General features: G+C 71.1%; 174 protein-coding genes and 1 tRNA gene (1 of these 175 running past the window's edge). 83 read left to right on the plus strand and 92 right to left on the minus strand.

Annotation, left to right across the window (positions count from 1 at the left end; genetic code table 11):
* The 3 genes from H6726_19205 to H6726_19215 form a co-directional block, all read right to left on the minus strand.
* Positions 1–1735: the 5' portion of a hypothetical protein gene (locus tag H6726_19205; protein ID MCB9659785.1), read on the minus strand. Its footprint begins 23 nt before the window's first position; only the first 1735 of its 1758 coding nucleotides appear in the window; it begins with the start codon at positions 1733–1735; its stop codon lies beyond the left edge, outside the window.
* A gap of 98 nt (positions 1736–1833) precedes the next feature.
* Entirely contained in the window at positions 1834–2922 is a 1089-nt protein-coding gene (locus H6726_19210) for a hypothetical protein (GenBank protein ID MCB9659786.1), read from the minus strand.
* A 569-nt stretch (positions 2923–3491) separates the two neighbouring features.
* Complete coding sequence (locus H6726_19215) at positions 3492–5345, minus strand: VCBS repeat-containing protein (GenBank protein ID MCB9659787.1); 1854 nt, start codon at positions 5343–5345, stop codon at positions 3492–3494.
* Positions 5346–6872: 1527 nt separating this feature from the next.
* Here H6726_19215 and H6726_19220 point away from each other — a divergent pair.
* The 4 genes from H6726_19220 (at position 6873) to H6726_19235 (ending at position 13817) form a co-directional block, all read left to right on the plus strand.
* Entirely contained in the window at positions 6873–9506 is a 2634-nt protein-coding gene (locus H6726_19220) for a hypothetical protein (GenBank protein ID MCB9659788.1), read from the plus strand.
* A gap of 356 nt (positions 9507–9862) precedes the next feature.
* Positions 9863–11470: a serine/threonine protein kinase gene (locus H6726_19225; protein ID MCB9659789.1), complete on the plus strand. Its 1608-nt coding sequence runs from the start codon at positions 9863–9865 to the stop codon at positions 11468–11470.
* Positions 11467–12837 carry a PEGA domain-containing protein gene (locus tag H6726_19230; protein ID MCB9659790.1) on the plus strand — a complete coding sequence of 457 codons (1371 nt, stop codon included), beginning with the start codon at positions 11467–11469 and terminating at the stop codon, positions 12835–12837. The genes H6726_19225 and H6726_19230 overlap by 4 nt, the downstream gene beginning before the upstream one ends.
* Positions 12834–13817 carry a PEGA domain-containing protein gene (locus tag H6726_19235; protein MCB9659791.1) on the plus strand — a complete coding sequence of 328 codons (984 nt, stop codon included), beginning with the start codon at positions 12834–12836 and terminating at the stop codon, positions 13815–13817. Before H6726_19230 ends, H6726_19235 begins: the two co-directional genes overlap by 4 nt.
* A 17-nt stretch (positions 13818–13834) precedes the next feature.
* On the opposite strand, the gene H6726_19240 is transcribed toward H6726_19235, so the two are convergent.
* Positions 13835–15364: a sigma 54-interacting transcriptional regulator gene (locus tag H6726_19240; GenBank protein ID MCB9659792.1), complete on the minus strand. Its 1530-nt coding sequence runs from the start codon at positions 15362–15364 to the stop codon at positions 13835–13837.
* Between the two features lie 94 nt (positions 15365–15458).
* Between H6726_19240 and H6726_19245 the strand changes: the two genes are divergently transcribed.
* Together H6726_19245 and H6726_19250 are read left to right on the plus strand one after the other, a co-directional pair.
* Positions 15459–17162 carry a hypothetical protein gene (locus H6726_19245; GenBank protein MCB9659793.1) on the plus strand — a complete coding sequence of 568 codons (1704 nt, stop codon included), beginning with the start codon at positions 15459–15461 and terminating at the stop codon, positions 17160–17162.
* Positions 17159–18502, plus strand: a complete 1344-nt coding sequence (locus H6726_19250; protein MCB9659794.1) for a DUF4215 domain-containing protein — start codon at positions 17159–17161, stop codon at positions 18500–18502. The genes H6726_19245 and H6726_19250 overlap by 4 nt, the downstream gene beginning before the upstream one ends.
* 10 nt (positions 18503–18512) lie before the next feature.
* On the opposite strand, the gene H6726_19255 is transcribed toward H6726_19250, so the two are convergent.
* The 6 genes from H6726_19255 to H6726_19280 all read right to left on the minus strand — a co-directional run bounded on the left by H6726_19255 (position 18513) and on the right by H6726_19280 (position 26396).
* Positions 18513–19055: a hypothetical protein gene (locus H6726_19255; protein MCB9659795.1), complete on the minus strand. Its 543-nt coding sequence runs from the start codon at positions 19053–19055 to the stop codon at positions 18513–18515.
* 115 nt (positions 19056–19170) lie between these two features.
* Positions 19171–20946, minus strand: coding sequence for a HEAT repeat domain-containing protein (locus H6726_19260; protein MCB9659796.1), 1776 nt, complete (start codon positions 20944–20946; stop codon positions 19171–19173).
* A gap of 11 nt (positions 20947–20957) precedes the next feature.
* Positions 20958–22499 carry a hypothetical protein gene (locus H6726_19265; GenBank protein MCB9659797.1) on the minus strand — a complete coding sequence of 514 codons (1542 nt, stop codon included), beginning with the start codon at positions 22497–22499 and terminating at the stop codon, positions 20958–20960.
* Positions 22500–22508: 9 nt separating this feature from the next.
* Complete coding sequence (locus H6726_19270; GenBank protein MCB9659798.1) at positions 22509–23588, minus strand: AAA family ATPase; 1080 nt, start codon at positions 23586–23588, stop codon at positions 22509–22511.
* A gap of 89 nt (positions 23589–23677) precedes the next feature.
* A complete protein-coding gene (locus H6726_19275) occupies positions 23678–24838 on the minus strand; it encodes a hypothetical protein (GenBank protein MCB9659799.1) in 1161 nt (386 codons plus the stop codon).
* A gap of 1 nt (position 24839) precedes the next feature.
* A complete protein-coding gene (locus tag H6726_19280) occupies positions 24840–26396 on the minus strand; it encodes a hypothetical protein (protein MCB9659800.1) in 1557 nt (518 codons plus the stop codon).
* A 305-nt stretch (positions 26397–26701) separates the two neighbouring features.
* On the opposite strand from H6726_19280, the gene H6726_19285 reads away from it, so the two are divergent.
* A complete protein-coding gene (locus H6726_19285; protein ID MCB9659801.1) occupies positions 26702–27364 on the plus strand; it encodes a hypothetical protein in 663 nt (220 codons plus the stop codon).
* Positions 27365–27440: 76 nt separating this feature from the next.
* On the opposite strand, the gene H6726_19290 is transcribed toward H6726_19285, so the two are convergent.
* Positions 27441–30305 carry a hypothetical protein gene (locus H6726_19290; protein ID MCB9659802.1) on the minus strand — a complete coding sequence of 955 codons (2865 nt, stop codon included), beginning with the start codon at positions 30303–30305 and terminating at the stop codon, positions 27441–27443.
* A gap of 170 nt (positions 30306–30475) precedes the next feature.
* On the opposite strand from H6726_19290, the gene H6726_19295 reads away from it, so the two are divergent.
* Positions 30476–31168, plus strand: coding sequence for a DUF4328 domain-containing protein (locus H6726_19295; GenBank protein MCB9659803.1), 693 nt, complete (start codon positions 30476–30478; stop codon positions 31166–31168).
* Positions 31169–31260: 92 nt separating this feature from the next.
* Positions 31261–33072, plus strand: a complete 1812-nt coding sequence (locus H6726_19300) for a hypothetical protein (GenBank protein ID MCB9659804.1) — start codon at positions 31261–31263, stop codon at positions 33070–33072.
* Between the two features lie 14 nt (positions 33073–33086).
* Here H6726_19300 and H6726_19305 read toward each other — a convergent pair whose 3' ends face one another.
* Both H6726_19305 and H6726_19310 read right to left on the minus strand, forming a co-directional pair.
* On the minus strand, positions 33087–34391 hold the full coding sequence (locus tag H6726_19305) for a hypothetical protein (protein MCB9659805.1): 1305 nt from the start codon (positions 34389–34391) through the stop codon (positions 33087–33089).
* Between the two features lie 106 nt (positions 34392–34497).
* Positions 34498–35874 (minus strand): hypothetical protein, encoded by a 1377-nt coding sequence (locus H6726_19310; protein ID MCB9659806.1) that lies wholly within the window; start codon positions 35872–35874, stop codon positions 34498–34500.
* 235 nt (positions 35875–36109) lie between these two features.
* Between H6726_19310 and H6726_19315 the strand changes: the two genes are divergently transcribed.
* Positions 36110–36592 carry a hypothetical protein gene (locus H6726_19315; protein MCB9659807.1) on the plus strand — a complete coding sequence of 161 codons (483 nt, stop codon included), beginning with the start codon at positions 36110–36112 and terminating at the stop codon, positions 36590–36592.
* Positions 36593–36777: 185 nt separating this feature from the next.
* Here H6726_19315 and H6726_19320 read toward each other — a convergent pair whose 3' ends face one another.
* A complete protein-coding gene (locus tag H6726_19320; protein MCB9659808.1) occupies positions 36778–38850 on the minus strand; it encodes a hypothetical protein in 2073 nt (690 codons plus the stop codon).
* A gap of 86 nt (positions 38851–38936) precedes the next feature.
* On the opposite strand from H6726_19320, the gene H6726_19325 reads away from it, so the two are divergent.
* The 3 genes from H6726_19325 to H6726_19335 all read left to right on the plus strand — a co-directional run bounded on the left by H6726_19325 (position 38937) and on the right by H6726_19335 (position 41303).
* Positions 38937–39665 carry a hypothetical protein gene (locus H6726_19325; GenBank protein ID MCB9659809.1) on the plus strand — a complete coding sequence of 243 codons (729 nt, stop codon included), beginning with the start codon at positions 38937–38939 and terminating at the stop codon, positions 39663–39665.
* A complete protein-coding gene (locus H6726_19330; protein ID MCB9659810.1) occupies positions 39662–40840 on the plus strand; it encodes a hypothetical protein in 1179 nt (392 codons plus the stop codon). The genes H6726_19325 and H6726_19330 overlap by 4 nt, the downstream gene beginning before the upstream one ends.
* A gap of 109 nt (positions 40841–40949) precedes the next feature.
* A complete protein-coding gene (locus H6726_19335) occupies positions 40950–41303 on the plus strand; it encodes a 4Fe-4S dicluster domain-containing protein (GenBank protein MCB9659811.1) in 354 nt (117 codons plus the stop codon).
* 74 nt (positions 41304–41377) lie between these two features.
* Here H6726_19335 and H6726_19340 read toward each other — a convergent pair whose 3' ends face one another.
* The 4 genes from H6726_19340 to H6726_19355 form a co-directional block, all read right to left on the minus strand.
* Positions 41378–42070, minus strand: a complete 693-nt coding sequence (locus H6726_19340) for a hypothetical protein (GenBank protein ID MCB9659812.1) — start codon at positions 42068–42070, stop codon at positions 41378–41380.
* Positions 42071–42135: 65 nt separating this feature from the next.
* The gene (locus tag H6726_19345) at positions 42136–42624 is read right to left on the minus strand and encodes a GNAT family N-acetyltransferase (protein ID MCB9659813.1); all 489 of its coding nucleotides are present in this window, start codon (positions 42622–42624) and stop codon (positions 42136–42138) included.
* A 57-nt stretch (positions 42625–42681) separates the two neighbouring features.
* Entirely contained in the window at positions 42682–43077 is a 396-nt protein-coding gene (locus H6726_19350) for a helix-hairpin-helix domain-containing protein (protein MCB9659814.1), read from the minus strand.
* A complete protein-coding gene (locus H6726_19355; protein MCB9659815.1) occupies positions 43074–43394 on the minus strand; it encodes a hypothetical protein in 321 nt (106 codons plus the stop codon). The genes H6726_19350 and H6726_19355 overlap by 4 nt, the downstream gene beginning before the upstream one ends.
* A 289-nt stretch (positions 43395–43683) precedes the next feature.
* Here H6726_19355 and H6726_19360 point away from each other — a divergent pair, with 289 nt between their 5' ends.
* Positions 43684–44001 carry a hypothetical protein gene (locus H6726_19360; GenBank protein ID MCB9659816.1) on the plus strand — a complete coding sequence of 106 codons (318 nt, stop codon included), beginning with the start codon at positions 43684–43686 and terminating at the stop codon, positions 43999–44001.
* A 4-nt stretch (positions 44002–44005) separates the two neighbouring features.
* On the opposite strand, the gene H6726_19365 is transcribed toward H6726_19360, so the two are convergent.
* Genes H6726_19365 through ruvB form a run of 3 tightly spaced genes read right to left on the minus strand, consistent with a single transcriptional unit; the run spans position 44006 to position 48543 of the window.
* Complete coding sequence (locus tag H6726_19365; GenBank protein ID MCB9659817.1) at positions 44006–46768, minus strand: sulfatase-like hydrolase/transferase; 2763 nt, start codon at positions 46766–46768, stop codon at positions 44006–44008.
* Positions 46769–46777: 9 nt separating this feature from the next.
* Positions 46778–47455, minus strand: a complete 678-nt coding sequence (locus H6726_19370; GenBank protein MCB9659818.1) for a hypothetical protein — start codon at positions 47453–47455, stop codon at positions 46778–46780.
* Positions 47455–48543 (minus strand): Holliday junction branch migration DNA helicase RuvB, encoded by a 1089-nt coding sequence (gene ruvB, locus H6726_19375; protein MCB9659819.1) that lies wholly within the window; start codon positions 48541–48543, stop codon positions 47455–47457. Before ruvB ends, H6726_19370 begins: the two co-directional genes overlap by 1 nt.
* Positions 48544–48802: 259 nt before the next feature.
* Between ruvB and H6726_19380 the strand changes: the two genes are divergently transcribed.
* The 3 genes from H6726_19380 (at position 48803) to argS (ending at position 52508) form a co-directional block, all read left to right on the plus strand.
* Positions 48803–49726, plus strand: coding sequence for a DUF481 domain-containing protein (locus H6726_19380; protein MCB9659820.1), 924 nt, complete (start codon positions 48803–48805; stop codon positions 49724–49726).
* A gap of 85 nt (positions 49727–49811) precedes the next feature.
* On the plus strand, positions 49812–50648 hold the full coding sequence (locus tag H6726_19385; GenBank protein MCB9659821.1) for a mechanosensitive ion channel: 837 nt from the start codon (positions 49812–49814) through the stop codon (positions 50646–50648).
* Between the two features lie 108 nt (positions 50649–50756).
* Positions 50757–52508: an arginine--tRNA ligase gene (gene argS / locus H6726_19390; GenBank protein ID MCB9659822.1), complete on the plus strand. Its 1752-nt coding sequence runs from the start codon at positions 50757–50759 to the stop codon at positions 52506–52508.
* A gap of 20 nt (positions 52509–52528) precedes the next feature.
* Here the strand turns inward: argS and H6726_19395 are convergent, their stop codons facing one another.
* Positions 52529–53050: a hypothetical protein gene (locus H6726_19395; GenBank protein ID MCB9659823.1), complete on the minus strand. Its 522-nt coding sequence runs from the start codon at positions 53048–53050 to the stop codon at positions 52529–52531.
* A 317-nt stretch (positions 53051–53367) separates the two neighbouring features.
* Here H6726_19395 and H6726_19400 point away from each other — a divergent pair, with 317 nt between their 5' ends.
* The 3 genes from H6726_19400 (at position 53368) to H6726_19410 (ending at position 57102) form a co-directional block, all read left to right on the plus strand.
* Positions 53368–54639, plus strand: a complete 1272-nt coding sequence (locus H6726_19400) for a hypothetical protein (protein ID MCB9659824.1) — start codon at positions 53368–53370, stop codon at positions 54637–54639.
* 202 nt (positions 54640–54841) lie between these two features.
* Positions 54842–55855 carry an esterase gene (locus tag H6726_19405; GenBank protein ID MCB9659825.1) on the plus strand — a complete coding sequence of 338 codons (1014 nt, stop codon included), beginning with the start codon at positions 54842–54844 and terminating at the stop codon, positions 55853–55855.
* Between the two features lie 101 nt (positions 55856–55956).
* The gene (locus H6726_19410; GenBank protein MCB9659826.1) at positions 55957–57102 is read left to right on the plus strand and encodes a hypothetical protein; all 1146 of its coding nucleotides are present in this window, start codon (positions 55957–55959) and stop codon (positions 57100–57102) included.
* A gap of 290 nt (positions 57103–57392) precedes the next feature.
* Here H6726_19410 and H6726_19415 read toward each other — a convergent pair whose 3' ends face one another.
* Complete coding sequence (locus H6726_19415; protein ID MCB9659827.1) at positions 57393–58034, minus strand: SCP2 sterol-binding domain-containing protein; 642 nt, start codon at positions 58032–58034, stop codon at positions 57393–57395.
* Between the two features lie 192 nt (positions 58035–58226).
* Here H6726_19415 and H6726_19420 point away from each other — a divergent pair, with 192 nt between their 5' ends.
* From H6726_19420 to H6726_19430, 3 genes are read left to right on the plus strand one after another with little or no spacing between them, the layout of a single operon-like run.
* Positions 58227–59072: a hypothetical protein gene (locus H6726_19420; protein MCB9659828.1), complete on the plus strand. Its 846-nt coding sequence runs from the start codon at positions 58227–58229 to the stop codon at positions 59070–59072.
* Between the two features lie 50 nt (positions 59073–59122).
* Positions 59123–59632, plus strand: a complete 510-nt coding sequence (locus H6726_19425; protein ID MCB9659829.1) for a cyclic nucleotide-binding domain-containing protein — start codon at positions 59123–59125, stop codon at positions 59630–59632.
* Positions 59633–59635: 3 nt separating this feature from the next.
* Complete coding sequence (locus tag H6726_19430; GenBank protein MCB9659830.1) at positions 59636–60544, plus strand: hypothetical protein; 909 nt, start codon at positions 59636–59638, stop codon at positions 60542–60544.
* A gap of 51 nt (positions 60545–60595) precedes the next feature.
* Here H6726_19430 and H6726_19435 read toward each other — a convergent pair whose 3' ends face one another.
* From H6726_19435 to H6726_19445, 3 genes are all read right to left on the minus strand, one after another.
* Positions 60596–62074, minus strand: coding sequence for a sigma-54-dependent Fis family transcriptional regulator (locus H6726_19435; GenBank protein ID MCB9659831.1), 1479 nt, complete (start codon positions 62072–62074; stop codon positions 60596–60598).
* Positions 62075–62638: 564 nt separating this feature from the next.
* The gene (locus H6726_19440) at positions 62639–64561 is read right to left on the minus strand and encodes a gamma-glutamyltransferase (GenBank protein MCB9659832.1); all 1923 of its coding nucleotides are present in this window, start codon (positions 64559–64561) and stop codon (positions 62639–62641) included.
* Between the two features lie 78 nt (positions 64562–64639).
* A complete protein-coding gene (locus tag H6726_19445; protein MCB9659833.1) occupies positions 64640–65296 on the minus strand; it encodes a hypothetical protein in 657 nt (218 codons plus the stop codon).
* Positions 65297–65494: 198 nt separating this feature from the next.
* Between H6726_19445 and H6726_19450 the strand changes: the two genes are divergently transcribed.
* Positions 65495–65749: a hypothetical protein gene (locus H6726_19450; GenBank protein MCB9659834.1), complete on the plus strand. Its 255-nt coding sequence runs from the start codon at positions 65495–65497 to the stop codon at positions 65747–65749.
* A gap of 33 nt (positions 65750–65782) precedes the next feature.
* Here the strand turns inward: H6726_19450 and H6726_19455 are convergent, their stop codons facing one another.
* Positions 65783–66268 carry a hypothetical protein gene (locus H6726_19455; GenBank protein ID MCB9659835.1) on the minus strand — a complete coding sequence of 162 codons (486 nt, stop codon included), beginning with the start codon at positions 66266–66268 and terminating at the stop codon, positions 65783–65785.
* Between the two features lie 44 nt (positions 66269–66312).
* Between H6726_19455 and mutY the strand changes: the two genes are divergently transcribed.
* Positions 66313–67455, plus strand: coding sequence for an A/G-specific adenine glycosylase (mutY, locus tag H6726_19460; GenBank protein ID MCB9659836.1), 1143 nt, complete (start codon positions 66313–66315; stop codon positions 67453–67455).
* On the opposite strand, the gene H6726_19465 is transcribed toward mutY, so the two are convergent.
* Positions 67367–67810, minus strand: a complete 444-nt coding sequence (locus H6726_19465; GenBank protein MCB9659837.1) for a hypothetical protein — start codon at positions 67808–67810, stop codon at positions 67367–67369. The two genes, mutY and H6726_19465, sit on opposite strands and share 89 nt — an antisense overlap.
* A 203-nt stretch (positions 67811–68013) precedes the next feature.
* On the opposite strand from H6726_19465, the gene sixA reads away from it, so the two are divergent.
* Positions 68014–68490, plus strand: a complete 477-nt coding sequence (sixA, locus tag H6726_19470; protein ID MCB9659838.1) for a phosphohistidine phosphatase SixA — start codon at positions 68014–68016, stop codon at positions 68488–68490.
* Here sixA and H6726_19475 read toward each other — a convergent pair.
* Complete coding sequence (locus tag H6726_19475) at positions 68462–69514, minus strand: hypothetical protein (protein MCB9659839.1); 1053 nt, start codon at positions 69512–69514, stop codon at positions 68462–68464. The two genes, sixA and H6726_19475, sit on opposite strands and share 29 nt — an antisense overlap.
* A gap of 254 nt (positions 69515–69768) precedes the next feature.
* Here H6726_19475 and H6726_19480 point away from each other — a divergent pair, with 254 nt between their 5' ends.
* From H6726_19480 to H6726_19490, 3 genes are read left to right on the plus strand one after another with little or no spacing between them, the layout of a single operon-like run.
* Positions 69769–70461 (plus strand): sigma-70 family RNA polymerase sigma factor, encoded by a 693-nt coding sequence (locus H6726_19480; GenBank protein ID MCB9659840.1) that lies wholly within the window; start codon positions 69769–69771, stop codon positions 70459–70461.
* A 4-nt stretch (positions 70462–70465) separates the two neighbouring features.
* Positions 70466–71236: a hypothetical protein gene (locus H6726_19485; protein MCB9659841.1), complete on the plus strand. Its 771-nt coding sequence runs from the start codon at positions 70466–70468 to the stop codon at positions 71234–71236.
* Positions 71233–71703 (plus strand): hypothetical protein, encoded by a 471-nt coding sequence (locus H6726_19490; GenBank protein MCB9659842.1) that lies wholly within the window; start codon positions 71233–71235, stop codon positions 71701–71703. The genes H6726_19485 and H6726_19490 overlap by 4 nt, the downstream gene beginning before the upstream one ends.
* A gap of 172 nt (positions 71704–71875) precedes the next feature.
* On the opposite strand, the gene H6726_19495 is transcribed toward H6726_19490, so the two are convergent.
* The 11 genes from H6726_19495 to H6726_19545 all read right to left on the minus strand — a co-directional run bounded on the left by H6726_19495 (position 71876) and on the right by H6726_19545 (position 82472).
* Positions 71876–72748, minus strand: coding sequence for an alpha/beta hydrolase (locus tag H6726_19495; GenBank protein ID MCB9659843.1), 873 nt, complete (start codon positions 72746–72748; stop codon positions 71876–71878).
* A 71-nt stretch (positions 72749–72819) separates the two neighbouring features.
* Positions 72820–74832 carry a protein kinase gene (locus H6726_19500; GenBank protein MCB9659844.1) on the minus strand — a complete coding sequence of 671 codons (2013 nt, stop codon included), beginning with the start codon at positions 74830–74832 and terminating at the stop codon, positions 72820–72822.
* A 130-nt stretch (positions 74833–74962) separates the two neighbouring features.
* Entirely contained in the window at positions 74963–75877 is a 915-nt protein-coding gene (locus H6726_19505; protein MCB9659845.1) for an NAD(+)/NADH kinase, read from the minus strand.
* Positions 75874–76578, minus strand: a complete 705-nt coding sequence (locus tag H6726_19510) for an NUDIX hydrolase (GenBank protein ID MCB9659846.1) — start codon at positions 76576–76578, stop codon at positions 75874–75876. The genes H6726_19505 and H6726_19510 overlap by 4 nt, the downstream gene beginning before the upstream one ends.
* A complete protein-coding gene (locus H6726_19515; protein ID MCB9659847.1) occupies positions 76575–77198 on the minus strand; it encodes a hypothetical protein in 624 nt (207 codons plus the stop codon). Before H6726_19515 ends, H6726_19510 begins: the two co-directional genes overlap by 4 nt.
* Positions 77199–77340: 142 nt before the next feature.
* Positions 77341–77988, minus strand: coding sequence for a fructose-6-phosphate aldolase (fsa, locus tag H6726_19520; protein ID MCB9659848.1), 648 nt, complete (start codon positions 77986–77988; stop codon positions 77341–77343).
* A 568-nt stretch (positions 77989–78556) separates the two neighbouring features.
* Positions 78557–79075 carry a transcription elongation factor GreB gene (gene greB, locus H6726_19525; GenBank protein MCB9659849.1) on the minus strand — a complete coding sequence of 173 codons (519 nt, stop codon included), beginning with the start codon at positions 79073–79075 and terminating at the stop codon, positions 78557–78559.
* A 13-nt stretch (positions 79076–79088) separates the two neighbouring features.
* Positions 79089–80540 carry a cardiolipin synthase gene (gene cls / locus H6726_19530; GenBank protein MCB9659850.1) on the minus strand — a complete coding sequence of 484 codons (1452 nt, stop codon included), beginning with the start codon at positions 80538–80540 and terminating at the stop codon, positions 79089–79091.
* Positions 80541–80542: 2 nt separating this feature from the next.
* Positions 80543–81301, minus strand: a complete 759-nt coding sequence (locus H6726_19535) for a putative DNA-binding domain-containing protein (protein MCB9659851.1) — start codon at positions 81299–81301, stop codon at positions 80543–80545.
* Entirely contained in the window at positions 81298–82149 is an 852-nt protein-coding gene (locus H6726_19540) for a DUF692 domain-containing protein (GenBank protein ID MCB9659852.1), read from the minus strand. Before H6726_19540 ends, H6726_19535 begins: the two co-directional genes overlap by 4 nt.
* 86 nt (positions 82150–82235) lie before the next feature.
* A complete protein-coding gene (locus H6726_19545; protein MCB9659853.1) occupies positions 82236–82472 on the minus strand; it encodes a hypothetical protein in 237 nt (78 codons plus the stop codon).
* A gap of 393 nt (positions 82473–82865) precedes the next feature.
* Between H6726_19545 and H6726_19550 the strand changes: the two genes are divergently transcribed.
* Entirely contained in the window at positions 82866–84218 is a 1353-nt protein-coding gene (locus H6726_19550) for a hypothetical protein (protein ID MCB9659854.1), read from the plus strand.
* A gap of 58 nt (positions 84219–84276) precedes the next feature.
* Here the strand turns inward: H6726_19550 and H6726_19555 are convergent, their stop codons facing one another.
* From H6726_19555 to H6726_19590, 8 genes are all read right to left on the minus strand, one after another.
* Positions 84277–84804 (minus strand): hypothetical protein, encoded by a 528-nt coding sequence (locus H6726_19555; GenBank protein ID MCB9659855.1) that lies wholly within the window; start codon positions 84802–84804, stop codon positions 84277–84279.
* A 158-nt stretch (positions 84805–84962) separates the two neighbouring features.
* A complete protein-coding gene (locus tag H6726_19560; GenBank protein MCB9659856.1) occupies positions 84963–89732 on the minus strand; it encodes a hypothetical protein in 4770 nt (1589 codons plus the stop codon).
* Entirely contained in the window at positions 89729–94873 is a 5145-nt protein-coding gene (locus H6726_19565; GenBank protein ID MCB9659857.1) for a hypothetical protein, read from the minus strand. The genes H6726_19560 and H6726_19565 overlap by 4 nt, the downstream gene beginning before the upstream one ends.
* A 362-nt stretch (positions 94874–95235) precedes the next feature.
* Positions 95236–96105 (minus strand): amidohydrolase, encoded by an 870-nt coding sequence (locus H6726_19570; protein MCB9659858.1) that lies wholly within the window; start codon positions 96103–96105, stop codon positions 95236–95238.
* Between the two features lie 166 nt (positions 96106–96271).
* A complete protein-coding gene (locus tag H6726_19575; GenBank protein ID MCB9659859.1) occupies positions 96272–98971 on the minus strand; it encodes a phosphatidylserine/phosphatidylglycerophosphate/cardiolipin synthase family protein in 2700 nt (899 codons plus the stop codon).
* A gap of 3 nt (positions 98972–98974) precedes the next feature.
* Positions 98975–99892: a metallophosphoesterase gene (locus H6726_19580; protein MCB9659860.1), complete on the minus strand. Its 918-nt coding sequence runs from the start codon at positions 99890–99892 to the stop codon at positions 98975–98977.
* A gap of 49 nt (positions 99893–99941) precedes the next feature.
* Positions 99942–101624 carry a hypothetical protein gene (locus tag H6726_19585; protein ID MCB9659861.1) on the minus strand — a complete coding sequence of 561 codons (1683 nt, stop codon included), beginning with the start codon at positions 101622–101624 and terminating at the stop codon, positions 99942–99944.
* Positions 101625–101766: 142 nt separating this feature from the next.
* Positions 101767–102735 (minus strand): hypothetical protein, encoded by a 969-nt coding sequence (locus H6726_19590; GenBank protein MCB9659862.1) that lies wholly within the window; start codon positions 102733–102735, stop codon positions 101767–101769.
* 175 nt (positions 102736–102910) lie between these two features.
* Between H6726_19590 and H6726_19595 the strand changes: the two genes are divergently transcribed.
* Positions 102911–103396 (plus strand): DUF2505 domain-containing protein, encoded by a 486-nt coding sequence (locus H6726_19595; GenBank protein ID MCB9659863.1) that lies wholly within the window; start codon positions 102911–102913, stop codon positions 103394–103396.
* Between the two features lie 122 nt (positions 103397–103518).
* Here H6726_19595 and H6726_19600 read toward each other — a convergent pair whose 3' ends face one another.
* The 8 genes from H6726_19600 to H6726_19635 all read right to left on the minus strand — a co-directional run bounded on the left by H6726_19600 (position 103519) and on the right by H6726_19635 (position 111251).
* On the minus strand, positions 103519–104289 hold the full coding sequence (locus tag H6726_19600) for a 3',5'-cyclic-nucleotide phosphodiesterase (protein ID MCB9659864.1): 771 nt from the start codon (positions 104287–104289) through the stop codon (positions 103519–103521).
* Positions 104290–104296: 7 nt separating this feature from the next.
* The gene (locus tag H6726_19605; GenBank protein ID MCB9659865.1) at positions 104297–104935 is read right to left on the minus strand and encodes a Crp/Fnr family transcriptional regulator; all 639 of its coding nucleotides are present in this window, start codon (positions 104933–104935) and stop codon (positions 104297–104299) included.
* A gap of 42 nt (positions 104936–104977) precedes the next feature.
* The gene (locus H6726_19610) at positions 104978–105793 is read right to left on the minus strand and encodes a DUF2064 domain-containing protein (protein MCB9659866.1); all 816 of its coding nucleotides are present in this window, start codon (positions 105791–105793) and stop codon (positions 104978–104980) included.
* Positions 105790–106485, minus strand: coding sequence for a glycosyltransferase family 2 protein (locus tag H6726_19615; protein MCB9659867.1), 696 nt, complete (start codon positions 106483–106485; stop codon positions 105790–105792). Before H6726_19615 ends, H6726_19610 begins: the two co-directional genes overlap by 4 nt.
* Positions 106486–106489: 4 nt before the next feature.
* On the minus strand, positions 106490–107512 hold the full coding sequence (locus H6726_19620; protein MCB9659868.1) for a LysM peptidoglycan-binding domain-containing protein: 1023 nt from the start codon (positions 107510–107512) through the stop codon (positions 106490–106492).
* Positions 107509–108927 carry a serine/threonine protein kinase gene (locus H6726_19625; protein ID MCB9659869.1) on the minus strand — a complete coding sequence of 473 codons (1419 nt, stop codon included), beginning with the start codon at positions 108925–108927 and terminating at the stop codon, positions 107509–107511. Before H6726_19625 ends, H6726_19620 begins: the two co-directional genes overlap by 4 nt.
* 75 nt (positions 108928–109002) lie before the next feature.
* Complete coding sequence (locus H6726_19630) at positions 109003–110460, minus strand: Ig-like domain-containing protein (GenBank protein ID MCB9659870.1); 1458 nt, start codon at positions 110458–110460, stop codon at positions 109003–109005.
* A 161-nt stretch (positions 110461–110621) separates the two neighbouring features.
* Positions 110622–111251: a hypothetical protein gene (locus tag H6726_19635; GenBank protein MCB9659871.1), complete on the minus strand. Its 630-nt coding sequence runs from the start codon at positions 111249–111251 to the stop codon at positions 110622–110624.
* A 321-nt stretch (positions 111252–111572) separates the two neighbouring features.
* Between H6726_19635 and H6726_19640 the strand changes: the two genes are divergently transcribed.
* Positions 111573–112136 carry an NTP transferase domain-containing protein gene (locus tag H6726_19640; protein MCB9659872.1) on the plus strand — a complete coding sequence of 188 codons (564 nt, stop codon included), beginning with the start codon at positions 111573–111575 and terminating at the stop codon, positions 112134–112136.
* 23 nt (positions 112137–112159) lie between these two features.
* Here H6726_19640 and H6726_19645 read toward each other — a convergent pair whose 3' ends face one another.
* From H6726_19645 to H6726_19670, 6 genes are read right to left on the minus strand one after another with little or no spacing between them, the layout of a single operon-like run.
* Complete coding sequence (locus H6726_19645) at positions 112160–112594, minus strand: rhodanese-like domain-containing protein (GenBank protein ID MCB9659873.1); 435 nt, start codon at positions 112592–112594, stop codon at positions 112160–112162.
* A gap of 34 nt (positions 112595–112628) precedes the next feature.
* Positions 112629–113624 (minus strand): ABC transporter ATP-binding protein, encoded by a 996-nt coding sequence (locus tag H6726_19650; GenBank protein ID MCB9659874.1) that lies wholly within the window; start codon positions 113622–113624, stop codon positions 112629–112631.
* Positions 113621–114742, minus strand: coding sequence for a DegT/DnrJ/EryC1/StrS family aminotransferase (locus H6726_19655; GenBank protein MCB9659875.1), 1122 nt, complete (start codon positions 114740–114742; stop codon positions 113621–113623). Before H6726_19655 ends, H6726_19650 begins: the two co-directional genes overlap by 4 nt.
* A 22-nt stretch (positions 114743–114764) precedes the next feature.
* Positions 114765–118145: an error-prone DNA polymerase gene (locus H6726_19660; GenBank protein ID MCB9659876.1), complete on the minus strand. Its 3381-nt coding sequence runs from the start codon at positions 118143–118145 to the stop codon at positions 114765–114767.
* 7 nt (positions 118146–118152) lie between these two features.
* Positions 118153–120093 (minus strand): hypothetical protein, encoded by a 1941-nt coding sequence (locus H6726_19665; protein MCB9659877.1) that lies wholly within the window; start codon positions 120091–120093, stop codon positions 118153–118155.
* Positions 120090–121058 carry a hypothetical protein gene (locus tag H6726_19670; protein MCB9659878.1) on the minus strand — a complete coding sequence of 323 codons (969 nt, stop codon included), beginning with the start codon at positions 121056–121058 and terminating at the stop codon, positions 120090–120092. The genes H6726_19665 and H6726_19670 overlap by 4 nt, the downstream gene beginning before the upstream one ends.
* A 199-nt stretch (positions 121059–121257) precedes the next feature.
* Between H6726_19670 and H6726_19675 the strand changes: the two genes are divergently transcribed.
* Positions 121258–121836, plus strand: coding sequence for an FABP family protein (locus H6726_19675; GenBank protein ID MCB9659879.1), 579 nt, complete (start codon positions 121258–121260; stop codon positions 121834–121836).
* A 108-nt stretch (positions 121837–121944) separates the two neighbouring features.
* On the opposite strand, the gene H6726_19680 is transcribed toward H6726_19675, so the two are convergent.
* The 3 genes from H6726_19680 to H6726_19690 all read right to left on the minus strand — a co-directional run bounded on the left by H6726_19680 (position 121945) and on the right by H6726_19690 (position 125388).
* Positions 121945–122850, minus strand: a complete 906-nt coding sequence (locus H6726_19680; GenBank protein ID MCB9659880.1) for a phosphatidate cytidylyltransferase — start codon at positions 122848–122850, stop codon at positions 121945–121947.
* Positions 122847–123737 carry a di-trans,poly-cis-decaprenylcistransferase gene (uppS, locus tag H6726_19685; GenBank protein ID MCB9659881.1) on the minus strand — a complete coding sequence of 297 codons (891 nt, stop codon included), beginning with the start codon at positions 123735–123737 and terminating at the stop codon, positions 122847–122849. The genes H6726_19680 and uppS overlap by 4 nt, the downstream gene beginning before the upstream one ends.
* A 742-nt stretch (positions 123738–124479) precedes the next feature.
* The gene (locus H6726_19690; protein ID MCB9659882.1) at positions 124480–125388 is read right to left on the minus strand and encodes a J domain-containing protein; all 909 of its coding nucleotides are present in this window, start codon (positions 125386–125388) and stop codon (positions 124480–124482) included.
* A gap of 149 nt (positions 125389–125537) precedes the next feature.
* Between H6726_19690 and bioF the strand changes: the two genes are divergently transcribed.
* The 4 genes from bioF to H6726_19710 all read left to right on the plus strand — a co-directional run bounded on the left by bioF (position 125538) and on the right by H6726_19710 (position 129305).
* The gene (gene bioF / locus H6726_19695; GenBank protein MCB9659883.1) at positions 125538–126695 is read left to right on the plus strand and encodes an 8-amino-7-oxononanoate synthase; all 1158 of its coding nucleotides are present in this window, start codon (positions 125538–125540) and stop codon (positions 126693–126695) included.
* On the plus strand, positions 126692–127366 hold the full coding sequence (bioD, locus tag H6726_19700) for a dethiobiotin synthase (GenBank protein ID MCB9659884.1): 675 nt from the start codon (positions 126692–126694) through the stop codon (positions 127364–127366). Before bioF ends, bioD begins: the two co-directional genes overlap by 4 nt.
* A 403-nt stretch (positions 127367–127769) precedes the next feature.
* Positions 127770–127845: transfer RNA gene (locus H6726_19705), tRNA-Ala, on the plus strand.
* An 83-nt stretch (positions 127846–127928) separates the two neighbouring features.
* Complete coding sequence (locus H6726_19710) at positions 127929–129305, plus strand: SRPBCC family protein (protein MCB9659885.1); 1377 nt, start codon at positions 127929–127931, stop codon at positions 129303–129305.
* 137 nt (positions 129306–129442) lie between these two features.
* Here the strand turns inward: H6726_19710 and serC are convergent, their stop codons facing one another.
* The gene (gene serC / locus H6726_19715) at positions 129443–130525 is read right to left on the minus strand and encodes a 3-phosphoserine/phosphohydroxythreonine transaminase (protein ID MCB9659886.1); all 1083 of its coding nucleotides are present in this window, start codon (positions 130523–130525) and stop codon (positions 129443–129445) included.
* A gap of 187 nt (positions 130526–130712) precedes the next feature.
* Between serC and H6726_19720 the strand changes: the two genes are divergently transcribed.
* Positions 130713–131300, plus strand: coding sequence for a hypothetical protein (locus H6726_19720; protein ID MCB9659887.1), 588 nt, complete (start codon positions 130713–130715; stop codon positions 131298–131300).
* A 56-nt stretch (positions 131301–131356) separates the two neighbouring features.
* Here the strand turns inward: H6726_19720 and H6726_19725 are convergent, their stop codons facing one another.
* Together H6726_19725 and H6726_19730 are read right to left on the minus strand one after the other, a co-directional pair.
* Entirely contained in the window at positions 131357–132481 is a 1125-nt protein-coding gene (locus tag H6726_19725; GenBank protein MCB9659888.1) for a hypothetical protein, read from the minus strand.
* 3 nt (positions 132482–132484) lie between these two features.
* Positions 132485–134239 (minus strand): aldehyde dehydrogenase, encoded by a 1755-nt coding sequence (locus tag H6726_19730; GenBank protein MCB9659889.1) that lies wholly within the window; start codon positions 134237–134239, stop codon positions 132485–132487.
* A 626-nt stretch (positions 134240–134865) separates the two neighbouring features.
* Here H6726_19730 and rpsU point away from each other — a divergent pair.
* The 7 genes from rpsU (at position 134866) to H6726_19765 (ending at position 141370) form a co-directional block, all read left to right on the plus strand.
* Entirely contained in the window at positions 134866–135087 is a 222-nt protein-coding gene (rpsU, locus tag H6726_19735; protein ID MCB9659890.1) for a 30S ribosomal protein S21, read from the plus strand.
* A gap of 62 nt (positions 135088–135149) precedes the next feature.
* Positions 135150–135518: a cytochrome c gene (locus H6726_19740; GenBank protein ID MCB9659891.1), complete on the plus strand. Its 369-nt coding sequence runs from the start codon at positions 135150–135152 to the stop codon at positions 135516–135518.
* 58 nt (positions 135519–135576) lie between these two features.
* Entirely contained in the window at positions 135577–136932 is a 1356-nt protein-coding gene (locus H6726_19745) for a 6-phosphofructokinase (GenBank protein MCB9659892.1), read from the plus strand.
* 141 nt (positions 136933–137073) lie between these two features.
* Positions 137074–137724: a TetR/AcrR family transcriptional regulator gene (locus H6726_19750; protein ID MCB9659893.1), complete on the plus strand. Its 651-nt coding sequence runs from the start codon at positions 137074–137076 to the stop codon at positions 137722–137724.
* A 97-nt stretch (positions 137725–137821) separates the two neighbouring features.
* Positions 137822–139384, plus strand: a complete 1563-nt coding sequence (locus tag H6726_19755; protein MCB9659894.1) for a hypothetical protein — start codon at positions 137822–137824, stop codon at positions 139382–139384.
* Entirely contained in the window at positions 139381–140916 is a 1536-nt protein-coding gene (gene eat / locus H6726_19760) for an ethanolamine permease (protein MCB9659895.1), read from the plus strand. The genes H6726_19755 and eat overlap by 4 nt, the downstream gene beginning before the upstream one ends.
* Positions 140917–140986: 70 nt before the next feature.
* Positions 140987–141370 carry a hypothetical protein gene (locus H6726_19765; GenBank protein ID MCB9659896.1) on the plus strand — a complete coding sequence of 128 codons (384 nt, stop codon included), beginning with the start codon at positions 140987–140989 and terminating at the stop codon, positions 141368–141370.
* Positions 141371–141439: 69 nt separating this feature from the next.
* Here H6726_19765 and H6726_19770 read toward each other — a convergent pair whose 3' ends face one another.
* Together H6726_19770 and H6726_19775 are read right to left on the minus strand one after the other, a co-directional pair.
* A complete protein-coding gene (locus H6726_19770; protein MCB9659897.1) occupies positions 141440–142321 on the minus strand; it encodes an MBL fold metallo-hydrolase in 882 nt (293 codons plus the stop codon).
* 10 nt (positions 142322–142331) lie between these two features.
* On the minus strand, positions 142332–143300 hold the full coding sequence (locus H6726_19775) for a hypothetical protein (protein ID MCB9659898.1): 969 nt from the start codon (positions 143298–143300) through the stop codon (positions 142332–142334).
* A 338-nt stretch (positions 143301–143638) separates the two neighbouring features.
* Here H6726_19775 and H6726_19780 point away from each other — a divergent pair, with 338 nt between their 5' ends.
* Both H6726_19780 and H6726_19785 read left to right on the plus strand, forming a co-directional pair.
* Positions 143639–144391, plus strand: coding sequence for a patatin-like phospholipase family protein (locus H6726_19780; GenBank protein ID MCB9659899.1), 753 nt, complete (start codon positions 143639–143641; stop codon positions 144389–144391).
* Between the two features lie 156 nt (positions 144392–144547).
* Positions 144548–146053 carry a protein kinase gene (locus tag H6726_19785; GenBank protein ID MCB9659900.1) on the plus strand — a complete coding sequence of 502 codons (1506 nt, stop codon included), beginning with the start codon at positions 144548–144550 and terminating at the stop codon, positions 146051–146053.
* 73 nt (positions 146054–146126) lie between these two features.
* Here H6726_19785 and H6726_19790 read toward each other — a convergent pair whose 3' ends face one another.
* Complete coding sequence (locus H6726_19790; GenBank protein MCB9659901.1) at positions 146127–147080, minus strand: hypothetical protein; 954 nt, start codon at positions 147078–147080, stop codon at positions 146127–146129.
* 76 nt (positions 147081–147156) lie between these two features.
* On the opposite strand from H6726_19790, the gene H6726_19795 reads away from it, so the two are divergent.
* Positions 147157–147663, plus strand: a complete 507-nt coding sequence (locus H6726_19795) for a GNAT family N-acetyltransferase (GenBank protein MCB9659902.1) — start codon at positions 147157–147159, stop codon at positions 147661–147663.
* A gap of 26 nt (positions 147664–147689) precedes the next feature.
* Here H6726_19795 and H6726_19800 read toward each other — a convergent pair whose 3' ends face one another.
* From H6726_19800 to H6726_19825, 6 genes are all read right to left on the minus strand, one after another.
* Positions 147690–148571, minus strand: a complete 882-nt coding sequence (locus H6726_19800; protein ID MCB9659903.1) for a hypothetical protein — start codon at positions 148569–148571, stop codon at positions 147690–147692.
* Entirely contained in the window at positions 148571–149623 is a 1053-nt protein-coding gene (locus tag H6726_19805; protein MCB9659904.1) for a tetratricopeptide repeat protein, read from the minus strand. The genes H6726_19800 and H6726_19805 overlap by 1 nt, the downstream gene beginning before the upstream one ends.
* A 122-nt stretch (positions 149624–149745) precedes the next feature.
* Positions 149746–150192 carry a thiol-disulfide oxidoreductase DCC family protein gene (locus H6726_19810; GenBank protein ID MCB9659905.1) on the minus strand — a complete coding sequence of 149 codons (447 nt, stop codon included), beginning with the start codon at positions 150190–150192 and terminating at the stop codon, positions 149746–149748.
* A 53-nt stretch (positions 150193–150245) separates the two neighbouring features.
* Complete coding sequence (locus tag H6726_19815) at positions 150246–151358, minus strand: hypothetical protein (GenBank protein MCB9659906.1); 1113 nt, start codon at positions 151356–151358, stop codon at positions 150246–150248.
* Positions 151359–151360: 2 nt separating this feature from the next.
* A complete protein-coding gene (locus H6726_19820; GenBank protein MCB9659907.1) occupies positions 151361–152458 on the minus strand; it encodes a hypothetical protein in 1098 nt (365 codons plus the stop codon).
* Between the two features lie 107 nt (positions 152459–152565).
* Positions 152566–154026, minus strand: a complete 1461-nt coding sequence (locus H6726_19825) for a serine/threonine protein kinase (GenBank protein ID MCB9659908.1) — start codon at positions 154024–154026, stop codon at positions 152566–152568.
* 137 nt (positions 154027–154163) lie between these two features.
* On the opposite strand from H6726_19825, the gene H6726_19830 reads away from it, so the two are divergent.
* Genes H6726_19830 through H6726_19845 form a run of 4 tightly spaced genes read left to right on the plus strand, consistent with a single transcriptional unit; the run spans position 154164 to position 157589 of the window.
* Positions 154164–154940 carry a FadR family transcriptional regulator gene (locus H6726_19830; protein MCB9659909.1) on the plus strand — a complete coding sequence of 259 codons (777 nt, stop codon included), beginning with the start codon at positions 154164–154166 and terminating at the stop codon, positions 154938–154940.
* On the plus strand, positions 154937–155476 hold the full coding sequence (locus tag H6726_19835; protein MCB9659910.1) for a hypothetical protein: 540 nt from the start codon (positions 154937–154939) through the stop codon (positions 155474–155476). The genes H6726_19830 and H6726_19835 overlap by 4 nt, the downstream gene beginning before the upstream one ends.
* The gene (locus H6726_19840) at positions 155473–156987 is read left to right on the plus strand and encodes a GMC family oxidoreductase (protein ID MCB9659911.1); all 1515 of its coding nucleotides are present in this window, start codon (positions 155473–155475) and stop codon (positions 156985–156987) included. Before H6726_19835 ends, H6726_19840 begins: the two co-directional genes overlap by 4 nt.
* Positions 156988–157010: 23 nt before the next feature.
* On the plus strand, positions 157011–157589 hold the full coding sequence (locus H6726_19845) for a hypothetical protein (GenBank protein MCB9659912.1): 579 nt from the start codon (positions 157011–157013) through the stop codon (positions 157587–157589).
* Positions 157590–157641: 52 nt separating this feature from the next.
* Here H6726_19845 and H6726_19850 read toward each other — a convergent pair whose 3' ends face one another.
* From H6726_19850 to H6726_19860, 3 genes are all read right to left on the minus strand, one after another.
* Complete coding sequence (locus H6726_19850; GenBank protein MCB9659913.1) at positions 157642–158163, minus strand: hypothetical protein; 522 nt, start codon at positions 158161–158163, stop codon at positions 157642–157644.
* A 213-nt stretch (positions 158164–158376) separates the two neighbouring features.
* Positions 158377–159537 (minus strand): hypothetical protein, encoded by a 1161-nt coding sequence (locus tag H6726_19855; GenBank protein MCB9659914.1) that lies wholly within the window; start codon positions 159535–159537, stop codon positions 158377–158379.
* A 148-nt stretch (positions 159538–159685) separates the two neighbouring features.
* Entirely contained in the window at positions 159686–160735 is a 1050-nt protein-coding gene (locus H6726_19860) for a putative sulfate exporter family transporter (protein ID MCB9659915.1), read from the minus strand.
* Positions 160736–160804: 69 nt separating this feature from the next.
* Between H6726_19860 and H6726_19865 the strand changes: the two genes are divergently transcribed.
* Together H6726_19865 and H6726_19870 are read left to right on the plus strand one after the other, a co-directional pair.
* Positions 160805–161704, plus strand: coding sequence for a LysR family transcriptional regulator (locus H6726_19865; protein ID MCB9659916.1), 900 nt, complete (start codon positions 160805–160807; stop codon positions 161702–161704).
* A 53-nt stretch (positions 161705–161757) separates the two neighbouring features.
* Positions 161758–162519: a hypothetical protein gene (locus H6726_19870; GenBank protein MCB9659917.1), complete on the plus strand. Its 762-nt coding sequence runs from the start codon at positions 161758–161760 to the stop codon at positions 162517–162519.
* A gap of 51 nt (positions 162520–162570) precedes the next feature.
* Here H6726_19870 and H6726_19875 read toward each other — a convergent pair whose 3' ends face one another.
* Positions 162571–163107, minus strand: a complete 537-nt coding sequence (locus tag H6726_19875; GenBank protein ID MCB9659918.1) for a hypothetical protein — start codon at positions 163105–163107, stop codon at positions 162571–162573.
* Between the two features lie 105 nt (positions 163108–163212).
* On the opposite strand from H6726_19875, the gene H6726_19880 reads away from it, so the two are divergent.
* Positions 163213–164247, plus strand: a complete 1035-nt coding sequence (locus H6726_19880; protein ID MCB9659919.1) for a hypothetical protein — start codon at positions 163213–163215, stop codon at positions 164245–164247.
* A 337-nt stretch (positions 164248–164584) separates the two neighbouring features.
* On the opposite strand, the gene H6726_19885 is transcribed toward H6726_19880, so the two are convergent.
* Positions 164585–164869, minus strand: a complete 285-nt coding sequence (locus H6726_19885) for a hypothetical protein (protein MCB9659920.1) — start codon at positions 164867–164869, stop codon at positions 164585–164587.
* Between the two features lie 119 nt (positions 164870–164988).
* On the opposite strand from H6726_19885, the gene H6726_19890 reads away from it, so the two are divergent.
* On the plus strand, positions 164989–166530 hold the full coding sequence (locus H6726_19890) for a biotin carboxylase (GenBank protein ID MCB9659921.1): 1542 nt from the start codon (positions 164989–164991) through the stop codon (positions 166528–166530).
* Positions 166531–166532: 2 nt separating this feature from the next.
* The gene (locus tag H6726_19895; GenBank protein ID MCB9659922.1) at positions 166533–167468 is read left to right on the plus strand and encodes a hypothetical protein; all 936 of its coding nucleotides are present in this window, start codon (positions 166533–166535) and stop codon (positions 167466–167468) included.
* A 96-nt stretch (positions 167469–167564) separates the two neighbouring features.
* On the opposite strand, the gene H6726_19900 is transcribed toward H6726_19895, so the two are convergent.
* Positions 167565–170717: an efflux RND transporter permease subunit gene (locus H6726_19900; GenBank protein ID MCB9659923.1), complete on the minus strand. Its 3153-nt coding sequence runs from the start codon at positions 170715–170717 to the stop codon at positions 167565–167567.
* The gene (locus H6726_19905; protein MCB9659924.1) at positions 170714–171922 is read right to left on the minus strand and encodes an efflux RND transporter periplasmic adaptor subunit; all 1209 of its coding nucleotides are present in this window, start codon (positions 171920–171922) and stop codon (positions 170714–170716) included. Before H6726_19905 ends, H6726_19900 begins: the two co-directional genes overlap by 4 nt.
* Positions 171923–172037: 115 nt before the next feature.
* On the opposite strand from H6726_19905, the gene H6726_19910 reads away from it, so the two are divergent.
* The 8 genes from H6726_19910 (at position 172038) to H6726_19945 (ending at position 180235) form a co-directional block, all read left to right on the plus strand.
* A complete protein-coding gene (locus H6726_19910; GenBank protein MCB9659925.1) occupies positions 172038–173360 on the plus strand; it encodes a DUF4388 domain-containing protein in 1323 nt (440 codons plus the stop codon).
* Positions 173361–173367: 7 nt separating this feature from the next.
* Positions 173368–175137, plus strand: coding sequence for a BamA/TamA family outer membrane protein (locus H6726_19915; GenBank protein ID MCB9659926.1), 1770 nt, complete (start codon positions 173368–173370; stop codon positions 175135–175137).
* Positions 175134–175754, plus strand: a complete 621-nt coding sequence (locus tag H6726_19920; GenBank protein MCB9659927.1) for a hypothetical protein — start codon at positions 175134–175136, stop codon at positions 175752–175754. Before H6726_19915 ends, H6726_19920 begins: the two co-directional genes overlap by 4 nt.
* A complete protein-coding gene (locus tag H6726_19925; GenBank protein MCB9659928.1) occupies positions 175751–177529 on the plus strand; it encodes a HAMP domain-containing protein in 1779 nt (592 codons plus the stop codon). The genes H6726_19920 and H6726_19925 overlap by 4 nt, the downstream gene beginning before the upstream one ends.
* A gap of 64 nt (positions 177530–177593) precedes the next feature.
* Positions 177594–178136: a TlpA family protein disulfide reductase gene (locus H6726_19930; GenBank protein ID MCB9659929.1), complete on the plus strand. Its 543-nt coding sequence runs from the start codon at positions 177594–177596 to the stop codon at positions 178134–178136.
* Between the two features lie 112 nt (positions 178137–178248).
* The gene (locus tag H6726_19935) at positions 178249–179010 is read left to right on the plus strand and encodes a Fic family protein (protein ID MCB9659930.1); all 762 of its coding nucleotides are present in this window, start codon (positions 178249–178251) and stop codon (positions 179008–179010) included.
* Complete coding sequence (gene thiE, locus H6726_19940) at positions 179010–179651, plus strand: thiamine phosphate synthase (protein MCB9659931.1); 642 nt, start codon at positions 179010–179012, stop codon at positions 179649–179651. Before H6726_19935 ends, thiE begins: the two co-directional genes overlap by 1 nt.
* Positions 179648–180235 carry a hypothetical protein gene (locus H6726_19945; protein MCB9659932.1) on the plus strand — a complete coding sequence of 196 codons (588 nt, stop codon included), beginning with the start codon at positions 179648–179650 and terminating at the stop codon, positions 180233–180235. Before thiE ends, H6726_19945 begins: the two co-directional genes overlap by 4 nt.
* 123 nt (positions 180236–180358) lie before the next feature.
* Here the strand turns inward: H6726_19945 and H6726_19950 are convergent, their stop codons facing one another.
* Together H6726_19950 and H6726_19955 are read right to left on the minus strand one after the other, a co-directional pair.
* A complete protein-coding gene (locus tag H6726_19950; GenBank protein ID MCB9659933.1) occupies positions 180359–180940 on the minus strand; it encodes a zeta toxin family protein in 582 nt (193 codons plus the stop codon).
* Positions 180937–181356: a hypothetical protein gene (locus H6726_19955; GenBank protein MCB9659934.1), complete on the minus strand. Its 420-nt coding sequence runs from the start codon at positions 181354–181356 to the stop codon at positions 180937–180939. The genes H6726_19950 and H6726_19955 overlap by 4 nt, the downstream gene beginning before the upstream one ends.
* Positions 181357–181699: 343 nt before the next feature.
* Between H6726_19955 and H6726_19960 the strand changes: the two genes are divergently transcribed.
* From H6726_19960 to H6726_19980, 5 genes are all read left to right on the plus strand, one after another.
* Positions 181700–182509: a tetratricopeptide repeat protein gene (locus H6726_19960; GenBank protein MCB9659935.1), complete on the plus strand. Its 810-nt coding sequence runs from the start codon at positions 181700–181702 to the stop codon at positions 182507–182509.
* A 150-nt stretch (positions 182510–182659) separates the two neighbouring features.
* A complete protein-coding gene (locus H6726_19965) occupies positions 182660–184465 on the plus strand; it encodes a chemotaxis protein (GenBank protein MCB9659936.1) in 1806 nt (601 codons plus the stop codon).
* 71 nt (positions 184466–184536) lie between these two features.
* Positions 184537–185007: a twin-arginine translocase TatA/TatE family subunit gene (locus H6726_19970; GenBank protein MCB9659937.1), complete on the plus strand. Its 471-nt coding sequence runs from the start codon at positions 184537–184539 to the stop codon at positions 185005–185007.
* Positions 185004–185921: a twin-arginine translocase subunit TatC gene (gene tatC, locus H6726_19975; GenBank protein ID MCB9659938.1), complete on the plus strand. Its 918-nt coding sequence runs from the start codon at positions 185004–185006 to the stop codon at positions 185919–185921. The genes H6726_19970 and tatC overlap by 4 nt, the downstream gene beginning before the upstream one ends.
* A 177-nt stretch (positions 185922–186098) precedes the next feature.
* Positions 186099–187070, plus strand: a complete 972-nt coding sequence (locus tag H6726_19980) for an alpha/beta hydrolase (protein MCB9659939.1) — start codon at positions 186099–186101, stop codon at positions 187068–187070.
* Here the strand turns inward: H6726_19980 and H6726_19985 are convergent.
* Positions 187045–187572 (minus strand): hypothetical protein, encoded by a 528-nt coding sequence (locus tag H6726_19985; GenBank protein ID MCB9659940.1) that lies wholly within the window; start codon positions 187570–187572, stop codon positions 187045–187047. The genes H6726_19980 and H6726_19985 overlap by 26 nt on opposite strands.
* A gap of 59 nt (positions 187573–187631) precedes the next feature.
* On the opposite strand from H6726_19985, the gene H6726_19990 reads away from it, so the two are divergent.
* From H6726_19990 to H6726_20040, 11 genes are all read left to right on the plus strand, one after another.
* The gene (locus tag H6726_19990; GenBank protein ID MCB9659941.1) at positions 187632–188192 is read left to right on the plus strand and encodes a cupin domain-containing protein; all 561 of its coding nucleotides are present in this window, start codon (positions 187632–187634) and stop codon (positions 188190–188192) included.
* A 144-nt stretch (positions 188193–188336) separates the two neighbouring features.
* Positions 188337–189305: a hypothetical protein gene (locus H6726_19995; protein MCB9659942.1), complete on the plus strand. Its 969-nt coding sequence runs from the start codon at positions 188337–188339 to the stop codon at positions 189303–189305.
* A gap of 15 nt (positions 189306–189320) precedes the next feature.
* The gene (locus H6726_20000) at positions 189321–189881 is read left to right on the plus strand and encodes a sigma-70 family RNA polymerase sigma factor (protein ID MCB9659943.1); all 561 of its coding nucleotides are present in this window, start codon (positions 189321–189323) and stop codon (positions 189879–189881) included.
* Positions 189878–190765 (plus strand): hypothetical protein, encoded by an 888-nt coding sequence (locus tag H6726_20005; GenBank protein MCB9659944.1) that lies wholly within the window; start codon positions 189878–189880, stop codon positions 190763–190765. The genes H6726_20000 and H6726_20005 overlap by 4 nt, the downstream gene beginning before the upstream one ends.
* The gene (locus H6726_20010) at positions 190762–192027 is read left to right on the plus strand and encodes a hypothetical protein (GenBank protein MCB9659945.1); all 1266 of its coding nucleotides are present in this window, start codon (positions 190762–190764) and stop codon (positions 192025–192027) included. The genes H6726_20005 and H6726_20010 overlap by 4 nt, the downstream gene beginning before the upstream one ends.
* A gap of 267 nt (positions 192028–192294) precedes the next feature.
* Positions 192295–194649, plus strand: a complete 2355-nt coding sequence (locus H6726_20015; protein ID MCB9659946.1) for a hypothetical protein — start codon at positions 192295–192297, stop codon at positions 194647–194649.
* Between the two features lie 90 nt (positions 194650–194739).
* Positions 194740–195987: a hypothetical protein gene (locus H6726_20020; GenBank protein MCB9659947.1), complete on the plus strand. Its 1248-nt coding sequence runs from the start codon at positions 194740–194742 to the stop codon at positions 195985–195987.
* 26 nt (positions 195988–196013) lie between these two features.
* Entirely contained in the window at positions 196014–196937 is a 924-nt protein-coding gene (locus tag H6726_20025; protein MCB9659948.1) for a hypothetical protein, read from the plus strand.
* Complete coding sequence (locus H6726_20030; GenBank protein ID MCB9659949.1) at positions 196934–197809, plus strand: hypothetical protein; 876 nt, start codon at positions 196934–196936, stop codon at positions 197807–197809. The genes H6726_20025 and H6726_20030 overlap by 4 nt, the downstream gene beginning before the upstream one ends.
* A complete protein-coding gene (locus H6726_20035) occupies positions 197809–198963 on the plus strand; it encodes a hypothetical protein (GenBank protein ID MCB9659950.1) in 1155 nt (384 codons plus the stop codon). Before H6726_20030 ends, H6726_20035 begins: the two co-directional genes overlap by 1 nt.
* Before the next feature lie 155 nt (positions 198964–199118).
* Positions 199119–200174 carry an Rpn family recombination-promoting nuclease/putative transposase gene (locus H6726_20040; GenBank protein MCB9659951.1) on the plus strand — a complete coding sequence of 352 codons (1056 nt, stop codon included), beginning with the start codon at positions 199119–199121 and terminating at the stop codon, positions 200172–200174.
* 11 nt (positions 200175–200185) lie between these two features.
* On the opposite strand, the gene H6726_20045 is transcribed toward H6726_20040, so the two are convergent.
* The 5 genes from H6726_20045 to H6726_20065 all read right to left on the minus strand — a co-directional run bounded on the left by H6726_20045 (position 200186) and on the right by H6726_20065 (position 204887).
* Positions 200186–200914, minus strand: coding sequence for a hypothetical protein (locus H6726_20045; GenBank protein ID MCB9659952.1), 729 nt, complete (start codon positions 200912–200914; stop codon positions 200186–200188).
* 139 nt (positions 200915–201053) lie between these two features.
* Positions 201054–201548, minus strand: coding sequence for a hypothetical protein (locus tag H6726_20050; protein MCB9659953.1), 495 nt, complete (start codon positions 201546–201548; stop codon positions 201054–201056).
* A gap of 18 nt (positions 201549–201566) precedes the next feature.
* Positions 201567–202007, minus strand: a complete 441-nt coding sequence (locus tag H6726_20055) for a hypothetical protein (protein MCB9659954.1) — start codon at positions 202005–202007, stop codon at positions 201567–201569.
* Between the two features lie 121 nt (positions 202008–202128).
* On the minus strand, positions 202129–204693 hold the full coding sequence (locus tag H6726_20060; GenBank protein MCB9659955.1) for a DEAD/DEAH box helicase: 2565 nt from the start codon (positions 204691–204693) through the stop codon (positions 202129–202131).
* A gap of 59 nt (positions 204694–204752) precedes the next feature.
* Positions 204753–204887, minus strand: a complete 135-nt coding sequence (locus H6726_20065) for an AbrB/MazE/SpoVT family DNA-binding domain-containing protein (GenBank protein ID MCB9659956.1) — start codon at positions 204885–204887, stop codon at positions 204753–204755.
* A 285-nt stretch (positions 204888–205172) separates the two neighbouring features.
* Between H6726_20065 and cas1e the strand changes: the two genes are divergently transcribed.
* Together cas1e and cas2e are read left to right on the plus strand one after the other, a co-directional pair.
* Positions 205173–206066 carry a type I-E CRISPR-associated endonuclease Cas1 gene (gene cas1e, locus H6726_20070; GenBank protein ID MCB9659957.1) on the plus strand — a complete coding sequence of 298 codons (894 nt, stop codon included), beginning with the start codon at positions 205173–205175 and terminating at the stop codon, positions 206064–206066.
* Positions 206029–206349, plus strand: a complete 321-nt coding sequence (gene cas2e / locus H6726_20075; GenBank protein MCB9659958.1) for a type I-E CRISPR-associated endoribonuclease Cas2 — start codon at positions 206029–206031, stop codon at positions 206347–206349. Before cas1e ends, cas2e begins: the two co-directional genes overlap by 38 nt.
* Positions 206350–206496: the final 147 nt, after the last annotated feature.

Here is a 206496-nt window from a genome sequence, read left to right on the forward strand (position 1 = left end):
GGATGTCTCGCCACTCGACGCCCGAGCGCACCGCTGTGGAGTCGTAGCCAGGGTCCTGCGGCTGCAGCGAGCCAAAGTAATAGACCCTCGCCGGCAGGGCTGCGCCTGGCGCGTCAGGGGGCAGCGGCACCAGGCGCGCGTGCTGAATGCGGAAGCGGTCAAACGCGCCCGACTCGCCGCTGGGGGCGAGCAACGCAGCGACGAAGTGGGGTGCCGCGCCCGTAGCGAGAAAGAGCCCGACGTTGCCGGTGTCGCCGTCTGGGCCGACCACCCACAGGCTGTCCCCCAAGCGACCCACGGTGAGCGCCGGGTCGTCGGTCCACGTGGGGGCGTCCCAGGGGTGCGTGCTGGTCTGCGCGTAGCTGTCGGGGTCACCCGTCTCAGAGGCGAGCTCGACGAGGCGGCGCGCGCCCGCGCTGTCCGTGCCCAGGAGGTGCACGCGGCGAGCCCCACCCTGCAGCTCGGCGTGGTGGTCGAACCCCACCAGGCGTGGCGCCTGGAGCTCGACCAGCGTGGCCACAGAGACCGGCTCAGACTCGCGGAACACGTCGCAGTCGGCGGACGCAAAGAACCGCATGGTCCCATCCTGCGGGTCGAGCCGCGCGCCCTCAAAGCGCTGAAACGCGTCTACCCACGCGAGCGCCATGTCCCCGGCCGCGAAGGTCGAGCGAGAGGCCGCCCACGAGGACCCGTCGGCCGACACATGCGCGCGGTCGCCGATGACCACGCAGCGCAGCTCGGGGCTCTCCGCCGCCGCGCGGAAGCCCGGGGCGTTGATGAGCGGGGACAGGTGTGAGCGGTCGCAGGTGTCGTACGAGCTGCGGGCCGTGCTCACGACCTCCACCAGCCCGCTCGCGCCGATGGCCTCTCCTCGCGCCTCAATCCGCACGGTCAGCGGCTCGTCGAGAGGCACCGCTGGGTCGACGGTCACGGGGGCCGTTCGGAGGCCCTCGTCCGTGGCGTGCAGCCACCAGCGGCCGCCGCTGACGTAGAACTCGAACTGCGAGTAGTTGCCCTCGCGCAGCTCGATACCGGCCGAGGTCTCGTTGGAGCGCTCGCCAGCGGCCGTCTCGATCCACATGCGCGACACGTCGGCGGCCTCGGGCCACACCATGTGCGCCTCTGCGACCGTGCCGAAGCGCCCGGACACAAACGACAAGACCAGCTCTGTCCCGGGCGCTAGGAAGACATGCGCGACGAGGCCCATATCCGTCAGCGCCCCCGTGATGGGCGCGCGCGTCTCGATGAACTGCCGCGGCAGCAGCCGAATGACGTCCTTGTCGAGGATGGTCTGGGCCAGCTCGACGGTGCCCGAGGTCACCCAGTCCAGGTTGGGAAACGCCTCGTGCTCGTTCCAGCGCCGCAGCTCCAGCACCGTCCCTGGGCGAAACGCGCAGCGGCGGGTCACCTGGTAGCCCTGGCTCCAACAGCTGGGGTCCGCGCCGTCCACCAAGGGCACACCCGCGAAGCTGTCGCCGTCGTTGTTGCGCCCGTCCGAACATGCCGCGCCTGTCTCTGCGCAGTGCCCGTCGCAGCGGGGGTCGTCGCAGTCGGCCAGGCCGTCAAAGTCGTCGTCCAAGCCGTTGCTGCACAGCGCATGGGACGACTCCCCCTGGGGCTCCGGATAGCCGAAGAGCGCGGTGCAGCCGCCTAGAAGGCACAGCGCGGTGGCTGCGATGGTCCTCTCGTACCTCACGGGGTGGAGCTTACGCGATGTGGCGAGGGGGCGCTGCATGAAGCGAGCGTGGGGCGGCCCGTCTAGCGGGCCACCCCGTTTCATCTCACGCGGGATGTCTGCTGCACGCTTGCCTCTTGGAGTGCCTTAGTTGGCCCTCACGGAGTCGCCGCCCCCGCCGCGAGGAAGCCCGCCGACATCGCGCTGCAACTGGGCCCCACAACCACATCGTAGAGGTTCGCAAGAATCGGCGCGATGTCGTCGAAGGTGACCTCGCCCCCCGTGACCTGCACAACATCCATCAAGAAGGTCTCGAAGTCCGGCTGCGCGAGCAGGCCACCGATGACAACGTTCGAGAGAGTGCCGCCGGCCGTGGTGCCGGTGACCGTCACCTGGGTCAGGTTGACACGCAGATCGACGAAGCCGGAAGTCGTGTCGTAGGGGATCGTGAACCCAAACTCGCTCGTGACGCCACGCAGATTTCCAGCTCCATCTACGCTCGCTACGAACGGGCCACCGAGCGGGACCTGTTGCTCGTCTTCGATGACGACCGAGGCGCACCCAACGCCCGGAGTGACGCGCACGTTCAGCTCCAGGCGGGTGCAAGTAGGTCCGGAAGCCGGGCATGCGATGGCTGCGTCGATAGCGCTCTGAAGGTCGATCGGGTCGTCGGGCGCAAGCGCCGGAAGCGCGGCCGCGAGGTCGATGAGCGAGTTGTCGACCCCACCCGCATAGTCGGGAACGCCGCAGACGTCGCCTGCGAAATCGACGTTGTGCCCGATCGTTTCACCATTGTTGGCTTGTGTCTGGGTAGGAATGCTCAGCGTGGTGAGGTGGTAGACGACTGCGGGTGCGTTGGCGACACACACCGGAGTGTCACAGCTCGTGTCGCTGCCGCTTGGGTCATCTCCCGACTGGTTGGTGGTCCCGAACGGGCAAGCCGTGCAGACCCCGCCAAGCACGTGTTCGTCCTGGTTGCAGGTGGCGTCGCAAACTGTGTCATCCCCTGCGGGGTCGTCGCCCGCTTCGTTGGTCCCCGTGAAGCAGGCCTCACAGCGGTTGTCCTCGACGTATTGGTCCTGCTCGCAGAGGGTTCCCGCGAGCGCTCCACAGAAGAAGTCGTCGTGGACGTAGGTAGAGCCAACGCAGCCCGCTACAGGCGGAACGACGCGCTCAAGAACGACGAAGGACGAGCCGGTGTCACCAGACAACACCATGTAGGCATCGGATTGCCCGTAGAAGGTCACCGTGACTGCGGCGTTCGTAACCTCTGTGACAGATCCAGGCCGTCGTTGCACGTCTCGACGTTGCCCGGGAAGCGGTCCGGGTCGGTGTCGTCGCAGTCGTCGCCGCCGCACGCGACGCTGTTGTGACCGTCGCCGTCCATGTCCGGCGCGGAGCACGCGGAGCCACAGCTGGCGGACGCTTCGTCGCACGTCACGCTCGCTGGACACGCGGACGCACCGGCCACGCATCCCCGCGCGTCAGCATCGGGGCTGGTGGAAGAGCACTGCTCCGCGCCGTTGCAGAAGACACCGTCGTCGCAGTCAGTGTGTTGCACGCACGCCGGGCCCGCGTCTGGAGAGAGCATGGGCGTGTCATCGCCGCACCCCACGCAGAAGGCTGCGAGCATGAGCCCGAATGGGAGGGAGACTCGACTGAGTCGTTGGGAACGCGTCGTCATGGAGACTTCTCCTGGCAAGGGTGAGCGAGGTGGTGGCCCTTCGGCCCACGTCGCCCCGCGCCCGAACCTCCCTCAGACCAGGCGCGCCGAACATCCCCCGATCAGGGGAAGCCGCAGCCCTGCAAACGCATGTCACTCGTCACGCACCACGACGGTCGCGCCCGGAGCCACATCGCTCACCGTCACCACGCTGCCGTCCTCGAAGCGCACCCGAACATCCACGCTAGTGGCAGCGCCGACACCAGCCACCACGGGGCCGTGCTGGTTGGTGGTGTACCCGGCGCTCGCGTGACCCACCACGTAGATCACCACGCGGTCTCCAGGGCTGGTGCTGCCCGCAAAGTCCCCGTCACCGTCAAGGTCAATGAGCACCTGCGCGTTGAGGGCCAGGCGGTCATCGCTGGTGATGGCGTCGGTGGCGTCCCCGTCGTTGTCGGTCACGGGCTCGATGCGCACGACGCCAGGCGAGCGACAGCCCTCACTAGCGATCTCGACACCATGGTAGAGCGCTGGCGCGGGGCCTGGGTTGGCGTTGGGCTGCGCGTAGAGGTCCAAGATGCCGTCGCCGTCGTAGTCACCCCACGTCGCGATGCTACCTGCCGGAGCTAGACCCGCGGCCGCGGTGACCTCCGAGAACGTCCCACCGTCGTTGCGGTAGAGCCCACGCTGGGAAAAGTAGACGTCCATGTCCCCGTCGCGGTCGTAGTCGGCCCATAGCGGCGGGATGTTGAACGCAGCATCCGGAAGGCCGAAGCCGGCCGCCTCGGTGGAGGTGTAGGTACCGTCGCCGTTGCTCAGGTACACGACGTCCGCAACTGTCTGCCGGATGGCGTAGATGTCCAGGTTCCCGTCGCCGTCGAGGTCAACCACGGTATAGGTCTTGACCGTGTTGGCCGACGCGACGATGCCGCGCGCTGCCGCCTCATTGGCGTAGGCCGTCCCGCTGTGGACCAAGAAGCGGGGGTACAGGTGGCTATCAAGCACGACGTCGGGACGCGCCGCGCTGGTGAGATCGAACACCAGGACCCCGGACCCTTGCAGGTGAGTTGGGAACTCCGCGTTGGCGCTGACGAACGGGGGCGCGCCGTCGTTGCGAAAGAGGACTGCGGTGTTCCACTCAGTGGACATGAGCATGTCCAAGTCCCCATCTAGGTCATAGTCGGTGAGGATGGCCGCGCTGGCCTGCCGGTCGGGGGTGATGATGCCCCAGGTGCTGGCCGCGTCCGTGAAGTGTCCCGTGCCGTCGTTGACCAGCAGGAGGTTGTCGGTCGTCCACACCCGCGTGTCGCGCATGAGGATGATGTCGACGTCACCGTCCCCGTCGAAGTCCCCCACCGTGTTGGGTCGCCAGCCGATGGAGTCTGGCTCCTGGACACCGCGCGCGGCGGCCTCTTCGCTCCAACCGCCGGACCCGTCTCCCATGTAGAGCCGGTTTTGCCCGTCCGCGGAGCGGATGAAGAGGTCCACGTGCCCATCGCCGTTCGCGTCAAAGAACTGCGCGCCGAGGTCGGTGCTCCACGCCCCCATGGGGCCACCGGCCACCGGCTCAAGGGCAGTGCCACAGAGACCGCTGGTGGGGTCGATCTCGTCACACTGTGGCGGGCCGCCCAGCTGGTTCTCGCACCGCCACTGCGCCGCATCGCCACAGTCACCGTTGTTGGTGGCGCATTCATCGACATCGCTGCAGCCCAACTCCCCCGTGCCTATGTATCCAGTCGGGCAGTCACCGCACGAACGACTGCCCACCTCGTTGAAGCAGGTTGTGAGGCCGTCGCAGCCGCCGTTGTCGGTGGCGCACTCATTGAGGTCTTCGCATCCGCCTGCGCCGTCGTCGACGAACCCCATGGGGCAGCTGCCGCACTGAAAGCCCGGGGCAAGGTTGGTGCACACCACCAGCGCGCTGCAGCCGCCGTTGCTGGTCGCGCACTCGTCGATGTCCGAGCACGTGGGTGCGCCTCCGACGGTGTTGGTGCAGCGGGTGTACATCGCGTCGCCGCACCCTCCGTTCACCGCGGCGCACTCGTCGACGTCAACGCAGCGGACGCCATCCTCAAGACGGTACCCTGCGTCGCAGACGCACACAGCCGCGACGCAGGTGGCCCCGCTCAAGCTGTCGCAGGTCGGTGCACAGCCCGCGCCACCGTCCACAGGGCCACCACCGTCGCCAGCGGTGCCGCTGTCCACAACACCCCCGCTGTCGCCAGCATCCGTTGCGTCCCCCGCATCGCGGCTCGCGTCTGTGCGAGAGCTCCCATCCCAAACGGTGCCTAGGTCGCCTGGTTCTCCAGCGTCTGTTCCCCCATCGACGAGCTGGTTGGGCTTGGGGTCAATGCAGCCAGGTCCCAGGATGCTGGACAGGAGAGCGACAAGAAGCGCGAGGTTCTGCCTACGGGGAATACAAGTCATGATGCGTGGCCAACGTTCAGAAGCGTCCGTCGCAGACGACTCCTGGAGAGAACAAAGAAGGGGCGCATGCAACGGACATGGCAGAGGCACCGCGCGGGTCCCTGTGGTCGTCATCGCCCGCTCGCGTGAGCAGCAAGATCAAGCCCGTCGCCGACCCCAGACCGGCGAGTGACCAGCCCGCACGCAGCAGGCGCCGGCCTCGCTGCCATTGCTGGGCGGCGCCAGGGCAAGCCTCACTACGAAGCTCGGCGCCAGGGCGAGCGCACTGGGTGTCGTCGTTGTAACGCCGTACGCCATCCCGATACACGAGGTGTCCGGCGAGCGCTGTGACAAGGCCCCCGCCAGCGACGGTCGCTGCTAAGACCAAGGGGGCCGCCGATGAAGCGTGCGGTTCGGGGGCAGCGATGGGTTCGGCTCTTTCTTCCTCTGCGGCGTTCACCGGCTCTTCCGCGGCGGACTCTGAGGAGGGCTGGGTCGGAGGACCCGCGCGTGAGTCCCGGGGCGGCCGCTCGGGTCGCGAGGCCTGATGAGCCTCAGGCTCCGGCGACGCCAGCGCCTGCTCCAATAGCGCGATCCTGGCTCGCACGGCTGCCGCATGCCGAGGTGAATCTGTCCCAGCAAGGTACGCGCGATAGGCCTCGAGGGCCTCAGCGTCGCGACGCAGTCGGTCTGCGGAGAGGGCGATGTTGTACAGTAGCTCCGGATGAGGACTGGCCTCGTACGCGAGCCGGAAGTAGGTCAGCGCCTGCTCGTAGCGCATGGCTGAGAACGCGCGTTGCCCTGCGTCAAAGCTGGCCCTGGCCTCGCCTTCGAGGGACGCTCGCTCTTCGTCGTCTGGCTGCTCCCCTTGCGCGAAAGCGGGGGCGCTGACGGTCAGCACGATGAGAACGGCGCCGAGCGCAAAGGATGCCGAGCGCAAAGGACGCGTGAGGCTCTGTCGGACGGCGTGGCTACGGCGCATGCTGAGCAGCATGGGGGAGGACTTCGTATGCGGACCATCCCCCGCTTGGGGGATAGGCAAGGTGAGAGCGCCGCTGCTACACGAGACCCCTCATCTTTGGGATTCCGAGGGCGCTGCGCTCCGTGAATTCATTGGGTGCTCGACGCGTGCTGCTGGCCGCTCCCGGAGAAACACAGATGCAACGAGTGCTAGGCGGTCTCCTACTGGGCGCCGCGATGCTGGTGGGGGGCTGCACCGCTCCCCCAACTGAGACCGACGCGGACCAAGGCATTCAGTGCGCGGCGGACCGCGACTGCTCGGACGGTCAGTTCTGCAACGGCATCGAGCTGTGTCTCCCGCGCTCGACGAACGCCGACGAACGCGGCTGTGTCGCGCCCAACGCCAGCCCTTGCCAGGATTCTCAGACATGCGACGCGACCAACGGCACATGTGTCACCCGCTGCGAGCTGGCCCCCGACGCCGACGCCGATGGTCACCTAGCGGTTGCCTGTGGTGGGGACGACTGCGACGACAGTGACCCCGATCGGTTTCCAGGCAATCTAGAGGTCTGCGACGACCTGATGCATGACGAGGACTGTTCGCCGACAACGTTCGGCGACTTAGATGCTGACTCTGATGGTTGGTACAGCGCAGCGTGCTGCAACGTCGATGGCGCGGGGACCTTGTTCTGTGGAGACGACTGCAACGACAGCGAGTCCACGGCCCACCCCAGCGAGGCGGAAGCCTGTGACGGCATCGACAACGACTGTGATGACGCCGTGGACGAGGGTGGGCGAGTCTTCTACGAGGACCGCGACGGCGACGGATTCGGAAGTACCGCTGGGGTCTCGGTGGAAGCCTGTCGCAAACCTGACGGTTTTGCGGAAGACAACACGGACTGCGATGACCTCGTGGGGGGTCGCAACCCAGGCGCTCCAGAGGTCTGCGACTTGATCCCCGACAACGACTGCGATGACACCACCCATCCTTTCGACGACGATGGCGATGGCTATGATCGCGTGAGCTGCGGCGGCTCTGACTGCAACGACGCCAACGTCGAGGTCTACCCGGGGGCGCCTGAAGTCTGCGATGGCTCCGACAACGATTGCTCGTCGGGCGGTGGCGCGGCCACCGATGAAGACTCCGATGGCGACGGCCACGCGGCGACGACGGCTAGCTGCCTGGGCGGGTATCCCACGGACGACTGCGACGACCTGGACAGCCGGGCTCATCCCGGAGCGCCAGAGGTCTGCGATGGCGTGGACAACAACTGCGACGGCTTCGCCGATGAGAACCCGTCAGCCGACATGTCGTGCATGCTTCCTGGGACAGTGGCGACTTGTGGCGTGGACGAGTGTGTGATTGCCATGTGCGTCGCCCCCAGACTGAACTGCAACGGGCGGACCGATGATGGCTGCGAGGCTGACATCACCTCCGACGTTCTTCACTGTGGCGAGTGTGGTTTGCCGTGCGCCGACGGGGCCGAGTGTGTCGACCGGACGTGTCGCTGCCCGGTCGGGACGCTCGACTGCATCTCGGCGTGCGTTGATGACATGAACGACCCACTCAACTGCGGCGACTGCGGCCGAGCTTGCCCAGCTGGGGCTCTGTGCGAGATGGGTGTATGCGCATGCCCAGCGGGTCAGACCCTCTGTGGCGGGGCATGCTTCGACACTCAAGTCTCACCGGGGCACTGCGGAGAGTGTGACTTGCGTTGCGGCGAGGGCAACGAATGCAGCGTCGGTGGCTGTGTGACCTCACCAATCACCGCGCTGACGGCCGGTGGTGAGACCGCTTGTGTGCGCCGTGAAAACGGAAACGTGGCGTGCTGGGGACGTGACCCCGCAACGCTGAATGGTCGGAATCTCGTGCCAAAGATCGTGGACGCTGTCGGCGAGATCCAAGAGATACACACGACTTACGCGGTCGCGTGCGCGCGTCGAAGCACAGGTCAGATTTGGTGCTGGGGGACGCCATACGACAACCTGCTCGGACGCCCCACATCCGGGTCGGACCCGTTGCCACCGGGACCCGTTGCGGGTCTCGAAGACGCCATCGCGATGGACCTTGAGCGCACCGCAGGAATGATCCCGAACGCCAACGCCATGGGTTGCGCGGTCCGAAGCGGTGGAACCGTCCTGTGCTGGGGGAGAGGGAACCTCGGTCGAACGGGAGTGACCACCGCGGAGACCCCCATCGCTGTAGTGGGCCTCTCTGACGTGGCGAGTGTCGCGGTGGGCGGGAACTTCTCGTGCGCGCTCCGCAACGACGGCCGAGTGGCATGTTGGGGTTCAAATCGCGTCGGACAGCTCGGCAACGCAACAGCTGGAGGCCTGTCCGAAACACCCGTGCTGGTCACCGGCCTCAGCGACGCTGTGGAGATCGCCGCGGGGGCGGAGGCCATCTGTGCGCGGCGCGCCAGCGGGCAGGTGAGCTGCTGGGGAGACCAGTTTGGAACCGCACCAAGCAACGTGGTCGCCCTCACGAACATCGCCCAGATCACCATGGGTCCGGGTCACCTCTGCGCTCTAGGGACTGACAGCAGCCTGAAGTGCATGGGCACGAACAACGACGGTCAGCTCGGTGACGGCTCGACGATGAGTTCGACGTCGCCGGTAACCGTCGTTGGCGATTTCGCCGAGGTCCGAGCGATGGGCAGCAACGACCTCTGGACCAGCGGAACGACGTGTGCGCGTCGAGTCACGGGCGGCGTCGCGTGCTGGGGTCTCGGCACACAGGGACAGCTGGGGGACGGGAACCAGACATCATCGAGCGTTGTGGTGGACGTTGTAGGCCTCTAGGGTGACGTCCTCACACGGGCTCTATCGGGTGCCAGCCGCGTGACTCACCCCGAGCACGCCGCTCAGTTCCCGGGCGATGGTCCCTGTGGTGTCGCGCGCGTCGATGGTCCCTGTCACACCGCGCGAACCGTGATTGGCCGATTGATCTGCATACGGATCGGCTACCACTCGGTCTGGCACCCAACCATCCCCCGCGCGGGGGATAGCCATCGACGCTACCGGCCCCGCCTTCCCGGCCACCGCTCAGTTCTCCGCTGCCCCTGCGGCACCCTCGTGGTAACGTCGCGAAGCAACGTGTGCCCGCCCTCCCCGAGGGCTCATGATGGGATCCCGGCAGGCGCACCAACACCCCCAAGATGGCGCAATCGCTACACTCCGACTCGGAACGCGACAACGTGGACGGCCAGCCCGCGCGCCACGAGACGTTGCCTCGTGGGACGGTGCTGGACGACACCTACCGCATTGAAGAGCCCCTTGGCGCGGGCGCGGGCGGGGCCGTCTATCGCGCGCTGCACCTGCAGCTCCAGCGGTCGTTCGCCGTCAAAGTGCTGGAAGACGAGCTGGACTCGGACGCGGCCGCGCGCCTGGAGCAGGAGGCGCGCACCACTTCGGCCATTGATCACGATCACATCGTGAGAGTCACCCACCTCGGGCGCGACGCGACGGATCGGCTCTACGTCGTGATGGAGCTGCTCGAAGGCGAGGACCTGCGCGCCCGCTTGGAGCGACAGCGAGCGGAGGGCGCCGCGTTGCCGTTAGAGGAGGCGCGCATGATTGTGGCGCAGACGCTGGCCGGCCTGGCGGCGGCGCACCAAGCGGGCGTCATTCACCGCGACATCAAGCCAGCCAACATCTTCTTGGCGCAGAAGCGCGGCGAGGTGGTGGTCAAGCTCGTGGACTTTGGCATGTCCCGCCAGCTCGCTGGCCAAGTGCGCGTCACCCAGACGGGCGCGCTCATCGGGACGCCCCTCTACATGGCGCCCGAGCAGAGCAACAACGTGGGCGTAGACGCGCGCGCCGATGTGTACTCGCTGGGGGTCGTCGCCTACGAGGCGCTGGCGGGGCGCGTGCCCTTCGAGACCGACACCCTCTACGCCTGCGTGCTGGCGCACGCGCTCACGCCTCCTCCGCCGCTTCAAGAGCTGCGCGCCGACGTCCCCGAGGCGGTGGCTGCGGTGGTGCATCGCTGTCTCGAGAAGGCGCCCGCGGACCGCTATGAAGACGCCTCCGCGGTGGCGCGGGCGTGGGCGCTCGCGTGGAGCGACGCGGGCGTCACCGACGTCCCAGCCGTCACAGACGTCGCGGCCAGCCACACCCGACCGTCGGTGCCCCCGCCAGGCAGCACCGAAGCGCTGCAGAGCGGGGTCTCCAGGTCCAGTCGCCCCCGCGTGGTCAGCGCGGGTAGCGCGCCATCGCAAGCGCCCAAATCCGCGTCGCGCGTTGTGCTCGCGCTCGCCGCGCTGCTTGTGCTGAGCGTGCTGCTCGCGTTGGTCTGGTGGGCCTCGCGCGCTTCGGCGCCGGACGCCGCAACACCACGGGCGGGCGAGGGTCAGGTTGACCGCACCCCCAGCCCACACGCGGCCGCCACCTCCCCAGCGGCGCACGCTCCCGGTGACGACGCGCAGCCCCTACGGGCACCCGAGCAGGCGACCGACGCGGGCAACTCGGCAAACTCGGCCGCAGCGCACGCCTCCCCCGCGCCCGCGCTGCGCGTGGTCGCCAGCGAGCCAAGGGGAGCCACGCTCAGCACGCTCGATGGCAGCGCCTTGGGCGCAGCCCCCCTCGAGGTGGACGTTAGCGCTGGGCCCGTCGAGCTGCGCCTCTCGTTGCCCGGCCACTCCCCGCGTAGCGTCACCGTGTCGGTCGACTCCCCCCCTACGCTCACGGTGCTCTTGCCGCGCACGGCAATCACGCGCCGCACACCAAGGTCGACGCCGCCGCTGCCGATGCTCGCCCCCCGATGAGTCACGTCCACCCCCACCCGCTACGCGTAGGCGCCCCCAGGCCCACCAAGTCGCTGTTGTCCGCGCGCGGCGCGTTGGCGCTCGCCCTGCTCGCGCTCGCTTCAGTCACCGCGGTCCCTTCCGTCGCGCGCGCCGATGAAGCCTCCGAAGCGCGCTTCCACGACGCTCGTGCGCGCGCACACTTCGAGGCGCGCGACTTCCCGCGGGCCATCGAGGAGTTCCTGTGGGCGCACCGCATCGCCCCCAACCCGCGTCTGCTCTACAACGTGGCCCTCTGCTTTCAGCAGCTGCGCGACGCCGAGAACGCGTTCTCGTACTTTGCCGAGTACCTCGCCCAAGAAGACACGCTGGACGGACACGAGGGGCGCCGCGGCGAGGCCGAGCACGCCATGCAGGCGCTGCTCGCCGAGGTGGCGCGCGCGCGCGTCGTGAGCGACCCTCCCGGCGCCTCCATCTACGTGGACACCCCCGACCACGGCAGCTACGGCCTGACGCCGCGCCTCGTGGCGCTGGCTCCGGGGACGCACCGCGTCATGCTCTCTCGCCCAGGGTTTGAAGACGTCAGCGTGGAGGTCGAGCTGGTGCGCGGGCAGGAGGTCGCGGTCGACGCATCCCTCGTGCGCGTGGTGGGCACCATGCAGCTGGAGTCTCGCACGGCCATCCCGGTGCAGGTGCACGCCCCCGACGGAACCCTGGTGGCCGAGGGCACCGCGCCCGGCGAGTTCTCCCTTGCCCCTGGCGCCTACACCGTGTCCGGCCGCAACGACACCTTCGAGGTGGTGGCCGCCGTCGCCACCGTCACGGCCAACGAGACCGCTCGGGTGCGCCTGTCGCTGGTGGACGTGCCGGTGCCCGTGGGCGACGCCACTGTCACCGCCAACACCACGGGGGCGCTGCTGTTGCTGGACGGAGTCGAGGTGGGCTTCACGCCGTCGCTCGTTCGCGACCTGCCCGCCGGGCTCCACCGGCTCCGCATCGAAGAGCCGGGTCGCGACCCATGGGAGGGCGAGCTGGAGGTGCGCCCCGGTGAGCAGACCTGGGTGACAGCCACGCTGCGCGCCTCCGGGAGGCCGCGCCGCTCGCCCATCGGCATCAGCGTCGGCGCGGTCGGCCTGGCCGGCCTGCTGGCGTTCGCGGTGACCGCGCCCATGGCCCGGCGCAGTCACCAAGACTTTCAGCGCCTGCAGCTGAGCGACCCCACGCGGGCCGTCAGCGCGCGCGAGCGCGGTCGCCTCCTCAACCGCACAAGCGACGTGCTGCTGGGCGTCGGCTCCATCCTCGCGGGCGTCGGCGTCACGCTCTTCTTCGTGTTGGACGACCCCAACGACGCCCCCTCCTCGGCCACCGTGTCGTTTCAGCGGCCATGAAGCGGTTCGCGCCGTACCTGCTCTTGCTCGCCTTGACGGCCAGCGCCGCGCACGCTGACAGCGCCTTGGACGCGCGCTACTTCGACGCCCGCGGCCGCGCCCACTACACGGCCGGAGACTTCGCCGAGGCGCTGCGCGCGTTCCTCCACGCGCACCGCATCGCGCCTTCCCCCACCACGCTCTTCAACGTCGCGCTCACGGCTCAGCTCAGCGGAGAAGACCAGCTCGCCTGGAGCTCGTTCGAGTCCTACCGCGCCACGGCGCCCGAAGACGCGCCACAGCGCGCGGACGCAGCCAGTCGACAACGCGCCGTGGAGGCGCGTGTCGCCGTGCTGACCATCACCACAGAGCCACCGGGAGCGCAGGTGTTCGTGGATCGTCGCGAGTACGGCGTGCGCGGCGTAACCCCAGTCCGGGTCGCGGTCCTGCCTGGCGCCCACCGCATCCTCCTCGAAGCCACGCGCTACGCGCCACGCTCCGTCCACGTCACCGGCGAGGCGGGCACGGCACAAGACATCACGTTCGCGCTTGAGGCGCGACGAGGCACAGCGCAGTTCACGGGTGTCCCAGACAACACCCCCCTGCACCTCCGCCGCGATGACGGCCTGCGCTCTCACGTTGAAGCCAGCGGCCCTCTCCCGCTGCCCGTGGGTCGCTACGAGGCGCGCGTCGTGTCGGACGCCATCGTCGCCTCGCCCGTCTTCTTCGACGTGACCGAGGGCGCCGAGGTGAGCGTCGCGTTCGTTGTCCGCCCGGCCCACGTCGCGGTCGGTCGCTTGGTGGTGCGCAGCACACCCACCGGCACCATCAGCGTAGACGGGACACCGCGCGCCACCACACCCGAGGTGCTCGCCGACGTGCCGGCTGGGACCCACCGCGTAGCCGTCAGCGCCCCAGGCTACGCGCCGTGGGAGCAGGACGTCGTCGTGCAGGCCAACCAGTCCACCTCCCTGAACATACGCCTACAGCGCGCACCCTAGGGACCGCACGGCTAGTGCTAGTCGCGCGGGACGTCCAGCGTGGTGATGAGGTGGTACAGGTGGGAGCGCGACAACCCCAGCGCCTGCGCCGCCGCCGCCGCCCGACCGTCGGCAGCGCGCAGCGCCTCTTCGATGACTCCGCGTTGAAACGCCTGCGTCCGCGCTTGGAGCGACGCCGCCTCGCTGGACGCCACGTTGGACGCTGACTGAGCCAGACCAAGGTGCGCGGGCTCAAGCACCGTGCAGGCCTCCGCGCGAGCCCGCAGCGTGCCCAGCTCGATCACGTTGCGAAGCTCGCGCACGTTGCCGGGCCACGCGCGCCGCTCGAGCGCGGCGAGCGCCTGAGACGAGAGACGCAGCGCTGGGACGCCGAGGTCACGCGCTACGTCGTGCACCAGACGCTCGGCCAACAACGGCACGTCCTCACGCCGCTCGTCCAACGCAGGCATGGCCACCTCAAGGACGGCCAGGCGGTAGTACAGGTCACGCCGCAGCCGGCGCTCGCCCAGCTCGGCTTGGACGTCCGCGTTGGTGGCCGCGATGATGCGCACGTTGGCCTGACGCGGGCTGCTCTCGCCCAGGCGGTGGTAGGTGCCCGTCTGAGTCAGGTGCAGCAGCTTGGCTTGGGCGGGCAGCGGCAGCTCCGCCAGCTCGTCCAGAAACAGCGTCCCGCCCTCGGCCGCAGCCACCAACCCCGCGCGCGTCTCCGACGCGGTGCTGTGGGCGCCACGCGCGGCCCCAAAGAGCTCACTCTCGATCAGCTCGCCCGGCAGGGCCGCGCAGTTGATCTCCACAAACGGCGCGCCTGCGCGCTGCCCACCCCACGCGATAGCCCGCGCCAGGAGGGACTTGCCTGTGCCCGACGGCCCCGTGAGCAGCACCGGCGAGTCGCTGCCGGCTGCGAGCGCCGCGAGCTCCAGCGCGCGGGCCAAGGCGACGGAGCGCCCCACCACGTCGTCGCAGGCCAGCCGCTCCCGGGCCGCTTGGGTCGCGTCCGCTTGGGCGGCTCGCTCTGCGCGGCGCACCTCGCGGTCCACGCTGGCGGCGATGGCCATCGCCGTGGTCGCCACCACGCGCGCGGCGTCCCGGTGCAGGCCTCCGCCCCGCGCGCCTTGAACGTAGAGCACGCCGCGGTCGGGGTCGCCCCCCAAGGAGGCGCAGATGACCGCCCCCACCCGGTTGGCGCGCACGCTCCCAGCCCCGTCAAACCGCTCGTCCTCAAGCGCGCAGGCGGTCTCCACCACGTCACGCTCGGCCAACGCGACCCGCAAGATGCTGCGCGACACGTGCGCCCGCGCGACGTTCACGTCTTCCGACGACGCACCGATGGCCGCCCAGTACGGGGGCTTGCCCTCAAGGTCCGCGCCCGCCTGCACGTACAGCTGCGCCGCGCCGGTCAGGTCCCGGACGATGGCCAGCACCCCGTGCAGCAGCGTGCTCAGGTCGTGCTCGGCCGTGCCTAGCTCCAAGAGGGCACGATACAGGTCGCGCTCCCTGGCGATGTGGTCTGCTTGGTCGTTGGGGGCGACCTCCGTGTGTCCCGTCATCGCGACCAACGATAGCGCTTTTTTCCTATCTCGCGGCGCGCCATCGACACGCGTGCGCTACGCTCGGCGCGTGAGGAAACAATGGGCTGTTGCGATGAGCGCGTTCTGTGTGCTCGGGGGGTGTTCGGCCCTCTTTGGATACCCCGACTCGGCGCACGAGTCGTCCGTGGAGCGCTGCGGAAACGGACTCGACGACGACTTCAACGGCCTGGTGGACTGCGCCGACCCAAGCTGCGACGGCCACTGCCGCGAAGACGGCAACGCCTGCACCGACGGGCGCAACAACAACGGCGACAGCTTTCGCGGTGCCCCGCTGGTGGACCGGGCAGACCCCGGCTGCTGGGGCCTCGGTCACGAGCTGCTCGAGCACTGCGCCTTCCGGCCGGGGACCGCGCTTGAGCTGCGACGCTGGACCGAGTTCGAGGCCTTCCCCAGCCCGGAGTGGGTCACGTCGGGGACGGTCGACGAGGACGGAGCCACGTTGGGCATCAACGGAGAGGACTCGATCCTGCTGCTGCCTGGGCAGTTCATCGAGTCGCGCGGCGCGGTGACCGGAGGCATCTCGGACTTGGGCGCCGACGTGCACTTCTTCGGGGCGGCCGGCACCGAGCTGCTCATCTCGTTCGTGTCCCCTCGCTTCGGGACCATCGTCACGGCTCACGTCGTTCCCTCGGGGGGCGTGGACGGGTGGCGCATGTGGATGGAGACCGCCGACGGCGCCCGGTCCACGGAGACCACTATCGACTTCGGGGCCTTCGTCCTCTACTACTACGAGTTCAACCTCGTCGTGAACGCCGGGTCGTGGTGGCTCACGGCGCCCATCGTCGGCGCGCGCAGCAGCCCGTTGCCCCTCGACCCCGCCATCCCACGGGACGAGCCGCTGGTCCTCCGGGTCGAAGCGCGGGGGAGCGCCGCGGGAGCGGTCGCGTTGGTTGAGCTGGTCAGCGTCGCGCGCACCTCCTACGACACCTGCGACCGCTCTCACGTGTCTCCGCTCATCAACGCGCCAAGCCTTCGCGCGGCGGCCGACGCACCCGAGCTGCGCTGCGTCGTGCTGGAGCGCGGCGCGCACCGCTCCCTCAGCGGCGACACGTGGCAGGCGGCTCGCAGCGTCATGGGGCCGGGAGAGGTCGCGATGACGTGGGTGGACACCTTCGAGCGCTTCGAGGGCGTCCGCTACGACCAAGACAACGCGGGGCTGCGCTTCTTCGCGTCCGCCGACTGTGACGCGTTCCGCGAGTCCGAGCCCGTGTCGGTCGAGGCGCTCACGGACGCCACCACCGTCCAGCTTGTCGGGTTCGACCACGACGAAGACCTCCCTGGCGGCGCTCGACGGGTGCACCTGCTGGGCGTCACCCAGGCGGGGGTCCAACAGCTCATCGAGCTCGCGTCCGACACGGGGCTCCCCGAGAGCTACGCCGTCACGAGCACTGTCGACTGGCCCCACGCCGTCTGGCCCAGCGGGCGCCCCCTGTCGGTCGGCCGCCTAGGAGCCAGCTTGTGGGTGCTCGGGCCTGGCGAGGTCAGCGGCGACGTGGCCCTGTACGCGGTCACCGACGGCACCGTCACCACGCTGGACACCCAGCTCCTCACGCCCAGCGGGGAGCCGGGCGCGTTCGATCAGTTCCGGGTCCAACAGGCGCAGCTCGTGCCGCGCGCCAGCGTGTCGCCCGGCTCGGTGGAGGCCCGGCTCTACTACTTTGGGTCCTTGCTCCCACACGACCCTGGGTACGAGTCCGCGGCCGTCCGGTCGGGGGTCGACTGGAGAACGCTTCGCTTCGGTCCGGAGGCCCCATGAGTCGCGCTGCATCCCCACCCGACCAAGTGACCCGCAGCCTGCTGCTCGTCGCGCTCCTGAGCATTGCTGGCTGCGCCGGGGGCCAGCGCGAGCCCGACACCCATGACGCCGGGCCCCGATTCGACTGGACGACCGTGGCGCTGCCCCCGCTGGTCACTGGGTGCGGCGACGGCTTGGTGGACCCCGGCGAGAGCTGCGACGACGCCAACGAGGACGAACACGACGGTTGCGTGCGCTGCCGCTGGCCAACCCTGTGCGGCAACGGCGTGGTGGAAGGCGCCGAAGCCTGCGACGACGGAAACCGCATTAACGGCGACGGTTGCCGCGCCTCTTGCGAGCTTGAGACCTGCGGCGACGGGCACGTCGACGGCCCCGCCGAGACGTGCGACGACGAGAGCGGGAGCTGTCTGGCCTGTCAGTCCGCTGCCAGCTGCGGCGATGGCGCGCTGACCGAGCCCGAGCTGTGCGACGACGGCGGCAGCGCGGACTGGGACGGCTGCTCCGCGAGCTGCGGGGGTGAGCAGGTGTTCATGGTGACTGAGCTCGGCTTCGCCACGGACGTGTCTCAGGGGTGCGACATCAGCGGCACGGGCGTTCGGCAGAACTCGGCCGGGCAGGCGCTGGCCGTCCCGGCGGTCGCGTGGAACGCACAGATCGCGCGGCAGCTGAGGGACGTCGCGGCGCGGCCGGTGGTCATCTTCTCCGGCTGGGCACGGGGCGTCGCCCCACCCCCGCGCTTCCGAGTGGCCATGCGGGACGCGGTCGTTGTGGATCCCATCGCGCGCGTGGTTGAAACCACGACGCTCCCCTTCGACTTCGCCCACATCGACGCCGTCGGGGACGGCATGGAGTCGGAGGTGGCCGACCTGCGCCTCAACACCGGAGGCGCGGTCGTCGTCCAAGAACCCCTCCGCCGGGCGCAGTTTCGCTTGCGCGCGCTCCCCGACTCCTCATCCCCGCAGCGCGTGGAAGGCGTGCTGTGTGGTGCCTTGGAGGTGCGCTCCCTCGCAAACGCGATGGACCTCTTTGGGTCGGGGAGCGCCAACGGCTATCCGCTATGCGAGCCCGTCACGCGCGACCTGAGCCTCGCCGATCTCGTCGGCGCGGGGCGCCGCTTGGGGTTCACGCCCACCCAGCCCGACGTCGACCTGGACGGCGATGGGCTCGAGCAGCTGATCGTCGCGGGACACCCGTCGGACACCTGCACGCCGGTCATCGTCGGCTGCGTGGAGGGCGACGGAACGACGGTCAACGATCCCAACTGCATCTTCGACTTCGACGACGGGTGGTCGACCTCGTTCTTCGTAGTCGCCGAGCGCGCGACGTTCGCGCAGCCGTAGCCGCGACCGCTCAGTTGTCGGTGGGCTCCACGCGCCGCTGCGACGCGTCCTCGACCAGCTCGGCGCCGTCCCAGGTCCACGTCTCGTGCTGTTCGCTGCTGGGGCAGCACATGGCGTCGTCGGGGCCCAAGATGGCGCGCGCCAGGTGCAGGCCCTGGGCGTCCAGGCCGGTCACGCGGAGGGACCCGTCCGCGCGGTCCCCGCCCACGAGCGCGCCCAGCAGGGTGGGCTCGGACGCGCCGTCGGGGAGCGCGAACACATAGACGTAGGTCACGTACGAGTTGCCGTCGGGGATGATAGCCATGCCCTCGATTACCGCCTCCTCGCGGCCGTCTCCATCGATGTCCCCGTAGCGGGGCGCGCTCAGCTCGTCATCCACCGAGAGGTCCAGGCCGGGGTAGCTGCGCGCTGGCCAGTCCACGTCGCGGAGGCTGGCCAGGGGTATCCCAGAGGCGGTGGCCGCGGAGCCGGTCCCGGTCGTGGTGCGCGGCGACCCGCTCGAGGCGCAGGCGGCACACAAGAGGAGCGCGAGGGAGAACAGACGGCGTGGCATCAGGAGCGAGAAGCTAGCACGGCATGCCGCTCGCGCGCCGCGGTGCCGGTGGCGAGGTGCGACGCGCCGATGGGTGAGCAGGTGCCCCGCGCCAGCGCCCCGCGCGGTCGCCCGCTCAGCGCCCCCGCGCCTGAATCACTGCGCCTAGGCGCTTCTTCATGTCGCCCGTCTCGTCACCGTGCGCGCGCCGCAGCAGCGCGTCCACGTCGGGGTGGTCCACGCGCTTCAACAGGTCGGCGGCCTGCGCCCGCTCGGCCACGGTGCCGTGCGCCAGCGCCTCGAGCAGCAGCTCGGCGGCTTCCAGGTTGGGGATCTTGCCGATGGCCCCCAGCGCGGCCGCGCGCACCTCGGGCTCTTGAGAGTCCCGGTAGATGCGCTGCAGCGGGTCAAACGCGTGCCCAAAGTGCAGCGTGCTCACGGCGGCCAGCGCCTCGCGCCGCACCCCCTGCTCGTCGTCGGCCAGGCCGCGCATGACCAGGATGAACGTGCGCTTGAAGTAGAGCTGCCGCGCGGCCCGCAGCACGGCGGCGCGCACGCTCGCGTCTTCGTGTTCCACCATGGCCTCAAGCGGACCCAGGCACGCGTAGATGCCCACCCGGCCCAGCAGCTCGGCCAGCGCGATCAGCGCCTCGGGGCGGGCGGGGTTGGGGTCGCCCAGCTGACGCAGCCGGCACAGCAGCGCGTGGCGCCGGATGTAGTCGGGCGTCTTGGGGTCCTCCAGCACCTGCCCCATGGTCTCGGCCGCGTCGCCCCCCTGCTCCCACTCGATGACGTCCAGACGCCAGATCTCGGGGTAGGCCGTGTCCATGCGCAGGTAGTCGGGGAAGCCCACCGCGTTGAGCGGCTCGTCGGGCACCTGCCCCAGGCGCTCGGCCAGGCGGGTGTAGCGGGCGCGCCGCTTGTCGGGCAGCTGCAGCGTGGCCAGCCGCAGGTAGACTCCGCGCACGCGCGAGTACTGCCCCAGGTCGTTGTAGCCGTCGATGGCCGCGGAGAAGGCGTTCTCGGCCATCTCGGGCATGCCCCCGTCTTCCAGCAGCTTGGTGGCCGCTTGCTCCATGGTCACCGCGCTGCGCTGACGGTAGTGCGCTTCGTAGGGCAGGCGGTTGCGCCGGCAGAACTGCGCGGCCTCGCGCAGCAGGGTGGCCGACGCGTGCAGCTCGCCGCGCGCGATGGCCATGCTGGTGAAGTCTTCGTAGTACTGCAGCACGTAGTACTTGAGGTGGTCCGCCTGCAGGATGCGGATGCAGCCCAGGTAGCCCTCCGCCAGGTTCTCGAAGGCGCCCTCTTTGCCGAGCGTCAGCAGGACCTGGTAGCAGTCGAACGCGCGCTCGCGCTGCCCCATGGTCTCGAAGCCGTCGGCCGCGGCCTCGATGGCCTGCATGCTGAGCACGCGCTCACGGCGGGCGGCGGCGTGGTCGTCCAGCTGCGCGCAGGCGCGGCTGAGGTTGAAGCGCACCAGGCCCAAGATGTAGAGGTTGCTGCGCAGGCGCGGGTCTTGGGTGAGCCGCTCCCACAAGAGGCGCGCGGTGCGCACGTCCCCGGCGTTCTCAAGCTGGATGGCGGCGTGCCCCAGCCAGCCCGCCTCTTCGAAGGCGCGCGCCGCCTGCTGCGGATCGCCCCCCACCGCGTGCAGGCGCGCGCGGTCCAGCGGCACGTCGCGCACGAGCGACTGCGCGCCCGCCAGGTCTCCGCCGAACATGCGCAGCGTGGCCACCGCGCGCCGCGCACCCAGCGCGGTGTAGACCTTGTCGGCCAGCGCCAGCGCGGCGCGCAGCTCGTCCTCGCCCATGTGGCTGCGCCCCAAGAGCGCCCACAGCGGGGTCAGGGCGCCCGCGGCGTTGCCCGCGGCGAGCTCATCGGTGGCGCGCCGCTGCGCCTCGCGTGCGTCCATGGCGGCCGCCATCAGCGCGCGCCTCCCACCGGCGTGGTGCCGTGCCCGCCCTGTCCGCTGTGTCCGCCGTGTCCGCCGTGTCCAGGCGGAGCGGCTGGCACCAGGCTCTCGCGCGCGGCGTCTTCCACGATGTCCAGCGCCCGCTTGGCGCGCGCGTCCTTCAGCCGCAGCGCCTGCTCGTCCACCACCTGCACGGTCTGCAGCCGGTGCAGGTAGTCCAGCTCCAGCTTGCCCGTGGAGGGCAGCATGAAGATGCCGTACAGCTTGGCCACGCGGCGCAGGTTCTCGATGGTGTCCAGCGGCACGTGGCACTCGGCGTGCGTCAGCAGGTACACCATGGGCGTGCGCCCCTCGCGCCGCTCCAGACGCGACAGCTCGTTGGTCAGCAGCCCAAACACCTTGGCGTAGTTGCGCCCGTGCTCGCCTTTGAACCGCAGCAGGTAGGGCACGCTGATGCCACCGTGGTCGTCGGTGCGGCCGGGGCGCGTGCGCTGCACGTCATACAGGCGCGAGTCGAAGAAGCGGAAGTAGACGTCCTCGCCGCGCAGCGTGAACTTCTTGATGAGCGTCAGCGCCAGCCCGCGCGCGAACGTGGCCCGCTGCCCGCGCATGGACGCGCTCGCGTCCACCAAGATGTAGTGCAGCCGCCGCTCCTGGTCGTGCTCCTTCTCGCGCGCGTAGTAGAACACCTCGTTCTCGACGAAGCGCCGCACAAAGAGGTCCGGGTCGAACGCCAGCTCGGACAGCACCAGCGAGTCGATGGTGCCGCGGCGCTGCACCCCCGAGTAGCCGTCCACGCTGAAGCTCTGTGTGCCCGAGGCGCGCTTGGTCTCCAGCACGCTGGGCAGGAGGTCCAGCGAGAAGTTCACCACGTCGTTGGCCTCGGGGCTCTCGAACACCCCCAGCAGGTCCAGCATCTGGTCGCCGCCGCCGGCCCCCGCGCCAAACATCCCCACAAGGCGCAGCGTGTCCAGGTCGATCTGCTCGAACGACGTGACCAGCCGCAGGTTGGCGTGCGCCAGGTACTCCAAGAACGCGAGGTCGCTGCTGCGGTCGGCCGTGCGAAACAGCGCGGCGAGCTCTGGCTCGAGAGACGCGTAGACCTCGGGGTCCAGCGGCAGCGCGACGTGCTCGCGGCGCGTTCCCACGGGGACGAAGCGCTCGTACAGCGGCGCCAGCACCTTCAGCAGCAGCACGGCGATGAGCGGGTCTTCCAGGCGCCACTGCCGGGCCTTCTCCATGACCTCGCTGTCGCCGATCTCGCGCAGGGTGCGAGCCACGGTGGTGAGCGCCGCCAGCTGCTTCTGGTTTAGGCCCTGCGACCCCAGCGCGGGCCGCGGCTCGATCAGCACGTCGGCCGGGGCCAGCAGCGCCAGCATGCCGATGTCGTGCACGGCCCAGAAGGGCACCTCGACGCCCACGCGCGTGAGGGTGCGGTGCCACTGCGCGGCGCGCATGGAGAACATGGCGTTGTCGTGCCGCACCAAGCTCAGCAGCATGCCACCCAGCTGGCGGCCCACCGGCCCTTCACGGTGCTGTGCGGGGAGGCTCACGCGTCGCCCTTACTGCGCAAACTTGCCGCTCTGGAACACGTGCCCCAGCAGCTGCTCCACGCGGGTGAGGGCGTCGCGCGCGGGGGCGGTGCCCAGGCTCTCGAGCGCGGCCTTGATCTCGTTCAGCGCCTTGAGGTGGCTGAACAGCTGGATGTCGCTCATGGGCCGGTCGGACGTGAGCAGGTCGCGGATGCGGTTGAGCTCGGCGATGAGCGCGTCGATGCCCACGTCGGTCGCGCCAAAGCGGCGCGCGGACGGATGCTCGCGGTACCAGGCCTCCAGCACCGGCCCCACCACGCCGTCCAAGATCTCGGCCTGGTCCATGTTGTTCCAGGTGTGGCGCAGCACGAAGAAGTCGCTGGGGTCCGCCGTGGGCCGCCCGTCCAGCGCGGCGCTGGCGGCGAAGAGCTTCAGCATCTTGATGGCGCGGCGGTCGCTCAGCGACACCCCCTCGCTGCGGATCTGAAACACCAGCCCCTTGTAGGCGGCCAGGAAGTCTTCGGTGAAGTTCATGCGCGGACCAAAGCCCTTGTGCAGGGCGTGCAGGTCGGCGCTGCTCAGCAGCGGGTCCATGCGGTCGTAGCTGCCGTCGATCTTGGAGACCTCGTGCGCGACGCCCTTCAACAGCAGGTCGTGGAAGTGGTAGCTGTCCAGGTTGTCGCTGTGCACGCGCAACAAGAAGCGGTCGAACACAGCCATGAGGTTCTCGTCGTTGGGCACCTCGTTGGACGCCGCGAACGCGCTGATGAGCGGCACCTTCACGATGTCCGCACCCACGGTGTAGACGCGCTCGTTGAGCACGCTCAAGAGCGAGTTGAGGATGGCGCTGTTGGCCTTGAAGACCTCGTCCAGGAACACGATCTCGGCCTCGGGCATCATCCCGGACGTGCGGCGCTTGTACGACCCGTCGCGGAAGGCCTGGATGTCGATGGGCCCGAAGATCTCGTTCGGCTCGGTGAAGCGCGTCAGCAGGTACTCGAAGTAGCGGGCCTGCACCAGCTTGGCGAACAGGCGGATGAGCGCGCTCTTGGCGGTGCCGGGCGGGCCCACCATGACCATGTGCTCGCCAGCCACGATGGCGATGAGCATCAAGCGGATGGTCTCGCTCTTGCCGAGGAAGGTCGCCTCGAGGCGCTGGGCGACTTGAGCGAGGCGACGGATGGTCTGGGCGTCTTGCGTCACGAGGGGCTCCGTACAGAAGGAAAGGCCACGCGGCGGAAGAGCGTGGCCGCCAGATGGCGGGTGTCGTCGTCGAGCTGAGCGGAGATGGCCACGGCCCACTCGCCGAGGCGCCGGCGGTCGCTGGGGGGCACGACCTCGAGCGGGTCGAGCGCGTCTTCGCCGCCCAGGGCCTCGGGCAGCACCGCCCAGAACAGGCGCGCGTCCACGTCGGCGCAGGGCGGCGCGGCCTCGCCCGTCTGCCGGTCGAGGGCGGCCATCATGGCGGTCTCCATCACGAACGCAGTGGCCGCGCCCAGCGCCTCGGGCGGCGCCCCGAGCGCCACTAGCTCGCGCAGCGCGGCGCCGATGCGCGCGGCCGCCGTGCCGAGACCACGCTGCACGAGATGATGCGCGACGCCGTGGCGCAGGACCGGGTCGGCGAGCACCGCGAGGGTCGCTGGCGTGAACACGAAGCCGGGCGTGTCGGCCAGCTGCACCAGGCACGTCAGCGGCGAGCGCGCGCGCAGCGCCTCCATGCTGTCGTGGAGCGGGAAGCGCGCGTCGTCGTCCTCGCCGATCTCGGGCTCCTCGAAGAACCCGGCGAGGGACGTCTGGGTCACGGCCTCGCGCACGAAGCGCAGCTTGGGGAGCGCCACCACGTTGGCGGGCGCTGGCCTGCCCCAGAAGCGGTAGGTGTACGCCCAGTTCTTGATGACGCGATCCTCCCGGTGCAGCGCGTGTATGCGCTCCACCAACGCGAAGCGCATCAGCGCCTGCCCGCGCGTCTCGGGGTCGCCCGCGGCGTGGATGAGCGCGTCGGCCCACGCGCGCACGGTCACGCGCGACCCGCGCCGGAAGACCGCGTCCAGCAGCGGGTCGGTCAGCGTGGCGAGGTTGTGGGCGGCCATGGCGAGCGCCCACGTGCCGCGGTCCGGGTAGGGCAGCGTGCCCACCGGCGCGAGCTGGGCCGCGTGCCGGTGGAACGCCTCGTAGAGCGCGCGGTCGGCCTCCGCGTCGGTGGGGCGGCTCTGCGCGAACGTGTCGAGGGCGTGCGGCGGCAGGGCGCGCGTGGCCTTGGCCGGCCCGCCGCTCATCACCGGCGAGAACCAGCCCACGGAGAAGTCGTGGAACAGCTCGCCGAAGGTGCGCAGCGTCTTGTCGTCGAGGGCGGAGCTCACGTCAGCCTGCTCCGTCTGCCCCTTCGGGCGGCTGCGGCACGCCGCGCAGCGGGAAGCGGCGCAGCTCGTCGTAGGCCATCACGGGCAGCGGCGGGTCGAAGCGCTCGGGGGCGTCGGCGTGGACGGCGCGCGCGGCCACGTCGTCGATCATGGAGCGCGTCACCAGGCCAAAGGCGGCGTTGCGCACGCGCCGGGGTGTGGCGTCCTCGGGGTGGAAGAAGACGTGGTCCTCCCCCTGCCCCTGGACCAGGTCCTTCAGCACCTGCGGGGACACGGCGGGCACCAGCGTCAGGCCCGCCGGCACGTAGATGCGTTCGGCCACCTCGCTGTAGAAGCGCCCCAGCGGCAGGCCCTCGATGCCCGTCGGGTCCAGCACGTAGATGTGCGTCTGTCCGATGGCCACGCGCAGCGCCGAGAGGGTCTTGGGGGGCAGCACGTAGAGCATGCGCGCCAGGTACTCGCGCTCCTCGATGGGAACCGCCGTGGCGTGCACGTTGCGGAAGGGCTCACTGGTCTGCGCGAGGCGCAGCGTGAGCGGCCGCGAGCCGGCGTTGCCCACCGGGATGGGCGGGCGCTCGCCGCGGGCCTCGACGTTGGGCTCGAGGGACGCGCGCACGAGCGAGCGCACCGGAGCGAACGCCGGGAGCGGGTCGAAGTGCAGCACCTCGTGGGCCGAGCCGAGCCCTGCGCTGGCCTTGCCGTCGGCCTGCTTGGCGTGGTGCGCGCCCGAGAGCAGGGTGAGGCCCGACTGGAACAGAGACGCGCACGAGTCGAGCGCGACGGGGTGGCGGAAGCCCACCTGCACGGCGACGCCGTTGGTGCTGGGCTCGTAGACGCGCACACCCGGCAGATCGCGCAGCAGGTGCAGGATGCGCTCGGGGGCCTCGACCAGGTCGAACAGGAACAGCCGCCGGGGCGCGTCGTCGAAGGCCGACTCGCTGGGCCACTCGGCGAAGCCCGCGCGAGCGTCCACCTGCCAGCGAAAGAGGTAGCCGATGAGCGCGTGGCCGATGCCCACCTCGGCGGTCACCCAGGCGCGCTCCACGGCCCGGCCGAGGCCCAGCGAGGCCACGCGGAAGGGCGCGAGGGTCAGCAGCAGGTCGCGGAACGGCAGCTCGCGCTCGATGGTGTAGGCCTGCTCGAAGGTGTCGTGGTAGAGCACCGCGTCTCCCTGCCGGTCCTGCAGGTCGAGCACGTCGTAGCCAAGGGGCGAGGCCGCGTCGCGGTACTGCACGAAGTGCCGCTGCGTGCCGGTGAAGAGCATGCCCCCCGCGAGCTTGGCCACGCTGGCCACGCGGTCCATGCGGTAGGACGACTCGGCGTCCAGGTAGAGCAGCAGCTCGCGCGTGCGGAGCGCCGTGGTCACCCGCCGGATGGCGAGCCCGCCCAGCAGCTCGTCGAGCGAGCCCTCGTCCGAGTAGGCCCGAAAGAAGGCCACCAGGCGGTCGAGGGAAGAGAACAGCACCACCCCCTTCTGCCCGAGCAAGACGCCGCGCGCGTCGGGCCCGACCCCCGGGGTGCGAAAGCGGTTCTGATGGAGCGCGACCTTTTCCAGCACAGCGCGGGAGGCTACCAGGGCGCGCCGGGGAATGCATCGCCGACCGCGGTCGCGAGGGCTACGGCTTCGCCGAGGCACCACGGAGGGGAAGCGGTCGACCCTGCGCACGGCAGGTCCGGTGTGACCGAGGGTCGCTCGACGCACGCACCGCTCCAACGCTTCGGTGGCGGCATCGACTACGCCTCGACAGCGGTACGATGGCGCATGTGCGGTACGCTCGCGCCATGCGTCGTGTCGCGCCCCTCGCCCTGTGCGTCTCCCTTCTGGCTTGCGGTCCCAAAGCGGAGGAGCCCTCCCAGAGACCCGTGACCGAGACCACGACGGGCGAGACGGCGGCCGCGAGCGAGAACGAAGCCAGCGCGCCGGAGGGCTCGGCCGCGGCTGAAGCGCCGGACGAGCCCGCGCTCACCCGCGAGGAGGCCGCGGAGAGGGTCCAGCGCTTCCGCGCGGCTTCGGACGCGGCGGCTGCGGCCGGCGCCCACGCGACGGACGCGGAGGCGCGCATCGGCATCGCGTCGACCTACGTGCGCTACGCGTCCGCTCATCCGAGCCAGAACGAATGCCTCCCGGACGAGCCGGAGGAGGCGCCGGCGCCCGGACAGGCGCGTCGCGTGCGGACCTTCCACGACGTTCGTCGGTCCGCGCGAGACGAAGCGCACACGGAGCTCGACTGCGCTGCGCAGCGCGGCGGCGACCCAGACGTCATCGCCGCACTCCGAGCGCGCCTCGACGCGCTGCGTGACGCCGCCGCGGCCTCCTGTCGCGAGCGCGGGCTTCTTCCGATGGAGGGGCACACCGCGCCGCTGATGGGCGTCCTCGGGGCCCCCCCGGACCCGTGTCAGCGCAATCTCGGGGCCGCGCTCGGCGGGGCGTCGTCGATGGAGCGTGTGCTCGGCATCGCGTCCACGGGCGACAGCGGCTTCGGGAGCGCGCTCGGCGGGCTCGGGACGACCGACCCGCACCCGTGAGCGGGCGGTGTGCGGGTCGGACGAGGGGTCTTCGAGCGCAACGCGCTGCGCCCCTGCTACGCCCTCGTGGCGGAGTTCATTCGCAGGAGAGGATGCGCAGGTAGAGGTCCGCCGAGGTCGCTCGGTAGTCGCTGAAGACGACGGCCGCGGATTGGTCTCCGACCGCGATGGTGGGGGTCACCGCCGCGCTCGTACCATCGGTGAGCTGCACGGACGACGCGGGCACCGAGTCATCGGCGGCGACGCGCTGGAAGCGCACCGAGTAGGCTTCCCCGGCCGCAGCCTGCTGCCATGTCGCGAAGGCGGTCGTGGCGCGCATGTCGAGCTGCGCGTTGCCTGCAGCTCCCCACGCGTCGGTGATGCGCACCGGGGTGGTCGACGTCGCGCCCGCGTCCACACGCGTGATGTAGATCTGCGTCGTCACGTCCAGCGGGTCGCGGTGCGTGTAGCCCAGGAAGAACCCCGTCGCGCCATCGTTCGTGACCGCCGGCGACCAGTTCCCGTCGTCGCGGGCCTGGACCAGCTGCGCGGTGGCCGGCACCCCCATGTCGTCGACGGGGGTGGCATAGAGACCTGGGGTGACGGGCACGCTCGCGGTGCGGTCCACGTTGTAGACGCCGAGCCCGCTCGTGCCATCGAGCAACACAGCGACCGCGTTGTGCTGCGAGTTGTTGTTCGCAGGCGACATGGCGGTGCCCATCCCGGTGAACGTGGCGGACGCGCTGAGCTGCGTCACGAACTTCTCGGTGCCGGAGAAGTACGACATCAGGGTCGTTCCGTTGTTGGAGTCGACGTTGATCCGCCGCACGGTGCGCGGCCCGGACATGGTCGCCGGCTGGGCCGTGGCCGTGCCGGCCGCCACCGTGACGTCCACCGTGTAGGTGTCCCAGAAGGTCATGTAGCCGGACTTGGTGAACGCGGAGAACACGACGTAGTAGCCGTCTGGCTTGTTGACGATGCGTGGCTCGATAGCGTTCCCGTGCCGCACCTGGTCGTCGTACAGCAGGTGCGCGCTGAGCAGCGTGCCCGTCGTGTCATAGCGCGCCAACCTCACCTGGCTGAAGTCGCTCATCGACGAGATGGACTCCGACTGGCGGTGATACCAGACGACCGCGTACTCCCCGAGGGTCGGGTTCCACGTGACCCTCGGATACAGCGCGCTCTCGCTGGACATGGCGACGTCGGTCACCTGGATCTCGCTGCCGATCAGCAGACTGCAGCAGTCGAGCTCCCCCGAGGCGCAGGACCCGTCCACCGCAAGGTCCGCTGGGTCCGCCGGGGTGAACATCGCCGTGGTGGTGTCCCAAGCGCTCGCGTCCCCGCACGTCACGGCCGGCGTCACCACGCGCGCCTCGACGCCACCCGTCGAGACGTACAGGGCGAGCAAGGCGTCGCCGTTGCCCGTCACGGTGAGGCCACGGGTCAGCACACCCACCCCGCTCGTCAGGAAGCGGGGCGCAGCCGTGGCCGGGTCGACGACCGCGAACTGCAGCGCTCCAGCGCCATCGTCGAAGCCTGCGACCGTCGTGCCGTCAGCGTAGCCAACGGATGGGACTTGCCCCGCCCCGTAGCTGACGGCCGCCGTGGTGGAGCCGTTCGCGGCGAAGCGGAGCACTTGCCCATCGCTGGTCCCGGCGGACGCGGCCAACGTGTATCCCGTCGCGGTCTCTACCAGCCCCGTCCCAACCGTCCTCCCGTCGAAGCGCGTCGGGAACGTGGTCGCGGCGCCGGTCGCGTCCAGCTTCAGGAAGCGCACCCCATCGCGCGTCTCCTCGTCGTCGTTGGTGGCGGTGTAGGCCAAGCTCAGCCCGCGCTGACCGGACTCCAGACGTACCCGCTGGACGAAGTCCTGTGGGTCGAAGCTGACGGTCTCCTCGCTCACGACCGCGCCGGCGCCGTCCAGGATGGCGACGACCGCCCTCGAGGTCTGCAGCGTCTCGTCACGAGCCGCGACCACGAGCGCATAGCCGGTCCCGAAGGGTGCGACGTCCAGCATCTCGTCGGTGATGGTCGACGCGATCGCCGCGCCGCCATCGTCGATGCCGCCGCTCGCGAGCGCCAACGGGGCCTCTGCCGCAAGCGCCGCGCCCGACGCGTCGACGCGTCGCATCATGATGCTCCCGATGCGAAGACTCCCCGCGCCGGGCACGCTCCACACCACCAGGCCCTCGTCGAGCGTCGCGTTGAACGCGATGTTGGGGCTCTGGCTCTTGTTGTTGAGGGCGACCCCACTCAGCACGGTCGATGCGCCGCTGAGCCCGCCCGTGAGGTCGAGCTTCTGGAGCGTGACGCCGGCGGTCGCCCCAGTGCGGTACACCACCAGCCAGCCATCTCCCACAGGGGCCGCTTCCATGCGGCCGAAGGGCGCCGCGGCGAGCACGCTGGTCGGTTCGCCGACGCTGAGGGAACAACAGGCCGCGCAGGTCGTGCCACCGCAGTCCACATCGGTCTCGTCGCCGTTCTGCATCCTGTCCGAGCACGTCGGACACGCGCTGCACATGGTCCCGCCGCAGTCCACGCCGTCCTCGTCCCCGTTCTGCGTCCCGTCCGTGCACGTCGGGCACACGCCACACACGGTGCCGCCGCAGTCGACCCCTGTCTCGTCCCCGTTCTGTGTCCCGTCCGTGCACGTCGGGCACGCGCCGCACACCGTCCCGCCGCAGTCCACCCCCGTCTCGTCCCCGTTCTGCGTCCCGTCCATGCACGTCGAGCACGCGCCGCAGACCGCGCCTCCGCAGTCCACCCCCGTCTCGTCCCCGTTCTGCATCCCGTCCGTGCAGGTCGGGCACGCGCCGCAGACCGCGCCTCCGCAGTCCACCCCCGTCTCGTCCCCGTTCTGCGTCCCGTCCGTGCACGTCGGGTCATCACCTGAGCCGCCACACGCTGGGATGAAGGTGGTGAAGAACGCGAGGAAGACGAGGAAGGCGAGGTTCCGGTGCATGCAACCTGACTACGCCCTTGTGCGGAAAGATACAACACCAGCAGCAGGTGGCTGTCGGCTCGTGTTGCTTCCCGACTCCCGCTGAGCGTCCATCGCGGCCGACCCCGACGCGCACTGGTTGCACCAGTGCGCCCTATCGGACAGCCTCGGGGCGCACATGGAGGTAGGACATGGACATCGCTGAACCAGACGCCCACGGCACACGCCGGCCCGGCAAGCCGCTTCAGCTGCGGGCCAGGCTCGCGAGCATCGGCATCCTCGCCCTCGGTGGCCTCCAGGTGCTCTTCGGCATGTTCTTGGCCAGCATACCGACGCAGGACGAGGTCGCCGAGATGTCGGACAGCGAGTACGACGCCCTGCAAGCGCGGATGGAGTGGCTCGGCAACGAGGCGCTGCTGACGCTCGTCGAGCTCGGGCTGAAGATGACCGCGGGCGTGCTGTTCTGGATGTGGATGTACCGCGCATACCAGAACCTGACGGCCCTCGAGCGCGCGCCCGAGCACGACGCGGCGCGCGCGGTGTGGTGCTGGTTCGTCCCCCTCGCGAACCTGGTGCTGCCCTATCAGATGATGGCCGAGATCTGGCGCAAGTCCGGCGCGCACATCGACGACCTCGAGGCCGACAGCACCGAGTGGAACAGCGGCCCGCCGACGCTCGTCGCGCTCTGGTGGGGCACGTGGTTGCTGGAGCGGGTGACGGGGACCATCGCCGGGCGCTCCGAATCGACGCTCACGTTCTACGCGATCGACGTCATGTTGGTCTGTGTGTCCGGCGCGCTCGCCATCGCGATGGTCCACGAGGTCACCCGACGCCAGGAGGCCGCCTTGCAGCGAGGACGGGTCGGCGCGCCGATGACGTTCTGATCCATCTGGGACGAACGCACGGTGTGACGTGTTGGCGGCGTTCGGCCGTGCGAGCGGGTTGCGCGCCTGCCTGGCATCGGCCAGCGTCGAAGATGGGACGACGAGAGCTACTGGAGGTGTTGGCGGCCGCAGTCGACGGGGGCGACTTGAACGCAGGCCTGCGGCTGGTCCGGCAGGTGGACCCGCTGACGCGCTTCGGCGTCGGCCGGCGGCTTGCGCACGCGTACGGCGCGGCCTCCGCGCGCACGACCTCCAACGACGAACGGCACGTGCTGCGCCTGGCTTACCTCGACACGGTAGGCGACGCCCCCGACGATCCCGACGACCTGGCGGCCGTTGCGGAGCGGTACCACACGCGGCGCGGCGCGGTGCCGGTGCGCGTGCCCCCGTGGCGCACCACGCAGCTGGCTGCGGCGCTGACCACTCTGCTGGCGGGCGGCGTAGTGGCGGCTTGGTTCCTGGTGCCACGCGCCTACGACGACCTGAGCCTGCTCGGGCCCGTGGTGGCGGACGCCTACGTGTCCGGTGGTCGTCCGGGCGAAGGGAGCGACGCGCAGCGGGAGGTGTTCGAACGGGCACTGCCAGAGCTGATGATCGCGCTCGACCGCGACCCCAACGGCGCGCGCCAGACCCTCGCAACACTGGTGGACGAGGCACAGGCGGCCGAGCTGCCCGACGCCGTGCTGAGCGCACTCGAAGCGTATGGTGCGGCCTGTGTGCGTGCACGCGCCCAGGGTGGAGAGGAGGCGGGCATGGCCCTGCTCGAGGCCGGCGCGGCCCTCAACGCCGTGCTCGCCACAGCGGAGCTCGGCTACTACGTGGACACCCAGGTGCGCATGGACCGCAGCGGGAACGTGCGCGTGTTCTTCGAGACGTTCGTGGTGCTCCACGTGGCGCCGTACCAGCTGGACGAGCACGCGGAGCGCGCGCTGCACATCCGGCGCCTCGACCACACCAACATCGCGCTGCTGACGCTCGGCTTCACCCGCGCCGAGGCCAACGAGGCGCTGGTGCAGGTGGACACCATCGAGGAGCACCTGGTGGCGCACGTGCTGCCCGCGCTCGCGCCCGACTCCCCCTTCCGCCTAGCGGAGCCACAGGTGCAGCGCAGCGCGGCGCTCACGCGCCTGGAGGCCACGGCCGGGGAGGCCGTGCGCGCCGAGCTGATGGCCGTGCTGGAGCCCGAGCCCGCCGTCACGCTTGGAAGCACGCTCGCCGCACGGCGCGCGCTGTTCGAGCGTTGGGAAGCGCTGGCGGCCAGCCGTGACGCGATCTTCCGCGCACCCACGACCTACCGGGTGGCCATGGAGACGCTCGAGCCACACCGCCTGTACCTCGACGGCTTCGGGGAGCTGCGCGAGCACGACGCTACATTGGGCGATCGTGCGGTCGTGCGTGCCTACCTCGCGGCGCGCGACGCGTTGGCCGGCGTGGTCGAGCGGCACGAGCTGCAGCACCGCTACGACTATCGCGCGGGCCTGCTGGACACGGTGCCTGCAGGGCTGACGGGGACGCTGCTGCGCATGGAGGCCGGCGCACCGCTGGAGGAGCGCGCCCGGGCGGTGGTGGCCGAGCTCTCGGCGTACACGGCGTCCATCGCGGAGAGCGAGACGCTGGCGCACACCGAGCTGCTGCTCTTGGGGCGGCACGTGCTCGGGCTGGGGGGCGCGCGACGCAACGAAGCCGACGCGGCCGGTTTCATGCTCGACGAGCTGTACGCCGCGCTGTTCCCCGGCGAGCCCGTCTCCGGGCGCACGCCCCTGCACCACGCGACCCGGCTCGAACGCCTGCTGCGCACCCCGTCCGACCAACTGCGAGCCACGCTGCGCGGGCTGTGGGAGCGCTGGTTCGGCCGGGCGTTGCCCAGCGCGCGACCCGTCGCGCGCCGCACCTCGGTCGAGTAGCGGCGCGACGAGCGTCACTGTTGGAGGCAGATGATCGCGAGCGGCGAGTCGCAGGTCGTACCGAAGGGTGAGGAGAAGAGGTTGCGTGAGGAGCGCCACGACCACCCACGGGCGATGGACACGCCGCTGTCGAAGTCGAACCCGCAGTCCTCGCCCGGGGCGCTGGTGGCGGTCCAGTCGACGGCTCCACCGAAGATGGCGCGCGTCGTGTACGTGGGGTCCATGACGGACTGCCCCAGGGGGGCATCTGGCAGGCCCCCGGCGAGGAACGCGGCGGGGTCGGAGATCGCCCGGACGCCGTCGCTTCTGAACCAAGGGCCGCCATCACTCACGAAGAAGTCGGCCGCGGCCCCCGACGTGCTGGAGACGAGCGCCAAGAACGTACCGCTGAGGCCGGCCCCGTCCGCTGCAGTCTGGCAAGCGGCGTCGAGGTGACCACGGCTCGTCGCGGTCGCGGCGACCGCGGTCGAGAACACGCGGCGCGCGGTGCTGGGTGGCTCAGGGAGCGCAGTGAGAGCTTCGTCGTAGTCGACCCCGAGGCACACGAGGCGCCCGCGTCTGCTGCAGAACGTTCCGAACCCAGACCCCCATTGTCGATCGGTAGCGTCGGCGAAGCCTCCCATCACCTGCCCCGTCGTCCCCGACCAGTCCGCACAGCTGTTGCCAGCCGAGTGGAAGCCGGTCGAGCCGGTGCCTGAGAACACGAGCAGATCGACATCGGTCGATGCTGTCGTCGCGACGTCGTCGCCATGCTCGTCGAGACGCGGAGGATAGAGCACCCTCCCCGCCACGAGCGCCGGACGGTCCACGGCGAAGGGCTCGCCATCGAGGCGCACCCAGCCGCTCGCTGCCGCGACCCGACCGAGCGCGTGGGAGGTGGAGTCGGAGACCCACGCCACATACGTCCTGCCTGCCAGCCGCGGGTCGCCCGCCTCCGCAGCCGCCTGACACAGCGCGTCCGCTCCGAGGGCGCTGCCGAGGTCGGACGCTGCGAAGTCGGCTGACGTCACGAACACGTAGTTGATGGGTGATGCCGAGCCAGCATCGACCCCCGAGTCAGCCCCACCCGCGTCGACCCCCGAGTCAGCCCCACCCGCGTCGACCCCTGCGTCTCCCACGCCGAGCTCCCCCCCGGCTCCCCCGTCGACGAGAGGGGACCCGGAATCGGCTTCTACGGACGCGTCCACGTCGCCCGAGCCGTGGTCCGGCGTGCCGCCAGCGTCCCGGACGCCTCCAGGCGCGTTGGAGCACCCTGCCGTCGAGGCGACCGCGAGCGCCGTCGTGAACGCCGCGATGAGTTGTGAGGGAACCTTGGCCATGGGACCTCCAATCGATCCGCGCCGCCGACCGTCGCGGGCATCGTGGAGGTGAGTGGCCGGCCGCGCGGAGATTCGTGAGCCCGGCCGACCCAGCCTCGAGTGAGGGTCAGCTCGCGCTCGCACCAAGCTCCACGGTCGCCGTACACGTGGCTTCCCCTCGTCCCGGAGCGTGGACGTCGATGGGATCCTCGATGAGCACGTCCTGACGCAATGCTGCGTAGTCGAGGGCGCTGTGGGCCACGTAGCGTACGTCCGTGAGCCCCATGGAGAACGCCTCGACCGGCCACCACACCTCTGCGAGGGGGCCGAGTTCGGGATAGCTCAACCCGAGCACGTCGCCGGGCACGGCGATGTTCCAGTGGTACCAACCATCGTCACCGAGAGCGCGTGTGCCGAAGGTGGCCATGTCGGCGGCGCCAGCGATCTCGCAGGCCGGGGTACCCGAGGCGTCGACACTGACGGTCGAGAGCGGCCACGGGACCGCCACGTCGAACGCGTCCATGAGCAGCACGGTGGCGTCGCGCTCGATGATCGTGAGCGAGCCCGACACCGGCACCTCGTCGCTGCGCACGCTCGTCTCGCGCAGCATCCACGTGGTGCTCAGCGCGAGCGTGAGCTCCCACTGGTCGGCCTCGAGCGCGGCCATACCCAGGGTGGCGTCGAGGCCCGCTCCGGCCGCGACGGACGTACGCACCGTGTCTACCGCCAAGCGCGACGCGCCACGAAAGCTGGTGACGGTGGCACGCGCCTGCCCTGGGTCCAGATTTCCAACGTGCAGCCGCACGCGCCCGAGCTCGTAGCGCCAGGCCTCGCCAGAGAGGTCCACCGGACTCGACCCCACGTCTGGGAGGTCGAGCGCCGTGACGTAGGCCAGGAGACGCGCGTCGTCGTCCTGCGCCGCCACGGTCGCGCTGATGCCGTCGCCGTCCAGACAGCGCGCGCTGACGCTGCTCGTGATCCGAGTGTTCCCGAGTTGTCCGAACGCCGTTCCGCACCCGACGTGCAGACGATACGCGCTGGTCGCCGCGGGCGGCATCGGGGGGAGCACGGCGCTCACCTCCACGCGCCCGAAGTCGGGCTCGCCGAACCGCAGCGTCTCGTCTGGTCGCACATCGGCGACCGTCGCGAGGAAGCGCGTAGAGCCATCGAACGCGAGCACCGTGACCATGGCACCAGGGGAGGGTGCGTCGATCCGCCCCTCGCCGTCGGGCGAAAGCGGCACCGTGGCGAGGAAGCGCCCGTCGGCGTCGTGATGCACCACGACGACGTCTTGGTAGGGCGTCGTGTCGACGGACACGGTGATGTGCGGAGGCGCGACGCCTCCATCGGGATGAAGGTCCGTCCCCGCGTCGCTGGTGGTCAGTGGGCCTGCATCCGGCCCGGCGGAGCCCGCGTCAGCGCACGCAGGAAGCGCCAGCGCAGCGGCGAGCAGGAGCGTCCTGCCAAGGGGAAGTGCGCGAAGAAGGGGGGAGATGGTTCGCATGATTGTGCCTCGTCAGTGGGCTGCGAGCAGCCGAGTGGGATTGCACCCGAGGTCTCGCCCCGAGCCCTCCTGATGTGGCGCCCTACCGTGAGAGACCGCGTGTGAGCCCGCGTGGAATCGGGTCTCGCGCGTACCGCGTGCGCACTGACGCGCGCTGGCCCCAACCCTCGCGACGGCGCGACCCCTCTCACGTCCGCCATGGAAACACCCAAGGCGTGCTGATACCGTGCGGCACATGACTCACAGCAGCGTGCTCTCAGCGTGGATGGTGGTGCTGACGATGGCGGTGGTGGGGTGCTCGGGTGGCGCGGCAGAGACCACGGCGAGCACGGGCGGAGAGGAGGCAACCCCCGAAGGCGAGGAGGCCGCCCCCGAAGGCGAGGAGGCCGCCCCCGAAGGCGAGGAGGCCGCAGCGGGAGGTTCCGACGAAGCCCGTGGGCCTGTGGCCGGCGGCTGGGGCGACGCCGACCTCGCCGACGTACGCGTGCGTCAGGCCGCCGACTTCGCCGTCGCCGAGCAGGCACGGCGCAGCGGCGCCACCATCGCGCTCGTCCGCATCGAGTGGGCCGCCCAGCAGGTCGTGTCCGGGATGAACTACCGCCTCGGGCTCCACGTGACGCGCAACGGCGCTGCAGAACAGGTGACCGCGCAGGTCTACTCGCAGCCGTGGAGCAACACCACGCAGCTCACCAGCTGGACGGTCGGCTTCACACGCTGACCGGTCTCGACCCAGCCAGAGATGTGCAGTGGACCCGCCTCGGACGTGCGCCATGAGCGAGACCAGGCCCCACGACCGTGGGCGTGGTAGCCCGCGCGCGCGTCGGGGGACGGAACGGAAGAGGGGCGCGTGCTGAGGGTCGACCAACTGCGCGAGCGCGCGCGCCGGAACCCGTCCGTAGCCCGCTATGGCGCGTAGGCGCCGGCGGCCGTCTCGTCGTAGTCCTCGTAGTCCTCGTCTGGCGCGGCGCCGCACTCGAGCATCGCGCGCTCCTCGGGAGCTCGCTCGACGTCCAGCAGCGGCGTGAGCGCGAGCTGCATGGACGGGAGCGGCACGCCGAATTGAGAGAAGTCGTTGTTGCCCCAGCAGAAGACGGCGCCAGCCGCCGTGCGGGCGCACGCATACTGGTTGGTCGCCTGGAGCTCGACGACGTCGGTCAGCCCCGCGATCGGCGCGTCCAGTCGGACGGTCCCCGATGCGATGGTCAGCGGGTACACCGCGCCGGCGCGTACCACCAAGAAGCCGCGCGTGTTGGCCGCCAGCTGGGTCACCCCGTCGATCTCCCCGGTCTGCGGGCTCGCGCCGTCCCAGCAGACGAGCTGTCCTGCGCGCCGAAGCACGCAGGTGCGCTCACCCGCGAGAGCCACCGCGCGGAGGTCGCTGAGGTCGGTGGTGGGCCCCGCGGGGCGGTTCGGATCGGGCGCTCCGAAGTCCCAGCAGCGCAGGCTGCCAGCACCCGTCACGGCACAGCCACGGCGGGACTCGAGGTGGGCCGTGGCGACATCCGTCAACCCCGCGACGGGCGTGAAGGGGTCGTCGGTGCGGGTGGGCGCCCAACACTGGAGCCCCCGGCCCGCGTCGATGAAGCACGCATGCGCGGGATGCGCGACGAGGTCGCGCGTGCCAGCCGCCGTGCGTGTGATGGTGCCGTCGCGCTCACAGCGCACGTTGCCGTCCGCGAAGCGCAGGCAGCGCTCGCTGTGCAGGGAGGCAATCGCCGTGATGTGCACGTCAGCGGGGCCGGGAAAGGTCCACCCAGCGGCGGCGGCGAGGTGGCCGCGGCCGTACGTCGCGTCCCCGAAGCAGCGCGTGCCCTGCGCGCCGTACACGCACAGAGCGCGCGCATGGAGCGCGAGGCTGGTCGCGGTGACGCCCGGCACCTGCGTGGCACCCATGCGATTGATGGTCAGCCCACGACCCGTGGGCCGGTGGTCGCCGGCGCACCGCACGGAGCCGTCGGAGAAGCGGGCGCACAGCAGCTGCGATGAGAGCGAAAGGTCGACCACGCCGTCGAGCGCCGGCACGTGGGTGGGCGTGTCCACGCGCTCGGTGTGACCGAGGGCCAGCTGTCCGACCTCGTTCTCTCCCCAGCAGAAGCTCCGCCCGTCCACCGTGCGCGCGCAGACGGTGGTCTCCGAGCCCACGAGGTCCACCGCGGCGAGGCCGGGGATGACGGTCGGCGGCTGGGGGTCCTCGTCGATGCGTCCGCGGCCCAGGTTGCCGTAGAGGTCCATGCCCCAGCAGCGCACCGACCGGTCGGCGCTGCGCGCGCAGGCAAAGCCATCACCGACCACGACCTGCACGGGGTCGGGGACGGGCACGTCCACCGTCCGCCCGTTCTCCGGGAGGTCGCCCTCTTCACCCACGCCGAGCACTTCACCCCAGCAGCGCAGGCGACCCTCCGTAAGCACACAGCCCATGTAGGGCCCCAGAGCGAGCCCGTGCGCGCCGTGGGCTACGTCGCGCAAACCGATGTCGTCGCTGTCGTCCAAGTTCAGCGGGAGCCCCCAGCAGGTCGCGACGCGCTCGGCCGTGATGGCGCAGCCGCCGTCGTCCACCATCGCGAGCTCGCGGATGCCACGCAGCTCACTGAATGTCTGAGGCCGACAGGTGCGCTCGTTCAAGCCCTCGATCTGCTCGTCCACGGACACACCCCAGCACAGCGCGCGTCCGCCACGCAGGCCGCACACCCCGAGCCCGGCGGGCACGGCCGCGCTGAAGCCGTCTCCGTAGGACACCCACCCGTCGGCCTCGTCGTCGTCGAGCGGGCTGATGGGGTGCTCGCCCCAGCAACGCAGGCGCCCCTCGTGCACGTCACACTGCACGTCGAAGCCCAGCTGAAGCCGGTGCTGGTAGCGTGGCGCGCCCGCCTGCACCGGGACCGCCACTGGCTGCCCGGCGCTGTGACACCCGACGAGGAGCAGACCGAGCGCGAGGAGCGAGAGCGCGAGAGCGCGATGGCGCGGCGTGCGAGACATGGTGCGGCGCAGGATAGCGCTTCCCCGCACGCTGCGGACCCACGCTGGGCGCTTGCCCGGGCAGAGCGCGCGTGATTTGCTGGGCGATGATGCACTCGAACGGTGGTACGCGGCGCGATCTGCGACGGTGGGGCTTCGGCCTCGCGTTGGGGGGTGTGCTGACGGCGCTGGGGGGGTGGGGCCAGGCGCAGCCAGGTGTCGACCCTCCGACGCACGATGGTGCGTCGGGAGAGGTCACGACGTCCGCGCTGGTCGCGCGACGCGCCGCTCCACGTGTCCTGCCCGTGACCCCCGACCGCACCGAGGTGCCGCCGCTCGCCGCGCTGGAGAGCGCGCTGGCGACCATGCGGCGCGAACCCATCGAAGCGGGACGCCCCGCGCTGGAGCACGCCGCCCTGTCCTTGGCGGCAGCGCGCACGGCAGAGACCAACGTGGAGCGCAGCGACGTACGGGGAGAGGCCGCGCAGGCCGCGAGCCTACAGGCGCGGCGCATTGCGTATGCCGCGCTGCGACTGGCCGAGGCGCAGCGCGGTCGCGAACGAGCCCGGCTGGCGCGTAACGAGGCTGCGCGGGTGCGCGCGAGCGCCGAGGCAGGTCGACGACTGGCCGCCGAGGCCCTGACGCGGGCGCGCGAGAACGCAGACTCTCGGCTTGGAGCGGCCACCCATGCCCCGGCGGCAGGGAGCGCGATCGAGGGCGCCGACGACCGCCCTGCGGAGGACGCAGGCGAAGGGGACGACGCCAGCGCCATACACGGCGCTGGGGCCTCGAACGGCGCACCCCGGGACCCCCGCGCGGAGACCCCGTCTCCATGAGGCGCGCAGCGAGCGGCAGCGTGACCATCGGGCGACGCGTTCACATCGTGCGGCCGCCTGCAGGCGCGGTTCCAGTCGGACCTGGGAACGAGCGCCACGTGCGCGGAAACGAGCGCCCCGCGCGCGGCGGCTGGCGTGCGGCCTGCGGGGCCTTGCTGGTGGCCCTCGGCGGCGCGGGCTGCGGCGGCGGTCCCCCGCCTCCGACGCAGTCGCTCGTCCCGTTGTTCGAAGGCAGCCGCGTCGAGTTGGCGCGCCAAGCGGCCCCCGAGCTCATGGCCCAGGCCGAGGCCGCCCGGGACGAGGCCGCGCGCAGCGAGCGCGAGGGGCAGACGGAGGACGCCGGCGAGCTCGCCACAGAGGCCCGGCTGTGGCTGGCGGCGGCGCTCGCGGAGGCCGACGCGCAGGCCTTGGATCGCGAACGCGCCAGCGACACGGAGGCTGCCGAGCGTGCGGCTGGCGCGACCCTGCAGCTCGAGCGCGAGCGAGAGGCGGTGGTCTCCGCGGACGCCGACGCGCAGGCCGCTCAGCTGGCCAGCGCCACGGCCCAGCGCGCGTTCGAGCACGCCGCAGGCTACGAAGCGCGACGGCTGCGACGCGACGATCCGGACACGCGCGCGCTGTACCGCGAGACCAGCCTGGCGCTCCAGCAACGCACCGCAGCGCTGCTCGCGGCCGCGCGGGCCATGGGGGCACCCACCGCCGACGTGGACCGACTGGAGCAGCAGCTGGCTACTTTGCGGACCGCCCCACGCGCGGAGCTGGTCGTGGCGGAGGCGGACGCGCTGCTGAGCGACGCCTCCGCGCTGCTCGGAGCCGCCCGCAGGGGTCACGGCGCCGACCCCAACGAGACAGCGGCCCTCATCGAAGCTGCTGGCGAGCGCGGTCTCCAAGCCACCCGCAGCGAGCGCGGCCTGCAGCTCCACGGGCGGCTCGTCGACCGCCCCGAGCGGGCCGCCCTCCAGCAACTGGCCGCGCTGCTCGCGGCACATCCGCGTGGGGTAGTCCAGATTCTCGTGCTCGGCCCCCGCGCCCGCACGGCTGCGCTGCGGAGGAAGGCCTCCGCCCTCCAAGCGGGGCTCGCGCGCGCCGGTGTCCCGGCTGAGCGGGTGACGGTGGTCGAGGTCTCGGCGGACATGGAGGAGCCTGGCCTCCGGCTGGCGCTGCCCGCCTACTGACGCCCCGCGTGATTTCGGGGTGGCGCGCGTTTTTTTCTGCTACGGTCCACTCCCATTCCGGGCCGCCCTGCGGTCCTGTCCCGCCCCCGAACACGAACCTGGAGTATCCATGGCCTGGGTCATTACGCGCCTTTGCCGCGACTGTGTCGATCAAGCTTGTGTAGACGTCTGCCCGGTGGAGTGCATCTACGCCTACACCGGTGACGACAGCAGCAAGTTCCCGAACCAGCTGTACATCCACCCCGAGGAGTGCATCGACTGCGGTGCGTGTGAGCCGGAGTGTCCGTGGGAGGCCATCTTCGAGGACGCGAGCGTGCCCGAAGTGTTCACCGCCGACACCGCCCACAACGCCAAGATCGTGGACGACATGGACAACTTCGAGGTGCCGAGCCGCGAAGACCATGACCAGCCCTCCCCCGACCAGGTGGCCGAGAACAAGGCCAAGTGGGGCTACGCCGGCTGAGCCTCTCAGCCTGTCGCGACCGAGCGCCCCGTAGCAGGCCAGCCTGAGCGGCGGGGCGCCCGCGACGCGCCGACTCAGCGCCGGTTCGTGGGGAACTCGAGGTGGAAGTGGGGCGGACGCCCTTCTTCCAGCAGGCGGACCCCACGCTGCCGCGCCACCACCTGTCGGAACGTGCGGCGCTCACGCGCGCTCATGTCACGGCTGCGGATGTCCACCGCCCCTGCGTGCAGATGCCGCGAAATGTAGAGCCCCCGTGCGACCTGGTCGCTGACCACGCGCGCCATGGCGGCGACGCACGGGGTGCGCCCGGCACGGCGCGCGCGCTGGTAGGCCTGCTCGATCTGTCGCGCCGCGTCGTAGTCCCGGTAGAGCCCCGTCAGGCGGCCGCCGTTGGCGAGCTTGTCGAACATCGCTCGCGCCTGCTCGAGCGGGGTGCGCGCGCCGCTCGTCACGTGGAAGGAGCGCCCCGCCGCTGTCCGGAACGCCTCGGCCAGCTGTGTGACCGACGCGCGCAGCGTGGCGCTGAGGACCACCTCGGGCTCCATGGTGAACGGCGAGGCCTGCGCCCGCGCGCGTGTCGCCTCGAAGGGTGCGGTGAGGGCCGCCCGCGACCACGCGACGTCCTCGGACTTCGCAAACCACGGCCGGGTCGCGGCGGAGCGTCCCTGGGGCGCGGAGGGACCAACGGCGCCGAGCACGAGCAAGGCGGCGCACCCCACGAGGGCGCGCGTCACTCGGGCGCGGAGCTGGGCTCGCGAGGCGGACACGCTGACGACCATATCAGCGTCATGAGGTGACTCGAAGTTCTCGGCAACCCGCGGACCCGCAGACCTCAGCGCAGCGGCTTGCGGAAGCGCACCTGGTAGGGCTCGAAGCCGAGGGCCGTGTGCGCCCGCACGCCGCTCTCGTTGAACGTCCAGGTGGCCGACTCGATCAGGTCGCAGCGCGTCTCACGGAACACGTCTTCGAGCGCCCCCAGCAGCGCCGCGCCCACGCCCTGACCCCGGACGGCGGGCTCGACGAACCAGTCCTCCACCACGCCACGGCGAGGGAGCAGCCGCTCCGGCTCCTCCTCGATGTGGCCCGTGATGTACCCCACCACGCGCCCTTCACGCTCCGCAACGAGCACCGCCGCGTTGGGGTGGTCGATCAGACCGTCGATGTCGTCACGCAGCACGCGCTCGAAGTCGCGGTACTCGAGCAGGGGCGCCACCTTCGGTGGCACGACGCTGCCATGGTGGTCGATGTACAGCGCGCGGTGCAGCGCACGCAGCGCGGCGCGGTCGGCGCGTGAGGCACGACGTAGGGTGGCCTGAGACACGGCTACGACATACTACGCGCGCAGCGACCGCGCCCGCAGGCGCACGTCGCGCTCCCGTCAGGGACCCTCGGGGCTGGCGAGGGTGAGCATGGGACGCAGCCTGCGGAAGGTCTTGCGACCGATGCCGCGGATGCGCATCAGCTCCTCGATCCGCCGGAAGGGCCGACGCTCGCGGTACGCCACGATGGCCTCCGCGCGCGCCGGGCCCACACCGGGGAGCCGCTGCAGCTCGGCCACCGTCGCCGTGTTGAGGTTCACGAGGATGGCGGGCGATCCGCTCTCCCCGCTCGCGCTCCCGCCGTCCGCCGCCTGCGCGCTCAGCGTCCCGGGGGAAGCACCGAGACAGCACGCGGCCACCAACGCACCCAGCACGCACGCGCGCCGCAGCACGCCGGCGTCCAGCCTGCGCCGCGTAGAAGGCCTCGGCGCGCTGAGCCGCACGGGGTCGCTCACTGCTCCACCGCCCGCTCGGCGTCCTGCTGCCGCTCCTCGAAGCTCTTGCTCTCGCGGATGTGCAGCTGCCCGTTGGTCGGCATGGCGTCGAGCTTGACGTGCAGGCTGCCGTCGCGGTTGACGAAGGCCGCGCCGATCTTGAGCCAGAACTTCTGGCCGTCGCGCTCGCGCTCGACGATGGTGTAGACCGTCTGGAAAGGCTTGCTGGTGCCCTCCTGGCGCGCGTCCTGCGCGCCCAGGTCGCCGCCAGCGGGCAGCGGCGCGGGACGCGACGAGTCGCGGCGGGAGGAGGAGCGGGTGGTGGTGGTCTGCGTCATGTTCTTCTCTCTGGTGTGGGGCCCATCGGGCCGTGGATGAACGCAGTCCTACGCAAGGTCGGGACCGCGCCCCGCGGCGCTGGATCACGGGTCGAACGATGCCCCCCCCCTGGCGTGACGCCACGCGGGGGGTGGCGACCGCCGGCCGCCGTCACGGCGCGCGACACCTCACGCGAAGTCCCGCAGTTCGTTCACGCGTTTGCGATCGCGGCGTGAGACCCCTATAGGACCTTCACCCCCTCGGACGAAGGCTTCGTACCGGAGGAGGGCAAGGAGTAACCACAGTTAGATGTATCGTTGCGAGCTGTCTCAGACCGTCCCCGAGTTGAAAGGGCGCAAGCCCCATGTCGTGCCTGCGGGCACACTGGCCGTGAAGGTCACCATCCGTACGCGGCCCACCGAGTACCCCAGCCGACCCAAGGCGAACAGCCTGCGCATCGGTCGGCGCGTGAAGCAGTTCGACGATCCCGGTGGGGCGGGCTACGAGATCGCCCAAGAGGTCCTCGCGTGCCGTGCGTGCGCGGCGGAGTTCGCGGCGCTGCGCCCCGAGGGCCCCGAGCGCGTGGCGCCTGCGCCCTCGCCCGAGGCCGGGCCAGTCGAGGCCTGACGGGCTACGGCGCTGACGGGCGCGGCGAGCCCGTCAGCAGGAAGGCCCGCGTCGCCAGGTAGGCGTCGGGAGTCGCCGTCGCGCTCATCAGACGCGTGACGGCGGCGGCCCCCGTCACCCCCAGCAGCCCGACCTTCACGCCCATCCCGTGCGCGCGCTCCATCAGCGCTTCGTCCACGACGTTGTGTGGCAGGAACAGCCAGCCCACACCAATGGCGCGTGCGGTCTGGAGCCAGAGCTGCGCCGCCTCGTTGGAGTCAGGCGCGCGCGTCAGGCCAATGGACACCCCACTGCCCTGCAGCTCGCCGACGAGCACCCCCGCCAGCACCGGGTCGTCGAGGGTCAGGGCCACGCGGTCTGGCGGCAGCTCGCGGAACGTCTGCACCACCGTCGTTAGCCACGGCCCACGCCGCTCGGGTCGCGTGGGCGCGTGCAGGGCAAAGTGAAACCGCATGGACGGGTGTCGGCGCAGCAGCTCCTGCACGGTGGGCGCCGGCCGCTGCATGGTCTCGAGCTGCTGCCGCGTCACGTCTTCGGTCGTCACCGGGAGCCCTTCACGCAGCTCGAACAGCTGGCTCGAGCCGATAGTGATCAGGTCGCGCTCGCTCGTCATGAACACATCGAGGGCGATGGCCTCGAAGCCCGCGTCGGCCGCGGCCTGCACCTCGGCGTGGGACTGGCGCAGCGGTCGCTCCCCGTCCACCACCGGCCCGTCGAGCAGCCCGCGGTCGGAGATGCGCTCGGGCTGGGTGACGGGGGGGCGCGCGTCATCACCGGCATCGGGGAGCGGGATGTAGCGCCGCCGCCGTCGCAGGTAGTTCTGGGTGGCCAGGTGCGAGAGCAGGTACTCGCGCACGCGCGGCCACTCGGGGTCGTCCTCGCTGAAGAGATCACGCTCGAGGCGTGGGTCGCGGGCGCGGTCGTGGATGCGCACCGTACGCGTGAGCGTGTTGTAGAGCCAGCGCGTGTCGCCGTCGTGGGCCACGAGGAACTGGCGCGAGTCCCCACCGAACGAGAGCGGCGCGCGGCGCGTGGGCCAGTCTCCATCGGCGAACAAGTCCCGGCCGAAGTAGCACCCGTGGCGGTGGTCACCGGTCAGCCCGAGGAGCGTGCGGGGCAGGTCGGTGTGCGCCCCCAGACGCGAGCTGCGCTCACGGAGCGCCGCCTCGCGCGGAGGCGTCAGCCCGGTGACGAACAGTGGGACGCGGAAGAACAGCTCGTGCCCCGTGCCGGTCGTAGGGGTCTCGGGGTCCTCCGGGAAGACCACCGGGCTCGGGTGGTCGCCCAGCACCAGCAGCACCGTGCCACGCGGTCGGGCCTCGCGTTGATACCAGGTGTAGAAGGCCTCGAACTGCTGGTCCGTGTCGGCCAAGCGCGCGCGCAACGACTCGAAGTCGGTCGCCGCCGGGCCCGCGAGCGCGGACTCCGCCGTGCGGCCGAGGTTGTGCATCACGGCGAAGCGCGGCGCCCGGTGCTCCCGCTCGGCGTCGAAGAACGCCGCGAGCTGCTCGTAGGTCGCCTGGTCCTCGCGCACCGGGGCAGCCCCCAGCGCGGGCGCGTCCACACGCTCGAACCCGACCATGCGCAGGTAGCTGCCGCGGAAGGTCCGGTCGTCCCGGACACCGTCGAAGAAGGCCGTCTCGTACCCCCGGGCCGCGAAGTCTCGGGCGACGCCGGGGAGGTACGGGAGGGCCGGGTCGCGCAGCAGCGGTGCCTCGGAGCTCGGGGGCTGCCCGCTGAGCACGGCGGGCAGCACGTCCTCGTCCACCTCGCCGGCCGCCATCACGTCGTCGAACAGCACCGCCTCGGTGCCGAGCCGCCGCAGCATGGGCATCACCGGCACGTTCGGGGCGGCGTCCAGCTGGAGCTCGCGCATGCCCACGTCGCGCAGCAGCACCACAATGACATCCGGCAGCGCCTCTCCCGCTGGGATGGGGGGCGGAGGCAGGGCGTCGAGGCAGTAGGGGTAGGCCGTGTCGGGCACGGGCTCCAGCGTGTCCCCCTGGTGCAGCACCGAGACCATCACGCGGATGTCGCCCGGCGGGCGCCCGTCGGTCGAGGGTTCGTCGTCTGCCAGGACCATCACGTCGTTAGGGCCGATGCGGCGCTGGTGGGCCTCGCCGTGGTCGTGCTCGTGGTGCTCGTGATCGTGGTCGTGCCGTGCAGGCGCCGGGTCCGCCGCAGGGGTCTCGCGCCCACCGGACTCGAGCGCCAGGTGCCAGAGTGGGTGGACGGCCCCCGCGTACAGCGCGTCGTAGGCACCCACGCTGGCCCCCACGTCCAGACACGCCAAGAGCCCGAGCGCCACGGCGTCGGCCACGCGCCCGGCGCGCTTCTCGTATCGGGCGGTGAGGCGCTGCGCGAGCGGCTGGAGGCCGGCCAGGAGCGCCGCCCCCAGCATCAAGCCCGCGCCGAGCGCGCGAGGCCCAGCGAGCTCGAGGTGTTCGCGGGTGACGGCCCCGGGCAGGCGCGGCGTGACCGCCACATGCAAGGCCAACACCACCATCGCGCAGACCCCGCTGACGGCGCGCGCGCCGAGCGAGCCTGGACGGCGCGCGGCAGGCAGGCCGATCACGCAGCCCAGCAACACGTCGAACGGGAGCGCGACGGTGGCGCCCGCGTAGTACGACGGGTCCGCGTTCGCGAGGCCCCCCGCAGGGCCCGCCAGCACCGTGCGCGCGAGGAGCGCCGCCAGGCCGTAGAGCAACCCGAAGGCGGCGAGGTGAGCGGCCCGCTGAGCGGGCGAGGAGTCGGTGGGTTCAGTCATCGAGCGAGCTCAAGCCAGGTCGGGAGGCGCGAAGGCCTCGGGGCGGAGGCGCAGCAAGCGCACCCCGCCGAAGATGGACACCAGCGCGAGGACCAGCAGCAAGGCCACCATGGGCCAGCGCATGGACTCGCGGCGCGCGTGCAGCTGCTCGTGCGTTCCGCGGTCCCCCACGTAGGTCCGCCGTGAGACCCCGTCCTGGGCGTCCAGGATGACGACGTCCCCGGGGCGCAAGGCGCGCACGCGAACGTGGAAGGGCGGGTTCAGCCGGCGCTCGGTGTCGAGCTCGCCCACCAGCGGCAGGTGACCGAGGGACATGACCTCGCGCGCTTCGTCGCGCTCCGGCGAGTCGAGGCGCCAGGCCGACGGCTCGTCGAGCCGCACGGAGACCACCTCGCCGGCGGCCGTGCGCACCGAGACCGTGGCCTCGCCGTAGTTGCCGCGGTGGTGCGGCGCGTTCGGCCCGGGTTGGTCCGCGACGCGCACCTCGGCGTAGAGGAATGGATCGCCCACGGGGGAGCGCGTCAGCGGCCCCGGCTCGAGCGTACCCTCTACGGCCCGCTCCGGTGGTGGCAGGGGGGGCTCGGCACCGTGCAGCGCCACGTCGCCGCCCAGCAGGGCGCAGCCGACGCCGACGGCGATCATCATCACGGCGCCTACGCGCGCGAAGGTCTGAGCGCGGGCGGCCATCAGAACAGCTCGCCCTGTGGCTCGGGGTCCGACGGCCCGCGGCGACGCTTTGGCATGGTCTTGTTGAGGTGTTCGTAGGCGTGCCGCGTGGCCACCCGCCCGCGCGCCGTGCGCGCGAGGTAGCCCTGCTGCAACAGGAAGGGCTCGTACACGTCCTCGAGGGTGTCACGCGGCTCGCTGAGCGCCGCGGCCAGCGTCTCGATGCCCACCGGACCTCCGTCGTAGTGGTCGATGATCACGCGCAGGAACTTGCGGTCCATCTCGTCCAGCCCCGCGTGGTCCACGTCGAGCCGGTCGAGGGACTCGCGCGCCGTGGCCAGATCGAGCACACCGTCCGTGAGCACCTCGGCGAAGTCGCGCGCGCGCCGCAGCAGGCGGTTGGCGATGCGCGGGGTCCCGCGGGCGCGGCGGGCCACCTCTTCGGACGCCTCGTGCGAGACCTCGACGCCCAACAGCCCGGCACTGCGACGAACGATGCGCGCCAGCTCCTCGGCGGCGTAGTAGTCGAGGCGCGCCGGGTAGCCGAAGCGCGTGCGCATGGGGTTGGTGAGCAGGCCGGTGCGCGTGGTGGCCGCCACGAGCGTGAACGGGTTCAGGTTGAGCGAGAGGGTCTGCGCGTAGGCCCCGTCGCCGTTCACGATGTCGATCCGGAAGTCCTCGACGGCGGTGTAGAGGTTCTCCTCGACCACCGCGCTCAGCCGATGGATCTCGTCGATGAACAGCACGTCGTTGGGCTCGAGCTTGGTCAGCAACGCGGCCAGCTGCCCCTTGTGCTCGATGGCAGGTCCAGACGCCATGTGCAGGCTCACCCCACGCTCCTCGGCGAGGATCATCGCGAGCGTGGTCTTGCCGAGGCCTGGGGGACCGCAGAACAACACGTGGTCCACCGGGTCCCCGCGCCGACGCGCCGCCTCGACCATGATGCGCAGGTTGTCCTTGATCTTCTCTTGACCCACGAAGTCGTCGAAGCGCGCAGGGCGCAGCGTGATCTCGTAGGGGCGCTCCTCGGCGCGCGGGCTCGCGTCGATCTCCCGCTCGGGGTCGTCGTGGGGGGCCTCGCGGCCTGGGTTTCCGGGGCGTGGGGACATCGGGAGGGGTGGAGTGTGCCGCCTCTGGCCGGTCGCGCCAACTCTGCGCCCGAGAACGTGGGCTCGCCCCTACAGGTGGTGGGCCGGCCCTACACGCAGCGACACCCGCCGCGATGCGCGCCTGACGCGGCTGCGCACGAGTTTGACCGAGGCGTGGGGGTCGGGTACGTCCAAGGCAGTGCGCGGAGTCGCTGGCACGTTGCTTGCGAAGCGGGGCGCGCACCCAGGGGTCATTCCTTCGAGGACAACGAGGTTCTTCATGTCGCACCTTCCACAGCTCACCGCCGCCCGGCGCCTCTCTCTCTTCTCGGCCATCGCGGCCCTGCTGGGCTCCTCCGCCGCTCAGGTGGCCGCCCAGGCCGTGCCCGAGGTCGCCCACCACACCGAGACCGTGGCCGCCGCGCCCGAAGAAGAGCGCGAGACCACCTGGAACATCTCGGCCGGCGCCAACGTGTCGACCGGCAACACGCGCGCCCGCAACTTCAACGCCGGCACCCAGGCCTACGTGCTGCGGGGCAGCCACGCGCTGACCATCCAGTCGGCGTTCAACTACGGCCAAGCCGACACCGACGGGAGCGGGGGCGAGGGCTACCAGCTGACCGTCCGCAACCTGAACAGCCGCGTGCGCTACGACCTGTTCTTGACCGCCAACGACGCGCTCTTCCTGGCCGTGGCCCACCGCTGGGACACGTTCGCAGGTCTGCAGACGCGCCTGCAGGTGCAGGCCGGCTACCTGCGCAACCTGATCAAGAATGACAACACGCGAGTCTGGATCGAGGGCGGCTACGACTACACCTTCGACAACCGCCAGAACAGCGCGGGGCGCCACGTCATCTGCAGCGAAGACGACGTCACGAACATGATCTCCGGCTGCACGCGCGTCGTGCGCAACTTCCAGAACATCCACGCGCTGCGCCTCTTCTATGGCGCCACGCACAAGTTCAGCGACGACGTGTCGATGGCCACGGGCCTCGAGTTCCTCGTGAACCTGAACGAGCTGGAGGGCGGCGAGGCCGACCGCTTCGAGGACATCCGCGTCAACTGGGAGACCACCCTCAACGCGCGCCTGATCGAGCGCCTGGCCCTCGAGGTCAAGTTCCGCCTGCAGTACGACCGCGTCCCGGCCGCCTCCGAAGAGGTCGACACGAACACGATCATCAGCGTGATCTACACGCTCCTTTGAACCCCAACGGTCGGTCGGAGAGCTCTCTCCGGCCGGCTGAGAACCGGGGGACCGCTGCGCGCCGTGCCCCAAGGAGAGAGAACTCATGAACCTCCAGCAGCTGGTCAATCAGCTCCAGGACATCGCCACCACGTGGGGCATCAAGGTGGTCGGCGTGCTCGTCGCCGCGATTGTCGGCTGGATCGTCGCCAACAGGCTCTCGGGGCGGCTGCGCAAGACCCTCGAGGCCCGCAACTTCGACCTGACGCTGACGCGCTTCTTCGCGAACCTCGTGCGCTACGCCATCCTGGCGGGCGTGGCCCTCGGCTGCCTGGGGGTGTTCGGCATCGAGACCACCAGCTTCGCGGGGCTCATCGCGGCGGCTGGTCTGGCCATCGGTCTCGCGTTCCAGGGCACGCTCAGCAACTTCGCGGCGGGCGTCATGCTGCTCATCTTCCGCCCGTTCAAGGTGGGCGACTTCGTGAAGGTGGCCGGCATCGAGGGCACCGTGGAGGAGGTCGAGCTCTTCACCTGTGAGTTCAAGTCGCTCGACAACCGGCGCCTGATCGTCCCCAACAGCGCCATCTTCGGGGCCACCATCAACAACGTCACGCACTACCCCATCCGGCGCGTGGACGTGAACGTGGGCTGCGCCTACGACGCGGACATCGACGCCTGCCGCGCCGTGTTCGACAAGGTCGTGGCGCAGGTGCAGGGGGGGCTCAGCGAGCCCGCACCGCAGGTGTTCCTGGCCGGCCTCGGGGCGTCGTCCGTGGACTGGCAGCTGCGCATCTGGTGCAACACGGGCGACTACTGGGACGTCTTCCAGGCGACCATCCGGGACGCCAAGAAGGCGCTCGAGGACGCCGACATCGGCATCCCCTTCCCGCAGATGGACGTGCACCTGGACCAGGCCTCCCGCGAAGCGCTCGCCAAGCGCTGAGCGCAGGCTGCCCGCCGAGGAGCCCGCTCCCTCGCGTTGGCAGCAGCGACTGGGCTCGGGGATACACCGGGTGCGCGCGCGGCGCATCCGGTGTATCCCTCCCGACCCATGCTGCTCGACCGCACGCTCAACCACATCGCCAGCGCGGCGATGCAGTCCGCCCTCGACCTGCCCGAAGCGCCCGCGGCCCTCTTGCGCCCCACGCAGGACCCGAAGTTCGGCGACTACCAGGTCAACGGCGCCATGGGCCTCGCCAAGCAGCTGGGCAAGAAGCCGCGCGAGCTGGCCGAGCCCATCGCGCAGAAGCTGCTCGAGCACCCGGCCATCGAGACGGCCGAGGTGGCTGGCCCGGGCTTCATCAACCTGCGCATCGCGGCCGGCTGGCTGGCCGAGCAGCTGGATGGCATGTACGCCGACCTCGAGCGGGACGGCGTCGACACGGTGGAGCGCTGCGAGCGCATCGTGGTCGACTACTCGAGCCCCAACATCGCGAAGCAGATGCACGTGGGGCACCTGCGCAGCACCATCATCGGGCACGCGCTGGTGAAGCTGCTGCGCTTCGTGGGGCACGACGTGGTGGCGGTGAACCACCTGGGCGACTGGGGCACGCAGTTCGGGCTGCTCATCGTCGGGATGCGCGAGTGGGGCGACCAGGCCGCGCTCGACGCCGACGCCATCGTGGAGCTGGGGCGCGTCTACGCCCTGGCCAGCGCTCGCGCCAAGGAGGACGAGGCCTTCGCCGAGAGCGCCCGCGCCGAGCTGGCCAAGCTGCAGAGCGGCGACGAGGAGAACACCGCGCTGTGGACGCGCTTCGTGGCGGCCACGCGCAAGACCCTCGACGTGGTCTACGACCAGCTGGGGGTCACCTTCGACGAGTGGAAGGGGGAGAGCTTCTACCACTCGCGCCTGGAGGGCGTGATCGACCTGCTGGTGGAGAAGGGCTTCGCGCGCGAGGACGAGGGCGCCATGTGCGTCTTCTGGAACGAACTGGACGCGACGCCCGCCGCGCTCAAGAAGCAGAAGGAGCCCCTCATCGTGCGCAAGCGCGACGGAGCGTTCCTCTACAGCACCACCGACATCGCCGCGGTGCTGTACCGGCGCGACGTGATGAAGGCCGACCGTGTGCTGTACGTGGTGGGCACCCCGCAGGCCTTCCACTTCAAGCAGCTCTTCGCGCTGGCCGAGATGCTGGGCGTGACCATGCGCCTCGAGCACGTGGCGTTCGGGTCGGTGCTGGGCGAGGGCGGCAAGCCCATCCGGTCGCGCGACGGCGTGGACGTGACGCTGCAGGGGCTGCTCAGCGAGGCCGTCGAGCGCTCACGCGCGCGCATCCAGGAGGGCATCGACGAGGGCCGCCTGCACGTGGACCCGAGCGAGCTGGACGAGACCGCCCAGAAGGTGGGCGTCGGCGCCGTGAAGTACGCCGACCTGCGCCAGAACCGCGTCAGCGACTACACCTTCGAGTGGGACAAGCTGATCTCGTTCCAGGGCAACGCCGGCCCCTACATGCAGAACGCCTACGTGCGCTGCCGCAGCATCTTCCGCAAGGGCGAGGTCGAGCCCGACCAGCTGGCGGGAGCCATCGCGCTGGTGGCCGACGAGGAGCAGGCGCTCGGGCGCATGGTCGCGCGCTTCGGCGACGTGGTGCACCAGGCGGCCGAGACCAGCCAGCCCAACTACCTGTGCGAGCACCTGTTCGAGCTGGCGCGCGCCTTCAGCCGCTTCTACGAGGTGTGCTCGGTGCTCAACGCCGAGGACGAGGCCACCCGCCTGAGCCGCCTGCGCCTGACCGCGCTCGTCTCGCGCCAGCTGGGCCGGGGCCTGACGCTGCTGGGCATCGACGTCGTCGAGCGCATGTGAGCGCCACGTGATGGCCCCGCTCAGTCGAGCAGGTACCAACAGAACCACTCGAGCGGCCCGAGCTCGGCCTCGAGGTCGCAGACGGTGTTCCACTCGGCGATGCTGAGCCCGTCGTTGGCGTATCGGTCGGGAACGAACCCGCACGAGGCCGCGTCCCGCAGCAAGAACGACCCACAGTCCAGCATGGGGTAGCGGGCCTCGAGCACCGTCTGCTCCTCCGAGAGGATGACGAAGCCGATGGCGTTGCACTGCGCCCCCGGTCCCAGCAGGCGAGTGTCCTGTCCCCGCCGGAATTCGACCGCGACCCGGACCTCGAACGGGTCACACCGAGGGGGGCCGCTGTCGAGGGCGGCCAGGTCCGGTCCTGCGTCCACCGAGCCCATCGCGTCCCGCGGCCTGGCGTCCCGGGTGCCCGCGTCCCGTGGCCCCGCGTCATGCAGCGTGGCGTCCACACGGGCATCCACGGGCCCCATGTCACGTGAGGCGCCCGCGTCATCCGACGAGCGCGCTCCTCCGCAGCCCACCCCGACGAGCGCGTGCACGCACGCCAGCATCACCCACGGCGCGTGGGGTCCGTACGCACGCTGGCCTGCCCACCTCACGCGTCGCGCACGTTCCGTCTCCTGCATGGCCTCACGGTCACGCCCCGCGCGTTGGGTGTCAAGCCGCGCCCTGTGGCGCACGGTCCAGGATCGCCGGCGCGTCCGGGCGCGAAGCCCCGCGCCGCATGACGGAGCACACACACACGCCAGCGCCCCGCGCACGTCCGTGTGTCGCGCCATGGACCGGCCGCCGAGCAGCGCGTTGGTGTGCGCCATCGACCGTCCGCCGAGCAGCGCGTTGGTGTACCCTCGGCGCCGTGACCCGTGAGAGCACCGAGCGGTCGGCCGGACCCGGACGTCCCATTCCGTCGACCCCTTCCGCCGAGCTGCTCGCGTCGCCCGCTGAGCGCGTTGCACGAACGCTCGATGCAGCGGGCCGCTGGCGAAGGCCCGCCCTCCACCCGGCCGCGCTGCGAGCGGCGCGTGGTGGCCTCGACGCTGCTGTGCTGGGGCTCGCGCTGCTGGTGACGCTGCTCCTGCCGTGCCTCGACGCGCGCGCAGACGGTGAGGTGCTCGACCCGTGGGCGGACCGCGACGCGCCCGCGGAGGAGCCCGCTCCGGACAGTGAAGCCGCCGACGCCGGCGTAGCCGCAGCCGAGGCCCCCGAGACGGAAGCGGGCGAGGCCGAGGCCGAGACGCCCGCACCGCCGTCCGAGGTCAAGATCGGCATGTACATCAACCGCCTGCGCGACGTGAACCTGCGCGACGGAACCTTCGTCGTGGACTTCTGGATGTGGTTCCGCTGGCAGAACGACGACCTGCACCCCGCGCAGACCTTCGAGCTGGTGAACGGCGAGATCCAGAACCGCATCGACAGCGAAGTGGTCGACGACCTCGGCTACCACTACACGTCCGTGCGCCTGGTCGCGACCATCTACCACGTGTTCGACGTGGACCACTTCCCGTACGACAACCACACGCTGCACATCGACATCGAGGACGTGGAGAGCGAGTCGGTCACGCAGTTCTACACGCCCGACACAGCGAACTCGCGCGTCGATCCGCTGGTGCAGGTGGCGGGCTGGGACGTGAGCCTGGGGGAGACCAGCGCCGCCGACCACATCTACGACACCAACTACGGCTTCCTGTCGCTGGGCGAGAACGCCCACGCCCCCTACTCACGCTTCACCCAGAAGATCGAGCTGCGGCGCGGCACGGGCATGCCGCTCCTCAAGCTCTTCTGGGTCACCTTCCTGTCGGTCATGCTGGGGCTGCTGGCCCTGCGCGTGCACGTCACGGACCTCGACGCGCGCTTCGGGCTGAGCGTGGGCTCCATCTTCGCGGCCATGGCCAACACCTACGTCCTCGGGGAGATCCTGCCCGAGACCGAGGCCATCACCATGGCGGAGCAGATGAACTTCCTCGGGGTGGGCACCATCTTCGGGGCGGTCTTCATCAGCATCGCGTCCATCCGGCTGGTGTACGCGGGGCGTGAGCAGGCCTCGCGCAAGCTGGACTGGTGGGCCTTCGTGGGGTTGGCCACGCTCTACGTGATCGCCAACATCGTCGTCGTGCGCCTCCACGGCTGACCCCGCTACGACGATCCGAGGTCGTCCCGTGTGGCCAACGACCGCGGCACGACGCACACGCGCGTGACGGGCTCGGCGGGCATCGGCAGAGCGTTCGGGACGTGTGCTGGTCGAACCCGTCTCCGACCCTCGCGCTCGGTCTCGGTGAGCCGGCTCGGGGAGACTGGCCCGTCCCCCGTGATGGCTGCGCTATGCTCGCCCGATGCACGGCCGCATCGAACGCCTACGCCTCGCCGGGCGCTGCCTCGAGGGCAACCCCCTGGGCGACCCCCATGAGCGGGACGTCTACGTCTACGTCCCGCCCACCTCGGACTCGGCACGCTTGCCGGTCATTCTCCTGCTGCCCGGCTATGGCAGCAACCACCTCAGCATTCTCTCCTACAGCCCGTGGGCGAAGAACACGGTCGAGCGGTTCGACGAGCAGGTGGTCTCGGGCCAGAGCCCGCCCGCCATCCTCGCCCTCCCCGACTGCATGACGCGCTGGGGCGGCAGCCAGTTCATCGACTCCGCTGGGCTCGGGCGCTACCAGTCGTACCTGGTGGAGGACGTCCTCCCCGCCATCGACGCGCACTTCCCGACCATCCCGAGCGCGGAGGGGCGCGCCGTAGCCGGGCGCAGCAGCGGAGGGTTCGGTGCGCTGCGGCTCGCCATGGACCGCCCGGGGGTGGTGTCCGCCGTCGCCAGCCACGCGGCCGACCTGGCGTTCGAGGTCAGCATGCGCCCGATGTTCACGTCGGCCGCCATCGGCCTCGAGCAGGCTGGGGGGCTCGCGGCGTTCGCGGAGCGGCTGCCGAACGGCGGACCGAGGAGCGCCGTGGAGTTCGACGCGGCGTTCGTGCTGGCGGCGTCAGCCGCGTACTCGCCAGACCGTGGGGCGCCCTTTCCCCACGTCGCGCTCCCGTTCCACATGGAGAGCGCAGCGATCCGCACCGACGTCTTCGCACAGTGGACCGCGCACGACCCCCTCACCCGCGCCCACACCGTCATGGGCGGGCAGGCCCTGGCCGCGTTGTCCCTGCTGTTCGTCGACGCGGGGAACCGCGACGAGCATGGTCTGCACTTCGGCGCACGGGCGCTGGCAGCGCGCTGCCGGGAGCTCGGGGCGCAGCTGCGGTTCGAGGAGTTCGACGGCGGCCACCGCGGCACCTCGCACCGCTACGAGCTCAGCCTGCCGCTCCTGGCCGAGGTCCTGACCACGCAGCGCCGCGGTCACTGAGGGTGCGGCTGTGGACGGAGCGCCCGTAATTGTAGTGCGCTCCCGGATCCGATTGGCCTATGATGGCCGCGGCAACCCGTGGAGGGCGCCGGAGGAAATGAATGGCGACCAAGAAGAAGGCGACCGCGAGCAAGGCCTCCCCCAAGAAGACGCAAAGCGGTAAGACCTCGAAAGCTCCCAGCCCCAAGGCGAAAACGGCCAAGCCGGCCGCGAAGAAGTCGCCGACCAAGGCGCCCGCCAAGGCTCCCAAGACGGCGAGCTCCGCCGGGGACAAGAAGGCTACCAAGAAGGCCGCCGCGAGCAGTGCGAAGAAGGCACCCGCGAAGACGGGGTCCTCCGCGTCCTCCAAGTCGACCAGCACCAGCAAGTCTCCCGCGAAGAGCGCGCCAAAGAGCAAGTCGCCGGTCAAGCCGGGCCCGGCCGCCGAGAAGGTCGGTCAGGCAGCCCCGTCGGCCGCCAAGGCTGCCGGTGTCGGCACCAAACCCAAGCCCACGAAGAAGCCCGCCCAGGCGCCCCCTGCGTCCATCAGGCGTGCACTCGAGGAGCTGGACGACGACCTCGACGACGACCTGACACACGTGGAGCCGCCCGAGGACTCGTCGCGTGACAAGTCCGACGGTCCGCTCCGCGCATACGAGCCGCCCAAGGCGCCGCCCAAGCCGCTGTCTCCCCAAGCCGCCGCCATCATCGCCGCGGACGCGCCTCTGCCGCTGGTGCAAGAGCAGGGCGCGCTCATGCTCGGCACCAGCGCGACGAGCGCCGTCCAGGCCGCTCGCCTGCTCCACGAGCTGGTGGAGCACAAGCCGGAGCTGGTGGTGTCGCTGGCCGAGAAGTTCGCGCGTGGTCTCACCTCCAAGCACAAGCGAGTCGTGCAGACGTCGGCCGATGCACTCCCGGCCATCGCCCGCATCGCACCCGCCAAGGTGGCTCGCCACCTCGAGCTGCTCAAGAACTCGTACGAGCCGGCGATCCTCGACGGACGTGACGGGCTGGTGCGCACGTTCGCGGCTCTGTGCACGGCCTCCGTGGCGTATCAGAAGCGGCTGGAGCCCTCGCTGACCACGGCGCTCGAGCGGGCGGATGGAAAGACGCTCCTGCGCTGGAGCCGCATCGTGCTGCCCGCGCTCAAGGGTGAACCGCACGCACGCGCCCGTGGCGTCGTCGAGGCGCGCCTCTACCGCATCCCGCGCGCCATCGCTCAGCAGATCGCGGACTTCCTCAAGATCAAGCTCCGCGTTCGTTACTGACGGGGCAGGACTGACGGGGCAGGACTGACGGGGCAGGACTGACGGGGCAGGACTGACGGGGCAGGACTGACGGGGCAGGACTGACGGGGCAGGACTGACGGGGCAGGACTGACGGGGCAGGACTGACGGGGCAGGAGCACAGTCAAGCTGCCGCGCTCCCCGGGTCGGGTCCTAGGACCTCGTCCCGGAGCCGTGGGGGTCTTCGTGGCCATCCCCCTGACGGGCACCCGTCTCGAGGGTTGTCGTGTGGGCCGCCATGACGCGCGTTGCGTCCGGCGGCCCAGAGACGCTCAGCGCTGCTGCGCCTTGGCCATCATGCCCATGGCCACCTGCAGCGCCACGGAGTAGTCGCCCGCCATGCGCAGCTTGCCGCCCATGAAGAGCTGCTGGGCGTTGATGTCGCCTTCTCGCAGGTCTTCGAGGTCCGTGTACTTCAGCGTAGCCGTGAAGCCGGGAGTGGCGGGCGGCTCGTTCACGTTGAGGCCGATACGAACCGTGACGTTGCCCAGGTCCGGCACGTCCTCGATGATGAGGTGGCAGGTGAGCGTCTTGCCCGCCAGCATGGCGTCCAGGTCCGGGTTGGGGATCTGGGCGACGCCCATCGCGACACGGGGGTCGTCGATGGCCCCCTCGCTGGCAGCCTCGCCCAGAACCATCTCGGCGGCTTCGGCCGGGAAGCCGACCGCAAACTTGATGGGGATTCCGTCTGGCGCGCTGTCGCTCACGCTGACCTCACCCGCCTTGGAGGCCAAGTAGACCTCGCCCGCGCCGTCCGCCACGAAGAAGGCCGCGCCCGTCACGGACCGTACGGCCTCGAGCGTCTTGGTGGCGCGCGCGTCGCCGGCGCTGGCCTTGGCTTCGAGCGCCTCGATGCCCTTCTTGAACAGGGCGGGCGCGGTGGTGCGGAGGAACTGAAGCGGTTCTGTGCTCATAGGGGCGGGAGCGTAAACCAAAAGCGCAAGGCCCGCGCACCGAAAATGCACGCCCCACGGTCAGCATGCGGTGGTCGCAGAAGGGTCCGCAGCGCTGCTATGTTCGCGTCGATGTCACCGCACGGCCACGCTTCCACCCGCCCGTCACATTTCACGCCCCGTGGTCGTCCAACCACAGCACGCTACCTCACCGTGCGCGTGCTGCTCGCCGTTTGGTGCAGCGCGCTGCTCTCCTGCTCCGAATCGGCGGAGCCACCAGAGCTCAGCTGCAACGGGCACGTCGAGCTGTGTGAGCGCCCCTACGACGAAGTCGCCTACGCCACCACCCACAACGCCCACGCGTCGGCGGCGTACCGCTTCGCCCCACCGAACCAGCGCAGCTCACTCACGCAGCAACTCGAGGACGGCGTCCGGGGCTTCATGCTGGACACGTACATCGACCCGCGCACCAACGCCCCAGCGCTGTGCCATGGCGCGTGCGTGTTCGGTCGCCTGCCCCTGGTGGACGGCCTGGGCGAGCTGAACGCGTTCCTCGATGCGAACCCGGGTGAGGTCATCACCATCATCTTCGAGACGTACATCGAGCCCGAGGACGTGCTCGCGTCCTTCGAGGAGAGCGGCCTCTTGCCGCGCACGTACGCCCACACAGTTTCCGAGCCCTGGCCGACGCTCGGAGAGCTGGTGGCGGCCGACACGCGCGTCGTGGTCTTCACCGACCGCGACGGAGGCACCTACGACTGGTACATGGACGTGTGGGCCCACGCGTGGGAGACCCACTTCTCGGCGGAGACTCCGGAAGACTTCAGCTGCGCACAGAACCGCGGAGACCGGGACAACGCCCTGTTCATCTTCAACCACTTCCTCACGGCGCCCTTCGCCAGCGAGGCGCTCGCGGAGATGGTCAACCACAACCCGTTCCTGCTCGACCGGGTGGAGCAGTGCCAGGACGAGAGCGGCGACTTCGCCAACTTCATCACGGTCGACTTCTACGAGATCGGCGACGTCCTCTCTGTGACCGACACGCTCAACGGGTTCTGACTCGCGTCAAACTCGATCCTCCGCCGCGAAATTTGATAGCGTCGTCGGTCATGACACCCGAGGCCCACACGACCGCCGAGGCGGCTGCCCCCGAGGCCGACTCCGTGCTCCGCGCGCTCGCCAAGATCCATCTTTTCGACGGCATCGCCGAGCGAGGGCTCGCGCGCATCGCGGCCATCGCCCAGGAGGAGTCGTACAAGATGGGACAGGTCATCTTCAAGGAGGGTGAGACTGGCGGGTCGCTGTACCTGATCCTGGAGGGCAAGGTGCGCATCTCCCGCGAAGTCAGCGGCATGGGCGAAGAAGCGCTGGCCGTGCTCAAGGAAGGGGACGCGTTCGGCGAGATGGCGCTGATCGATGCGGTGCCGCGCAGCGCCGACGCGCGCGTCCACGAGAGCTGCCGCCTGCTGGTGATCTCCAAGGACGCGCTCGAAGACCTCCTGTTTCTGCACAAGGAGCTCGCCTACGAGATCCTCTGGAACTTCGTGAAGACGCTCTCCGCGCGCTTGCGCGAGACGAACGACAAAATGACCTTCCTCTCGGTGACCGGAAAGTTCTGAGCCATGGAGCCGAGCGACACCGACGTGCGCGAGGGAGGCGCCACGCCGGCCCCGAGCGAGCCAGCGACCGAGTCAGCGACCGACGTGGGCGACGCCCACTGGAACGCATGTGGGGTGCACCGGGACCAACCGGCGACGTTCACCTGTAGCCGGTGTGGCACGTTCGGTTGTCCCCGCTGCCTCGACTCCATGCAGCCCATGCCGCTGTGCGTGGAGTGCGCCGCGCGCGGAGTCAACGCGGTGCCCTGGGAGCGGCGAGAGAGCCTCGGGCTCTGGACCAGCTTCTGGGAGACGACGCGGCTCGCGTGTCTCACGCCGAAGGACTTCTTCGCCCGGCCCGCCATCGACTCGCTGGGCGGCGGAGCGTTCTATGGTGTGGTCTCGTACACCGTTGGGAACGTCCTGTTCGCCGCACAAATCGCCGTGTTCTACGCCATCGTGGGACTGGTGGCAGGCGCCAGCGCGGGCGACGGCGCGGCCGGAGCCGCGATGGGCGTCGGCTTCGGAGCGATCGGCTGCGTGATGGTGCCGGCGATGGGCATCCAGGCGCCGGTGATGGCGGTGTTCGGGCTGGCGTTCGCCATGGCCGGGGCGCACCTGTCGCTGATGCTCATGCAACAGGCCCGCGGCAGCTGGGAGGCTTCGCTGCGGGGCGTGGGCTACGCCAACGCGGCCTACATGTGGTACGCGATCCCGTGCGTGGGGCCCTTCGTCACCCCGTTTGCCGTCGTGTGGCTCGAGACGCGCGCCATGGCCGCCGCCCACGGGACCACGACGTTCGCGGCGTTCGCGGCGACGACGCTGTGGCGACTGTTCCTCGTGGTGGGCTTCATCGCGCTGTATGCTGCGCTGATCGCCATGCTCATGGGCTCCGCCACCGGGCTCGCCGATCCGACGTTCCAATCCCAGTGATCGCGCCCAAGGGGCAACGCCGTCGACGATCCCCAGCGGGACGTCTGTGGCTCACTCCCGTGTGGCCGCGTCGACGTACTTCTTCACCGTCCGACGGTCGAGCCCCGTGACTCGCGCCACCTCCTCGAACGACCCCAGGCGGGCGCGGAGCATGCCGCAATAGGCCGCGAGCAACCCCCGCGCGTCGAGGCTCCCAGCAGCCGCCGCCGTGAGCCACTCGGGGACGTTCGGCACGTCGGCACGCGTGGGCGACAGCGGGCCTGCGGCACCAGTCAGGAGGACGCGCCGGACGCACTGCTCGAGCTCGCGCACGTTCCCAGGCCACCGGTAGTCCGAGGGCAGGTCGCGCGCGATCGCAGTCGACACCTCGCTCGTCAGCGCGGGCGTCGCAGCGCCCACGATCTTGGTGATCACGGTGTCGACCAGCCGGCTGAGCTCGTCGGGGTCCTCCGCGAGACGCGCTCGGAGGCTCGGCACGCGCACGCGGTCGCTGCACAGACGGTAGAAGAGGTCGTCCCGGAAGCGTCCTTCCGCCCGGAGCGCGTCGATCTCGGCGTTGGTTGCAGCGACGACGCGCCCCACGAAGCGCTGGGGCGTGCGGTCGCCGACGGGCGTGAAGCTGCGCTCCTGCAGGACCCGCAGCAGCTTGACCTGCAGCGCAGGGCTGACCTCGGCCAGCTCGTCGAGGAAGACCACGCCATGTGGTGGGCAGCGCGCGAACAGCCCCTCGTGGCTGTCCACGGCGCCCGTGAAGGCCCCCTTGCGGTGTCCGAAGAGCTCGGACTCGACCAACGCGGGGCTCAGCTCGCTCAAGTTGACGGCGATGAACAACGCTTCGTACGAAGCCTCGAAGCGCCCTCGCGCGTCGTCCCATGCGATGAAGCCCGAGCGCCCGAGGGCCGCGGCGGCCGCCCCCTTTCCGCTCCCAGTCTCACCCTCGAGGAGCGTCGAGAAGTCCTCCATGCGGTTCCACAGGAAGCGCTCGTAGCGCCGGACGTCGTGCGTGAACACGTGCGCCCACAGGGATTCACGCAGCTGCCGCAAGGACGGCGCCGCGCCCACCAGCCCCGAGCTGATGAATACGAAGGCACGTCGCATCTGATAGAACAGGGCGAGGGCCCTGCGAGCGCGCTCGGGGCTGACGCCCCGCGAGGTGAGCGCGCCCAGGATCTCGGCGCCCGCTGGGAAGCCAATGGGTTTCGGGTTCCCGGTCTGCCGGGTGATCAGGGCGTCCAGTTCGGGCACGGAGGCGTGGAACACGTGGAACAGCAGCGCATGCTCGAGGCGCTCCTGGTCCGCTTGCGCGAACTCGGAGAGCACGCGCCCAGCGGGCAGGACGCGCGCGAGGCACGCCGACACGCGCTCCTCCACGTCGCGGATCGGCGTCATCGCGGCCCCGTCCTGCTGGACCTCGTGACCCGCAGCGATGACGCGGTCGGCCCGCTCACGCTCCTCGGAGAACGGGTTGCTGAACGTTGCGCGGTTGACCCAGTCGAGCAGGGAGCGGTCGTCCACGCGGAGGGTGGCCATGAAGCGAGGGTCGCGCGCCGAAGGGCTGCTGACAACGTCCAAAAGGCAACGGCCGCTCAGCGGCGGCCGTTGGGGAATTATGGAAGTGGCGAGGCGTCGCGTGGTCCGGGGGGGAGAACGACACTCACCGTTCCGCCACTTCGGGCACCCGCGTCTGCGAAGTCTGTGCCAACCCGTCGGTGTGCCGGTTCTTCGACATTTTCGTAACGGGTCCCCACGTCGGACGACGAAGCGGCCTCGCAATTCTGCACGCCTGCATTTCACTTTCGCAGCATTGTGCAAGAAGGCCGCACTCGCCCATTGACATGCCGGGTCGCGTTCGCATCATGAGGAGGCTTTGCCTGAACGAACGAAGCCCGACTCCTCCGCCCCTCCCCCGCGTGCCAAGCCCAGCTTGGGGTCCCGCATCAAGGAGGGCGTCGAACAGGGAGTCGAAGCCATCGTCGAGGCGCTGGGTAGCCTCTTCCCACCCGAACCAGCGCCCATCCCGGTCGCTAGCGGTTCGCGCGGCCTGCGTCGGCCCCCTCGCACCGACCACCGCTTCCGCTGAGCCATACCGGCCGCTCAATAGCCAGCGGGTCGTCCTCCCTTGCGCCCGTCGGAAGCTGCGTGCAAGGCCGGGGGCCCGCCGTCGGCGCCATGGACCAGCTGGATGGCTTGCACGATGGCGATGTTGCGGATGGGTTGATGGGCATGCCCCCGCGCCAGCAAGGCGGCGAGCTCGGCCTCGGTCAGAGGGGCCACCATCTCGGTGTTGAACACGTTCGGATCGGCCTGATGATGCACGCGCGGAGCGGCGACCGCGTCCTCCACGCTCATGCCGAGGAGCACCACGTCCAGCGCGACCTGCTCCGTCGCCGTGACGATGCGACTACCGCCCGAGGCGCCGACGCACAGCACAGGCCGGCTGGCCGAGTCGAACAAGATGGTGGGCGACATCGAGGAGACCGGGCGCCGCCCGGGCCCAGGGAGGTTGTTGACCCCCCCCACCAAGCCATACGCATTGCGCTCCCCGACCTCCCGCGCGAAGTCGTCCATCTGGTCGTTGAGCACGAAGCCACCAGCGCTGTAGCGTGCGCCGAACGGCAGATTGACCGTGCTCGTGACGGCCGCGACGCTGCCCTCTTCGTCCACCACGCAGAAGTGGCTGGTGCCGGCGTTGTCGGGCTGCTGCGTGTCTCCGGTCGGTTGCGCGAGGGGCAGGTCGTAGACACGTGGGTCGAGCGCCAAGAATGGGTGGAAGCGCAGCGCGCGCTGCGCATCGCGGGTGGGGTCGAGCAGCTGCGCGAGCGGGACGGGCACGTGATCCGGGTCGCCGAAGTAGCGCTCGCGGTCCAGGAAGGGGCCCTTCCAGCTCTCGAGCAACGCGTGCCGCAGCGCGCTCTGGCTCGTGCGGAACACGGGTCGGAGCGCCGCCAGCTGCCGGACACTGCCCAGCATGGTCGTGCCTCCCGCGCTGGGAGGAGGTGCGCTGACCCACAGGTGACCGAACGCGACGGCGCTCACCGGGACACGGCGCACCACCTGGTAGTCTTGGAGGTCGGCGAGGGTCATGCGTCCACCCCGCGCGTTGTTGGCGCGCACGATCGCCCGCCCGATGGGACCCCCATAGACACTGCCACGTCCACCGCGCGCAAAGGCACGCAGGGTGCGCGCGAGCTCGGGCTGGACGAGACGGTCGCCAGCATGCAGCTCCCCGCTCGGTCCGAACCACCGCCGGAGCGTCGCATCGACCCACAGCTGGTCACGGAAGCGCATGGCGGTGTCCGCGAACGCCGCGTCCACCTCGAAGCCACTCTCGGCCAACGCGATGGCTGGCGCGGCCACCGAAGCCAGGCTGGTGCGACCGAACCGCTCCACGAGCTCCACGACCCCTGCGGGCTCACCGGGCACGCCGCTGGCGAGGCCACCGAGCTGCGACGCGGCCGAGATCGGCCCCGTGCCGCCCGGTGGCGCGTCGACGAACATGTCCGGCGTCGCGGCGCGGGGGGCCCGTTCCCGAAAATCGATGAACGTCAGACGGGACGAGACGTCGGCAGCATCGGGGGACGCAGCGCGAGCGCGCGGTGAGTTGTCGTAGTAGAGCGCGAAGCCACCACCGCCGAACCCGGAGCTGGACGGGTTCACCACCCCCAGCGCGAGCAGGGCGGCGGCCGCGGCGTCGGCGGCGTTTCCACCCTCCCGCAGCACCTGCACGGCCGCCTCGGAGGCCAGCGCACGATCACTCGCGACGGCGGCGTGAGCGTAGTGACCTGCGGCCGCTGGGACGCCCACGGGCGGCGTGCCTGCGGCGCGGCGAGCCGGCGCACCAGTGGCTCGAGGGCTGGCGCTCGATGGGTGAGGCGCGGCAGTGCCTCGAGCGGAGGCGCCGCCCGCCTGGGGGACACCAGCATCGGACGATCCGCCTTGCCCGAGCGCCTGCGGCCCCCCCACCAGCCAGAAGCCGAACAGGAGGCCGAGGCCACCCAGCAACCATCTATGGAGCATTGGTCGGGCGAGCATGCCCGACCCTAGCAGTGTCTGAGACGACCCGTCAGCCCGCACGCAGGCCGAGGAGCCTGTCACTCAGCTCAGGCGGGCTTCGGCGGCGCGGACGACGGTGGCGCGACCCTTGTTGGCCCGCTCGTACTCGAGGATGCTCTCGACCTTGGCCAGCGTGGCGGACTGGATGACGCCCGTCGCTTCACGAGCAGTCAGCGCATCGTAGCCACGCACGGGCACGCTCAGCGCCTTGGCGGCCTTGGCAGCCTTCTTGACCTTGGCCGTCTTCGCCGCGGGTAGGGCCACCACGTTGCTCTGCTCGAGGAACTCGATGCGTGCCTCGACCTTCTCATCCAGGTCGCCGAGCGCCTTGTGGACGACACGCAGCACCTGGCCCTCCACCTGACGCGGTGCGGCGCGCAGCTGCGTCACCAGCTCCGCCGCGTCGGGCAGCTGGAGCTCGGGAGCGCTCAGGCTGAGCGTCGGCGCGGGGAGCTCGAGGGCGTCCCGCAGCGCGGCGGCTTCGGACTTCAGCACGCTGGTAGCCTCGAGTCCGGCGGCTTTGGCCTCGCTCCCCGCCTCACCGAGGGCGGCACGGATCTGCTCGAACGCCGTGACGGTGGCGTCGACGGTGGCGTCCACGAAGGCGTTGGTCGCCTGGTAGGTCGTGGTGGCGAAGGCGGCGCCGCTGTCGCGCAGCCGCGTGCCGCTGGTCTTGATCTGGGTCGTGATGTTCTGCACGGGATGCTCCTTTGGTGCGTCGCGGATATGACGCAGTGCGTTAGATTCGAGGTAGACCCTCCTAGCAAGCGCGTCAAGTGGTTCCCGTGCGAAAATGCAAGCATGTTTCGATTGTGCAGGGTTCGTCGCGAGCTGTCACGAGCACCTCTCTTGACGCATCGCGTTACAAGGACTAGCCATCAAGGACGAGGTCCCCCCATGAACCTGATACATTCTGATTCGCTCTTGCAGCTGGTGGCCGGGCTGGCCGTGCTCACCGCGTGGGTCGGTCTGGCAGGCGTCGCCCTCCACGCGTTCCTCCGCCTCGCGCGGCGCGGTCGCATCGGGGCGCGCCCAGGTCGGCGCCGGGTCCAGTCCGGCGTCGGTCGTGAGCCCGCTGGCGAGAACGCACGCTGCCCCGCGCGGAGACGCGAAGGACAGCACACGCTGCCAGGGCCACACACGCTGCCCTGATCCCCCCGACGTTCTCACGCCGCACCCGTCCCGTCAGCGCGACGACATGGGCAGCGCCAGCGGCTGCGACGGCTCACACCCCTGGAGCACCAAGCTGGCGGAGAGGGCAGCGTCTGGACCCGGAGCGGGCAAGGTCAAACAGGGCGCGCAGGCGCACCGCCCCAGCGCATCGGGCCAGCGACCGAGGATCACCGCGGCGCCCGGCACCAGCGTCAGGCAAGGGCTGTCGGCGGGAGGCGTGCAGCCAACGCCCAGCGCCAGCTCGGTGTCCTCCGTCAGGCCCCGCACTTCGACTTGCCGACGGATGGACACCGGGGAAGCGCTCAGGTTGGCGACCGAGGGTACGCCACCAGGCTGAAGGACGAGCTGCACCTCGGGCGGCGGTCCCAGGGGCGCGGGCACGTCCTCCGCGACCTGGGCGGTCGTGGGTTCGATGTGTTCGTGCGCAGGCTCGGAGCCGCCGCACGCCCAGAGCAGCCCGGCGCAGATCCCGATCGTCCATTGCGGCCCCGAAAACATGGTCGGAGCTTGACCCACCGCGGCCCAACCTGCACGTTCGGCCGGTGAGCGCGCACGACATCGCCGCCCTGCGCAGCGCCCTGCTGAGCTGGTACGACTCCGCCAAGCGCGACCTGCCATGGCGACATCGCGCCCACGATCCGTACGCCGTATGGGTATCGGAAGTGATGCTTCAGCAGACGCGCGTGGATACGGTGCTGCCCTACTACGAGCGGTTCATGGCGCGCTTCCCGACGACCCACGATCTGGCGGCCGCCACCGAGGACGAGGTGCTCGCTGCGTTCAGCGGGCTAGGCTACTACCGCCGCGCCAGGCTACTGCACCGAGGGGTGCAGGAGGTCGTGAGCCGCTATGGTGGTGCGGTGCCGGCCGACCCCCGAGCGCGCCTGGATCTACCAGGGGTCGGACGGTACACCGCAGGGGCGCTGGGAAGCGTCTGTTTCGGGCTCGAGGAGCCCATCGTGGACGGCAACGTCACGCGCATCCTGACGCGCATCTTTGGTATCACCTCCGACACAACGGAACCCGCGACGCAGCGCAGCCTCTGGGAGCGGGCGCAGGCCCTCGTGGTGGGCGAGCGCCCTGGCGACTTCAACCAAGCGATGATGGAGCTGGGTGCCCTCGTCTGCAGCGTGAAGCAGCCGCAGTGTGAGGTCTGTCCCGCCAGGACGATGTGTGTGGCACGCGAGCAAGGCATGACCCAGCAGCTGCCTTGCATCCCTCGCAAAGCGCCGCCTCGCCGCGTGTCCCTCGTGGCCGTCGTGGCGCGGCGGGGAGAGCGCGTGGCGATGCTGCGCAGCGACGAAGAGCTCTTCGGGGGCCTCTACGGGCTACCGACGGCGGAGCGTGACGACGACGCGGCTGCGGCTGCGGCCGGGGCGCTCCAGCGGGCGGGGGTCCAGGCGCGACTGAACCCGGCCCCCATCGGCGAGGTGCAACACGTGCTCAGCCACCGCCGGCTGCACGTGCAGGTCTTCGTGGCGACGCACGCGCACGTGGCAGAAGGCAGCCGCGCCCGCCTCATGGGAGTCGACGGCAACGGCGTGGTGAACGAAGCCGACATCGGGGTCGCCAGGCTGACGCACAAGCTGCTTGCGCTCAGCGCTGCAGACCACGCCACAAGCGCCGCCCCCACGCCAGGTAGGCGCTCACCACGACCACGTGGCCGAACACGCGCAGCGCAGTGAGAACGATCGCGATGGGTCGCGGGTCCCAGATCTGCACCGCCATGCGGCCTGTGATCGCGGCATAGACCAGCACGGTGAACAACAAGGCGTGACCCGCACACAAGGCGGGGACGAACCAGCGCGGCGCCTGGTCGGACCAAGCCTGAGGCAGCCAGACGGGCACGACCAGCGCGATCAGGCCATGGAGCAGCGCCGCCTCGCGGAGCTGTTGCACGGGACCTGGCAACATGGCGAGTGCGAGCGGCGTGTAGGGCGCCTGGCGGGCGAACAGCTCACACGCGGCGGCCAAGGCTCCCAACGCGAGCAATGCGAGGGCCAGGCGGAGGACGGAGTGCTGGTCGCGACGAAGAGGCATGGACGAGGCGGGCCATGCTAGCAGCATGTGGGCGACCTGGCCTGCAGTCGACGGAGGCCCGGGCGCCGTCCGGCCGAGGCCGCCGTGGCGCGCCCCCTTCGACGAGGGGTCGAGGCCCACATGGACCCTGGGTACGGCGGCGCGGCTTGCGACGCTGAGGTGATGAACGAGGCGCATGGTTGGTCTGTGCGCTATCGTGGGCCATGCGCATCTTGCTGGTTCGTCATGGTGAGGCCGTGCCCTACGACACCACGCCCGTCGACGAGCGACGGTGGCTGACCGAGAGGGGTCGCGCGGGCGTCCGCGCCGTGGCCTACGCCCTGGCAGAGAAGGGCCTTCGGTTCACACGGGTGTACACCAGCCCCCTGGTGCGGGCCGTCCAGACCGCCGAGATCCTGGTGCAGCACGTCCATCCCGCTTGCGACGTTCCGGTCCTCGTGCACGTCCCGCTCTCCGCCGAGGAAGGCAGCCCCGCGCAAGCATTGGCGGTGCTCGACTCGGCACGCCCGGACGACACGGTGGTGCTGGTGACCCACATGCCCAAGGTCAGCGCGCTGGCGGCACAGCTGAGCGGGGGTCAGCGCTTCTCCGGCTTCGAGACTGGGGCGGCCTGTCTGATCACGCGGCAGCAGGGGTCTGCCCAGGTGGAGTTCATGATCGACCCATCGCGCCTGGACTGATCCCCGGGTGTGGCGCGGCGAGGAGCCGACCCCTTCCGTGCGACGCTCCCTGCGTGAGCGTGTTCGTCCCCGGGTCGCCAGCAGGCACCCTCGGAAGAGCGGGCGCGGTTGGCGGGCCCAACGTGTCATCGGTGCTGGGTGGTGGGGCTGGTGCTTGCCCAGGTTCTGGGGGCGCTGTGGGGTCCGGCTGCAGCCCTGGTGTCGCGGGTGTCGCGGGCGTCGCGGGCGTCGTGGGCGTCGTGGGTGTCCCGGTCGTGTCCTCTGGAGGCGCGCGGCGCGGCTCCTCGAACGCGTCCTGCACCGTCGGCTCGGGGACCGGCGGCATCAGGGGCTGCAGGGCCGTCTCGGTCAACAGCCGCGCCAGGACACCCACCGCGAGCACCAGAAAGGGGACCAAGAACGACATGCTCGGACCCATGCCCATGGCCAACCGCGCTGACGTGCGGAGCGTGGTCAGCAGCCACACGCCTCCCGCCACCGCGACGAGCACGTACAAGGTCGGCTCGAACAAGCCACTCACCAACATCAGGTTCGCGACGAGGTCCGAGGGGAGGAGCCCTCCAGCCATGAGCGACGGCAGCAACAGCACGACGAACGCCCGGTAGAGCACCGTACGCCAGGCCACCGCGCGCGCCGGCACGTCCGGCTGACCGAAGGCGTTGCCGAGGCTCGCGAACGCCAGACCCATGCCCCCGAGCTGGATGGCGCCGAGCAGCACCCCGAGCGACATCGCGCGAGCCAGGTCGAGGGCGATCACGGTAGACGCCGCGGCGTCCGCGATGGCCACGTGGTGCTCGCCGAACACCAGCGTCCGAGTGTACGGAATGATACCCTGGAGGGCCGCGAGAGGCAGCCACGTCACAAGCGCGAACCCGAGCGCGGCGCGCACGTCGCCATGGCCCAGCGCAGGCGCGACGGTGGTAGGAGAGAAGGCCTGTCGCAGTGTGCCGAGCAGTCCGGCACCAAGGCTCACCCCCTCGATCTCCCAGGGGATGGGAGGCGCGATCTCCGTGGGATAGGCCATGACGCAAGCATGGCAGCGCCGCTGCGTCGGCTGCCAACACGTGAAGCAGGCGGGTCGAGCACAGCGCGGGCAGAGCAGGACCGCCCGACGCTCCACATGCACCGCGCAGGTGTCGCCCGCCCGGGGTGGGGTCAGCTCGTCGTCGGGAGCGTCGTGCACGCATGCCACTCTATCAGCGGCGCCCCGTCGTGGGGCGTCGAAGTCGCTGCGAGCCGGAGTAGATCGTGGTACAACGGCAGCGTTCCATGCGCGCGATGCGCGCCGCCGGTTCCCAGGGGGCCACGGTGAATGAATCGCAACAGGCAGCGTCCACAGCCAATATCAAACGGGAAGCTGCCCTGAAAGAACGGGAGCTCGACGCCGAGCTCGTCACCCGCGTGCAGGCGGGGGACCGCGACGCGTTCCGCGAGCTCTTCGAGAAGTACCACCGACGCGCTTTTGCGGTGTCGTTGGGCGTCGTGAAGAACAAACAGGACGCCATGGACGTCGTTCAGGACGCGTTCATCAAGGTCCACCACCACATCCACACGTTCCAGGGCTCGTCGAGCTTCTACACGTGGCTCTACCGCATCGTCATGAACCTCTCCATCGACCACATCCGCCGCGTCAGCCGCAAGAAGGGCGTCGACTACGACGACTCCATCTCGCGCGAGGGGCAGGTCGCGGGCGATGGCGCGCTGCTCCCGACCATCCAGGGCAGCAACCCGGCCAAGACCCTCATGCGCCAGGAGCTGACGGAGGCCATCCGAGCCGCGCTCGACACCCTGCCGGAGTACCACCGCGAGGTGATCATCCTGCGCGAAGTGGAGGGGCTGAGCTACGAGGAGATGGCCGAGGTGCTGGACGTCCCCAAGGGCACCATCATGAGCCGGCTGTTCCACGCGCGCCGCAAGATGCAGGAGCAGCTCGCGGACTATCTGCAGGGCGACCTCGAGGTCAGGGAGTGACACCATGAGCACACCACGCATCGACGACACGCTGCTGCAACGCCTGCTGGACCAGGACGCGGACCTGAGCGATCAGGAGCGGGACGACGCGCTGGCCATCTTGGCCGAATCGGAGGTCGACCAGGGTCGCGTGCGCGTGCTGGAGCGCCTGAGTCAGTTCGTCGCCGACGTCAGCGTCGAGGACGGCGCGCTGCTGAGCGAAGCCGAGTCGAGCCAGATGTTCGATCACGTGTGGGCCACGGTGACCAGCGCAGATGGTAGCGGCTCGGCGACCGGCCTGGACGCGAGCGGGGAGCCGGCTCCTGGGGACTCCGGCGTGTCCGACGGGCGCAAGCGCCCAAAGCTGCGCCTGATCGAGGGCGAGGGTCTGGGGACGCTCCCGCCGAACTCCAAGAAGATCGCGTTCGAGCCCAAGTTGGGCCCGGATGCCGCACCGCCGACGCCCGCGTCGCAGCCAGCCCCGGCGGCAGACTCGGGCGCCAAGTGGCCTGGTCTCGTGGCGGTCGCCCTCCTCGCGGCGGCTGCGGTGGCGGCTCTCGCGCTACGACCAGAACCCACGGGGCGGCCCGCGCCGGTCGCCGAGGTGATCGCCCCGGAGGCGCCAGCGCCAATGGTCGTCGAGGACGAGCCGGAGGTCATCGTGGCCAGCCACCACGGCACGGAGGTCGAGGAAATCGACTTCGGTGCGAATATGGGTACGGTCTTCCAAGTCCCAGGTGAGCGCAACGTGCCGGTGGCCGTTGTGTGGATCAGCGACGAGGAGTTCGTACGGTGAAGCAGCTCAGGACGACCAAGACTTTGCTCTCGATGCTCGCAGGGTTGCTGCTGCTGGCCCCCGTGGTGGGCGCCGCGCAGACCCCGGCCGTGCACGCCGACGTCGTGGTCATCCTGGCAAAGGAAGAGCCCGGCGCGGTGGACGCCAGCCTGGCGGGTCTGAGCGCGCTGCAGCGCCCACCGTTCAACACGTTCCGCTCCATGCAGGTCCTGTCTCGCCCACGCGTCACGCTGCGCACGGATCAGGATGCGGACATCTCGCTGCCGAACGGGCGCCAGCTGCGCATTCGCGTGCAGCAGGTCATGCCAGACGGGCGGCTGCGGGTGCGCGTCAGCATCAACCGGCCGAACCAGTCGGACTACCTCCCGCTACTGCAGGTGCTGGCGTCGCCCGGCGACCCTTTCTTCGTGGCCGGACAGGCGCACGACGGTGGCACGCTGGTGATCGGGATCACGCTGGGCACCTGAGATTGCGGTCGCGCGGCTGGAGCTGATCACGCGCGACGGGGTCCTGGCCACGGCCGAGGGGCGGGGACGCCACGCTACGATCGAGGCGGAGGTGGACGCGGAGGTGAGGCAGGGGGCATCGCCCGACGAGGCGCCCTCTGGCGCGAGCTCGACGCGTCGAGCGCCGCGGCGGTCAGCGACCCAGGCTGCGCGTGGCAACGAGCAGGAGCTCATGCAGCGCGTCGGGGGCGTCGACGTGCACCCAGTGACCTGCCTCGGGAACGACGTGCAGGTGGACCCCGTCGTGCTCCCGTGTTGCGAGCTCGATGCGCGCTACGTCGGCTGCGCTGAGCACGGAGGAGCGCCCGCCCACGATCATGTGGACCTGGCCGCGCCCACGCGGTCGCTCGACCGCAGCCCACGTGTCCGTGTCGTAGTAGCTCGCCAGCAGCGCCTCGACCTCGTCGAGGTCCAACGGGAAGTCACGCTCCCCAGCTGGGGTGCGGCGCAGGTTCATGGCGAGCCAGAGCGCGATGGGTCGACTCAGGCCCGCGGCCTCGATGGCCGAGACGAACGCCTCACGGCTCGCCACTGGGAAGGAGAGGTCCCGCAGGGTACGGAGGATCTGCGCCGTCTCTTGCACCCGCGCTGGCTCAGTTGCGCCGCTCCGGGTTGCAGGTGCGTCTGGGGCGCGCTCCCGGCCGGGCGACGAGTCGACGACGATCAGCGCGTCCAGCGGGTCACTGCGGTCGCTGGCGTACTGCATCGCGACCTTCCCGCCAAAGCTGTGCCCCAGCACCCCGCGCACCGGTGCGGCGAGGACGGCCTCGAGCGCCACCAGGTCACGGGCTGCTTCGGCGATGGTGGGCGCCCCCGGCAGGCCGAGCGAGTCGCCATGGCCCCGCAGGTCCACCAACACCGCAGCCAGCTCTGGACGCTCGTCCACGAGCTTGCGCGCGACGCCGCGCCAGTTCGCGCGGGTGCCCAGGATGCCGTGCAGGAAGAGCAGGCTGCGGGTGGGTGTGCTCCCGTCGGCCTGGACGATGGTGTGCGCAGGGATGGCCACGGGCCGCCATGTAGCAGCCCAGCCCGAGAATGCACCCAACAACCGGGTGGCGGCCCCGCGTGCGGTCGACGTCAGTCGTCCGGGTCGCTGCGGAGGCTCCGACGGGTCATGTCGACCGTCATGGCCTCGGGGGGCTGACTCACCTCGGTGTGCGCTTCGCTCAGGACCACCTCGCTGACGATGGCCCCGTGCGTGCGCCACCACGTGCGTGAGTCCTGGGTGCGCCAGACGTGGGCGTCCGCGCAGGTGTCGAGCATGAGCGCGAATTCCCGTGCGTTTTCGGGGCGGTCCTCCGGGTTCTTCGCGAGCGCCGCCAAGAGCACCCGCTCGAGGTCCGCCGCGACGGGTCGACCCAGGCGGGAGGAGGGCGACTCGGGGGCCGCCTTGAGGTGCTGGGTGATGGTGTCGACCGCCGTCTTGCCCTGGAACACGGGCGTCGCCGTCAACAAGAAGTAGCCCACGGCGGCGACCGAGTACAGGTCGCTGCGGGCGTCGAGCTGTTTGGGGTTGGTGACTGATTCGGGCGCCAGGTACAGCGGCGTGCCGGCGAAGTTGTCCGTGCCCGAGAGGTCCTTCTCCGAGTCGCGGGGCGAGAGGCGCTTGACCAACCCGAAGTCGAGCACCTTGACCACGTCCGCCACGCCGCCGCGCTCGCACAGCATGATGTTGGCTGGCTTGATGTCCCGATGGATCAAGCCGACGTCGTGCGCTTCGGCGAGGGAACCGAGCACCTGCTGGAGGATGTGGATGACGCGGGCTGCAGGGAGTGGCCCCACCGCGCTGATGAGCGCCTGCAGCGTGACCCCTTCGACGTGCTCCATGGCGTAGTAGAAGGCGCCCTCGGGGGTGAGCCCGTAGTCGTAGATGGCGATGGTGTTGGGGTGCGTCAGCTGTGCCGTGAGCTGCACCTCGCGCTCGAAGCGGGCGAGGTCCTTCGCGCGGCGGCGGTCTTCACGGAGCAGCTTCACCGCCGTGGGGCGCCGCAGCATGGCGTGACTGGCGCGGTAGACCGTGCCCATGCCTCCCTCGCCGAGGCGGGCCTCGAGTTTGTACTGCCCTACCTGCGAGCCCTCGAGGCTCGCGGGCTTGCGGAGGTTGGAGACCGACCGCGACAGGCGCAGCGACACGAGCAAGGCCACCACCAGCGCCAGCCCCACGACGGCCAAGAGGCCATTGCGCTGCTGATGCACGCTGGCCAGCACATCCTCCCGCGCGAGCGCCGAGAGGACGTTCAAGGTGCGCGATCCGCCGAGCGGGAACTGGCGGGTCACGCCCACGAACGTATCGTCGTCCAAGGACACGGGACCTTCGTCGACGGGCGCCCCCGCCAGCTCCGCCAGCGCCGTGATGTGCAAGGCCTCGGGGGTCGGTAGGCCCGCTGCGAAGCGCTGCGCGATGGCGTCCGCGTCGAGGGGTCCCGGGAGGCCGATGACGTGGTGGTCGAGCGTGACGGCCACCCAGCCGCGTTCCTTGATGCGGATGGCGGACGTGAACCGGCTGAGGTCGAGGAGGGTGATGTCGAACGCGACCACCGTGGGCTCCCGGGGCGAGTTGGCAGCGCGGCTGACGGTGATGCCGGGTTCGCGGGTGGTCTGGAACGTGTAGGGCTCGGTCCAGTGGACGACGTCGGGGCGCGAGAGCGCGCCTCGGAACCACGGTCGCTCACGAGGGTCGTAGGGCGTCTCCTCGATACGGCGGCTCACCTCGTTGCCGCTGGCGTCGTAGTAGATGCGTTGGTTGCGACGTACCCCCAACTCCGGGTCGGCGATGCGCACCAGACGGTTCTCGAAGCGACCGTCGAGGTGCACCAGCAACATGTACTCGTCGCCGCTCTCGGTCGCGACGAGCATGGACGAAACGGAGGGCGAGTGCCGTAGGAGCGGCAGGAATCGCGCGTTCAGCGCGCTCACGTCGTGCACGTCGAGGGCGCCCTCGGAGGCCCACTCGTGGGCGGTGGCGAGCAGCGCCTCGGTGGGCTCGAAGAAGCGCTGCAGCTCCGCGACGGTGCGCGCGCCCGCCTGGGCCAAGAGACCCGTGGTGAGCTCGTCCGCGTCGCGCCGTGCGCTCGAGAGCGCGAGCGCCATGGCCGCGCCGCCCGTGACGAGGGTCAGGCTGAGCAGCGTGATGATCAGGCGGGAGCGCACTGCGCGAGGATAACCCCGATGGCTCGTTCGTTGGCGCGCGTCGTGCGCGGGGGCGCGGGTCCGACGGACGTCAGCCGGGAGGCTGCTCGTCGTCCGCCGGTGGACGGCGCGTGCCCCGCAAGCCGAGGATGTGGAGGGCCTCGGGAGAGCGCGAGAAGACGACCTCGGAGCCGATGTCGACGTTCTGGACGCGGTTCTCGCCGTCGAAGTAGAGCCGTCCCTCGCGAATGAGACTCACGAACGCGAGCTCCTCGTCCGCAGCGAGGACGCCCTTCTGGAGCTGGAGGCGCGTCTCGCCCCGGTGGTACGGCTCGCGCACCACGTACTGGATGCGCTGCGAGCCAATGGGCAGCACGCGACCGCCTGCGCTGCGCACGGCCGCGGTGGAGCCCGCGGCGGGGCCCGCCCAGATGCCGCTCGACATCTGCGACTCCTCGACGTCACCACGGCGCAGCAGGTAGCGCGTGGTGGCGGCGGGGCAGGCGTGGCAGAAGAGCACGTCGTTGAGCACCCGGGTGTGCACGACCTCGCCGTCGACGCCGACCTGCATGCGGTTCAGCTTGGTGGAGCGCATATCGCCCGCGAGGGCCGCCTCGAGCAGCTCGCCCACCTGCCCCGAGTCGCCCGCGCAGAAGTAGCCGACGCTGGTCTTCGGAGCCGAGTTGATGGCGATCATGGGCGTGTCGGCGCCCACCATGTGCGACGCCCAGAGCAGCGTCCCATCGCCGCCGAGCGTGACGACCAGGTCCCACTCGTGCTCGGGCTCTGGGGAGTACGCGTGCCGAAAGCGGGCGTCGGCGCCGAGCTGCTTGAGCACGTCCTTGGCCCGCTCGAGCGTGGCCAGGTGCGCCTCGTGTGCCTCGAGCAGGGACGCTACGCTACGGTGCCCCTGGTCCAGCAGCGCCTGGATGCGCTGGCTCTTCCCACCACGGAAGCGCTGATAGGTGGTGCGCTTGTAGATGACCAGGACGCGCGGAGCGCTCATGTCGGTTGCCCTCGGGACGCCCGGGACGCCACGAAGCGACGCAGGGCGACCTCGGTCTTGGCGTCCTGGATGTCGCCTCGGTCCACGGCGGCGATGGCGTCCGCCAGGCTGACGAAGAGCAGCCTGCTGCCCTCCTCGACCGGCGAGCCGTCGAGCGTGGGGTCGCCCACGGTGCAGCCATCGAGCGAGGCCACCACGTAGTGGAGGCGCTCGGCGAGGACACCCGGGCTCAGATAGGTCATGCGCCCGAGAGGCTCGAAGCGCTCTTCGGGGACGACGTAGCCGGTCTCTTCGAGGGTCTCGCGCGCTGCGCACGAGCGGACCCCGGGGAGCACGCCGTCCACGCTCACACCCGCTGCCTCCTCGGGCTCGATCAGACCAGCGGGCACCTCCCACAGGACGCTGACGGTCTGGGTCTCGGCGCGGGTGCGCACGCCCAGCGGTGGGCGCAGCGACGAGCGGATGCACACCTCGACGCCATCGGGGCCCGTGCGGTGGAGCAACATCACCACGGCGTCGAGGGCGGCGCGGTCGACCACGTCATACGGGTACGGGGCGCTCTCGGTGCCGTCCTGATAGCGGTTCTTCAGCCGCAGCCGGCGCAGCTTGAGGAACCCCTGGTCACACCGCGCGGTAGCGCTCTGGTCGTCGACGACCTCGATGGAGATGGACGGCGTCTGCCAGTCGGCGTGTCTGGTCATGGGGAGGTCCCGGGAGAGCTGGGGGCGGGGCGCCACGCGAGGGCGATGCCGGGAGCGTACAACGTGACCGCGCGAGAACCGAAGAGGCGGGTGACGTCGAGCCCGATGGTCACGCGCAGGCGTGCACGGGACGCGGCGTCTCCGAGGCCGATGGCGGCGTGCAACCCGCCGCCGAGGAAACCGCCCCCTCCGAGCTCGGCGCGCGCCAGGGTGCCCCACGCGCCTGCCCCGAACCACGCGCCACCGCGTAGACGCGCTTCGAAGCCGACACGGCGACCCGCGTCGGGGAAGAGCCCCGCGATGAGGCTGGCACCAAACGGGACGAACACGCGCGTGCTGTCTGCCTCGCCGCCGACGACACCCACTCCCACCGTGCCGCCGAGCGACAGCCACGGTGCCGCGCGCAACACGTGCAGGAGGTCGAGCTGGATGGCCCCTCCAACGCCCGCGCCCTCGCAGCCGTTGGCGAGACAGTCGTGCTGCAGGAGGACGGGCGCGGCGAGCACCCCCGCAGGCTCGCGGTCCGCTTGGGCGTTGGCCGCGCGGACGCCCGTCAGGAGCATCGTCGCAACCACGGCGAGGGCACACAGCGCGGGGGCGAGCGCGTGCCCGGGGTCCATCCCGAAGGCGCGCGCCCTGCTGCAGAGGCGAGCGCACAGACTCGCCCGCGATCGCGACGAGGGCGAGCGCCGCACGCCGCGCGTCGACGCGCGCGGGACGTCCCTCAAGGCGCTGCCCCGAGCTGCGCGCGGCGCCTGCGCGTCACGACTGCGGGATCTTCTTGGCGTCTTCGAGGAAGCGCGCGAGCCCGAGGTCGGTGAGGGGATGCTGCACGAGGCGCAGGATGACATCGCGGGGGAGCGTGCCCACGTGCGCGCCGAGCATCAAGCATTCGACGACGTGGCGCGGGTGACGGATGCTGGCGGCGAGCACCTTGGTCTTCAGGCCGTAGTTCGCGTAGCAGGTGACGAGCTGCTCGATGAGCTCCATGCCGTCGCCGCTCACGTCGTCCACGCGGCCGATGAACGGGCTGATGTACGTGGCGCCGGCCTTGGCCGCGAGCAGGCCCTGGGTGACGCTGAAGCAGAGGGTGACGTTGGTCTTGATGCCCTCGGAGGTGAAGGTCTTCACGGCCTTGAGCCCGTCGGCGATGAGCGGGACCTTGACCACCACGTTCGGATGGAGCTGCGCCAGCTCGCGGCCCTCGCGGACGATGCCCTCGTAGTCCGTGGCCAGCACCTCGGCGCTGATGGGACCGTCGACGATCTTGCAGATGTCGACGATGACGTCCTTGAGCGGGCGCCCGACCTTGGCGATGAGGGAGGGGTTGGTGGTGACGCCGTCGACGACGCCCATGGCCGCCACATCGCGAATCTCGTCGAGGTCGGCCGAATCGATGAAGATCTCCATGGGCGAGGTCATAGCCCGAAAGTGGGGCCGCGCCTAGCCTCCTTCCTACTGCGTGGGTGGGGGTGGGTGGGGCCTGTCTGGAGTACGCTGGGCCGGGTGGTCGTGCGGAGGGCGCCGGGCAGCCCCGCGGCGGGGTCGGTCGCGCTGGCGCTCCCTTTGGTGCCTCCCCCATTTCTACGCGCTGCAGCGCAGCGCGTGAAATGGGGCCCCCCCAATCCCCTTGCTGGGGCTGCCCGGCGCCCTCCGTGCGGCTTGGCGGGTGCGTGGGTGGACGGCCGGGGCCTCGCCGGGAGGGCGGAGCTGGGCGCTCTTTCGGTGGGGGCTGGTGGGGCCCGGTTGAAGATGGGCGGGGCCGGTTGGGGCGCTTGGATGGTGTGGGCTCGGCGGTGGGACGCGGGGCTCGGGCGGGGCCTCTTGGATGGGTGTGCGGCTCGGCGCGCGCGGCGGTGGGACGCGGGGCTCGGGCGGGGCCGGTCGGCGCGCTCGGATGGGTGTGGGGCTCGGCTGGCTCGGCGGTGGGACGCGGGGCTCGGCGGGGGCCTCTTGGATGGGTGTGGGGCTGGCCCGCTCAGCCGTCGGGGAAGGGCTTGTAGCGGACCTCGACGATCTCGAAGCGCGTCACTCCGCGGGGGCGGGTGACTTGGACTTCGTCGCCTTCCTCGCGCCGGAGGATGGCCTTGGCCATGGGGGAGTCCATGCTGATGAAGCCGCGCTTCGCGTCGAACTCGTCGGGGCCGACGATGCGGATGCGGAGCTCTTCGCCGTGCTCGCTCTCGAGGTGCACGTAGGCGCCGAAGTAGACCTTGCCGTCGTCGCGGGCCTCGTCGGGCTGTACGACCGTGACGGCGTTCAGGCGCTGGCCGAGGTGGCGCAGGCGGCGGTCGATCTCGCGCAGCTTCTTCTTGCCGTAGATGTACTCGGCGTTCTCGGAGCGGTCGCCCTCGGCGGCGGCTTCGGCCACGCCCTTGACCACCTTGGGGCGCTCGACGCGGTAGAGCTGCTCGAACTCGGCGCTGAGCCGGGCGTAGCCCTCTTGCGTGATGTAGCCGGAGCGCGGCTCGACGGGTTTCGGCGTGCGTTGTCCCATGACCGGACGATCCTCAGAGCATGGGGGAGAACAGGCGCGCCGTGGAGGCCAGCAGGCGACGTGGCAGCGGGTCGGCGTTGAGCGTGGCCATGTCGAGGGGCCGGGCGCGCGCGACGTCTTCGGCGAACACCGCCGCCAGCTGCTCGGCGACGCGACGGTCGTACATGACGACCACCACCTCGAAGTTCAGCCGGAAGCTGCGGTTGTCCATGTTGGCCGTGCCCACGATGGCGAGGTCGTCCACGACGAGGGTCTTGGCGTGCAGCACGGGCGCCTCGAGCTCGTGGATGATGACCCCGGCGGCGAGCAGCTCGGGGTAGTAGCTGCGGGCTGCGGCGGCGACGATGGGTTGGTCCCCGGCCGTCGGCAGCAGCAGCTCCACGCGTACGCCGCGCATGCCCGCGACCGAGAGCGCGTTCATCATGGCCTCGTCGGGGACGAAGTACGGCGTGGTGAGCTGGATGCGGCGCTTCGCGGCGGTGATGGTCGAGAAGAAGAGCTTGTGGATGGCGTCGATGTTCTCGTCGGGTCCCGACGACACGACCTGCACGGGGACGTCTTGCAGCTGACCGCGTGCGCCGGTGTCCCGTGCGGGCGCCAGCATGAGCTTGGGCGCGTCGCCGCCCGCGTACTGCCAGTCTTCGTAGAACACGCGCGCGAGCCCCTCGACCGCGCTGCCCTGCAAGCGCAGGTGCGTGTCCCGCCAGGCTGCCTCGCCCGCGAACTCGGCGCTGTGGTTGTCGGTCAGGTTCATGCCGCCGGTGAAGCCGATGCGCCCGTCGATGACCGCGATCTTCCGGTGGGTCCGGAAGTTGGTCATGGTGGGGCGCCAGGTGGTCCAGTTCACGCCGTTGAACGGGCGCACCTCGCCGCCGGCCGCGCGCAGCGGCGCCCAGAACTTGGCCTTGGCGTTCCCGGAGCCGAGTCCGTCCACGATGACGCTCACGCGGACGCCCGCCGACGCGCGCTCCGTGAGCAGGTCGCGGATGCGGGTCCCGATGTGGTCGGGCTCCCAGATGTAGTACTCCATCAGGATCTTCGAGCGCGCACCCGCTATCGCGGCACACAGGGCCTCGTACTTGGCGACGCCCCCGAAGAGCAGGTCGACGTCGGCCCAACGTAGCGTCGCGGCCTCGCCCACCGCGTTCTCGAGCAGGCTCACGGTGGGCGTGTTGTCCGCGATGTCGCTGGGCAGGGTGCAGCGCTCGAGGTCCGCCTGCTGCTTGCCCACTACGCTGCGCGCCCGGTGGCGTCGTCGCTTGCGGCGGTCGAAGCGACGCGGGCCCAGGAACACGTAGATCAGGAAGGCCACCACCGGCAGCGCAGCGAACGTGACGATCCACGCGATGGTCGCCTGGGACGAGCGCCGCTCGAGGATGATGTAGCCGCTCGACAGGACCACCCACACGACCTGCAGCGCGGTCAAGATGGCGAGGCCCGTGGGTGGCAGGTCGAAGGTCGGCATGCTCAGGAGGCGGGGGCGGCCGCGTAGGAGCCGAGCAGCACGCCGCGCTCGACGAAGTCGGCCAGCAACGCGGACAGCCGCTCGAGGAAGGTCTCGTCGATGGCGACGTCACGGGCCTTGGTGACGGCCTGGACGCGCTCGGCGAGCGTGCCCTCGCCGTCGACGAACGCGTCGAGCAGGGCGGCGGCGATGTCGTTCAGCACCCACGTGGAGGGTCGGTCGTCCAGCCGCCGGTACACGGCGAGGTTGGCGGGCTCGGGGGTGGGGGTGTCTCCGCGTCGATCGACCCGATGCTGCACCCGCAGACGACGCAGCGCTGGCGTGGTGGCCGGCGGCAGCTCGAAGCTGAGCGGCACCACGGGCGCCGCGGGCTCGGACTCGAGGTGCTGGACCGTCCAGCGCGCCAGCTCGAAGCGGCACAGCTCGGGGACGTGCGCGGGCAGGTCGTCCGAGAAGCGCGCGAGCGCGAACGCCCCGAAGTGCTCCGGGACCTCACGAAACCAGCGCGTGCGCGGCGGGGCCTCGGCGAAGAACTCGGTCAGCAGGGCCGCCGTCGCGTCGTCGCCCAGCGCGCGCAGGGTGCGTGGGAGCGCGGCGCGTACGACCTTGTCGAGGCGATGGCGCACCATGTTGCGGTAGATGCGGAAGCGCTCGGGCGAGCCGAGGGCCGTGAGGTCGTCCTCGCTCGGGCTCGGGTCGAAGAACACGCGCAGGGCCGCCTCCTGGTAGGCCCGCAGGCTCATGTCTGCGGGGCCGCTCACGCGCAGGCCTCCGCGGTGCACACGCGATCGACGATGGCCTGCAGGCGGCGCAGCTCGTCGAGCTGCTCGGCGAGGGGTGGGATGTTGTTGTCGCGCTCCAGCAGGATGGGCTTGCTCCCGCTGCGGCGCAGGGTGTGCTCCAGCAACGAGTAGACCCCCTCGGGTACGGGCTCGCCGTGTGTGTCGATACGCAGGCCGTCCTCGCGCACCAGGTGCCCCGCCACGTGCATCTGCACCACGCGGTCGACCGGCACGCGATCGATCCAGGCGCGCGGGTCGAAGCCGAAGTTCTGGCTGTTCACGTAGACGTTGTTCACGTCCAGCAGCAGCTGCGCGCCGGTGCGCTTCAGGATCTCGCAGAGGAAGTCGACCTCGGCCAAAGGGTCGCTGCCCATGGCCGCGTAGTAGCTGACGTTCTCGAGCGCCACCGGCAGCCCGAGCGCGTCCTGCGCCTCCATGATGCGCTGGCTCACGACGCTGACGGCCTCGTCGGTGAACGGCAGCGGCAAGAGGTCATGCGCGAAGACTCCGTCCACCGACCCAAAGCAGGCGTGGTCCGAGTGCCAGGCGACCTCGAGGTCGGTCAGGAAGCTGCGCAGCTCGCGCTGATAGCGCGGGTCACACGGCTCGAGGGCGCCGAAGCACATCGTCAGGCCGTGCGTGACGACCGGCCACGACTCGCGGGCGCGCTCGAGGATGCGCGCGAAGCGGCCGCCACGCTCGATGTAGTTCTCCGGGTGCACCTCCACCCAGCGCACCTCGGCGGGGAGCTCTGCGAGCAGTGCCTCCGAGTTGCCCATACGGAGGCCGATGCCGACCCCGCTGACTGCGTCATGTGCTCGTGTCATCGCGTCCGCCGAACCCTACCGCAAAGGAAACAGAAACGCCGCGATGACCAGAGCCACCGCGGCGCGTCCAGTGGGCTACGGCGTGATCAGCCGCAGGAACCCTCGCCACAGGACGCCTCGCCCTCGCCGGAGCAGGACGCCTCGGGCTCCTCGGTGGCGCCGGAGCAGGACGCCTCGGTCGCGCCGGAGCAGGACGCCTCCGTGGCGGTCTCGCCACCCGTGCTGGACTCCTCGCCCTCGGGGCTCTCGGAGCTGCAGCCCGCGGTGAAGCCGAGCGCGGCGGTGGCCATGGCGATGATGGTGTGCTTGAGAGCGGTGTTCATACGTATCCTCCGACTTGCGTCGCTGTCTCGTCTCGTGGACCAGGGTTGATGGCACTCGTGGTGCCGAAGCGGCGAGGGTGGTAGCCCGCGCCGCAATCTGAGTGGAGCGAACGCTAGCCGTCCGCGCCGTTCGTGTAAAGTCCTCGTCGAGCGAGGACCTCTGCCTCGGGTATGCCGCAGCGAGGGCCCCTGTTTCACGAATTTCTCGGGTTGGCGCGCGACGCGCCGCGAGAGACACGCCCGGAGCGCGCGTAAGTGACCAAGATCAAGAATGAAAACGGCCGAGCTCGGCGCTCGGCGGCGCTCGTGGTTTGGGTGTGCATGTGTGCACTGGGGTGCGCGTCTGGCGTTCCTGGACACGGGAGCGCCCCGACCGCAGACGTCGACTATGTCGTGACGCCCAGCTCGGACCTGGCGAGCTTCGGGGTGTCTGCCTGCGCCAACCAATCCGTGACATACCGGCCGTGGGCCGCGCCTTGGTCGCGCATCGAGGTCACGGAGGGCGCGCGCGTGGACGACACACTCCAGCCGAGCGCACGCGGCTGCGTCGCGTACCGAGTGGATCTGGTGGCGGGCCGCAACACGCTGATCGGCACGGAAGCCGTGTCCAGCGCGCACTCGGAGTGGATGCTGCGGCCGTCAGGCGCGATCGGCACGGTGCGCGTAGGCTTCGTCCTGCCGCCGGGGTTCGCGGTCGCGAGCGCCTGGCCGAGCGCGGTCGGCGCGTGGGGGACCACGCTCGGTGGACCCGACACGCATCGCAGCCGCGACGCCCCACGGGTGGGCGCGCTCGGCGCCGAGGCGGTCGCGTCTGGAGCGTCGCGGCTGGACGCGTCCTTCGTGCTGCCCCCGCTCGCGCTCGAGCTCCCGAGCGATGTGCTGGTCGGACACTTCGAGCACAGCACGCGCGACGTGGGGGGCACGCAGCTGCAGGTCGCGCGCGTCGCGGGCACGCTGCCTCACACGCAGGCGCAGCTGGTGGAGCACATCGCGCAGGCCGTCGGCATGGTGGGGTCCGTGGGGGGCCGCTTCCCGAGCGAGCGGATCCTGGCGGTGGTGTGGCCCGCCCCCAGCGATCAGCCCGTGCAGTTCGGTCTCACGAAGCGCGGCGGGGGCGCCTCGATCCTGCTGTTCTTCGGAGAGAGCGCGCCCGCCGGGTCTCTGGCAGCGGACTGGGTGACGGTGCACGAGCTGTCGCACCTCCTGCACCCGCTGGTGCCCGGGGCGGATCGCTGGTTGAGCGAGGGCATCGCTACGTACTACCAAGAGGTCCTGCGCGCGCGGGCTGGCTGGCAGACTCCCGAGCAGGCGTGGACGCGGATCGCCCAAGGCTTCCGAACGGGTCGCCTGGGAGGCACGGGGCGCACGCTGCGCGAGGAGGCGCTGGCCATGCACGAGACCGCCGCGTACACGCGCGTGTACTGGGGCGGCACGGCGTTCGCGCTGGCGGCCGACATGGAGCTGCGCGCACGCGGCAGCTCGCTCGACGCGGGCATCGCGCGGTGCGTGCGCGAGGTGCAGCGCACGTCACGCCCGGTCCCCGCGGGACGCATCCTCGCGGTGTTCGACGAGGCCCTGGTGCCCCTCGGCGCCGAGTACGGAGACCGCAGCGAGTGGCCGCCCACGGACGACCTCTTGGAGCGCCTCGGGGTGCGCTGGTCCAGCGCGGACGACGACGCGACCGTGGAGCTGGTGGACGCCCCCGAGAGCGCGCTGCGCGATGCCATCATGCGCCCGCGCCGTTGACCGGCGAGCGATCAGCGTCGGCGAAAGACCGAAGCCTCCGCCGACGTTCGCCCACGCGTCAGCGGCGTCGGCTGCTGCGGCGCCGACGTGAGCTGCTGCTGCTGCTCGCCGCCGGGGCACCGAGGCTCGCCGCCGTGGTACCCGCGTTGGTGCTGATGCCCAGGCGATAGTTGCCGGTGGCGTTGCTGGTGTACGCGCCCACCCAGACCTTGATCAGGCCGGCAGGGAGCGGGCCCTCGACCATCGGGTTCACACCCTCGAAGTCGTCGTTGCAGCGGTAGGTGCCGTCGGGGAGCTGCACGGCGAGCGTGGTGTCTGCCTGTCCGCCGTTCACGATGAAGCGCACGTACGGGAGCGCGGCCGCGTTCTGGATCTGGTGGTCCGGAGACGTCGAGACGAAGCCGCGGCAGCCAGGACCCCACGCGGTTGCGTCCGTCGGTCCGCCGAAGCGTCCGGGAATGTTCTTGGTTCCGGTGAAGCCCGCGGGGAGCTCCGTCGGCCCCCCGAGTCCACAGCCGCTGCCCAGCGCGCCCAGCATGAGCCCACCGATCACCGCGAGCGCGGCGTGCTTGTTCGTTCGGTTCATCGTTTGTCTCCCACCCGCCACCCGACGAGCTTCTCGAAAGGCGTCCCGCCCCAAGTTGCCCGCGAGCATACGCCAGAGCGAGCCCCATCTCCCCGGCTTTTTGCTCGACGCAGGAGTCCGCGCGCGCCCACGTGTCGTGACGTGAGCGCGCGCCGTGATCAGCGCGTGCCTGGCTCGGGGGCAGCCGGCGTCAGCGCGCGGGGCGGCAGCACGGTCATGCGCGTCGGGTGGCTCAGCTCGTAGCCGACGGCGCCGAGGCCCTGCACGGTGCTCGGCGAGGCCCACCGGAACGTGAGCGGCACGTTGTGGACCTGCTCCGCGTTGAGGGGGGCGAGGGTGAGGCGCACGAAGCCCGGGCGCCTTACCTCGGCCGAGAGGACGATGGCCGGCCCCGCGAGCGCGGCCTCGAGCGCCTCGTCCGCGCTGACGCCTGCCGGCAGCTGCAGCTCCACGATGGGCTGTGCGACGGCCTCGGAGCCCGCCGCCACCTGCAGCACGAGCCCGCTCACGCCGCCCACGCGCCCGACGTCACCCTCGAGCGCGAGGCGGAGGGGCGCGTCGTCACGGGCCTCGAAGCGCGCACCGAAGACCGTCTCGACCCGTGCATAGACCGCGGCGCCGCCACGGGTGCGCACGCGAGCCCGCAGGCGGTCTCCGGGCCGCAGCGAGACGTCGATGGTGGCGCGCCCCTGCTCGAGGGTGACCGGCTGCCAGCCGTGTCCCACGTGGACCTCGAGGCCCTCGGGCTCGCCGACACCGAGCGCCCCGTAGGCCGACAACGCGAACCAGTAGAGCAACGCGTCGTCTGGATCGCGCGCCACGCTGGCGAAGGTCTGGAGGGCGCCGTGGAGCAGCTCGTCACGGAGCCCCTCGCGACCCGCGTGGTGCGCGGCGAGCGCGAGCGCCAGCGTCGCCCCCGTCTCCTCCGAACCGCTCGCCAACGCGTCGTCCACCTGCACGCGTCGCGCCCCACCGCGGACGGTGGATGACGCGACGGCCTGGTCGAGCAGCGTGAGGCCGTAGCCGTCCTCCGGGTCCGCGATCAGGAGCGCCGCGGCGACGCGCGCCATGACGCCTGCGTCACCGCGGTGCACGAACAACGCACGACGCAGGGAGGTCCGCGCGGAGCTCATGAAGGCCGCGAGGGGGTCGCCCGAGTCCGCGTCGGGTACGCCGCCCGCGGCGAGCACCGTGAAGGCGGTCGCGATCTGCGCGGCCTGCTCGCGCGCGTCGAGGCGACCCACGCCGCGCGAAAACTGCGACTGCGCGCGGCGGAGCGCGGCGAGCGCCTCCTGGTCGTCCGGGTCGACAGACACCACGGTGGTGAGCGCGACGAGGCGCGCCGCGTGCTCCGCGAGCGCGACCGGACCGCTGTCTTGCCGGATCAGCGCCGCGCGCACGTCGGCGGGCACGCCACGCCCCGCGCTCACCGCAGACCACGCCATCGCACCCGGCTGCCGCTCGCGCACTTCGCTGAACAGCGGGTCCGCCGACAGCGCGCCCGGGGTCAGGAGCACCACGCGCGTGCTGGGGTCGACGGCGTCGCCGGGGACGCGCAGCGTGACGCTGTACTCGCCACCCCGCGCGAGGCCCGTTCCCCAACGCCGGATGGGGTGGCGGCCGCGGTCGACGGCGACCGACGCGGACAGCGTGCGCTGCGGCTGTCCGTCACGCGTGACTTGCACCTCGAGCCGCGCCGCGCCGGGCGCGCGCCCCGTCAGCTCGAGCGCGAGCTCGCGTGACTCGCCGGCCGGCACGCTGACGCTGCTGGGCAGCTGGGCGCCGACGGCGTCACCGGCGGTCACCCGCAGACCGAACGTGGCGTCCGCGTCGCTGGTGTTGGTCACGTGGAAGGGCACGCTGAGCGGCTCGCCGACGCGCACCCGCGCCGGCAGCTCGGCCTCGGCGACGATGGGTGTCCCCGCGAGCCCGCCGTCCATCGCCACGGCGGAGGTGCCGTGGGCGTCACGCGCGAACACCACCACCCCCCACGTGGTCGGCACGTCGCCCAAGGTCAGGGGCACGCTGGTGGTGCCCGCTGTGGTGAGGCCGTGCGCTGCGCTGGCGTGGGCGCCCGCGCCACGCCACTTCAGCTCGAGGGCGTGGGCGTCGCGCTCGATGAGCAGCGGCACGCTCCACGACTCGCTGGGCGTGCGTGCGTGGGCGCCCCCGCCCGCCACCTCGGAGGGCGGCGGGATGTCGACGCTCCCGGCGCCCACGGTGCCCACGGCGAGCTCGACGGTCGCGCGCCCCAGCTCGACGCTCTGCAGCCGCGCGACGAGGGCGTCCTCGCCCACGGCGCGGGCGTAGAGTCCTCCCGAGGGGAGCACGCGGGCGGTGGGGTCGACGACGTCGTCCCCGTTGCCGGCGCGGCCGTCCGGGCCCGTGCTGCTGAGCTCGAACCCGGCCACCGGCTGCAGGGCCGTGTAGCGGGGCCGCGTCGACGCCCGCAGCTGGAAGGGGCGACCCCAACCGTCCACGAGGTCGGCTGGCTGGATGTGACCCACCGCGCCCCCGCGGTTGGGCAGGTGCGCCAGCCACTCGGTGGGGTCGCCGGGGCGGGCCCACGGCAGGTCGAGGCCATGGTCGCGCACGAGGTCACGCAGGACCACCAGCAGGCGGAAGAGGCGGCGACGGGTGATGCGCTGCGCCACGTGGTCGAAGTCGAAGGTACGGTCGAGGGCCTGGACGTCCGTCAGCGACAGCGGCTCGCCGCCGAGGCCGGTGGTCGCCTCGCCCTCGAGGGTCGCGAAGACCTGGCGCGTGAACTCGCGCCGGCCGCGCTCGACGACCGTGATGTCGTCGAGGTCGTTGGGCAGGGCGCGCTCGACGCGCTCCTCCACCTGACGGAAGAGGAGCGCGAGGCGCCCCTCGACGAAGCGTGAGCTCGCCCGCCAAGGGTCGCGCAGCAAGCCGAGGCGCACCGAGTCCTCGGGCATGGGCTGAGGGACGAGGGTGTCGCCCTGCTGCCGGACCGCAGCCGTGCTGTCGACGGGGATGCCTCGCGCCAAGCGCGCCTCGGCTTCGAGCGAAGAGACCTGACTCATGAAGTCGCTATCCGACGCCCCGCGGTAGAGCGTGCGCGCCTCCTCCAGCGGAACCGCGAGCGCGACGAAGGGCGTCCCCGTGGGTAGGCCGCTGAGCAGCGCGCGCCCAGACGGGTCGAAGCGCACGATCGGCGTGAGGGCGTCGGAGCGACGTACCCACGAGCTCGCGTAGGCGCCGCGCACCTCGCGTCCATCGACGACCGGGCGCGCGCGGAAGTAGACCTGCGCGGGGAGGTCGGCGGGGAGCGTCAGCTGAATCTCGTCGCCCTGTGTCACGGCGCTGACCAGCGCCTCGACGGGCCCTTGGGCGTCACGGTCACGCGCGAACGCGCTGACGACGATGGGCACGCGCGCCGTCAGTGGCGTGCGCGCGAGGGTGAGGGTGACCGCACCAGGGGCCACGAACGCGGGGGCGCGCACACGGACCTGCGCGTCGGTGTCCACGGGCATGCAGGTCTCGTGACGCCCTGCGCGTGGGCCGCTCCCGGCGGTCACGGTCAACGCCGTGCTGGCGATGCCGCCGCAGCGGTCGCGCGCCTCGTCGGCTGCGGCGAGGGTGGCCTCGACGACCGCGAGGCCGCTGGCGTCGGTGGTGGCTTGCGCCGTGCCCACGCGGGGGCCCTCGAACGAGACGGGCACGTTGGCCGCGGGGCGTCCGTCCGCGCGTACGACATACGCGTAGATGCGGCCGCCGAGCGCGCCCGGGAAGGCGCCGCCCTCGAAGCTGGCGTCGAGGAAGAAGTCCTGGGCGTGCGTGCGGATGGGCGTGCGCGCCGTGCCAGAGCCGAGGCCCGCGCGCGTCACGGAGACGGTGACCGCGCCATCACGCACGCCGCTCGAGAGCCGTGGCGCGCGCCACACGAAGCTGGCGCGCCCGCGCGAGTCCGTCGTGAGGGGCGGGGCGTCGCGGTCCGCGGACACGCCGTTGTGGGTCACCACCGCGCCGCTCACGGGGCGCCCATTGGGACGGCGCACGACCACCTCGACGGGGATGCGCTCTTCCGAGTTGGCGAGCACGCGCGCCGGGGACACGCCCACGTGGAGCGCCGTGCCGGTCGTCGTCGCCAAGGTGACCGAGCTGCTCGCGTTGACGCGGCGCAGGCCGGTGGACGTGGGCTCCCGATGGACGGCGTTCACGGTCAGCCGGCCAGGCTGGGCGTTGGGGGGCACGGGCAGCTCGACCAGCGCCAAGCCCGCAGCGTCGGTGCGCACGCGCACGGGCTCGCCGAGCGGGCCGCGTTGGTCGCGCAGCTCCACCTGCAGCTCTGCGTCGGCCACGCCGATCCGCGAGTGGGGGGCGACCAGCGAGAGCGCCGCGTAGACGGTCTCGCCCGGGCCGACCTGCGCGGGCACGAGACCGACGTCGAGCGCGCGCGTCTCCTGCACGCTGACGGCGACCTCGAAGCGACGCTGCACATTGTTGCTCGTGCGCACCTCGACCACCACGCCGACCGCGCCGGGGGCGTCGTCCGGGATGGGCAGCTCGAGCAGCGCGCGACCGCGCTCGTCGCTGACGGCCTCGACGTCGTCTGCGCCCTGCAGAGACGAGGAGAGGCGGATGGTGGCCCCGGGCGCGAGCCGCAGCGTGTGCGTGCCCGTCACCTCGTAGGTGGTGACGAGCCAACGCAAGCGACCACCGCGGCGTGCGTGGAGCCCGCCCTCGAGGGTGACCTCGATGCCCGTGACCTCGCCGCGAGGCCGGGCGCGCGCGGCCTGGGCGGCGGCGCCCGGAAGCGCGAACGACGTGGAGGCGGAGGCGAACACCAGCGCCAGGAGCGGCAGGAGCGAACGACGGCGCGCGAGCGACGTGCCTCGCGGGGCGCGCGGCGTGGAAGACCGCGGCGCGGCGTTCACGACAGGGGACGAGACAGACCGGTTCATGGACGCACCTCGGCGGAGTTCAGGACGGCGACGGGCGAGAGGACCTCGATGGGCCGCGGCAAGGGGATGGGGGGTGGGATGGGCGGGGGGCCAGGCGGCTCGTGCCCGCCGGGCTCGGCCTGCTCGGGCTCGGGCCCGCTGTCGGGCACCGAGAGCGCACGCGACGGGAGCACCGCGGCAGGCCGCAGGGTGCCGCCGCGCACGTTCTCGTCGTAGACGCTGACGCCCAGGCCACGCAGCTGACCCGAGACGCTGTAGCGAATGGGCAGCGGCAAGGTGAGGCTGCCGCCGGCCGCGAGGGGACGCAGCTGCAGCACCAGGGTGCGACCCAGCTGCGTGACGCTGCGCACCCGAGAGGCCAGCGCCTCGCGCGTCGGCTGGTCGAGCTCCACGCCCGCAGGCAGGTCGATCTCGGCGACGCCCTGAGCCAGCGAACGCGGCATGCGGTTGCGCAGCGTGAGCGAGAGCCCCGCGCGAGTGTCACGCGCGCCCAGCTCGCCCTGCACCTCGATGTCGACCGGCATGGGCCGCTCGGGCTCCGCGGTCCACGGGCGCCCGTAGCGCACGTCCAGGTACACGAGCGCGAGCACGGGCGCGTCCACGGTGAGCGTGTGGTGCCCCGGGCGCCCGATGCCCTCGAGCACGGCCACGTGCGCGCCGTCTTCGGAGCGCACCTCGAGCGCGCGCCCGTCGAGCGTCGCGCCGAGCCGGTCGGGCACGCCGTCCGTCAGCATCGCCAGCGCGGCGACGCTGGGGGCTTGGGCGGCGCTGTTGCGCACGGCGTCGGCCACCTCGGCCTGGGCGCGCAGGAAGCGCAGCGCCGCCGGGCCGCGGTCCTGGCCGATCATGGCGAGCGCCGTGTAGGCCGTGGGCAGGGTGCGCGCGATGGTGCCGTCACGGTTCGGGTCCTCGACCAGGATGCCGTCGCCCATGACCACCATGAACGCCCCGGTCCGTCGCAGCAGCTCCGCCGCACGGGCGTCCGCTTGGTCACCGCGGGTGAGCGCCAGGGCCGCCGCCGCGCAGCTGAGCTCGGTGGGCCCCTGTCGCTCGTCGAGGCGTGCCGCGCCGTCTCCGACGGCGGCGCGCAAGAGCCCCACCAGGCCGCGCAGGTCCTCCTGCAGCGCCGTGCGACCGCCGGCCCGTGCCGCGGGCACCAGGCCCAGGAGTACGTTGCAGCGGGTGGCCACGCGGCTCGGATCCGCGCTCTCGCCCTCCGTCACCCGCGTGATGGCGCGCAGACCGCGGGCCAGCACCATGTCGCTGGTGCTCCCGTCCTGCCACAGCGTAGAGACGGCGCGGGCGAGGCGGCTCGGGTCGCCGCCGATCACGCGCTCGGCACCATCGCGCTCGGCCTGCAGCACGTCACGCGCCACCTGCCGGTCGTCGTTGGGGAGGTCGAGCCCGGCCATGCGGCGGGCCCAGCCGCGGTCGAAGCGGTCCGGCGTGGTGAAGCCGCCGAACATGGCGACGCCCGAGGCCACGCGCAGCTCGCCGGGGCCACGCTCGCTCGCATCCGCGGGGACATCCACCTGCAGCGACTCGCCCGGTCCCATCAACACCTGCTGGGTGAGGTGCACGAGGCGCGCGTCGGCGCGCACCGCGAGCGGGCGGCGCACCGCGTCCAAGGGAGCGCGCGTGTCGGCGCGCACGGCGCGCACCACGAGGTGGCCCTCGCCCGCGACGGGCAAGCGCATCTCGAGCGTCGTCTCGGCGGCGTCGCGCGGCGGCACGGTCAGCGGCGTCGCAGCCGGGGCGACGACCTCGACCCCCTCGGACGTGACGTCCACCAGGACACTCATGGGCTCACTGGTGCGGTTGGCGACGCGCACGGGGAAGCGCACCACGTCGCCCACGACGGCCGCGTTGGGCACCGGCGTGTCGACGGTGGCGCTCTGGTCCACGCGCAGCGTGGTGCGCGCGTTGTCGAGGAAGCCGGAGGCGGTCCACGCGATGGCCTCGACGCGGTAGGTGGTGAGCGCGTCGGCCAGCGGCACGGTCACGGGGGTGCGCGCGCCGTCCAGGGCCACCCGACCGACGAAGAAGAGGGTCGCGGGGAAGTCTTCCCGGATGCGCTCGCCCATCGACGCGAGCGTCGAGCCCCCGACCACCGGGGGCGGCGCGGCGGGCTGGGCAGCGGGTTCGTCCATGGCGAGGCCGGCGAGGGCCGCGGAGCGGGACGCCATGCTGGCGCGCCCGTAGCCCATGCCGCCACCGCCCGAGCCGCTGCCCCGCAGCCCGAGGCCTCCGACCCCATAGGCCTCGGCCATGGCCTCCTCGGCGGGCGCCATCTCATCGTCGAAGTCGTACTCGGTCGAGGAGGCGGTCATGGTCTCCCCTTGCTCCTCGTCACGCGCCTCCTGCGACATCGTCGTGTAGGCCGTGTACATGCGCGTGAGCGTCTCGGGGCCCGGCGCCAGCAACGCCAGGCGGCGCATGAGCGTGTCTTCGCCCGAGGCGACCGCGTAGATCGTGCCCTGAGGCACCACGCGCGAGAACGGGTTCACCACGTCGTCGCCGTTGCCCGCGCGTCCGTCGGGGCCGGCCGAGACCAGCTCCCAGCCGGGCGCGCGGTCGCTCAGCATCACAGGCGGACGCCGCGTGCCCGCGCGGCGGAACACGAACGGCCGTCCCCAGGGATCGAGCAGCGCGCCCGGGTCGATGGCGCCCAGCTGCACCAAGCGCGACAGCCACTGCTCCGGGGGGACACCCGCCGAGGCGCGCGCGGCGGTCTCGTCGTCCGGGTTGCTGAAGGCCGTGATGGCCACCATCAGGCCCAGCAGCTTGGTGCGCGCCACGCGCCGCGCGACCGCGTCGAAGCCGAAGCTGGGGTCCACCTCGCTCAGCATCGCGACTGTCATCGTCTCGCCGCCGAGGGTGCGGTAGTCCGGGCCGCTGCGCTGCTGGTGCAGGTGCTCGAGCACGTCGGGGCGGAAGCGCTGACGCGCGCCGTCGCCGCTGACGATGTCCTCGCGCCCCTGGCCCGAGGCGGGCATGCCGCTCACCAGCTGCTCCAGCGAGACCATGATGCGGCCCAGCTGCCGACGGCGGAGCTCTTCGCGCGCGGCGAGTGGATCGCGCTGGACGCCGCGGCCCACGTTGCCCGAGAACCCGGTGCCACGCGGGTCCCACGGTGGCCGCTCCAGCGGCGCGGGCTCGTGCGGGATGGAGTCACGCGTGAGGGCAGCGGCGAGCGTCGCGCGCACCAACAGGGTGCCGCGCTCCTGGCGGTCCACGATGGCCGCGCGCAGGGCGTCTTGCATGACGGGCAGCGCGTAGTCCCGCTCGCCCCCGTGGGCGGCCAGGTCGCGGGCCACGAGCGTGGCCCACGCCTGGTTCGGGGCGGGAGGCGTGGCCTCGAGCGCCACCTCGGCGCGTGTGCCCACGTCGTAGACCTCTCGGTCACGCGACAGGCCGAGCGCGAACGCGTCGGCGTGCCGCACCAGCAGCGCGTCGTAGGCACCGACCCCAACGGCGACCACGCCATCGTCCTCGAGCGGGCCGCGTGCGTTGGCGGCCGCCACCGGGCGCGCCCGCACCCACAGCACCCCGAGCGCGTGCTCCGGCAGGCGCAGGGTGACGCGCGAGCTGCTGCGGTCGGCCCAGGCCGAGGCGAGCACCGTAGCGCCCGTGCGGCTGATGACCTCGACGAGCACGGCCGCGTCGCGCGCCGCGTCACGGCGGGCGAGGTTGACCTGCAGCTCGCCGCCCTGGTCCAGCACCACGGTCGCGACGCGGGGCACCACCAACGCCTCCCGGGCGACGGCCACGCAGGTCCGCGTCTGAACGACTCCGGCGCGCCGGCCCGTGGCGGCGGGAGGGGTGATGGCGACGTCCAGCAGCGTGGCCGGGCCGCTCGGACAGTTGTACCCGCCCGTCTGGATGGGCGCGACGTCCTGCAGCGCCAGCTCGATGGGCACCTCGATCAGGCCGTGAGCATCGGTGGTGGCGGTGTGGTGCCCCCCGCGTACGGCAGGCCCGCTGACCTCCACCGACGTGCCCGCCGGCGCGGGCTCCGACAGGGGGTCGCTCACGCGCAGGTAGGCGAACGTGGGCACGCCGGGGACCACCCCACCCGAGGCCGCGCGCACCTCCACCTGGAACTGGGTGCGGGCCAGGATGTAGGTGTTGCCGACGTGCAGGGCGCCGTGGCCGGGGTGCGTGATGCGCGCCGTCAGCTCCTGATGCGCGACGTCGCCCGACAGATAGCTCGGCGCCGCGAGCTCGAACGTGGCGACGCCGTCGTCATTGGTGACGACCTGCGCGGACTCCCCGCGCGGCTGGCTGATGGCCACCGCAGCTCCCACCACGGGCGCGCCGCTGGGCGTGTGGACGCTCACGCGGCCCGTGACGCGCTGCCGCGGACGCACCACGCGCTGGTCGATGGTCAGCTCGGCCAGGAGCCGCTCCACCGTGCGGCGTCCGACGACGAAGCCGCGTGTGCCGTTGAGCGTCTCGCCCTGCGGCAGCGTGACCTGCGCCACGACGTGATAGCTGCCGTTGCCCGCCGAGCTGGGAAGAGGCAGGTCCACGGTCACGGATCCGCTCGCGTCCGCGACGACACGGCGCTCGAGCAACGCGCGCCCGCCCGGATCGTTGATGGTCAACGCAAAGCTGGCGTTGGCGGCGGGCGCGCCGGTGCTCGCATGCCTCGCGAGGGCCAGCACGTGCACGGTCTCGCCCGCTTGGTAGAGGTCGCGGTCGGCGAGCACGTCGACCCGGTGCGCTTCGCGCAGCCGCACCCCGTGCTCGAACCAGCGCCCAACCTGGCCTCCCACGCGGATCCGCAGCTGCAAGTTCGTCGCGGAGTGAGAGGGAGTGTTCACGGTGAGCGCGAAGCGTCCGTCGCGGTCGGCCACCGCGGTGCCGCGCGAGAGCACCGACCAGGTGCGCGACTCTTGGTCGTAGTGCCGCAGCTCGGCCTCGACCTCGCCCGGCGCGGGGCGCAGATCGTCCAGCCCGGAAACCCCATAGGCAACGCCCGAGAGCTGCAAGGGCTCACCGAACGCGACGTCCAGACGGCCCGAGAGCATCAGCTCCCACCCCCCTTGTTGGTCGGCCCGCGCGTGGTGGGGCGGCGTGGCGAGGCAGGTCAGCGCGAGGGCCAGGGCACCCAACAGCGGGCGCAACGAAGAACGCATTCGAGCCATGGAACGCATCGAGGTCTCCTAGGAGCGGGTCTTGTCGTCCCCCCAGAGGCCCCGGGGCGGGGCAGGGACGCGGGCGAGGGTATCAGGATGAAGGCAGAGGCGGGTGGGACACGCACAGCCGACGCTGCATTGGGTCTCGACACGCGCGGCACGCAGAAGTTCCCGCGTGGTTGGACGCTCACGAGCGTGCGTCGACGTTTGTCGTCGACGATCACCAACGAAGAGCGCGCGAGTCCCGCGCGTTGGGACCTTCTTCCCCCAGCGCGAACGCGTCACGCGCCGAACCCCACGCCCCTCGAGCGCGAGGCCGCGGGGGGCCACGCCGGATGTGACGTGGCAGGCAGCGCGGCACGTCAGCCCGTTGTGGTGAGCAGCGGCGAGCCGCCATCGAAGCCCGGCAGCTTGAAGACGCGCGCAGCGTTCCGCCAGAGGAACCCGGCGCGTTGTTCGTCGGACAGCCCGAGCGTGTCCAGCTTCTCGAGACACCTCGCGGGCGCGATCATCGGCCAGTTCGAGCCGAACAGCACGCGCCCAGCGCCAGGGCCACGCATGAACGACACGAAGGCGGGGGGAAGTCGGTGCACGGCGTACGCCGACGTGTCCACGTAGAAGTTGGGGTACTTGAGGGCGAGCGAGACCACCTCGTCGATCCATGGGAAGCCCACGTGCCCGCCCACCACCACGAGCTCGGGGAAGTCGAGGAGCACGTCGTCGAGATACGGGATGAGGCGTCCTGGCTCCGACCGACAGAGGGGGCCGGTGTGACCGATCTGGGTGCAGAAGGGTACCCCCGCTTCGATGCACGCCGCATAGACGGGGTAGAAGCGGCGATCGTTGGGCGGGAGGTCCCACAGCCAGGGCAAGACACGCACCCCCACGAACGGACCCCGCTCGGCACGACGCCGCACCTCGCGCACAGCGTCCATCGGCCGCGACAAGTCGACCGACGCCACGCCTCGGAGGCGTTCGGGTGCCTGGGCTACCTGCTCGGCCACCTCGTCGTTGCTGATGAGGCTCCCACCTGGCCCGTGCCACGCCGACAGCAGCGCCACCGTCACGTTGGCGGCATCCATGGCAGCCAGCGTCGTCGCCACCGTGGGCAGCACCGACTCGTGATCCTGCTTGGTCCAACGCAGCAGGGTCTCGAGCCACGGCGCGTTTGCCATGCGGGGTGTCAGCACCTGAGCCCATGCATCGATGGCTCTCGTCGCGAGTCGGTCCATGAGACGGAGCGTGCGGGAAGCGGGCCACGGCGCCAAGCTCGACGACGCCAAACGGGGCATCATGCCGAGGACTCGGACGATCGGCGATGCGCGTAGGATCGCGACGGCGCCGAGAACGGTCGTGCGGACCGACTCGGCGGACGTCGCGTGTGTCTCGCGCCCGCGCTCACAACGAGAGCAGACCCGGCCAACGACGCATCCACTCGCGGCGCCGCGCGAGCTCTTGCCACACCGGGTCCTCTGCGACCACGCGCTCGGAGCCGTCGAGGATGCGCTGGAGGTCGGTCTCGACGCTCGCCGTCACCGCAACGTCCTCGACCACCAGCAGCAGCTCGCTCTCCCAGTAGCCGGCGGTGATGTCCAGGTTCGCGCTGCCGAGCGCACAGACGCGCCCGTCCACGCACAGCAGCTTGGCGTGCACGTGCGAGCGCACGGGCCCGATGGCCGGGTCCCACGTCGGCTGGGGCGGGACGGCGAACTGATAGGCCTCCGCGCCGGCCGCGATGAGCGCGTCCATGCGCGAGTGCACCAGCTCCGTGGCGGCGGCGCGGGCGGAGACCCACGGCCCCTCGAAGGGCGCGCCGCCATGACTCGGCGTGAGGTGGCCGAAGAGCGCGCGCACCGCGACGCCACGCCCGAGGGCCTCGAGCAGGGCGTGCTGGATCTCGAGCAGCAGGGGAAAGCCGTTCACCACGGTCAGCCGCTCGCGCGCCCCGGCGATCAGCGCGAGGTAGGCCTCGAGCGTGTGCGCGTCCCGGAGCCCTCGATGAACGACGACGCGCGCGGCCGTGGGCCCCGCAGGCGCGACCTCGCGCAGCTCGAAGGGCTCGCCGCCCGCGGAGGTCCACGCGTCCGAGAACGAACGCTCGAGCTCGACGACGGCGGGGCCACGCACGCGCGCGCCCGCGTCCAGCCAAGGGACGTCACGCCAGGTCGACGCCGCCGTGAGCGGGACCTCGGCGAAGTCGGTGTAGTACTCGCGCGAGAGGTTGCGGCCACCGAGCAGCGCGAGCTCACCGTCCACGACGACCAGCTTGCGGTGATCCCGTTGCTTGATGTCGGCGAGGGAGGGGACGCCTCGGATGGGGCGCCACGCGCGGAGCTCGACTCCGGGGCACGCGCCCAAGCGTGCGAGCAGGGGGTTCTCGACGCCCAACGACTCGTGCAGCGCGTGGAGAGAGTCGACGAGGACCCGCACGGTGACCCCCCGGGCCGCGGCCTCCGTCAACGCGGACTCCACGGCGCGCCCCACCTCGTCGTCGTCCGCCATGTAGACCTGCAGGTGCACGCGCTCCGCGCTCGCCCGAATGGCGTCCACGAGCCACTCGCGCGCCTTCCGGTTGTCGAGCTCCACCTCGATGGCGTTGCTCACCAGGCGCGCGGCCCCCGTCGTCGCCTCGAGGCGCGAAGGGCGCGCGTCCGGGTCGGCGTCGGCCCAGGTGGCACCCCGGAGGTGCGGCGCGAGCTCGTTGGCACGATACGCACCGAAGCCCAGCGTGGAAGGGCGCGCGCCCTCGCGAATCACCACCGCGGCGACGGGAAACCCCGCCCCGCGCAGGCGTGCGCCGACCCGCGCGAGCCGCACGTTGTCGAGCGACTCGGACACGTCGTGGGCGGCCCCCTCGTTCAGCACGAGGCTCGCGTCGACCACCCGCTGTGGGAGCGCGGCCGCGCGCGCTCGCTCACGGATGGACTCGGCGCTGCGCGTCGGCCGGAGTCGCACGGCCACGAAGTCGTACCCCTCCGCGAGCGGCGTGAGCGCGGCGAGGGACCCGTCACCCAGCTCGGCGTCGTACAGCACCAGGGGCCGCGTGCCGGGACGCAGCACGGCGACGCGCAGCTCGACCGCCAAGAGGGGGTCCACGTGCTCCACGCCCTCCCGCCGCAGCACCCCGAGAGACGTGACCGTCGCCGCGGGGTCGAGCGGAGGGAGCTCGGCGCGACCGTCGCGTGTGCGCACCACCGCGAGCACCTCGCCGTGCGAGATGAAGGCCACCTCTTGGTCCAGGATCGGGGAGCGACGCCCGAGCCCGAGCGCGTACTCGAAGAGCGTCCGGAGGGGCCCGCCGTCGTCGAGCAGATCGGGGCCGTCGATGCGCCCCGAGAGCGCGCTCCGCGCCACGTCCGCCGGGGGCAGGAGCAGCGTCGGCAGGGGCAGCGCGGCGCTGAGCAGGAGGTCCATCGGGAAGCGCGCGAAGACCACGAGATCGATGGGCGTCTTCGGCAGCTCCTCTTGCAGCCAGCGCCGCGCGGAGCGCTGGTCTGGCGTCACGAAGGTCACGCGCGCCTCGACCCCCGCGATCTCCCGCACCTCCTCTTCGCTCGGGGCCGCGACGCCCGGCGGCAGGAGCACCGAGGCGTGCTGGGTCGCGTCGCTGTGGTCCCGCAGGAACGTGGCCATCGCGGGTCGGCCCCCATCCCCCAGCGCCACGCACACCAGCTCCCGAGGCGGACGGCAGCGCGCGGGCTCGAGCGCGTCGGGGACGCACAGGATCGCGGTCTGTGCACGCCGGCGGAACTCGGCCGTGACGCCGACGGCGTCCGGGTGCGGGCCGACGACGAAGAGATCGGCTGCGTGTGCTTCGGCGAGCTCGGCGAGCAGGCCGTCGCTGAGGTGCGAGACGAGCTCGAGGCTCACCTCCGGGGCCACCGAACGCGCCGCGACCCGAAGCGCGTCGACGGCGCCGTCGACCGACTCGCGCGGGTCGCGAAGGGCCGCCCCGAAGAGCCAGGCGAAGCGCGGGCTGGGGGTCGTCGCGATGATCCGGAGCACGTCGACGTCGGCGAGCGCCGCGCGCATGAACGCCAAGGTGGGCGCCGCGTCACGGTCGAGCTCGACGAGCAGGAGCGGCCTCCGGAAGCGCATCAATCAGTCTCCGAGGCGCGCGATCGGCACGCGCACGAGGTCCAGGGTGGCGGGGTCGAGCACGCGCGCCTCGATCGTGCGGACGCCGCCGGCGTCGTCGATCTCGTAGAGGTTGAACCCGGCGCGCACGGTATCGCTCGGGTGATCGAGCGCCGCCCCGCTGGCGCTCACGACGTCGAGCGCCCCCGTGCGGGTCCCGAGCCGGCCTTGCTGGCGGAGGTGCGTGTGTCCGAACAGCACGAGCCCACGCGCCTGTTCCGCCAGCACATCCCGGAGCGCCGCGGCGTCCACCAGGCCGTCCAGCAGCTGGAGCGGCCGCGGCCTCTCGTCCAACGGCGGGTGGTGCACCAGGATGACCGGCGTGCGCGACCTGACCTCCGGGTGCGAGAGCACGCGTCGTAGCGCGACGAGCTGTTCGTGCCCCAGGTAGCCCGCGCTGACGAACGGAGGGCGCGGCACCGCGCTCGACAGGGCGATGAACGCGACGGGCCCGCGGAGCTTCACGCACGGAAAGTCGCCTGGCTGCAGCTCGACACCGATCTCGGGCAGGTCCGTCTTCAGAAACGGAGCGAAGTGTCGGTGGAAGCGCCCATGATGGTGCAGCGTGGGCAGGTAGACGTCGTGGTTGCCGGGCGCGACCGTGACCTCCGCCGAGCGACTCAGCTCGGTCAGCAGCCGCGTGGCCTCGCGGTACTCGCTCTCGTGCGCGAGGTTGGTGATGTCACCGGTGACCACGACGTGGTCGGCGGCAGCGCCCGCGGCCTCGAGCACCCGCAGGAGGTAGTCCCGCCGGTGGACGCGCCCTCGGCTCAGCATCAGGTTCACCTGCCCGGTGATGCGCTTGTTGAGCACCACGCGCCGCCACTCGACCCCAGTCGGTGACAGGACGTGCAGGTCCGAGACGTGCGCGATGCGGAACATGCGGGCGTACTGTAGGCCCGATGGACGATGGATTCACGTCGGACCGGGGTCAACGCATGTCGCGGGGCACGAACGCGGGCGAGGCCATCATCTCCGCCACCGCCTCGTCCAGCGAGTCCCAGTGACACGACCAAGACGCACCGGTGCGCAGGTTGGTGAAGCGCACGTGGCTGAAGCGATCGGGGTTCCGGTAGTAGCCGAGCGTGTGGCCATCGTCGCCGAAGAAACCCTCGACCAAGAGCGGCAGCACGGCGGCGTCCTGCCGACCGTGCAGCGCGTCGTCGAACCAGAAGTCGGCGATCACGCGGGTGTCGATCGAGCCCGTCCAGACGCGTGCCAGCACGGTGTGATCGTCCTCCGTGGCCAGCACCGCGAAGTCCCACGGCTCCCCCGAGGGGTTCGCCGCGCCCTCCGGGTGCGGGTCCCCCGCGCCGACGTCGTAGCCCCCCCACACGAGTCGACCGACAGGCAGGGCGACCTGCGGCGGGGCGACCGACGGCACACCTGCAGGTGGCAGCGGCTGCACGGTGAAGTCGCGGAAGCGCATGCGCGCCTGCTGCCCCGGTGGCCCCTTGAAAAACACGCCGACGGGGCCCTCCGCGGACGGACGCTGCAGCGTGAGGCTCCCGGCCAGCATGCCGTTCACGAAGCCCTCGACCTCTGCTCCGCGCTGAGTCACGCGCAGCTCGACCGGCCCGGGTTCGACCGCGACAGGCGTGGCCTTCCAGCCGGTCCAGTTGGCGTCGGTCTCGTACAAGTAGAACAACGAGGTCCCGGTCACGCCGAAGAAGCCGCCGCGAAAGGCGACCTCGATCGGCATGGCGTGGTCGTCCGTGAGGCGCGCGGCCGTCACCGCGATCTCGATGTCCCCGGCGGTCGACGCGCTCGCGCGATAGTGCCCACGCGAGAAGCCGTTCTCGGTGCCCGCGTCGGTCGTCCCGACGAACCAGCCGTTCTCGGTGGCGAGCGTCCCCGCGACGCAGGCGAACGCTGCGGTGGTCGCGTTCGGCTCGGACCGCCCCGGCTCGGACGGCGGCTCGGCCAGCGGTTCGGAGGGCGCCGGCTCGGACGGCGGCTCGGCCACCGATTCGACCGGCACCGGTTCGGACGGCAGCTCGGCCACCCGCGCGTCCGTGCAGGGCTGGGCAGTACGCACCGCGTTCCCGGCGAGGTCCGTGAGCGTGATCGCGTCGAGTGGCTGCACGGGACCGGGCGGCAGCGGCAGGTAGCCGGCCAGGCCCTCGAGCGCGCTACCCGTCAGCACCGATCCACCCACCTCGAGCGTGACGACGACCAGCGGGCTCTCGGCATCGGCGAACCCACGATGCGCGCAGACGACCGCCTCCCAACTCGGTTGGCGCGGCCCGCTGAAGGTCTGCGTCTGAGGGAGTGACACGGACGAGAGCGCTGGCGCCGTGAGGTCGCGCGCCATCGCGATGGGCACCTCGAGCACGGCGGGCTCTTGGGGCTCGCGCACGGCCGTCAGCACGACCGTGCCTCCCGCTGGCCAGTCGCCTGTGGCCGGTCGCACCAACCACATCCGAAACGTCCCTGGCGCGCGCGGCCCGAACTCGGGTGCTGGCTCGAGCGCGACGCCCACGTCGGCCCCCGCAGCGCGCGCGGTGACGACGAGTGGACCCACCACGTGTCCCTGTAGGACGATGGCAGAGTTCGGCGGGACGGCGCCCGAGCGCGGAAGGACGACCTGGAGCACGTACGGCAGCGAGCCCATGGCGCCCAGCATATCGCGCCGGGCGCCGTGGAGCGTCGACCGATCAGCGTTCGGTCCAACCCGTCGCGGTCCCCGCGAACACGTCGAGCGAGACGACCGCCCGCTCCCTGAGCGGGCCTCCGCCCCACTGGGCTACGCCGCCCTAGGGCGCGTCCGTCGCGCGCAGCGCCGCGACCTGAGCCCTGCGTGCCGCGATCCCTTCGTCACGCGCCTGGGCCTCGGGCGTTGCGACACCGGCAGCGCGCAACGTGTTCGACGGTCGAATCCAACCGTCGATGGTGCGGTACGAGGAGAACGCGCACGGCGTACGGGTGGTGTCGAAGTCGATCGTGCTCCCGGCGCTCAGCGTGCCCAGCTCTCCGGGGTACGCGAGCAGCTCGTCCACGAACACGCCGCGGGAGTCGCGCGGGTAGACGCTGACGCCGTAGTTGTAGATGGTGGTGTTGATCGACAGTCGCCCGGCGACGCCGTAGCCGTCTGCGTCCGACACCACGTCCTCCTGCGTGAAGGTGGGGCCATCGGTCTCCCGCGTGTACGTCCCCAGGGCGAAGGGGTTCATGGTGATCGTGAGGGACGACGCCGCCTCGAGGTCGCTGCGGTCGAGACCACGCTCGAGCGCGGTCAGGATCCCGCTCTGACCCGGCGCGATGCAGGAGTACAGCGAGCCGAAGTCGTTGTAGTAGCCGTCGCCGTCGACCGTACCCAGCAGCTCTTCGAAGTCGAGCGAGACGTCGGGTAGGTAGCTGCAGCCGATGGTCGCTCCCGTGTTGGTCACCTCGATGAACATCTCGAACAATGGCCCGCGAGAGTCACCGTCCTCCGTGACCTTCACGCCGACCGAGTCGATTCGGTACCCCGTCCCAGCGCTGTACTGGATGTTCGGGTAGGCGCTGCGCACGCCGCCCGCGTTGACGCTCGTGGCGGGGAGGTCCGCGCAGCCTGTGGTCCCCATACCGAGATCGGTCGGCGTCGTGCCGACGTCGCCACCGCCGCCGTCTGGCGCGCCTGGCCCGAGGTCGGCGGCTGGATCGTCGCTACCCCCGCCGCATCCGAGCGACACGAGAGACAATGAGAGGGCATAGGTGACCCACCTGTGAGTGCAGTTCTTCATCAACAAATCCTCCTGTGCTGCCGCGTAGATAGACGAGTTGTCACGGGGTGTCAATGACCGCCGAGTGGGACGACGGATGGTCGCGCAGCTCCCAGCGGCCTAGGCAGCGTGGCTCGGGATTTTCAGGTCGACGAGACCCCCGATCTGATATGAGCACAGCACCATGCACCTCTCGATGACCCAACGCTTCGCCTGCACCCCGGACGCGCTGATGAGCGTGCTCGACGACCCCAGCTTCGACGCACGCATGGCGGCCGCGACCGGGGTCGCGCGCGAGATCCTGGAGCGCCGCGAAGACGCGAGCGGGCTCTACGTGCGCTCGCGCGTGATCGCCAACAAGGAGATCCCCGCCGTCATGGCCAAGGCCATCGGCGCCGACCGCATCTCCTACGACCAGGAGTCCCGCCGCGCACCTGGGTCGTTCGACATCGCGTGGACGATCATCCCCATGGTGCTGGCCAACAAGTTCGAGGGCAGCGGCACCACGACCCTGCGCGCCACGAAGGACGGTTGCGAGCGCATCATCGAAGGGGAGCTGTCGGTCAAGGTGCCGCTGGTCGGCAAGCAGATGGAGTCCAAGCTCGTCGACAACGTGAAGGAGTCCTACGAGCGCGCGGCGACGTTGGCGAACGAGATGCTCCGTGAGCGTGGGCTGATCTAGCAGCGCGCGACCCCGGCGTGACGTACCGCGTCTCGACCAGCCGGACCGGCTCGCCGCTCAGATGGGCTGCCCGCGTGACGGACCGCGTCTCGACCGCCCGACCAGCCGGATCGGCCCGCCCCTCAGAATTCGTACTCTTGCTCGAGCGCGCACACGGCCAAGCTCCACTTGCGCACGCGTGAGAGCTCACGCTCCACCTCGCGCTGGAAGTACGGCTTGATGTGATAGAGCAGCGTGGGGATGTCCTCCGCACGGTCCAGCTTGCGCATCTCTTCGTCGAGGCTCTGCGGCGTGTGGTGCCCGCTCACACGCGCGAGCGCGTGGCTGTCGTTCGGGAACGACACCTCCATCAGCAGCGCGTCCAGGCGCTTGCGCTCGGCCAGCACCTCCCACAGCCGCTCGGTGGGCCCCGTGTCGCCGCTGTACGCGATGCTGCGCTTGCCGTCGGACACGATGAACGCCGCCGTGTCGATGGTGTGGCTGACGTGCACGGGCAGCACGGACTTGCCCGCCACCTCGATGGTCTGCTCGGCCTCGACCTCGCGGTAGGTGATGGTCATGCCCTTGTCGCCGGCCGGGATCTTGGAGAAGTCGGGCCACAGCAGGTCGTTGAAGAAGTGGGTGCGCAGCACGTCGAGCGTGCTCTTGAGCCCCACGATCTCGAGCGGCGGCCCCCCCTGCTGGCAGCGGTTGTCCGCGATGGTGGCCAGGTCGCGCACGTGGTCCATGTGCGCGTGGCTGACGAGCACGGCCTGCACCTTGTGCTGGTCGGGCAGCTCCAGCGCGCTGGTCAGCGCCCCCGCGTCGATCGCGAGGGTGTCGTCCAGCAGGAAGCTAGAGGTCCGATGCCGGGGCGTCTCACCCCCGTGGCAGCCGAGCACTCGTATTTTCACGCGTGGATCATCCTTTGTTCCGACTCTGCAAGAACTCCAGGAACTCGTGCAGCCGCATCACGTTCGGGATACGGAAGCCGCTCTCACTGACCTCGATGATGCCAAGCCGCGCCATGCGCTGGAGCACACCGCGCACATCTTCGGAGCTCACGCCCACTTGTTGCGCGAGGGACTCTTCGTCGGCGCTGACGCTGACCGAGCCGTCCGGAAGGGGCGTCCCGCTCTCGGCCGCGCGCTCCAGCCCGAGGATGACGCGCGCCTTGGGGTCCTTCTGCATCAACACGCCCACCAGGCCGTTGGCCTGGTCGAGGCGCTTCGCGAGGCGCTGGATCATGCGCACCGCGATCTCGGCGTTGCCGCGCAGCATGGCCTCGAACGTCTTCCCGTCGATGACCAGCACGCGCGTCTCCTCGACGCACTCGGCGCTGGCCGTACGGGGCTTGTTGTTGAGCAGCGCCATCTCGCCGAAGAAGTCGCCGGCCTCGATGTACGCGAGCGTCTTCTCGCGCCCGTTGGCTTCCTTGAACACACGCACCCGCCCGGAGCGCAGCACGTACATCGTGTCGCCGGGGTCGCCGTCACGGAAGAGGATCTCGCCGCTCGCACACACACGGCCGACCCGATCGAAGAGCTTGTCCTCGGACATTCCCGCTACGCTAGCAAGTCCGCAGGGCAAGTCCCAAGTTCGCTACCAAGCGCCGCCCCGGTCCGTGGGTGGGCGACCGGGCGCCTCCATGTCCGCGAGTTGGGCGGCCGTGTGCGGTGCGACGCGCGGGTCGAGCCGCACATGCAGCCGCAGCAGCCGCAGGTCGGCCGGGCGGTCCACGTCGTACCAGGGAGGGAGACGAACGTGCGCGCGGCCCGCGTTGACGCGCAGGGTGTCGGCGAGCGCGTGGCGGGTGCCCATGCGGACGTCCTCGAAGCTCGGGGGGGCCCCGCGCGCGCCCACGACGACGTAGCCACCGTCCGCGACGGGGACGAAGCAGAGTTCGGGCAGGTGGAGACCCGACGCGGGTCGCTGCAGGCCTGCGGTGCCCGCTCCCAGCTCGTCGCGCGAGCTGCCGTCGCGCGCACGTGACAGGTGAGCGACGTTGGGTGGAGAGCCCGTATCGCCCACCAGACTGACGCAGGCTGCGCGCAGGACGCTGAGCGGCAGCGTGGGGGCGTCGGTCCCTACCACCAGCGCGGCGCCGCGCTCGGAGATGCCCTCCGAGAGCGCGTGCGTCATGCGCGCCCCGAGCGCCTCCCCCACTTGCGATCGAATCGGCAAGCCCCAGCGCTCCGCCCGCTCCCGCAGCGCGTTCCCCGGCTCGGCCTCGGCGCAGCACAAGACCAGCTCGACCTCGGGGAGCTGCGCGCGGAGCGTGAGCATTCGCTCGACGGTGTCCTCGAGGAAGGCCGCATAGAGTGACAGCGCGCGCTCCGCGCCCAGCACGGCAGCCAAGCGCGTCTTGGTGCGGCCGAGCACCAGCGGTCGCGCGAAGAGCGCGAGCTGGACGCTCATCGCGCTCGCGCGCTGGGGAGCGCGTAGCGGCCCAGCAGCAGCAGGATCTTGTAGCTTGCGCCCAGCGTGCCGCGCAGCGTGCCGCTCACCTTCGACGTGCCCACGCGCGGTCGGTAGCGGACGGGCACCTCGCAGTGTCGCAGCCCGCGCTGAGCCGCTTTGATCTGGAGCTCCACGGTCCACCCGTAGTTGCGGTCCACCATGCCCAGCGCCTCGAACGCGTCCCAACGGATGGCGCGGAAGGGGCCCAGGTCCGTGTAGCGCGCCCCATACAGCAGCCGCAGCGCACCGCACGCGACCGCGTTGCCGGCACGCTGCTGAGGGGTGAGGGCGCCGGCCAGCGCCCCCCGCACCCGCGAGCCCAGCACCAGGTCCGCTTCTCCCCGCGCGATGGGCGCGAGCAGATCGCCCAGCTGCGTGGGGTCATCGGCGTGGTCCCCATCGAGGAACACGACCACGTCGGGTGGGTCCTGCCGCAGCAGCGCGAGCGCCTTGAGGCACGCTGCGCCGTAGCCCCGCTCGGGTTCGTAGACGACCTCCGCCCCGTGTGCGCGGGCGACCTCGGCCGTGGTGTCCGTCGAGCCGTTGTCCGCCACCACCACGCGGCGCACCAGCGCGCGTGGGATGTCGCCCAGCACCAGCGGCAGGGCGCGCTCCTCGTTCAGCGCCGGGATGACGATGTCGACCCGCATCCGCTCAGGGGCTGCCCGCGTCGGACGGCGCGCTCGCGCCACCATCCGGCGCGCCTGCGGTGGGCTGCCCGGCGGCGGCCGCAGCAGCCGCAGCCCTGCGCTCGCGCGCCGCCGCGAGCGCGCGCATGACGGTGGGGGACGTTCGCAGGCCGTCCAGCTCGAGGTCCGGCTGGAGCTCGAGCGCGGCCAGGAACGCCGCGACGGCGAGGTCCGTGCGGTCGAGCGCCACGTAGGCCGTGCCGAGCTCCCGGTGGATGCTGAGCGCCTGCGCCGAGGTGACCGAGGCCGCGCCGAGCAGCCCCGCGCCGAGCACGACCGCTTCGGTGAAGCGCCCGCGACGGATGTGCTCACGCAAGACGGGCAGCTGCTGCTCGATGTCGGCCTGGCGCTCCCGCTGCGCGCCATCGCTGGGCGCGGTGCCCGTGCTCTCTTCGACCAGCCGACGGCCCTCTTCGCTGAGCAGGAGATCGGGGAGCGGGACCAGCACCACCTGGCCGCGCGTGAGGCGGCTGCCGCGAATGCCATTGAACCGGCGCAGGCGGCGCGTGCCGGCCACGCTGTCGGCGTAGTACAAGCGAGCCACGCGCGTAACGCTGTCGCCCTGACCCGTGATGTGCCGCAGCGGATACGGGATGAGCAGCTCCGCACCCTCGGCGGGCTGCTCGCTGGTGACGCGGTTGGACTCCATGATGACGAAGGCGCGGCGCGCGTCCCCGTAGTAGCGATCGGCCAGCTGCTGCCACGTCTCGCCGGCCGCGACGGTGTGGTAGCGGACCCACGGGATGTGGAGGCGCATGCCCACGACGATGGCCGAGCCGCCTTGCGTCGTGAGACCGTTCTCGGTGACCAGCACCGACTCACGCCGAGGGTCCCCGTAGTAGCGCTGCGCGATGGACGCGAGCGTGTCCCCTGGCCGCACGACATGAGCGAAGAGCTCGTCGGCGCGCGTCGGTGCGCTGGACGTGCCGAGCACGAGCAGCATGGCAAGCAGCACCAGGCACACGCGACGTAGGGCGCTCGCGCTCATGGCGTCCCCTCCTCGTCGGTCTCCGCGAGGGCCTCCGCCTCGGGGTCGGCGGGGGGAGCGCTTGTGGCGCCCACCCCGGCCTCGCCCACGCCGTCCACGCTCGGGGTGGCGTGCCGCGGCACCATCACGACGTCCACCCACTCCGTCTCGCCCGTGCGGACGCGCACCTCGCGCTCGACCTCGGCGAAGTACGGGTTGGTGAAGCGCAGGTAGTGCAGCCCGGGCGACAGCGCGATCTCGCGCGCGGTGGGCGTCGTCGCCACCTGCTCGCCGTCCACGTACACGTCTGCCCAGGGGTCGACCACCACGCGGATGGCCCCTGCCCGCGGCGTCGCGGCTCCAAGGGCGGGCGAAAGGGCGGGGGCAGGGTCGCCGTCGTCGTCGGAGGCGCTGGCGCTGCCGATCGCGACACCCCCGCCGATCACCCCCAGCAGGAGGGCCACGTTGAGTAGCGACACGTCACGCAGCAGCGTCGGGTCGGCCGAGCGACGACGGATGTTGCGCGGACCGGCGGCCTCGAGCACCCGGTCGGCCTCCTCGTCCGTGAGGAAGCCGATGTCCCGCTGGTACATCACCAGCTTGGCGCTGTAGTTGATGGGCACACGCGGCGCGAGGAACTCCACCAGGTCGTCGATCAGGGCCTGCGTGCTCGGGTAGCGCGCGGCCGGCATCTTCTCCATGCAGCGCGCCATGATGCGCTCGAGCTGGCGCGGCACCTTGGGGTTGAGCTTGCGCGGCGCCAGGAAGCGGTCGAGCCGGATCTTCTGCATGACCGTGCGCGACTCGTCCTCGACGAAGGGCTTCTGCCCCGTGACCATCTGGTACAGGACGATGCCCACCGAGAAGATGTCGCTGCGGAAGTCGAGCTTGTCGCCGAGGATCTGCTCGGGGCTCATGTAGCTGGGCGTGCCGAGGCCCGTCCCGGTCTCGGTCAGGTCGCTGAGCTTGTCGTCGCGGGCGATGCCGAAGTCCATCAGCTTCACCTCACCCTGCTTGCTGAGCATGATGTTGGCGGGCTTGATGTCGCGGTGGATGATGCCGCGGAAGTGCGCGTAGTCGAGCGCGCGCGCGACCTGCAGCGCGATGATGGCCGCCTCCTCGGCGGGCAGCACGGGGGAGAGCTCGAGCAGGTCGTAGAGGTCGATGCCCTGCACGTACTCCATGACGATGTACATGGAGGTGCCGTCCTTCACGAAGTCGACGACGTGCAGGATGTTCTCGTGCTGGAGCGACGCCATGAAGTGCGCCTCGCGCTCGAAGCGCATGGCGAACTGGCTGTCCATGGCGATGGACGACTTGAGGGCCTTGATGGCGACGAGCCGCCCCAGGGGCTCTTGGATGGCCTTGTAGACCACCGCCATACCGCCGGCGCCCACCTCGCTGAGCACCCGGTAGTTGCCTATTCGGTCGGACATGAGGAGGGGGGATGCTATCAAGCGGGCCAGCCCTGTCAACGCGGGCGACTCGCAAGTCGCTGTAATTCTGGCGTGTTAGACCGGGGTTCGAGGGACGCGACGACGTCGCGCGAGGCCCACCAGGGCGACGAGGAGCAACGGGAGCAACGCCGTGGACCCCGCGCGGGCGGCCACGACGGAACATCCTCCGCCACCGCTCGGGCTCGGGCTGACCCCCATGTCGACCTCGGGCTCGGTCGTCCCCGCATCGACGCCCGCGTCGGTGCCAGTCAGAGGCGGCGGCGCGGTGGGGATGGGGCCCGTGACGAGCGGCGGCGGCAGCGGCGGGCAGTCCGCCAGCGCGTCCGGCGCGCACCGGGTGCGGAACGTGTACGTGTAGGGCACGCTGCTGGTCTCGCCTGCGAGGTTCTCGACGCCCGCGCTCACCTCCACCCGGTATTGGTGGTCGTACTGCAGCTGCCCCGTCGGGCGCAGCATGGCGAAGAACGCGATGCTTGTGTTGTACGGCGTGTGGAAGGTCGTGGGCACCGTCTCGCCGCTCTCGTCCACGAGGCGGATGAGGGGGCTCAGCTGATCACGCTTGATGCCATAGCCGAACACCACGCCCAGCTGGGTGAGCGTGCGGCTCTCGGCCGGGTCGACGGGGAAGTTCGTCTCGCCATCCTCGGGCACCGTCGCGACCACCAGGTCCGTATCCATGGAGGCCACGCCCTGGACGCGCCGGTAGAGCGCCTGCCAGGATGCAGCGACGAGCTTGGCCAGGTGGGGGAGGGAGCCGTGCGCGTCTGGGTTGTAGATGTGCGTACCCAGCCAGGGGTAGGTGTTCCAGGCTTGTAGGTAGCCGTTGTATGCGGCGCGCCGCTGGATGAAGATCACGAACCCCATGCGGCCCATGCCGTTCTCGATGGTGGCCTGATCGATGGTGCTGACGGCCGGGTTCGAGCCGTACATCACGCTGTCGGAGAAGATGCTCGGGAGGGGCTCGTAGGGCGCCCAGGACTCCGTGTAGAGCAGCACGTTCTGGTCGATGATGATGAAGTAGTCCGCCTCTCGATCCACGTCACCGACCGGTCCGTCGATCTCTTCCGAGCGCGCGAGCATCATCGTGTCGTAGGTCTGGTCCGCCACGCCGTGGGACGCGAAGCCCAGGAAGAACGCGAGCTGCTCTTTGGCCTCCGACGAGCTGAAGTCCCCTTGATAGGTCTCCATCAGATACTCTTGGTACGCACGCACGAACGGGGGCCAGTGGGCCTCTTCGCCATAGGGGCTCGAGATGGCGTAGCCGCTGTCGGGGAACATCGAGCCCGCTTCGTACATGGGCGCGTAGAGCGGGTCCTCCAACAGCGTTCGGATCGGGCCAGGCGGCAGCTCGGACACGGCCAGCTGCGAGATGTGGACGTGACTGTAGGCGCCGTTGGCTCGCGCCGCGCTGGGGGCGCCGAGCAGGAGCGCTGCGAGGACCAGGAGGGGTCGCGACCAGGAGTGCGATCGCGTGCACGCACGACGACGACTCCGAAGGGGAGAATAAGCCATGCCGCAAGGTACCACGTCGGCCTGAGCCCGTCGCGTAACGTCTGTTACAGAAATGGTACCAACCGCGTGTCGACGCTGAGCGTGTCATCCACGGCCTCCACAGCAGCCGCGAGACACGCGCTGCGGACACCCGCACCCGCAGCCAGGTCCGCGGGGCGCGATCAGCAGGCCCGCTGGAAGCAGCGACGACGCAACGCTCCCTCGAGAGACTCGGCGATCTCTTGGGCCAGCGGGTCCATCGACGGTGCGACGGGTTGGCTCGGGCTGCCGGGGAGGGCCTGCGGAACGAGGGGCACCTGCTCGTTGTACGCGAAGCGGTCGTCCTCGCCGCAACCCGACCACAGCGAGTAGCCGTAGGGGCCGTCTTGACCCGAGCGCCAGACGTCCACGTAGAGATGCCCCCCCTCGCAGGCGAGATGCGCGGACGGGTCGGTGACACGGTGGTCGTGGCGTACACTCGAGATCATGTCCGCCCCGAGCTCGCTGGAGAGCTCGAGCAGCTCGAGGGACAACGCCTCTGCCAGGCTCTCGTACGCGAGTTGCCGCGACGCGTCGTCAGGGAGCGACATCCCGACGTCCTTGAACGAGATGAGGTGGAAGGGCAGCGCCGCGGGCGACGTGCCTTGCAGATCGACGACGAACGGCGAGTAGTTGGGCTCGACGGGGGCTGATGCGGGCGGGGTCTCGACGGCCTGGGGCGCGCGGGCGTCGCTGCCACAGCCCGACAGGAGCGCCGAGCAGCCCAGCAGCCCGATGAGCATGAAGGGCCCCAAGCGCGACGTGAACGACATGAGCGCGGTCCGGGATACGGGCATCGAGAGCAACTCGCCACGGCGCGCTACACGCTGCAGGGTGGCGTGCGGTGTGACCCTGCGGATCCGCGACGACTCAGGTGCATGCGGCATGGGCCAGGCAGCCGCCTGGCAATGGGCCGAGGGGCTCGGGCCCGCCGCAGACGGTGACAGAAAGGCCGCAGACGCGACGAGCGGGGCAGGGCGACGGTTCATGCTAGGCAGAACGCTCAGTCTGTCATGACGTTGCACACGACGACAACCTCGCCCTCGCCTGAGCGGACTGCGCTGGGCGTGTTCGTGGGCGGACGTTCCTCGCGCATGGGCGGCCAGCCCAAGGGGTTGCTGTCTGTTCCGGGTGGGGACGAGCCGCTCGTGCTGCACGCCCTGCGGGCCGGAGTGCATGCGGGCCTGTCCGCCGCGTGGTTGGTGGGTGATCTCGCCGCGTACGATGCGCCGGTCCACGTGGCCCAAGCAGCGTGGCCTCGCTACCTCCTTGGAAGACTGACCGACGACCCCCCGGGCGTGGGTCCGCTCGGCGGCCTCCGCGCCCTGCTGGCCGCGGCGAGCGAGCACCGCTTCGAGCACGTCGTGGTGGTGGCCTGCGACATGCCGTACGTCGATGGCCCTCTCTTCGCCCAGCTGGCGACCCACGCGAGCGCCGCACCCGTGCTGGCGGCCCGACGTGGCCCTCGTGCCCCCTGGGAGCCCATGCTCGCCCGCTACCGCCCCGAGCAGGTGCTCCCCGCGCTCGACGCCACCATCGCCTCGGGCGCGCGCTCCTTCCAAGCGCTCTTCCAACAGGTCTCGCCCGAACGCTTCGACGGTCCGGGCGTCGCCGCCGCCCTCGACGACTGGGATCACCCGAGCGACGTCCGTCGCTGACGAGGGGCTGCGAGCGAGCGCGGCTACGCTTTGGCGCGCAGCGTCGCGTAGTCGCGCCCGGGCTCGGCCCGCAGGCCCACGGGCAGTCCGGCCGCCTGCCACCCGAGCTCCGCCGTGCCGCCGAACGCGTCTTTCCTGCCGCCCCAACCCGCGCTCTGGTCGCGCACGTCCGCGAAGCCTGCCTCCCGCAGCAACGTCGCTGCGGCTGCGCTCCGGCCACCCATCTGACAGCCGACGATGAGCTTGGCGTCGAGCGGGAAGCTGGCCTTCACCACATCGACGAACGCGTCGTTGGGGACCATGCCGGTGCCACCGCGCAAACGCACCGGGATGTTGTAGGCACCACTCGGATGGCCACCGTCGAACTCGGCCTCGGTGCGCACGTCCAGGTACACGTAACCCTCGTCCTCCATCAGCTCGAGCGCCTCGTCCGGGGAGATCAGGGGGGTATCACTCATGTGTTCGTCCTCACGGGCTCCAAGGGGGTATCACTCATCCGTTCGTCCGCGCGGGCTCTCGCGGCGCGGGGTCACGCAGGAAGTAGTTCTCGAGCGTCTCGCGGTGGGGCAGCACGGACTCGACGCGGGCGCCGGCGTCCAGAGCGGCGCGCAGCAGCGCGTCGACCGCGTCCACGTCCACGCTCAGCACCCACGAGCCCCCGTGCGGGGTGAGCACGCCATGTCGGCCGAGCGCACGCTGCGCTTCCTCGCTGAGGCCGCCCAGCTGCACCTCCACCCGGCGCTGCCCGCGATGCAGAAGCGCGTCCATGGTGCCCGCGGCGGTGACCACGCCGCGCTGCAGAATCGTGACGCGGTCGCACAGCATCTCCACGTCGCTGAGGATGTGGCTGGTGAAGATCAGCGTCTTGCCGCGGCGACGTTGCTCGAGCAGCAGATCGCGCACCTCCTTGCGGCCAATGGGGTCGAGACCGCTCATGGGCTCGTCGAGCACCAGCAGCTCGGGGTCGTGCAGCAGGGCCTGCGCGAGGCCGACGCGCTGCATCATGCCCTTGCTGAACTTGCCGATGGGGCGGTCCTTGGCGTGCGTGAGCCCGACGCGCTCCAGCAGCTCGTCGCTGCGACGCGCGCGGTCGCGCGGGGACATACCCATCAGACGCCCGCACAGGTCCAAGAACTCGTGGGGCCGTAGATACTGATAGACGTACGGGTTCTCCGGCATGTAGCCCATACGACGCACGGCCTCGCGGTCGCTCGGGGGTCGGCCGAAGATGCGGACCTGCCCGCGGTCCGGGTGGATCAGGCGCAGCACGCACTTGATGGTGGTGGTCTTGCCAGCCCCGTTGGGGCCCAGCAGGCCGAAGATCTCACCGCGCCTCACCTCGAAGCGCACGTCCTTCACAGCCTCGACCTTCTTGCGAAAGAACCCGATGCGGAAGGTCTTGGCCAGCCCGTCGACGCTGAGCACGACGTCTTCAGAGGACCCGGCCGGCGCGAGGCTCGTTGGTGTGTCTTGGGTGGGCTCGGTCATGACGCAGCGAGCTCCTCGGCGGCGCGCGTGACGGCCTCGACGACCTGCTCGCGCTCCGCGGCGGACATAGTGGGAAAGAGAGGGAGCGACACGCCACGTCGCACGATGTCGACGGCGACCCAGGGTTGTCCGTCGGGCCGCGTGACCGTTGGGTCGGGGGTCACGCTCGGCACCTGCGAGAGGGCGTAGCTGAGAGGTCCAGCCTGCGCACCGTGGCGCCTGCACGCTTCGATGAACCCGTCGCGCGCGGCCTCGCTGGTGCCTGGTGGGAGCAGGGCGCCGAAGGTCTGCTGGTTGGGCAGGGCGCCCGGCGGCGACGCTTGAAACGTGAGGCCAGGCGCGTGTTCGGAGAGCTCCGTGCGCATGTGGGCCGCGTGCGCGCGCCGCCCCGCGTTGATGTCCGCGAGGCGCGCCATCTGGGCGATTCCGAGCGCGCCACCCATCTCGGTCAGGCGGTGGTTGCCCGCGTGACGTTCGAAGACGCCGGGGGCTGCCTGGCCATGGTTGCGCAACACGCGCAGGCGGCGGGCCAGCTCGACGTCGTCCGTGACGCACATGCCGCCCTCACCCGTGGTGATGACCTTGCGGGGGTGGAAGCTGAAGCAGCTCACGTCGCCCAGACTGCCACACGGCGCGCCATCTGCGAACACGCTGCCCAGCGCGCAGGCCGCGTCTTCGATGACGACCAGGCCGTCGAGCGCGGCGCGCAGGGCGGGGCCTCGCGCAGGGTTTCCGAACTGGTCGATGACGATGGCGGCGCGGGTGCGGGGGGTGCGCGCCGCCGCGAACGCCTCGGGCGTGGCGTTCCACTCGTGCGGGTCGACGTCCACCAAGGTGACGTGCGCGCCCACCGCGCGTACGGCGTGAGCGGGGCTGGGCCAGGTGAGCGCCGGCACGAGCACCTCGTCGCCCGCGCCGATGCCGAGCGCCTGCAGCGCCAGCACGAGGGCGGCCGTGCCATTGGACACCGCGACGCCCTGCGCGCGCTGGCACTGCGCGGCCACCAGCTGCTCGAAGCGCTCCACCGCAGCGCCCTGCACCAGCATCCCGCTGCGCAGCACGCGCAGCACCGCGTCGCACTCGGCGTCGTCCAGCAGGGGGCGGGTCATCGGGATCATGGGCCGGAGAGGATATCAGATGTCAGTGGAAGTCACGCGAGCGCGGCAGGTCTTCGGGCACCGGGCGCGCGTCTTCCGCCGGCATGCGCGGCGCGAAGAGCTTCTGCACCAAGAGGTGCGTGACGCCGTCCACCACCTGCAGCACGCCCGACAAACCCAGCAGCACGGACGTCTTCGCCAGCGTGCGTTGGCGCTCGAACGCGTCGGGGTACATCACGGCGTTGACGAAGCCAGTCTCGTCCTCGAGCGTGAAGAACGTCACCCCCGACGCCGTGCCCGGGCGCTGGCGGCAGATGACCAGGCCCACGTAGTCCACGCGCTGTCCGTGGGGCTGGGCGCCCAGCTCGCGCGCGCTGGGGATGCCCTGCCGCGCCAGGTGCGTGCGCAGGCGCTCGATGGGGTGCCCAGCGGTGCTGTGACGGCTGGCGCGGTAGTCCCACACGATGCGCTCGCTCGGGTCCAGCGACGCGAAGTGCAGCTGCGTCGAGGCGGAAGCCAGGGCGAGCGAGTCGTTGCGATAGCGGGCGAGGGCGCGCACGGCCCAGAGGGCGTCGCGGCGCTCCACCCCGAAGTCGTCGAAAGCCCCCGCCTGGACCAGGCGCACCAGCTGACGCGTGGACAGCGCGGTGCGACGCACGAAGTCGTCGAGGTCGGTGAAGGGGGCCGCGCGCCGGGCCTGCTCGATGCGCTCGCGCTCGGGTGTGCCCAGGCCCGTGACGTAGCGCAGGCCCATGCGCACGGGGGGGTGCGACGCCGCGCTGGGCGTGGCCCCGGGCTCTGCGGTGGGCTCTGCGGCGAGCTCGGGCATGGAGGCCGAGGCCGGCTGGGGCGTGGCCCCGAGGTCTGCGGCAGAGGCGTTCGCGAGCGGCGACGCGATGGGCCCCTCGAGCGTGCAGTCCCAATCGCTGTGGCGCACCGAGAGCGGCAGCACCGGCACCCCGCGCCGCCGCGCGTCGTCCACCAGCGTGGCGGGCTGGTAGAAGCCCATGGGCTGCGCGTTGAGCAGCGCACACAGGAACACCGCTGGGTGGTGACAGCGCAGCCAGGCCGTGGCGTACGACAAGAGCGCGAAGCTCGCGGCGTGGCTCTCGGGGAAGCCGTACTCGCCGAAGCCGCGGATCTGCGCGAACACGCGCTCGGCGAAGTCCTCGCTGATGCCCTTCTGCACCATGCGCGGGACCATGCGCTCGCGGTGCGCCTCGATGCGCCCCTCCTTGCGCCACGCGGCCATGTCGCGCCGCAGCTGGTCGGCCTCGCCCGGGGTGTAGTCGGCGGCCAGCACGGCCAGCTTCATGACCTGCTCCTGGAAGATGGGCACCCCCAGGGTCTTGGCCAGCACGCGCTCGAGCGTGGGGTGGGGGTACTGCACCACCTCCTGCCCGGAGCGGCGCCGCAGGTAGGGGTGCACCATGTCGCCTTGGATGGGCCCCGGGCGCACGATGGCCACCTCGATCACCAGGTCGTAGAAGCAGCGCGGCTTGAGGCGCGGCAGCATGGCCATCTGCGCGCGGCTCTCGATCTGGAACACACCGAGGGTGTCCCCGCGCGAGACCATGTCGTAGGTGGCGGGGTCCTCGGCGGGCAGCGTGGCCAGCTCGAGGGCAGGCCCCTGATGGGCGCGCAGGAGATCGAGGGCGATGCGCAGGCAGGTGAGGGCGCCGAGGCCCAGCAGGTCCACCTTGAACAGGCCGAGCGCCTCGACATCGTACTTGTCCCACTGGATGACGGTGCGGCCGGGCATGGTCGCCGGCTCGACGGGCACCAGCGTGTCGACCGGCTGGTGACCCAGCAGGAAGCCGCCGGGGTGCACGCTCAGGTGGCGTGGTGTGTCCTGCAGCGCGAGCGTGAGCGCGCACAGCTGGCGGGTGCTGGCCGCGTCGGGGGGCAGGCCGGCCTCCACCAGCAGTTGGTCGTCGAGCTTGTCGTGGTAGTGCACGAGCTTCGCCACGGCGTCGATGTCGGTGGCCGGGATGCCCAGCACCTTGCCCACCTCGCGCACGGCCGAGCGCGTGCGGTAGCGCACCACGTTCGCGACCATGGCCGCGTGGCGCCGCCCGTACTTCTCGTAGACGTGCTGGATGACCTCCTCGCGGCGCTCGTGCTCGATGTCGAGGTCGATGTCGGGGGGCTCGGCGCGCTCGCGGCTGAGGAAGCGCTCGAAGAGCAGGTCCATGCGCACGGGGTCCACGGCCGTGATGCCGAGGCAGAAGCAGACTGCGCTGTTGGCCGCGCTGCCGCGCCCCTGACAGAGGATGCGCTCACGCCGGCAGTAGTCGACGATCTCGTGCATGGTGAGGAAGTAGCCGCCGTAGCGCAGGTCCTCGATGACGCTCAGCTCGCGCTCGAGCTGCGCCTGCACGTCGGCCGGGATGCCGTCGGGATAGCGCCGGGCCGCGCCGCGGTAGGTGAGCGTGCGCAGCCAGCTCTCACTGGAGACACCGTCGGGGCGGGACTCCTCGGGGTAGCGGTAGTCCAGTTGATCCAGCGTGAACGCGCAGCGCTCGGCCACGAGCAGGCTGCGACGCAGCAGCTCCGGGGCGTCGGCGAAGCGCGCGTAGGCGACCTCGGGAGCGAGCAGCGCGTGCTCGGCGTTGCCGCGGATGACGGTGCCCGCCGAGGCGAGGGTGACGCCCGCGCGGATGCACGCGACCACGTCTTGCAGAGGGCGGCGGTCGGGGTGGTGGTAGAGCACCTCGAAGCCGCCCACGAGAGGCACACCCAGCGCGCCAGCCGCCAGACGCAAGGCTCGCTCGTGGCCCCGCTCGTGCGCGACGAGGTGGCGCACGCAGTAGGCCCAGAGGTGCGCGTGCACGGCGTGCAGCGCGGGCAGCAGCGCAGGGTCTGCGCACAAGAGATCGCAGTGCGTGAGCGCGGCCAGCTCGGGGACGTGCAGCTGGCTCTGTCCCTTGGGGGCGCGGGCTTGACCCACGCTCAGGAGCCGACACAGCTGGGCGTAGCCGGTTCCGTCGCGCGCGAGGGCGACCACGCGTGACCAGGGTCCGTGCGCATCACCCGCGACACGGGTGCCCCCCGCGACGTCCGTCGGAGCCCTCGGCACGTGGGCGGGAACCCTCGTCACGAGCCCCGCCGCGACACGCGTGGGACCACCAACAGAACCCGGAGAGGGCCGAGGACACGCGACGGTGAGCTCGGCCCCCGCGAGCAGGCGCATGCCCCGGTCGCGCGCGGCGAAGTGCGCCTTGACGAGGCCGTAGACCCCGTCGCGGTCGGTCATGGCGAGCGCGTCGAGACCCAGCGCGTGCGCTTGCTCGACCAGCTCGGTGGCGCTGCTGGCGCCCTCCAGGAAGCTGTAGTGGCTCTTGACCCACAGGGGCACGTAGGTGGCTCCGCGCGAGCCCCGCCGAGGCGCAAGGGCAGTCGAGGACGTGGGCACGGCCACCATGCGCGCCTCAGTCGACGGTGCCGTGCAGGAACCACGCGGCACGCGGGCGATCCCAGTAGACCCACAGCAGCCCGCCAGCGTCGGTCTCGGCGTAGTAGTAGTCGCGCTCGACGGTGCGCTTCCACCAACCTCCGCTCACGCGGTAGGGCCCGTACATGCGCTGCACGCGCTCGCCCTCGGGGCCCTCGGGCACGCCCACGGCCGAGCGCTCGGGGGCCGCGGCCTTGCTCGTCGCGGCGACGGGGGTGATGGACGCGGCGGGGGCGCGCCCAGCAGCGGGTGCAGCCCCCGTGATCGATGTGACGGACGTAGCGGGGGCGCGCCCAGGGGCCGGTGCGGACCCCGGCACGAGGGTCGGGCGCGTGGGTTGGGTGCGCAGCGGGAGGGGCCGCCGGAGGACGCGCCGCACCAGCACGCCTGCGAGAGACTCGGCCTCGGGGACGCCAGGCTCGGACGCACGCTCGTCGAAGTCGAGCACGCCATCCGGACCCGTGTGCTCTGCTTGGGGCTCGGGGTTGGGGTGCGCGTCCGCCGCATGCGTCATGTCGCCCGTGCGGGAGACAGGGCGGGTGGGGCTCGCGGACTTGGGTGAGGCGAGGACGGGCGCCGTTGGTGCTGACGCGATGGGCTCGTAGGCCGGGCGACGCGCGAACAGCCCGCTCGCGTTGTGCTCCACGTAGGAGGCCGCTGGGGTCGGGGGCTCGAGGGTGGGCACCCACACGAAGCGCGCCTCGGGCAGGTGGGCTTCACGCACACGTGCGCGGACCACCGAGCGTGGACCGTAGGCAGCGCGCACGCGGGCCAAGGCGCGCGCCGCGGCGTGGGCGTCTCGCTTGGGGCGCAGGCCGGGGAGCACCAGCGGCTCGGCGTGGGCGCGCTCGGTGTCGGCGCGCAGGACGACCGACTCCACGGGGTGGGGCAGAGCGAGCTGCCCGAGGCGCAGCCGGATGAGCTCCACCAGGACCAGCAGGTCGCCCGTGGGGGCAGCGGGCTCGAGCATCTCTTCCGTGATACGGGTGTGCCCCTGCGGAGCGTCCAGTTCGAAGCGCAGGTGCAGCGCGCGGATGTGCTCCCCTCTCTCGCGCAGGCCCATGAGCAGCGGGTGCAGCGCCGCCTTGATGCCGAACAGCAGACGGTGGACGTCCGCGTCGGGTGGGGTCACCTCGAAGCGCGCCTCGGTGGGCTCCTCGAAGCCCAGGGGTTGCAAGGGCAGCTGGGTGTCATCTGCGAAGAGCGAGCGGACGCGTGCGGCGTCGGGCCCGAAGCGACCTCCGAACTCGGCCGCCGGGAGCGCGAGCAGGTCCCCCAGGCCATGCACCTCCAGCATGGCGAGGTCGTCGCACAGCTCGGCGGGAAGCCCCAGCGTGCGCAGATCGGCGCCGTTGGCGAGCAGCTGCTCTTCAGCGGGGCTGCTCAACACGCGACAGCTGAGCTGCGAACCCGCCGCGGCGTACAGACGGTAGCGATGGAAGCCCACCCAGGTGGCCCCGAACAGACCGCGCCCCTTCAGGAACGCGTGCGTGGCACGAGCCCAGGCGTCGACCCCGCCGTACAGCTTTTCCATGCCGTTGGGGTCCAGGAAGAAGGTGCTCGGGAAGTGGGTGCAAGGCTCGACCTTGGGCGAGAGCATCTGCAGACCACTGGCCAGCTCGGCCTCGAGCGCGGTGACCCGCTCGGCTGAGACGACCCCGGTGTGCAGGCCAGGCAGACGGTCCCGCGCGGCAGCGTGCGTCAGGCCGAGGCGCAGGCCCGCAGCGATGGCTGCGCGGTTGAGGTAGGTCACGCGCGCCTCCGGCCCCTCGCCCGCGACGACGGCCGTGGGCCGGCCGCAAAATTCGGGCCGATCCTGCAGCAGGATCTGGAGCGGGAGGTCGGGCAGCTTCACGAGCGCCACACGCTCGGCCTCCGAGCCTGGTGCGCGCGGGGGCTTCGCCACGCGCTGCGTCATGGACGATCCTCGGGGTCTCCGTCGCTGTCCCCAGCTGTGCTGACGCGCTTGGCGGCGAGCTTGGGGCGCACCACGACCGGCGGCGGTACCACCGAGCGACGCGAGGCGAGCGAGGTGACGACCGCACCCGGCAACGCCAAAGACAGCTGCGCGACCGCCTCGGCCGGCGTGGGCATGCTAGCGGTCTCGGTATCGAAGAGCGACAGCTGCACGTCTTGCGCTGACCCCTCGAGCACGGGCAACGCAGGCAGCGCCTCGAGACCAGCGGGCGCGCGTCGGCGCTCGGACGCGGGGCCCTGCAGCGTGCCCAGCTTGTTCTTGAGCACGCGCTGGGACAGCACGAACGCCCCGTCGGGGGTGCGCTCGCGCCGAGGCTCGAGACGCAACGCCACCATGGCACCCAGCGAGGGGGCGCGGGCCTGGGAGTCGCTCAGCACGCAGAGCTGCGCGTCGTGCTTGCGCAGGAGCCCGGAGAGGCGCGTCTGCCATGGGTTGTGCGCGGCGGGCACGCGCCCCACGAGGTCCATGATGACCAGGCCGAAGCCCCCCGAGCGCACGAGCCACTCCGCCACGCGGCAGAGGCCCTCGGGACCCTCCTTGGTGGGCACGCGCACGATGACGAGCGCGTCCAGGTCCACACCCGCCGCGACGAGGTCTGGCGGATAGAGCGGCCCGTCAGTGGGCTCGATCCAGACCACCGATTCACCCTCGCGTTGCTTCGCGAGCACCATGCTGACGGCGGTGCTGGTGCGACCCGTGGAACCGGAGAGCTCGACGATGCGACCCGCGAGGGCATCACCCTGCCAGGCATGGTGGCTCGTGTGGGAAGAAGGGGGGGGAGTGGACTCCTCCGCGACGCCGGGCAGGCCGAGCTGCGCGGACGGATGCTCCGGGTTGCGCCGAAGCGCGCTCTCCGCGGAGCCGTGATCCGCGGGGACGTGGTCATGGGTCAGAGCGAGATCCATGGTGTCATCTCCAGTGTACTGAACGGGTGAACAGAATCAAGGCTGGTCCCACCATTGGATGGATCGGATGACGACGAGCGAGTGACGAGGGTGTTATCGGCCGGGCTCGTTCTGAACATAGGATCAGCCATGTGCGAGGCATACCGCAGGGGTGAGACATTCTTGTGACGAGGCCCGGGAGGCATGCGACAACGCCCGCATGATCGACCCGAATCACGAGAATGTGCGTCTGCTCGGACCTTTGGCTGCCCTCGTGGGCGTCTGGGAGGGGGGCACGGGCGTCGACGAGGCTCCCAAGGAGCCCGAGCGTGACCAGCTGGCGGTGAGCAAGTACCGCGAGCGCCTGGTGCTCGAGCCCATCGGGCGCGTCGACAACCACGAGCAGGTGCTGTACGGCCTGCGCTACTCGACCATGGCGTGGCGCCACGGCTCGGACGACAGCTTCCACGAAGAGGTGGGATACTGGCTGTGGGACGCGGCCAACAAGCAGGTCCTGCGTTCGTTCATCGTGCCGCGCGGTGTCACGGTGCAGGCGGGTGGCACCGTCGAGCCCGACGCGAAGACCTTCAGCCTCAGCGCCGTCGCCGGTTCGGGCACCTACGGCATCTGCTCGAACCTCTTCCTCGAGGAGGAGTTCAAGACCGTGCGCTACGACCTGACGGTCACGGTGCATGACGATGGTACGTTCAGCTACGAGGAGGATACCCAGCTGCAGATCAAAGGGCAGCCGGACATCTTCCACCACACGGACCGCAATCACCTGAAGCGCGTCGGCTGACCTGACGCGGCCGCCGTCCTCCATCGCGAGCGCGCGCTGTGCGCGGGGTTGCCAGCCCCATCCGAGGGTCTGCGGGACCGCGCTCGGGCTGGCGCGAGGGACCCCGCGTCAGCGCGCGTCCAGCACGTACACGGCGTAGGCCCACGTGGTCGCCGCCGTGAACATCAGGGCATCTACACGGTCCAGCAGCCCGCCGTGACCCGGCAGGATGTTGCCCGAGTCCTTCACACCAGCGCTGCGCTTGAGCAGCGACTCCAGCAGGTCACCCGCCTGGCCGAGCCCGCCGGCCACCACGCCCAGCGCGACGGCGTGGGGCACGGGGATGGGCAGCTTCATCACGTAGAGCGCGAAGAACGCGCCGCCCACCGCGCCCACCAGGCCACCGAGCGATCCCTCGATGGTCTTCTTGGGCGAGAGCTTCTCGTAGAGCTTGTGTTTCCCGAAGGCCCGGCCCGCGAAGTACGCCGCGGTGTCCGACAGGAACGCCAGCATCATCGCCAACACCACCCAGCGTGCTCCGAACGGCAGACCGTGCAGGAGGTCGACCGTGACCAGCAGTCCGCCAATGTAGATGGGCCCGCCGAACAGCCAGCCCGTGCGGGCGCCCGCCGTCTCGATGGGCTCGGGCCGCAACAGGCTCGCCACGAGCGCCACCATGCCGAGACCAAGGACGGCCGGGAAGAGGTAGGCGGGGGCGAACACCACGGTCGCCGCGAAGCCCAGGGTCGCGAGCGTGCCGATGCCTATCAGGACGGTCTGGCCGGGCATCGTCATGGCCATCAGCTCACGCGCCACGATGGCGATGGCGAGGAACGCGAACGCGTGAAAGCCCCAGCGCGGCCCGTAGAACAGGAGCCACAAGATGACGGGGATGAGCGGCAGGGCGGAGGCGAAGCGCAGCGCGGTGCTGCCTAGCTTGCCCTTGGCGTTGCCTGCTTCGGAGGCGGACACGGAGTCGCTCGCCGCGGCGTCAGAAGGGCTGCTCGGCGTGGCGTCGTCTCCGCCTGTGGTCATGGGGCCTCGGGAGCGGGGTGCTTGCCCTCTTGGGGCTGGATCGTGGGAGCGGCTGGCTCTGTGGTCGGGCCATTGGCGTCGGTCGGCTCCAGCGCCGCGTCGAGGACGCGGCCGAAGCGGCGCTCGCGTGAACGGAATGACGCAAACGCCTCGTGCAGCTCAGCCAGGTCGAACTCGGGCCACAGCTTGGGGGTGAAGAAGAGCTCGGCGTAGGCCACGCCCCAGAGCAGGAAGTTGCTGATGCGCTGGTCCCCGCCCGTGCGGATCAACAGGTCGACTGGCCCGACCTCGGCGGACGGCAGGCGCGACTCCAGCAGCTGCTGCGTCACGTCGGACGGCGCCAGACGACCCGCCGCGACGTCCTGCGCGATGGCCGCTGCCGTGTCCGCCAGCTCCTCCTGGCCCCCGTAGGAGAGGGCGAGCGTGAGGGTCATGCCGTGGAGGTGGGCGGTGTCGCGCTCGAGCGCGTGGAGCACGGTGAGCACACGCGCGGGGAGCTTGTTCAAGCGGCCTATGGCGCGCAGGCGAATCTGGTTGTCCATGAGCTCGGTCCGCTCGGACACCAGGTACTCGATGAGGAGCTCCATGAGGGCGCTGACCTCATGGCTCGGACGCTCCCAGTTCTGCTCGCTGAAGGCGTAGAGCGTGAGGGCGGACACCCCGCTGCGGCGGCACTCGCGGACGATGTCGCGCACGGTGTGGCTGCCCTGGTGGTGCCCAGCAGTGCGGAGCCGACCGCGACTGGACGCCCAGCGTCCGTTGCCATCCATGATGATGGCGACGTGCTGAGGTGGGGCGTCGGGAGGGGCGGTCACGGGGTATCCAAGGTACAGCGCGACCGGATCGACACGCTGTGGGCGAAGGAACGACACGTAACACGGGGGCATTCCTCCTTCAAGCACGTGACCCCGGTGATGGCGCGTGATCTCGGGGCCGGTGTGGGTGGTTTCACGTGAAACTCGGCCGCACGCACCGGATCGGTTGGCCACGTCTACGAAGGCGGGGACGCGATCGCAGGTCTGCGTCCAGGGCATGGCAGGTGGTTGGACCGAGTTGACGTGGTCGGTGCGAAGCGGATGCGAGGACGCGGACCCACACACGGGCCACTTGCTGCTGGACGCGTCCCTGTGGCCGGAGCCGTACGGCCCCCGTCGCGCCCGGTCGGCGATGACGCGCGAGGATCTTGCGGGCGGGTGACGATGACAGGGGCGCTCGACGTCCGCCTAGGGCAATGTCGAGACGGGCGCTGGCCCGCATGGGGAGGCCTTCGGGTTTGGACGGCGGAGGTCTCGACCGCGCACGTCCAGGGAGGAGAGAAGCCGCTCGAGTCATGTGCGCGCATGGCGTGGGCGACCGGTCCCGCCCCCAGCGGACCTCAGGACATGGAAGTCGGCGCGGGTCTCGCACGTGAAGCGGGGATGCCGCCGTGGTGGTCTCGCACTGTGCGCCCTCGCCTCGTCACACGACCGCCCCACGCGGTGGGAGCGAACAGTCTGTACACCAGGCTGGCTGCGGCGGTCAGCGGACGACCGCCAGCGCAGGACTGCGGCCAGGCGCACCAAGGCGTTTCACGTGAAACCTCGTCATGTCACCCGCCATGACGCACCCGAGACGTTTCACGTGAAACCTCTACTCGAGGACGAGCCCCGCGCGTACGTCGCTCTCGAATGCGGCCTCCACCGTCTCGAGGGCTGCCTCCAGCTCAGGAGACTGCCCTGCAGGCATCCGCACCTCGACGTGAACGATGAGATCCCCGTGACCTTCCTTCCCCGGAACACCCTTCCCCCGGACTCGCAGCTTGCGACCCGTCTGGCTCCCGGCGGGCACACCCACCCGGACGTCCCCCTCGAGCGTCGGCACGCTCACCTTCGCCCCGCGGTAGGCCTCCAGCGGCGTCACGGGTACCCTCACGTGCAGCTGCGCTCCCTCTCGCCAGTACAAGGGATGCTTGGCCACAGCGACCTCGAGCATCAAGTCACCCGCGCCACCCGCGCCCGCTTGCCCCTGCCCTCGCAGTCGGATCTTGGCCCCATCCACGACACCCGCAGGGATCTTCACCTTCACGCCCCGCACGTTGCCGCCCGAGTCGGTCATGGACAGCTCCCGCTCACAGCCCTGGAGCGCCTCGACGAAGCCGATCTCGACCGAACCCGTCACGTCCCGTCCGCGAGGTGCGCGGTGCTGACCGAAGAAGTCACCGAAGTCCTCGACGCGCGCGCCGCGCCGTCGCCCACCACGCGCAGCCGCCCCGAACAGGTCGCCGAAGTCGAAGCCTGCGAAGGCCTCCGCACCGTGGCGGCGGGGGTCGAACCCCTCGCGCAGCCCATCCTCTCCGTACTGGTCGTAGAGCTTCCGCTTCTCCTCGTCCCCTAGGACCTCGTAGGCCTGCGAGACCTGCTTGAAGCGCTCCTCCGCACGCGGATCGTCGGGGTTGTGGTCAGGGTGGTACTTCTTCGCCAGCTTCCGAAACGCCTTCTTGATCTCGGAGCTGCCAGCGTCCCGGGCAACGCCGAGCACGTCGTAGTAGTTCTTTGCCATGACTTGGCCACAGCCTAAGTCGCCCTCTCCACAACACAAGCGGCCGCGCGGCGCCTCGCGGCACGTCGCCGCGGTGGTCGAACGCCACCCCTCGCCCCTCGGCCCTCCGATCCTTGACCTCCCGACGAGGCCCCCGCACAACACCCCTCATGTCCCTGCAGGATGACTCCCGGCGGCGCCTAGCCGACCTCGAAACCCGTGGTCTCTTGCGTCGACCACGCGTCGTCGATGGCCCCCAGCAGGCCACTCTCCAGATCGCCCAGCGCCCCCTGCTGTGCTTCTCGAGCAACAACTACCTCGGCTTCGCCAACCACCCGCAGCTGATCGCAGCCGGCGTGCGAGCGATGCAGGAGACCGGCGTGGGTGCAGGCGCCAGCCGCCTCATCTCGGGCAACATGGCAGCCCACGAAGCCGCGGAGACCGCCCTCGCCGACTACGTCGCCCTACCCGCAGCGCGCCTGTTCTCGACGGGCTACGCGGCCAACGTGGGGAGCCTCCAGGCGCTCGCCGAAGCAGGCGACGTGATCTACTCGGACGCCTTGAACCACGCGAGCCTGATCGATGGCTGCCGCTTGAGCCGCGCCCGTGTCGAACGTTACCGCCACACGGACCTCGACCACCTCCGCGACCTGCTGCGGGCGACCCGGCAGAGCGCGCGCCGTGCCTTCATCGTCACCGACGCCCTGTTCAGCATGGACGGAGACCTCGCCCCCCTCGCCGCCCTGCGTGTCCTGGCGGACGAGTTCGAAGCGCACCTGTACGTGGACGAGGCACACTCCGTGGGTGTCCTAGGCCCCGCCGGTCGCGGCGCCTGCGCAGCAGCGGGGGTGCGACCCGACGTGTTGATCGGCACGCTCGGCAAGGCGTTCGGCCTGGCGGGTGCGTTCGCCGCGAGCGACCGTGACACCGTGGACTGGCTGTACAACCGAGCGCGCAGCTTCGTCTTCTCCACCGGGCCCCAGCCCAGCCTGGCCGCGCAGGTCGTCGCCGCCGTCCCCCTGCTCCATGGCGCCGACGCCGAGCGCGCCCGCCTGCAGCGCCACAGCCAGCGTCTCCGCGAACACCTCCGCGCGGCCGGTCATGACGTCCCCATGCTGGCCACCCCCATCGTGCCGCTGCTCCTCGGCACCGAGGCCAGTGCGCTCACGGTGGCCGCAGCACTGCTCGAGCGCGGCATCTTCGTCCCCGCCATCCGCCCTCCCACGGTCCCGCCCGGAACCGCGCGCCTGCGCATCGTGCCGACCGCGGCCCACACGGACGACCAGCTGGACGCCCTCATGACGGCCCTCTCGGAGTGCACCGCGTGAAGGGCTTCTTCGTCACCGGGACGGGCACCAACGAAGGCAAGACCTTCGTCACCCGCGGCCTCGCCCGCCACCTGCGGCGACGCGGAGTGGACGTCGCCGCACTGAAGCCGCTGGAGACCGGGGTCGACCCCACGCCTGTCGACGCCCAGGCGCTCGCACACGCCTGCGGTCGCCCCGAGCTCGCCGACCTGCCCGGCTTCTACCGCGCCTGCGCACCCCTCTCGCCGTTCAGCGCAACCATGCGCGGAGAGCCCCCCGTGCCCCCCACCAGCAGCCTGATCACCAGCCTCGACCAGGTCGTCTGCGACATCATGCTGGTGGAAGGAGCGGGCGGCGTCCTCGTGCCCCTCGACGCAAAGCGCACCATCGCCGACCTCATCGCGGCGCTCCGCATCCCATCCCTGCTCGTGGCTCGCAACGGCCTCGGCGTCATCAGCCACGTCTGCTGCGCCCACGAAGCCCTCGCCCACCGCCAGCTGTCCATCGCCGCCGTCGTCCTGACCGAGCACGGCCCGGCCGACACCTCCCAAGACGACAACCTCCAGGCCCTCCGCGCCCTGCTCCCCACCCCCGTCGTCCGCTTCCCCAGCGCCCCCAACGACGACGACGCGCTGGCCATCGCGGCCACGGAGCTAGCCAGCCTGCTCGTTCGGAACATGTATCTCCAATGATACTGCAGGATGACCGGGTCACCCAGGCGAGTCTGCGAGCCGCGAGCCTGCGAGCCGCGAGCCTGCGAGCCGCGAGCCTGCGAGCCGCAAGCGTGCGAGCCTGCGAGCCGCGAGCCCGCGAACTTCAGGATCAACTCCCGCCCCCCCCACGCCCCCACCGCACCCCCTCCACCCCGGACACAGTCGAGCCCAGTAGCCCACGCGGGGTCAGCTCCCGAGGGGGTTGGGGGGACCGAGAAAGCAAACGCAGTGCAGCTTTCTCCGGGGGCCCCGCAGGGAGCGCCTGCGCGACCGGCCCCTCGGGAGCTGACCCCGCGTGGGCGATGATTTCGCTCATCGGGCCTTGCACCTCCCCCAAGCGTATGTAAAGTCTCGCCTCTCGCTCACGGGCGAGGTCATCCCTGGGGCTATAGCTCAGCTGGGAGAGCGCTTGAATCGCACTCAAGAGGTCATCGGTTCGATCCCGATTAGCTCCACCACCCAAGGTCCGACACGAAACGCCAGCGCTCCGCTGGCGTTTCTTTTTTGTCGGCTCCCACCCCACGGGGCGTAGCCTCGGGTGATGAACAGCGCGCCCCTCCCACAGAAGCCGTTCGTCCTGGCCGGCGTGCTCCTCGCCGTCGCCAAGGTGGCCCTCGACTACGCCGTATCCGCCGCGTTCGGTCAGACCTGGAGCCCCCTCTACTACGTCAGCCCGGTCGACGCGCCCTTGTTCCACCCTGGAGACAACCTCCGGTACTACGCGGCCCTCTGGGCCTCGGCCATCCCCTTTCTCGCGGTGGGCATGTGGCTCTCGGCGCGCCGCCTGCGGGACGCAGGCGCGCCGGCTTGGATGGTGCTGCTCTTCGTCGTCCCCTTCGCGAACCTGCTCTTCTTCCTGGCGCTCTCCGTCCTGCCCACCGCCAGCCAAACGACCGCTGACGCGGTCGCGGGCACGGACGCCACCCCTGCGCCACCCCCATCCCCCGACGGGCCGCCGCGAATGAGCGCCGGCGCAGCGCTGGCGCTCAGCACGCTGGCGGGGGCCACGATCACCCTCGGCTCGCTCGGCGCATCGGTCGGCCTGTTGGGCAACTACGGTGCGCCCCTCTTCATCGGCGCACCGCTCTTCTCCGGCTTCGCGACCACCATGCTCTTCGACCAGCTGCACGGCGTTCGTGCACACCGCGGCCGCGCGTACTCACTCGGGGCGTCCATCGCGGCGCTGATGGTCAGCTTCGTCGTGCTGCTCGCCTTTGCGCTCGAAGGGCTCATCTGCCTCATGATGGTCTGGCCGCTGGCCGCCACGACCACCCTGGTGGGCCACCAGATCGCATTCGCGTTGCGTAGCCAGATCCGCGACGCCAACGGTCGCTGGGCAGCGCCCTCCCTGTTGCTGCCGATGCTGCTCGTCGCCGAGGGCATCGCGCCGCCACCATCCGAGACCTACATGGTGGAGACCGTCGTCGAAGTCGCCGCACCGCCAGAGGTTGTCTGGGAGCACGTCGTCGCATTCCCGGAGCTCCCGCCGATCGAAGACTGGATCTTTCGTGTCGGCGTGGCGGCACCCACTGGCGCGCGGATCGAAGGCAGCGGCGTCGGCGCGATCCGCCGCTGCGAGTTCACGACGGGCGAGTTCATCGAACCCATCGAGGTGTGGGATCCCCCGCGTGAGCTGGCCTTCGGCGTCGAGGACATGCCGGACCCGATGCGCGAGATGTCCCCCTACGACATCCGCCCGAGACACCTCGATGGCTACTTCCGCACCACGGCGGGGCGCTTCCTCCTGGAGCGCACCCACGATGGACACACACGTCTGCGGGGACGCACCTACTACCAGCTCGACATGATGCCCACGGCATACTGGAAGCTGTGGGCGGACGACATCGTCCACCGCATCCACCTCCGCGTGCTGCGCCACGTCGCGCGCCTGTCCGAGGACGCCGCCGCACAGCGCTGACCAACCGCGCCACCACCAGCGCGCGCTCGTCGACTCCAAGGCCCCTTCCACGAGCCTCGCCGCACGGGCCACGGGACGGAATGCGAGAGGCCCGCCGACATACGCCGCGGGCCCCTGCTCACACGCACTCGGACAGCTCAGCTGTTCTGCTTCGTCCAGCCCGTGAGGAACTCGCAGAACTTGGCGACGTTCTCGGGCTCCATCGCGTTGTACATGCTGATGCGCAGACCGCCGACGGAGCGATGCCCCTTGATGCCGGCGAACCCGGCCGCGCCCGCGTCCGCCACGAGCTTCTTCTCGAGCGTCTCGGTCGGCAGGTTGAACACGGGGTTCATGACCGAGCGCGAGTCCTTCTCGATGGTGAGCTTGTAGAAGTCGTTCGCGTCGAGGATGTCGTACAGCATCTTGGCCTTGGCCAGGTTGCGCGTCTCCATCGCCGCTGCCCCGCCCTGCGCCTTCACCCAGCGGAGCACGTTGCGGACCATGTAGACCGGGAACGTCGGCACCGTGTTCGCCATGGAGTCCTTGTCGACCATGGTGCTGTAGCGGAAGATCTTGGGGATGGACTTGGGCGACTTGGCCGCCAGATCCTTGCGGACGATGACCACCGTCACGCCAGCGGGACCCAGGTTCTTCTGTGCACCCGCATAGATGAGGCCGAACTTGCTGACGTCCGTGGGGCGCCAGAGGATGTCGCTCGACATATCGGCGACGAGCGGCACGCTGCCCGTGTCCGGGTACGTGTGGTACTGGCTGCCCATCACGGTGTTGTTCGACGTGATGTGCACGTAGGCCGCGTTGGGGTCGAGGTCGAGGTCGGCCTGCTTCGGCACGCGGACGTACTTGTCGCCCTCCTTGCCCGTGCCCGCCAGACGCCCCGTGGCCACCACGTTGGCCTCCGCCATCGCGCCCGCCGACCAGGTGCCGGTGTCGACGTAGTCCGCCGAGCCGCCGCCCGCCAGGTTCATCGGGATGAGCGCGAACTGCGTGCTGGCGCCGCCGCCCATGAAGATGACCTCGTGCGTGTCCGGGATGGCGAGCAGCTCACGCAGCAGCACCTTGCACTCCTCGTGCACGCGCATGTACGCGCCGCCGCGGTGCGAGTGCTCGAGGATGGACATGCCCGTGCCCTCGAAGTCGAGGAGCTCGTCGCGGGTGTGCTCGAGGGCGGAGAGGGGGAGGGTCGCGGGACCTGCGTTGAAATTGACGACTCGGCTCATAGGGGCCGGAAGGTACCGCGCGCGGCTGCGCATGCAAGACGCCGCAACGATGAATCAGCTACGCAACCCTTTCATAGGGGAGTCAAAATGCGACACCCGGTACGGGGCGCCACCCCCCGCGACGCCGATCATCACCAAGCATTTCGGACGTGTCGGTCTTGGCACGCCTCTCGCACGAGGTCCGTTCATGGCTCGAGCCATCGACACGCCTCCGACGGGCCTCCACTTCGTCGTCCCCACCCACCCTGCGGACACCGCCCGCGTGGAAGTGTGCGCCTTCCTGGACATCCCGGACGGCCACGCCTCACGGCCGGGCACAGGCACCGTGGCCTCCCTCAAGGTGGGCGCCGACGGCATCGGTCTCCGCGCGGCGACCCGCAGCTGGTACGTCCCCTACCATGAGCTCGAGGCCCACGAAGCCCGAGCGGACGGGGTCTTGCTGCGGATGAAGAGCGGCCGCTGCCTCGAGCTGCGCACACCCGCTCCGCACGTGCTGCAGCGCCACCTCGAGAAGCGCATCACGTCGTACGCGCGCCACGCGATCCTCGCCCAACAGCTACCGAGCGCCATGACCGCCACATCGCCAAGCAGCCAGCTGTTGAGCGCCTTCGAGAACCCCGCGACCGCACCCGAGGAGCGGGTCGCCATCGCCACGTGGCTCGGGACACGCCCTTTGGAGCGCGGCGACGCGCTGTACCTGCACCGCATCGTGCACGACATCGCCGACGGTGACTTGGCCGGGACGGTCAGCGAGGCCCTCGATCTCGGCGCTTAGCCCAGCCCGCGCGCCGCTCGGGGGTCTACCTCATGGCGTGGGACGCATCGCCCAGGTCAGGGAGTGATCGCGCGCGTGACGGTGCCGCTGTCGCGCTCGCCGAAGATCATGCTGGGCAGGACACCCGGGGCCAGCAGCGACGGGGTGACCTCGCTGGACGGGAACATCTGCACGAACGCGGGCGCCTCGGGCACGCGGTCCACCACGCTCCGCTCCAGCACCATGGAGTTGTACTGCACGGCCGCGAGCTCCGGCGTGTTGCTGTTGAGCACGACCTCGACGTCGTAGCGCCGGCTGTAGGCACGCAGACCCGGGATGCGGCTCTCGTAGGGCGACCAGCTGTCGGCGCTGGTGCCGTTCTCGGAGCATCCGAACACGCCGCGCTCACCGTGGCAGAACAGGGTCTGGTTGCCGGTGGTGTGCCCAGGCGTCCGGAGCAACACGCAGCCGTCGCCGAGCGCCACGTCCGCATCGAACAGCACCACACGGTCGGTCGGCACGCCGCGCTTGCCCTCGGCGATGAACCAGCTGCGCTGCATCGGGTGCAGCTCGTCCCAGTCGTCCCACTCCCGCCGCGGGGCCAGCAAGTACGCGTTGGGGAAGCGCGCGCGCAGCAGCTCGCCCGTCACGCTGGGGATCTCACAGCCGAGGATCGGCCGCAGGTCCTGCGTGTGGAAATGGTCGAACGCGACCAGGTCGATGTCCGTCGGCGACAGCCCGTGGCGCGCGAGCTGCACCTCGAGCGCGTCCCCGCGCGTCGTGATCGCCTGCGCCAGCCCGTCCCCCGTGCGCGCGAGCAGCTGCGCGAAGTAGGGGGTGGCCTTGGACGCTTCGTAGTCGGTCGGGTTGAACAGGATGTTCTTGCGCACCGTGCGCCCTGCCTCCTGCACGTCGACCTGCACGAGCAGGCAGCGATGCGACATGACCACGTAGGGCAGAGGCAGCGGCACCGCGTGCTGAAACGCGTAGCCGGTCGGGTAGAGGAGGGTCGTGAGCGGCAACGTGCGCACGGCGCCCACGCGCGGACCTGTACGCAGCGCGTCTCCGAGCGCCTCTCCCGCGTAGCGCAGCGCACGCAGCTGGGCGCCGGGTGACGTCAGCGCCCGCGCCTCTTCGAGGTCGTGCAGCACGCGCACCCAAGGGACGCGCGCGTCGACCGCGTCGCCGAGCGTCAATGCCACGCGTCAGCCCCGCAGCGCCTGGCTGAGCAGGGGCACGAGCGTGCGCACGGAGGGCTTGCCGTTGAAGCGGGTGAGCGCCGGACCCAGCTTGTGGTTGGTCTTGTGGTCGTTGAACCACGCCGGCCGCGGCATGACCATGAACGGACCGCGCACCACGCTCTTCTGCGGCTTGTCGAACAGGTAGCTGTTGTGCACCACGCCCGAGCCCGAGCGGATGTCCTCGGGCGGGTGGCCTGGGTAGGCGCCCCACGTCGTGGACACGAACGCGTACGAGAGCGCGGCCCAGTGGTTGACCGCGACCGAGCCGAAGCGCAGGTCCGCGATGGCCTTCTCGACCGCGTTGGCCACGGCCGGGTCCTCGAGCGACTTGGGGTGCACGATGAGGGAGCAGCTGAGCGTGCCCCACAGGCGGTCGTTGGCGAAGTCCACCGCGCGCTCGATGTACTCGACCACGGAACCCGCCTCGAGCGTCGTCTCGCTGGTGACGCCGCACCACGCCTCGGTGTTGAAGCAGATGTCGTCCGCGTCGGCGCTGGGCACGCCCGTGATGAACGTCCAGGGCACCTTGCCCGCGCCGTCTGGTCCGAACTGCCGGGCCTGGGGATGCGCCGCGAGGAAGCGGTCGTGGCGCTCCTCCGCGCCGGGGTAGTAGGGCACGCGCGGCTCGGCCTTCGAGAGCGCCTTGCTGATGGCGTCGTTCAGCGCCTCGCGCTGTGACCAGCTGGCGTGCTGGATGATCACGCGCGTAGCGTTGCAGTTGAAGCCCGCGTTGTTGGTCAGCGACGAGGCCAGGTTCACGCCCTGGAACGCGATCTCCTTCTGGCTCCAAGGGCCCGGCACGACGATGATCGGGCTCACGTTGCCCAGCTCGCTCGATACACGGCGCGTGTTGCGCGGCTGCTTGTCGCGCTTGCGGCGCTCACCGTCGGCGCCCACGCCCCACACGATGGCGTCGTAGGTCTTGTCCGAGCCCGTGATGTGGATCTCTTCGACACCCTCGTGGTTGCAGAGGTAGTCGCCCTCGGCCGCGCCGCCGTAGACGAGCCGGAAGAAGCCGCGGTCCGCCAGGGGCTGGAAGATGTCCGCGAAGACCGGACCGAGGTTCTCGTTGACCGGGTTCATCTTGAGGATGACCACCTGCCCCTCGACGAAGAGCTTGTACAGTGCGTCCATCGGCCCGATGGACGACACGTTGCCGGCCCCGAGCACCAGGGCGACCTTCCCGGTCGTGGGGCGCGTCCGGTAGAACTCGGCCATGTGGTCGGGCAGGTTCGCGAGGGTGACCTCGGGCTCCATCCACACCTCGGCGCTGAAGCCGGTGAACGTGAGCTTGTCCCAGTTGTCCGTGGGGAAGACGGTGGCCACGACGCGCCCATCGACGCGCGCGAACGGCTCGGCCGGCAGCTGCGGCGCGCCGTAGCGCTCGATCTCGAGCAGCGAGCGCTTGAGCAGGCGGATGTTGCGCGCCATCACGGCGGGACCGGCCAGCCACTCCTCGCCTGCGGTGGGCGAGCTGAACGCGATGCCCTTGGCCTTGCAGCCCGCGGCTGCCCAACGCTCCGCGTCGGCGAGGGTGCGGTCGAGCAGGACGTCGAGCAGGGAGACACGCTCGCCGATGCTGAGCTTGGCCCAGGTGTCCTTCTGCGCCTTGATCGCCGCGACCGCCGCGTCCATCGCTTCCCGCGAGGTGGGCGGGATGCTGTGCTTCGCTTCGGGGATGGCGACGGATCCGACAGGGAGTGCAGCGCTCGTGCTCATGGGCTTCCTATTGAACGAGGTTCGAGGACGAGCACGTTATAAGATCTCGCGGGGGGACGCCACGCCTCGTTCCTCCTTGTCGCTGGTTGGTGACGTGGTTGCAGGAGGGGGGCGCGGCCGTGGGCCAGGGCCCGGTCGCGCAGGCGCTCCCTGCGGTGCCTCCCCGCTTTCGGCGCGCACGTATTCGGAACGAGCGCGTGGGGTCTGGCTCGTTCAGCAGAGCCCGACGACCCCAAGCCGAGCACCTCGGAAACCAAGTCGAGCGCATCTGAGCCCCCCCGCGCACAGTCGGACCTAGTAGCCCGGGCGGGGCCAGCGGCCGAGGGGGTTGGGGGGACCGAGAAAGCAAACGAAGTGCAGCTTTCTCCGGGGGCCCCGCAGGGAGCGCCTGCGCGACCGGCCCCTCGGCCGCTGGCCCCGCTCGGGCGCCGGGTTGGGGGGACCGAGAAAGCAAACGAAGTGCAGCTTTCTCCGGGGGCCCCGCAGGGAGCGCCTGCGCGACCGGCCCCTCGGCCGCTGGTCCCGCTCGGGCGCTGATCACGTTTTCCGGGTTTGCGCTCCCCGAGACCCTGTGGCATGGTCCGCGCCCTCCGCGTCGAGCGGGGTTCTGGAAGAAGAGGAAGTCAATGTCCGCAAGTGAGGCGATTCAGTGTAGGCCCGTCGAGGTCCAGGTGGGCGACAAGGGGCTCGAGCGCGCCGTCAAGCACCTCAAGCGCAAGATGGCGTCCGAGGGCATCCTGCGTGAGCTCAAGCGCCGCCGGCACTACATGAAGCCGTCCGTGAAGGCGCGTAAGAAGGCCGCCGAGGCCAGCCGCCGCCGCCGCAAGCGCGTCAAGATGGAGGGCTGATCCCCCTCCCGACCGCGGAACGGCCCAAGCACCGTCGCCTGCGCATTGCGCTCGCGGCGGTTTTGGCGTTTCTGGCGTACCACACGTACCGCAGCCGCTCCGGCGAGGATCTCTACCCCGTGGCCAGCGAGGGGCCGCCACGCGGCCGCACGCTCGAGCAGTGGGGCGCCTACCTCTACGACGCCCACGGCTGCGCCGCGTGCCACAGCATCGCCGGGGTGCGCGGCGTGGGCGGCTCGCTGGACCGCATCATGGGCCAGACCCGACACTTCACCGACGGGTCCGACGGAGTGGTCGACACGGACTACCTCCGTGAGAGCATCATCACCCCCCAGCGTAAGGTCGTCATGGGCTTCTCGGGCTCCATGCCCCGCTACGACTTCCGCGACGACGAAGTCGACGCCCTCGTCGCGTACCTCGCCTCCATCTGACCCGCCCACAACGGGATGATGGTCGTCGAGATCTCTACGCGCTGGTAGGATCCGCGTCATGAACGGTACACCGAAGAAGGGCAACCACGTGCGCCGCGTCGGCATCGTCTTCTCGGGCGGCCCGGCGCCAGCGGCCAACGCGGTGATCTCGGCCGCGTCCATCTCGTTCATGGCCGACGGACGCGAGGTGGTGGGCTTCTTCCACGGGTACTCGAACCTGCAGGACTACCACCCGCTCACGCACCGGCTGCTGCCGGATGAGCACTACCGCGTGTTCACCGAGAAAGACCTGACGGGCATCCGCAACCAGCGCGGCATCCTGATCGGCACGGCACGCGCGAACCCGGGCAAGGACGTCGAGACCCCCGCGGACCTCGACTGCCCGGTGAAGACCGCGCGCCTGCGCAACATCTACAACGCGATGGTGGACCTCGAGATCGACGCCCTGATCTCGATCGGCGGCGACGACACGCTCAAGACGGCCAACCTGCTGTTCGAGTACCAGCAGCACCTGCCCGAAGCCGCGCGCCGCTTCCAGATCGTCCATCTGCCGAAGACCATCGACAACGACTACCGCGGCATCGACTTCACGTTCGGCTTCTTCACGGCCGTCGACTTCATGGCCAAGGAGCTCCAGAACCTGCACGCCGACTGCTTGGCCACGAGCAGCTACTTCATCGTCGAGACCATGGGGCGCAAGGCGGGTTGGCTCTCGTACGGGGTGGCCATCGCGGGTGAGGCGCACATGGTGCTCGGCGTCGAAGACGTGGACGAGACGCTGACCGAGAACGAGACTGTCGTGGACCCGGAGACCGGGGCGAGCAGCGTCGTCGCGCGCCTGTCGATCGACAAGCTGACCGACCTCGTGGTGGACCTGATCCTCACGCGCGAGCGCCGCGGCCAACACTACGGCACGGTGGTGCTGGCCGAGGGCCTGGCCGAGCTGCTTCCAGACAGTACGCTGCGCGCGCTGCCGCGCGACGACCATGGGCACATCTCACTGAGCGCGATGGACCTGGGCAAGCTGGTCGCCACGCGCGTCAGCGACCGCTACGAGGCGCGCACGGGTCGCCGCAAGAAGGTCAGCGGAGTACAGCTGGGCTACGAGTCGCGCTGCGCGCCCCCGCACGCGTTCGACGTGATGCTGGGCAGCCAGCTGGGCATCGGCGCCTACCGCGCGCTGGTGGAAGAGAACCTCGACGGGCACATGGTGAGCGTGTGCGGCCAGCTGGATCTGCAGTACGTGCCGTTCGCCGAGCTGGTCAACCGCGAGACCCTGCGCACCGATCTGCGCTTCATCGAGGTGGGCAGCGACTTCCACCGCCTGGCGCGTTTCCTCGAGACGCGCACGGACCGCATCCTCGACTGGCGCCCAGGTCGACGCGTCGAGCCCGAGCCCACCAGCTCGGAGTGAGGGCGGGCACCGCACGACGGGCACCGCGCCCGTCCTCGAACGCCGCGAAGAGCAAGGCGGACCGAGGTCGATTGCGCCCCAACGGGCCCTGATGCCGTACACGCCGAGGCTCACCGCGCCCGTTTGTGCCATGGTGCGGCCATGCCCGAGGTCGACGAGCTCCGCACGCCCATGCAAGCCCGCGCGCACAAGACGCGCGCGTCTCTGGTGACCGCAGCACAGGCCGAGTTCGCAGAGCGGGGGTACGCGAGCACCACCGCCAAGTCCATCGCCAAGCGGGCGGGGGTCTCGACCGGCAGCTTCTACCAGTACTTCACCGACAAGGACGGGGTGCTGCGCGAGCTGGCGAACGAGCGCGCCGCCGTGCTGCGCGACACCATCCTCCGTGAGATGCGCGCCGATCTCGGGCCCAGCACGGGCCTTGCCCCGGACATGACCCGTAGCGCCATCGTCGCGCGCCTGACGGGGGTGGTCGACGCCGTCGTGCGCCACCACCGCGAAGACACGCGCTTCCACGCCGTGGTGACGGAGCGCCGACTGGCGGACGCAGAGCTGGACGCGGCCGCCACCGCCGGCGAGCGCACGCTGGTCGAGCGCACCGCCGAGCTGCTGCAACGCTGGGGTCACTCGGGAGACTGCCTCGCGACGGCTTTCGTGCTTTTCGGCATGGTCGAGGGCTCCGTCCACGCGCACGTGCTGGGACATCCTATCATCAGCGATACGCGGTTCCGGGACACGCTGGTGGAGGCCGTCCTGCGACTGGCCCTGCCCGCCGCGCCGACGCGCGTCTGACGGCCATGCGGCGCCCCGCGCAGCGCGGCAGCGTGCCGGCGTGACGGCGCCTGGACTCGCCGGGGTGATCGTCGCTACCCTGCGCCCCGTGGCCCGCATGACCCACCGAGACGCCTACGCCAACCTCTTGCGCGACACGCGCGGCATGCGGCGCGACCACGCCGGAGCGCGCGAGCGGTGGTACGCCCAGCTGCCGTGGGAGCACAAAGAAGAGAGCCTGTTCGAGCTGGAGATGCTCCTCAAGGGCTTCGCCTGCTTCGGAAACGCGCGCAACCACCCCGGCCCGCCGCGGCGTGTGCCCGACGTGGCGCACGACTTCCGCGAAGAGCTGCGCATCATGCGTGACGCGCTGACGCAGGCCGGGGATCAAGTGCGGGACCTCCTCGGCGACAAGGAGCGCGCCTACGTGTTCTCGCGCTACCTCGAGACGGTGCTGCCCGAGGACCGGGAGCGCACGCAGCTGGTGCACGATCAGCTGTCGCAGGACACTCCGGAGGCCGCGCTGATGGTGCTGCGCAGCAGCTTCGGGGGCTACCTCGAGCTGGCCGAGGGCCTCCTGCGCCTCAACCGCATCCCCCACCGGCTGTACAACGCGCTGCAGAGCACGGTCACGCGCGAGGTGGGCCGCAACGCGTTCTTCAATCCGTTGGTGGCGCTGGAGTTCCGCCCGGAGTTCGACCGCATCCGCGCGCCCGAGGTGCTGGAGGCCCTGCACGCCATCGAGAGCGAGGCTACTCACCGCATGGTGTCGCTCACCATGCTCACGCTGTTCCGCGCCCTGCGCTACGTGGCGCTGGTCGAGCGCTACGCGGCGGAGCCGGCCACCGCCCGCCGCAGCTACCTCATCCTGGCCGTGCTGCGCAGCGACGTGCGCGCCCTCACGCGCTTCTTGTTCCGTCAGGCCGCGGGGATCATGGCCGACGGCCTCGAGCGCGAGCTGATGGAGGCGAGCGCCAGCGACATCCGCATGCGGAACGACGCGTGGGCGCGGCGCGCGGCGGCCCTGCTCTCGTTGCGGCGCACGCTCGAGACCATCGCCAACACGCTGCGCATCGAGGTGCGCAAGACCTACGAGCGAGAGCTGCCTTCTCCCTCCGAGGCCCCCGCAGACGAGCTGCTGGCGCCGTCGTTGATCCAGGCCTGCGCCTCGCTGCGCGCCACGCTGCACCACGCCGTCCTCAACCTGTGCACCGAGCTCTCGCCCGGGCGCACGCTGCCCGAGCTGGGCTCCGACGAGGCCAGCCGCCGCGCCGCCAGCGTGCGACTGCGCCGCGACGTCTGGATGTTCAAGCAGGTGCTGCGCGCGTTCCTGGCCAAGGCCGACGCCTCGCGTCACGGAGGGCTGGACCACTGGAGCAGCGCCGCCAGCTTCGTGTACGTGCGCGAGTTCCTGAACCACTTCCGCGCCATCGGCTATCAGCTGGTGCGACGCAGCGACTACGAGCGCTTGGACCACTTCATCGGCGCCATCGACTCCCTGCGCGACGCCGACCTGCTCGACGAGGGACAGATGCGCGCCGCCGTGGACGAGTGCCGCGCCTTCTTCGAGTACCTGGGCCGCCTGCTGGCGCAGATCAGCCGCCGCGAAGAGCTGCGCGACACGCCGTTCGACAAGCAGACCGCGGTGGACACGCTGCGCGTCTACCTGGGCGCGGCGTGACCGCAGGCCCGGAGGCGCCGCGCGAAGGCGGGCAGCATGAAGGCCAGCGACCCGGAGCTGCGCCGCCCGACGGCGTCCACCACGAGGGCGTGCACTACGAAGACGTCGAGGCCGGCTACTTCGAGGCCCGCCAGCTGAAGCGCTGGGCCGGCCCGTGGTCGCTCTGGGCGCTGGGTGTCGGCGCCGTCATCTCGGGCGACTTCTTTGGGTGGCAATTCGGCCTGACCCACGGGGGCTTCGGCGGGATGCTGCTCGCCACGGGTGTGATGAGCGTGATGTACGCCGGGCTGTGCTTCAGCATCGCGGAGATGTCCGCGGCGCTGCCTCATGCGGGCGGCGCCTACTCGTTCGCGCGCTCGGCCATGGGCCCGTGGGGCGGCTACGTCACTGGCCTCGCCGAGAACATGGAGTACGTGCTCACCCCGGCGGTGATCGTGGTCGGCGTGGGCGGCTACCTGCAGGCCATCCTGGGCACGCCCGAGGCCTACCAGCCGCTGCTCTGGCTGGGCTGCTACGTGGTCTTCGTGGGGCTCAACATCGCGGGCGCGGCCGCATCGTTTCGCACCACGCTCGTCATCACGCTGATGGCGCTCGGCATCTTGCTGGTGTTCTGGATGGGTGCTGCGCCCCTCGCGCGCGTCGAGCACGCCCTCGACATCCCCCCCGACCCGGCCGCCGCGTCGGGGTCGACGTTCCTTCCCGCAGGCGCCCTCGGGGTGCTGCGCGCGCTGCCGTTCGCGATGTGGTTCTTCCTCGCCATCGAGGAGCTGCCCCTCGCCGCCGAAGAGGCGATCGACCCCGTGCGCGACATGCCGCGCGCGCTGGGTTCGGGTCTGCTGACGCTGGTGGTGGCGGCCTTCCTCACGCTCGGCCTGAACAGCGCCATCGCGCCTGGCGCTGCGGCGCTCGCACAGACCCAGGAGCCCTTGCTGGTGGGCCTCCGCACCATCTTCGGGGCGGGCGCCTCGAGCAGCGTGCTGGCGCTGGTCGCCGTGGTGGGCCTGATGGCCAGCTTCCACGGCATCGTGTTCGCCTACGGGCGGCAGATCTACTCGCTCTCGCGCGCGGGCTACTTCCCGCGCGCGCTGTCGCTCACGCACCCCACGCGCCAGACGCCGCACGTGGCGCTGGTGGTCGGCGCGGCGCTGGGCTTCGCGGTAGCCTGCGTGATCCGCGCGCTCGGCACGGGCAGCCCCGTGGGCGCGGTGCTGCTCAACATGGCGGTGTTCGGGGCCGTGCTCTCCTACGTGCTGCAGATGCTCTCCTATGTGCTGCTGCGCACCAAGCACCCGCAGCTCCCGCGCCCCTACCGCAGCCCGCTCGGCCTGGCGGGCGCCGTGGTGGCGCTGCTGGTCAGCCTGCTCACGCTGGTCGCGCTCTTCGTGAGCGACCCCGTCTACCGCAAGGTCGTGCTGGGCGCGGCGGTCTGGTACGCGGCGGGGCTGCTGTACTTCGCGCTGTTCGCGCGTCACCGCCTGGTGCTGGCCCCCGAGGAGCTCGCGGCCCGTCAGCGCGAGCGCGACACGCCCTGAACGAGCGAAACGACGCCCGCGTACACCGCTAGTACGACGGACACGCGCCGCGCCCTGGTACGCTCGGCCGATGACGTCGCTCGCCGAACAGCTGCTGCGGGACGCCCTGCGTGATGTGCTCGGCAATGCGGAATGCCAGCTCGACGTCACGCAGGGGCCGTACTTCGGCGACCCATGGAGCGGCGCGACGGCCGACACCAGCGTGAGCACGAAGGGCCTGCGGCATCCGCAGACCGGTCGGGCCCTCTCGGTCACGCTGGACTACACCGAGCACGACCTCTCGGGGCAGACCGACCGCTGGAGCGTGACCCTCGAGGGCTTCTCCGCCACCGAGGCTGGGCGCATGCGCGTGCTCCTGAGCCCGTTCGAGCGCGTCCGCAACCTCAACCCCAACCTGCGCTACAGGTGGACCATCGACGGCAAGCCGGGCGTCACCTCACGCACGGGGCGCTGAGCCGAGCGGGCGCACGCGCCGTAGCCATGGCGCAACCCCGCGTCGACGAGCGCACCGCGCGCAGCCTCGTCAGGCCACCTTGCGCATCCACGCGATGCAGCCCTCGAGCGCTTGCTGCATGGCCTCGGGGCTGGCCTTGCCGCGTGGCCCGTGCCCAGGGAGCACCCACTCCCATGCATGCGCGCGCAGCGCCTCGGTGGACGTGATCTGCTGCCCCCAGTCGTACCAGCACGCGTTCTTGAAGCTGAACAGGCGCTTGCGCAGGATGTCCCACGCCAGGTGGTCGCCCGCGAACAGGTAGCGCCCCTTGTACAGCAGGCACATGGAGCCCTGCGTGTGGCCAGGCACGGGGATCATCAGCAGCTCGTCGTCGAGCGGCGTGGGCTCCGCGATCTCGATCAGGTTCTCCACGCTGCGCGTGTGCGGGCGCAGGTCGCGCTTGTGCAGGATGCGCGTGGCGCCGAAGGCCGCCGCGTAGCGATCGTGATCCGCCACGTCGTCGCGGTGCGTGAGGAACATGGTCTGCACGCCACCCAGCGCCTGCACGCGCTCCACCAGTCCCTTGTTGAAGCGCGGCGAGTCGATCATCACGTTGCCGCGCTCGCGCACGATCAGGTAGCTGGCCGCGCCGAAGCTGTCGCGGCTGTGGAAGCCGAGGTGGTAGACGCCCGTGTCCTCGCTCGGGTCGATGGGCAGGGGGAAGCTCTCGATGGCCGGCTGCAGGTCGTGCTTCTCGAGCGTGCCGATGCTGCCCGTGGGGCACGCCACCACGGCGCGCAGGGCCGCCGCCAGCTGTTCTCCCTGCGGTTGCTCGCGCACGTAGCTCTGGTCGTTCTTGCCGTCGAAGGTGCCGAACGCCACCCAGCGGCAGGTGCCGCAGTCGATGCAGCCGCTGTCCACGAAGAAGTCGCCGGGCACGTTGGTGGGCAGGCGTTTGTGCTTCGAGGCCATGGGCCCATCATCACTGGGGGATCGCAGGAGACGCAAGCGGCGCGAGCGCGAGCAGCTGCGGCGCGAGGCGCGCGAAGTGGGGCGTCGCTGCGTGTCCTCGGTCCCAGCGCGGCGCGTCAGTCTCCATCCCGACGAGCACGACCAGGCGTGGCGCCTCCATCGGGAGCATGCCGACGAAGCTGCAATAGAAGGGTGGTTGGACACCGCCCCGCGCGCGGCCGTTGATGGGCCACTCCGAAAGCCAGGTGCCGCCGGTCTTGCCGCCGACCCGCATCCCTGCCACGCGTGCCGCGCGACCCGTCCCCGCCTCGGACGTGACGGCCTCCAGCATCGACCGCACCGCGTGTGCCGTCTCGACACGCATGAGCTGCCGCCCATCCGCAAGTCGCCCGTCGTTGGCGAGGATCGCGTACGCGCGCGCCATCGCCACAGGGTCCATGCGCTGTGGGACGCCCGTGGCCTCGTCGAAGGTCCGCTCCGAGGGCCACGGAGCACGAAACGCGCTCGGGTCCAACACACCAAGACGCACCAACCACTCCCCGAGACGCCCACCGTCGAGGTATCGGACGGCGAGCAACGCCGGCGCCAAGGTCGACGAGCCCTGGGTCATCACCGCCATCGTGACATCGCCGAAGCGCGCGGAGTCGCGATAGACGGTGTCGCCCATGATCACCTCCCCATCGCCCCCCGGGTACACCGCCAGCGGGTCCGCCCCCGCCTCGATCACCCCGGCCAGCACCAATGGGCGCAACGTGCCGCTCGGCGGGTACCGACGGAGCGAGGCCCCACCGTAGTCGCCCAGCGCCAAGAGCGCGCCCGTGGGGACGTCAACCACCGCGATCACGACCGCGAGCGGCGCCTGAAGGCGGACGATCTCCTGCACCTCCGCGTCGACCAGCGCGCGCATGCGGTCGGCGTTGGGGTTCGCGGCGGGCAACGGTGGGGGCGGGGGCGACGGGACGCCGATGCGCGCCGCCACCGCAGTTTCGCCCGCTGCCGCATGCTGCGTAGCGCCGGCGCCTGGCTCTCGCACGCGCGCGCCCGCGTCCTCGGCGCGTGCCGCCGGGGCCCCAGGAGGAAGGGAACGCTCACACGCCGCGAGCGAGCCCACGAACGAGCACAGGACGAAGAGCCAAGCGGCGCACGAGCGACTGGCCCATGGTCGCAGCCGCACTCTCCATGGCACTCCTCTCCTGCTCGGCGCGGGCATGGCGACAGCATGCGGCGACACGCGCGGCAACGACAACCCTTGCGGCGACGGCATCACAGACGGCCCTACCGCCAGCCCATCCGACGGCGGCCTGCTATGCACGTCGCATGTCGCGCTCCGTCACGCTGCACGAGTGGCTCGCCGAGGCCCCCTTCACGCTGGGCATGAGCTCGGGCTTCTTCGGCTTCTTCGCGCATGCGGGGGTGCTCGCGGCGCTCGAGGAGCGGGGACTCGCCCCCAGCGCGGTGGCGGGCTCGAGCGCGGGCGCGCTGGTCACGGGCGCTTGGGCCGGTGGGGTGTGCAGCGAGGAGCTGCGCGACACGCTGCTGAGCCTGCGGCGCCCGGACTTCTGGGACCCGGCGCCCGGCGCGGGGCTGCTGCGAGGGCAGCTGTTCCGCGACCGGCTGGACGCGCTGCTCCGGCACAAGACCTTCGAGGCCTGCCGGGTCCCCGCCAGCCTGGTGGTGCACGACGTCTTCGCCCGCCGCGCCCTGCCCGTGTCCTCGGGAGACCTGGCGGCCGCCATCCACGCCTCCTGCGCCGTCCCGGGCATGTTCCACCCCGTGCGGGTGCAGGGCCGCCTGATGGTCGACGGTGGCGTGACCGACCGTGCAGGCCTGTGTGGGGTGCCAGAGGACCGGCGCGTGCTCTACCACCACCTGGCCTCACGCTCCCCGTGGCGACGACCGGGCAGCCCTGCGCTGCGCGTCCCGACACGCGCCAACCTGGTCGCGCTGGTGGTTCCGGACCTGCCGCGCCTGAGCCCCTTTCGCCTCGGCGAGGCCCAGGTGGCGTACGAGCGAGCGCTGGCCACCACCCGGCGACGGCTGGACCAGCCTCTTCCCGAGGATGCCGGTTGACCCAAGGACATGTCCTCGGACGCGGTTAGAGTCGCTACCCAGAGACGGAAACGATCCCGAAGTGCCCTTGAACTGCACACCTCCGTCCGCTAGCCTCGTACTTATCGCGCCGTGCACGGAACTTCCGGCGGCATCCCCCGCGCCCCGACAGCTTCTATGACCGAACCACTGCCCGCTGCTCCCGACGCCCATGACGACCTGAGCCAGACCGGCGTCGCGGTCGGTGATGTCCTCGCTGGCAAGTACAAGGTGGATCAAGTCCTCGGCGCCGGAGGCATGGGTGTCGTGGTGCGCGCCACGCACCAGATCCTGAACAGCAAGGTCGCGATGAAGTTCTTGCTGCCCGAGTACGTGAACAACTCGGGCATCGTCGAGCGCTTCCTGCGCGAGGCGCGCGCGGCCGTGTCCATCAAGAACCCGCATGTGGCAGGCGTCATCGACGTAGGCACGCTCGAGAGCGGCTCGCCCTACATCGTGATGGAGTATCTGCAGGGGCGCGACCTGGCCGACGTGCTCGAAGCCGAGGTCTACGTGCGCGACGTGGCGCGCGCGGCCAAGTTCATCCTGCAGGCCTGTGAAGGCCTCGCCGCGGCGCACGCCAACGGCATCGTCCACCGCGACATCAAGCCGGGCAACCTGTTCATCACCAACGCGTCCGACGGAACGGAGCAGGTGAAGGTGCTCGACTTCGGCATCTCCAAGTCCGGCACCGAGCTGAACAACCTCACGCGCACGGGCGCGGTCATGGGCTCCCCCATGTACATGTCGCCCGAGCAGATGCGCAGCACGCGCAACGTGGACGCCCGGTCCGACGTGTGGTCCCTCGGGGTGGTCGCGTTCGAGCTGCTCACGGGTCGCCTCCCCTACGAGGCCGAGACGATGACCGAGCTGGTCGCGATGGTGCTGGAGCACGACCCTCCGCGCACCCGGGATCTGCGGCCCGACATCCCGGCGGCGCTGGACGACGCCGTCGCGGGCGCGCTCACGAAGAACCCCGACAACCGCTACGCCGACGTCGCCGACTTCGCGAACGACATCGCCATCGCCGTGGGTGACCCCAGCCTCCACGAGCAAGCGCAGCGCATCCGTCGCATCGTGTCGCGCGGCGTCGCCGACATGACGGGCTCGCAGCAGATCTCGTCCAGCACGGGCATGCCGCTCGCGCGCTCGCACATCCGCACGCGCCCCGACGAAGAAAAGAAGCGCAAGGTGCTGCTGGGCGTGGCCGCGCTGGCCGCGCTGCTCGTGGCGGGTGGGCTCGGCGCCTACTTCGCCAGCTCGCGCAACGCGCCGGCCCCCGAGGCCCAGGTCACCCCCGCCGAGAGCCCCATGGAGGTCCCGCTCCCCACGGTGCCCGCCGTCGAAGCCGTGGGTGCTGCCGCCACGGCCGAGGTACCCGCGGTCGAGCCTGCGCCTCCCGCGGTCGAGGTCGAGCCCGCCGTGGCCGAAGCGACGCCCAACGAGACCGCCGACACCGAGGAAGCGGACGGCGAGCACCACCGCTCGAGCTCGTCCTCGTCGTCCAGCAGCTCACGCAGCAGCAGCCGCTCCAGCAGCTCCAGCCGAAGCGCGATGACCACCACGCAGGCGCAGACAGCCCCAGCCGCCACCCCGCCGCCAACCATGACCAGCCCGGCGAACCTGCTGCTCGACCGCAACTGAGCGCGCACCGCGGGCGTCCGCTGGCGCACGGCCGTGGTGCCCTGCGGGCGCCGCTCCGTCCCCACGCGAGCGGTCAGATGAGCGTGCGCCGCATCATCTTGTTGCCGCCCGTCCGGATCTTGGCGCTCCACTCCGGCTTGAAGAGCCAGTCGTGCCCGTACTGGCGCGCATAGTCGTAGAACTCCATCTCGACCGGGCTCTTGGCCTCCGCCCCCTTGCGCAGCTGGAAGCGCAGCTGCTGCCCGTAGTGCAGGTAGCCGGTGCGGCGGTGCCAGTCCTCGACGCTCCAGCCTTCGAGCAACATCTCCACCTGCGGGTGGAGCCGCTCGGGGTTCCAGACGAGGTAGTGCTCCCCCTGCTGGCGGCCCTGGTCGCCCGTGGGGAAGCGCTCGATGATGTAGCCCCCGTTGGGCGCCTTGAGCGAGAGCAGCAGGTTGGTGCCCGCGAAGTCCACCTCGACGTCAGGGCTGCGGCGCTCGTACAGCAGCTCACCCTTCTCGCTGCGCGTGGCCGCCAGCAGCACCGCGGCGTCGACCTCGGCCACTCCGTAGCCGTGCAGCATGGACATGTGTGTGCCGTGCCGCTCGCACACGTCGCGCAGCGCGTTCTCGAGCGAGCGTGGCGTGGTGTAGCCCCCCACCCCGCACAGGATGGAGTCCGGCATGGGATGCCCACCGCCCGCGTGCTTGAACAGCAGGTGGGCCAAGAAGAGCGTCTGTCCGAGCAGCATCACGGGGAGGCCCTCCTCGTGCGCCAGGTGCAGGGCACGCGAGGCCGTCGTGTAGCTGAGGTAGGAGTCCACCGTCACGCCGAAGTCGAAGCTGCCGATGTGCGCCGGATACGTGTTGATCACGATGGGCATGCGGTCGCCGAACGTGGCGACCAGCCCCGGCCAGCGCGCCTTGATCAGCCCAAGCAAGTTGCCGCCCTTCTGGGTGATTCGGAAGCCGTGGGGATCGCGGTTGGTGCTGCCCGAGGAGTACGAGAGCACGTCGCCGGCGGAGATGGTGGGCTTGGGTCGGGTCATGGAAAAGCGGGGGGGAGTCGAGGGCGGCGATGGCGATTGCTTGACCGAGCGATCAAGACCTCCGTATCGTGCCGCCATGTCTATCAGGGCGCGCGTGGGAACGATCGAGGACTTGGAGCGAATCTACGCCATCTGGGAGGGCGGGATCGAAAACAGTTTGGGAGGCAAGCCGCCCGACGGTGTGGACTACAAGGCCTACTACCGTGCGCGTCTGGAAGAGTCTAACGAGACTTTTCCATTCTTCGTCGTAGAAAAAGACGGCGTGGTCGTGTCTTGGACCAGCCTGACCCCGTTCCGCGCCAACATCGCGGTGCGTGACAACATGGCGGAGATCAGCGTGTACACGGACCCCGCCTACTGGGGTCAGCCGGTGACCACGCCCGCCGTGGACATGTTGTTCGACCACGCGGACAGGGACCCGAACCTCCAGTTCCTGGTCGCGTTCATCGCCACGACCAACGCGCGCGCCACGGGCCTGGCGCGTCAGTATGGGTTGATCAAGATGCACGAGCTGGCGCCCACCGCGAAGGCACCGAACAACCCGCCGCTGAACCTGTACCTGTACCGCTGCGGCGAGCGCTGAGCCGTTCGCCGCGGGGCGCGTGTGGATCACTCCGGCAACAGGCGCACCGTGGTGAGCGTGTCGGGCTCGATCAGCAGCGTGTCCTCCGCCACCAGCGTCCCGCTCCGGGTCTCGAAGTCGAAGGTGTCGGCGACGAACGCGCGGACGACCATCGTGCCGGGCTCGAGGGCGCGGAAGCCGCCTAGACCCGTCACGTCCGTGACCTCGTTGGCGGGGGCGCTGGCGATGACCACCATGCCGTCGCTGAAGTAGAACGGCGCCGTGTCCTCCCCGATGCTGGCCGGGGTGGTGACCTCGAAGTGGATGTTGGGCGCGTTGACGTCGTTGCAGTCCACCGCGTTGATGGCCACGTCGCCGAACGCAGCGTCCTGCGTGACCGCAGCCTCGGGGTAGATCAGGAACTCACGCACGCCCGTCGTCATGGCTTGGATCGGGAACGGCTCCTCGCGCGTGACGTTGATGGGCTGGCTGAAGTACCAGAGGTAGGGCACCCAGTCCTTGCCCTCGGCGTCGTCCGCGCCGTCGGCGTCCTCGATGCGCAGGTAGCCGTTGAACCCCGCGGAGACGGGAACCACCACCAGGCCAGTCTCGTCCGGGAGGTACGGCGTACCAAAGTCGCACGCCGCGCCGAGCCGCGAGTTGCAGCGCACGACCTGCACGCCCGGGACCTCCTGGCTGCCACCGATGTCGACGATCTGCGCGCGAATCTCCACGGCGGAGCCGTCGCTCATGGGCGGCACCACGTTGCCCACGCAGCGGAGGTCGCGCCCTACGGCAGGCGGCTCGAGCTCCGTGTCCTCGATCCCGATGATCTCGACGCAGCCGACCAGATGGAACCCCAGCAGGATGCCTGGAAGCATGCGCGTCCACTTGGACGCAAGGAGCGACGAGGGGGCGTTCGCGTTCATCAGAAAGACCCTTCCAGGCTGAATCCGCCGCCCTGCCGACCAAAGCGGGGCGTGAAGCGCAGGTTGACGGTGCTGTCGTCCGCGTCCGTGTCGTCCTCGCCGTCATCGCGGCCCGACAAGATCAAGAGGACGATGCCGGTCACGGCGACGGTACCGCCAGCGACGAGCAACCCCGTCCCGATGTTGGCGCGCGTCGCTGCTGTCTCGGCGTCCGCCTGGTCCGTGGCGGTGGCGCAGTAGACACCAGGCGGCAGGTCCGTCCGATCGGGCCGCTCGCGACAGTCGGCGCCATCCCACAGGTTCTTGGCGTTGATCCCGAGCCCGAGGCCCGCACCCAGCGTCGCCACGCCGATCGCGGCCGTCGCCCAGCCCGCGACACGCAGGCCGTTGACCGGCTCGGGAGGCGTGACGGGCACCACCGGCACCTGCGTCAGTGGACGTTCGGGCTCCTCGACCACCGGCGCCAGCTCGAGGGCGGGGACGCGCAGCTCCACGACGCTGCCTTCGCCCGTGGCCACCACGGAGCCCTCCCAAGGGATGTGGCCGGGGGCGCTCGCCTGCACGGGCCACTCACCCGCGTCGATGGGGATGGCGACGCTCCACATCACGTCGTCGAAGGGGCGACCACCGACGTTGACCACCATGCCGCGCACCGGGCGCTCGACGACGACCCGCACGCGGATGAGACGCGGCTCGAGCTCGGCCGCGCGCTGGCGTGCGAGCTGCTCACGCTCCGGCGACCCGCTGCGCCCCGCGAGGGCAGCTGCCTCCAGGAACGTGGCCCACGCGCTGGCGTGGCGACCGGCCTGCTCCCAGCACACGCCGAGGTTGAGCAGCGTGCCCACGGCGACGTCGAGGCGGTTGCTGGCTTCGAACTTGGGGCACGCCTCTTCGTAGTTGCCCTCCTCCATGAGGCGCCGCCCTTCACGGAAGAGCGCCTCGGCGGCAGCCTGAGACCCACTGGTCTGCGCGTCCGCGCGCTGCGGCGCGAACGACAGCGGTACGAGCAGCCCCAGGAGGGCGACCCCAAGAAAAAGGCGGGTGTTCGTCATGACGGCTGGACGATAGTAGTTCAGCGTGGATGTCGTGTCCAAATGTGCGGGGTGAGGCGGGCCATCACGAACCGCCCGAGACGCCATCGCGTGTGGCGCGCGATCCACACGCGCCGCGATGATCAGCCGTCGGGCAGGAAGCGCGCGCGCTCGGCCGGAGAAGGGATCAGGCACAGCTCCTTCTTGCCGAAGAGCTTGTACCGGTTCTTGGCCACACGGTCGTACAGCCAGTTGCGCAAGAAGACCGGGATCACGCGCCCCACCGTCAGCAGCGGCCACGGGAAGCGCAGGTAGCGCACCGCCCGCAGGAACGCGCTCGACTGCGAGTAGGGCACGCCGCGCTCGACGAAGAGCATGGTGTCGATGTCGTCCGGGTCGAGCCCCGCGTAGCGCAGCAGCGCGCGCCCGGTCTCGGTCTGCACGGCCCCGATGCGCAGGTTGGCCTTGGGGTCGTTGCGCAGGATGAAGTGCACCCAGCCACTGCACACGACGCACTCGGCGTCGAACAGGATGACCAGGTCGTCGGGGCCGACGGCCTCGGGCAGCGCGCCATGGATGGGGCGCCTCATGGGGCACACCTCGCGCGCGTGTGGAGATGGAGCATGGCGGGGTCCTCGGCTGGCTAGAACGTGCCCTGCAAGTAGAGCGCATCTCCGGTCATACGCACGTTGAGCGCGACGGAGCGGTCGCGCCGCAGCCGGAGGGCCAGCTGGATGCCGGAGTAGAGGAACACGCCGCCCAGCACGAAGCCGCCCAGGGACGTGCCCATGGCGGCCCAGCGGCGACGGCTGATGCGCTCTTGATCCAGACACGGACAGGTGTTGTTCAGCACGTCGAGGCGGCTCAGCCACCACGGCAGCGCGGCCCCGCCGAGGGCGATCAGCGCGGCGCCCATGACGAGGTGAGAGCGCATGGTGCTGCGCCGCTCGTCCAGGTCGTCGGGCTCGTCGGGCACGGCCGCCCGCTCGGGTGAGACGTCGGGAGGCGAGGGCACGTCGTCCACCAAGGCCGACTGTGTCTCGTGGGGCTCGGGCTCGGGCTCGGGCTGCGGCTCGGGCTCGGGTTCAGGCTCGACCTGCGGCTCGGGCGAACGGATCACGGGGCTGACGGGGTCCTGGGTGGCGGTGGGCGCCTGGGCCTGCAACGGGTCGGGCGCAGGGACCTCGGGGCGCAGCGCGACCGTGACCTCTTGGGTGGCGCCCGCCTGCACGCGCAGCTCGGAGCTCTGCGCCACGTAGCCGGGCGCGCTCACCTCGAGGTCGTGGCGGCCGAGCGACAACGTGAGCGAGCCGTCGGGGTCGGGCTGCACGTCCAGCTCGTCGACGCGCAGTTGCACGTCCTGCACCCCGGGCACCACGACGCGCACGGAACCGACGAAGCGCAGGGCCGCCTCGAGGGCGCGCTGCGCGTCCGCCCGGCGCGCCGCCGAGAGAGGCCGCTGCTGCTCCGCGAGCGAGCGCCGGAAGTAGCGGACCGCGATGGCGTAGTCGCGCAGCTCGTAGCTCGCCGCACCCAGGAGGCGCAGCGACTCGCCGGAAGGCCGCGCGTTGTAGAGACGCTGGAGCAGCACGCGCGCCTCCTCCCAGTGCCCGGCCTCGAACTCGGCCAGGGCTTCGCGGGTCAGCGCCGAGGTGTCGACCTGCTGGGCGTGCACGGCGTGCTGGGCGTGGACGACGCCGAGCGTGACGAGCAGGACGACGAGCAGCGCGCGGAGGTGGTGACGAGGGACGGTCATGCTCAGAGCTCCTGGACGATCCACAGCTGGTCCTCGTCGCCGACGTCGCGGGGGGCCGTGCGAACATCGCTGCTGGCCGTGACATACGAGAGCACCTGCTCCCCGAGGGGCGACGAGGCCGAGCTGCTGGTGTCCTGCACGAACAGGGAGAAGATGCGCACCACCTTGCTGTTCGGCGTGGGGCAGACCGCGAAGCCGAGCCCGCTGCACGTCCCCACCTCCTCGAAGCGGATGGCCTGCCCGGTGAAGACGTTGTTGGGGACGGTGTTGCGTGGGTTCACAACGCTCGTGGCGTCGCCGTTGTCAGTCTCGAGCGCGTGCGTGGCCGTGATGCCCTCACTGGAGAGGAGGGCGTACATGATGGGAGGGTCGCGCAGGTCGGCGTCTTCGAGGACCCACACGGCGCGCGGGTGCGCTCCCTCGATGGTGGCGAAGTCGTCCGCGTTGGCGAGGACCAGGCTGGCGGGCACCGTGGTGCTCTCGGGCTCCAGCACCTGCAGCGCCGTCTCCCCGCGGCCCGCGTTGTAGAAGACCACGCGCGCTCCGTCCGCGAGCCCCGCGCCCGCGTTGCGCCGGTTGGGTGGCGGGCGGTTGGGGTCGTCGATCTCGAGCTCGACGGCGGTGAAGGTCTCGAGCACCGTGCGCTCGATGCCGAAGGCCTCGACCCGCGGCGTTCCGAGGGTGAAGCGGCGCGCGCGGCTGTCGAGCACGGGGTTGTCGATCGCGAAGCCCGTGATGTTCTGACACACAGGGGAACTCTCCGCGGACGTGAAGTCAGGGTCGATGGAGAACACGACGTTGCCGTACTTGGAGGTGTCGACGACGGCCCACAGCAGCCCGATCTCGGGCGTGCCGCCATCACCGCATTCGGGGTGAAGCTGCAGGAGCGCCTCCACGACGCCTCCACCCGACGTGACCGCGCGCCCTTGAAACGTGTAGTCCCCTTGCTCGATCGGCGCGTCGAGCGCCGTGAACACGATGGTCGTCCCATCGCTCTGCATCCACGTGCCAGGCAGGGCATCTACGAGGGCGATGTCGTCGGTGCACCCCAGGAGGGACACCGCAGCCACCACACTCATCCAACAGCGAAGGAACTTCATCGTCAGCTCCGATCACGGGTCTCCACCTGGCACCCGAAACGGGACCACACACAGCCTCCCCACAGGACATGCGGGCGGCTGAGCGAGACTGTGCCACAGCGATCGGCTCAGAGGCTATCGACGTCCACGGTCGTCTGCAGGCGGCCGACCATGGTGGACGGTGGGGGCGGGGCCATGGGCGTCACGACGGGGGTGGGCTCCGTCATGGCGGTCGGCGCGGTCTCGGTGGACGCGCTGCTGGTGTGGGTCGTCCGGTCGGCGCGCGTGCGGTGGGTGGGACGCTCCGCGGTCGTGGGGGCAGACGTGGGTTCGACGGCGGGTGCTGCCGGGGCGGCGGGCTGCGCAGCGACCTCGGTGGGCGCGACTACTGGCGCCGCGGCTTCGGCCGTGGGCGTGGGCGTCGCGGGCACGGGGGACGCCTGCGGCGTGGGGGGCGCGGCGACGGCCGCTGGTGTGGCGGACGCCGCGGGGTCTGGCGCGGGTGTGGCGACGGACGGCTGCGACGCGAACCACGCGATGGCCCCCGCCGCCACCAGCACGCCCAACACACCGATGGCGAAGAACGCCAGCAGGGGCGAGCGCTGGGGCAGGACCACGGCGGCGGACACGCCCGGGTCTGAGAGGATGCGCTGCGTGGACGGGTCCTGGCGCATCTCGACCGTGTGCGCGAAGTCGACGGCGCCGCTGTCCTGGCTCGCGAGGGCCTGGAAGAACTGGTCGGCGGTCGCGAAGCGATCGGCCCCGCGCTTGGCCATGGCGCGATGCACGGCCTGCACCGCGGCGAGGGGCAGCCCTGGGACCAGGCTGGCGAGAGGCTCGGGCTCCTCGGTGGCGACCTTGACGATGATGGACGCGGCCGTCTCCCCCTCGAAGGGCAGCTTCCCCGAGAGGGCCTCGTAGGCGATGACGCCCAACGAGTAGATGTCCGCCTCGACGCCCACGTCCGCGGCCGAGTGAATCTGCTCGGGGGACATGTAGTAGGGCGTGCCCATCGCGACGTTGGTGCCCGTCAGCCGCGCGTGGCTCTCGCCGGGCGCGAGCGCCTTCGAGACGCCGAAGTCCACCAGCTTGGGCACGATGTCGCCCTGCCGGTTGCGGGCCTCGGCGAGGAAGATGTTCTCCGGCTTGAGGTCACGATGCACCACGCCCGCGGCGTGCGCCGCGCTGAGCCCGGCGCACACGCCGCGCAGGATGCTCACCAGCTCGGGCAGCATCATGCGCCCTTCCTCGAGGCGGTCGGCGAGCGAGCGGCCGCGCAGAAACTCCATCACCAGGTAGAAGCCGTTCTCCTGGTGGCCCACGTCGTAGATGTCCACGACGTTCTCGTGGTCGACCGCCGCCGCGAGCTTGGCCTCTCGGACGAAGCGGGCCACGGCCTGCGCGTTCTGCGCGAAGGTGGGCAGCATCCACTTGATGGCCACCTGCCGCCCCGTGACCTCGTGCTTGGCCTCGTACACGGCACCCATCCCGCCACGCCCGATCTCGCGCTGCACCAGGTAGCGCTGTGCGATGCGGTCGCCAGGCTGCGGCAGCTGGGGCGGAGCGGGGTTCGGGTACCAGGCTTCCATGTGGACGGCGAAAACACACTAACACAGTCAGACCGGGCGTGGATCGACGCCCGAAACGGGGGCGCTCGGGCCGCCGAGGACACCAGCTCCGATCTTCGGCCTTGATTGTGCCGTTCTATTGTGCCATTCATTGGCTCGTGACCGAGACCAGCCCCGACCGCTCCCCGAGCGCCATCGAACACAGCCTGACGCTGGACATCCTGCGCGGGCGCTACGCCGCCGGCAGCCGCCTGCCGACGGTGCGCGAGCTGGCCGAGCAGCACGGCGTGAACCCGACCACCATCCAGCGCGCCGTCTCGCGGCTGGAGACACGCGGTCTGGTGACCGCCCGGCAGGGCAGCGGGCTGCGCGTGAACGACCCGGCCGAGTGCGGGGACATCTCGCTCGTGCCGCAGTGGCTGGAGGTGACGCTGGACCAGCCCACGCGAGCGGCGGGCATCCTCGCGGACCTGCTCGAGATGAGGCGGGCGCTCGCGGGTCGGCTCCTGCTGCGTCACCGCGTCGCCATCCTCGCGCGCCTCCCCGCCCTGCAGCAGGCCGCGCAGCGCGTGCGGCGCGCGCAGGGTGACCCGGACGCCGTGCGCGACGCGGACCTCGCGTTCTCCCGCGAGCTGCTGCGCGCGGCCGGCAACGTGGTCGCGCTGAGCGTGTTCAACACCGTCGCGCGCGTGCTGGTCGAGCTGCCCCTGGTGAGCGCCGCGATGTACGCGGCCCCCGAAGAGAACGTGGCGTCCATGGCGCAGGTGCTCGGGGCGCTCGCGGGTGGAGGCGAGGACGCGGGCGCGGTGATCGAGGGCGCCATCGCCGCCATCGACGCGCGCACCGTGGCCCGCTTCGAGGCGTCGCTGCAGGCGCGCCGCGGCGAGGCCGGGCCCGCGGCCGCTCAGGGCCTATCCGTAGGGGTGCGCGCGTGACGGGCCGGGACACGGTGGCACGGCGCACGCCAGGACCCGGCGCGGCCTCACGGGACACGGGGGCACGGGGTCTCGCCCAACGCCACGCTCGCGCGCGCGACGCGCTGATGGGCGCGCTGCTCCCGGCACCGGGGCGGGGGCTGCCCGCCTTGAGCGAGCTCGACCTGAGCGCGTTCTGGCCGGCGTTCGACGCGGCCGCGCCCGCGCACCTGCGCCTGGGGCTACGCACGGCGTGCCTGGTGTTGGGGAGCGCGCCGCGGCTGATGGGCTTCGGCCGGTCGCTATCCGCGCTGAGCGACGACGAGCGCGAGCGCTTCATCGTGCGCGCCGCCGAGACCCCGGGCCTGGCCCAGCTGGTCGAGGTCGCCAAGGTGGTCGCGGCCATGGCGTACTTCAGCGACGCCCACGTGCAGGACGTGGCGCGCGCCCGTGGGCGCGACGAGGCCGGGGCAGACGCACCGCGCGCGCAAGACGCGCCGCAAGAACGAGACGCATCGCGCGAGCAAGACGCAGCGCGAGACCAGGAGGAGCCGTGAGCCCACCCAGCCCGAGCGCCGCGCGCCTGGACGGTCGCGCCCTGCACCGCGCACACACGCTGCGCACCGACGTGGTGGTCGTGGGCAGCGGGCCCGCCGGGGCGGCCGTGGCGCGCGAGCTGGCGCGGGCCGGGGTACGCGTGGTGGTCGTCGAGGCCGGCCGCTGGTTCGCGCCCGAGGAGTTCGTGCGGCCCGCGTTCCAGAGCATGGCCGCGCAGTACCGCGACATGGGCGCCTCCGTCGTGGTCGGCCCGGCGCCCATGCCGTTCGTGCAGGGCAAGATGGTGGGCGGCAGCTCGCCCATCAACGGCGCCATCTGCTGGCGCACCCCGCGCGACGTGTACGACGAGTGGGTCACCGCCGACCCACGCCTGGCCGACGCGCTGCCCTGGACGGAGCTCGACGCCACCACCGATGTGCTGGAGGCGCGCCTGAACGTGCGCCCGACCGACCCAGCCGTCGCCGGCGCCAAGAACCTGTTGCTGGCGCGCGGCGCGGAGGCGCTGGGCCTCGAGCACCGGCCCATCCGCCGCAACGTGCAGGGCTGTGAGGGCCTCGGCCGCTGCATGCAGGGGTGCCCCAACGCGCGCAAGCTCAGCGTGGACGCGACGCTGCTGGCCGACGCGCAGGCGGGCGGTGCCGAGGTGCTCAGCTCGTGCGAGGTGACCCGCATCCTGACGACGCGCGGGCGCGCCACCGGCGTGCTGGCCGAGAGCGCGGGCGGCGCCGAGGTGCGCGTGCTGGCCGAGCGCGCCGTGGTGCTGGCGGCGAGCGCGGTGCAGACGCCCGGCCTGCTGCTGGCCAACCGCATCACCCACGGCCCCGTCGGGCGCCACTTTCAGTGCCACCCCGGCGTGAGCATGGCGGGGCGCTTCCCCGAGCCCGTGCGCATGTGGGAGGGCGCGACGCAGGGGCACGAGGTGATCGGCCTGCGTCATGAAGGGCTCAAGTTCGAGGCGCTGGGCTTCGACCTGGGCGTGATGGCCGGGCGCCTGGACGGCGTGGGGCGCGCGCTCGCACGCGAGGTGGACGACATCGCGCACCAGCTGGACTGGGGCGCCGCCGTGCGCGCCGAAGCGGAGGGGCGCGTCCGTTTGCTGCGCGGCAACCCACGCGTGTTCTACACGCCGACGAAGCGCGACGTGGCCAAGTTCCGGCGCGGGCTGCGCGTGATGGGCGAGATGATGCTCGCGGCGGGCGCGGATCACGTCTCGCTCGGCGTGCGCGGCTTCCTCCCCCGCACCTCGCGCCTGGCCGACCTGGTGGCGCTCGAGCAGGACGGACCGACGCGCGCCTCCGCGTACACCAGCGCCATCACCCACATGTTCGGCACCTGCCGCATGGGCAGCGACCCCGCGCGCAGCGTGGTGCGCACCGACTTCCGCCACCACACCGTCGACCGGCTGTACGTGGCCGACTCCAGCGTGTTCCCCAGCAGCCTGGGCGTGAACCCGCAGATCCCCATCATGGCCGTGGCCACCCTGGCCGCGCGCCGCGTGCTGAACCCCTGACCCCGACCGACCCCGAGACCACCATGACCATCACGCTCGACGACCTCCTCCGCATGAAGGGCCCGGACCTCTACCGGGTCGTGCAGCAGGGCCACGCGCTCGACACCGACGCGCTGGCCGACACCACGTACACGGGCATCGACCTGTCCATGCCCGACCTGTTCCACAAGCTGATGTGGAAGAGCTTTCGCAAGACCTTCCACCGCGACCCCGAGACCGGCGCCTTGCGCGGCTGGAACGTGAAGGTCGAGCAGACCGGCTGGGACACGCCCCCTGCGCCCAAGCGCGACAAGCACGGGCGCCCGCTGAGCTTCGGCCACTACGAGGTGCGCAGCGCCACGGGCTTGCACTTCCCGCGCGGCTGGCGCGGCGGGCACTACCTGGACTACGGCGTGGCCGGCAACCTTCCGTCGGACTTCCCGGCCAGAGCGGGCTACTGCCCGCTGGTGAGCGTGAACGCGGGCAGCAGCGAGCTCTTGCTGGGCTGGGAGATCTTCAAGGTGGGCCCCGTGTTCGTGCCCATCTCGGACTTCTGGGTGTTGAAGCGCGAGGGCGCGCTGCGGCCGGAGGACGTGGTCCCGCGCCCCGTGCCCCTGCGCTGAGCCCTGGCGCCGAGCGCACCGCGGGTCGCGTGACGAGCCTGCCGCAGGCTCGTCAGTCGCAGCGCTCCGGGAGCGAACAGGACGCCTCGCGCGTGGCGCGGGTGGCCCCCTTGGGCATGAGCCAGGCGACGGTCGCGCTCATCGGCATGGGCATGGGGTCGTTCGGGCACGGCGGCCGGAAGCGGCTCAGGTAGGTCAGCGTCTGCTCGTCGTCGTACACGGCGATGCCCGCGCTGGCAGGCGACATGGTGTAAGCGAGCAGGTAGACGTCGTGGGTGCTCGGGTCGATGCCGAGGGCGCTCAGGTCGCGCTCGGGGCAGGAAAGCAGCGCGAGGATGTCCTCCTCCGTGCCGAGCACGCGCGGCGCGCTGGCCGTACCCCCGCCCTGGAACGAGCACCCGACGGGCAGCACGAGGGCAGGGCGTGACGTGGCACCCTCGAGGCCATCCACGGTGCATGTCGACGGTGCGACGGCGCCGCTGCTCGTCGTGGCGCCATGGGCCCCCTCCCCGCTGCCGTGGCACCCGGCCATCAGCATCACGGCGCTCGCCAGCGCGCTCGTCCACCCGTCCACCGAGCGGCCCGCGCGGCCCGCCGACGAGGCCCCTCTGATCGAACACGGCGCGGCTCCCCCGACGCGGACGGAACCCTCACGAGCGAAAGCGGACGAGCGACGGGTCGAAGCCATCCTCGTAGTCTCGCGCAAGCGCCCTGCGAACTCCACCCCGACGACGCGTCGGGTTCACGGTCGTGGACCTGCTCGATCCTGGGAGTCCGCGACAGGCTGCTACCAGGCGCCGCCGGACAACACCTCCGTCTGCTCCCCGCCAGCGGTCTGTTCCTCGCCGGCCGTCGTGTCCGCGCTCGCTGCCGAGAACGGCTGCCCCGCCGTGGTCGCCCCGCCGGGCGCCTGAAGGAGCGGATGCTGCACGTGGAACGTGCGCCGCCAGGGGGACTCCTCCATCTGGATGGCCACCAAACCGTCGGACGCGCAGCGCCCTTCTTCGGACTGCCGGGCGACCGAGCTGTACAGCACCTGTCCGCCGGTCGTGACGACGTCGAGCGCCGAGATGTTGCACTCGGCGCGCACCGCCTCGAGGGCTTCGAGGGGCCACTCGGCGCCGATGCGGACGCGATTCAGGAAGTCACGGAACTCGGGCTGCTGCGCGTCGTAGTCGTCTGGGTGGTTCGCGTAGCCGATCAGCATCAGAACCGGGAAGAAGGTCGTCTGGCCCACGGTGCGCCCACCGAGCGATGGCATTCGCGCGGACCTCACCATCTGTTCGCGAGCGAACACGAACCCGGGGCGCACGAGGACGAGGTGACTGCGCACCCCGCGGGCGTCGGGCGTCAGCTCGAGCTCTGGGACGTTGGCTACCTCGAAGATCACTTCGTGGGCGGGATAGCCCCCTACCGTCACCTCGCGCGACACCAGGATCTGCGCCGCCCGCTCGCCCGATGCCCGCGCCGTACCGCGACTGAAGTCGTACGAGATGCCACCTCCGTTGGAGGAGTGAGCGACCAGGTCCCGCAGGATCACGGCCAGCTCACGCTCGCTGTCGTACTGGGAGATGGGGACCGTGATGACGAAGAGCCGGGCGTCGTTGCGGCGGTGGTTGAACTTGAGATCGAACCGCGGCAGCGTGACGGTGCCCTCGAAGTCACCATCACCGTCGTAGTCGAGCCCTACCTCCACTTCGTAGGCGTCCCCCTCCTTCGGCTCACCCAAGGCGCTGCCGTCCGCGGAAGGCGCGTAGTTGTCCAGTCGCCACTCACGAGACATCACGTCGTCCGTGCCCGGCAAGGCCGCGACCGAGTAGTCGTACGAGGCGTGATGGAACCCACCTCCGTCGGTTGTGAAGATGGGGAAGCTGGAGCGGGAGCCCGCGCAGCTCACGACGACGAGGACACCGAGCAGAACCGAAAACGTGCGGACGAACGAGGACATGGGTCCCTCCGAAAATGGTGGGTGACGATAACGGTGACCCCGCGCCCACGCAACCCACGTGTGGGTCTCGACACGTCCGGCACGCGCCTGAGCCGAGCGCCGCGCGCACGCACGACCCATCACGTTCTCTGGCAGCTGCGTCGGCCGCTCAGGTCGCGCCGAGGATGACGCCCAGCGACACCGTCGAGACGATGCCCCACAGGACCGCCCCTTGCAGAAACGGGCGCGCCCCGACACGCCGCAGGGCGGCCGGGCTGAGCGACGCGCCCACGAGGAAGAGCGTCAGCACCAGCACACGCCGCGCGAGCGCGCTCAGCACGTCACCGGCGGGCGCGAAGCTCGGGACGAAGGTCGTGAGCAGCGCGAGGACGAGAAAGCCGAGGATGAACCACGGACGGGCAGCGCGCGGAGGGGGCTCGGTCGCGGCGTGGTCGACCTGCCCGTGGGTCAGGGCGTCGCGCTCCGCGCGCGCGTTGCGCTCTCGGCGGCGCGTGTGCAGCGCGAGGCCAGCCGTGAGCGGGACGATCCAGAGCGCTCGAGCGAGCTTCACGGTGGTGGCCAGCGCGAGGGCGTCGGGGCCGAAGGTCATGGCTGCGCCGACGACCGAGCTGGTGTCGTGGATGGCGATGGCGCACCACAGCCCGAACGCCTGGTCGCTGAGCGCGAGGGCGTGCCCCACTGCGGGAAAGACCAACAGCGCCAGCGCGTTGAGCGCGAAGACGGTACCGAGCGCGGCGGTCACCTGATGCTCGCGAGCACGCACCGTGGGGGCCACCGCGGCGATGGCGCTGCCGCCGCAGATGGCCGTGCCCGCCGCGACCAACAGGCCAGTCAGCGCGTCCACCCGCAGCAGGCGCGCAAACAGTCGACCGAGCGCGAGGCAGAGCGCGATGCTGCCCACCGCCAGGCCCGCTCCGAGCGCACCCACCTGCGCCACCGCGCGCAGGTCGAGCCCCGCCCCGAGCCCCACCACCGAGAGCGTGAGCAGCCGCTTGGCCAATCGACCGCTCTCTGCCTCCCACGCGTTCAGGCCGAGGAGCGCCACACCGACACCGAGCGCCAGCGCACCCACGGACCCCAACTTCGGGACCAGCAAGCACAGCAGACCAAGAGCGGGGAGGACCACACGATTCCACGCCCGTCGATGGCCGTGAGCCAGAGACGCGGCGGAGCAGAGGTGGAGCGCAAGCGTGGACATGAGCGACAAGGTGCGTGGATGCCATCGACATGACGAATCGTTACTTCGGATGTACCATCAGTAGAACCTATGCCTCCGGCCCGCGACCACTTCGACTCCCGCCACCTCGACGTGCTCCGCGCCGTCATCGATGCGGGCAGCATCACCAAGGCCGCCCGCCAGCTGCACGTGTCGCAGCCGGCCGTCACGGCCAGCGTTCAGAAGCTCGAGGGCGCGCTGGGCGTGACCCTGCTCGAGCGCTACGCGCGCGGCGTGCGACCGACCGAAGCGGGGCGCAAGTTGCTCGGGCACGCACGGCGGGTGGACTCGCTGCTGGACGAGCTGGTGGCGGACGTGACCGAACGCGAAGCGCCCCTCGCGCCGCTGGTGCTCGGTGCCAGCACGACCATCGCAGCCGGCTTGGTCCCCAAGCTGTTCGCCCGCTTCCGAGCCCAGCACGGCGCGGCGGGGCTGCGGCTGGTGGTGGGCAACACGAGCGAGATCATCGCGCAGGTGGAGAGCGGCGCCTTGCCCCTGGGGCTGGTGGAGGGCCCGCCGCGGGCGGCGCGGGTGCGCCTCGAGCGGCTGCTGGACGACACGTTGCTGCCGGTGGTGGCCGCGAGCTCCCCCTTCCGACGCGACAACGTGGACCTGGACACCCCCGTCTTGTGGCGCGAGGTGGGCTCGGGCACGCGCACCGTGGTGGAGCGCGCGCTGCGCAAGATCGGCCGCAAGCCCATGCCCTTCGACCTCGAGCTGGGCAGCACAGCGGCCATCCGTCGGGCCGTGGGGCTCTCGCTGGGCGTGGCCTTCCTGTCGCGCTGGTCCGTCGGCGAGGACCTCGCGGCGGGGCGCTTGCGCGTGCTGCGGCTGCCGGAGCTGAACATCCAACGGCGCTTCTCGTGGGCGCTGCCCAGCGCCCCACTGGGAGGCACGGCGGCGCGCTTCCATGCGTTCGCGAGCGCGGAGCACGAAGGGCTCGAGGTGTAGCGCGCGCAGCCTTCCTCTAGCCCGCGCAACGCCCGTGTGCTCTCGTGTGCGCGATGTGGCAAGGCACGCGCGCGAAGGACTGGCTGCTGCTGGGTGTGTGCCTGATGGCCACCGTCGGGTCGGTCGCGGGGCGGGCGTACCGCTCGGAAGACGACGGCCTGCTCGCCGTCGGTGCCTTCTTTGGTGCCTGTACGGTCGTCGCCATCAAGATCCTCGTCGACAGGCGCCGTGCGCACCAGACACGGCTCCGCGCCCCTGGTGCCTCTGCGATGCCGGGGCAGGTGCCGATCGTGCCAAACCGTCGGCGGGTAGTCGGTGTGGCCCTCGGGATCGCGGCGCTCGGCGCGTTCATGGCCGTGACGGGGGCGTCCGTCGGTCGCGCCTTCGTCATCATGAGCGTGCTGCTAGCGACGTTGGGCCTGGCGCTCCTCGTGGCGTCGGCGCTCGGGCGGGGTGCGCCCACGCTCACGTTCACGCCGCTCGGGCTGCGCGTCGAGAACCGGGTGCTAACGTTCCTGGTGCCCTGGGACGAGGTGTACATACGCCTCTACGTGCTCAGGGAGCAGGACTTCATCGCGCTCACCCTGAAGCGCCCCGAGGAGACCGCTCGCAACGCGGACGTGCGACGCGGCGATGCGGCGCGCGAACGTGCCAAGCTCGACCTGCGCTTCCGGCGCACCCGGAAGTGGGCTGGAGACGACTTCCACATCGCCCCGGCGGCTTACGACGTGGACATGGAGACGATGCTGCGAGCGCTGCAGCGCTACGCCACCGACCCAGCCGCGCGCGCGGAGCTTGCGCACAGGGTGTCCTGAGCGGCTGCGGCGAAGTCGGCCGGCGACCGCATCGACGCGACCGTCGCGCGCTCAGCGGGGAGCGTGATCGTCGGCGGGCCGGGCGATGCCGAGCGCCTTGTGGCACCAGACCACGGCCTCGGGCTCGCTCGTGAAGGTCCCTTGGGGCCACGGCGTGGCGCCCGTGAGCCACGACACGACGGTCACCGCGCCGGCGACGATGGGGTTCGTGACGATGCGCGCGTCCGCGCCGATGCGCGCCTCGAGCCCCGCGTGCTTGAGCCCGAGCGTGCGCTCCGCGACCACCGCGCGATGGCGCGCCGTGACGCTCATCAGCTCGAGCGCCCGCAAGTCGTGCACCAGCGCCACGGGGCTCTGGGCCTCGCGCAGGATGCGCTCCACGGTGTCGTACCACTCGTGGATGGCCTCGAAGGTGCCCGCCTGCGGCATGCGCAGGATGACCACGGGGTAGCGCTGCAGCTCGAAGCGGACCTTGTGGTTTGGCTCACCCATCGGGGCGCAGTTGAACCACAACGTGGGCCCGAAGTCGAGCGCCCGCGCGGTGCACACGAGCACCACGGGCAGCAGGCCACGGACGCTGCGGCTCACGAGCCCGCAGCGGGAAGGCCCGCGCCCTGGGTGGACTGACGCGACGACGGCCGAGCGTCGCGAGGGACGGTGCTCGACACGTCTGGTTTCGATACCCTACGTGGCGTGCATCCCGCGAGACCCCACGGAGAGCTCGGGACCCGGCAGGCGTGGCCGTGGCTCGCGTGGCTGTGTGGGCTGATCGTGGGCTGCGTAGGTGGCGCCCCGCTCCCGCAGGCAGCGGCCCCCGTGTCGTCCATGCCCAGCCAGCGCCTCCCCTCGCTGGACGCCCTGGTCGCTCCGGAGGCCTTCGCGGAGGCGCGCCTCGACCTGCGCCGGGTGCTGGCCGATCCCACATTCGTCGCCCTCGAGCGGCGGCTGATCGAGATCCTGCGCGTGGACGACAACGCACAGGATGTCGCGTACTGGCAAGGGCTCGCTCACCGCGTGGAGCAGGTGGCGTGGGCCGCCGAGGGCCCCCCAGGCAGCCGCTTCGACGACCTGGTGGTGCTCGCGCGCGGTCGTTTCGGCACGGAGGACCTCGAGCGCCTGTCCGAGGGCGCCCGGGCGACCGACTACGAGGGGCGTCCCCTGCGCGTGCAAGGCACGTGGGCGGCAGGCCTGATCGGGGACCACACGCTCGTCGTGGGACCCCTCCGTCACGTCGAGGCCACCTGCGACCGCTTCGATGGACGGCGCCCCGCGGGCCCCGGGGCACACGCGACACTGGCAGAGGCACGCGGACGCGCAGGTTTCGGGCACCACCCGCTGACCTACGCCGTGCACTGGCGTTCGTCCCCCGACAGCACCGACAACGAGGCCGAGCGAGCGGTCATCGCGCACGACGGCCACTGCGCCGTCGACCCGGCGCTGCGCTGCGAGTTCGGCATCACCACCAACGACGCCGACGCGCTCGAGCCGCTCCGAGCGCAGCTGCAGCAGGTCCTCGACCTCTTCGCGGCGCCGACCCCCGCGTTCCCGCTGCCCGAGCCGCTGGCCGCCATGGCGCGAGCCGTGACCTTCCGCACCGAAGGCACACGCCTCGTCGCCGCATTGGTCCAGACCCCCGAGGAGCTACACGCCGCGCTCGACGCGGCCCTCGACGTGCTGGCGTCACGCCTCGAAGTCCGCCGCGCGAACGGCGCCCCGGGCGGGCCGTAGCGCACCGAGACCGAGGTCGACGGTGGCCCCTCCCGGTCGTCGTGTGCGCCCACGCGTGCTCGTCCTCGTGTTCGCCCTCGTCGTCGTAGTCCTGTTCGTGTTCGTGGGCGTGCGCGTGCGCGTGCGCGTCCTCGTGAGGGTGCTTGTAGACGTGAACGTGCTCGTGAGGGTGCTCGTAGACGTGAACGTGCTCGTCTCGACCTTCCACAGGGAGGCTCGACGATGCGCCGCTTCGCAGCAAGGTCACCACGCTCACCGCGCGAGGCTTCTCGCTCTTCGTCCGCGAGGCTCGCAGACGGACGAGGTCGAAGACGACACCACACGTCCTGGCCGAGCCTCACGCAACATCGCGAAACCGTGCTCGGTGTTGTCGGGCGACCCGGCTGCCCGTGGCGTTCTGGAGGCGTCGGCGTAGCGCTTGGAGGTCTCGCCGCGCGCCGACGTGCACGACCACACTCACGAGGACGCGCACGCGCACGCGCACGAACACGCGGACGACTACGAACACGAGCACGCGAACGAGCACACTCACGAGGACGCGCACGCGCACGAACACGCGGACGACTACGAACACGAGCACGCGGACGACTACGAACACGAACACGAACACGAGGAGGGGCACGGGGACAGCGGAGACGGGAGGTGCGAGCCCGGCCGAGCGTAGGGCGTGCCGGGAGCACTTCCCGTGTGGTGCGGCGACGCGGTCGGGGTACCTTCGCGCCCCCACGAGGAGCGACCCCCATGGCAGAGAAGATGCGTCCCGAGCTGAGCGCGCTCTACGAGCGGCTGTCGCGCACCGAAGACGGCGTGCGCAGCGAGGCCGCCCGCAAGCGGCACGAGAAGGGCTTTCGTACCGCGCGCGAGAACCTCGCGGACCTCGTGGACCCGGGCACCTTCCTCGAGTACGGGCAGCTGGCCGTCGCGGCGCAGCGCAGCCGACGCGACCCCGAGGACCTGCAGGTGAACACCGCGGCAGACGGCATCATCACGGGCGTCGGGTCGGTCAACGCAGCGCTGGTCGGCGACGAAGCCGCGCAGACGGCCGTGCTGATCGGCGACTACGCCGTGCTGGCCGGGACGCAGGGCTACTTTCACCACAAGAAGCTCGACCGCATGTGCGAGCTGGCGGAGCAGCTGCACCTGCCCGCGGTCATGTACACGGAGGGCGGCGGTGGACGCCCGGGTGACACCGACATCGTGACGGGCGTCTCGGGCCTCGACGTGCGCTCGTTCCTCAGCTGGGCGCGCCTCGGCGGCATCGTGCCGCGCATCGCGGTCAACAACGGCTACTGCTTCGCGGGGAACGCGGCGCTGTTCGGCGCGGCGGACATCACCATCGCCACGAAGACCTCGTACATCGGCATGGCCGGTCCCGCGATGATCGAGTACGGCGGGCTGGGCAAGCACGCGCCGACGGAGATCGGCCCGAGCGACGTGCAGGAGCTCAACGGCGTGCTGGACATCGTCGCCGACGACGAAGCCGAGGCCACGGCGGCCGCCAAGAAGGTGCTGAGCTACTTCCAAGGGCGCGTCCGCGAGTGGCACGCGCCCGACCAGCGGCCCCTGCGCGACGCGCTGCCCGAGGACCGTCGCTTTGGGTACAACGTGCGTCGCGTGATCGACACGCTGGCCGACACGGGCAGCTTCACCGAGCTGCGCCGCGCGCACGGCCGCAACGTCATCACGGGCTTCATGCGCCTCGAGGGGCTGCCGGTGGGCCTGGTCACGAGCGACTGCCAGCACCTGGCCGGCGCGGTGGACAGCGTGGCCGCCGAGAAGACGGCGCGCTTCCTGACGCTCTGCGACGCGTTCCGCCTGCCCATCGTCGTGCTGACCGACACGCCGGGCTTCATGGTGGGCGTCGACAGTGAGCGACAGGGCGCGGTGCGCAAGATGTCGCAGCTGATGGTGGCGGGCGCGAGCGTGACGGTGCCCATCGTCAACATCATCTTGCGCAAGGCCTATGGCCTCGGCGCCATGGCGCTGGCGGGCGGGAGCCTGGCGAAGCCCATCTACACCGCCGCGTGGCCCACCGGCGAGGTGGGCGCCATGGGGCTCGAAGGCGCTGTGCAGCTGGGCTACCGCAAGGAGCTGGAGGCCGTGAGCGACCCACGCGAGCGCGAGGCGCTGTTCGAGCAGCTGCTGCGCAAGCTCTACGCCCAGGGCAAGGCGACGGAGTCGGCCAGCTTTCTGGAGATCGACGCGGTCATCGACCCCGCGGACACGCGCCGCACCATCGTGCGCGCCCTGCTGGCAGCGCGCGCCAAGCGGCCTACCCTGTGAGCGTGAGACGACCCGGGATGATCCCAGCATACTCGCTCGGCATCGCGCTCGCGCTGCTGGGCTGCGCTGCCGGCGCGGGCACGTCGGGCGGCGTCGCCCCTGCCGTGTTGGTCGCTCCCAGCACGGAAGGGGTGCAGCAAGGCGCGGAGGGGAGCACACGGCCCCTCAGCCCCGAGCCGTTCGGGGAAGACCGCTATGGCTTCGTAGAAGCCAGCAGCGCCAACGGCCGCTACGTCGCGCTGCGTCGCTTCGTCGAGCGCGACGAGCCGCAGTTCGGGCACCACGGAGAGGTCATGGGCGGCGCCGACTTGGTGGTCGTCGACCTGGTGGACCTCAGCGAGCGCCCCTTCGACGAAGTGGTCGACGTCACACCCGACCGGCGCTTCATGCTGTTGTCGGTCGGAGACGCGCCCGTGCTGCTGGACAGCGTGAGGGGCCGCTTCGAGGCCCTGCGCGACGCGGACACGCGGTCCGATCACAACGCGTGCCTGGGACCCCGGCAGGCGGTGTTCTCCGCAGCTGGCGCGCGCTTGGGCTGGGTGGTCGACCAGGCGCGGGCGCTGCGCGTGCGAGACCTCGCCTCGGGTGAGGAGTGGTCGGTGCCTGCCAGCACGCCGCTCTGGCGCGGCTGGCCCGACGACGAGGGGCGCGGCGCCGTGCTGGCCGAGGTCCCGGCAGGCAGCGCCGAATGGCCGCAGCAGCACACCAGCTGCGCGTGCCGCTGGTGCAACCGCTTCGCCATGTCGTTCGGCTTCTATGGCTGGGGCGGCCCGACGTTTGCGCTCACGCACGTGGACGGCGCGGGGGTCCGCACCTCGTCGGAGGTCACCGAGGGCGAGCGCCGCTGGCACGGCCCGGACGACGCAGGCTGCACGCTCACCCCCGAGGACGGCGAGCGCGGCTACGCGCAGGGCCCCTGGCGCCGCGCGTGTCCGTGAGCGCGCGCGGTGCGGGCCCGCGTGCCGCCCGCCGCAGTCCATGCCGCGTCGCTGCACAGCGCCGCGCCGTCGCGCTGCCTCGCGCACGCTCGGGCGTCAGGCGGTCGCCTCGTCGGGGACCTGCTCCTCTGGAACGCGCCGCGCGAACAGCCCGCGCAGGCGGTACAGCATGGTGAACAGGGCGGGGATGACGAAGATGACCAGCACGCTGGAGAGCGCCAAGCCACCCAGCACGATGGCTCCGACCCCGCGATAGAGCTCGGCGCCCGCGCCGTTCGAGACCACCATCGGCAGCAGGCCCGCAAGCGACGTACTGGTGGTCATGAAGATGGGCCGGATGCGCGAACGCACCGCGTCGGCCACGGCCAGGTTCAGCTCGTCCCCCTCGCGCAGCCGCGCGAGCGCCCCATCCACCACGAGGATGGCGTTGTTCACGACGACGCCGATGAGGATCAGGAACCCGAGCGCGGTGAGCAGGTCGAGGGGCACCGGACCGAACACCTGGTCCACGGCCACCAAGCACGCCATGCCGCCTGCCGCGGCGAGCGGCAGGCTGGCCAGCACGACCAACGGCGCGACGAAGTCCTCGAACAGCGCCGACAGCAGCAGGAAGCAGATGAGCACGGCCAGCAGCAGCACGTCGCGGAAGTGGTCGGCCGCGATGTCGAGGTCGCCCGCCGCGCCGCTGACCTCGATGCGCACCCCTTGGGGCACCTCGCCTGCGGCGCGCATGGGGGTCACCACCTGCTCTTGCACCATGTCCATCGCGGTCTCGAGGGGCAGCGCCTCGGGCGGCGAGATCTGCAGCGTGATGGCGCGGCGGCGCTCGAGGCGCTGGATGTTGGTAGGGCCGATGTCCGTGACCGCGTCGGCGACGGAGCTGAGCGGCACGATGGCGCCAGCGCTGGTCACGAGCGGCGCGTCCATCAGCTCGAGCGGATCGCTGATGATGCCGCGACCCGGGGTCAGCGCCCGCAGGACCACGTCCACCTCGTAGCCGCTCCGCGACGTGAGCTCCCCCACGATGGCGCCGTCGACCAGCGCGTCGACCATCAGGCCCAGCTGGTCGCTGCGGATGCCGAGCGCCGCCGCCTGACGCCGCCGCGGGTGGATCTGCACCTCGGGGGCGCCCGGATCGAGCCCCGGCACAGGGCGCACCTGCGCGCCCGGGATGGCCCGGCTGATGCTGCCCATCATGCGCCCGCCGAGCTCGGTCAGGGTGGGGATGTCCGAGCCCACCAGGTTGAGCTCGATGCTGCGCCCGCCCCCCATGCGCCCGAACAGGCTGGCTTGGTTGGTGAACCCGAAGGTGCCCGGCACGTCGGCCTGCACGCGGCGCAGGAACGGCAGGAGCGCGCCGATGTCCTCGGGACGCGTGGCCACGGCCCCCGCGAAGACGAAGCTCCCGTCGCCCACGAAGAATGAGCGCTGGATGGAGGGCACGTCGCCCACGTCGGCGCCGATGTGGGGGCCGATCTCCTCGTGCATGCGCGCGCCCATGCGCTCGAACTCCTCGGAGGAGTACCCCGGGGGCGGCACGAGCACGCCGAAGATGAGGTTGCGGTTGCCCGTGGGCAGGTACTCGAGCGCAGGGGCCAACATGAACGTCACGACCCCGGCGGCCCCCACCACGAGCGCCACGATCAGCGTCCCGCGACGCAGGTCGCGCGCCACCCAGCTGGCCGCGCCGACGATCCGCTCGCGCACCCGGTCGCCGGCTGCCGCGAAGCGCCCTGGCGCCGTCTTGGGCTTGGGCTTCAGCAGGCGTGCGGCGAGGCTCGGGATGACCCACACGGACACGACCAGCGACCACACGACCGCGAGCGAGATGGCGACGGCGACGTCGCGCAGCAGCTGCCCCACCTCGCTCTCCCACGTGATGATGGGGGCGAAGACCGCGACGGTGGTGAGCGTCGAGGCGAGCACCGCGCCCCACACCGAGCGCACACCGCGCAGCGCGGCCTCGGCGGCGGTCTTGGCCGTGGCGCGCTCGGTGTCGATGCTCTCCAGCACCACGATGGAGTTGTCGAGCACCATGCCCACCGCGAAGGTCACGCCTGCCAGCGAGATGACGTTGATGGAGCGACCGAGCCAGCTCATGCCCAGCGCCGTGCCGAACACGCACACGGGGATGGAGACGCTGATGATGGCGGACGCCCCCGCCGAGCGCAGGAACAAGAAAAGCGCCAGGATGGCCAGCACCGACCCCATCAGCAGGTTCTGCTGCACGAGGTCGAGGGCGTCGTTGATGTAGCCGACCTGATCCGAGATGACCTGGATGGTGAGCCCCTCGCCGCGGAACTCGCGCTCGTCCAGCTCGGCCACCGTGGCGCGCACGGCCTCCGTCACCTCGAGCACGTTGCTGCCCGACTCGCGCGAGAGCAGCAGGATCATGGACGCCTGTCCGTCGGTCATGGCCACGCCGCGCGGGCGGCGCAGCCCCATGCTGACGGTGGCGACGTCGGCCAACCGCACCGGCATGCCGTCGGGCCCGGTGCCCAGCACCACCTCCTCGAGGTCCTCGACGTCTTCGGGGGCGAGCGGCGTGCGCACCAGGAACGAGCGCTTGCCGATGTTGAGGTCGCCAGCCGACACGTTGCGCAGCTCGGCGCGCACCCGGTCGCTCAGGTCGTTGATGCGCAGGCCCCGCTCGGCCAGGGCGCGCGGGTCGAAGTCGACGTGCACCTCGGAGTCCTGACCGCCCACGTGGCGCATGCCGGCCACACCCGGGATGCGCTCCAGCTCGGGCACGATCTCTTCGGCCACCCACGTGCGGAAGGCCGAGACGGAGCGCCCCTCGAGGTCGCGGATGGTGATGACGGCGATGGGTGGCCCGGACAGATCGGAGGTGCTCAGCACGGGCCGGTCGGCCGCCTCGGGGTACGAGCTGACCTCGCCCAGGCGGTTGTTCACCCGCACGAGCGCGTCGTCGATGTCCGTGCCCACGTCGAACTCGAGCGTGATGCGGCCGAGGTCGGGGCTGGCGTTGCTGGTCATCTTCACCAGCCCCGCCAGACCCTTGAGGGTCTGCTCCTGGGCCTCGAGGATCTCGGTCTCGATCTCGCTCGGCGCCGCACCGGGCCAGCGCGTGCTGATGTCGATGGTGGGGCGCGAGATGTCCGGCGTGAGCTGGATGGGCAGCCCCACCAGCGACAGCGCGCCGAAGAGCACGACCAGGATGACGCCCACGGTGACCGTAACGGGGCGCTCGATGGCGAGGGCCAGCGCCCCCTGCGCGCGATCCGTCATGTGCCGCCGCCACCCTGCGTCATGGACGCTGCGCCGCTCCCAGCCTCCGCGGCCGGGGGAGAGCCCGCCGGACGCGCTGCAGACGAAGGACCCGCTGGGGGTTCGGCCGGAGACGCACCCGCGCTGCCCCCCGCCGCCAGGGCGGCGCCGTCCACCACCACCGCGTCATCGGGACGCAGCCGCTCGTTGCCGCGCGTGACGACCTGCTGGCCTGCCGCGAGGCCCTCGCCCCGCACCAGCGCACGCTCACCGGACTGCACGACGACCTGCACGGGCACGATGCGAGCCGTTCCGTCCACGACGCGCACGACGCGCGCGCCACGCACCCCGTAGGTCACGGCGTCGCGCGGCACCACGACCCCGCCTTCCTCGGGCAGCTCCAGCTCCACGTCGAGGAAGCGCCCGGGCAGCAGCCACGCCGGCCGCTCCGCCGTGTCCGGTAGGAAGCGCAGCGGCGCCGTCCCGGTGGCGCTGTCGATCACGCGCACCACACCGGCGAGCCGCGCGGGCAGCGCCTCCCCATCGAAGCGCAGGGTGGCTGGCTGGCCCTCGTGGAGACGCGCCAGCAGCAGCGGGTCGACCATCGCGTGCACCTCGACGTCGTCCATGCTGACCACTTGGAGCACCGGCGTGCCCGCGGACACCCAATCGCCCGGGTCGGCCATGCGCTGAACGACCTGACCCGCGAACGGCGCGCGCACGATCTGCTGCGCCAGCCGCGAGCGGGTCTGACGCACCCGGGCGCTCAGCTCGGCCTGGCGCCTCGCCAGCTGCTCGGCGCGGCTCTCGGCCTGCTCGATCTGGGTCACCGCGACCGCCTCGGGTCCCGCCATCCGGTAGCGGGCCGCATCGCGCGCGGCCTGGGCCTCCTCCTCGGCTGCCGTGGCCGCCGTGGCCTGCGCAGCCGCGAGGTCGGCGCGGGCCACGCTGGGATCGACCTCGAACAACAAGTCCCCCGCCTGGACGCGGTCACCGACCCGCACCCGCACCCGGCGCACCGCCCCGTTCGCGCCCGCCGCGAGGGTGGCCTCGAGCGCGGCGGACGTGCGGCCCGTGAGCCGATGACGCACGACGAGCGGACCGTCGGCGACGGCGTCCACGGTCACGCGGGCAGGGGGTCGACCAGACGGAGGGGGCGCCTCGGCCTCGCCACCGCAGCCAACGAGGCCCAGCAGCAGTCCCAGGCCGGTGAGTGTGGGGGTCACGCGCATGCGCATCCGTTTGCCATACTTCGGGCTGTCGGCCCACCGCCCAGACCGCTACACGGGCACCGGCCATCGCGACGCTTGACAGCAGCGCGCGGTCGGGTGCCAATGATTCATGCGCGACGACATCGTCCTCGAAGGAGCGATCCCCGCGGGCGGCATCGTCGAGCTGCTCAGCGCCATCGAGGAGACGTGCACGACGGGCACGCTCCACTACGAGAGTGTACGCGAGGGCAGCGGGACGGTGACGCTCGTGCGCGGCCAATTCGCCGAGGATCAGACCCCCGACCGCAAGCAGCGCGACCCCGTGGAGGTGCTGCTGGCCCTGCGGGAAGGGCGCTTCTTCCTCCAGCAACGGCTGCCCGTGCTGCCCGTGACGAACGGCGACCACATGGTCAAGAAGGGCTCGTTGGCGGTGCACGTGCCCTCCGAGCTGATGCGCTACTGCGAGCTGGCCGGGCTGACCGGGGTGCTGCAGCTCAGCCGCCCCCCCGAGGTGGTGGACCTGGCCTACGAGCGCGGCGAGCTGGCGGAGGTGCGCGTCGGCGGCGCCGGCCAGATCGAATTCGAAGAGGTCTTCGGCTGGGAGGACGGGCGCTTCACCATCGAGGCGCGACGCGTGAGCGCGCGCGTCGCGGCGCCGGACAGCTCCGTGTACCCCGCCCAGCACCAGCCGGCGAGCGACACGGACCGCGGCAGCGAGCGCGAGGCGCGCACCACCACCCGTGATCCCGGCGAACCCACGGAAGCCACGTTCTTACGCGTGGTCGAGATGTCCCTCGAAGACCTACTGCGCGAGCGCGCCGAGCGCACCCCAGCCGCGCGCACGGGACCAGTCATCCCAGCGCTGCCCGCCGCCCGGGTGTCTCAGCGTCCGGCCCCGAAGACCCTCGGGAGCAGCTCGACCCCGGTGCGCGGCGAGAGCACCGTGCGCGTCATCTACCTGGCCGCCGAGCGTAGTCCGGCGGAGGAAGAGCGGCTGCCCGCGATGGACCTCAACGTACCGCTGCCGGGCGAAGGCCGGCGGTCCCCCTCGAAGACGGACATCCCGCGCAACACGGCCATCAGCGCGCTCGACGACGCGGGTCGGCTGCGTCAGAGCAAGTGGCCCGCCGCCCTCGCGCGGCCATCGCGGGAGGACGAGGAGATCACCACCCAGTTCGACACGGCCAGCCACGCGGCGCTGGACATCGGCACGAACCCCACCATGCTGGCAGGTGCGCTCGACCTCGCGAGCGACGACCTCCCCCTGGACTCCCCGAGAAAGGCGCAGCACATGAGCGACACCCGCACCTCGGGCGCGAGCCCCGAGAGCCCCGCCGCGGGGCGGACCGTGACGCCCCCGGACACGCTCGGCACTCTCAAGTGGGTGGCGTTCGCGTGCCTCGTGCTGATCTCGTGCCTGGCCGTGCTCGCACGCCTCCCGCCGATCGACTGAGACCTCGGTGCGCCGCTCTCTCGTCACGCTCGCGCTGCTGTGCGCCTCGCTGGGCTGCCTCGCGGGTCCGACGGTGGGCGCCGCGCAGCCCGTGGCGGGCGCAGACACCCCAGACGGCGGGGCCCCACGCGCCGCGGCGCCAGACGAAGGACCGGACACCGCCGACCGCGACGCAGAGGCCGACCTCGACGCTGAAGCCGACGCAGAGGCCGACCACGACGCTGAAGCCGACGCAGAGGTCGACCACGACACGGAAGCCGACGCGGACCGGCCCATCGGCGCCTCGGGTGAGTCCGAGACGGCGCCAGCCGACGACTCCGACCAAGACCTCGACGACCAAGACCTCGACGACCAAGACCTCGACGGGGACCGCGCGCCTGGCGCCCCGCAAGCGCTTCGATACTTCCTCGAAGACGTCGAGGTGGTGGGCAACACGCGCACCCACGCCTCGGTCGTCCGCGCCTACGTCCCGCTCGAGCGGGGTGAGCCGTTCGACCCCGAGGAGAGTGAGCTCGAGACGCTGCAGTTCTCGCTGATGGGGACGGGGTGGTTCGACGAGGTCAACGTTCGGCTGCGCCGCGGCCGGCAGCGCGGCTGGGTCGTGGTCGTGATCGAGGTGGTGGAGCGCAACACCGTCGTGGTGGAACAGATCGCGCTCGGCGTGGCCGAGGGGCTGAGCAGCGCACGCACCACGCAGACGCGCGTCTTTCCCTACGTGGGACTGACCCTGACCGAGACCAATTTGCTGGGGCGTGGCATGCGCCTGTCGGTCAGCGGGCTGCTCTCCCGTCACCACCAGGGGGGGCGCATCGACTTCGCCTACCCACGGATCTTCGGCGGGAACTACGGGCTGCGGGCCGCGCCCTTCTTCAACAACTCCCGCCAGTATTTCGGGACCAACCCCACGGTCACCACGCGCTGCGCCCCGACGGCTCCGAGCGACTGCATCGAAGAGTTCGAGGGACGCAACGCGGTCGTGTTCTACCGCCGAGGCGGCTTCTACCTGGGCACGGGCCGCACGATCGGGAGCACCCTCACGCTCGACATCGGCACGCAGCTCGAGTGGATCTACGTCACCTCGCGCCCCGAAGCCGCGAGCGAGGTGCGCGGCAGCGAGATCCGTCCGATCGACTTCTCCATCCTCCCCAACCGCAGCTTCGCCTCGGTGCTGCGCGTCGGGCTGACCTACGATCGGCGGGACGACCCAGGCCTCCCCACGCAGGGGACGTACCTCCGCGTGCAAGCAGACGCCGGGACGCGCCTGCTCGGCAGCGCGTACGACTTCGTGCGCCTCCAGGCGGAGTTTCGTCAGTGGGTCCCGCTGGCGAGCCACCACACCCTCCGCATGCGCATGTTCGGCGGCATCGTGTTGGGCGACGCGCCGTTCTTCTACAAGTTCCACGCCAGTGACCTGACCGACCTCATCCCGAGCCGCCTGCTCGAGATGCAGCTCGATCGTCGCGCCCCCCCCAACCTGCTCGGCACCGCCATCGCGTTCATGCGCAATGAAGAGGTCGCCGTCCGGGCGGACGTCGAGTACGACGTCTCGCTGCTCAGGCACGATCGTCGCGTGGGGCTGCGAGGCGCGCACGCCTACTTCAACCTGGGCGCCTACCTGCTGGCCGACCTGCAGGACCTGCAGTTCGCGGTGCCGGGTCTGGACGGCGCCTCGCGCATTCCGATCGACCTGACCTTCGACATCGGCATCCGCTTGGACACCTCGGTCGGTGTGTTCCAGTTCGGCTTCTCCAACCTGTTGGGGTTCATCCAGCTGTGAGCGCCCGGCCCACGGCACGCTGCAAGCGGTGCGCGACGGCGCTCGCGCTCGGGCTGCTGCTGGCCGCGACGTGCGCGTTCGCACAAGCGCTCGATACGCGTCGCGTAGGCATCCGGTGGCAAGGGGGCGTGCCGCGCATCAGCGTATCGGTCGCCGATCTGGTGGATCAGAGCGCGCGACGGGCGCTGGAGAGCGGCCTGCAGAAGCGCATCATCATGACGGTGCAGGCGTACGAGTCGGGCGCGTCCCACCCGTTCGCCACCACGCGCGTCCAATGTGCGGCGACCTACGACCTCTGGGAGGAGTCGTACATCCTCCGCATTGGGCGCCGCACCGAACGCCACAGCCGCGTGGACGACGTGATCGCCCGCTGCCTCGTCGCACGCGACCTGAGCGTCGGGCGCCCTGGCGACTGGACCAACCACGGACGTCGAGACCTGTACTTCGCGGTGCGCGCCGAGTTCAACCCCATCAGCGCCCAGCGCTGCACGGCGTTGTTGCGTCCCAGCCGGTCGGAGGGGCCCATCGGTCCGATCGTCGTCAACATCGTGCGCCGCGAGATCTGCGCGGCCGAGCGCTCCATCGACTTCCGCTCGCAAGAGGTCACCAGCCCGTGACACGGCTGGAACGCACCCTGCTCGCGGCCCTGCTGGTGGCAGGCCTCTCGCCCCTGCTCGCCGCGACCTTCTTCGGTCGCTCGGCGCTGCGCGACGCCTACTCGAGAGGCGTCAACCCCGTGGTGGAGGAGCAGCTGGCGGCGGCGGTGGAGTCCCACCGCGAGCACATCGTCGCGCTGCGCGAGGCGGCCGACAGCACCGCCGATGCCATCACGCAGCACTGGCAGCTGCACGACGCGCTCCGCAACAACGACCTCGAGGCTGTGCGCCGCTACGCCCAAGCCGCGCTCGGCGCCTACCCGCAGGTCGCGGCCGTGCGCGTCTACCGCGCCGACCTCGACTCCGATGCGGCACCGGGAGGCCTCTCCGACGACGACATCGCGGCGACGGACCTCGACGACCTCGACGACCTCGACGACCCGACGCTGGACGAGACGCTCTCCGACGAGGACGGCGCCCACGACATCGCCCCTCCCGACGACGCCGCGAGCGACGACGGGCCCAGCGCGCCTGATGGCGGGGACGTCGATGACGAAGCAGACGGGCGCACGGCAGACGACGCGCTGGACGCGGCGGACGAGGGCGGGCCTCCACTCGTCGAGGTGAGCATCGCGGCGCGCGCCGATCCGGAGCAGGTGCGCAGCCTGACGCGCGAACGCGTGCTGGACACCATCGAGCCCCCCGCGCGCGTGGTGGTCGTGGTCACAAGCCCGCGCGCGGTCTTCGCGGACTTGCAGCGCGCTGGCGAGGTCACTGGCCTGTATTCGCGCTTGCTGGAGCAGACCGACTATGTGTCGGACGTCTACGTGTGGGTGCTCGCCGCCTACGTCGCGTTCGTCATCGCGCTCGCGCTGCTGGTCTCCATCTGGCTCGCGCGGCGTGTGTCCAAGCGTGTCTTGGCGCTGGCCGACGCCACGGTGCGCGTGGGGCAGGGCGACCTCGCCGTCAGCGTCCCGGACGACGACGACGACGAGATCGGCGAGCTGACCCGCGCCTTCAACCGCATGGTGCAGGACCTGCGCGAGTCGCGGGAGCGTATCGACTACCTGAAGCGCATCTCCGCCTGGCAGGACTTCGCGCGGCGCCTCGCGCACGAGATCAAGAACCCACTCACCCCGATCCAGCTGGCGGCGCAGGAGGTGGCGCAGGCCTACCGTGGTGACGACCCACGCTTCGCGGCGATGCTGGAGGACGCACGCGGCATCATCGAGGAAGAGGTGGCCACGCTGCGTCGGCTGGTCGGGGAGTTCTCGAGCTTCGCGCGGCTGCCGGAGGTAGACCTCGCCGAAGCGGACCTGGTGGAGCTGCTGCGCGACCTGGAGCGCGGCTTCCCGAGCGTGCTGCAGGACGTCTACGGTGAGGCGGCCAGCGCGGAGTCCCGCGTCACGCTGCGCCTCGACGTGCCCGCGTCGCCGGTGCTGGCCAGCGTGGACGCGATGATGCTGAAGCGCTGCCTGGACAACCTCGTGCGCAACGCGGTGGAGGCCATCGCCGGGGAAGCGCGCGCTGGCTCGGGCGCGGTCACGCTGCAGCTCGTACGCGGCACCCATCAGCTCGAGCTGTCCGTCACCGACGACGGACCGGGCATCGAGGCCAACGCACGGACACGTGTGTTCGACCCCTACTTCACCACCAAGTCGAGCGGCACGGGCCTCGGGCTCGCGATCGTGAAGAAGGTCGTGCTGGAGCACCGCGGACGCATCGTGTGCGAGCGAGGCGAGGGCCCGGCGGAGCGACCTGGGACGCGCTTCGTCATCAGCATGCCGCTCGGCTGAGCCCGGGTGCGCAGACCACCGGCTAACCATACGGCCAGGAACGCGTTATACGGCCGTGAGCCCCATGAACGACGACCTCCGCAAGATCGCCCCCTGGCTGCTGGGCATGCTGGCCGTGTCCTTCTTGGCCATGCTGGGCCGCAGCTGGTTCGTCTCGAGCCTGACGGGCGCCGAAGCCCCGGCGCTCGACCTGCCCATCGCGGCAGGGCCGGGCGTGCGGGAGGGAGACCGCGTGTCGCTGGCGAGCCTCCGGGGCCGCGTGGTCGTGCTCGACTTCTGGGCCAGCTGGTGCCAGCCCTGCCGCCGCAGCATCCCCATCCTCAACGACCTCGAGGCCGAGCTCGATGGACAGCCCGTGACGTTCCTCGGCGTCAACGTCGAGCCCGAGATGGGCCCGCGGCGGCTCGAGCAGGTGCACGCGAGCTTGGGCGCACACTTCCCCACGGTGCAAGACCAGACCGGAGACGTGAAGGCGCGCTACGGGGTGAGCGTGCTCCCGACGCTGGTCGTCCTGGACACCGAGGGCGTTGTCCGACATGTAGGGACAGGTGTGCCGAACGGGGACTCCTTGGGCGCCACCATCCGTGGTCTCATCCCTGAATCCTGATTCATCTCCATCGCTTAGCCGACCGCGCGCCACGCTCGTTGACCGGCGTGTCCGAAACGAGTACATTTCGCGACCCGCGCGGCCGATCCGCTCGTATTGGAGAGATTACACCTTGGTCCAGACCCTGCAGGGAACGAGCCTCGAAGAGCGAGTCGCATATCTCGACGAGCTGCGCAAGGCGGCGCCGCCCAGCGTCAACGAAGAGTTCGAGAACAACCTCGACATGCTCTGGATCTACCACGACAGCGCGCTCGAGGGCGTCGTGTACACCCAGGACGAGCTCAAGTCGGCCATCCTGGACCAGGTCATGAGCGACTCGTCGTTGATCCCGGTCTACGACGAGATCCGCCACCACCGCGCGGCCATCCAGACCATCCGGCAGCTGGCCCAGAAAAAGAAGCTCACGGTCGACCTGGACCTCATCAAGGGCCTCTTCGCCCAGCTGGCGCCCGAGGAGATCGAGGGCAAGGCACCGCCGAAGTACCGCAAGGACATGCCCCTGCACCGGCTGTACTTCCACGAGATCGCCACGCCGGACAAGATCGCGGGCCAGATGAAGGCGCTGGTCCAGTGGGTGAACGACCCGGACACCAAGCGCAGCACGCACATCGTGCGCCTGGCCGCCCGCACCCACTACTCGCTGCTGCAGACGTACCCCTTCCCCAAGCACAGCGGCAAGGTGGCGCGCTTGATCCTGAACGTGATGCTGATGGACGTGGGCTACCCGCCGGTGATCATCCACGCCACGGAGCGCCAGCGCTACTACGAGGCGCTCAAGCAGGGCGAAGACCGCACCGCCGCGCTCATCAACGAGGCCCTCGTGGCCAGCGTGGAGAGCACCATCTCGTTCTACGAGCGGCTCGCGGAGGGCTAGTGCGCGGCGGGTTCTACGCCATCGTGGATCCGGCGCACTGTGGCGGGCGGAACCCGGTGGACGTGGCCGAGCAGGTGCTGGCCGGTGGGGCCGAGATGCTGCAGCTGCGCATGAAGCGGGGCACGGACCGGGAGCGGGCCGCGCTCGCGAGGGCCTTGCGGGCGCGGGCGCGGGCGGCGGCGGTGCCGTTCATCGTGAACGACCGGGCCGACCTGGCGCTGCTGGTCGACGCGGACGGACTGCACCTGGGTCAGGACGACCTGAGCGTGGCAGACGCGCGGGTGCTGCTCGGCGCACGCCAGCTGGGGGTCAGCACGCACGACGCGGAGCAGGCACGCCAGGCGGTGCGCGACGGGGCCGACGTGATCGGCTTCGGGCCGGTGTTCGACACGCAGACCAAGGAGCGCCCCGACCCGACGGTGGGGCTCGCCGCGCTGGCCGAGGTGTGTCGCTCCTCGCCCGTCCCCGTGGTCGCCATCGGCGGGCTGACCCCCGCCCGCGCGCGTGAGGCCTACGCGGTGGGCGCCACCTGGGTGGCGGCCATCTCGGCGGTGTGCGAGGCGCCCGACGTGGTGGTGGCCGCGCGCGCGTTCGCTGCGCCACCGGACACGGTGCCGGTCCCGCGCGGGGAGCCCGCGTGATCCTCGAGCTAGGGCTGGCCCTGGGCGCCGGCGCCGCCCTGTGGGCCTACCGCCGCCGACGCGCAGCGAAGGCCGGTGTCGCCCCCGCTGCGGCTCCGGACGGCTCCCCCGACGACCCAGCGCCCAAGCCGATGGTGCGCAAGCCGGGGCTGAACCTGTCCGACGTGATCCTCTACGTGGACACCGAGCTGTGGCTGGCGGGCTGCCTGCACCTGGACGACGGCGCCGACGTCCTGCGCCTGTTCGCCGCGCCCGGCGGCAAGCGCGCAACCCACGTGGCCCAGCTGGACCGCAGCGGCGAGGACCTGGCCATGCTCAACCCGTGCGCCGACGTGCCCGCGGGCCGCGTCCCAGACGAACTCCAGCTGGGCGGCGCCCGCCTCCGGCTGCGCAAGCGCGGCCGGGCGAACGTGCGTGCCGAGGGGGAGTCGCTGCCCGACCACCGACCGCAGGTGGACTACGTCCTCTTGGGCGACCCGTCCGGGCGCCTGTTGCTGGTGCTGGACTTCGTCGGGGGGGAGCGCCTGGCCCTGCTGGGCGAGCGCGTGCCGAGCGGCATGTTGGACCTGCTCCCGGGCGGCTGAGCACCGCCTGACGCGCACTCGCCGCGTCTCGGGCGGGTCACCCTATCCGCGCGGCGGCCGTCGGCGACGGCTCGAGAAGGGTCACGGTAACGGCGCGGCGGCCCTCGGCGAGGCTCGGAAGGGTCACGGTATCAGCGCGGCCGCCCACGCAGGGAGGGGGTCGACGTGTCGCTCGACGGCCCCGGCGCGGACCGTGAGCACCGGGCGAAACGGGTCGGACAGCGAGCTGTTGTCCAGCACGCGCACCTGATCGCAGAGCGGCAGGGCGTCCCTCACGTGGGCGAGCACCCTCGGGATACGCGCCGTGACCTTGTCGTCGGGCACCGCGTGCCCTCCTTCACTCACGCGCTGGCTCACGCGCGCTTGGTTGAGCGCCACGGTGCTCACGTGCACGAGCACCAGGACCACCTCGTACCCGAGCGACTTCGCGTGGGCGACGAAGTCGACCTTCGAAGGATGCGAGAAGACGGTCTCGAAGCAGAAGCTCCGTCCCTCGCGCACGAGCTGGAGGCGCAGCTCCTCGGCGACCCGTGCGGCGTCGTAGCTGCGGGCCTCCGGGGCGTCCGGAAAGAGCTGGCGCGCGACGTCGTCGGCGTTGACGAACGGCAACCCGAGGGACGCGAGGCGAGTTCTGTAGAAGGTGCTCTTGCCTGCGCCGTTGCCCCCCACCAGCAGCCAGAGCTGCTTGCGGCCCTCATGCGTCACTCGGCGCCGCGCTCGTCAACGGGCACGAACGCGCCGTCCTGGAAGCGCCCGACGAGGATGGTTCCGTCGGGTCGATGTTGCTCGAGCAGCCCGGGGTGGGCGCGCGACGCCTGGTAGCGCAGTGTGCTGGTGGTCACCGTCCGAGCGAGCTCGCCCGTCTCTCGGTCGCGCTCCAACGCATCGAACACGGCCTCTGGGTCGAGGGCCTGGGCCTCCGTCGGCTCGACACGCAGCCGGACCAGGCCGGCCTGGACGGCCAGCAGCGTGTCGGGGGAGAGCACCTGGCTGACGGCGCGGCCGAGGCTCGCCCAATACTCGACCTGCTCAGCCGCGCTGCGGTGGTGCAGCGCACCCGCCGTCGCGGCGGCGCTCATGAGGTCGGCCTGGAGCCGCAAGGGGGAGGATGCCTTGGCCATGAGGCATGTGTAGCAATCTGCTACACCAATGGGCAACACGCTACGGGCGGGCTGCGTGGAACCCCCTTCGACAGACGCCTGCACAACCGACGCATCCCGGCGCCGATACCCCGGCATGCGCCACGTCGTCTCGCCTTCCACCCACGTCATCGCAACGTCGACCTCTCCGGGCCGAGCGAGGTGTGCCTCATGCGACCGGGTTCGGGAGGGAGCGCCGAGCGGTCACCGGGTTCGAGACGCTGTCCCCGCCGTTCGAGGAGCGTCACGTGCAGTCCGGGTCTTGCTCCTGCTCTGCGCCCTGCTCGCGAGCCTGAGCGGGGGGTGTGCAGGAGGGCTGCCACCCGTGGCCGTCGCCGCCCAGCGACACAACGACGCGGGCACGGTGCTGCTCGCGGAGGGACACCTGGACGACGCCGAAGCCCGCTTCCGCCTGGCCCTCGAGTACCACCCGCACTTCGCCGAGGCCCACCTCAACCTGGCGCTGGTGCTGCTGGCGCGTGGGCGGCTGGACGAAGCGGGCGCACACCTGGGCACGGCGGTGGAGCTCGACGAGGACTACGCCGAGGCGCACGGCAACCTGGGCGTGTACTACCTGCTGACGGGGAATGCCGGCCAGGCGGAGCGCAGCTTCGTGGCGGCGCTCGCCATCGACCCCGGGCTGCGCGAGCCACGCCTGAACCTGGCCGAGCTGTGGGTGGCCCAAGAGCGCTTCCGCGAGGCGCGGGCGCAGCTGCTGCGGCTGGTGCAGGTGGCGCCCGAGGACCTCGGCGCGCACGCCTGGCTGGCCTACTGCGACCTGCGCCTGGGGCGCGACGCAGACGCGCTGGACAGGGCGGACAAGGTGCTCACGCGTGATCCCACGCAGCCCGTAGCGCACCTCGTGTTTGCGCAGGATGCGCTCACGCGCGGCGACTGGGAGGCCACGCGCGCGCACGCCGAGCTGGCGCTCGAGCACCCGCCCACACGCGAGGCGGCGCTCGCCACGCTGGCCGCCATGGCGCTGGTGACGCACGACCTGCCCACGGCGAGCACGCTGACCAACGCGCTGCTGGCACAGAACCCGAGCTCGCGCGTGGGGCACTGGCTGGCCGACGAGGTGGCCAGGCAGTCGGCGCCGCAGCCAGTCGCGGCCCCTGGCGCGCCCGCAAGATAGGCGGGTGGGTGCTCCCCAACGCCGGCCGCCCCAGCGTTCGTGCGGTGGGCCGTGAAGCGCAGCTTCTGTCCCCGTGAACTTGATCCCAATCCACGTGCCCGGATACCCTCGCCTTTCGGCCGCACCTGCGCCCTGGAGCCCGCGACGCACATGGATGATCTCCTCAAGAACAAGCAATTCCCCATCGCGGCGATCCTCGTGATCGTGGGCGGCGCCATCGCGGCGTTCGCCCCTGCCCCCTGGGGGGCGGTCGCGGCGGTGGTCTGTGGCCTGCTGGCGCTCTTCCTGCTGCAGGGCGGTGCCGCGAGCGGCATGGACGCCGAGCTCTTCTCCGACGCGGCCGAGCGCATGCTGGAAGGCGAGCGCCCCAAGCTCCCCAAGGGCTCGCCCCCCGAGCTGAAGCCGGTGTTCGACAGCTTCGCCGAGATCGCCACCGCGCTGAGCGCACGCGAGCGCAAGGCCACCGAGACCCAGGCCGAGCTGGCCCAGGCGCAGGCCTCGGCCGAGTCCCTGCGCAACGAGCTCAAGGCGCTGCAAGGAGACCTCGCCAACGCACGCTCCGAGACCAGCGCTGCCCGCGCCGAGGCCGACCGCGTGTCAGCCGCCTCTGCCGCCGCCGCTGGCAACGCCGCCGGCGCCCACGAGCGCCTGTCCAAGACGCTGCGCGAGCTGGGCCAGGCCGAGGAGGCCATCACCCACAATGTGGAAGAGCTCTCGAGCGGCCTCGGCGAGCAGATGGCGGCCGTGGAGCAGACCACCAGCTCCATGAAGGAGATGACGGTCTCGTTGGGCGAGATCGCCCAGCACGTCGAGACCCTCGCGTCCTCGGCCGAGGAGAGCTCCTCCAGCATCCTCGAGATGACCGCCACCAACGACGAGGTCGCCGAGAACATGGCCAACCTCGCGTCCAGCGTGCGCGAGACCGTCTCCTCCATCGAGGAGATGGCCTACTCCATCAAGGAAGTGGCGCGCAACGTCGACGCCCTCTCGCTCACCGCCGAAGAGACGTCCTCCTCGATGAACGAGATGGACGTGTCCATCGACCAGGTGCAGAGCAACGCCAACGAGACGGCGCGCCTGTCCGAAGAGGTGGCCGGCGACGCCGAGAAGGGCGCCGAGTCCATCCTCAAGATCATCACCGAGATCAACCGCATCAAAGAGACCTCCTCCGAGGCCGTGGCCGTCATCTCGAACCTGGGCAGCCGCATCGAGGCCATCGGCGACATCCTCAACGTCATCGACGACGTGGCCGAGCAGACCAACCTCCTGGCCCTGAACGCCGCCATCATCGCGGCCCAGGCGGGCGAGCACGGCAAGGGCTTCGCGGTCGTCGCCGACGAGATCAAGGACCTGGCCGAGCGCGCTGGCGCGTCGACCAAGGAGATCGCCGAGCTGATCAAGACCATCCAGGCCGAGTCGAAGAACGCCATCGTAGCCGTGGAGCGCGGCGCCAACACCGTCGACCGTGGCGTCACGGTGTCCGCCGAAGCGGAGCGCGCGCTCAAGAAGATCCTCGAGTCCTCGCAGAAGAGCACGGCCATGGTGCGCGCCATCGCGCGCGCTACGGTCGAGCAGGCCAAGGGCAGCAAGCAGGTCACCGACGCCATCGGCCGCATCGCCGAGACGGTGCAGCAGATCGCGGCCGCCACGGCCGAGCAGGCGCGCGGCTCCGAGCTCATCATGAAGAGCGCCGAGAAGATGCGCCTCATCACGCAACACGTGGAGCGCAGCTCGCAGGAGCAGGCGCGCGGCGGGCGGCAGATCAGCCAGGCCATCGAAAGCATCTCGACCATGGTCAACCACCTGCACCAGAGCCACCGCGCGCAGGCCAAGGGCAGCGAGCAGACGCTGCAGGCGGCCACGCGCATCCAGGAGCTCACGCGCGAGTACGACCGGCACGTGCGCGGCATGAGCCAGGCCGCCGTGGCCCTGCGCCGCCTGCGCGAGGGCAGCTGAACCACGACGAAGGCCGCGCCCGCGGGCTGCGCTCGCGCACAGGCGCTCGGCATGCGATAGAGACGTCCTAGATGTTCGGTATCGGCGGCGGCGAGATGGTCATCATCTTCCTCGTGCTCCTCTTCGCGGTGGGGCCCGACAAGATGCCTACGTTTGCGCGCGCCATCACCAAGGGCATCCGCCAGTTCCGCGCCACCACCGCGGACCTGCGCAAGCAGGTGGGCATCGACGCCATCCTGGGCGAGGAGGACATCCGCGACCCCCTCGGCATGAAGAAGATCAAGGCCGACCTGACCAAGCCCCTCTCGGACATCCGAGACGCGGGCATGGGGCTCAAGACCGAGGTGGCCCAGGTGGGCGCGAGCATGACCAAGCCGGGCGTGACGAGCGCGGCCGCCGGGGCCGTCGCGAACGCCGCGGTGAGCGAGGGTGAGCCCGTGCGCATCATGACCGAGCCCGAGCTGGCCCGAGAGCAACCCGCGCTGGGGGTGGACGTGGCCCACGCCAGCACCCGCGCCGTGACGGTGGACCCGCAGGCATGAGCGACGACGCCGCCGCCATCAAGGCCGCGAAGGAAGCCGAAGCCATCCGGGCCGCCAAGATCGCCGCGGCAAAGAAGCCCGTGCAGCCCACGGAGGCGCAACCGCGCCCCGAGGACGACCTCGAGATGGGCTTCTTCGAGCACGTGGGCGAGCTGCGCACGCGGCTCGTGCGCGCGGTGGTGGGCGCCATCCCGACCATCTTCCTGGCCTGGGTGTGGAAGCAAGAGATCCTGGAGCTGCTGCTGCGCCCGTGGATCGAGGCCTGGGAGCGGCTGGGCCTGGGCCGGCCCACCATCCACTTCTCGGGCCCCGTCGACATGTTCGTCATCTACTTGAAGAACAGCGTCATCGCGGGGCTCATCTTGGCCTCGCCGTGGGTGTTCTGGCAGGTGTGGGGCTTCATCTCGCCCGGCCTGTATCGCCGCGAGCGGCGCATGGCCATCCCCTTCGTGCTGGCCTCCACGCTGTTCTTCGTGGGCGGCGTGGCGTTTGGCTACGTGGTGGTCTTCCCCGAGGGCTTCCGCACCTTCCTCGAGTACGCGGAGCAGCTGCCGAGCGACGAGATCCAGATCGTCCCGACGGTCATGATCACCGAGTACATGAGCTTCAGCACCAAGCTGCTGCTCGGGTTCGGCGTGGTCTTCGAGGTGCCGGTGGTGGTGTCGTTCCTGGCGGCCGTCGAGCTGGTGAACTGGCGCGGGCTGCTGGCCTTCGGGCGCTGGTGGCTGCTGGTGGCCGCGATCATCGCCGCGTTCCTCACGCCCCCCGACGTGGTCTCCCAGCTGATGATGCTCATCCCGCTGGTGGTGCTCTACTTCGTCGCGGTGTTCATCGCGTTCTTGATCGAGAAGTCTCGCGGCAAGCGCAAGGCCGAAGACGACAAGGCCGCGACCGACGAGGGCTACGAGCGCTGAGGGCGAAGGGCGCGCGCGTACGCGAGGACCGCGCCGACGCCTGAGGCGCTCGTCACGGGCCCATGGCGCGTGCACGCGTCCGCGGGTGGCCCGAACGGACCAGAAATGCGCCCGTGGTGTCATGGTCGCGGCGCGCGCGTGTCGATAGCGTGATGGCTCCCGAACCCCGGAGCCCCCATGCCCAGCCTCGTCGCACACGCCGTCAAGCTCACGGCGCGCCTCACCATCAAGCACGACCCCGTCTCGGCCGACGCGTTGGTGAAGCACCTGCGGGTACACATGAACAAGCCGCCACTCCCCACGGTCATGCCGCGCGGCGTACGCTTGGACCGCGTGCGCGAGGCCCCCGTGCGCTACGAGCGGCTGACCGTGAAGCGGCCGCGGCAGGCCCTGCTCTACCTGCACGGCGGGGGCTACGTGTGCGGCAAGACGCGCACCTACCACAACCTGTGCAGCCGCCTGGCCAAGCAGCTCGACGCGGAGGTGTGGCTGCCCGACTACCGCCTCGCCCCCGAGCACCCGTTCCCGGCGGCCATCGAGGACGCCACCGCCACCTTCGAGCGCATGCTCGAGGCGGGCTTCACACCCGAGCAGATCACCATCGCGGGCGACTCGGCGGGTGGAGGGCTCGCGTTGGGCACGCTGATGTCGCTGCGCGACCGGCGGCGTCCGCTGCCGCGCTGCGCCGTCCTGCTGTCGCCGCTCACCGACCTGCGCCTGGTACACGAGAGCGTCACCGAGAACGACGCCACCGACTGGATGCTGGGCACGAGCATGCTCGCCATGGGACACGGCCTGTACACGCGCACGCCCGAGGACACGCTGCACCCCTACGCCTCCCCCGCGCTCGGCGACTTCCACGGGCTGCCGCCGCTCTACATCACCGTGTGTGAGCAGGAGTGCCTGCGCGACGACGCCTACGCGGTGGCGAAGGCGGCGCGACGCGCGCGGGTGTCCGTGACGCTGCGCGCGCGCCCCGACCTGCTGCACGTGTGGCCCATCCTGGTGCCCGTCATGCCCGAGGCACGGGAAGACCTCGCGCGCATCGCGCAGTTCATCCGCAGCACGGAGACGAGCGCGGCGCGCACCTCGACCACCACCCGAGCGCGCGGGACGGCGACGGTCACTGCACGCGACAGCGCTGATTGACGCAGCGGGCCATGGGCTCCGTCGGGCAGAGCGACGTGGACGTGCACGAGAGCGTGCGCTCGGCACACAGCTGCGCCGCGAGCACCGCGAGGGCCTCGGACCACAGGGCCTCGGACGTGGCCGCGATCGCGGTATCGCACCCCCTGATCTCGACCTCCTCCCCCGTGACGGGCTTGCAGTCCACCGACGTCGCGACCAGGACACAGTCCTCGTCGGCGTCACAGGTCAGCAGCGACGCCGCGACCCCGTCCTGCGCTTGGTGCCACGCGAGGTCCAGCTGCGAGCAGGAGAGCGCATCCGCCCCTTCGAAGGGGTTCGTGTCCGCGTCGGGCGCACTCGTATCCAGACCGGACGCGTCGCTCGCAGCGGCGTCGCTCGCGGCGTCGGGGTTGGCCAACGAGCTCGAGCCACCGCAACCCGAACAACCGCTCGCGACGACACAACACGCCATCCACATGGCGCACAGCGCGATCCTCGAGCCCCTCCATGGGTGCACCATCATGGCGGACACGATAGCGCATCGTGCGCCGTCGTCACGCGCGTTGCGCTACGCTCGCCGCCGTGTCGAACGCTGCCCCCCACCCCGCGACGCCGCCTCGCGACCCAGCGCCCCCGGTCCGTGAGCTGATCGCGCGGCTCGAGCTCAGGCCGCACCCGGAGGGCGGGTACTTCCGAGAGACCTATCGCGACGGGCAGGAGCTGACCGTGCAGCGCCGAGGTGGGACGGTCACGCGGAGCGCGAGCACCGCCATCTACTACTTGCTGGAGCAGGGGGACATGAGCGCGCTGCACCGCATCGCGAGCGACGAGGTGTGGCACCACTACGCCGGTGGCCCGCTCACGGTGCACGTGCTGTACCCGCCGGAGGGAGACCGCGGCCCGCGCCACGAAGCGCTGCGGCTGGGCATGGACTTGGCCGCAGGCGAGCGACCGCAGGCGGTGGTGCCCAAGGGCGCGTGGTTCGGTGCGCGGCTGGAGGGCCCCGAGACGTTCGCGCTGGTGGGCTGCACCGTGGCCCCGGGCTTCGACTTCGCCGACTTCGAGATGGGTGAGCGCGAGGCCTTGCGGGACGCGTTCCCGGAGCACGCCGCCCTCGTCCAGACGCTCACGCGGGCCGAGTAACCGACGGGAGACGCGTGCGCGCCGCCTGCTCCGGTGGACGCCCCCGCGGGCGCCGAGTATCGTCCGCAGCTCATGCAACAACGGTCAGTCGCAGGGGTTCGCGGCGGACAACGGTGGGACCGGGTCCGGCGTCCGCTCTGGGCGTTGTGTCCTAGCGCCCTCTGGCTGATCACCCTGTGGGCCGTGCCCGCGCGCGGCGAGCCCAGCGCCCCGCCGCCGCCCGACGAGCCGTTCACCTGGACCGCGCCACCGGGGTGCCCGACACTGACGGACGTGCAGCCCATCCTCGACGCCGTCGTCGCGGACGACCTGCGCGAGACCATGCGCGACACCCAGGTGAGCGTCGTGATCGAACCCGCCGGGGATGCCTACCGGGCCACCGTGACGGTCACGCGCGAGGGCTACGCGGGGGAGCGTGTGGTCGATGGGGCGCGGTGCGCCGAAGTGGCGCGCTCCGCCCTGATCGTCGTCAGCGTCGCGCTCGCGGACGCGCAGGTGGCGGTGGTCGACGAGGGGGCCCCTCGGCCGCACCAAGGCACGCAACCACCCCCGTCACAGGACCCGGCTACCCGCGTCGAGCCCGCTCACGCGAGCGAGACGTCGCCGCCTGGCTGGGCGGTCACGCTCGACCTGGGGGTCATCTCGGGCATGGGGGACACCCCGCTCGTGCCGCACGTGGCGACTGGGTTCCTGTTCGCGAGGCACGCGTGGCTGATGGCCGGCGCGCGTGTGAGCACCGCACCCTACGTCCCCGTCCGCCACGCGGGGGAGCGGGTCGCGCGAGCCGCCACCGTCACGCTCGCGCCCGTGCTGTGTGCCCTCCCACGCGTGGGAGAGACCGCGCGCATGGGCATCTGTGCGGGACTCGAGGTGGGCGCGTTGCTGTCGCACGGCATCGGGCTGGACACGAACCTGAAGCGTGTACGCGCGTACGGCAGCGTGCGCCTTTCGCCCACGTTCACGGTCGGCGCGCGCACTGGCCTGCGGTGCAGCCTGGACGCCGAGCTGCGGATCACGCGGCCCGTATTCGCGGTCGAGGGCCTGGGGCCCGTCGGCCGCGTCCGCGACGTGGGTGTCGGTGCGACCTGCGGCATTTTATTTTTCCCCCGGTAACGAACGGCACCTTTGATGGACACTGACCCAGAGAGTGACCCGTCCCGCCGCCCACCCCCGGACTTCGACGCGCTGCGCTTCGACGCCGTGTACCGGGACACGTCCGCCTTCGTCCTGCGCTCCCTGCGCCGCCTCGTCTCCGAAGACGCCGTGGACGACGCGTTTCAGGACGTCTATCTGGTGGTCGCGCGACGGCTGGGTGAGTTCGAGGGGCGCGCGAAGCTCACCACCTGGGTCTACGGCATCGTCCTGCGCGTGGCCGCAGATCACCGCCGCGCCGAGGCCCGCCGCTCGCGACGTCTCTCGGCCGTCGCCCGCGAGCCCCAGCCCGAGCCACAGCACTCGCCGGAGCAAGCGGCGCGCGCCGCACAGGGACGCCGCCTGCTACACCGCATCCTCGACGCCATGGAAGACCCGCTGCGCGAGGTCTTCGTGCTGGTCGAGCTGGAGCAGGTCCCCGGGCCCGAGGTCGCGGCCCTGCTGGAGCTCAACCCCAACACGATGCACAGCCGGCTGCGGAGCGCCCGAGCGCGCTTCGAGGAGCTACGCATCCAGCTCACGGGAGGAGACGCATGACCGAGCTCTCCGATGAGTCCCGGGCGCTGCTCGACCTCGAGGCAGGGCTGGACGAGCCTACCGGGGACGAGCTGGACGCACGCCGACTGGCCGTGTTCGCCGCGCTGGGCGTGCCGGCGCCGACCATCCCTGGACCGAGCGCCCCGAACGCAGGCGAAACGGCCTCGGTCCCCAACCCCGAACCCACGCCGACCACCAGCGCTGGGGCACCCACGGGCATGTCGGTGGGCCTCAAGCTCGCCCTGGGTCTGGTCACCGCAGCCGTCTTGGGGACGCTCGGCGTACTGGTGGTGGGTGACCCTGCGCCCGACGACCTCGGCGGCCCAGCGACCAGCGTCGGGGACGTCCCCCTCATGCCGCCTCCCGAGGCGGGGCCGATGGACGCCGGAGAAGGTGCGAACGACGTCGTGGAGCCACCGACCGCGCCTGCGGACCCCTCGCCCTTGGAGCCCGCCGCGCCTGCGGTGGACGTGCCCGTCGTCCCCGCGCCGCGCCCGCGTCCACGTGACGCCGAGGGCTCCAACGCACCCGCGGAGGCCACAAGCACCGGCACATCCGAGCCCGCTCCGCCGGCGGTGGCCGACCCCACCCCGACCGAACCTGCACCAGGCGACCCGCTCTCCGAGGAGTCCATGCTGGTGGCGGCGGGCTCGGCGCAGCTGCGTGCGGGCCACGCGACCGAAGCGCTCTCCTTGTTCGAGCGGGCCCTCGCGCGACACCCCAGCGGCGCGCTGCGCGTAGAAGCCTTGGCCGGTCGCGCGCTCGCGCTCTGTCGGGCGGGGCGCATGGAGGCCGGGCAGCGCGAGGCCGAGCGCTTCCTCGCCAGTTACCCGCGGTCCCCGAGCGCCCCCCGCATCCGCAGCGCATGTCGGGTGGAGCCGTGACGACCACCCCCTTCACCCTCACCATCCGATGGACCGTGTGCCTCGCTGCGGCGTGCCTCGCGCTCCCCGCCTGCGACCAGCTGGTCGTGGTGGGGCGCGTGGAGAGTGATGCCGGAGAGGACGCGAGCCCCGACGACGGCGTGGACGGCGCGACCGATGGCGGAGAGGACGGCGGCGACGACCACGGCGTGGACGGCGGCACGACCTGCCAGGAGGCCCTGGTGGCCGACAGCTTGGCCGTGGGCACCTACCACGTGTGCGCCCGGCGCGGCGGGGCCGTCTGGTGCTGGGGCGGCGGTCAGTCCGGGCAGCTCTGCAACGGGGACACCCCCGAGAGCGCGCTCCCCGGTCCGCCCGTGGGCGTGGACACCTACCGGGAGGTGTACGTCGGGGGCTTGAACACGTGCCTCTCGCGAGTGGACGGCGCGCTGCTCTGCTGCGGCAACAACTTCTCGGGCGCGCTGGCCGACGGAACCTCCCAGAACCAGAGCCGGCCGCAGGCCGTGACGAGCGACGTCGAAGACGTCGTGATCGGCTTCAGCAACGTGTACGCCACGGACGGCGACGGCGACCTCTTCGCGTGGGGTGACAACGAGTACGGTCAGCTCGGGCTCGGCCCGGCGACCGCGGGCGAGGCGGTGCGCACCATCATGGCCGTCTCGGGGGTGAGCTTCGCACAGGTGTCCGCCAACACGCACCACGCGTGCGGTGTCACGTCCGGGGGTGAGCTGCGCTGCGCGGGTGCCAACGACGGGGGTGAGCTAGGCATCCCGCTGAGCCCTGGCGTCGACGTCTTCACGGTCGTGCCCGCCGCCGTGTCGTTCCGCAGCGTGAGCGCCGGCCGCCGACTCGGGTGCGCCATCAGCACAGGGAACCAACTGTACTGCTGGGGCACGAACGAGCCCACCATGGTCACCGGGGTCACCGGCTTCGTCGAGATGCCGACGCGCGTCGGCACGCTGAACGACTACGAGAGCGTGAGCGTGGGCTTCGACCACCTGTGTGTGCTGCGCGACGGAGGACGCCTGTTCTGCTGGGGCAGCGGCGAGAACGGGAAGCTCGGCTACGACGCGGTGACCCGCGACACCCCGACCGAAGTGACGCCGGGCGTGGCCTATCGTGTCGTTCGGGCGGGTCCCGACTTCACCTGCGCCATCCGCGCCACGGACGACGTGGTCGTGTGCTTCGGCGACGACTCGGTGGGCCAGACGGCCGGCTCCGGGGGCGGTGCGACGCCGCGACCCGTGTGCCTCACCCCCTGAGCGCAGCTGGGAGCCTGGACGTCGTCTCTCCTCGGGGACCGCGCGCTCGGCGCGCCGGTGGCGTCCCACAGAGGTGCGGGCGACGAGAAACACAACGAACGAGTCAGGAAATCGCCGCCACCGCCACGGATCCTGCGGCTCGTGGCCACGCATGGGTCAACCCCCGAAAGCCGGTGACCCGCCATGCAGCCTCGTCCGCGTCCCCTGACACGTCCCCGCCCTCGCACCCTCGTCTCGGCCGCCAGCCTCGCGTTCGCCATCTCCTTCATGACCACGCTCGACGCGTCGGCGCAGCCCACGGGACCACATCCGCGCGCGCTGTGGAGCGCGGAGGCCGTGGCCACCTGGCAAGCGCAAGCCAACGACCCCTCCTCGGCCGCCGCGCGCTCGGTGGCGCGCTGTGACGACGCCATCGCCCGCCCTTCGGACTATGCCGACGGCCAATACCAGGGCTTCCGCTGGGTCGAGGCCTTGAGCGCTTGCCTGGTCGCGCGGGCCATCACGGGGTCGGACGCCCACACCGACGCCGCCAAGCTCTACCTCAACGCGTTGCTCGACGACCTCGGCACCATCGGCGACGGCGAGGGCCCAGGCTACAACGACGGGGTCGGGATCGTCTCACAAGACACCGGCTACTCCATGCGCACGCACGGCGTGTTCGCCGCGCTCGGCTACGACTGGCTGCACGACGCGCTGTCCAACGCCGAGCGTCAGAAGGCACGCACCCGCTTCGCCCAGTGGGTCGCCTTCCACCAGCAGCCCACCACCTATCAGCGCGCACAGCCAGGCGCGAACTACCACGCGGGGCACCTGCTGGCCCTGACACTCATCGCGATCGGCCACGCGGACGAGATGAACGCGGCCGACGCGGGCAGCGGCACGGCCCTCTACGACTACGTCGTGGACGAGATGTGGGGCGAAGTGATGGCGGAAGGGGTCGCCCCACGGGGCCCCCTGGGAGGTGGCGACTGGCTCGAGGGGTGGCAGTACGGGCCCCTCAGCGTGGCGTCGTACGCGCTCGCGGCGCGCGCCATGGCGGAGCAGGGCGAGTCCCTGCCGTTCATGCCCACGTACCTGGCCGAGGTGTTGCAGCGCTACGTGCACGGCCTCACACCCGACGACCGCTGGTTCGTGGGAGGGGACACCGGTGAGGACACGCCCTACCTCGCGCCGAGCGCCCTCGTGCTGAACGGCATCATCGCGGGCTTCGTGGCCGACGAGGTACGGGCCGAAGCCCGCGGCGAGCTCGCCCGGCTGGACCTCCCGGCCGCGCGCGACTTCATGCTGTTCTACGAGGCGCTCGCGTCCGCGCAGCCTGGTAGCCCGACGCCCATCGACCGGAGCACGCTGCCCACGGGCTACCTCGCCCCGGGTGCGGGCAACTACTACGCCCGCACCGCGCACGACGCGAGCGCCACGTGGATGGTGAGCCAATGCCGCGGGAGCATCGTCGACCACCAGCACCAGAACGCGGGCAACCTGGTCATCACGCGCGGCGCCGACGACCTGTTGGTCGACCCTGGCCCGTATGGCTCGCTCTCGACGCTGACCGGCAACGCGCCGACCATGTCGCAGCCGCACTTCAACGACAACTACCGACCCAGCCAGGGCGCGTTCGGCGAGTGGTGGGGGGGCGATCAGGTGCCAGCCGAGGAAGCCACGCGGCTGCTCTTCGCGCGCTCGACCGCGTCGGGCGTCCACGCCACACGCTGCGACTACACGGGCCAGTTTCGCTTCCGCGACGTCCCCTCGCCCATCCTCGACGCCAGCGTGCGCGACATCGTGATGCTGCCGGGCGACGCGGGCGCGACCACGCTGGTGGTGGACCGGATCCACACGACCGCCGCCTACGCCGCCGACCCGAACCCCCTGCTGCTGCGCTTCCGCGCGCTGAACACCTGGAGCGAGAACGGGGGCACGGCGACCACCACCGAGGGCAGCTCCACGTTGCGCGTGCGCAGGGTGCTCGGGGACGGCACCACCGCGGTCGAGAGCGTGCCCGTGGAGTCCTGCAGCGGCGACCGAGGCGCCTGTCGTGCGGGCCGCTTCGCCAGCTCCGAGCTGCGCGTTTCGGTCGCGGGTCCGCAGCCCTTCGTGGTGCACGCGCTCGACGCCGACCCCACGGAGGGCACGCCAGCCGCGATCGACACCACGTCGGACGGGGCGCTGCGGGTCCTGCAGATCGCACGGGACACGCGCCCCTACGTCGTGGCGCTGACCACGGACGGCGCCGTCGTGCCGACCTACGTCGCGCCCTCCACCCCGAGCACACACGTGGTCCTGAACCCACCGGTGGGCGCGCGGGTGCGCGTGGTGGGATCGCTGGCGGGCGACACGTGCACGTTCACCCTGACGCCCAACGCCGAGGGCTTCGCGTCGCCCCCCCTCGTGTTCGCCGCAGACGGCGACTGCGCCGTCACCGAGGACTCGGACCAACCACCGCGAGGTACGCCGCCACCCCCGCCTCCGCCGCCGCTCACCGACGGAGGCGTCGGCGGTCCCGGGGGCGATGACCACGGTGGTGGCTGCGGCTGCGCGATCGCGAGCCGCCACCCAGGTGACGCGGCCTGGCTCGTGGCGTTGACGCTGCTCGGCGCGACGCGTCGGAGGGGGCGCAAATAAATTCGGACGGGCGGCACGAACACGCGGACGTTCGGCCACCTACTTCGCAATGACGCCAGCCCGTTCGGCTGGCTAGCGAAGGAACCGCACGTGAACCACACATCCGTCGTCTGTCATCCGCATGGCCGTTGCGCCTCGAACACCACCTCGTCGCAGGCCGCGTGGCTACACCCCGCCCTGCTCGGGCTCGCGCTGCTCACGCTCGGAGGGGCGGCGAGCCGCGCGAGCGCGCAGGGCTCCGTGAACTTCGGGCTCGGCATGGGGCTGCGGCTCGAGAACTCCACCAACCACGACGGGGACGAGGCGCTGGGGCAGGCACGGCTGATCGTGAACGCGTACCTGGACAGCAACGTTCGTGGGCCCTACCTGCTGAGCCTCGAGCAGGGGACCACCGTGCTGGCGACGGGCACGTGTGACGCGGGTTCCGTCGTGTACTCGGGCGAAGAGCAAGAGGGCACGCGGTTCCTGCGCGAGTGCTCGACCGCCAACGTCGCCACCGCGTCGATCCGCACGAACGCGCCCGTGACCGTGGTCATCGCCACCGTCAACGAAGCGACCGACGCGCGCACCGAGGTGTACCGCGGCGAGTTTCCGGTGTTCGCGTCGTGGTGGTGGGACCGCAACGACGGTGACCGCCCCATCCACATCGAGCACCGCGGTCTACGCCTGGACTCGTTCTTCGGCGCGGGCTTCGTGCGTCAGTACATCGCCGACCAGCTGCGCTTCTCCTACGTGGACTCGGCGGGCGCGGGAGATCAGCTGAGTGACATGTCGTTCCGCTGTCGCGTCGGCGAGGGCGAGTGGCGCGTGTACGCCGGGTCGCTGTGGAGCCAGTTCGAGCAGAACGTGCGCAACCGCGTGTGGTTGGACGGAACGGTTCACGAGGACGGCCTCGAGACGCTGATCACGCGCTTCTACAGCTTCGACACGCGCTCCATGCCCATCGCCGTGCAGGGCTCGAACGTGCGGCCCTCGGCGGGCAGCTCGATGGACGGCACGTGGTCGTGCGAGCTGCGCTCTGGCTCGGCCGGCGCGCGGGTGGTGGCGCGTGAGTTCCGCTTCGAGGTGCTCAACGGATACATCCAGCACCATGCGCTGGAGGCCCAGCTGCCCGCTGGGCGCAACAGCGCGATGCTGTCCCTTGGCCTGAACCCCGCGGCGATGCCCGTGGCCTTCGACCCGACGCTGGTGCGCGGCGCCGTCGCGGGACGTGCCCTGACGGGGGCCACGGCGCCGACGTTGAGCCCGCTGCCCACGCGCGCCACCAACCTCGCCCTGACGATGCCGCGCGCTACGCCGGCAGCGCGCGGTGGCGGAGGCCGCGGACGGCGGCGCTGAGCGTCACCTGATCCCCTGGAGAGCACGTGACCGCATCCCCCCAGCACAGCCCCTCCCCAAAGCCCGCCCGACACGACGCCGCCCGCGTCGGCGCGGCGCGCGGCGCGCCCACCCCTCGGACGACCTCACGCGGCGGGGCGAGCCCTGCAGTACGCACCGGGCTGCGCTGGGTGACAGGGTGGGTCGCGCTCGGCGCCCTGCTGGCGTGCGGTCCGCACACGGACACGCACGCGCAGTCGACGAGGCCGGGCGTGGTGTGCCCAGACGCGGTCTACATGACGCAGATCCACACCCCGCTCGACGCGCTGCCGACGGATGGCGCGCTGCTGCTCGACACACGTCGCCGCGACGGGTCGGTCACGGGGACGCTGCCCGCCGTCTACGCTCACGCGCTCGACGACGTGCGCCCGGACAGGCTACGGCTGGTGCTCGTGGGCGCTTCCGTGCGCGTCCCGTTGACGCTGGAACGGCTCGGGGGCGGCTTCACCCGCGCGGCCCCGGCGCGACGCCTCGAACCCGGCACGTACGACCTCGAGGGGTTCGGAAGCGACGCGCTGACGGTGCAGGTGCGTGGCGAGCTGGGCCCCGCGCACGCCGCGCCGCGCGTGGAGACCTTCGAGCACGGTGAGCGCGGGCGGGACATCACGCGCTTCCGCACCTCGCTCACGTTCGCGGAGCCCCTGCCTCCGCACACCGTAGCGGTGGCGCTGGACCCAGGCCGCAGAGAACCGTTCGTCGTGCTGGACCGCTACGGGCACGAGCCGCCCGCCTGGGCAGGCACGGAGGGCAGCACCGGCGGACCATGCCTCGCGCCCGCGTTCGAGCGGCAGCCCCCGCGCGCCGGCCTGCGCGGACGCCCGCTCGCCATCGACGCCTTTGGCCGCGTCTCGCCCCCAGGGCCCGAGGTGCGCCTGACCACCAACATCGAGCTCCCGGAGCGCTACCCATGACCCGCTTCTCTCTCGCTACCTGGCTTCTATTCCTCTCGCTCGCTTGGGCCACCCGCACCCTGGCCCAGCCCGGGCCATCCGACGACGAGCGCGCACAAACGCACTTCCACGCCGGCACGTCGTACTTCGACGACGGACGCTTCGCCGAGTCGGCCGCGGAGTTCGACGAGGCCTACCGGCTCTCGCAGCGGGCCATGCTGCTGGCCAACGCGTCGCTCGCGTACGAGCGCGCTGGCAACCTCGGGCTGGCCATCGAGCGGCTCGAGGCGTACTTCGCAGCCACCGCCGAGGGCGAGCGCATCGGGGGCTACATGACCTCGCCCGATCGCCTGGAGGGGCTGCGAGCACGCTACGCCGCACAGCAGGCGAGCGCCACGGAGCCCGACGTCGAGGGGCCCGACTCCGACGACCGAGACGGAGAGGACGGGCTCGACGAAGGGACCGCCCGGCTCGAGGACGAGAGCGGCCGCCGTGGCCTGCTCCACGCGGGCATCGGCGTGGCTGGCGTGGGTGTCGCCATGGGCGTCGGCGCGCTGGTCCTCGGCTTGCGGGCCCACGCGCTCGCCCGGGACCTGCGCGGCGCCTGTGGGCCCAACGGAGACCAGTGTCCGCCCGATCGCGCGGACGACATCGCGCGCGGGCCACGGCTGTCGCGTGCCGCGGGGGCCTTGGGCGTGGGGGCCGGGGTGAGCGTCGCCCTCGGCGCCACGCTGGCGTTGCTCTCGAGTCGTCGCCACGCCGATGACGCGCGCCGCGCCGAGGGCGACGGAGACGAAGCCAGCCCGTCGGAGGCGCGCACGGCGCCACGCACCAGCGCCGCGTTCGACGTATCGCGCCACGGCGCGCACCTGTCTCTCACGGGGAGCTTCTGATGAACCGACGACCCACCCTCCCCACGCTCCGTGCGTGGCTCCTCTTGATGCTCGCGGCCGTGATCACCCCCGCCTGCGCCAACTTCGACGACTTCAGCGTCGGCACCGACGCCCAGATGCCGGACGGCGGGCGCGACGCGGGCCACGATGGCAGCGTGCTGCCGGACGCGGGCGGCGACGCGGGAGACGACGCAGGCGGACAGGACCAGGGCGAACAGGACCAAGGCAGCGACCAAGACCAGGGCAGCGACCAAGGCGACCAGGGAGCACCGGAGTGTCAGAGCAACGCGCAGTGCGGTGGGCTCGAGTTCTGCTCGCAGCTCGGCACCTGCGAGCCGCGTCAACCCAACGCGGAGGACTGCAGCGGCTCGGACCAGTGCCTGTCGGGCTACTGCGACCCCGACGGCATCTGCTGCACGCAGGGCGAAGACTGCTGCGACACGGACAGCGAGTGCGCGGGCCAGTACCGCTGCGACACCGGGGCCCGCGAGTGCTTCGCGACGTGCACGAGCGCCAACGAGCTGAACGCGTGCAAGCCGGAGGGCCACTGCTCGCTGGCAGGCAACTGCGTGGCCGACCTGGCGCCCGGCGCGGCGAACGCGTGCACGCGCAACACCATGTGCGTGGGCAACGTCGGCTGCGCGGACGGCTACTGCTGCAACGTGTCGACCTGCGGCGGGTGCCAGGCCTGCAACCTGAGCGGCAGCCTGGGGACCTGCGCCAACCTCGGCGCGGGCACCGACCCGCACAACGCGTGCAACCCCAGCGGCTGCACCAACGACGGCACCTGCAACGGGAGCGGAGCGTGCAGGGCAGTGGCAGCGGGCACCGACCCCAACAACGCGTGCAATCCGAGTGGCTGCAGCAACGACGGCACCTGCAACGGCTCGGGCGGCTGCCGCACCGTGCCCGCGGGCACCGACCCCAACAACTTCTGCTCGGGCAGCAGCGCGTCGTGCAACACGGGGCTGTGCAACGGCGGCGGCAGCTGCGCGCCCGTCACGAACGGGACGGCGTGTGGCACGGGCAACTGCGGTTCGTCGCGCTGTGTCGGCGGCAGCTGCCGCCTGAGCTGCGACTACCTGGACCTGCCGCTGTGCCAGTACTGCGCGGGCGACGGCGTGTGGGACTGCGGAGGCTGCGGCGGAGGCTGAGCGTCGCGGCCAGAGCACGAAGTGGCGCGCGCCACGCAACTCACTTGGAGACGAGGCGACAAGGGCACGTCGGCGTATCGCGCGCCACGCCATCCCCATGAAGCAACGCCGCACCACATCCCTCCTCACGCAACGACACCCGCGCGAGCACTCTTGTGGGTGATCACGACGCCCTCTTCAAGCACGTCTTCGCCGTCCCCGCGCACGCCGCCGACGAGCTCCGGAGCGTGCTTCCGCCGCAGCTCGTCGAGGCCCTCGACCTCGAAAAGCTCGAGCTGCTCTCCGGCGCATCGGTCGGCGACCACATGGACGCGCGCTTCGCCGACCTGCTCTTCCGTGCGCCCCTACGGGCCCCTCCACCCGCAGAACCTGGTGGCCCCGTCGAGTACGCCTACATCCACGTGCAGCTCCACATCCAGCTGGAGCACCAGAGCACGCCCGACCTCCGCATGCCCCTGCGCGTCCACGGGTACACCCTCGGCTTCTGGCGCGAGCTTCTCCGCGCCGAGCCTCGCCGCAAGACCCTCCCGCCCGTCATCACCCTCGTCGTCCACCACGGGCCCCGCGGCTGGAACGCCCCGCGCTCACTGCACGACATGATCGAGGGGCTCGACGCCTTCCCCGTCCTCAGGCCTTACATCCCCGACGTCACCCTCCTCGTCGACGACCTCGCCCGCGCCGACAACACCGAGCTCCTCGCGCGCCCCATGGCTCCCGTCCCCAAGGTCGCCGTCTGGCTCCTGCGCGACGGACGGCAGGTCGAGGCGCTCCTCGCCCACATCCCTGTCTGGAAGGACGTCCTGCAGGCGGTCTTCACCGAGGCCCCCGATGTCGCCGTCGTATTCCTGCGCTACATTTCCGTCATTACGACCGAGCAGTCCTTCGAGGTCGTTCGCACCATCATCATTCGCCACATCGCCGCCGCGGAGGCTCCCTTGGCAACCATCGCAGATCAGCTACGGCAAGAAGGCCTCGAGAAGGGCCTCGAGAAAGGTCGACAAGAGGGCCGACAAGAGGGCCGACAAGAGGGCCGACAAGAGGGTGCCGACGCCATGCGACGCACGTTGCGCACCTTGCTCGAACAGCGCTTCGGGTCTCTCGAACCATCGGTCGAGGCCCGCGTGGGCTCCGCCTCCTTGCAAGACCTCGAGTACGCCCTCACCCGCGTCGTGGTCGCGGCAAGCGCCCTCGACGTGTTCGTGGCGCACTGAACCCGGAAGCGTCAGCCGTCCGCGGGCAGATCCCGTGACTCACCGTCTGGCGTGAAGAGGAACGGGTACTGCACGTGCGCGGGCCTGTCGTCGCGTGTGAACGACATGCGGCGAGCGGCGTTGCGCAGGCACCGGTCGACGCGCGCCGAGCCCGACGTGCCCACGAGCGTCATGCGCACGGTGCCATCACGCCCTTCGATGGGGCGCACCGTAGGGGGCGGGTCCCCCCCCTGAAAGGCCGGGTTGCGAGCGAGCTCCCGCTGATAGCACCCGCGGATGGGCGCCAAGACGCGCCGGATGGCGGCGACGACCGCTGGGTCCAGCGCCGCGCTGGAGGCAGGCAGGACCGCGCGCCGGGGCGCATCGCCCTCGGGGGTGGAGCCCGCGCCGGCCGTGCGCGCCGCCGCGTCGGGCTCGCCGGTCGCAAGGGTCGGGTCATCCGTGCCCACCGCCGCACCGGGCTCGTGGGTGGCAGCGGCCGCGTCATCGGTGCCCGGCTGGTCTCCCGCGACGGTGGCGGGCTCTCCGGTCGTGGCCGGGTCCGCCGGCGAGGGGGGCTCCGCCGCGTCGCCCTGGCCCCGATCGTCATCGTGGGGCGCGTCCACGGTCTCGCCCCCATGGCCCGCTTCATCGTCCGCGGGGGCGCCGCGCGACCGGCAACCGACCCCAGTCAGGGCCACGGCCAGAGACACCAGGAGCATCGAGCGCGCCTGCGCCGAGCCACGCGTCACAACGAACATGCTGCGAGTGTGCCAGGCGCTGTGGCGGAGATCGACTGCGGTCCGCGGATCGTGCGCGGTCGAGGTCGTCGCGTGGGACGTCGCGTGAGCCGCCCATCGCGCCCGAGCGGCGGCGCGACCGTCAGGCGAAGAAGCGACGTCAGCTGCGACCCCACACCAACAGCGTGTGGGTGACGTGCAGCGCGAGGAAGGCCGCGACCAGCGGCAGGTAGAACCACCAGCGCCAGCCGCGCCGCAGCCACGACTCGCGGCACAAGAGCGCGATGCCGAGGAACCACACGGCGGTGGTCCACGCGGGCGCCGAGAACCCCACCGCGCTGTGCGCATAGGCGGAGCCCGGCCAGGCCGCGAGCACCACGTAGCTGGCCGCGTAGAGCAGCACGCCAGCGGCATAGACCGCCCACCCGAGGCGCGCGCCACGCGAGGGTGCGTCCACGACAAGCGCCGCGGGGACGGCGAACACGAGGACGCGCGCGACGTTCTCGGCGAGGGCCAGCCACGTGGGGATGCCGCGCCCGAACGCCTCGGGCGCGTAGGCCGCGGGGAGGGATCCCCACAGCCCGAAGCTGATGGCCAGCGGCGGCAGCCCGAGCAGGGCTCCGTTGCGGAGCCAGGCGGTGGATGGACGCGTCATGGCTCCGAGGCTGCCGCGCTAGCGCCGCGGCGCGTCGCTGGGCATGTCTTGCGCCTGCCCGATGAACATCAGCAGCACGGCCACACCCGAGCCCGTGTCGTCGTTCGGCTCGAGCCCGATGGTCCAGCGCGCCAGGTGCGTGGGGTCGACCAGGTGCCGCCCGTCGAAGCTGAAGAACGTGCGGCCGTCGGGGAACAACACGATGGAGAAGTGACGCCGCGCCACCAGCCGCGCGGGCGGCTGCGAGACGGCCTCCGCCATGCCAATCACCCCGAGCACGATCGGCACGTCGTCGCCCGGCTCGAAGTCGTACCAGACCACCTGGCCCGACTGCTGCGCGGCGTGGAGATCGGCCGCCGACGCCTGAGCGAAGCGCACGTGCGGCCCGGTGGTGCGGGGGCCGCAAGCCCCGAGGGTGAGCAGAGAGAGGGCGAGAGAGAGACGCAGAACCTGATGCATGAAGCCTCCTTGGTGCGCGGGAGGATACACCCTCCCTGTAGCGCCATGCCACGGGGGCCCCCGGAGCCTCGTCGCGCAGCGCGTCCAGCTCCACCCCGAGACGGCTGGTCGGGGCTCGGCTTCATCGGTTTGGTCCCTTCTGCTCCTGCATGGCGGTCGCTTCGAGCGCGGATGCCATGCCCCGGAAGAGCGCGGCGAGCGCGCCAGCGGTTTCGGGCGGGGCCTCGATGCGAAGACCTCCGTCGGCGCGCGTGGTGACGCTGAGCGAGCTCAGCAGCGCCCCCATGTCGGAAAGCGCGAGCGCGCTGAGGCTAGCCGTCGCGCCCGTGGTCGCCGAGTGGCTCGCGGCGGTCGTCCCGTTGGGCTGGTCCCCGACGGGCCGCGCGGCGCCGCGCTCGTCCTCGCGCGCTTCCACGGGCACGTCTTCCAGCGCGTCAGCCGTGGCGTCGTCCGTGTCGTCGCCCACCTCGTCACGGCTGCTGCCACGGAGCGCGAGGGCCACCTCGTCGTCGTAGATAGCGCGCAGCGCCCCCAGCGTGCCGCCGCGCTCGTCGAACACTAGCGTGTCCGTGTCCCCGTCGAACACCCCCGCGAACAGCTGCCGCTTGGTGCGCAGCGACTCGGCGATGCGGCCCTCGATGGTGGTGGGCGTGTAGAGCGTGTGCACGGTCACGCGCTCGGGCTGCCCCATGCGGTGGATGCGGGCCACGCGCTGCTCGAACACTGCGGGGTTCCACGGGAGCTCGGCGTGCACGCACACGTGTGCGGCGTGCTGCAGGTTGAGCCCCACGCCGCCCGCGTCGGTGCACCACAGCACCCGCGTGTCCGGGTCGTCGTGAAAGCGCTGCACGTTGCGCGCCCGCTGCAGCTGCGACTCGTTGCCGCTGAAGAACAACGCGCGCACGCCGGCCGCCTCGAGCGCCGGTGCGGTGGCCCAGTGCGCCAGCTCGAGGAAGCGGCGCCACTGCGAGAACACCACCACGCGCTGGCCGCTCTCGAGCGCGATGCGGACGATCAGGTCACGCAGGTAGCTCAGCTTGGGCGCGTGCAAGGACGACAGCACGGACTCCGAGGGGTGCCGCAGCCGAATCTCCGGGAACACCTGCTCGAACTCGTGCAGGCCGAGGCCGTTGGCGACGGTGCGCTGGATCGTGAAGAGCATCATCAGGCGCAGGAACTCGCGCTGCGTGAGGGGCCGCTTCTCGCTGCGCGCGAGGAGCTTGGCGATCTCCGGCGTGACCTCGTCGTGCGCGGTCTGCTGCCGTTCGGTGACGCCCACCGCGTGGATGCGATCCTCGCGCTCGGGCAGCTCGCCCAGCACCTCGGCGCGCGTGCGCCGCAAGCAGATGGGCGCGAGACGGGCGCGCAGGGCCACCAGGTGGCGCATCCCGTCGGCGCCCTCGTCCGTGCCCATGTGCTCGGCCGGCAGCCGCCACTTGGGCGCGATGGCGTAGGGGTCGAGCCAGTCCAGGATGGACATCAGCTCGTCCAGCCGGTTCTCGATGGGGGTGCCGGTCAGCACCAGGCGGAAGGAGCTGTGGATGCGCTTGACGGCCTGGGCGGTGCGCGTGGGCCAGTTCTTGATGCGCTGCCCTTCGTCGAGGATGACGAGCTGCGGGGCGAAGCGCGCGATGGCGTCGAGGTCGAGGTGGACCTGCTCGTAGTTGGCTACCAACACCCCACGCGCCGTATCGCCGTAGAGCGCGTGGCGCTGCTTGGCACCCCCAACCACCGGGGCGACGTCGCCGGACTCGCTGGGCACGAAGCGCGCCCACTCCGCACACCACTGCGCCTTGAGGCTGGCGGGTGCGATGACCAGCACACGCTCGGCGGCCCCCGAGGCCAGCAAGACGTGGGCGATGGCCGCTGCCTGGACGGTCTTGCCGAGCCCCATGTCGTCGGCGAGCAGCAGGCGCCCGCGCGCGAGGAAGCGCTCCACGGTGCGCCGCTGATACGGACGCAGGGTTGCGCCGAAGCGACGGAGGGCCCGTGCCCTGCCGCGGCGGGCGGTGTCCAGCGAGGCCGCGCGCGCCTGCTCTTCGGCCTCGAAGCCCAGCCACGCGGCGAGCGCCGGGTCAGCCGCGCGCCCTACGTTCAGCGCGGCGACGTGCGCAACGAGGGCGCTGCGGGCCTGCGAGGTCTGCCGCGACGGGTCGACGCGCAGGGTGCCGTCCGGACCCGCGCCGAGCCCCCGCAGCCGAGCCCCCACGGCTGCGTCCGGCGCGAGCGCGACGCCGCGCACCCAGTCGCTGGGCTCGGTCGCGGACCAGACGGGAGACCAGCGCACCGGAGGCGCGCGGTGTGGTGCGCGCGCGAGGCGTTCGAACGCGTCCGCATCGTCCGCGAGGTCGCGCAGCAAGGTGAGCCCGTGCTTGCACACCCCGAGGCCGCCAGAGCGAAAGTCCGCGCACTCGCACACCAGGTCCAGCGGCGCGGTGCCACGGAGGAGCAGACCGTACGACCTGTCCCCAGCGCTCGCGGCCACGCGGTAGCGCCCGCGCCCGCGCCGCGCAGGCGCGCGCACCACCTCGAGCTGGTCCGCGAGCATGTTGGTCCAGCGGCGCTGCATGGCATCGCGCGCCGCGTCCCGCACGCCGCTCGGGGCGTTGGCGAAGTGGGCGTCGAGGTGCGCGTCGAGGACATGGGCGAGGGCGTCGCCGATACGCTTGGGGCGGGGCGCGGGCATGGCGCGCGGAGGCTAGCACGGTGGTGGCAGGCGCTCTTCGGCCGGCGACGCTGCAACGGCTAGGCGGAGAGCAGGCGCATGCCCGGGGCCACCTCCACGAACTCCACACGGTCCCCGGCGGTGACCTGGGGCGCGCGCCGCACTTCGGCGGGGATGGTGATCTGGCCTTTGCTGGAGACAGTGGCGGTGGTCATCGGGCTCCGACGGGCTAGTGCCGTACTTGGGTGTCGGCAACGTCGCGCAGCGAGCAAGAGCCTCGTGGTGGTGCGGCGATCTGGTCGGCCAAGAGCGGGTCCAGGACTTCAGTGCGGGCGCGGGTCGTCTCCCCGTTCTCAACACGGCGGGACGGTGCGCTGTTCAACGGCGTCCTCGCTCGTGAGCGACGGGGAGAATGAAGTCGTTTCACGAGTCGCGCCCGAGAAGAACACCCGCTCGGCGTTCCCGGGTCGAGTGACGTCCGCTATTCTTCGGAAGACTGCATGTACCTCAAAGGACGTCTGGGTCTCGAGTCGGCGCGTATCCCCCACGCGGATCGCCACGGCATGGTCTGGCTCGCGTATGGGAATCTCACCGTTCGGCAGGGCACGCTCACGTTCGACACCGCTGGGTTCGATGATGTCCCCGCCGGCCGCTATGACATCCCGTTCCAGGCGATCTCGTTCGTCCTGCTCGGTCCGGGAACGACCGTGTCCCACGACGCGCTGCGCTTGATGGCCCGCCATCACACTGGACTGTTCGCGATTGGCGAGGACAGCGTCAGGCTGTACGCGTCGTTGCCGAAGCCACCCGACCAGTCGAAGCGGGCGCGCCGACACGCAGAGCTGTGGGGCGACGCCCGCAAGCGTCTCGACGTCGTGCGTCGGATGTACGCCTGGCGCCTGGGGGAGCTCGTCCCCTCCGCTGACATCGCCGTGCTCCGCGGCATCGAAGGCGCGCGCGCCCGCGAGATGTACAAGCAGCTGGCAGCACAATACGGGGTCACGTGGCGAGGTCGCCGGTACGACCGCGAGAAACCAGAACTCACGGACCGTCCGAACCAAGCAATCAACCACGCAGCGGTCGCTTGCTACGCCGCCGCGAACGTAGCCGTCAACGCCACAGGCTGCATTCCCCAGTTGGGGTTCATCCACGAGGACTCGGGAGAAGCATTCGCGCTCGATATTGCCGACCTGTTCCGCGACACGTTCACGCTGCCGGTCGCGTTCGAGGCCACGAAGATGGTCAACAAGAGCCCGGACGACCTGCTCGAACGCACGGTTCGAAAGCTGGCCGCGCGAGAGATTCGCCGCGCGCAGCTGGTCCCCACGATGATTGCCCGCATCAAGGAGCTGCTCGATGCCGATGACCCTGATCGTGACCAGGAACGCCCCTGAGCGAACGCGTGGCTTCTTGGCGTCGTGCATGTGCGAAGTCGCGCCGGGCGTCTACACCAGTCCACGCATGTCCAAGGCCGTGCGCGAGCGCGTCGTGCATGTGCTGGAGTCGTGGTACCGCCTGGGCTCCTCTGAGGGCTATGTTGTCACCTGGCCTGACGGCTCCCTTCCAGGCGGGCAGGCGTTCCTTTGCCTGGGTACCCCGACGACCGAACTCTACGACCACGACGGTGTGTTCCTGACACGCCACCGACATTCATCCGGGTCGGACGTGCCCTTCTGAGGGCGTTGACAACCGAATACGACTTGTTTTAGAGGAGGTGTGAACAACAGCTCATAGAGGCTGCCCCGCCCACGCGGGGATGGGCCCGTATCGACGACATCGCGCTCGAGCCACGCTTCGGCTGCCCCGCCCACGCGGGGATGGGCC

It is taken from the genome of Sandaracinaceae bacterium (genome assembly GCA_020633055.1).
In the GTDB taxonomy this organism is placed as follows: domain Bacteria; phylum Myxococcota_A; class Polyangia; order Polyangiales; family Houyiibacteriaceae; genus JADJJE01.

Coding starts and splice junctions, on each gene's coding strand:
- H6726_19475 (MCB9659839.1), bottom strand. CDS start 69,514: ATGGCCTATCCCACGGAGATCGCGCCTCCCATCCCCTGGGAGATCGAG.
- H6726_19315 (MCB9659807.1), top strand. CDS start 36,110: ATGACTCACAGCAGCGTGCTCTCAGCGTGGATGGTGGTGCTGACGATG.
- H6726_19675 (MCB9659879.1), top strand. CDS start 121,258: ATGATCGACCCGAATCACGAGAATGTGCGTCTGCTCGGACCTTTGGCT.
- H6726_19750 (MCB9659893.1), top strand. CDS start 137,074: ATGCCCGAGGTCGACGAGCTCCGCACGCCCATGCAAGCCCGCGCGCAC.
- H6726_19720 (MCB9659887.1), top strand. CDS start 130,713: ATGGCTCGAGCCATCGACACGCCTCCGACGGGCCTCCACTTCGTCGTC.
- H6726_19415 (MCB9659827.1), bottom strand. CDS start 58,034: ATGAGCACAGAACCGCTTCAGTTCCTCCGCACCACCGCGCCCGCCCTG.
- H6726_19370 (MCB9659818.1), bottom strand. CDS start 47,455: ATGGCCGCCCGCGCTCAGACCTTCGCGCGCGTAGGCGCCGTGATGATG.
- H6726_19335 (MCB9659811.1), top strand. CDS start 40,950: ATGGCCTGGGTCATTACGCGCCTTTGCCGCGACTGTGTCGATCAAGCT.
- H6726_20060 (MCB9659955.1), bottom strand. CDS start 204,693: ATGCCCGCGCCCCGCCCCAAGCGTATCGGCGACGCCCTCGCCCATGTC.
- H6726_19890 (MCB9659921.1), top strand. CDS start 164,989: ATGGCAGAGAAGATGCGTCCCGAGCTGAGCGCGCTCTACGAGCGGCTG.
- H6726_19860 (MCB9659915.1), bottom strand. CDS start 160,735: ATGTCCACGCTTGCGCTCCACCTCTGCTCCGCCGCGTCTCTGGCTCAC.
- H6726_20000 (MCB9659943.1), top strand. CDS start 189,321: ATGGACACTGACCCAGAGAGTGACCCGTCCCGCCGCCCACCCCCGGAC.
- H6726_20030 (MCB9659949.1), top strand. CDS start 196,934: ATGACCCGCTTCTCTCTCGCTACCTGGCTTCTATTCCTCTCGCTCGCT.
- H6726_19485 (MCB9659841.1), top strand. CDS start 70,466: ATGAGCACACCACGCATCGACGACACGCTGCTGCAACGCCTGCTGGAC.
- H6726_20055 (MCB9659954.1), bottom strand. CDS start 202,007: ATGCATCAGGTTCTGCGTCTCTCTCTCGCCCTCTCTCTGCTCACCCTC.
- H6726_19215 (MCB9659787.1), bottom strand. CDS start 5,345: ATGTACACCCGCTGCACCAACACCGTCGGAGGCGCACCCACGTGCTCG.
- H6726_19585 (MCB9659861.1), bottom strand. CDS start 101,624: ATGGGCTCGCTGCCGTACGTGCTCCAGGTCGTCCTTCCGCGCTCGGGC.
- H6726_19590 (MCB9659862.1), bottom strand. CDS start 102,735: ATGAAGAACTGCACTCACAGGTGGGTCACCTATGCCCTCTCATTGTCT.
- H6726_19635 (MCB9659871.1), bottom strand. CDS start 111,251: ATGTCGTTCACGTCGCGCTTGGGGCCCTTCATGCTCATCGGGCTGCTG.
- serC (MCB9659886.1), bottom strand. CDS start 130,525: ATGAGCCGAGTCGTCAATTTCAACGCAGGTCCCGCGACCCTCCCCCTC.
- H6726_19325 (MCB9659809.1), top strand. CDS start 38,937: ATGATGCACTCGAACGGTGGTACGCGGCGCGATCTGCGACGGTGGGGC.
- H6726_19570 (MCB9659858.1), bottom strand. CDS start 96,105: ATGGACCGACTCGCGACGAGAGCCATCGATGCATGGGCTCAGGTGCTG.
- fsa (MCB9659848.1), bottom strand. CDS start 77,988: ATGGAGATCTTCATCGATTCGGCCGACCTCGACGAGATTCGCGATGTG.
- H6726_19645 (MCB9659873.1), bottom strand. CDS start 112,594: ATGAGTGATACCCCCCTGATCTCCCCGGACGAGGCGCTCGAGCTGATG.
- H6726_19270 (MCB9659798.1), bottom strand. CDS start 23,588: ATGCTCATCGCCATCGTGGCTGGCGAGCACATGGTCATGGTGGGCCCG.
- H6726_19255 (MCB9659795.1), bottom strand. CDS start 19,055: ATGCCACGCCGTCTGTTCTCCCTCGCGCTCCTCTTGTGTGCCGCCTGC.
- H6726_19405 (MCB9659825.1), top strand. CDS start 54,842: ATGCACGGCCGCATCGAACGCCTACGCCTCGCCGGGCGCTGCCTCGAG.
- argS (MCB9659822.1), top strand. CDS start 50,757: ATGCTGCTCGACCGCACGCTCAACCACATCGCCAGCGCGGCGATGCAG.
- rpsU (MCB9659890.1), top strand. CDS start 134,866: ATGTCCGCAAGTGAGGCGATTCAGTGTAGGCCCGTCGAGGTCCAGGTG.
- H6726_19245 (MCB9659793.1), top strand. CDS start 15,459: ATGAGCGCGTTCTGTGTGCTCGGGGGGTGTTCGGCCCTCTTTGGATAC.
- cas1e (MCB9659957.1), top strand. CDS start 205,173: ATGTACCTCAAAGGACGTCTGGGTCTCGAGTCGGCGCGTATCCCCCAC.
- H6726_19805 (MCB9659904.1), bottom strand. CDS start 149,623: ATGACGAACACCCGCCTTTTTCTTGGGGTCGCCCTCCTGGGGCTGCTC.
- H6726_19765 (MCB9659896.1), top strand. CDS start 140,987: ATGACGTCGCTCGCCGAACAGCTGCTGCGGGACGCCCTGCGTGATGTG.
- H6726_19510 (MCB9659846.1), bottom strand. CDS start 76,578: ATGACCAGACACGCCGACTGGCAGACGCCGTCCATCTCCATCGAGGTC.
- H6726_19790 (MCB9659901.1), bottom strand. CDS start 147,080: ATGACCCGACCCAAGCCCACCATCTCCGCCGGCGACGTGCTCTCGTAC.
- H6726_19560 (MCB9659856.1), bottom strand. CDS start 89,732: ATGAACCGGTCTGTCTCGTCCCCTGTCGTGAACGCCGCGCCGCGGTCT.
- H6726_20035 (MCB9659950.1), top strand. CDS start 197,809: ATGAACCGACGACCCACCCTCCCCACGCTCCGTGCGTGGCTCCTCTTG.
- cas2e (MCB9659958.1), top strand. CDS start 206,029: ATGCCGATGACCCTGATCGTGACCAGGAACGCCCCTGAGCGAACGCGT.
- H6726_19855 (MCB9659914.1), bottom strand. CDS start 159,537: ATGTCCTCGTTCGTCCGCACGTTTTCGGTTCTGCTCGGTGTCCTCGTC.
- H6726_19795 (MCB9659902.1), top strand. CDS start 147,157: ATGTCTATCAGGGCGCGCGTGGGAACGATCGAGGACTTGGAGCGAATC.
- H6726_19965 (MCB9659936.1), top strand. CDS start 182,660: ATGGATGATCTCCTCAAGAACAAGCAATTCCCCATCGCGGCGATCCTC.
- H6726_19230 (MCB9659790.1), top strand. CDS start 11,467: ATGAGTCACGTCCACCCCCACCCGCTACGCGTAGGCGCCCCCAGGCCC.
- H6726_19380 (MCB9659820.1), top strand. CDS start 48,803: ATGTCGCACCTTCCACAGCTCACCGCCGCCCGGCGCCTCTCTCTCTTC.
- H6726_19845 (MCB9659912.1), top strand. CDS start 157,011: ATGACCATCACGCTCGACGACCTCCTCCGCATGAAGGGCCCGGACCTC.
- H6726_19365 (MCB9659817.1), bottom strand. CDS start 46,768: ATGACTGAACCCACCGACTCCTCGCCCGCTCAGCGGGCCGCTCACCTC.
- H6726_19320 (MCB9659808.1), bottom strand. CDS start 38,850: ATGTCTCGCACGCCGCGCCATCGCGCTCTCGCGCTCTCGCTCCTCGCG.
- H6726_19690 (MCB9659882.1), bottom strand. CDS start 125,388: ATGGCAAAGAACTACTACGACGTGCTCGGCGTTGCCCGGGACGCTGGC.
- H6726_19660 (MCB9659876.1), bottom strand. CDS start 118,145: ATGGTGGCCGTGCCCACGTCCTCGACTGCCCTTGCGCCTCGGCGGGGC.
- H6726_19630 (MCB9659870.1), bottom strand. CDS start 110,460: ATGGCTTATTCTCCCCTTCGGAGTCGTCGTCGTGCGTGCACGCGATCG.
- H6726_19625 (MCB9659869.1), bottom strand. CDS start 108,927: ATGTCCGACCGAATAGGCAACTACCGGGTGCTCAGCGAGGTGGGCGCC.
- H6726_19670 (MCB9659878.1), bottom strand. CDS start 121,058: ATGGATCTCGCTCTGACCCATGACCACGTCCCCGCGGATCACGGCTCC.
- H6726_19505 (MCB9659845.1), bottom strand. CDS start 75,877: ATGAGCGCTCCGCGCGTCCTGGTCATCTACAAGCGCACCACCTATCAG.
- H6726_19865 (MCB9659916.1), top strand. CDS start 160,805: ATGCCTCCGGCCCGCGACCACTTCGACTCCCGCCACCTCGACGTGCTC.
- uppS (MCB9659881.1), bottom strand. CDS start 123,737: ATGCCCCCGTGTTACGTGTCGTTCCTTCGCCCACAGCGTGTCGATCCG.
- H6726_19465 (MCB9659837.1), bottom strand. CDS start 67,810: ATGCCTCTTCGTCGCGACCAGCACTCCGTCCTCCGCCTGGCCCTCGCA.
- H6726_19575 (MCB9659859.1), bottom strand. CDS start 98,971: ATGCGCTTCCGGAGGCCGCTCCTGCTCGTCGAGCTCGACCGTGACGCG.
- H6726_20045 (MCB9659952.1), bottom strand. CDS start 200,914: ATGTTCGTTGTGACGCGTGGCTCGGCGCAGGCGCGCTCGATGCTCCTG.
- H6726_19450 (MCB9659834.1), top strand. CDS start 65,495: ATGAACCTGATACATTCTGATTCGCTCTTGCAGCTGGTGGCCGGGCTG.
- H6726_19770 (MCB9659897.1), bottom strand. CDS start 142,321: ATGGCCTCGAAGCACAAACGCCTGCCCACCAACGTGCCCGGCGACTTC.
- H6726_19870 (MCB9659917.1), top strand. CDS start 161,758: ATGTGGCAAGGCACGCGCGCGAAGGACTGGCTGCTGCTGGGTGTGTGC.
- H6726_19295 (MCB9659803.1), top strand. CDS start 30,476: ATGGACATCGCTGAACCAGACGCCCACGGCACACGCCGGCCCGGCAAG.
- H6726_19440 (MCB9659832.1), bottom strand. CDS start 64,561: ATGCTCCATAGATGGTTGCTGGGTGGCCTCGGCCTCCTGTTCGGCTTC.
- H6726_19755 (MCB9659894.1), top strand. CDS start 137,822: ATGACCCACCGAGACGCCTACGCCAACCTCTTGCGCGACACGCGCGGC.
- greB (MCB9659849.1), bottom strand. CDS start 79,075: ATGGGACAACGCACGCCGAAACCCGTCGAGCCGCGCTCCGGCTACATC.
- H6726_19745 (MCB9659892.1), top strand. CDS start 135,577: ATGAACGGTACACCGAAGAAGGGCAACCACGTGCGCCGCGTCGGCATC.
- H6726_19515 (MCB9659847.1), bottom strand. CDS start 77,198: ATGGACCCCGGGCACGCGCTCGCCCCCGCGCTGTGTGCCCTCGCCGTG.
- H6726_19240 (MCB9659792.1), bottom strand. CDS start 15,364: ATGACGGGACACACGGAGGTCGCCCCCAACGACCAAGCAGACCACATC.
- H6726_19330 (MCB9659810.1), top strand. CDS start 39,662: ATGAGGCGCGCAGCGAGCGGCAGCGTGACCATCGGGCGACGCGTTCAC.
- H6726_19235 (MCB9659791.1), top strand. CDS start 12,834: ATGAAGCGGTTCGCGCCGTACCTGCTCTTGCTCGCCTTGACGGCCAGC.
- tatC (MCB9659938.1), top strand. CDS start 185,004: ATGAGCGACGACGCCGCCGCCATCAAGGCCGCGAAGGAAGCCGAAGCC.
- H6726_19260 (MCB9659796.1), bottom strand. CDS start 20,946: ATGGACGCACGCGAGGCGCAGCGGCGCGCCACCGATGAGCTCGCCGCG.
- H6726_19300 (MCB9659804.1), top strand. CDS start 31,261: ATGGGACGACGAGAGCTACTGGAGGTGTTGGCGGCCGCAGTCGACGGG.
- H6726_20005 (MCB9659944.1), top strand. CDS start 189,878: ATGACCGAGCTCTCCGATGAGTCCCGGGCGCTGCTCGACCTCGAGGCA.
- H6726_19410 (MCB9659826.1), top strand. CDS start 55,957: ATGGCGACCAAGAAGAAGGCGACCGCGAGCAAGGCCTCCCCCAAGAAG.
- H6726_19815 (MCB9659906.1), bottom strand. CDS start 151,358: ATGACCGTCCCTCGTCACCACCTCCGCGCGCTGCTCGTCGTCCTGCTC.
- H6726_19900 (MCB9659923.1), bottom strand. CDS start 170,717: ATGACGGATCGCGCGCAGGGGGCGCTGGCCCTCGCCATCGAGCGCCCC.
- H6726_19610 (MCB9659866.1), bottom strand. CDS start 105,793: ATGAGCGTCCAGCTCGCGCTCTTCGCGCGACCGCTGGTGCTCGGCCGC.
- H6726_19615 (MCB9659867.1), bottom strand. CDS start 106,485: ATGCGGGTCGACATCGTCATCCCGGCGCTGAACGAGGAGCGCGCCCTG.
- H6726_19355 (MCB9659815.1), bottom strand. CDS start 43,394: ATGACGCAGACCACCACCACCCGCTCCTCCTCCCGCCGCGACTCGTCG.
- cls (MCB9659850.1), bottom strand. CDS start 80,540: ATGCCGACCTTCGACCTGCCACCCACGGGCCTCGCCATCTTGACCGCG.
- ruvB (MCB9659819.1), bottom strand. CDS start 48,543: ATGTCCCCACGCCCCGGAAACCCAGGCCGCGAGGCCCCCCACGACGAC.
- H6726_19555 (MCB9659855.1), bottom strand. CDS start 84,804: ATGAACCGAACGAACAAGCACGCCGCGCTCGCGGTGATCGGTGGGCTC.
- H6726_19710 (MCB9659885.1), top strand. CDS start 127,929: ATGAACAGCGCGCCCCTCCCACAGAAGCCGTTCGTCCTGGCCGGCGTG.
- H6726_19785 (MCB9659900.1), top strand. CDS start 144,548: ATGACCGAACCACTGCCCGCTGCTCCCGACGCCCATGACGACCTGAGC.
- H6726_19800 (MCB9659903.1), bottom strand. CDS start 148,571: ATGAACGCGAACGCCCCCTCGTCGCTCCTTGCGTCCAAGTGGACGCGC.
- H6726_19980 (MCB9659939.1), top strand. CDS start 186,099: ATGCCCAGCCTCGTCGCACACGCCGTCAAGCTCACGGCGCGCCTCACC.
- H6726_19595 (MCB9659863.1), top strand. CDS start 102,911: ATGACCCAACGCTTCGCCTGCACCCCGGACGCGCTGATGAGCGTGCTC.
- H6726_19580 (MCB9659860.1), bottom strand. CDS start 99,892: ATGTTCCGCATCGCGCACGTCTCGGACCTGCACGTCCTGTCACCGACT.
- H6726_19480 (MCB9659840.1), top strand. CDS start 69,769: ATGCGCGCCGCCGGTTCCCAGGGGGCCACGGTGAATGAATCGCAACAG.
- H6726_20015 (MCB9659946.1), top strand. CDS start 192,295: ATGACCACGCTCGACGCGTCGGCGCAGCCCACGGGACCACATCCGCGC.
- H6726_19250 (MCB9659794.1), top strand. CDS start 17,159: ATGAGTCGCGCTGCATCCCCACCCGACCAAGTGACCCGCAGCCTGCTG.
- H6726_19430 (MCB9659830.1), top strand. CDS start 59,636: ATGGAGCCGAGCGACACCGACGTGCGCGAGGGAGGCGCCACGCCGGCC.
- H6726_19985 (MCB9659940.1), bottom strand. CDS start 187,572: ATGATGGTGCACCCATGGAGGGGCTCGAGGATCGCGCTGTGCGCCATG.
- H6726_19810 (MCB9659905.1), bottom strand. CDS start 150,192: ATGAGGCGCCCCATCCATGGCGCGCTGCCCGAGGCCGTCGGCCCCGAC.
- sixA (MCB9659838.1), top strand. CDS start 68,014: ATGCGCATCTTGCTGGTTCGTCATGGTGAGGCCGTGCCCTACGACACC.
- H6726_19305 (MCB9659805.1), bottom strand. CDS start 34,391: ATGGCCAAGGTTCCCTCACAACTCATCGCGGCGTTCACGACGGCGCTC.
- H6726_19820 (MCB9659907.1), bottom strand. CDS start 152,458: ATGAAGTTCCTTCGCTGTTGGATGAGTGTGGTGGCTGCGGTGTCCCTC.
- H6726_19225 (MCB9659789.1), top strand. CDS start 9,863: ATGGCGCAATCGCTACACTCCGACTCGGAACGCGACAACGTGGACGGC.
- H6726_19910 (MCB9659925.1), top strand. CDS start 172,038: ATGCGCGACGACATCGTCCTCGAAGGAGCGATCCCCGCGGGCGGCATC.
- H6726_19930 (MCB9659929.1), top strand. CDS start 177,594: ATGAACGACGACCTCCGCAAGATCGCCCCCTGGCTGCTGGGCATGCTG.
- H6726_19310 (MCB9659806.1), bottom strand. CDS start 35,874: ATGCGAACCATCTCCCCCCTTCTTCGCGCACTTCCCCTTGGCAGGACG.
- H6726_19545 (MCB9659853.1), bottom strand. CDS start 82,472: ATGAACACCGCTCTCAAGCACACCATCATCGCCATGGCCACCGCCGCG.
- H6726_19500 (MCB9659844.1), bottom strand. CDS start 74,832: ATGGCGCTCGCGCTCTCGAGCGCACGGCGCGACGCGGACGAGCTCACC.
- bioF (MCB9659883.1), top strand. CDS start 125,538: ATGTCCCTGCAGGATGACTCCCGGCGGCGCCTAGCCGACCTCGAAACC.
- H6726_19780 (MCB9659899.1), top strand. CDS start 143,639: ATGTCGCGCTCCGTCACGCTGCACGAGTGGCTCGCCGAGGCCCCCTTC.
- H6726_19605 (MCB9659865.1), bottom strand. CDS start 104,935: ATGTCCGAGGACAAGCTCTTCGATCGGGTCGGCCGTGTGTGTGCGAGC.
- H6726_20050 (MCB9659953.1), bottom strand. CDS start 201,548: ATGACGCGTCCATCCACCGCCTGGCTCCGCAACGGAGCCCTGCTCGGG.
- H6726_19540 (MCB9659852.1), bottom strand. CDS start 82,149: ATGACACGAGCACATGACGCAGTCAGCGGGGTCGGCATCGGCCTCCGT.
- H6726_19825 (MCB9659908.1), bottom strand. CDS start 154,026: ATGGAAGCCTGGTACCCGAACCCCGCTCCGCCCCAGCTGCCGCAGCCT.
- H6726_19385 (MCB9659821.1), top strand. CDS start 49,812: ATGAACCTCCAGCAGCTGGTCAATCAGCTCCAGGACATCGCCACCACG.
- H6726_19680 (MCB9659880.1), bottom strand. CDS start 122,850: ATGACCACAGGCGGAGACGACGCCACGCCGAGCAGCCCTTCTGACGCC.
- H6726_19730 (MCB9659889.1), bottom strand. CDS start 134,239: ATGAGCACGAGCGCTGCACTCCCTGTCGGATCCGTCGCCATCCCCGAA.
- H6726_19665 (MCB9659877.1), bottom strand. CDS start 120,093: ATGACGCAGCGCGTGGCGAAGCCCCCGCGCGCACCAGGCTCGGAGGCC.
- H6726_19955 (MCB9659934.1), bottom strand. CDS start 181,356: ATGGCCAAGGCATCCTCCCCCTTGCGGCTCCAGGCCGACCTCATGAGC.
- H6726_19290 (MCB9659802.1), bottom strand. CDS start 30,305: ATGCACCGGAACCTCGCCTTCCTCGTCTTCCTCGCGTTCTTCACCACC.
- H6726_19655 (MCB9659875.1), bottom strand. CDS start 114,742: ATGATCCCGATGACCCGCCCCCTGCTGGACGACGCCGAGTGCGACGCG.
- H6726_19455 (MCB9659835.1), bottom strand. CDS start 66,268: ATGTTTTCGGGGCCGCAATGGACGATCGGGATCTGCGCCGGGCTGCTC.
- H6726_19620 (MCB9659868.1), bottom strand. CDS start 107,512: ATGAGCGCGAGCGCCCTACGTCGCGTGTGCCTGGTGCTGCTTGCCATG.
- H6726_19640 (MCB9659872.1), top strand. CDS start 111,573: ATGGGCGGCCAGCCCAAGGGGTTGCTGTCTGTTCCGGGTGGGGACGAG.
- H6726_19650 (MCB9659874.1), bottom strand. CDS start 113,624: ATGACCGAGCCCACCCAAGACACACCAACGAGCCTCGCGCCGGCCGGG.
- H6726_20065 (MCB9659956.1), bottom strand. CDS start 204,887: ATGACCACCGCCACTGTCTCCAGCAAAGGCCAGATCACCATCCCCGCC.
- H6726_19565 (MCB9659857.1), bottom strand. CDS start 94,873: ATGCGTTCTTCGTTGCGCCCGCTGTTGGGTGCCCTGGCCCTCGCGCTG.
- H6726_19435 (MCB9659831.1), bottom strand. CDS start 62,074: ATGGCCACCCTCCGCGTGGACGACCGCTCCCTGCTCGACTGGGTCAAC.
- H6726_19425 (MCB9659829.1), top strand. CDS start 59,123: ATGACACCCGAGGCCCACACGACCGCCGAGGCGGCTGCCCCCGAGGCC.
- H6726_19360 (MCB9659816.1), top strand. CDS start 43,684: ATGTATCGTTGCGAGCTGTCTCAGACCGTCCCCGAGTTGAAAGGGCGC.
- H6726_19970 (MCB9659937.1), top strand. CDS start 184,537: ATGTTCGGTATCGGCGGCGGCGAGATGGTCATCATCTTCCTCGTGCTC.